Source organism: Rhodococcus sp. IEGM 1318, from assembly GCF_033142465.1.
GTDB lineage: Bacteria > Actinomycetota > Actinomycetes > Mycobacteriales > Mycobacteriaceae > Rhodococcus_F > Rhodococcus_F qingshengii_B.
Map to the genome: position 1 here is coordinate 1 of NZ_JAWLSC010000004.1, position 230,686 is coordinate 230,686.

The 230,686-nt window shown below is 62.3% G+C and carries 224 protein-coding genes, 7 tRNA genes, 1 rRNA gene and 1 other RNA gene (1 of these 233 cut by a window edge); 93 read left to right on the top strand and 140 right to left on the bottom strand.

Translation table 11 applies throughout. The features are described 5' to 3' along the window. From R4P65_RS10860 to R4P65_RS10900, 9 genes are all read right to left on the bottom strand, one after another. A 16S ribosomal RNA gene (locus tag R4P65_RS10860) occupies positions 1–66 on the bottom strand; the annotation flags it as partial. Between the two features lie 549 nt (positions 67–615). After that, positions 616–813 carry a hypothetical protein gene (locus R4P65_RS10865; RefSeq protein WP_317826492.1) on the bottom strand — a complete coding sequence of 66 codons (198 nt, stop codon included), beginning with the start codon at positions 811–813 and terminating at the stop codon, positions 616–618. Positions 814–965: 152 nt separating this feature from the next. Beyond that, on the bottom strand, positions 966–1,388 hold the full coding sequence (locus tag R4P65_RS10870; protein WP_317826493.1) for a DUF2752 domain-containing protein: 423 nt from the start codon (positions 1,386–1,388) through the stop codon (positions 966–968). A gap of 30 nt (positions 1,389–1,418) precedes the next feature. Further along, positions 1,419–1,988: an RDD family protein gene (locus R4P65_RS10875; protein WP_230816489.1), complete on the bottom strand. Its 570-nt coding sequence runs from the start codon at positions 1,986–1,988 to the stop codon at positions 1,419–1,421. A 121-nt stretch (positions 1,989–2,109) separates the two neighbouring features. Next, positions 2,110–2,182, bottom strand: a tRNA-Thr gene (locus R4P65_RS10880). 30 nt (positions 2,183–2,212) lie between these two features. Then, a complete protein-coding gene (locus R4P65_RS10885; protein ID WP_317826494.1) occupies positions 2,213–3,442 on the bottom strand; it encodes a DNA polymerase III subunit delta' in 1,230 nt (409 codons plus the stop codon). A gap of 33 nt (positions 3,443–3,475) precedes the next feature. Beyond that, complete coding sequence (gene topA / locus R4P65_RS10890) at positions 3,476–6,436, bottom strand: type I DNA topoisomerase (protein ID WP_317826495.1); 2,961 nt, start codon at positions 6,434–6,436, stop codon at positions 3,476–3,478. Between the two features lie 215 nt (positions 6,437–6,651). Further along, positions 6,652–7,236: a hypothetical protein gene (locus R4P65_RS10895; protein WP_003946106.1), complete on the bottom strand. Its 585-nt coding sequence runs from the start codon at positions 7,234–7,236 to the stop codon at positions 6,652–6,654. A 185-nt stretch (positions 7,237–7,421) separates the two neighbouring features. After that, positions 7,422–7,625, bottom strand: coding sequence for a cold-shock protein (locus R4P65_RS10900; RefSeq protein ID WP_003946117.1), 204 nt, complete (start codon positions 7,623–7,625; stop codon positions 7,422–7,424). Between the two features lie 456 nt (positions 7,626–8,081). On the opposite strand from R4P65_RS10900, the gene R4P65_RS10905 reads away from it, so the two are divergent. Continuing rightward, positions 8,082–10,370 carry a DEAD/DEAH box helicase gene (locus tag R4P65_RS10905; RefSeq protein ID WP_317826801.1) on the top strand — a complete coding sequence of 763 codons (2,289 nt, stop codon included), beginning with the start codon at positions 8,082–8,084 and terminating at the stop codon, positions 10,368–10,370. Between the two features lie 22 nt (positions 10,371–10,392). Here R4P65_RS10905 and R4P65_RS10910 read toward each other — a convergent pair whose 3' ends face one another. From R4P65_RS10910 to ssd, 7 genes are all read right to left on the bottom strand, one after another. After that, positions 10,393–10,743 (bottom strand): Rv3654c family TadE-like protein, encoded by a 351-nt coding sequence (locus tag R4P65_RS10910; protein ID WP_317826496.1) that lies wholly within the window; start codon positions 10,741–10,743, stop codon positions 10,393–10,395. After that, positions 10,740–11,099, bottom strand: a complete 360-nt coding sequence (locus R4P65_RS10915) for a TadE family type IV pilus minor pilin (RefSeq protein ID WP_317826497.1) — start codon at positions 11,097–11,099, stop codon at positions 10,740–10,742. Before R4P65_RS10915 ends, R4P65_RS10910 begins: the two co-directional genes overlap by 4 nt. After that, positions 11,099–11,302, bottom strand: a complete 204-nt coding sequence (locus R4P65_RS10920; RefSeq protein ID WP_230816494.1) for a DUF4244 domain-containing protein — start codon at positions 11,300–11,302, stop codon at positions 11,099–11,101. Before R4P65_RS10920 ends, R4P65_RS10915 begins: the two co-directional genes overlap by 1 nt. Positions 11,303–11,367: 65 nt before the next feature. Next, positions 11,368–11,931, bottom strand: a complete 564-nt coding sequence (locus R4P65_RS10925) for a type II secretion system F family protein (protein WP_411742541.1) — start codon at positions 11,929–11,931, stop codon at positions 11,368–11,370. 17 nt (positions 11,932–11,948) lie between these two features. Beyond that, positions 11,949–12,737 carry a type II secretion system F family protein gene (locus R4P65_RS10930; RefSeq protein ID WP_317826499.1) on the bottom strand — a complete coding sequence of 263 codons (789 nt, stop codon included), beginning with the start codon at positions 12,735–12,737 and terminating at the stop codon, positions 11,949–11,951. Further along, entirely contained in the window at positions 12,734–13,915 is a 1,182-nt protein-coding gene (locus tag R4P65_RS10935) for a TadA family conjugal transfer-associated ATPase (RefSeq protein ID WP_317826500.1), read from the bottom strand. The genes R4P65_RS10930 and R4P65_RS10935 overlap by 4 nt, the downstream gene beginning before the upstream one ends. After that, on the bottom strand, positions 13,912–15,006 hold the full coding sequence (ssd, locus tag R4P65_RS10940) for a septum site-determining protein Ssd (RefSeq protein WP_317826501.1): 1,095 nt from the start codon (positions 15,004–15,006) through the stop codon (positions 13,912–13,914). Before ssd ends, R4P65_RS10935 begins: the two co-directional genes overlap by 4 nt. A gap of 312 nt (positions 15,007–15,318) precedes the next feature. Between ssd and R4P65_RS10945 the strand changes: the two genes are divergently transcribed. After that, on the top strand, positions 15,319–16,137 hold the full coding sequence (locus tag R4P65_RS10945) for an HAD-IB family hydrolase (RefSeq protein ID WP_317826502.1): 819 nt from the start codon (positions 15,319–15,321) through the stop codon (positions 16,135–16,137). Between the two features lie 392 nt (positions 16,138–16,529). Here the strand turns inward: R4P65_RS10945 and R4P65_RS10950 are convergent, their stop codons facing one another. From R4P65_RS10950 to R4P65_RS10970, 5 genes are all read right to left on the bottom strand, one after another. Then, the gene (locus tag R4P65_RS10950) at positions 16,530–17,279 is read right to left on the bottom strand and encodes a hypothetical protein (RefSeq protein WP_020905979.1); all 750 of its coding nucleotides are present in this window, start codon (positions 17,277–17,279) and stop codon (positions 16,530–16,532) included. A 56-nt stretch (positions 17,280–17,335) separates the two neighbouring features. Beyond that, positions 17,336–19,060, bottom strand: a complete 1,725-nt coding sequence (locus tag R4P65_RS10955) for an ABC transporter ATP-binding protein (RefSeq protein ID WP_317826503.1) — start codon at positions 19,058–19,060, stop codon at positions 17,336–17,338. 5 nt (positions 19,061–19,065) lie between these two features. Further along, positions 19,066–20,022 (bottom strand): ABC transporter permease, encoded by a 957-nt coding sequence (locus tag R4P65_RS10960; RefSeq protein ID WP_317553436.1) that lies wholly within the window; start codon positions 20,020–20,022, stop codon positions 19,066–19,068. After that, positions 20,015–20,941, bottom strand: a complete 927-nt coding sequence (locus R4P65_RS10965; RefSeq protein WP_230816501.1) for an ABC transporter permease — start codon at positions 20,939–20,941, stop codon at positions 20,015–20,017. Before R4P65_RS10965 ends, R4P65_RS10960 begins: the two co-directional genes overlap by 8 nt. A 125-nt stretch (positions 20,942–21,066) precedes the next feature. Further along, positions 21,067–22,683 carry an ABC transporter substrate-binding protein gene (locus R4P65_RS10970; protein ID WP_230816502.1) on the bottom strand — a complete coding sequence of 539 codons (1,617 nt, stop codon included), beginning with the start codon at positions 22,681–22,683 and terminating at the stop codon, positions 21,067–21,069. Between the two features lie 364 nt (positions 22,684–23,047). Between R4P65_RS10970 and acs the strand changes: the two genes are divergently transcribed. Further along, complete coding sequence (gene acs, locus R4P65_RS10975) at positions 23,048–24,979, top strand: acetate--CoA ligase (protein ID WP_317826504.1); 1,932 nt, start codon at positions 23,048–23,050, stop codon at positions 24,977–24,979. A gap of 37 nt (positions 24,980–25,016) precedes the next feature. Here acs and R4P65_RS10980 read toward each other — a convergent pair whose 3' ends face one another. Continuing rightward, a complete protein-coding gene (locus tag R4P65_RS10980) occupies positions 25,017–25,442 on the bottom strand; it encodes a MarR family transcriptional regulator (RefSeq protein WP_317826505.1) in 426 nt (141 codons plus the stop codon). A 107-nt stretch (positions 25,443–25,549) separates the two neighbouring features. Between R4P65_RS10980 and R4P65_RS10985 the strand changes: the two genes are divergently transcribed. The 5 genes from R4P65_RS10985 to R4P65_RS11005 all read left to right on the top strand — a co-directional run bounded on the left by R4P65_RS10985 (position 25,550) and on the right by R4P65_RS11005 (position 31,312). After that, on the top strand, positions 25,550–26,629 hold the full coding sequence (locus R4P65_RS10985) for a substrate-binding domain-containing protein (RefSeq protein ID WP_317826507.1): 1,080 nt from the start codon (positions 25,550–25,552) through the stop codon (positions 26,627–26,629). A 110-nt stretch (positions 26,630–26,739) separates the two neighbouring features. Beyond that, positions 26,740–27,360: an AmiS/UreI family transporter gene (locus R4P65_RS10990; protein ID WP_230816506.1), complete on the top strand. Its 621-nt coding sequence runs from the start codon at positions 26,740–26,742 to the stop codon at positions 27,358–27,360. A gap of 26 nt (positions 27,361–27,386) precedes the next feature. Next, the gene (locus tag R4P65_RS10995) at positions 27,387–28,424 is read left to right on the top strand and encodes an aliphatic amidase (protein WP_230816507.1); all 1,038 of its coding nucleotides are present in this window, start codon (positions 27,387–27,389) and stop codon (positions 28,422–28,424) included. An 11-nt stretch (positions 28,425–28,435) separates the two neighbouring features. Further along, positions 28,436–29,494: an AAA family ATPase gene (locus tag R4P65_RS11000; RefSeq protein WP_317826508.1), complete on the top strand. Its 1,059-nt coding sequence runs from the start codon at positions 28,436–28,438 to the stop codon at positions 29,492–29,494. Positions 29,495–29,629: 135 nt separating this feature from the next. After that, the gene (locus R4P65_RS11005) at positions 29,630–31,312 is read left to right on the top strand and encodes a hypothetical protein (RefSeq protein ID WP_317826510.1); all 1,683 of its coding nucleotides are present in this window, start codon (positions 29,630–29,632) and stop codon (positions 31,310–31,312) included. Positions 31,313–31,367: 55 nt separating this feature from the next. On the opposite strand, the gene R4P65_RS11010 is transcribed toward R4P65_RS11005, so the two are convergent. After that, a complete protein-coding gene (locus R4P65_RS11010; protein WP_317826511.1) occupies positions 31,368–32,759 on the bottom strand; it encodes an MFS transporter in 1,392 nt (463 codons plus the stop codon). 174 nt (positions 32,760–32,933) lie between these two features. On the opposite strand from R4P65_RS11010, the gene nhaA reads away from it, so the two are divergent. The 3 genes from nhaA to R4P65_RS11025 are packed head-to-tail and all read left to right on the top strand — an operon-like array spanning position 32,934 to position 35,728. Further along, positions 32,934–34,268: a Na+/H+ antiporter NhaA gene (gene nhaA / locus R4P65_RS11015; RefSeq protein ID WP_374228086.1), complete on the top strand. Its 1,335-nt coding sequence runs from the start codon at positions 32,934–32,936 to the stop codon at positions 34,266–34,268. Continuing rightward, positions 34,265–34,774 (top strand): phage holin family protein, encoded by a 510-nt coding sequence (locus tag R4P65_RS11020; RefSeq protein ID WP_230816512.1) that lies wholly within the window; start codon positions 34,265–34,267, stop codon positions 34,772–34,774. The genes nhaA and R4P65_RS11020 overlap by 4 nt, the downstream gene beginning before the upstream one ends. Before the next feature lie 15 nt (positions 34,775–34,789). After that, on the top strand, positions 34,790–35,728 hold the full coding sequence (locus tag R4P65_RS11025) for an alpha/beta fold hydrolase (RefSeq protein WP_230816513.1): 939 nt from the start codon (positions 34,790–34,792) through the stop codon (positions 35,726–35,728). Positions 35,729–35,731: 3 nt separating this feature from the next. Here R4P65_RS11025 and R4P65_RS11030 read toward each other — a convergent pair whose 3' ends face one another. The 4 genes from R4P65_RS11030 to nth are packed head-to-tail and all read right to left on the bottom strand — an operon-like array spanning position 35,732 to position 39,080. Then, positions 35,732–36,922 (bottom strand): MarP family serine protease, encoded by a 1,191-nt coding sequence (locus tag R4P65_RS11030; RefSeq protein ID WP_003946095.1) that lies wholly within the window; start codon positions 36,920–36,922, stop codon positions 35,732–35,734. Beyond that, positions 36,919–37,638: a CoA pyrophosphatase gene (locus tag R4P65_RS11035; RefSeq protein ID WP_317826512.1), complete on the bottom strand. Its 720-nt coding sequence runs from the start codon at positions 37,636–37,638 to the stop codon at positions 36,919–36,921. The genes R4P65_RS11030 and R4P65_RS11035 overlap by 4 nt, the downstream gene beginning before the upstream one ends. Continuing rightward, positions 37,635–38,288 carry a TlpA disulfide reductase family protein gene (locus R4P65_RS11040; RefSeq protein ID WP_317826513.1) on the bottom strand — a complete coding sequence of 218 codons (654 nt, stop codon included), beginning with the start codon at positions 38,286–38,288 and terminating at the stop codon, positions 37,635–37,637. The genes R4P65_RS11035 and R4P65_RS11040 overlap by 4 nt, the downstream gene beginning before the upstream one ends. Before the next feature lie 6 nt (positions 38,289–38,294). Beyond that, positions 38,295–39,080 carry an endonuclease III gene (gene nth, locus R4P65_RS11045; protein ID WP_003943471.1) on the bottom strand — a complete coding sequence of 262 codons (786 nt, stop codon included), beginning with the start codon at positions 39,078–39,080 and terminating at the stop codon, positions 38,295–38,297. Between the two features lie 80 nt (positions 39,081–39,160). Between nth and R4P65_RS11050 the strand changes: the two genes are divergently transcribed. From R4P65_RS11050 to R4P65_RS11075, 6 genes are all read left to right on the top strand, one after another. Continuing rightward, positions 39,161–39,433: a hypothetical protein gene (locus tag R4P65_RS11050; protein WP_019746620.1), complete on the top strand. Its 273-nt coding sequence runs from the start codon at positions 39,161–39,163 to the stop codon at positions 39,431–39,433. A 255-nt stretch (positions 39,434–39,688) separates the two neighbouring features. Then, on the top strand, positions 39,689–40,363 hold the full coding sequence (locus R4P65_RS11055) for a Crp/Fnr family transcriptional regulator (protein WP_003943506.1): 675 nt from the start codon (positions 39,689–39,691) through the stop codon (positions 40,361–40,363). Between the two features lie 130 nt (positions 40,364–40,493). Beyond that, a complete protein-coding gene (locus tag R4P65_RS11060) occupies positions 40,494–40,964 on the top strand; it encodes a DUF1348 family protein (protein ID WP_007732407.1) in 471 nt (156 codons plus the stop codon). Positions 40,965–40,979: 15 nt separating this feature from the next. Next, positions 40,980–41,540, top strand: coding sequence for a TetR/AcrR family transcriptional regulator (locus tag R4P65_RS11065; protein WP_317826515.1), 561 nt, complete (start codon positions 40,980–40,982; stop codon positions 41,538–41,540). 85 nt (positions 41,541–41,625) lie between these two features. Continuing rightward, the gene (locus R4P65_RS11070; protein WP_317826517.1) at positions 41,626–42,918 is read left to right on the top strand and encodes a carboxylesterase family protein; all 1,293 of its coding nucleotides are present in this window, start codon (positions 41,626–41,628) and stop codon (positions 42,916–42,918) included. Positions 42,919–42,968: 50 nt separating this feature from the next. Continuing rightward, complete coding sequence (locus tag R4P65_RS11075; protein WP_317826518.1) at positions 42,969–43,895, top strand: LysR substrate-binding domain-containing protein; 927 nt, start codon at positions 42,969–42,971, stop codon at positions 43,893–43,895. 58 nt (positions 43,896–43,953) lie between these two features. Here the strand turns inward: R4P65_RS11075 and R4P65_RS11080 are convergent, their stop codons facing one another. The 9 genes from R4P65_RS11080 to R4P65_RS11120 all read right to left on the bottom strand — a co-directional run bounded on the left by R4P65_RS11080 (position 43,954) and on the right by R4P65_RS11120 (position 51,330). Beyond that, positions 43,954–45,312: an MFS transporter gene (locus R4P65_RS11080; RefSeq protein ID WP_317826519.1), complete on the bottom strand. Its 1,359-nt coding sequence runs from the start codon at positions 45,310–45,312 to the stop codon at positions 43,954–43,956. A gap of 184 nt (positions 45,313–45,496) precedes the next feature. Continuing rightward, positions 45,497–46,492, bottom strand: coding sequence for an amidohydrolase family protein (locus R4P65_RS11085; protein ID WP_317826520.1), 996 nt, complete (start codon positions 46,490–46,492; stop codon positions 45,497–45,499). A 3-nt stretch (positions 46,493–46,495) separates the two neighbouring features. Then, complete coding sequence (locus R4P65_RS11090; RefSeq protein ID WP_003943511.1) at positions 46,496–47,017, bottom strand: 3-hydroxyanthranilate 3,4-dioxygenase; 522 nt, start codon at positions 47,015–47,017, stop codon at positions 46,496–46,498. Next, positions 47,014–47,490: a RidA family protein gene (locus tag R4P65_RS11095; protein WP_317826521.1), complete on the bottom strand. Its 477-nt coding sequence runs from the start codon at positions 47,488–47,490 to the stop codon at positions 47,014–47,016. Before R4P65_RS11095 ends, R4P65_RS11090 begins: the two co-directional genes overlap by 4 nt. Further along, entirely contained in the window at positions 47,487–48,260 is a 774-nt protein-coding gene (locus R4P65_RS11100; protein ID WP_317826522.1) for a fumarylacetoacetate hydrolase family protein, read from the bottom strand. The genes R4P65_RS11095 and R4P65_RS11100 overlap by 4 nt, the downstream gene beginning before the upstream one ends. A gap of 42 nt (positions 48,261–48,302) precedes the next feature. Further along, positions 48,303–49,778, bottom strand: coding sequence for a 2-hydroxymuconic semialdehyde dehydrogenase (locus R4P65_RS11105; RefSeq protein WP_317826523.1), 1,476 nt, complete (start codon positions 49,776–49,778; stop codon positions 48,303–48,305). A 126-nt stretch (positions 49,779–49,904) separates the two neighbouring features. Further along, positions 49,905–50,690 carry an MBL fold metallo-hydrolase gene (locus R4P65_RS11110; protein ID WP_317826524.1) on the bottom strand — a complete coding sequence of 262 codons (786 nt, stop codon included), beginning with the start codon at positions 50,688–50,690 and terminating at the stop codon, positions 49,905–49,907. Beyond that, positions 50,690–51,160: a RidA family protein gene (locus R4P65_RS11115; protein ID WP_003943508.1), complete on the bottom strand. Its 471-nt coding sequence runs from the start codon at positions 51,158–51,160 to the stop codon at positions 50,690–50,692. Before R4P65_RS11115 ends, R4P65_RS11110 begins: the two co-directional genes overlap by 1 nt. A gap of 5 nt (positions 51,161–51,165) precedes the next feature. Next, entirely contained in the window at positions 51,166–51,330 is a 165-nt protein-coding gene (locus R4P65_RS11120; protein ID WP_003943454.1) for a hypothetical protein, read from the bottom strand. A gap of 74 nt (positions 51,331–51,404) precedes the next feature. On the opposite strand from R4P65_RS11120, the gene R4P65_RS11125 reads away from it, so the two are divergent. Beyond that, positions 51,405–52,397 carry an ArsA family ATPase gene (locus tag R4P65_RS11125; protein ID WP_230816528.1) on the top strand — a complete coding sequence of 331 codons (993 nt, stop codon included), beginning with the start codon at positions 51,405–51,407 and terminating at the stop codon, positions 52,395–52,397. After that, positions 52,397–53,575, top strand: a complete 1,179-nt coding sequence (locus R4P65_RS11130; RefSeq protein ID WP_317826525.1) for an ArsA family ATPase — start codon at positions 52,397–52,399, stop codon at positions 53,573–53,575. Before R4P65_RS11125 ends, R4P65_RS11130 begins: the two co-directional genes overlap by 1 nt. Positions 53,576–53,593: 18 nt before the next feature. Here the strand turns inward: R4P65_RS11130 and R4P65_RS11135 are convergent, their stop codons facing one another. Continuing rightward, positions 53,594–53,917 carry a WhiB family transcriptional regulator gene (locus R4P65_RS11135; protein WP_007732375.1) on the bottom strand — a complete coding sequence of 108 codons (324 nt, stop codon included), beginning with the start codon at positions 53,915–53,917 and terminating at the stop codon, positions 53,594–53,596. A 293-nt stretch (positions 53,918–54,210) separates the two neighbouring features. Between R4P65_RS11135 and R4P65_RS11140 the strand changes: the two genes are divergently transcribed. Continuing rightward, positions 54,211–56,577, top strand: coding sequence for a transglycosylase domain-containing protein (locus tag R4P65_RS11140; protein ID WP_317826802.1), 2,367 nt, complete (start codon positions 54,211–54,213; stop codon positions 56,575–56,577). 78 nt (positions 56,578–56,655) lie between these two features. Here the strand turns inward: R4P65_RS11140 and R4P65_RS11145 are convergent, their stop codons facing one another. After that, a complete protein-coding gene (locus tag R4P65_RS11145; protein WP_230816530.1) occupies positions 56,656–57,132 on the bottom strand; it encodes a GatB/YqeY domain-containing protein in 477 nt (158 codons plus the stop codon). Between the two features lie 132 nt (positions 57,133–57,264). Here R4P65_RS11145 and R4P65_RS11150 point away from each other — a divergent pair, with 132 nt between their 5' ends. After that, complete coding sequence (locus tag R4P65_RS11150; protein ID WP_230816531.1) at positions 57,265–58,233, top strand: metallophosphoesterase; 969 nt, start codon at positions 57,265–57,267, stop codon at positions 58,231–58,233. 54 nt (positions 58,234–58,287) lie between these two features. After that, a tRNA-Pro gene (locus R4P65_RS11155) sits at positions 58,288–58,361 on the top strand. A 138-nt stretch (positions 58,362–58,499) separates the two neighbouring features. Here the strand turns inward: R4P65_RS11155 and R4P65_RS11160 are convergent. Beyond that, positions 58,500–59,843 carry a wax ester/triacylglycerol synthase domain-containing protein gene (locus R4P65_RS11160; protein ID WP_317826526.1) on the bottom strand — a complete coding sequence of 448 codons (1,344 nt, stop codon included), beginning with the start codon at positions 59,841–59,843 and terminating at the stop codon, positions 58,500–58,502. A 201-nt stretch (positions 59,844–60,044) separates the two neighbouring features. Between R4P65_RS11160 and R4P65_RS11165 the strand changes: the two genes are divergently transcribed. From R4P65_RS11165 to R4P65_RS11170, 3 genes are all read left to right on the top strand, one after another. Then, positions 60,045–60,368 carry a hypothetical protein gene (locus tag R4P65_RS11165; protein WP_230816533.1) on the top strand — a complete coding sequence of 108 codons (324 nt, stop codon included), beginning with the start codon at positions 60,045–60,047 and terminating at the stop codon, positions 60,366–60,368. Between the two features lie 51 nt (positions 60,369–60,419). Further along, positions 60,420–60,554, top strand: coding sequence for a hypothetical protein (locus R4P65_RS33145; RefSeq protein WP_411742537.1), 135 nt, complete (start codon positions 60,420–60,422; stop codon positions 60,552–60,554). 74 nt (positions 60,555–60,628) lie between these two features. After that, a complete protein-coding gene (locus tag R4P65_RS11170) occupies positions 60,629–61,660 on the top strand; it encodes an iron-siderophore ABC transporter substrate-binding protein (RefSeq protein WP_317826527.1) in 1,032 nt (343 codons plus the stop codon). Between the two features lie 57 nt (positions 61,661–61,717). Here R4P65_RS11170 and R4P65_RS11175 read toward each other — a convergent pair whose 3' ends face one another. Continuing rightward, on the bottom strand, positions 61,718–62,194 hold the full coding sequence (locus R4P65_RS11175) for a helix-turn-helix domain-containing protein (protein ID WP_317826528.1): 477 nt from the start codon (positions 62,192–62,194) through the stop codon (positions 61,718–61,720). Between the two features lie 119 nt (positions 62,195–62,313). On the opposite strand from R4P65_RS11175, the gene R4P65_RS11180 reads away from it, so the two are divergent. After that, positions 62,314–63,930, top strand: coding sequence for a DHA2 family efflux MFS transporter permease subunit (locus tag R4P65_RS11180; RefSeq protein WP_317826529.1), 1,617 nt, complete (start codon positions 62,314–62,316; stop codon positions 63,928–63,930). A 92-nt stretch (positions 63,931–64,022) separates the two neighbouring features. Next, positions 64,023–64,691, top strand: a complete 669-nt coding sequence (locus R4P65_RS11185) for a DUF6891 domain-containing protein (RefSeq protein WP_317826530.1) — start codon at positions 64,023–64,025, stop codon at positions 64,689–64,691. A gap of 5 nt (positions 64,692–64,696) precedes the next feature. Here R4P65_RS11185 and R4P65_RS11190 read toward each other — a convergent pair whose 3' ends face one another. From R4P65_RS11190 to R4P65_RS11200, 3 genes are all read right to left on the bottom strand, one after another. Then, positions 64,697–66,463, bottom strand: a complete 1,767-nt coding sequence (locus R4P65_RS11190) for a cholesterol oxidase substrate-binding domain-containing protein (RefSeq protein ID WP_317826531.1) — start codon at positions 66,461–66,463, stop codon at positions 64,697–64,699. A gap of 97 nt (positions 66,464–66,560) precedes the next feature. Further along, on the bottom strand, positions 66,561–67,364 hold the full coding sequence (locus tag R4P65_RS11195) for a metal-dependent hydrolase (RefSeq protein ID WP_047270024.1): 804 nt from the start codon (positions 67,362–67,364) through the stop codon (positions 66,561–66,563). A gap of 220 nt (positions 67,365–67,584) precedes the next feature. Then, complete coding sequence (locus R4P65_RS11200; RefSeq protein ID WP_317826533.1) at positions 67,585–68,049, bottom strand: light harvesting protein subunit alpha; 465 nt, start codon at positions 68,047–68,049, stop codon at positions 67,585–67,587. Positions 68,050–68,216: 167 nt separating this feature from the next. Here R4P65_RS11200 and R4P65_RS11205 point away from each other — a divergent pair, with 167 nt between their 5' ends. Beyond that, complete coding sequence (locus tag R4P65_RS11205; protein WP_317826534.1) at positions 68,217–68,921, top strand: response regulator transcription factor; 705 nt, start codon at positions 68,217–68,219, stop codon at positions 68,919–68,921. Next, complete coding sequence (locus tag R4P65_RS11210; protein ID WP_317826535.1) at positions 68,918–70,297, top strand: HAMP domain-containing sensor histidine kinase; 1,380 nt, start codon at positions 68,918–68,920, stop codon at positions 70,295–70,297. The genes R4P65_RS11205 and R4P65_RS11210 overlap by 4 nt, the downstream gene beginning before the upstream one ends. Here the strand turns inward: R4P65_RS11210 and R4P65_RS11215 are convergent. The 12 genes from R4P65_RS11215 to R4P65_RS11270 form a co-directional block, all read right to left on the bottom strand. Next, positions 70,194–71,183: an LLM class F420-dependent oxidoreductase gene (locus R4P65_RS11215; protein ID WP_007732341.1), complete on the bottom strand. Its 990-nt coding sequence runs from the start codon at positions 71,181–71,183 to the stop codon at positions 70,194–70,196. The genes R4P65_RS11210 and R4P65_RS11215 overlap by 104 nt on opposite strands. 6 nt (positions 71,184–71,189) lie before the next feature. Further along, entirely contained in the window at positions 71,190–71,876 is a 687-nt protein-coding gene (locus R4P65_RS11220) for an HAD family hydrolase (RefSeq protein ID WP_317826536.1), read from the bottom strand. Positions 71,877–72,145: 269 nt separating this feature from the next. After that, positions 72,146–73,597, bottom strand: coding sequence for a catalase (locus R4P65_RS11225; RefSeq protein WP_317826537.1), 1,452 nt, complete (start codon positions 73,595–73,597; stop codon positions 72,146–72,148). Between the two features lie 31 nt (positions 73,598–73,628). After that, positions 73,629–74,183 (bottom strand): Fur family transcriptional regulator, encoded by a 555-nt coding sequence (locus tag R4P65_RS11230; protein ID WP_317826539.1) that lies wholly within the window; start codon positions 74,181–74,183, stop codon positions 73,629–73,631. 287 nt (positions 74,184–74,470) lie between these two features. Continuing rightward, positions 74,471–75,118 carry a hypothetical protein gene (locus tag R4P65_RS11235; RefSeq protein ID WP_317826541.1) on the bottom strand — a complete coding sequence of 216 codons (648 nt, stop codon included), beginning with the start codon at positions 75,116–75,118 and terminating at the stop codon, positions 74,471–74,473. Then, complete coding sequence (locus R4P65_RS11240) at positions 75,102–76,817, bottom strand: GMC family oxidoreductase (protein WP_317826543.1); 1,716 nt, start codon at positions 76,815–76,817, stop codon at positions 75,102–75,104. Before R4P65_RS11240 ends, R4P65_RS11235 begins: the two co-directional genes overlap by 17 nt. After that, positions 76,814–78,298, bottom strand: a complete 1,485-nt coding sequence (locus R4P65_RS11245) for an NAD(P)/FAD-dependent oxidoreductase (RefSeq protein WP_317826544.1) — start codon at positions 78,296–78,298, stop codon at positions 76,814–76,816. Before R4P65_RS11245 ends, R4P65_RS11240 begins: the two co-directional genes overlap by 4 nt. After that, a complete protein-coding gene (locus tag R4P65_RS11250) occupies positions 78,295–78,819 on the bottom strand; it encodes a TetR/AcrR family transcriptional regulator (protein WP_317826803.1) in 525 nt (174 codons plus the stop codon). The genes R4P65_RS11245 and R4P65_RS11250 overlap by 4 nt, the downstream gene beginning before the upstream one ends. 539 nt (positions 78,820–79,358) lie before the next feature. Then, a complete protein-coding gene (locus R4P65_RS11255) occupies positions 79,359–80,270 on the bottom strand; it encodes a hydroxymethylglutaryl-CoA lyase (protein WP_317826545.1) in 912 nt (303 codons plus the stop codon). 1 nt (position 80,271) lies between these two features. Beyond that, on the bottom strand, positions 80,272–81,486 hold the full coding sequence (locus R4P65_RS11260) for a CoA transferase (protein WP_317826546.1): 1,215 nt from the start codon (positions 81,484–81,486) through the stop codon (positions 80,272–80,274). A 36-nt stretch (positions 81,487–81,522) separates the two neighbouring features. Further along, the gene (locus R4P65_RS11265) at positions 81,523–83,289 is read right to left on the bottom strand and encodes a multicopper oxidase family protein (RefSeq protein ID WP_317826547.1); all 1,767 of its coding nucleotides are present in this window, start codon (positions 83,287–83,289) and stop codon (positions 81,523–81,525) included. Positions 83,290–83,345: 56 nt separating this feature from the next. Continuing rightward, positions 83,346–84,185: an alpha/beta hydrolase gene (locus R4P65_RS11270; RefSeq protein ID WP_317826548.1), complete on the bottom strand. Its 840-nt coding sequence runs from the start codon at positions 84,183–84,185 to the stop codon at positions 83,346–83,348. A 65-nt stretch (positions 84,186–84,250) separates the two neighbouring features. Here R4P65_RS11270 and R4P65_RS11275 point away from each other — a divergent pair, with 65 nt between their 5' ends. Together R4P65_RS11275 and R4P65_RS11280 are read left to right on the top strand one after the other, a co-directional pair. Next, positions 84,251–85,027, top strand: coding sequence for a TetR/AcrR family transcriptional regulator (locus R4P65_RS11275; protein WP_317826549.1), 777 nt, complete (start codon positions 84,251–84,253; stop codon positions 85,025–85,027). A 49-nt stretch (positions 85,028–85,076) separates the two neighbouring features. Further along, complete coding sequence (locus tag R4P65_RS11280; protein ID WP_317826550.1) at positions 85,077–86,375, top strand: HNH endonuclease signature motif containing protein; 1,299 nt, start codon at positions 85,077–85,079, stop codon at positions 86,373–86,375. A gap of 84 nt (positions 86,376–86,459) precedes the next feature. Here R4P65_RS11280 and R4P65_RS11285 read toward each other — a convergent pair whose 3' ends face one another. Then, a complete protein-coding gene (locus tag R4P65_RS11285) occupies positions 86,460–87,392 on the bottom strand; it encodes an oxygenase MpaB family protein (protein ID WP_317826551.1) in 933 nt (310 codons plus the stop codon). Between the two features lies 1 nt (position 87,393). Further along, a complete protein-coding gene (locus R4P65_RS11290; protein WP_317826804.1) occupies positions 87,394–89,181 on the bottom strand; it encodes an acyl-CoA dehydrogenase in 1,788 nt (595 codons plus the stop codon). Between the two features lie 138 nt (positions 89,182–89,319). Here R4P65_RS11290 and R4P65_RS11295 point away from each other — a divergent pair, with 138 nt between their 5' ends. Beyond that, positions 89,320–89,961, top strand: a complete 642-nt coding sequence (locus R4P65_RS11295; RefSeq protein ID WP_317826552.1) for a TetR/AcrR family transcriptional regulator — start codon at positions 89,320–89,322, stop codon at positions 89,959–89,961. Between the two features lie 43 nt (positions 89,962–90,004). Next, positions 90,005–90,346, top strand: coding sequence for an Imm51 family immunity protein (locus tag R4P65_RS11300; protein WP_317826553.1), 342 nt, complete (start codon positions 90,005–90,007; stop codon positions 90,344–90,346). Between the two features lie 62 nt (positions 90,347–90,408). Here R4P65_RS11300 and R4P65_RS11305 read toward each other — a convergent pair whose 3' ends face one another. The 4 genes from R4P65_RS11305 to R4P65_RS11320 are packed head-to-tail and all read right to left on the bottom strand — an operon-like array spanning position 90,409 to position 94,083. Next, positions 90,409–91,443, bottom strand: a complete 1,035-nt coding sequence (locus R4P65_RS11305; RefSeq protein ID WP_042447794.1) for an aspartate-semialdehyde dehydrogenase — start codon at positions 91,441–91,443, stop codon at positions 90,409–90,411. Between the two features lie 6 nt (positions 91,444–91,449). Continuing rightward, positions 91,450–92,715: an aspartate kinase gene (locus R4P65_RS11310; protein WP_317826554.1), complete on the bottom strand. Its 1,266-nt coding sequence runs from the start codon at positions 92,713–92,715 to the stop codon at positions 91,450–91,452. Positions 92,716–92,764: 49 nt separating this feature from the next. Then, positions 92,765–93,718 (bottom strand): hypothetical protein, encoded by a 954-nt coding sequence (locus R4P65_RS11315; protein WP_317826555.1) that lies wholly within the window; start codon positions 93,716–93,718, stop codon positions 92,765–92,767. Beyond that, positions 93,718–94,083: a hypothetical protein gene (locus R4P65_RS11320; protein ID WP_182262149.1), complete on the bottom strand. Its 366-nt coding sequence runs from the start codon at positions 94,081–94,083 to the stop codon at positions 93,718–93,720. The genes R4P65_RS11315 and R4P65_RS11320 overlap by 1 nt, the downstream gene beginning before the upstream one ends. 270 nt (positions 94,084–94,353) lie before the next feature. Between R4P65_RS11320 and leuA the strand changes: the two genes are divergently transcribed. Both leuA and R4P65_RS11330 read left to right on the top strand, forming a co-directional pair. Next, positions 94,354–96,162 (top strand): 2-isopropylmalate synthase, encoded by a 1,809-nt coding sequence (leuA, locus tag R4P65_RS11325; protein WP_230816577.1) that lies wholly within the window; start codon positions 94,354–94,356, stop codon positions 96,160–96,162. Positions 96,163–96,402: 240 nt separating this feature from the next. Next, the gene (locus R4P65_RS11330; RefSeq protein WP_003943489.1) at positions 96,403–96,780 is read left to right on the top strand and encodes an SHOCT domain-containing protein; all 378 of its coding nucleotides are present in this window, start codon (positions 96,403–96,405) and stop codon (positions 96,778–96,780) included. Positions 96,781–96,889: 109 nt separating this feature from the next. Here the strand turns inward: R4P65_RS11330 and R4P65_RS11335 are convergent, their stop codons facing one another. Further along, positions 96,890–97,783, bottom strand: a complete 894-nt coding sequence (locus R4P65_RS11335) for a LysR family transcriptional regulator (protein WP_317826556.1) — start codon at positions 97,781–97,783, stop codon at positions 96,890–96,892. Between the two features lie 108 nt (positions 97,784–97,891). On the opposite strand from R4P65_RS11335, the gene R4P65_RS11340 reads away from it, so the two are divergent. The 6 genes from R4P65_RS11340 to R4P65_RS11365 all read left to right on the top strand — a co-directional run bounded on the left by R4P65_RS11340 (position 97,892) and on the right by R4P65_RS11365 (position 105,404). After that, positions 97,892–98,833, top strand: coding sequence for an EamA family transporter (locus R4P65_RS11340; protein ID WP_317826557.1), 942 nt, complete (start codon positions 97,892–97,894; stop codon positions 98,831–98,833). Between the two features lie 25 nt (positions 98,834–98,858). Further along, positions 98,859–100,112, top strand: a complete 1,254-nt coding sequence (locus tag R4P65_RS11345; protein ID WP_003943457.1) for a Mur ligase family protein — start codon at positions 98,859–98,861, stop codon at positions 100,110–100,112. Then, positions 100,105–100,818, top strand: a complete 714-nt coding sequence (locus tag R4P65_RS11350; RefSeq protein ID WP_317826558.1) for a glutamine amidotransferase — start codon at positions 100,105–100,107, stop codon at positions 100,816–100,818. The genes R4P65_RS11345 and R4P65_RS11350 overlap by 8 nt, the downstream gene beginning before the upstream one ends. Positions 100,819–100,871: 53 nt before the next feature. Further along, positions 100,872–101,555, top strand: a complete 684-nt coding sequence (locus tag R4P65_RS11355) for an IclR family transcriptional regulator (protein WP_113683518.1) — start codon at positions 100,872–100,874, stop codon at positions 101,553–101,555. A 157-nt stretch (positions 101,556–101,712) separates the two neighbouring features. Further along, the gene (locus R4P65_RS11360; protein ID WP_317826805.1) at positions 101,713–104,016 is read left to right on the top strand and encodes a cytochrome P450/oxidoreductase; all 2,304 of its coding nucleotides are present in this window, start codon (positions 101,713–101,715) and stop codon (positions 104,014–104,016) included. A 41-nt stretch (positions 104,017–104,057) separates the two neighbouring features. Next, on the top strand, positions 104,058–105,404 hold the full coding sequence (locus R4P65_RS11365; RefSeq protein ID WP_317826559.1) for an MFS transporter: 1,347 nt from the start codon (positions 104,058–104,060) through the stop codon (positions 105,402–105,404). Positions 105,405–105,586: 182 nt separating this feature from the next. Here R4P65_RS11365 and R4P65_RS11370 read toward each other — a convergent pair whose 3' ends face one another. From R4P65_RS11370 to R4P65_RS11420, 11 genes are all read right to left on the bottom strand, one after another. Then, a complete protein-coding gene (locus tag R4P65_RS11370) occupies positions 105,587–106,756 on the bottom strand; it encodes a low temperature requirement protein A (protein WP_317826560.1) in 1,170 nt (389 codons plus the stop codon). Between the two features lie 66 nt (positions 106,757–106,822). Continuing rightward, on the bottom strand, positions 106,823–107,950 hold the full coding sequence (locus R4P65_RS11375) for an acyl-CoA dehydrogenase family protein (protein ID WP_317826561.1): 1,128 nt from the start codon (positions 107,948–107,950) through the stop codon (positions 106,823–106,825). Between the two features lies 1 nt (position 107,951). Further along, positions 107,952–109,157, bottom strand: a complete 1,206-nt coding sequence (locus R4P65_RS11380; RefSeq protein WP_317826562.1) for an acyl-CoA dehydrogenase family protein — start codon at positions 109,155–109,157, stop codon at positions 107,952–107,954. A gap of 17 nt (positions 109,158–109,174) precedes the next feature. Further along, complete coding sequence (locus R4P65_RS11385) at positions 109,175–111,385, bottom strand: acyl-CoA dehydrogenase (RefSeq protein WP_317826563.1); 2,211 nt, start codon at positions 111,383–111,385, stop codon at positions 109,175–109,177. A 27-nt stretch (positions 111,386–111,412) separates the two neighbouring features. Continuing rightward, complete coding sequence (locus tag R4P65_RS11390) at positions 111,413–112,543, bottom strand: steroid 3-ketoacyl-CoA thiolase (protein WP_317826564.1); 1,131 nt, start codon at positions 112,541–112,543, stop codon at positions 111,413–111,415. Further along, positions 112,540–113,376, bottom strand: a complete 837-nt coding sequence (locus tag R4P65_RS11395; protein ID WP_317826565.1) for an SDR family NAD(P)-dependent oxidoreductase — start codon at positions 113,374–113,376, stop codon at positions 112,540–112,542. Before R4P65_RS11395 ends, R4P65_RS11390 begins: the two co-directional genes overlap by 4 nt. A gap of 1 nt (position 113,377) precedes the next feature. After that, the gene (locus R4P65_RS11400) at positions 113,378–114,586 is read right to left on the bottom strand and encodes a DegT/DnrJ/EryC1/StrS family aminotransferase (RefSeq protein WP_317826566.1); all 1,209 of its coding nucleotides are present in this window, start codon (positions 114,584–114,586) and stop codon (positions 113,378–113,380) included. 32 nt (positions 114,587–114,618) lie between these two features. Beyond that, positions 114,619–115,800, bottom strand: coding sequence for a lipid-transfer protein (locus tag R4P65_RS11405; RefSeq protein ID WP_317826567.1), 1,182 nt, complete (start codon positions 115,798–115,800; stop codon positions 114,619–114,621). Next, a complete protein-coding gene (locus R4P65_RS11410) occupies positions 115,797–116,210 on the bottom strand; it encodes an acyl dehydratase (RefSeq protein WP_317826568.1) in 414 nt (137 codons plus the stop codon). Before R4P65_RS11410 ends, R4P65_RS11405 begins: the two co-directional genes overlap by 4 nt. Continuing rightward, a complete protein-coding gene (locus R4P65_RS11415) occupies positions 116,207–116,635 on the bottom strand; it encodes a Zn-ribbon domain-containing OB-fold protein (protein WP_317826569.1) in 429 nt (142 codons plus the stop codon). Before R4P65_RS11415 ends, R4P65_RS11410 begins: the two co-directional genes overlap by 4 nt. Beyond that, positions 116,632–117,198 carry a MaoC family dehydratase N-terminal domain-containing protein gene (locus R4P65_RS11420; protein WP_317826570.1) on the bottom strand — a complete coding sequence of 189 codons (567 nt, stop codon included), beginning with the start codon at positions 117,196–117,198 and terminating at the stop codon, positions 116,632–116,634. Before R4P65_RS11420 ends, R4P65_RS11415 begins: the two co-directional genes overlap by 4 nt. 65 nt (positions 117,199–117,263) lie before the next feature. Here R4P65_RS11420 and R4P65_RS11425 point away from each other — a divergent pair, with 65 nt between their 5' ends. After that, positions 117,264–117,977 carry a TetR/AcrR family transcriptional regulator gene (locus R4P65_RS11425; protein WP_317826571.1) on the top strand — a complete coding sequence of 238 codons (714 nt, stop codon included), beginning with the start codon at positions 117,264–117,266 and terminating at the stop codon, positions 117,975–117,977. Here R4P65_RS11425 and R4P65_RS11430 read toward each other — a convergent pair. From R4P65_RS11430 to R4P65_RS11445, 4 genes are all read right to left on the bottom strand, one after another. Continuing rightward, positions 117,964–119,436, bottom strand: coding sequence for an MFS transporter (locus R4P65_RS11430; protein WP_317826572.1), 1,473 nt, complete (start codon positions 119,434–119,436; stop codon positions 117,964–117,966). The genes R4P65_RS11425 and R4P65_RS11430 overlap by 14 nt on opposite strands. An 86-nt stretch (positions 119,437–119,522) precedes the next feature. Beyond that, on the bottom strand, positions 119,523–120,092 hold the full coding sequence (locus R4P65_RS11435) for a TetR/AcrR family transcriptional regulator (protein ID WP_020905905.1): 570 nt from the start codon (positions 120,090–120,092) through the stop codon (positions 119,523–119,525). Then, entirely contained in the window at positions 120,092–120,712 is a 621-nt protein-coding gene (gene recR / locus R4P65_RS11440; RefSeq protein ID WP_003943917.1) for a recombination mediator RecR, read from the bottom strand. The genes R4P65_RS11435 and recR overlap by 1 nt, the downstream gene beginning before the upstream one ends. Before the next feature lie 12 nt (positions 120,713–120,724). Continuing rightward, positions 120,725–121,063, bottom strand: coding sequence for a YbaB/EbfC family nucleoid-associated protein (locus R4P65_RS11445; RefSeq protein ID WP_003943929.1), 339 nt, complete (start codon positions 121,061–121,063; stop codon positions 120,725–120,727). 109 nt (positions 121,064–121,172) lie between these two features. Between R4P65_RS11445 and R4P65_RS11450 the strand changes: the two genes are divergently transcribed. From R4P65_RS11450 to R4P65_RS11460, 3 genes are all read left to right on the top strand, one after another. Further along, positions 121,173–121,988 carry an Rv3717 family N-acetylmuramoyl-L-alanine amidase gene (locus tag R4P65_RS11450; RefSeq protein WP_317826573.1) on the top strand — a complete coding sequence of 272 codons (816 nt, stop codon included), beginning with the start codon at positions 121,173–121,175 and terminating at the stop codon, positions 121,986–121,988. Positions 121,989–122,072: 84 nt separating this feature from the next. Continuing rightward, complete coding sequence (locus R4P65_RS11455) at positions 122,073–122,369, top strand: hypothetical protein (protein ID WP_317826574.1); 297 nt, start codon at positions 122,073–122,075, stop codon at positions 122,367–122,369. Further along, positions 122,369–123,880, top strand: coding sequence for an alpha/beta hydrolase (locus R4P65_RS11460; protein ID WP_317826575.1), 1,512 nt, complete (start codon positions 122,369–122,371; stop codon positions 123,878–123,880). Before R4P65_RS11455 ends, R4P65_RS11460 begins: the two co-directional genes overlap by 1 nt. A gap of 55 nt (positions 123,881–123,935) precedes the next feature. Here the strand turns inward: R4P65_RS11460 and R4P65_RS11465 are convergent, their stop codons facing one another. After that, a complete protein-coding gene (locus tag R4P65_RS11465) occupies positions 123,936–124,370 on the bottom strand; it encodes an SRPBCC family protein (RefSeq protein ID WP_317826576.1) in 435 nt (144 codons plus the stop codon). 338 nt (positions 124,371–124,708) lie between these two features. On the opposite strand from R4P65_RS11465, the gene R4P65_RS11470 reads away from it, so the two are divergent. After that, the gene (locus tag R4P65_RS11470) at positions 124,709–126,112 is read left to right on the top strand and encodes an FAD-binding oxidoreductase (RefSeq protein ID WP_317826806.1); all 1,404 of its coding nucleotides are present in this window, start codon (positions 124,709–124,711) and stop codon (positions 126,110–126,112) included. Then, positions 126,109–127,410, top strand: a complete 1,302-nt coding sequence (locus tag R4P65_RS11475; RefSeq protein ID WP_317826577.1) for a class I SAM-dependent methyltransferase — start codon at positions 126,109–126,111, stop codon at positions 127,408–127,410. The genes R4P65_RS11470 and R4P65_RS11475 overlap by 4 nt, the downstream gene beginning before the upstream one ends. A 36-nt stretch (positions 127,411–127,446) precedes the next feature. Here R4P65_RS11475 and R4P65_RS11480 read toward each other — a convergent pair whose 3' ends face one another. The 4 genes from R4P65_RS11480 to R4P65_RS11495 form a co-directional block, all read right to left on the bottom strand. Beyond that, positions 127,447–128,484, bottom strand: coding sequence for a type IV toxin-antitoxin system AbiEi family antitoxin domain-containing protein (locus R4P65_RS11480; protein WP_317826578.1), 1,038 nt, complete (start codon positions 128,482–128,484; stop codon positions 127,447–127,449). A 141-nt stretch (positions 128,485–128,625) separates the two neighbouring features. Next, positions 128,626–130,767: a 3-hydroxyacyl-CoA dehydrogenase NAD-binding domain-containing protein gene (locus R4P65_RS11485; RefSeq protein ID WP_317826579.1), complete on the bottom strand. Its 2,142-nt coding sequence runs from the start codon at positions 130,765–130,767 to the stop codon at positions 128,626–128,628. Positions 130,768–130,812: 45 nt separating this feature from the next. Continuing rightward, positions 130,813–132,027, bottom strand: coding sequence for an acetyl-CoA C-acetyltransferase (locus R4P65_RS11490; RefSeq protein WP_003943886.1), 1,215 nt, complete (start codon positions 132,025–132,027; stop codon positions 130,813–130,815). A gap of 308 nt (positions 132,028–132,335) precedes the next feature. Next, positions 132,336–134,534, bottom strand: coding sequence for a DNA polymerase III subunit gamma and tau (locus tag R4P65_RS11495; protein ID WP_317826580.1), 2,199 nt, complete (start codon positions 134,532–134,534; stop codon positions 132,336–132,338). A 162-nt stretch (positions 134,535–134,696) separates the two neighbouring features. On the opposite strand from R4P65_RS11495, the gene R4P65_RS11500 reads away from it, so the two are divergent. Beyond that, positions 134,697–136,016 carry an ammonium transporter gene (locus tag R4P65_RS11500; RefSeq protein WP_317826581.1) on the top strand — a complete coding sequence of 440 codons (1,320 nt, stop codon included), beginning with the start codon at positions 134,697–134,699 and terminating at the stop codon, positions 136,014–136,016. A gap of 1 nt (position 136,017) precedes the next feature. On the opposite strand, the gene R4P65_RS11505 is transcribed toward R4P65_RS11500, so the two are convergent. The 4 genes from R4P65_RS11505 to ffs all read right to left on the bottom strand — a co-directional run bounded on the left by R4P65_RS11505 (position 136,018) and on the right by ffs (position 139,498). Further along, complete coding sequence (locus R4P65_RS11505) at positions 136,018–136,593, bottom strand: HhH-GPD-type base excision DNA repair protein (protein ID WP_230816603.1); 576 nt, start codon at positions 136,591–136,593, stop codon at positions 136,018–136,020. Positions 136,594–136,611: 18 nt separating this feature from the next. Beyond that, on the bottom strand, positions 136,612–137,916 hold the full coding sequence (locus tag R4P65_RS11510; protein ID WP_317826582.1) for a glycosyltransferase 87 family protein: 1,305 nt from the start codon (positions 137,914–137,916) through the stop codon (positions 136,612–136,614). A gap of 148 nt (positions 137,917–138,064) precedes the next feature. Further along, entirely contained in the window at positions 138,065–139,357 is a 1,293-nt protein-coding gene (locus R4P65_RS11515) for an aminotransferase class I/II-fold pyridoxal phosphate-dependent enzyme (protein ID WP_230816605.1), read from the bottom strand. A gap of 41 nt (positions 139,358–139,398) precedes the next feature. Then, positions 139,399–139,498: signal recognition particle sRNA small type (gene ffs, locus R4P65_RS11520), an RNA gene on the bottom strand. 136 nt (positions 139,499–139,634) lie between these two features. Here ffs and R4P65_RS11525 point away from each other — a divergent pair. The 3 genes from R4P65_RS11525 (at position 139,635) to R4P65_RS11535 (ending at position 141,113) form a co-directional block, all read left to right on the top strand. Continuing rightward, a tRNA-Ser gene (locus R4P65_RS11525) sits at positions 139,635–139,722 on the top strand. A gap of 77 nt (positions 139,723–139,799) precedes the next feature. Further along, positions 139,800–140,240 (top strand): hypothetical protein, encoded by a 441-nt coding sequence (locus R4P65_RS11530; protein WP_317826583.1) that lies wholly within the window; start codon positions 139,800–139,802, stop codon positions 140,238–140,240. A 54-nt stretch (positions 140,241–140,294) separates the two neighbouring features. Beyond that, complete coding sequence (locus R4P65_RS11535; protein WP_317826584.1) at positions 140,295–141,113, top strand: pentapeptide repeat-containing protein; 819 nt, start codon at positions 140,295–140,297, stop codon at positions 141,111–141,113. A gap of 21 nt (positions 141,114–141,134) precedes the next feature. Here the strand turns inward: R4P65_RS11535 and R4P65_RS11540 are convergent, their stop codons facing one another. Then, positions 141,135–141,275, bottom strand: coding sequence for a DUF6191 domain-containing protein (locus R4P65_RS11540; protein WP_317826807.1), 141 nt, complete (start codon positions 141,273–141,275; stop codon positions 141,135–141,137). Positions 141,276–141,438: 163 nt separating this feature from the next. Here R4P65_RS11540 and R4P65_RS11545 point away from each other — a divergent pair, with 163 nt between their 5' ends. Together R4P65_RS11545 and R4P65_RS11550 are read left to right on the top strand one after the other, a co-directional pair. After that, positions 141,439–142,110: a response regulator transcription factor gene (locus R4P65_RS11545; protein ID WP_317826585.1), complete on the top strand. Its 672-nt coding sequence runs from the start codon at positions 141,439–141,441 to the stop codon at positions 142,108–142,110. Positions 142,111–142,149: 39 nt separating this feature from the next. Next, positions 142,150–142,929 carry a helix-turn-helix domain-containing protein gene (locus R4P65_RS11550; protein WP_317826586.1) on the top strand — a complete coding sequence of 260 codons (780 nt, stop codon included), beginning with the start codon at positions 142,150–142,152 and terminating at the stop codon, positions 142,927–142,929. A gap of 23 nt (positions 142,930–142,952) precedes the next feature. On the opposite strand, the gene R4P65_RS11555 is transcribed toward R4P65_RS11550, so the two are convergent. Beyond that, positions 142,953–144,242: an MFS transporter gene (locus R4P65_RS11555; protein ID WP_317826587.1), complete on the bottom strand. Its 1,290-nt coding sequence runs from the start codon at positions 144,240–144,242 to the stop codon at positions 142,953–142,955. Between the two features lie 28 nt (positions 144,243–144,270). Continuing rightward, a complete protein-coding gene (argE, locus tag R4P65_RS11560) occupies positions 144,271–145,458 on the bottom strand; it encodes an acetylornithine deacetylase (RefSeq protein WP_317826588.1) in 1,188 nt (395 codons plus the stop codon). Positions 145,459–145,566: 108 nt separating this feature from the next. Between argE and R4P65_RS11565 the strand changes: the two genes are divergently transcribed. From R4P65_RS11565 to R4P65_RS11585, 5 genes are all read left to right on the top strand, one after another. Then, the gene (locus R4P65_RS11565; protein ID WP_317826589.1) at positions 145,567–146,637 is read left to right on the top strand and encodes an Lrp/AsnC family transcriptional regulator; all 1,071 of its coding nucleotides are present in this window, start codon (positions 145,567–145,569) and stop codon (positions 146,635–146,637) included. A 51-nt stretch (positions 146,638–146,688) separates the two neighbouring features. Continuing rightward, positions 146,689–147,249 (top strand): TIGR03086 family metal-binding protein, encoded by a 561-nt coding sequence (locus R4P65_RS11570; RefSeq protein ID WP_317826590.1) that lies wholly within the window; start codon positions 146,689–146,691, stop codon positions 147,247–147,249. Positions 147,250–147,300: 51 nt separating this feature from the next. Continuing rightward, entirely contained in the window at positions 147,301–147,909 is a 609-nt protein-coding gene (locus R4P65_RS11575) for a TetR/AcrR family transcriptional regulator (RefSeq protein WP_317826591.1), read from the top strand. Position 147,910: 1 nt separating this feature from the next. After that, positions 147,911–148,807, top strand: coding sequence for a tRNA glutamyl-Q(34) synthetase GluQRS (gluQRS, locus tag R4P65_RS11580; protein WP_317826592.1), 897 nt, complete (start codon positions 147,911–147,913; stop codon positions 148,805–148,807). A gap of 256 nt (positions 148,808–149,063) precedes the next feature. Then, positions 149,064–149,804, top strand: coding sequence for an EAL domain-containing protein (locus tag R4P65_RS11585; RefSeq protein ID WP_317826593.1), 741 nt, complete (start codon positions 149,064–149,066; stop codon positions 149,802–149,804). Between the two features lie 28 nt (positions 149,805–149,832). On the opposite strand, the gene R4P65_RS11590 is transcribed toward R4P65_RS11585, so the two are convergent. Further along, positions 149,833–150,486, bottom strand: coding sequence for a DUF4190 domain-containing protein (locus R4P65_RS11590; RefSeq protein WP_317826594.1), 654 nt, complete (start codon positions 150,484–150,486; stop codon positions 149,833–149,835). Between the two features lie 130 nt (positions 150,487–150,616). Here R4P65_RS11590 and R4P65_RS11595 point away from each other — a divergent pair, with 130 nt between their 5' ends. Further along, positions 150,617–151,573 (top strand): hypothetical protein, encoded by a 957-nt coding sequence (locus R4P65_RS11595; RefSeq protein WP_317826595.1) that lies wholly within the window; start codon positions 150,617–150,619, stop codon positions 151,571–151,573. A gap of 118 nt (positions 151,574–151,691) precedes the next feature. Further along, the gene (locus R4P65_RS11600) at positions 151,692–152,426 is read left to right on the top strand and encodes a queuosine precursor transporter (RefSeq protein WP_317826596.1); all 735 of its coding nucleotides are present in this window, start codon (positions 151,692–151,694) and stop codon (positions 152,424–152,426) included. Here R4P65_RS11600 and tgt read toward each other — a convergent pair. From tgt to R4P65_RS11630, 6 genes are all read right to left on the bottom strand, one after another. After that, the gene (gene tgt, locus R4P65_RS11605; RefSeq protein ID WP_230816621.1) at positions 152,417–153,706 is read right to left on the bottom strand and encodes a tRNA guanosine(34) transglycosylase Tgt; all 1,290 of its coding nucleotides are present in this window, start codon (positions 153,704–153,706) and stop codon (positions 152,417–152,419) included. The genes R4P65_RS11600 and tgt overlap by 10 nt on opposite strands. A 54-nt stretch (positions 153,707–153,760) precedes the next feature. After that, a complete protein-coding gene (locus R4P65_RS11610; RefSeq protein WP_317826597.1) occupies positions 153,761–154,429 on the bottom strand; it encodes a GOLPH3/VPS74 family protein in 669 nt (222 codons plus the stop codon). 22 nt (positions 154,430–154,451) lie between these two features. Then, a complete protein-coding gene (locus tag R4P65_RS11615) occupies positions 154,452–156,383 on the bottom strand; it encodes an ABC transporter ATP-binding protein (protein ID WP_317826598.1) in 1,932 nt (643 codons plus the stop codon). Continuing rightward, a complete protein-coding gene (locus tag R4P65_RS11620) occupies positions 156,380–158,113 on the bottom strand; it encodes an ABC transporter ATP-binding protein (RefSeq protein WP_317826599.1) in 1,734 nt (577 codons plus the stop codon). The genes R4P65_RS11615 and R4P65_RS11620 overlap by 4 nt, the downstream gene beginning before the upstream one ends. 120 nt (positions 158,114–158,233) lie before the next feature. Next, positions 158,234–160,588 carry an MMPL family transporter gene (locus R4P65_RS11625; protein ID WP_317826600.1) on the bottom strand — a complete coding sequence of 785 codons (2,355 nt, stop codon included), beginning with the start codon at positions 160,586–160,588 and terminating at the stop codon, positions 158,234–158,236. A 42-nt stretch (positions 160,589–160,630) separates the two neighbouring features. After that, complete coding sequence (locus tag R4P65_RS11630; RefSeq protein ID WP_230816625.1) at positions 160,631–161,272, bottom strand: TetR/AcrR family transcriptional regulator; 642 nt, start codon at positions 161,270–161,272, stop codon at positions 160,631–160,633. A gap of 251 nt (positions 161,273–161,523) precedes the next feature. Here R4P65_RS11630 and R4P65_RS11635 point away from each other — a divergent pair, with 251 nt between their 5' ends. Beyond that, on the top strand, positions 161,524–162,636 hold the full coding sequence (locus R4P65_RS11635; RefSeq protein ID WP_317826601.1) for a GGDEF domain-containing protein: 1,113 nt from the start codon (positions 161,524–161,526) through the stop codon (positions 162,634–162,636). Positions 162,637–162,649: 13 nt separating this feature from the next. Here R4P65_RS11635 and R4P65_RS11640 read toward each other — a convergent pair whose 3' ends face one another. Beyond that, positions 162,650–163,105, bottom strand: a complete 456-nt coding sequence (locus tag R4P65_RS11640) for an RrF2 family transcriptional regulator (protein WP_230816627.1) — start codon at positions 163,103–163,105, stop codon at positions 162,650–162,652. 128 nt (positions 163,106–163,233) lie between these two features. Between R4P65_RS11640 and R4P65_RS11645 the strand changes: the two genes are divergently transcribed. Next, positions 163,234–164,175 carry a sterol desaturase family protein gene (locus R4P65_RS11645; protein WP_230816628.1) on the top strand — a complete coding sequence of 314 codons (942 nt, stop codon included), beginning with the start codon at positions 163,234–163,236 and terminating at the stop codon, positions 164,173–164,175. Here R4P65_RS11645 and R4P65_RS11650 read toward each other — a convergent pair. The 3 genes from R4P65_RS11650 to R4P65_RS11660 form a co-directional block, all read right to left on the bottom strand. After that, on the bottom strand, positions 164,141–164,479 hold the full coding sequence (locus R4P65_RS11650) for a DUF202 domain-containing protein (RefSeq protein ID WP_411742538.1): 339 nt from the start codon (positions 164,477–164,479) through the stop codon (positions 164,141–164,143). The genes R4P65_RS11645 and R4P65_RS11650 overlap by 35 nt on opposite strands. After that, positions 164,480–164,830 (bottom strand): YidH family protein, encoded by a 351-nt coding sequence (locus R4P65_RS11655; RefSeq protein WP_317826603.1) that lies wholly within the window; start codon positions 164,828–164,830, stop codon positions 164,480–164,482. A gap of 123 nt (positions 164,831–164,953) precedes the next feature. After that, entirely contained in the window at positions 164,954–165,637 is a 684-nt protein-coding gene (locus R4P65_RS11660; protein ID WP_230816630.1) for a YceI family protein, read from the bottom strand. Between the two features lie 246 nt (positions 165,638–165,883). Between R4P65_RS11660 and R4P65_RS11665 the strand changes: the two genes are divergently transcribed. Beyond that, positions 165,884–166,057 (top strand): hypothetical protein, encoded by a 174-nt coding sequence (locus tag R4P65_RS11665; RefSeq protein ID WP_230816631.1) that lies wholly within the window; start codon positions 165,884–165,886, stop codon positions 166,055–166,057. A gap of 354 nt (positions 166,058–166,411) precedes the next feature. Here R4P65_RS11665 and R4P65_RS11670 read toward each other — a convergent pair. From R4P65_RS11670 to R4P65_RS11685, 4 genes are all read right to left on the bottom strand, one after another. After that, positions 166,412–166,502: transfer RNA gene (locus R4P65_RS11670), tRNA-Ser, on the bottom strand. A gap of 56 nt (positions 166,503–166,558) precedes the next feature. Beyond that, positions 166,559–166,750 carry a CsbD family protein gene (locus R4P65_RS11675; RefSeq protein ID WP_003943869.1) on the bottom strand — a complete coding sequence of 64 codons (192 nt, stop codon included), beginning with the start codon at positions 166,748–166,750 and terminating at the stop codon, positions 166,559–166,561. Positions 166,751–166,888: 138 nt separating this feature from the next. After that, complete coding sequence (locus R4P65_RS11680) at positions 166,889–167,350, bottom strand: nucleoside deaminase (protein ID WP_230816632.1); 462 nt, start codon at positions 167,348–167,350, stop codon at positions 166,889–166,891. Then, positions 167,351–167,890: a tRNA adenosine deaminase-associated protein gene (locus R4P65_RS11685; protein WP_230816633.1), complete on the bottom strand. Its 540-nt coding sequence runs from the start codon at positions 167,888–167,890 to the stop codon at positions 167,351–167,353. It lies immediately after the preceding gene. Between the two features lie 48 nt (positions 167,891–167,938). On the opposite strand from R4P65_RS11685, the gene R4P65_RS11690 reads away from it, so the two are divergent. Next, the gene (locus R4P65_RS11690; RefSeq protein WP_317826808.1) at positions 167,939–168,913 is read left to right on the top strand and encodes a prephenate dehydrogenase; all 975 of its coding nucleotides are present in this window, start codon (positions 167,939–167,941) and stop codon (positions 168,911–168,913) included. 11 nt (positions 168,914–168,924) lie between these two features. Here R4P65_RS11690 and R4P65_RS11695 read toward each other — a convergent pair whose 3' ends face one another. Continuing rightward, the gene (locus R4P65_RS11695; protein WP_230816634.1) at positions 168,925–169,512 is read right to left on the bottom strand and encodes a putative glycolipid-binding domain-containing protein; all 588 of its coding nucleotides are present in this window, start codon (positions 169,510–169,512) and stop codon (positions 168,925–168,927) included. 238 nt (positions 169,513–169,750) lie between these two features. Here R4P65_RS11695 and R4P65_RS11700 point away from each other — a divergent pair, with 238 nt between their 5' ends. From R4P65_RS11700 to R4P65_RS11720, 5 genes are all read left to right on the top strand, one after another. After that, positions 169,751–170,896, top strand: a complete 1,146-nt coding sequence (locus tag R4P65_RS11700) for a DNA (cytosine-5-)-methyltransferase (RefSeq protein WP_317826809.1) — start codon at positions 169,751–169,753, stop codon at positions 170,894–170,896. Continuing rightward, positions 170,893–171,762 carry a hypothetical protein gene (locus tag R4P65_RS11705; RefSeq protein WP_317826604.1) on the top strand — a complete coding sequence of 290 codons (870 nt, stop codon included), beginning with the start codon at positions 170,893–170,895 and terminating at the stop codon, positions 171,760–171,762. The genes R4P65_RS11700 and R4P65_RS11705 overlap by 4 nt, the downstream gene beginning before the upstream one ends. A gap of 10 nt (positions 171,763–171,772) precedes the next feature. Then, positions 171,773–172,177, top strand: a complete 405-nt coding sequence (locus R4P65_RS11710; protein ID WP_317826605.1) for a very short patch repair endonuclease — start codon at positions 171,773–171,775, stop codon at positions 172,175–172,177. Positions 172,178–172,187: 10 nt separating this feature from the next. Further along, the gene (locus tag R4P65_RS11715; protein WP_317826606.1) at positions 172,188–172,877 is read left to right on the top strand and encodes a DUF998 domain-containing protein; all 690 of its coding nucleotides are present in this window, start codon (positions 172,188–172,190) and stop codon (positions 172,875–172,877) included. A gap of 79 nt (positions 172,878–172,956) precedes the next feature. Continuing rightward, the gene (locus R4P65_RS11720) at positions 172,957–174,201 is read left to right on the top strand and encodes an alpha/beta hydrolase family protein (RefSeq protein WP_317826607.1); all 1,245 of its coding nucleotides are present in this window, start codon (positions 172,957–172,959) and stop codon (positions 174,199–174,201) included. Position 174,202: 1 nt separating this feature from the next. Here the strand turns inward: R4P65_RS11720 and R4P65_RS11725 are convergent, their stop codons facing one another. The 4 genes from R4P65_RS11725 to R4P65_RS11740 all read right to left on the bottom strand — a co-directional run bounded on the left by R4P65_RS11725 (position 174,203) and on the right by R4P65_RS11740 (position 176,632). Beyond that, the gene (locus R4P65_RS11725) at positions 174,203–175,381 is read right to left on the bottom strand and encodes a cation:proton antiporter (RefSeq protein WP_317826608.1); all 1,179 of its coding nucleotides are present in this window, start codon (positions 175,379–175,381) and stop codon (positions 174,203–174,205) included. Between the two features lie 188 nt (positions 175,382–175,569). Next, positions 175,570–175,642 (bottom strand) — tRNA-Arg (locus tag R4P65_RS11730). Between the two features lie 82 nt (positions 175,643–175,724). Next, a tRNA-Ser gene (locus tag R4P65_RS11735) sits at positions 175,725–175,816 on the bottom strand. 96 nt (positions 175,817–175,912) lie between these two features. Further along, a complete protein-coding gene (locus R4P65_RS11740) occupies positions 175,913–176,632 on the bottom strand; it encodes a dienelactone hydrolase family protein (protein WP_230816640.1) in 720 nt (239 codons plus the stop codon). 61 nt (positions 176,633–176,693) lie between these two features. On the opposite strand from R4P65_RS11740, the gene hisC reads away from it, so the two are divergent. The 3 genes from hisC to R4P65_RS11755 all read left to right on the top strand — a co-directional run bounded on the left by hisC (position 176,694) and on the right by R4P65_RS11755 (position 180,472). Next, entirely contained in the window at positions 176,694–177,770 is a 1,077-nt protein-coding gene (hisC, locus tag R4P65_RS11745) for a histidinol-phosphate transaminase (RefSeq protein WP_317826609.1), read from the top strand. A gap of 100 nt (positions 177,771–177,870) precedes the next feature. Next, positions 177,871–179,565 (top strand): bifunctional UDP-sugar hydrolase/5'-nucleotidase, encoded by a 1,695-nt coding sequence (locus R4P65_RS11750; protein WP_317826610.1) that lies wholly within the window; start codon positions 177,871–177,873, stop codon positions 179,563–179,565. A gap of 37 nt (positions 179,566–179,602) precedes the next feature. Next, complete coding sequence (locus R4P65_RS11755; protein WP_317826611.1) at positions 179,603–180,472, top strand: MYG1 family protein; 870 nt, start codon at positions 179,603–179,605, stop codon at positions 180,470–180,472. Between the two features lie 8 nt (positions 180,473–180,480). Here the strand turns inward: R4P65_RS11755 and R4P65_RS11760 are convergent, their stop codons facing one another. After that, positions 180,481–181,491 (bottom strand): alpha/beta hydrolase, encoded by a 1,011-nt coding sequence (locus tag R4P65_RS11760; protein WP_269068555.1) that lies wholly within the window; start codon positions 181,489–181,491, stop codon positions 180,481–180,483. A gap of 399 nt (positions 181,492–181,890) precedes the next feature. Between R4P65_RS11760 and R4P65_RS11765 the strand changes: the two genes are divergently transcribed. Both R4P65_RS11765 and R4P65_RS11770 read left to right on the top strand, forming a co-directional pair. Continuing rightward, positions 181,891–182,511: a LysE family translocator gene (locus R4P65_RS11765; RefSeq protein ID WP_317826612.1), complete on the top strand. Its 621-nt coding sequence runs from the start codon at positions 181,891–181,893 to the stop codon at positions 182,509–182,511. A gap of 25 nt (positions 182,512–182,536) precedes the next feature. Further along, the gene (locus R4P65_RS11770) at positions 182,537–182,944 is read left to right on the top strand and encodes a DUF4259 domain-containing protein (protein ID WP_317826613.1); all 408 of its coding nucleotides are present in this window, start codon (positions 182,537–182,539) and stop codon (positions 182,942–182,944) included. Here R4P65_RS11770 and R4P65_RS11775 read toward each other — a convergent pair. The 12 genes from R4P65_RS11775 to R4P65_RS11830 all read right to left on the bottom strand — a co-directional run bounded on the left by R4P65_RS11775 (position 182,938) and on the right by R4P65_RS11830 (position 194,594). Further along, positions 182,938–183,864: a D-isomer specific 2-hydroxyacid dehydrogenase family protein gene (locus tag R4P65_RS11775; protein WP_317826614.1), complete on the bottom strand. Its 927-nt coding sequence runs from the start codon at positions 183,862–183,864 to the stop codon at positions 182,938–182,940. The genes R4P65_RS11770 and R4P65_RS11775 overlap by 7 nt on opposite strands. A gap of 88 nt (positions 183,865–183,952) precedes the next feature. Next, the gene (gene yut, locus R4P65_RS11780; protein WP_317826615.1) at positions 183,953–184,996 is read right to left on the bottom strand and encodes an urea transporter; all 1,044 of its coding nucleotides are present in this window, start codon (positions 184,994–184,996) and stop codon (positions 183,953–183,955) included. 34 nt (positions 184,997–185,030) lie between these two features. Next, a complete protein-coding gene (locus R4P65_RS11785) occupies positions 185,031–185,978 on the bottom strand; it encodes an urease accessory protein UreD (protein WP_230816648.1) in 948 nt (315 codons plus the stop codon). Next, the gene (gene ureG, locus R4P65_RS11790; protein WP_003943822.1) at positions 185,975–186,616 is read right to left on the bottom strand and encodes an urease accessory protein UreG; all 642 of its coding nucleotides are present in this window, start codon (positions 186,614–186,616) and stop codon (positions 185,975–185,977) included. The genes R4P65_RS11785 and ureG overlap by 4 nt, the downstream gene beginning before the upstream one ends. Before the next feature lie 10 nt (positions 186,617–186,626). Next, a complete protein-coding gene (locus tag R4P65_RS11795) occupies positions 186,627–187,340 on the bottom strand; it encodes an urease accessory protein UreF (RefSeq protein WP_042447677.1) in 714 nt (237 codons plus the stop codon). Continuing rightward, entirely contained in the window at positions 187,324–187,971 is a 648-nt protein-coding gene (gene ureE, locus R4P65_RS11800) for an urease accessory protein UreE (RefSeq protein ID WP_317826616.1), read from the bottom strand. The genes R4P65_RS11795 and ureE overlap by 17 nt, the downstream gene beginning before the upstream one ends. 9 nt (positions 187,972–187,980) lie before the next feature. Beyond that, positions 187,981–189,699 carry an urease subunit alpha gene (locus R4P65_RS11805; protein WP_317826617.1) on the bottom strand — a complete coding sequence of 573 codons (1,719 nt, stop codon included), beginning with the start codon at positions 189,697–189,699 and terminating at the stop codon, positions 187,981–187,983. Between the two features lie 35 nt (positions 189,700–189,734). Further along, the gene (locus tag R4P65_RS11810; RefSeq protein WP_003943812.1) at positions 189,735–190,172 is read right to left on the bottom strand and encodes an urease subunit beta; all 438 of its coding nucleotides are present in this window, start codon (positions 190,170–190,172) and stop codon (positions 189,735–189,737) included. 29 nt (positions 190,173–190,201) lie between these two features. Beyond that, a complete protein-coding gene (locus tag R4P65_RS11815; protein ID WP_003943837.1) occupies positions 190,202–190,504 on the bottom strand; it encodes an urease subunit gamma in 303 nt (100 codons plus the stop codon). Between the two features lie 51 nt (positions 190,505–190,555). Continuing rightward, entirely contained in the window at positions 190,556–192,241 is a 1,686-nt protein-coding gene (gene amt, locus R4P65_RS11820) for an ammonium transporter (protein WP_317826618.1), read from the bottom strand. Between the two features lie 569 nt (positions 192,242–192,810). After that, positions 192,811–193,806, bottom strand: a complete 996-nt coding sequence (locus R4P65_RS11825) for a squalene cyclase (protein ID WP_317826619.1) — start codon at positions 193,804–193,806, stop codon at positions 192,811–192,813. Between the two features lie 92 nt (positions 193,807–193,898). Beyond that, the gene (locus R4P65_RS11830) at positions 193,899–194,594 is read right to left on the bottom strand and encodes an Imm52 family immunity protein (RefSeq protein WP_317826620.1); all 696 of its coding nucleotides are present in this window, start codon (positions 194,592–194,594) and stop codon (positions 193,899–193,901) included. A 245-nt stretch (positions 194,595–194,839) separates the two neighbouring features. Between R4P65_RS11830 and R4P65_RS11835 the strand changes: the two genes are divergently transcribed. Continuing rightward, entirely contained in the window at positions 194,840–194,977 is a 138-nt protein-coding gene (locus R4P65_RS11835; protein WP_317826621.1) for a hypothetical protein, read from the top strand. A gap of 286 nt (positions 194,978–195,263) precedes the next feature. Here R4P65_RS11835 and R4P65_RS11840 read toward each other — a convergent pair whose 3' ends face one another. After that, positions 195,264–195,938 (bottom strand): hypothetical protein, encoded by a 675-nt coding sequence (locus R4P65_RS11840; protein WP_317826622.1) that lies wholly within the window; start codon positions 195,936–195,938, stop codon positions 195,264–195,266. Positions 195,939–196,252: 314 nt separating this feature from the next. Beyond that, the gene (locus R4P65_RS11845; RefSeq protein WP_042950357.1) at positions 196,253–196,654 is read right to left on the bottom strand and encodes a hypothetical protein; all 402 of its coding nucleotides are present in this window, start codon (positions 196,652–196,654) and stop codon (positions 196,253–196,255) included. An 81-nt stretch (positions 196,655–196,735) separates the two neighbouring features. Between R4P65_RS11845 and R4P65_RS11850 the strand changes: the two genes are divergently transcribed. Then, a complete protein-coding gene (locus R4P65_RS11850; RefSeq protein WP_125461318.1) occupies positions 196,736–196,918 on the top strand; it encodes a hypothetical protein in 183 nt (60 codons plus the stop codon). A 50-nt stretch (positions 196,919–196,968) separates the two neighbouring features. Here the strand turns inward: R4P65_RS11850 and R4P65_RS11855 are convergent, their stop codons facing one another. From R4P65_RS11855 to R4P65_RS11875, 5 genes are all read right to left on the bottom strand, one after another. After that, entirely contained in the window at positions 196,969–199,005 is a 2,037-nt protein-coding gene (locus tag R4P65_RS11855; protein ID WP_317826623.1) for a hypothetical protein, read from the bottom strand. Next, the gene (locus tag R4P65_RS11860) at positions 199,002–199,340 is read right to left on the bottom strand and encodes a hypothetical protein (protein ID WP_317826625.1); all 339 of its coding nucleotides are present in this window, start codon (positions 199,338–199,340) and stop codon (positions 199,002–199,004) included. Before R4P65_RS11860 ends, R4P65_RS11855 begins: the two co-directional genes overlap by 4 nt. Before the next feature lie 62 nt (positions 199,341–199,402). Continuing rightward, positions 199,403–199,801 carry a hypothetical protein gene (locus R4P65_RS11865; protein ID WP_317826626.1) on the bottom strand — a complete coding sequence of 133 codons (399 nt, stop codon included), beginning with the start codon at positions 199,799–199,801 and terminating at the stop codon, positions 199,403–199,405. A gap of 91 nt (positions 199,802–199,892) precedes the next feature. Next, entirely contained in the window at positions 199,893–200,576 is a 684-nt protein-coding gene (locus R4P65_RS11870) for an MspA family porin (RefSeq protein ID WP_317826627.1), read from the bottom strand. A 590-nt stretch (positions 200,577–201,166) separates the two neighbouring features. Further along, positions 201,167–202,018 carry a glycoside hydrolase family 43 protein gene (locus R4P65_RS11875; RefSeq protein ID WP_223257880.1) on the bottom strand — a complete coding sequence of 284 codons (852 nt, stop codon included), beginning with the start codon at positions 202,016–202,018 and terminating at the stop codon, positions 201,167–201,169. A 251-nt stretch (positions 202,019–202,269) separates the two neighbouring features. Between R4P65_RS11875 and R4P65_RS11880 the strand changes: the two genes are divergently transcribed. The 3 genes from R4P65_RS11880 to R4P65_RS11890 all read left to right on the top strand — a co-directional run bounded on the left by R4P65_RS11880 (position 202,270) and on the right by R4P65_RS11890 (position 204,563). Beyond that, positions 202,270–202,764, top strand: coding sequence for a YfbM family protein (locus tag R4P65_RS11880; RefSeq protein WP_317826628.1), 495 nt, complete (start codon positions 202,270–202,272; stop codon positions 202,762–202,764). A gap of 403 nt (positions 202,765–203,167) precedes the next feature. Then, positions 203,168–203,548, top strand: a complete 381-nt coding sequence (locus tag R4P65_RS11885) for a hypothetical protein (RefSeq protein ID WP_317826629.1) — start codon at positions 203,168–203,170, stop codon at positions 203,546–203,548. A 211-nt stretch (positions 203,549–203,759) separates the two neighbouring features. Further along, entirely contained in the window at positions 203,760–204,563 is an 804-nt protein-coding gene (locus R4P65_RS11890) for a neutral zinc metallopeptidase (protein WP_317826630.1), read from the top strand. Between the two features lie 259 nt (positions 204,564–204,822). On the opposite strand, the gene R4P65_RS11895 is transcribed toward R4P65_RS11890, so the two are convergent. The 3 genes from R4P65_RS11895 to R4P65_RS11905 all read right to left on the bottom strand — a co-directional run bounded on the left by R4P65_RS11895 (position 204,823) and on the right by R4P65_RS11905 (position 206,752). Further along, a tRNA-Ser gene (locus R4P65_RS11895) sits at positions 204,823–204,909 on the bottom strand. Between the two features lie 50 nt (positions 204,910–204,959). Further along, positions 204,960–205,385, bottom strand: a complete 426-nt coding sequence (locus R4P65_RS11900; RefSeq protein WP_317826810.1) for a MarR family winged helix-turn-helix transcriptional regulator — start codon at positions 205,383–205,385, stop codon at positions 204,960–204,962. Between the two features lie 128 nt (positions 205,386–205,513). Continuing rightward, positions 205,514–206,752 carry a lactate 2-monooxygenase gene (locus tag R4P65_RS11905; RefSeq protein WP_044480920.1) on the bottom strand — a complete coding sequence of 413 codons (1,239 nt, stop codon included), beginning with the start codon at positions 206,750–206,752 and terminating at the stop codon, positions 205,514–205,516. On the opposite strand from R4P65_RS11905, the gene R4P65_RS11910 reads away from it, so the two are divergent. Continuing rightward, on the top strand, positions 206,751–207,740 hold the full coding sequence (locus R4P65_RS11910; RefSeq protein ID WP_317826631.1) for an NAD(P)H-quinone oxidoreductase: 990 nt from the start codon (positions 206,751–206,753) through the stop codon (positions 207,738–207,740). The genes R4P65_RS11905 and R4P65_RS11910 overlap by 2 nt on opposite strands. 15 nt (positions 207,741–207,755) lie before the next feature. Here the strand turns inward: R4P65_RS11910 and R4P65_RS11915 are convergent, their stop codons facing one another. Next, positions 207,756–208,958, bottom strand: coding sequence for a cysteine desulfurase-like protein (locus tag R4P65_RS11915; RefSeq protein ID WP_230817593.1), 1,203 nt, complete (start codon positions 208,956–208,958; stop codon positions 207,756–207,758). A 132-nt stretch (positions 208,959–209,090) separates the two neighbouring features. Here R4P65_RS11915 and R4P65_RS11920 point away from each other — a divergent pair, with 132 nt between their 5' ends. The 6 genes from R4P65_RS11920 (at position 209,091) to R4P65_RS11945 (ending at position 214,406) form a co-directional block, all read left to right on the top strand. After that, positions 209,091–209,660 (top strand): bacterial proteasome activator family protein, encoded by a 570-nt coding sequence (locus tag R4P65_RS11920; protein WP_317826632.1) that lies wholly within the window; start codon positions 209,091–209,093, stop codon positions 209,658–209,660. A 64-nt stretch (positions 209,661–209,724) separates the two neighbouring features. Further along, on the top strand, positions 209,725–210,597 hold the full coding sequence (locus R4P65_RS11925) for an ABC transporter permease (protein WP_020968137.1): 873 nt from the start codon (positions 209,725–209,727) through the stop codon (positions 210,595–210,597). A 9-nt stretch (positions 210,598–210,606) separates the two neighbouring features. Then, a complete protein-coding gene (locus R4P65_RS11930; RefSeq protein ID WP_007731776.1) occupies positions 210,607–211,413 on the top strand; it encodes an ABC transporter ATP-binding protein in 807 nt (268 codons plus the stop codon). Further along, positions 211,410–212,306, top strand: a complete 897-nt coding sequence (locus R4P65_RS11935; protein ID WP_317826633.1) for a glycosyltransferase family 2 protein — start codon at positions 211,410–211,412, stop codon at positions 212,304–212,306. The genes R4P65_RS11930 and R4P65_RS11935 overlap by 4 nt, the downstream gene beginning before the upstream one ends. A 155-nt stretch (positions 212,307–212,461) precedes the next feature. Beyond that, a complete protein-coding gene (gene rsgA, locus R4P65_RS11940; RefSeq protein WP_317826634.1) occupies positions 212,462–213,532 on the top strand; it encodes a ribosome small subunit-dependent GTPase A in 1,071 nt (356 codons plus the stop codon). A 46-nt stretch (positions 213,533–213,578) separates the two neighbouring features. Further along, on the top strand, positions 213,579–214,406 hold the full coding sequence (locus R4P65_RS11945) for a TylF/MycF/NovP-related O-methyltransferase (protein ID WP_042921211.1): 828 nt from the start codon (positions 213,579–213,581) through the stop codon (positions 214,404–214,406). A gap of 3 nt (positions 214,407–214,409) precedes the next feature. On the opposite strand, the gene R4P65_RS11950 is transcribed toward R4P65_RS11945, so the two are convergent. Together R4P65_RS11950 and R4P65_RS11955 are read right to left on the bottom strand one after the other, a co-directional pair. Next, the gene (locus R4P65_RS11950; RefSeq protein WP_411742542.1) at positions 214,410–216,275 is read right to left on the bottom strand and encodes a glycosyltransferase; all 1,866 of its coding nucleotides are present in this window, start codon (positions 216,273–216,275) and stop codon (positions 214,410–214,412) included. Positions 216,276–216,353: 78 nt separating this feature from the next. Continuing rightward, positions 216,354–217,163, bottom strand: coding sequence for a glycosyltransferase (locus R4P65_RS11955; RefSeq protein ID WP_317826636.1), 810 nt, complete (start codon positions 217,161–217,163; stop codon positions 216,354–216,356). 145 nt (positions 217,164–217,308) lie between these two features. On the opposite strand from R4P65_RS11955, the gene R4P65_RS11960 reads away from it, so the two are divergent. Further along, positions 217,309–219,519: a hypothetical protein gene (locus R4P65_RS11960; protein WP_317826637.1), complete on the top strand. Its 2,211-nt coding sequence runs from the start codon at positions 217,309–217,311 to the stop codon at positions 219,517–219,519. On the opposite strand, the gene R4P65_RS11965 is transcribed toward R4P65_RS11960, so the two are convergent. Beyond that, positions 219,474–220,454 carry a Gfo/Idh/MocA family protein gene (locus R4P65_RS11965; RefSeq protein ID WP_063315249.1) on the bottom strand — a complete coding sequence of 327 codons (981 nt, stop codon included), beginning with the start codon at positions 220,452–220,454 and terminating at the stop codon, positions 219,474–219,476. The genes R4P65_RS11960 and R4P65_RS11965 overlap by 46 nt on opposite strands. 2 nt (positions 220,455–220,456) lie before the next feature. Then, on the bottom strand, positions 220,457–221,557 hold the full coding sequence (locus tag R4P65_RS11970) for a DegT/DnrJ/EryC1/StrS family aminotransferase (protein ID WP_230817612.1): 1,101 nt from the start codon (positions 221,555–221,557) through the stop codon (positions 220,457–220,459). 110 nt (positions 221,558–221,667) lie between these two features. Between R4P65_RS11970 and R4P65_RS11975 the strand changes: the two genes are divergently transcribed. Then, positions 221,668–222,384 carry a DapH/DapD/GlmU-related protein gene (locus tag R4P65_RS11975; RefSeq protein WP_317826638.1) on the top strand — a complete coding sequence of 239 codons (717 nt, stop codon included), beginning with the start codon at positions 221,668–221,670 and terminating at the stop codon, positions 222,382–222,384. 58 nt (positions 222,385–222,442) lie between these two features. After that, positions 222,443–223,462 carry a YbhN family protein gene (locus tag R4P65_RS11980; RefSeq protein ID WP_058038039.1) on the top strand — a complete coding sequence of 340 codons (1,020 nt, stop codon included), beginning with the start codon at positions 222,443–222,445 and terminating at the stop codon, positions 223,460–223,462. Between the two features lie 7 nt (positions 223,463–223,469). On the opposite strand, the gene rfbB is transcribed toward R4P65_RS11980, so the two are convergent. Further along, positions 223,470–224,471 carry a dTDP-glucose 4,6-dehydratase gene (gene rfbB, locus R4P65_RS11985; RefSeq protein WP_230817616.1) on the bottom strand — a complete coding sequence of 334 codons (1,002 nt, stop codon included), beginning with the start codon at positions 224,469–224,471 and terminating at the stop codon, positions 223,470–223,472. Between the two features lie 97 nt (positions 224,472–224,568). On the opposite strand from rfbB, the gene rfbA reads away from it, so the two are divergent. The 4 genes from rfbA to R4P65_RS12005 are packed head-to-tail and all read left to right on the top strand — an operon-like array spanning position 224,569 to position 228,090. Next, positions 224,569–225,444 carry a glucose-1-phosphate thymidylyltransferase RfbA gene (rfbA, locus tag R4P65_RS11990; protein ID WP_230817618.1) on the top strand — a complete coding sequence of 292 codons (876 nt, stop codon included), beginning with the start codon at positions 224,569–224,571 and terminating at the stop codon, positions 225,442–225,444. A 1-nt stretch (position 225,445) separates the two neighbouring features. Next, positions 225,446–226,051, top strand: a complete 606-nt coding sequence (locus R4P65_RS11995; protein WP_317826639.1) for a dTDP-4-dehydrorhamnose 3,5-epimerase — start codon at positions 225,446–225,448, stop codon at positions 226,049–226,051. Positions 226,052–226,103: 52 nt separating this feature from the next. After that, entirely contained in the window at positions 226,104–227,195 is a 1,092-nt protein-coding gene (locus R4P65_RS12000) for a S1C family serine protease (protein ID WP_317826640.1), read from the top strand. Between the two features lie 34 nt (positions 227,196–227,229). Next, positions 227,230–228,090: a hypothetical protein gene (locus R4P65_RS12005; protein ID WP_317826641.1), complete on the top strand. Its 861-nt coding sequence runs from the start codon at positions 227,230–227,232 to the stop codon at positions 228,088–228,090. Here R4P65_RS12005 and R4P65_RS12010 read toward each other — a convergent pair. Then, complete coding sequence (locus R4P65_RS12010; RefSeq protein WP_317826642.1) at positions 228,079–229,641, bottom strand: AMP-binding protein; 1,563 nt, start codon at positions 229,639–229,641, stop codon at positions 228,079–228,081. The two genes, R4P65_RS12005 and R4P65_RS12010, sit on opposite strands and share 12 nt — an antisense overlap. Continuing rightward, positions 229,638–230,686: the 3' portion of a thiolase family protein gene (locus tag R4P65_RS12015; protein WP_317826643.1), read on the bottom strand. 190 nt of this gene lie beyond the right edge of the window; 1,049 of the gene's 1,239 nt are visible here — the last part of the coding sequence; its start codon lies off the right edge, out of view; it ends in the stop codon at positions 229,638–229,640. The genes R4P65_RS12010 and R4P65_RS12015 overlap by 4 nt, the downstream gene beginning before the upstream one ends.

A 230,686-nucleotide genomic window follows, 5' to 3' on the forward strand; every position in this document is an offset into this window, starting at 1 on the left:
CTCGACTTGCATGTGTTAAGCACGCCGCCAGCGTTCGTCCTGAGCCAGGATCAAACTCTCCGTTGAAGACTCTAGATATCACCAACCCGAAGGCCGGCTAATCAGTCATAGACAAAAAGAGTCAAATCACTAGCAAAAAAACTCAACTAGCAAAAAATGTGTCGGCAACCATTCAGACGGAAGAATGAACAATCACCGACGAAAAATACTCACACCACACACAAACCAACCAAACCCCAAGAGGCGGTTGATCATTCGCGGATGTGAAGTACCAAAAAAATTTGGCACTGACATTCATCGACACACTGTTGAGTTCTCAAAGAACACGCACACACCATCACCACGACCCTATGGCCGCCGCTCCGGGGCAACTTTTCCAGCCTATCCCATCATGATCATCGGCGCAAACCGCTGAACATCCGGGGAAGAACTGAAGGTGAAGCACAACCATACATGATGGAAACTACTTCGAAATTTGGTCAGGCACTTCGTACAACCTCGTGTCACTCGCCGTAAGGCGGGAGTCGGTGTCCGTGTCGCTCTGACCTGGACAAAGTTACGCGAAGATCAACACAACACCAAATCGCCAGGTCAGAGCACTGCAGTCGGTAAACTTCACGGAACCCAGTACCTCTCGGCCAGTTCTTCGACGATCGGATCGCCTTCTCCGGCCTGTTCCAAGGCTTCGAGGTCGTCGTTGATCGAAACCAACCGGGGATCGTCACCCTCCGCTTCCTGGATCGGGTGCCGGCCGTCCTCGGCGAGTTGCCGCAGCAGCTTCTCCTTGACGCGAGCTTTCAACGAATCCGCCATACCGCCAGCATGTTCCCCGCCGAGCCAGTTGTCGAGGCCTACTCGTCGTCCTTCTTACCGAAGACACGTCGTGCCGTCGGAATCAGAATGATCAGCGCGCCGAGCAGAACGATGAGCGAAAAAACCTGCATTGCCATATCGACCTCTTACCGTCACGCCGGCGCGAGCCAGCTCCCCCACGGGGTGTTTCGAACAACCGTAAATGCAACGAGAACTCCGAGCACCACAATCGTCACGGTCGGCCGAAGCACGATCATGCGATCCCGCGTGCCTTTCCAGCGGCGCACTGTCCAACCGATCGACGCGATCACCAATACCGCGACAAACGGCACGATCAAGATGTTGCTGGACACTGCGGCACCAAGATCCAGATTAGTCAGGTCATTGACCGCACGAAGGCCACCACACGCCGGGCACCACAATCCCGTCAACGCGTACATCGGACAAACGCCGTAACTACCCGCACTGTGGGGATCGCGGAAATGGAGAACGGCGGCGGCCGTCACGGCCACGGCAGCGACACCGACGGGTGCGACCAGCGCGCGTCTTCGACTTGCCACCGCTTCCAACTCCATGGCACCCACTGTAAGAGACCCCGGCAACGACTAGCTCGCCCGAACGACTACCGATCGAACCACCATGTCGTGCCAGCACTGGTGCTTCGAGTCCCAGAGCGGCCAGAGATAGTTGAGGAAGCAGGCGCCACCCAGGATCGCCATCAAGACCCAACGAAGCAGCGCCACCACCGGTCCGAGAGGTACGCCGTCGGACTCCCGAATCACAGAGATCCCCAGCCACTTCTTGCCGAGCGTCTGTCCGGTGTTTCCTTGTCTGAAGACGAGATTCCACACCTCGATCAAGAAGATGGCCAGTATGCCGACGACCATGACGATCACGCCGACCGGATTGCCGCCCTCAGCGCTCACGCTGCCGTCGTCGTAGGTGGTCACTTCGGATCCGGAGAACGCGATCACCGCCCCGATGATCGCGAGGATGACGCCCGGAAGCGGAACGACAAAGCCATCGAGGATTGACGCAAGAACACGAGAGATCCATGTTGCGTACGGATAGGCGGGCGTCGGTGACTGATAGCCCTGCGGCGGCATCGGCGGCATCTGCCCGTACGGCGGCGGATTCTGCGGTGGTTGGCCCGATCCCCAGTTCTGATCCGACATCGAAGTCTCCCCTGCTCAGGCACGTATTCGCCAGAATCAGGATAAACCGCAAATACGTAAGAGTTGGGAACAAACGCCAAGAGCCCCACATCCGGATTTCCGGGTGTGGGGCTCTTGGCCGAGCTGCCTGAGAGAATCGAACTCTCGACCTTTTCATTACGAGTGAAATGCTCTACCGACTGAGCTAAGGCAGCGTGCCTTTCGGCGGTGGCGAGTCTATCTGGTCAACCCCCGGATCGCGAAAACGGGGGTCGGAAAGCGGCTCCGATGGAGGCAACCATCGCGTCGAGCGCCCACTGCAACTTGACGTTGAAGTCGACAGCCTCACGGCATTCGAGCACGGCTTCGATGCACTTCAGCAACCCCTCCGGGGACGTTCGGGCAGCCAACTCGGAGGCCTGACGAGCCATGTCGGGATGGGTCGCCGTCGACGTCGACCCCAGTGAATAGGAAAGTGCGTCCCGGTACATGCCGGCCAAGTCGATCAGGGTCCGGTCGAGGAGATCGCGGCGGGCCCGCGTGTCACGCGATTTCTGACGCGCTTCGAGGTCTTTGATCAGACCAGCCGATCCGCGCAGAGTCCCGGCCGTTCCCTTGCCGGTACCACCGCCGCCCAACGAGACCTTGAGCTCTTCGAGTTCCTGTTCCTTGAGTTCGGCGTAGAACGCCTTGGTGTCGGCCTCGATCGACTTCACCAGGTTCTCGGCGGCCTTGTAGGCCGTCGACGCACCGATCGCGTCTGCGGCTAGCCGCAACGAACGCTGACGCTCGTCCCGCGCACTCTCGTCAGTAGCAAGGCGCCGAGCCCGACCGACATGTCCGCCGCTTATCGATGCGGCGATTCTCGCCCGCTCCGGATCCAGGCCGTCGCGGTCGATCAGCACCTGAGCGATCGATTCGACGGACGGCGTCACCAACGGCATGTGCCGGCACCGCGAGCGCAAGGTGACAGACATGTCTTCCGGATCGGTCGTAGGCGCACAGAGCAGGATGACCGTGCGGTCCGGTGGCTCCTCGACAACCTTCAGGAGTGCGTTGGCCGCGCCCTCGGTCAAACGATCGGCATCCTCGACCACGATGACCTGCCACCGGCCCGTCGTCGGCCGACGCGAAGCGATGTTGACTATCTCGCGCATGCCTTTGACGCTGATGCTCAGGCCGTCGGGGATGATCCGTCGTACGTCACCGTGGGTTCCACCCATCGTCGTCGTACACGCATGGCACTCACCACACCCTGGTACCCCCTCAGAGGTGCATTGCAGGGCTGCGGCGAAGCAGAGAGCAGCAACCGAACGACCCGAGCCAGGTGGCCCGGTGAACAGCCACGCGTGAGTCATTTCCGAGCCGCTGGAATCGCCGCGAGCCGACAGTGCAGCATCACGCAGACTTTTCTCGACGTCGTGCTGACCCACCAGCCGACCGAACACACCTCGTTCGGCCACTTCAGTACTCATGCAAAAACCCTAACCGTCGGCACCGACGAAGCCCTACGAGTCCTTCTTCGCCGGAGCCTTCTTGGCAGCTGCCTTCTTCGCCGGAGCCTTCTTGGCAGCTGCCTTCTTTGCCGGGGCCTTCTTGGCGGCAGTCTTCTTGGCAGCGGCTTTCTTCGCCGGAGCCTTCTTGGCTGCTGCCTTCTTCTTGACCGGGCCACGAGCACGACGATCAGCCAGCAACTCCGACGCACGAGCATCGGAAATGGATTCGACGTCGTCGTCCTTGCGAAGGCTGGCGTTGGTCTCGCCGTCGGTGACATATGGACCGAAACGGCCGTCCTTGATCACCATCGGCTTCTCGCTGACCGGATCGACACCCAACTCACGCAACGGAGGCGTTGCCGACGCCTGACGCCCACGACGTTTCGGCTCGGCGTAGATCTTGAGCGCCTCGTCGAGCGTGACGGTGAACATCTGCTCTTCGTTGGCGAGCGAGCGCGAGTCCGTGCCCTTTTTCAGGTACGGACCGTAACGGCCGTTCTGCGCAGTGATCTCTTCCTTCGATTCGGGGTCGACACCCACGACGCGAGGAAGCGACAACAGACGAAGCGCATCTTCCAAGGTGATCGTCGCCAAGTCCATGGACTTGAGCAACGACCCCGTCCGAGGCTTGGGGCCCGCGACCTTCTTGGCAGCCTTCTTCGCCGGCGCCTTCTTGGCCGCGGCCTTCTTCACCGCAGTCTTGGTACTGCCCGAACTGATTTCTTCCGGCTCGGGAACGGGAACGATGTCCGGTTCCGGTTCGGCCGGAGGCTCGGGCAGGATCTCGGTCACGTAGGGACCGAAGCGGCCCTCCTTCGCGACGATCTCGTGGCCCGTCAGTGGGTCGACGCCCAGCTTGCGGCCCTCTTGAGGCGTCGAGAACAGCTTCTCGGCGTACTCGGGGGTGAGCTCGTCCGGCGGCAGGTCATCGGGAAGATTGGCCCGCTGCGAGATCAGATCGCCTTCGGGATCATCCGGATTCTGAACCATGCGCTCGAGATACGGGCCGAACCGGCCGACGCGCACGTGAACCTCGCGGCCCTCGGCGTCGTCGAAGAGACGGATGGAGTTGACCTCGCGAGCGTCGATCTCCTCGAGGTTGACACCGACCATCTTCTTCAGCCCGCCCTCGCGGGCCACCGAACCTTCTGCGCCTGTCTCGCCGCCGAAGTAGAAGCTGCTCAGCCAGTTGCCACGCTGCTCGCGGCCGCCGGCGATCGCGTCGAGATCGTCTTCCATTCCTGCCGTGAAGTCGAAGTCGACCAGCCGGCCGAAGTGCACCTCGAGCAGTCCGATGACGGCAAACGCCACCCAGGACGGAACCAGCGCGCTGCCACGCTTATAGACGTATCCGCGATCGAGAATGGTCTTGATGATCGACGAGTAAGTCGAAGGACGGCCGATGCCGAGTTCTTCGAGCGTCTTGATCAGGCTGGCTTCTGTGTAGCGAGCGGGCGGGTTGGTGCTGTGCCCGTCCGGATCGAGCTTGGTGGCCGTGACTTCCTGGCCTTTGACCAGTACCGGAAGCCTGGATTCGGCGTCGTCGGACTGACCGCCGGCCTCTTCGTCGACACTTTCGACGTAAGCCTTGAGGAAGCCGGCGAACACGATGGTGCGACCGGAAGCGGAGAACGTGCAGTCCTCGCCGGTGCCTGCAGTGCCGGAGATGCGGAGCGTCAACGTCGTACCTCGGGCGTCGGCCATCTGTGAAGCGACGGTGCGCTGCCAGATCAGTTCGTACAGCTTGAACTCGTCGGAATCGAGCTTGGAGTGCAGCTGACCCGGGGTCTGGAACACGTCGCCGGCGGGGCGAATCGCCTCGTGCGCTTCCTGCGCGTTCTTGACCTTGCGGGTGTACTGACGCGGCGTCGGATGCACGTATTCCGGACCGTACAACTCGGTGGCCTGCGCTCGAGCGGCAGCGATCGCCGACTCCGAGAGCGTCGTCGAGTCGGTACGCATGTAAGTGATGTAGCCGTTTTCGTACAGACGCTGCGCGATACGCATGGCGCGCTCGGACGTGAAACGAAGCTTGCGTCCGGCTTCCTGCTGGAGCGTCGACGTCATGAACGGCGGGTACGGCTTACGGGTGTACGGCTTGTCCTCGGCGGACGACACCGTGAGGTCGACGCCCTGCAACGCTTCCGCGAGACGACGCGCATACGCCTCGTCGAGCACGGTGACCGCGCTGCCCTTGAGCTTTCCGTCAGCTCCGAAATCGCGACCGGAGGCGACACGCGAACCGTCGACGGAGACCAGGCGTGCGCCGAAACTGCGCGGACTGGCCTCTGCACCGGCGTCGAGCGTCGCGGAAATATCCCAGTACGACGCCGACTTGAACGCCATGCGCTCGCGTTCGCGCTGGACGATGACGCGAGTGGCCACCGACTGGACGCGGCCGGCCGAGAGCTTCGGCATGACCTTCTTCCAGAGAACCGGGCTGACCTCGTAACCGTAGAGACGGTCGAGGATGCGGCGGGTTTCCTGAGCGTCGACGAGGTCGGTGTCGAGTTCGCGGGTGTCTTCGGCAGCAGCACGGATTGCCGGCTCGGTGATCTCGTGGAAGACCATTCGACGAACCGGAATCTTGGGCTTGAGAGTCTCGAGGAGATGCCAGGCGATTGCCTCGCCCTCGCGGTCGGGGTCAGTTGCGAGGAAGAGCTCGTCGGCGTCCTTCAACAGAGACTTGAGTTCGGCGACCTTGCCCTTCTTTTCCGGGCTCACGACATAGAGCGGCTCGAAGTCGTGATCGACGTTGACGCCGAGGCGGGCCCAGGACTCGCCCTTGTACTTGGCCGGAACGTCTGCTGCGCCGCGTGGCAGGTCGCGAATGTGACCGACCGATGCCTCGACGACGTAGTCCTTACCGAGGTAGGGAGCGATTTTGCGCGCCTTGGTCGGTGACTCGACGATCACGAGGCGACGAGGGTTACCGGACGCTCCCTGACCGCTGCCGTTGTCCGCTTTAGCCACCTGCTGCCCGAGCCTTCCTTTGGACGTTCACTGCCGTCGGCAGATCTTCAGAACTAGACGTGTGGAGCAAGTTATACCCCGTGTCTCTCTTTACAGAGTGACATACCCGCAAGACATTCGTGCAGATCAGTACAGTATGGGCTCCGTCGGACACGCGGCATGAGCACCGCCGGACACGCGGCATGAGCACCGTCGGACGCGAGGCAAGAGCACTGTCAGACGTGCGGCCAGGCGACCGAAGTGTCGACGTGTTTCGGCGCCTCACCGAGGTATTCGACGAGCTTTGTCAGTCTCTTCTTTCCCGACACACGGAGCCCCGGACCCGGTGTCCGGTTACCCAGTTGAGTCGGCGCGATACCAACCCTCATCAAGGCCTGAGCCAGCGGTGCGTGTGTCTCCTTGGCATGGGGGTCGAGGCCGAACACGAATCGCTCGCCGCCTTCTTCGAGCCTGCCGGCCGCGACGGCCCACACCCGGAGTTGGCGGGAGTTCGGTACCCAACCGACCGGCACTGCCTTCACAGCTCCCTTGGTCCACTGCACGGACAGCGGAAGGAGTGCGGGCGTCGACTGAGTGCGGACCAGTGGGCTGCCTTCTTCACTGCGCGTCACCTCGGCCCCGAGTCCGCACTGCGCGATCAACTCGGCAACGGCCTGCGCTCGCCAGTCCCGATCCACGACGATCGAGATTCGGGCACGATCCTCCGAGGTCACGACCTGACCTGGTCCGGCCAGCATTCCGGCAAGGTCCGTCACGGCAGGTGGAATCGACTCGGCAGAGAAAAAGGACAGTTGGCTCACAGAGTGAAACGTAAGCCACGAAGGTAGTGACGGCCTAGACGACCGGCCGAGGTCGAACAGCTGCGTGTATTCGCTCCGGGCGGAGAAGGTACTTGCTTGCACCGAAAAGATTTGTCCCCCACCGCACGGATGCGATGGGGGACAAATACTGTCCGAACTATTCGCTCAGCAAGTGAGCGGAAAAATCAGACCGCGCGAACGCCGGTAGCTTGGGGACCCTTGGTGCCCTGGCCGACCTCGAACTCCACACGCTGGTTCTCCTCGAGGGTACGGAAGCCGTTGCCCTGAATTTCGGAGTAGTGAACGAAGACGTCTGCGGAACCGTCTTCGGGAGCGATGAAGCCGAAGCCCTTTTCAGCGTTGAACCACTTCACAGTGCCCTGTGCCATGCTTTTCCTTCTCTTTCTAACACCGGATTCGGTGAACAGCCCTTACAGTCCACCGGGCCGGTTCCGACCGCTGTACGTCTTTATTTCCCCCTCAGGAAAGGCAGAGCACCGCGCCCGCAACAACGATCCTGCGAGCGTGCACTTTCTCAAGCCTACGAACACAGAAGCTGCGACCGATTGTCAGTCAACCATGTTCTCCGCGTGCACAACAGTCGAAAAGGGAACTAAAAACGTTAAAAGTTCGCTACGAGAAAAACAGCCCACGATCGTGGTTTCCCGCTTGCGCGCCGAGCACCCGGTTCCACCAAGACCGCCGACCGTTGCGTATCATCAAAACTGCAGGTAGCGACAGTTTCCGATTGCCGCCACACCCCAACGCCGAGCCCGGAGAGTCACGTGAACGCACCTTCCCCGATCCCCGCCCCGGGAGGGAAGCCTGGCGAGACCTACGGGCAGATGCTGCTCGATCGCGTCGTCGCCGGGGTCAGTGGAAGCGAAAAACCACTGATGTTCACCGCGCAGTTACCTGCTCGCGTAGCCGAGTTCACCGAATGGCCGGAGTGGGTGCACCCCAGCGTCGTACGTGCGCTCGCCGAGCACAGCGTGCGGTCCCCGTGGATCCACCAGAGTGAGGCCGCCGACCTCGCGTACGCGGGAAAACACGTGGTCGTAGCCACCGGTACCGCGTCGGGTAAGTCTCTGGCATACCAACTCCCGGTGCTGACGGCCATGGCAACCGATCCGCTCGCAACAGCCCTCTACCTCTCCCCCACCAAAGCACTGGGCTCGGATCAACTGCGAGCGGTGCTGTCCCTCACCGACTTCGACGTCGAACTTCGCAGCACCAACGCCAGTGCGTACGACGGCGACACCTCGCAAGAACTCCGCACCTGGGCGCGCGAGAACTCGCGCTGGCTCTTCACCAACCCCGACATGATCCACATTTCACTGCTCCGGACCCATCAGCGATGGGCGCACTTCTTCCGCAACCTGAAATACGTGATCATCGACGAATGCCACTCTTACAGGGGAGTCTTCGGATCGAACGTCGCGCTCGTGATCCGGCGACTGCGCAGGATTGCGGCCCGTTACGGCGCCGAACCCACCTTCATCCTGGCCAGCGCAACCACAGCAGATCCCGGCGCGGCAGCCTCGCGACTGATCGGCGCCCACTGCACCGAGGTCACGGAAGACGGATCGCCGCACGGCCCACGTACCGTCGCACTGTGGGAACCGCCGCTGCTCGAAGCATTGACCGGCGAAAACGGTAGCCCGGTACGACGTCCCGCGGGTGCGGAAGCTGCGCGGATCATGGCCGACCTCATGATCGAGGGCGCCCGCACTCTCACCTTCGTTCGCTCCCGCCGCGGCGCCGAGCTGACCGCGATGGCCACCAAACGTCTACTTGCCGAGGTGGACCCGGACCTCGCCGAGCGAGTCGCGTCGTATCGCGCCGGATATCTGGCCGAGGACCGACGCGAACTTGAAGCTGCACTCGCCGACGGCACACTGCTGGGCGCAGCCACCACCAATGCACTGGAGCTCGGCGTCGACATCGCAGGCCTCGACGCCGTTGTCGTGGCAGGCTTCCCGGGCACCGTCGCCTCGTTCTGGCAGCAAGCCGGTCGCTCCGGGCGACGCGGGGAGGGTTCACTCGTCGTGTTGATCGCACGCGACGATCCACTCGACACCTACCTCGTTCACCATCCGTCGGCGGTACTGGACAAACCCGTCGAGGCGACGGTGACAGATCCCGGAAATCCGTACGTTCTAGGACCACAACTTCTCTGCGCAGCAATGGAACTCCCACTTTCCGATGCCGAGGTGGACGCATTCGGGGCTCTCGAGGTTCTGACCAGACTGTCGGAGGAAGGCAAGATCCGACGCCGAAAGCACGGATGGTTCGTCACCGCTGATTCGAACCCCCACGGCTCTTTGGACATTCGCGGCGGTATCGGAACTCAAGTGGCCATTGTCGACGGTGAATCCGGCCGGATGCTGGGCACTGTCGACGCGGGCCGCGCTCCCGCCACAGTTCATCCTGGTGCCGTGCACATCCATCAAGGCGAGACCTACGTCGTCGACGAACTGGACCTCGACGTCGGACTCGCACTGGTACACACCGAGAATCCTGACTGGACCACCTCGGCCCGCGAGACCACCGAAATCACGATCACCGAACAACTCGAGCACAAGAACTACGGCGACATCGCCGTCGCTCTCGTCCAGGTCGAGGTGACACACCAAGTCGTCGGGTACCTACGACGGTTGACTTCGGGTGAAGTCCTCGACTCGATCGAACTCGACATGCCCGCACACACTTTGCCCACCAGGGCAGTGATGTACACGGTCACACCGGAACTCCTCGTATCCATCGGGGTGCCGCCCGAGCGGTTCCCCGGATCACTGCATGCCGCCGAACATGCCGCGATCGGACTTCTGCCACTGGTGGCGATCTGCGACCGCGGAGACATCGGCGGAGTATCGACGGCCATGCACGCGGACACCGGACTCCCGACGGTCTTCGTCTACGACGGTCATGCCGGCGGCGCCGGGTTCGCCGACCGGGGGCACAGCGAACTGTCACGGTGGCTCACCGCGACGCGCGACGCCATACTGTCCTGCGAGTGCGCTCACGGATGCCCGTCTTGCGTCTATTCACCCAAGTGCGGCAACGGAAACGACCCACTCGACAAAGACGGCGCGGTGAAGGTTCTGACCGCCGTCATCGACACAATCAGCTGAGACGCGAACGGCTGAGACAAGATCAGCTGACCGGACCCGCACGGGCGAAAGCCTGCGCATCGCCGATCCCGAAGCCCGACAACAACGCCGGTGCGCGTATCTCGACCACTACATCCCACCCCTGGACATCGCACTCCTCGAGCACCGTACTCATCCGCTCCGCGATCGCCGCGGACATCTCACACGCCGCCTTGTCACCGCCGTCCAAGGCGCCCGCCCCGCCGAGGGCCGAAAGATCAGCCGCCGACTGCGCCGTGTGCCTGGCCACCACCGCGGACCCGACATGCAGTATCCCGCCGGTCACCAGCACGATCGCCGCCAGAATGCAGCATGCCAGAACCGTGGCAACACCTTCGTCGTCACGTAGGTTCACCCCTCCTCCACCCCCGGTTCCACTGCTGCCACCGCCTCGGAAGAAATGTCGACCAACGGCAGCAACGTACTTTCGGCGCTGACAACGGCCACCGCAAAGCCGTCCACGATCTCCACCGAGATCGACGCATCTTCGGGTGCGATCCGACGGGCCGTGGCAACCGCAGACTCACGATCACCACGAGCCACCAGACGTGCAGCCTCACGAGCGGCGTCAACACACCGAACCTGCATCGACACCGCGAGTACACCGCCGATACACAGCACGACCACGGTGACGATCGAAGCCAGAGCAATCGCGGCCTCCACCGTCACGGCTCCGTCGTCGGCTTGCCGAATACCTCTCGTGGACAACATCACACCGCCGTCTTGAGAGCCTTGTCGATGATGCCCGTCAGTGCCGAGACAATGGAGTCACCGGTGACCACGGTGTACAGGACGGCTCCGAACGCCGCGGCAGCGATGGTGCCGATCGCGTACTCCGCGGTGGACATGCCGTCGTCCTCGGCAACCAACAGGGCAAATCTGGCTGACACCGACCTCAACGTCTTCGAAATCATTTCTCCCCCTTCAATCGAAACCTGTGGCAGCACTTCTGCCGCAGGAGCTTTCACTCGGATCCGGCTCACAGCAGGCCGTTACCGAGCACAGTCGTGGCAAGCCCGATCACCACCGGGACGATGCCCAAGGCGATGAAGGCGGGCAGGAAACACAGCCCGAGTGGGCCGCTGATCAACACTCCCGCGCGTTCGGCAGCGGCAGCCGCCAGATCCTCGGCCTCACCGCGACTACGCTCGGCGAGCTCGGTCATGGACGAGGACAACGACGAACCCGAACGCGCCGAACGCCGGGCCATCCTGGCCAGAGCTTCGGTATCCGGATCGAGAGCGGCCTCGCTCCACGCTGCGTCGGGATCGGCGCCGAGCGCAAGAAGGTCGGCGACGCGGCGAAGCGAGTCGGCCATCGGTTTCGGCGCGGTCGCCGCCATCGCAGTGATCGCGGCGGAGACGGGAAGCCCAGCGCGTAGGCAAGCTCCGAGAAGATCGAGGCTTGCTGCTACCGCCAGTGGATCCGGCTTGTCCGCTACTGGAGCCTCGGGTTCCGTCATCGTGCTCGCGAGGAGTACCCCTGCCACCCTGGCCGAAGCACCACGACGATCGGGAACGACCACGAGCGCCAATGCGATCATCACCGCCGACACCCAGTTCACGACGTCACCTTTGCAGTTATCTGATCAGTCCAGAGCAAACCAGCTGAGACACAAGCGGTTCCGATCACGAGGAGCACTCCGCCGAGCCCGCCTCCGAACAGCACGCGCAACGGCGACGCACCCATCAACTGTCCGAGACCGATCCCCAACAGCGGGAGAAAGGCCAGCACCGCAGCGGTCGCCCGAGCGCCCGCCAACCCGGCTTCGGTGCGTTGACGAAAGCGTCTACGTCCCAACATGTCCGTCCGGACGGCGCCGAGTAGTTCCGCCAGAGCCAGCCCGTGTTGGTCTGCGACCCGCCAGACGGATCCGATGCGGGAGAACTCACGCTCGATGCCGGAATCCGGTACCACGAAGGCCGCTGCGGCAGAACCGCCGAGACGCGCCCTCGCCCCAGCGGACCGGAACACCGCGCTCACTTCGCCGGTACATTCCTCGCCTGCAACAGAACTGGCCGCTGCAGGATGTGCGCCGACGCTCAACTCGGCGATCAGCACCTCCAAACCGGCGAGCAGCATCTTCTGTGAGAGGTCCCGGTTTTCGGCCGCCTTCGTGCGTTGGCCACGAAAGATCAGTGTTCCGACGAGGACGACCGCCGCGCACCCTGCCGAAAGACCTCCGAGAACCCACGCGGCCGAAATCGCGAGAAATGCGGCGACGAAGTCCCATGGAATTTGCCGGGAGGGCTTGTGGATACTCGGGTTGTATGTCGCGAGCCGAGCTCGTGAATCCCGCACCGGCGTAATCGAGACCGCCAACGCGAAGACCAAGAGAGAAACTGTCACGCTCTGACCTCCCGATTGCGAAGCCTGAACATCCGCTCGAGCCGCTCACGACCCGAACCGCCGTCCGGCCACGCCTGCATGATTCGCACGTATCCGTCCGCACTGCGCTCGATGACGCCGATCTGTTCGAGACGCCTCGATCCGTCTGCCAACCTGTGCACGTGCAAGATCACTTGAACCGCCGCGGCAAGTTGACTGTGCAACGCGTGGCGATCCATACCGCCGAGCGCAGCCAACGCCTCGAGCCTGGCCGGCACCTCTTCGGGCGAATTGGCGTGGACGGTGCCGGCCCCGCCGTCGTGGCCGGTGTTCATCGCCGTGAGCAGATCCGTCACCTCCGCGCCGCGAACCTCACCGACGACGATGCGATCGGGACGCATCCGCAGAGCCTGCCGAACCAGATCCCGCACCGTCACCTCTCCGACGCCCTCCACGTTGGGAGCTCGTGCCACGAGGCGGACGACGTGCGGATGCGGCGGTGCGAGTTCGGCCGCGTCCTCGACGCAGACAATTCGCTCGCGCGGGTCGACGGCGCCGAGCATTGCGGACAACAACGTGGTCTTTCCCGCGCCAGTCCCGCCGATCACCAGAAAAGCCAAGCGAGAAGAGATGATGTGATTCAGGAGTTCGCGCGCGTCCGGTTCCACCGCGCCGTGAGCGCACAGCGCGTCGAGGCCCTGTGTCGCCGGCCGCAGCACTCGCAGTGACACGCAGGTTCCGCCCTGGGCCACCGGTGCCAGTACGGCGTGCAGTCGCACCCCGAAGTGCCCGTCGCCGACGCCCCGCAGGCGCCCGTCGACCCACGGTTGGGCGTCGTCGAGGCGTCGACCTGCCGACAGCGCCAACCGTTGCGCCAGTCGACGCACAGCTGCCTCGTCGGTGAACCGCACCGCTGACCTTTCGAGGCCGACCCCGCGGTCCACCCAGACCTGATCCGGTGCGGTCACCAGTACGTCGGCGACACTGGGTTCGTGCAGCAGGGGTTCGAGCGGCCCCGCGCCCGTCAGTTCCGTCTGGAGCACCCTGACGACCTCCAACAGGTCGGTGTCCGCCAGAACGCCGGAGGACTCGGCTCGTACGGCATCGGCAACGGTGGCTGCCGTCGGCTCGGCGACCGACGACGCCGTCAATCGCTCGCGAACGCGGTCGAGCAGTTCGGCCGTGACCAACGCACTCATGCCGCAGCCCTGCGCGGGCGTGCTCCGGATTCAACGGCATCGAGTACCGCTGCTGCCGCCACACTCAACGGACAACCACGGGTCAATTCGAGGCCGCCGCGCTCGAGCATCGGTGCCAGCGAACGGTGGCCACGCATGACGGCAGTCAGGGTCAGGCCGAGCATGTCTGCCACATCGGCACCGCGTAGCCCTCCCGGCGCCGGCCCACGCACGACGAGTCCGACGTTGGAGTTGTGTCGCATCACCCAGGCCCCGACCTTCTCGGCAGCGACACACGCGGCCACGGTGGCCGGAACCACGACGAGGACAAAATCAGAGATCTCCAGTACAGCCTGGCCGACTTCGCTGGGGTTACGCGGCAGGTCGCAGACCACGAGTCCGCCGGATCTGCGACCTGCGTCCAGCACGGCGCGAACAGCGGTCACCGTCGGACCGTCGATCTCACGTCGACTGCTCGCCAGAACCCTCAAGAACTTTCCCTTTGCCGGCAACGCATCACGCAGCGCATCCGGTGCCAACCGTCCGCCCTCGACGGTCAGCGCACCCCAGCGCAATCCGGGGGCCGTCTCGATACCCAACAGGACGTCGGCGCCGGAACCGAGCGCGTCGACGTCCACCAGGAGCGTCGGGACGTGACGCGCCGCCGACGTCAGCGCGACAGCCGCCGCAGTTGCCGAGGCTCCGCCGCCGCCGCAACCACCCACCACGCTCACGACGGTGCCGTCGCCACCCACGTCGACGTGGTCGGCCAGAACTGCGACCAACGCGTTCTCCTCTTCGGGCAGAGACAGAACGCTGTCGGCTCCGATCGCTGTGGCACTCTTCCAATCTTCGACGGTCGGGGTGCCGTCGCATACGAGGAACACTCGCGTTCGCCTCGGGGAACGAGCCAGAGCATCTCGCGCAGCCGACGCGTCCAATACGACCGCCGAAGCGCGGTTCCACTGTTGCCGGGACACGGGATGCTCGGCCTCGTCCAGACGGCGGTCCACCGCGGCAGCGACGCGTCGCACACTCGCGAGGACCTTCGCGTCGTCGACGAGAACCAGAATGCAAGCGCCGGTTTCCCGGGAATTGATCGTCGTGTTCATGACTGCAGAGCCTGAACGAGCACGGGCACCGAAAACAGTGCGGTGAACGACCCTGTGGACAACTACGAAGTTGTGGAGAAACGGGCCTGAGACAGAGGACGACCCCCGCCAATGGGGGGAGGAGGCGGGGGCCGTCTGAGTTCAGCCCCGGGGGGTCGGGCTGAACTAGTTCGAACGAATCGAACAGCAACGATCTTACACCCGACATCGGCGAGAAACGCAAGCCTGAGCTGCACTGAACTGCTGTTTTTCGCCGAAAGAGGATGCTTGCCGAGGAGCACCCGAACCGCCTGTCGGACTATCCTCATTCCTGTGACCGACAAGCCTTCGAACGGACTGAATACCGGGCGGACAGCCGCTTTCTTCGATTTGGACAAAACGATCATCGCGAAGTCGAGCACCCTGGCGTTCAGCAAGCCATTCTTCGCCCAGGGTCTGATCAATCGACGCTCGGTTCTCAAGAGCAGCTATGCACAATTCCTGTTCCTACTGTCCGGCGCCGATCACGATCAGATGGAGCGCATGCGCGAACACCTGACGGCGATGTGTGCGGGTTGGGACGTGGAGCAGGTGAAGGCCATCGTCGCGGAAACTCTGCACGACATCGTCGACCCACTCGTCTTCGCCGAGGCGGCCGATCTGATCGCAGATCACAAGCTGCGTGGACACGACGTCATCGTGGTGTCGGCCTCGGGTGAAGAGATCGTCGCACCGATCGCCCGCGCCCTCGGAGCCACCCATTCCGTCGCGACGTCGATGAGGGAAGAAAACGGCCACTACACCGGCGAGGTCGACTTCTACTGCTACGGTCCGGGCAAGGTCGAGGCGATGGAAAAACTCGCCGCCGAGGACGGCTACGACCTCGCCGCCAGTTACGCCTACTCCGACTCGGTGACCGATTTACCCATGCTCGAGGCGGTCGGACATCCCACCGCGGTCAACCCCGATCGCGCATTGCGCAAGGAAGCAGCCGTAAACGGTTGGCCCATACTGACTTTCTCGAATCCGGTCTCACTTCGTGCGCGGCTGTCGGCCCAATCCACGACGACGGTGGCCACTACTGCCGCGGTGGGAATCGTAGCTGTGGTGGCCGGCGCCATGACCTTCGGGCTACTACGCCGGAAACGCTGAAATCCAAGGCCCACAAACAAAAATTGGTACTTGCTGTGAGCCCGGACACAGGGTACAAAGGAGTTACGGAAGAACGGAAGGCCAGGAACGGCTCGGAAGAGAAGGACCGTTTCCCCAACTGAAATTCCTAGCACGGGCACTAGGGCACCCACGCGGAGCACAAGCCACTATAAGGGCAGAAGCGTTGTGGGCCTGCGAGATTCGTTCAATTTGAGCGAGGACCCCACACAGGTTGCGGGGACGACCTCAGAAAGTACGATCCCTCGCCGAGGCCACCCACACAACCCACCGAGCACGCTTGGTAACGAGTAGTCCGTGCTGACGGGCGGCGAAGTCGATTTATCGGCAGCGCCGCCCGTTCGTTATGTTCCGACAGGCGCAATTGTCCCGGACTACCCGGTAGCTGCGTCGGCAATCGAAGTCGCTTCTCGCGCACCGGCTTCGAGCGCACCGCAGCACAGGATCACCCAACTGCCGACGCCGGCCGGGTTTCCCGAAGCGAATCCTGCCGCGCCGTCCGTGTACGCCTGCGGCCGCCGAAGCCAACTGACCTCGGGGACCCCGAGATTGTGCGGATCCAACCCCGACGAGACCGCAACCAGACGTGAGGCCGCGCGGGCGACGATGCCGTCAGCTGTGCCGAACGGGCTCAGCGCCAAGAGTTCTCCGTGTACGACGGCTGCCAGAACCGGCGCCGGTGCACTGGTTCCGCCGGTGACGAGTTGGGCGAGAGCGTCCAAGCGCTCCCCCACGCCGCGGTCCGACCGTGGCCGTCCCAGTTGATCCGCGTCCTCGACGAGGTCCGCCGCGGCCAACAGGTGCAGCCGGGCCAGAGCCTGCAGTGGGGCGCGCTTCCACGTCGACTCCATGAGCGGAAGGCTGTCGCCGTCCAGAGCCTGAGCTACCCGCAGAGCACCCGCGAGAATCGGGTCACCGGCCATGCCCTCGGCCGGCAATTCGGTGGTGCCACCGGCCAATGAAGCGGAGGCTCGCGCAGCGCGAACCGCGGCTTCGGCGGCAGTGGTGGGCCAACCGCGACGGTTGGTCTTGTGCCGATGAACCTCACCCAGAGCGTCGCGCGCATGATCGGCGGCGGCGCGTACGCCTGGAAGATCGACGAGGGGCTGCAAGGGGTCCGTCACGATCAACGACGGTACCCTTGCAGCCCCTCTGCGGACTTGCCTACCTACCTGTTGCGTCAGCTTCCCAGCTTGATGGACCCACCGGGAATCGCGTCGAGCAACTTGCGCGTGTAGTCCTGCTGCGGATTGCCGAACACGTCGTCGATCGGCGCCGATTCGACGATCGAGCCACGCGACATCACCAAGACGTTGTCCGCGATCTGACGAACCACGGCCAGGTCGTGCGTGATGAAGAGGTACGTCAACCCGAACTCTGCCTGCAGGTCGTTGAGCAGGGTCAAGATCTGATCCTGAACGAGCACGTCGAGAGCGGAGACCGCCTCGTCGCAGATCACGACCTCCGGCTGCAAAGCCAGCGCGCGCGCAATTGCGACGCGCTGACGCTGTCCACCGGAGAGCTCGTTCGGGAAGCGTCGCATGACCGACTGGGGCAGACCGACCTTGTCGAGAAGTTCGCGGACGCGAGCCTCACGCTCGGCCTTGGTCCCGACCTTGTGGGTACGCAGCGGCTCCTCGATCGTGCGGTAGATCGAGTACATCGGGTCGAGCGTGCCGTAGGGGTTCTGGAAGATCGGCTGCACTCGGCGGCGGAACGCAAAGGTTTCCTTCGCGCCGAGTTTCGCCACGTCCTGACCGTCGAAAACCACGTTGCCCGCCGTGGGCTCGAGCAAGCCGAGGACCATCTGCGCGACCGTCGACTTACCGGAACCCGATTCACCGACGATCGCCGTTGTGGTTCCGCGGCGGACCTTGAAGGACACGTCGTTCACTGCGGTGAAGTCAGTGGTCTTGCGGAAACCCTTGCGCAGCTTGAACACCTTGGTCAGATGATCGACGACAAGAACGTCGTCGGTCGCCTTGCCGAAGGACTCTGCCGTACTTTCCTCGGCTTTGACCGCTTCGGCGACCCCTTCCGCCTGTTCCCGAATCTCGGCGCGCGCTACCGAAGAACTGAGTCGCTTCGACGCCAACGACGGCGCAGCAGCGACCAGCTTCTGTGTGTACGGATGCTGTGGACGCTTCAGAATCTCCAGTGCCGGACCGGATTCGACGATGCGCCCCTTGCTCATCACGATCAAGTGCTCGGCGCGCTCGGCGGCCAGGCCCAGATCGTGAGTGATGAGCAGAACGGCGGTGCCGAGTTCCGTAGTCAGACCGTCGAGGTGATCGAGGATCTGACGCTGGACGGTGACGTCGAGCGCCGACGTCGGCTCGTCCGCGATCAGGAGCTTCGGACGGGCAGACAACCCGATCGCGATGAGTGCGCGCTGACGCATACCGCCCGAGAACTCGTGCGGGTACTGCCCCAACCGGCTCTCGGCTTCGGCGAGGCCGGCCTCCTCGAGCAATTCGGCGGCGCGAACCTTGGCAGCTTTACCCTTGGCGATCCCGTTGGCAGCCAGTGCTTCCTCGATCTGGAAGCCCACTTTCCACACGGGATTCAGATTCGACATCGGGTCCTGCGGAACCAAACCGATCTGGCTGCCCCGGATGTGGACGAAGTCCTTCTCCGAAAGCTTCGAGATGTCCTTGCCGTCGAAGATGATCTCGCCTGCCGTCACCTTGCCGGTGCCGGGAAGCAGATTGATGATCGAGTGGGCGGTGGTGGACTTACCCGAGCCCGATTCGCCGACGATGGCGACCGTCTGACCCGGGTACACCGTCAGGCTGACGCCTCGAACTGCCGGAACCGGACCGGAATTGGACTGGAACGACACCTCGAGATCACGAATCTCGAGCAACGGAGTTTCCTCCGAGGTGAGAGTTTCCTTGGTGGTCATCGTGCTCACCGCTTCCGAGACTTGGGATCGAGGGCGTCGCGCAGTGCGTCACCCATCATGATGAATCCGAGGACGGTGATCGCCAAAGCCGTTGCCGGGTAGAACAAAATCGTTGATCCTTGACGCAGCGTCACCTGAGCGTTGCTGATGTCGCCGCCCCACGAAACCTCGGTGGACGGAAGCCCGATACCGAGGAAGGACAGCGTCGCCTCGGCAACGATGTACGTGCCGAGCGAGATGGTGGCCACCACGATGATGGGCGCCAACGAGTTCGGGATGACGTGGCGGATCAGAGTCTTGAGCTTCGAAACACCCAATGCTTCCGAAGCCATGACGTAATCGTTGTTCTTCGCCGAGATCACCGCGCCTCGAGCAATTCTTGCCATCTGCGGCCAACCGAAGAGTGCCAGGACGCCGACGACGGTCCAGATGGTGCGATCGGTGAACAGCTGCATCAGAACGATGGCAGCGAGGATCAGTGGGATACCGAAGAAGATGTCGGCCACGCGGGAAAGAATCGAATCGGTCCAGCCGCCGTAGAAGCCGGACAGCGCGCCGAAGATCACTCCGATCACCAGCACCGACGCAGTGACGCCGACGCCCACGAGTACGGACGCGCGAGCACCGTAGATGGTGCGCGAGTAGACGTCACAACCCTGGCGGTCGAATCCGAACCAGTGGCCGGAAGTCGGTCCCTGCATGCTGTAGGTCAGGTCGCAGAACCGCGGATCGGTACTCGTGAACAAGCCCGGAAACGCTGCGATGACGATGACCGCGAGGATGATGATCGTCGAGATGATGAACAGGGGACGCTTGCGCAGATCGCGCCACGCGTCGGTCCACATGCTCGTCGGCGCCTGATCGAGTTTGACGGCGTCCGTCTCCCCCGGTGCCGCAACTTCGGGCGGTGCCACGAAATGACTTTGCCGGACGACGCGTCCGGTCTTCACGGTCTCAGACATAGCGGATCCTCGGATCGAGCGCGGCGTACAAGAGGTCGACGAGCAGATTCGCGATCAGGTAGATCACGATCAGGATGGTGACGAACGAAACCACCGTCGGCGCTTCACCTCTGGTCACGGCCTGGTAGATCGTGCCGCCGACGCCGTTGATGTTGAAGATGCCCTCGGTGACGATGGCGCCGCCCATCAACGTTGCGAGATCGGCGCCCAGGAACGTGACCACGGGGATCAGCGAGTTGCGCAACACGTGTACGCGAACCACTCGTCCACGGGAAAGTCCCTTGGCGGTGGCGGTGCGCACGTAGTCGGCACTCAGGTTCTCCGCCACGGACGTTCGGGTCAGTCGCAGTACGTAGGCGAACGAGACCGAACCCAGAACCAGGGCGGGGAGTAGGAGATTGGTAAAGCTGGTGTTGCCACCGACCGTGGGCGGGACGATGCCCCATTTGACGCCGATGAAGAACTGAGCCAGGAAGCCGATCACGAAGATCGGGATGGCGATGAGAACGAGGCTGAACAGCAGGACGGTGCTGTCGAAGAATCCGCCCTTACGCAGGCCGGCGATGAGGCCGAAGCCGACACCGAAGACCGTCTCGACTATCAGTGCCATGAAGGCAAGTTTCATCGTGATCGGAAATGCCTGTGCCAGAACTTCACTGACAGGTCGTCCGGAGAACGACGTGCCGAAGTCCAGCGTGAAGATGCCCTTCAGGTACAGCAGGTACTGCTGATAGAAGGGGAGGTCGAGGTGGTAGCGCTCCCGAAGCTGCTGTGCAACAGCCGGACTGAGCGCTTTGTCGCCCGCCAACGCGGCAATCGGATCACCGGGAAGCAGGAAGACCATGGCGTAGATCAGAAGAGTGGCCCCGAGAAAAACCGGGATCATTTGAAGCACTCGGCGACCGATGTACCAGAGCATCGGATCACCTCCTTGTCGATGATCGTGTACGTCAGCGGACAGTCCGGTGTGAACACGAGTTCGGGACGGCAGGCAGGGCGCCTGCCGTCCCGAACTCATGTTTCAGATGCGGATCGTTCTACGCGTCAGTTCTTTTCGATGTCTTCGTAGACCGGAACACCGTTCCAGCTGATGGTCACGTTGGAGACGTTCTCCGACCATCCACTGGCAGCGTTGCGGTACCACGTCGGAACTGCGGGCAGGTCCTTGAGCAGGACTTCCTGAGCCTGATCGAGCAGTTCCTGAGCCTTGGCCTGATCGGTCTGGCCGGCCGATTCGCGCAGGAGGCGGTCGAACTCGGGGTTGGAGTACTCACCGTCGTTGGAGCTGCCGCCGGTCTGGTAGTTCTGCGCCAGGAAGCCGTACTGCTGCGGGTAGTCACCCTGCCAGCCGGAGCGGAAGGAGCTCTGGATGGTGCGGTTGGTGGCTTCGGTGCGGATCTGAGCGAAGGTGGCGTACTGCTTGCCCTTCGCGTCGATGCCGAGGGTGTTGCGGATGCTGTTCGCCGTGGCGTCGACCCATTCCTGGTGTCCGCCGTCCGAGTTGTAAGCGATCTCGAAGCTGCCGGTCCACGGAGCGATCGCGTCGGCCTTCGCCCAAGCGGCCTTGGCTGCCTCGGGATCGAACTTCAGGTTGCTGTTGCCGGTCAGCGAGTCGTTCCAGCCCTTGATTGCGGGGCTGGTGAAGTCGAGTGCAGGCGTCCTGGTCTTGTTGAAGATCTGCTGGGTGATCTGATCGCGGTTGATCGCCATCGAGATCGCCTGACGGCGGAGCATGCCCTCTTCGCCGCTGAAGTGCGGCAGGCGACCCGGGATCGTGAACGTCTCGATGGTTGCCGACGGCTGGTTGACGGTGCGTCCGGGCAGATCCGACTCGAAGGTCGTGACGGCGCTCGGCGGAACCTGGTCGAGAACGTCGACGTTGTTGGCCAGGAGATCGGTGTAGGCCGTGTCGAGGCTGTTGTACATGATGAAATCGACGCCGGCGTTCTTCGGCTTGCGGTTGCCGTTGTAGTCCGGGTTCACGACGGTGTCGATGCGGACGTTGTGCTGCCACGCGCCGGTTCCGTCGAGCTTGTACGGGCCGTTGCCGATCGGGTTCTCACCGAATGCGGCCATGTCCTTGAACGCGACCTCCGGCAGCGGGTAGTACGCCGTGAAGCCGAGGCGATCGGGGAACGCCGACTCGGGCTGCTTGAGTTCGATGGTGAAGGTGGAGTCGTCCACGACCTTCAGACCCGACATGGTCTGTGCCGTCGGTACCTCGGCGGCAACTTCGTCGTAGCCCTTGATCGGGTCGAAGAACGAAGCCTGAAGCTGAGCATTGGTGGAGAGGGCGCCGTAGTTCCAGGCGTCGACGAAGGACTTCGCGGTGACGGGGGTGCCGTCCGTGAAGGTCCAGCCGTCCTTGAGCTTGACGGTGAAGTTCTGACCGTCGGTGCTCTCGATGGACTCGGCAACCTCGTTCTCCGTACCGCCGTCGGCGGTGTACGAAACGAGACCGGAGAACAGCGAGTCGAGGACGCGGCCGCCCATGTTCTCGCTCGTGTTCGTGGGGATCAACGGGTTCTGAGGCTCGCCCGCCCAGGCGTTGACGACGCCACTGGACGATCCGCCCGACGAATCGCCGGACGAACATGCCGTGATCAGCACTGCCGTCATTCCGAGCGCGACCGCGCCGGTCGCTATGCGTGAGATACGCAAAGGAATTCCTTCCACATCTAAGTGACCCCGAGCATGCTCGCGGCCTGCCGACAGCCGTAACTGCCGGCGTCGTGTCGCCTACAACTGAAAGTGAACGTGACTTCGAGTTGCGGTCGAATAATGGTTTGACAATAGACACATCGAGCTCGAAGCGCGCACCGCACCCATTGTTGGAAAATTGGGGGTAATTGAATTCGCACACATTCATTCGTCGGCGGAAGCGACCACCCGTCGCATCAATTCGACCGATCGTCGCAGGACAACGGGTTGCAACGTGATGCAACGGTGCGTTTGCGCGAGCTTGTGACTACCCTCACACGGAGTCAGTAAAGTGTCGATCAAAGTGGAAAGAAGGCCGTCAGCCATGACAAGCGCAGCCGAAACAGACGTCCCCCAGGCATATCCGCCGAGCGCAGAGTTCGCTGCGGCCGCCAACGCGGGACCGGAGTTGCAGGCTGCCGCAGATACCGACCGCCTCGCTTTCTGGGCGAATCAAGCTGAGCGCCTTCACTGGCACGAAAAATGGACCGACGTCCTCGACTGGACCGACGCCCCCGTCGCCAAGTGGTTCGTCGGCGGAAAACTCAACGTCGCCTACAACTGCGTCGACCGCCACGTCCTCGCCGGCAACGGCGACCGCGTCGCCATCGCATTCGAAGGCGAACCAGGCGATTCCCGCGATCTGACCTACAACGACCTCCTCGCCGAAGTCAGTCGCGCCGCAAACACTTTCACCGACCTCGGCCTCGTCGCCGGTGACCGCGTCGCGATCTACATGCCGATGATCCCCGAAGCGATCGTCACCATGCTCGCCTGCGCCCGCCTCGGCCTGACCCACTCGGTCGTCTTCGCCGGATTCTCCGCCACCGCCCTACGCTCACGCATCGACGACGCCCAAGCCAAACTCGTCGTCACCGTCGACGGTCAGTGGCGACGCGGCGCCGCAGCACCCATCAAGACCGCGGTCGACGAATCCGTCGCCGGCGCCGAATCGGTGCAGAACGTGTTGGTGGTCAACCGGACCGGCATCGACGTCGACTGGACCGACGGCCGCGACCTGTGGTGGCACGAAACCGTCGCACAGGCCTCACCCGAACACGAAGCGCAGGCCTTCGACGCCGAACATCCCCTGTTCATCCTCTACACCTCCGGCACCACCGGAAAGCCCAAGGGCATCATCCACACCTCCGGCGGCTACCTCACCCAAGCCTCCTACACCCACCACAACGTCTTCGATCACAAAGCCGGACAAGACGTCTACTGGTGCACCGCAGACATCGGCTGGGTCACCGGACACTCCTACATCGTCTACGGACCCCTCTCGAACGGCGTCACCCAGGTCGTCTACGAAGGCACCCCCAACTCCCCGAACGAGCACCGCCACTTCGACATCATCGAGAAGTACGGCGTCTCCATCTACTACACCGCACCCACCCTCGTGCGCACGTTCATGAAGTGGGGCCGCGAGATCCCCGACGCCCACGACCTGTCCTCGATCCGCCTCCTCGGCTCTGTGGGCGAGCCCATCAACCCCGAAGCGTGGCGCTGGTTCCGAGAGGTCATCGGCGGCAACAAAGCCCCCATCGTCGACACCTGGTGGCAGACCGAGACCGGCGCGATCATGATCTCGCCACTCCCCGGTATCACCGCCACCAAACCCGGATCCGCCATGGCACCACTGCCCGGCATCTCCGCCAAGATCGTCGACGACGACGCCAAGCCCCTCGGCCCCGGCGGCAACGGCTACCTCGTCCTCGACGAGCCGTGGCCGGCGATGCTGCGCGGCATCTGGGGCGATATGGACCGCTACCGCGACACCTACTGGTCACGCTACGCCGAAGAAGGCTGGTACTTCGCCGGTGACGGCGCCAAGTACGACGACGACGGCGCACTCTGGGTCCTCGGCCGCGTCGACGACGTCATGAACGTCTCCGGGCACCGCATCTCCACCTCCGAAGTGGAATCAGCACTGGTGAACCATCACGGAGTCGCAGAAGCCGCCGTCGTCGGTGCCGCCGACGAGACCACCGGACAGGGCATCGTCGCGTTCGTCATCCTCCGTGAAGGCGTCGAGAACACCGGCGACGTCCTCATCGCCGAACTCAAGGCTCAGGTCTCCACCGACATCAGCCCCATCGCCAAACCTCGTCAGATCACGATCGTGCCGGAACTGCCGAAGACCCGGTCCGGCAAGATCATGCGCCGCCTCCTGCGCGACGTCGCCGAAGGCCGCGACCTCGGAGACACCTCGACCCTGGTCGACCCCAAGGTATTCGACGCAATCCGCGGCAGATAGGGCCTTCGGCCCCCGTGCGCCTTTTTGGTAGTCCCCACTACCAAAAAGGCGCACAGGGGCGTAGCCCCTCTCGCAGCTTCAATTCCTCTTTCGACGTCAGCCAGGACTCCTCGGCCACGCGAATATCTGCTGCAACCCGCTTGTGCAAGGACTTTCCGCGCGAGGAGAGAAACACGCGCACCTTCCGGCGGTCGTCCTCACCGACTTCGCGATAGATGAGCGCAAGCGAGACCAGCTTGTCCGCGACTCGCGTCAGCGTCGGAGACGGTGTTCCCGTTCGATCGCGCAGCTCAGCCATAGTCAAGCCCTCGGTCGACGCCAAGGCTTCGAGCGTCATCCAGTGATCGAGAGTGAGATTCTCTGCCGCCAGCGTCTTCTCCGCCGCTGCTGCGGCAATTCGTGCTGCTCGGACCAGCGCGGTCGTCAGCGACGCATCGAGAATTCCGGAGTCACTTTTTCCCACTGATCGCTCCCCCGCTGTTGCGTAGTTCACACTTCTCGGGCAATACTTTCAAATGAAATGATAGTAACCCAGGCCAGGCCGCTGACTCCCGATTCCGGCGGCGACGCATGAACGCTACCGGCGCGCTCGAACGCGCGCGCAGCGCGGTGTGGCGCCTGGGCATGGTGGTTCCCCTCCAGGGACCGGCCGGACTGTTCGGTCCATCGTGCGAAGCAATCAGCGAATTGGCCGCCCGCGACCTCAACAACTCCGGTGGCGTGCTGGGACGCGAAGTCCAGATCGAAGTGATCGACGGCGGCGCGACGCCGAGCGCCGTCGCCGCCCGCGTGCAACAACTACTCGACGCCGGCGACATCGACGCCGTCAGCGGCTGGCACATCTCCTCGGTCCGACACGCGGTTGCACCAGTGGTCGCCGACCGCATCCCGTATTCGTACACCTCGCTCTACGAAGGTGGCGAGGTCAGACCAGGTATCTACTGCTCGGGCGAGACACCACGGCAGCAGATCGCGCCGGCTCTGAAGTGGCTGCGTGACAACGTCGGAGCGCGTAAGTGGTTTGTCGTGGGCGACGACTACATCTGGCCCCACAGCTCACTCGGGGCCGTCCGACAGTTCGCGGCCGAACTCGATCTCACCCTGGTCGGTGGTTCGTTTGTCGACCTGGGGCGCGGCAACATGAAACAGTTGGTCGAGACCGTCTCGAACTCCAGTTGCGACGGCGTGATCATGCTCCTCGTCGGGCAGGACGCCGTCGACTTCAACCGTGCCTTCGCCCGCCGCGGGCTCGACGAATCGATGATCCGGTTCAGCCCGTTGATGGAAGAGAACATGCTGCTCGCGAGCGGGCCTAGGGCAACCCGAAACCTGTTTGCCTCCGCCGCATACTTCCGGTCGATGGTCGACGGCAACTCCATGGACCTGCTGGGACGCTACGTTGCACTGCATGGCGCGCACGCCCCAGCACTGAACAATGCTGCCGAGTCGTGTTACGAAGGGATACATACCCTTTCAGCCCTGGTTCGACGCGCCGACAGCACACAACCGCACGATCTGGACGCCGTCGTCGAAGGCGCCGCGTACGACGGACCTCGCGGAACCGTCGAGTTTCGCAATCGTGTTGCACGGCAGAAGATTCAGCTTGCCGTCGCCGACGGACTCGACTTCTCGATCATCGCCACCCTCTGAAATCTTTCCCTGAGATTCACCTCTTGACTTCTGTGGCGCGCATCACTTAGTTTCATTTGGAATCATTTCATTTGAAAGTAACCCGTCCCGAAAGTAACCGGAGGTGCCCGATGGGCAGTGTTGGCTTGCTTTACGTGGGAGCCGTCCTCTTCGTCAACGGACTGATGCTGCTCGGCACAGTTCCCGTTCGATCCGCCTCGGTCCTCAACCTCTTCGTCGGCGCTCTTCAGTGCGTCGTCCCCACCGTCATGTTGATTCAGGCACAGGGAGATTCGAGCGCCGTCCTGGCGGCCTCGGGGCTCTACCTATTCGGATTCACCTACCTCTACGTGGGCATCAGCAATCTCGCCGGCTTCGAGCCGGAAGGAATCGGGTGGTTCTCGCTGTTCGTCGCATGCGCCGCACTCGTGTATTCCTTCCTCTCGTTCACGGTGAGCAACGACCCGGTATTCGGCGTCATCTGGCTCGCGTGGGCAGCACTCTGGACGCTGTTCTTCCTGGTGCTCGGCTTGGGCCGGGAAAATCTCGGCCGCTTCACCGGTTGGGCCGCAGTCCTTCTGAGCCAGCCCACCTGCACGGTTCCCGCCTTCCTGATGCTGACCGACAACTTCCACACCACGCCTGCCGTCGCGGCCGGCTGGGCCGGAGCACTTCTGATTCTCCTGGGTCTGGCCAAGATCCTCGCCGCCCCCAAAGCCGCAGTACCCCAATCCCGTCCAGTCTTCAACTGATCCACACAACCAAGGAGTGAAAGACAATGCGACACGGTGACATCTCCTCGAGCAACGACACAGTCGGCGTAGCAGTGGTCAATTACAAAATGCCCCGCCTGCACGATCGCGCCGGCGTCCTCGAGAACGCGCGCAAGATCGCCGACATGATGATCGGCATGAAGACCGGTCTCCCCGGAATGGATCTCGTGGTCTTCCCCGAATACTCCACGCAGGGAATCATGTACGACGAAGAGGAGATGTACGCGACAGCGGCCACCATCCCCGGTGACGAGACCGCGATCTTCTCCGCCGCATGCCGCGAAGCCGACACGTGGGGAATCTTCTCCATCACCGGCGAACAGCACGAAGATCACCCGAACAAGCCGCCGTACAACACGTTGATCCTCATCGACAACAAGGGCGAGATTGTTCAGAAGTACCGAAAGATCCTGCCCTGGTGCCCCATCGAAGGGTGGTACCCCGGTGACACCACCTACGTTTCCGAGGGCCCCAAGGGGCTGAAGATTTCGCTGATCATCTGCGACGACGGCAACTATCCGGAGATCTGGCGCGACTGCGCAATGAAGGGCGCAGAACTGATCGTCCGCTGCCAGGGATACATGTACCCCGCCAAGGACCAGCAGGTGATGATGTCCAAGGCGATGGCCTGGGCCAACAATTGTTATGTGGCAGTTGCCAATGCGGCCGGATTCGACGGCGTCTACTCCTACTTCGGACACTCGGCGATCATCGGATTCGACGGTCGGACGCTGGGCGAAACCGGCGAGGAAGAATACGGAATCCAGTACGCGCAGCTGTCCGTCTCGGCCATTCGTGATGCGCGCGAGAACGATCAATCCCAGAACCACATCTTCAAGCTCCTCCACCGCGGCTACTCCGGCGTCCATGCAGCAGGTGACGGAGACAAGGGCGTCGCGGACTGCCCGTTCGAGTTCTACAAGCTGTGGGTCACCGACGCCCAGAAGGCTCAGGAACGCGTCGAGGCCATCACCCGAGACACAGTGGGTGTAGCGGATTGCCGCGTCGGAAACCTGCCGGTCGAGAAGACAATCGAAGCGTAAGGATTCCTGCCGTGCCGTATATCACCGACATGCTCCATGACCGGAACAATGCAGCTGCACCACCACCGGCCGAGGAACCAACCGAACCCGCACCGGTAGGAGCCTTCGACGCCCACAAGCTCTCGAAGGCCCTCAGTTCCAAGATCGTCGGACAACAGGCCGCCGTCGACGCTGTGGTTCGTGCAATTTCGATCGCGCATGTCGGTGCCACGGATCCGACGCGTCCGCTCGCCAACATCCTTCTGGTCGGCCCCACCGGCGTCGGCAAGACGGAGCTGGTGCGGCGGGTGGCCGCGGAACTACGGTCAGGGCCCGACGATCTGTGCCGCATCGACATGAATGCTCTAGCACAAGAGCACTATGCGGCATCGTTTTCCGGGGCTCCGCCTGGATATGCCGGAAGCAAGGAGTCCTTCACACTGTTCGACAAGAACACTGTCGAGGGCGATCCGTACACCCCCGGAATCGTCCTGTTCGACGAAGTGGAGAAGGCCGACCCCACCGTGCTGCGCGCGCTCCTGCAGGTCCTCGACAACGGCGAGCTCCGGTTGGCGAACGGTCAGCAGAAGATCTCGTTTCGCAACAGCTACGTGTTCCTGACGTCGAATCTCGGTTCGGCTGCGGTGGCGGAACGTCGACGGTCCCGCCTACGACAGATCGCCGATCGCGTCCGCATCGATCGACCACGCCACGGTCATCATCTGGTGCAGCGCGCGTTGGAGAAGTTCTTCGACCCCGAGTTCTTCAACCGCATCGACGAAACCGTGATCCTCGACGAGTTCGACGAACGGACGGCGGAGCAGGTCACTCGGCTCGAAATCGGACTGATCACAGCTCGGCTGGCTAGGAGAGGCGTCGACGTGGAGGTAGACGACAGCGCCGTCGCCCTGTTGCAACGTCGCGGGTTCGACCCGGTGTACGGAGCACGTGGCCTACGCCGGACCATCCGAAACGTCTTGGCCGACCCGGTGGCCGCCGCCGTTCTCGACCTTCGGCCGGTCGGGACGCAGCCACTCGCCTTGCAAGCGCGGGCAGGTGGTGATCAGATACAGGTAAAGAAAGTCCCATGAGTGCTCGCTCACGTTGCGGATCGAATCCGCAACGTGGGCGACACATTTCAAACATGTCCGCGTAACGCCACCTCCCTAGGTTGGGTGCCTGCACCACAAAGTGCACATGCACAGGCACCCAGGGGAAGTGACGTCATGACAGCAGTGAACGAGCAGGTGTCCGCCGGCGCGCCGGACAGGGCAGAACTCGGTGAGAACGCCGCACTCAAGGAGACTCTGGAGGACTACACCCTCCGATTTGCGCCACGCAGTTACCGCAAATGGGGAACCGGCGTGGTCGCGACCTCCGCGCTCGGCGGAATCGCGTATCTCGCAGACTTCTCGATCGGCGCCAACATCGGCATCTCGTACGGCACCGGTAACGCACTGCTGGGCATCGCCGTGTTTGCCGTCGTCATCATGGCCACCGGCTTCCCACTCGCCTACTATGCCGCGCGATACAACATCGACCTCGATTTGATCACGCGCGGAAGCGGTTTCGGCTACTACGGTTCGGTGGTCACCAACGTCATCTTTGCGACGTTCACTTTCATCTTCTTCGCGCTCGAGGGTTCCATCATGGCCCAGGGTTTGAAACTGGGGCTCGGGATCCCGCTCTCGATCGGCTACGCGGTCTCGACCCTGATGGTCATTCCACTGGTCATCTACGGCATGAAGGCTCTGGCAAAGCTCCAAGTGTGGACGACGCCTTTGTGGCTCGTCATGATGGTGCTGCCGTTCCTGTATCTGCTGTTCAAGCACCCTGATTCGGTGAGCGCGTTCTTCGCATTCGGCGGTGAGGACGGCGCAAACGGCAAGGGCGTCAACTTCGGTTCGGTGATGTTGGCCGCGGGTGTCTGCCTGTCGCTGATCGCGCAGATCGCCGAGCAGATCGATTACTTGCGCTTCATGCCGCCCAAGACACCGGAGAACACCCGTCGTTGGTGGGCTGCAGTAATTCTCGCCGGGCCCGGCTGGGTCATCTTCGGCGCGTTCAAGCAGATCGTCGGACTGTTCCTCGCCGTGTACATCATCGCGAACGTCGTCGACGGATCCTCGATCGCCAACCAGCCCGTGCACCAGTTCCTCGAGATCTACCAGGACATGATGCCGCACTGGCTGGCCATGACGCTGGCCGTGATCCTCGTCGTCATCAGCCAGATCAAGATCAACGTCACCAACGCGTACTCCGGCTCACTGGCCTGGACCAACTCGTACACCCGCGTCACCAAGACCTACCCGGGACGCATGATCTTCGTACTGGTCAACCTGGCGATCGCACTGATCTTGATGGAAGCCAACATGTTCGACTTCCTCAACACGATCCTGGGCTTCTACGCCAACTGCGGTATCGCCTGGGTCGTGGTTGTCGCCTCTGACATCGCGATCAACAAGTACTGGTTGAAGCTCTCCCCGAAGGTCCCCGAGTTCCGACGCGGGATGCTCTACGACGTCAACCCCGTCGGCTTCGTGTCGATGCTGCTGGCTGCGGGAGTGTCGATCCTGGTGTTCTTCGGCGCTTTCGGTTCGGCGATCAAGCCGTTCTCCCCGATCGTCGCGATCGTCATCGCACTGGTGATGCCGCCGGTCCTGGCCGTCGCCACCAAGGGCAAGTACTACCTACGACGCACTGACGACGGCATCGATCTACCGATGTTCGACGAGTACGGAAACCCCTCCGGCGAAACGCTTTTGTGCTGCGTCAGCGGAGTCGAGTTCGAGCGTCCCGACATGCTCGCGTCGAACGTTCCCGGCCCGAACGGCGAGAAGCAGTACATCAGTTCCTTGACATTGAGCACCGACAAGACCGGCGAGCACGTCCTACCTGCTCAGCCCTGACAACTGCTGTGCGCCTTTATTAACCGCCGGGGGTCAATAAAGGCGCACAGCAGGGTCATGCCCCTACATTATCCAGCGACTCACCCTTTGTCTCACGCATGACCAGCAGCGCAACAAAAGTCAGTGTCGCCGCCACGAGGAGGTAGATGCCGACCCAGCCGACGCCGTAGTTCTTCGCAAGGTAGACGGCGATGAACGGCGCCACCGCAGCGCCCAGAATGCTGGCGGTGTTGTACGCAATTCCCGAGCCCGTGTAGCGGACGTTGGTCGGGAAGAGTTCCGGGAGAACGGCACTCATCGGACCGAAGGTCAGGCCCATGAGCAGCATGCCCACGATGAGGAACGCCAACATGCGTCCGTCGTTCATTCCGTCCGGTTCGAGGAAGACGCCGAAGGTCAAGCCGAACACCATGATCAGGCCGGTGATGATCAGCAGCGTGATCCGGCGCCCGTAACGGTCGGCGAGCCAACCCGAGACCGGCACGGCGGCAGCGAAGAACACGACTGCGATCAGCTGCAGGACAAGGAAATCGGTGTACTTGAAGCCGGCACCGGTTCCACCGTCGGCCGCCGTCTTGCCGGTTCCGTGACTGAGCACCCAGGTGGTCATGATGTAGAAGAGCGTGTACGTCGCGAGCATCACGAACGTACCGATGATCAGCTGGCGCCAGCTGGTCTTGAACACCTCGGCGACCGGGGTCTTGACCTTCTCGCCGCGCTCGACTGCGCGCGCGAACACCGGGGTTTCCTCGAGCTTGAGCCGTACGTACAAGCCGATCATCACCATGATTGCGCTGAGCAGGAACGGAATTCGCCAACCCCAGCTCAGGAACGCGCCCTCGAGGTCCGGGCTGGAATTGTCGTGGTTCATGAACAGCGTGATGATCAGGAACAGGCCGTTGGCCATGAAGAAGCCGATGGGGGCACCGAGTTGCGGCCACATCGCCGCCCAGGCCCGCTTGCCTTCCTTGGCGGTCTCGGTCGCGAGTAGAGCAGCACCCGACCATTCACCGCCGAGTCCGAGGCCCTGACAGAAGCGCATGAGCGCCAACAACGCCGGGGCCAGCAGACCGATCTGGTGATAGGTGGGCAGCAGACCGATGAGGAAGGTCGCGATGCCCATCGTCAGCAGCGAGCCGACCAGGGTTGCCTTGCGTCCGACGCGGTCCCCGAAGTGTCCGAAAAGGATCGAGCCGAGGGGGCGGGCGACAAACGCGAGTCCGAACGTCGCCAACGACGCGAGAAGCGCGGTGGTGTCGTTGCCCTTCGGAAAGAACAGGTGCGGGAACACCGATACTGCCGCGGTTGCATAGATGTAGAAGTCGTAGAACTCGATGGACGTACCCACCATGCTGGCAACCACGATTCGGCTGCGTGGCACTCCGGCGACGGTATCTGCGCCACCGTCCTCGGGCTTGGGTGGGTTCTCACTGACTGACGTGCTCAAAGAATGCTCCTGCGCCGATATACGAACGATGTCCAATTGGTGGGATGCTGTCCCAATCGGTAGGAATTGAACACCCGCGGGCTTTTCCTGCGCAAATCCGACTCCGCGAATTCGGCTCAGCGGGCAATCCGCGATAAAATTCCGTAAAGGTGAGCCGGGAAGTCTGGTCGGCACGTGCATTCGATGCGTCACAACGTCGATCACGTTCATGTCTGTTGCATCCGAATTCGGTTGCACGAACAAAGGTCGTCCCCACGCGTGATCTCCACCCTGCGTTCCGAACTGTCCCGCTATCTCCGCACCGAAACGGTGGGCGGATCGATCCTCCTGATCGCCGCCGCCGTCGCTCTGATCTGGGTGAACTCACCTTTCGGTGAGAGCTACATCGCACTACGCGACTTCCAGATCGGCCCCTCCGTACTCCATCTCGACCTCAGCCTGGGCACGTGGGCGCAAGACGGACTGCTTGCCGTCTTCTTCTTCGTCGCCGGCCTCGAACTCAAACGCGAACTGGTGGTCGGCGAGCTCGCGGACCGTAAAGCCGCGATGCTGCCGATCATCGCGGCGTGCGGCGGCGTCCTGGTCCCCGCGATCATCGCGGCATCCATCGGCTTCGGCACGCCCGGCATGGACAAGGGCTGGGCTATTCCCGTCGCGACGGACATCGCTTTTGCCCTCGGCGTGCTCGCGCTCACCGGCTCGAAGATCCCAGCGAGCGCCCGAGTTTTCCTGCTCAGCCTGGCCGTCGTCGACGATCTGCTCGCGATCATCCTCATCGCCGTACTGTTCACCGGTTCCCTCGCGATGTTGTGGCTGCTGACCGCGGCCGCAGCCCTGGCTGCCTACGCCTACGCCCAACACAAACGCATCACGACGCCGTTCCTCTACGTCCCGCTGGCACTATTGACCTGGTACGCGATGCACGAAGCGGGGATACACGCCACACTCGCCGGCGTCGCGCTCGGCTTACTCACCCGGGTCAGGCGTGATCCGGACGAGGAGTACGCGCCGGGCAGCCGTCTCGAGCACCGCATTCAGCCGTACTCCGCAGGATTCTGCGTCCCCGTCTTCGCACTGTTCGCCTCCGGTGTTCCGATCAACGCCGCGGTACTCGGCGACATTTTCACCGACCCAGTGGGGCAATCGGTTGTCGTCGGTCTTCTGGTCGGCAAAACCGTCGGAATCTTCGGGATTTCCCTGCTCGCGATCAAATTGGGGATAGCAACCAAACCCAAGACACTGGAATTGAGAGACATGTTTGCCCTCTCAGTTCTCGGTGGCATCGGGTTCACCGTTAGCCTGCTTGTAGCAGACCTCGCATTGGACGGGGTCGGCGATGGCAGCGAGGCCGAGATAGCGAAGGCCGCAGTTCTCGTGACATCGTTGGTGGCATCGCTGATCGGATCAGCGCTGCTGTGGCGACGTGGACGGGTGCATGCGGCTCGAGACGACGCTTCCACCGCCATTGCCACGGACGCGAGAGAACTACCTGGAGAGGTCGACAAGTGAGCTTGACCAACGGAGAGAGCCAGCGCTTCACCGGAGATGGAGTACCGAACACGGTCTCTTCCATCCCTCTCACCGATGTGGACGCCCGCACGCCGGGCGAGGCCACCATCGGGGCCCTCGTCAAGGATGCGACTGCACAGGTCTCCACCCTCGTGCGCGCCGAGGTTGAACTCGCCAAGGCCGAGGTCACGGGCGAGGTCAAGAAGGGCCTGCAGGGCAGTGTCTTCTTCATCCTGGCCTTCACAGTTCTGCTGTTCAGCTCGTTCTTCTTCTTTTTCTTCCTGGCCGAGATGCTCGACACCTGGGTGCCGCGCTGGCTGGCGTTCCTCATCGTCTTCCTGATCATGGTGGTGACCACCGCGATCCTGGCGCTGCTCGGTTATCTGCGCGTGCGCAAGCTGCGGGCTCCGGAGAAGACGATCGAATCGCTCAAGCAGGCCAGGAACGTCATCCCCGGCAGCCATGACGACGCAAAGCCGTCCGTCGATTTCAACGCGCGCCGGTAGCGAGTCTGATCGAAAGTGGCAGCCCCAGATCCATCCACCGTCAGGTTCGACGGCCCCTGGATTCACCGGGACATTCACGCCAACGGCATCCGGTTTCACGTCGTCGAGGTAGGCGACGCGGAGCCGGATGCTCCGTTGGTGGTCCTGTTGCACGGATTCGCCGATTTCTGGTGGTCCTGGCGCCATCAGCTGACAGCGCTGTCCGAGCAGGGCTTCCGCGTTGTCGCGATGGATCTTCGTGGGTACGGCGATTCCGACAAGCCCCCTCGCGGCTACGACGGTTGGACGCTCGCCGGTGACGTAGCCGGCCTCATTCGTGCGATGGGTTACGGCAAGGCCACGCTGATCGGTCATGCCGACGGAGGGCTGGTGTGCTGGGCGACCGCCCTCCTGCATCCACGCCTGGTGCGGTCGATCGCGCTTATCTCGTCACCACACCCGATGGCGCTCAAGCAAGCCGTCGTCCGCGACCCCTATCAGCGGCGGGCACTGTTGCCCTCGTTCCTGGCCTACCAGGTACCGCTTCGCCCGGAGCGACGGCTGACGGCCGCAAAGGGCGCCGAGGTGGAGCGCCTCGTTCGTTCGAGGTCCGGCCCCACCTGGCCGCAGCAACCCGAGTTCGCGGACGTCATGAGCAAGATGCGATCCGCGATCCGGATCCCGGGTGTCGCGCATTCCACGTTGGAGTACCAACGCTGGGCATTCCGCAGCCAGCTCCGCCCCGAAGGGCGTCGCTTCATGAAGTTGATGGATCAGGTGCTTCGCATCCCGACCCTCCAGATCCACGGCGAACTGGACCCGTACGTCCTGACGCGCACCGTGCGTCGCGACAGGCACTGGGCTCCCACCGAGAAACTCCACACCATCGCAGGCGTCGGCCATTACGCACATCAGGAAGCCCCGGAGCGCGTCAACAGCACGCTCCTGCACTTCCTGACCGACGAGCCTTCCTGACCGCTACAGAATGCACGCGCCGGTCGGCACGGGCGTCGAGGCCGACGCGGCCGCGTTCAACTGACGCGAGACTTCCTGCGCGGTGAGGACGAATCCGGTGTCGCTGTCGTCGACGGCAGCGCCGAACACGACGCCGAGGACCCGTCCCTGATCGTCGACCATCGGTCCACCCGAGTTGCCCTGCCGGATGGATCCGCGAACGGTGTAGACCTCGCGCTGGGTGGTTCCGGCCTTGTAGATGTCCGGCCCGTTCAGGTTCAGGACCTCACGAACGCGGGCTGCGCTGGCCGTGTACGGACCACCGCCGGGGTAACCGAGCACCAACGCGTTGTCACCGGTCCGAGCCTGCTCCGGAGCGAACGGCAGCACCGGCGCGTCCAATCCGGGAACCGCCAGAATCGCGATGTCGACAGCGGAGTCGAAGAGAACCACCTGTGCGGGCAGTGCGCCCTCCATGGTGTCCACCGTGATGCTCTCGGTTCCGGCCACCACGTGGGCGTTGGTCATGACGCGTTCGGGGGCGACGATGAATCCGGATCCCTCGAGCGCGCGCTGGCAACTCGGTGCGACGCCGTTGATGCGTAGAACACTCGGACGCAACTGCGCCGCCAACGGACTGGCCAGAACGCTCGCGTCGGGTGCTTCGACCTCGGTGATGGGTGTGCGCCCGAACGGGCCGATGACGTCCGGCAGGCCGGAGGTGTCGAGCAACGCCGAAAACTCGGTCGGGATGCGGCGCAGCCACTGCGGCGCCACTTCGTCCACACTGGCGAGTACATCCGAACCACGAACAGCTGCGGCGATATTCGGCTGCGACGAAGAAGTGAGCGGAATCGCGAGCAACCATGCCGCGACCACGACGGCCACCGCCTGTAGACCCGCACCGATGACGCTGTCGACGGATCTCGCCGTCGGACTGTGCATTCCGCTGCGCGCTGCGCGTCCGAGGACCATGCCGGCGACCTCGCCGATGATGACCAACACCACGATCAGCGAGATGCCCGCGAGGATGCGAAGTTTGCCTTCGGTGACGTGCACGAGCAGGTGTGGCGCCAACAGAATTCCGGCGACGGCGCCGAGGATCACGCCGACGAACGCCAACGCCGACGCCACCGCGCCCTGACGCCATCCGGACGTGGCGGCGATGAGGGCGACCAGAACGATGGCGATGTCCACCCAACGAGAACCTGTCATCGCGGCACCGCCGAATCCTCGACACCTTCACCGAACTCGGACAGCGCTGTGTCCAGGTCTCTCACGTCCTCGTAGTTCCATGGAATCTCCCAGCCGGACACCGTGAACAGCGCCGCGAGGATTCCTGCTGTGAACCCCCAGACCAGCATGCCGTCGGCGCGGAACGCCGGGCCCTGATATCCGAGGGGATGGCGAACCTGAAACCGGTTGTCCGGGTCGAGCAACGTGCGCAGTGGCACCCTGGCCACCCGTCCGACCTCGCCCTCGTCCTGAATGCCCACCGTCGTCGGCTGCTCCCAGTAGCCGAGCACCGGAGTCACGTCGAAACCTGACGGCGGGATGAAGATCTCCGGCAGCACGGTGAGCGGCTGAACACCGCTCGGATCGAGCCCGGTCTCCTCCTGCGCTTCACGCAGCGCAGTGCCGATGGGACCGTCGTCGCCCGGGTCTGCTGCGCCGCCGGGGAAGGCGACCTGTCCGCTGTGCTGACGCATCGTCGACGCCCGCTGGGTCAGCAAGACGTCTGCGCCCTCGGGCAATCCGCCGACGGCCAGAGGATCGGCCTCGCGAGGCCCGCCGAAAAGCACGAGCACCGCGGCCGGACGCGTCACGGTGCCGCGCGGCGCACGACGCTCGAGGACGGGGTTGATCCTGTGGGGATCGGTGGGTTGGGTGCCGGCGACAGCACGCAACCACTCGGGAACCGGTGTACTCATATGACGACTCCCAGATATTGCGCCGCAGCGGCGGCGATTTCGTCCGCACTGCGGAAAGGTTGGGGCAAGACCTTGGCGACCGTTCCATCCGCGCGCACGAGCACCGACACCGGCAGCACCGGCGGTGCGCCCACCGCGATCCGCACCTTGCCGTCACCGTCCTGGACGCCGGGCAAACGCACCGAGTAGTCGATGAGTCGCGTCAAAGCGTTCTCCTGATTCGGATCAGAATGCACCGTCAGAACGTTGATGCTGCCGTCGGCGCGCTCCGCGAATTCCTGAAGGTATGGAAGCTCTTCGGCGCACGGCGCACACCAATACGCCCACAGGTTGAGCAGAGTCGGCTTTCCGCCCACCGCTGCGGCAAGGTCGACGGGCGCTCCGTCGGAGACGCAGTCGAGGGTGATTCCGGCGAGAGCCGAGCCGGCAGGCGCTTCGCCGGTCGGAGTCGGGCAGGAAGCCAGAGCCGCCTGGCTACGGAGTTGATCGAGCGATTCCGACGACGGAGTGAACGTCGGCGGCTGATACGCGGACGAGGACGGGCCCGTCGAGGTGGGCGTCGTGTCGTCTCCTCCGCGCGGCCAGATCGCCACGACGAGAGCCGCGACGACCACGAGCGCAGCGAGAGACCATCTTCCGGCACTTGTCATCGGCGATCACAACCCTGCCAGGGCGAGCAGATGATCGGTCTCGGGGCCTTTCACCAGGGCCGCGGCCTCGGTTTTGTCGGTCGGGCCGAGACCGTACGACGGGCAGTCCTTGGCCAGAACACACACACCGCATGCGGGCTTGCGCGCGTGGCAGACCCGTCGGCCGTGAAAGATCACGCGATGCGAGAGCAGAGTCCATTCCTTACGTTCGATCAGTGCCCCGACGGCGTGTTCCACCTTGACGGCATCTTCTTCCTCGGTCCACTTCCACCGACGCACGAGCCGACCGAAGTGGGTGTCGACGGTGATTCCCGGAATGTCGAAGGCATTGCCCAGCACGACGTTCGCGGTCTTGCGTCCGATGCCTGGGAGTTTCACCAGATCTTCGAGCTTGTTCGGGACCTGCCCGTCGTGGCGTTCGAGTAGCGCCTGACCGAGTCCGATCAGCGACGTCGTCTTGTTCCGGTAGAAGCCGGTGGAGCGGATGTACTCCTCGAGTTCGGTCCGATCGGCTTCCGCGTATGCCTTTGCGTCGGGATAACGGGCGAAGAGTGCCGGCGTGACCATGTTGACGCGGACGTCGGTGCATTGCGCCGACAGGATTGTCGCCACTGCCAGTTCCAACGGAGTGGTGAAGTCGAGTTCGCAGTACACGTGTGGGAAAGCCACAGCGAGCTCACGATTCATCCGACGCGCCCGGCGTACCAATCCGAGGTGTGATTCTTCCTTCCGCGCACCCCCCGAACGCGGTTTCTTCCGCTGCTCTGAACTGCCTGTCGGGGTGGTCTGCACTCAGACAACTGTACGGATACGACATGAGTGGAGACTCCGTCGTGTCGATTCTGAGACCTTCGACGTGTTTACTTCCCCCTATGCAAGGACTCGCAGTAATTCTCTTTCCGCTACTGCTTATGCTCTTTGCCCTGGCGATGGAACGAGTCGAAGGGCGATTGCGTCGGCTCTCGGTCCAAGAGCATGAAGTAGAAGACTTCCTCGACCAGGCAAGTCACGACGACGTCGCCCGCCTGGCAAGCGATGGGTTTCCCCATGCGTTCGCCCGCTTCCACCGGAAGCGTAAGGGCCGTCAGTCGGAGGCTCCCGAGAGCGCCAGCCTGGGCGAAATCCGGACACAACGGGCAAGTTGACGGCCATACAAAGTAGTCACCGCAGCGGATTCCGGAAGAATTTTCGGCTCTTACGTGGCATCAATCACTCGTCGCGAGCTAACGGGACGTAGACTTCGATGCCGTACCTGTTGCATTGAACACAGATTGTATTGGACATAGTGTCTCACTCATGAGGGCTGAGCCTGTGTACGACGGTTTGTGCGCAGCGCGGGTACAAAGATAGATAGCGCAAAAATGACACCACAAACGAACAAATCCCAACAAGGAGCGCACGTGGACGACGTCCTGGCAAGAGCCGGCATCTTCCAAGGAGTCGAGCCCTCAGCGGTAGCGGCGCTGACAAAGCAGCTGCAGCCCGTCGACTTCCCCCGTGGACATGTCATCTTCAACGAAGGTGAACCCGGTGACCGCCTGTACATCATCGTGTCCGGCAAGGTGAAGATCGGTCGACGCTCACCCGACGGTCGCGAGAACCTGCTGACGATCATGGGCCCGTCCGACATGTTCGGCGAACTGTCCATCTTCGACCCCGGCCCCCGCACCTCGACGGCTACGACCGTCACCGAGGTTCGCGCCGTGAGCATGGACCGCGACGCTCTCAAGGCATGGATCCAGCAGCGCCCCGAGATCGCCGAGCAGCTTCTGCGCGTTCTCGCCCGCCGTCTGCGTCGTACCAACAACACCCTGGCCGACCTGATCTTCACGGACGTTCCCGGCCGTGTCGCCAAGGCGCTCCTGCAGCTCGCGCAGCGCTTCGGCACTCAGGAAGGTGGCGCCCTGCGCGTCACTCACGACCTCACGCAGGAAGAGATCGCCCAGCTCGTCGGCGCTTCCCGCGAGACCGTCAACAAGGCGCTCGCCGATTTCGCACACCGCGGATGGCTTCGCCTCGAAGGCAAGAGCGTCCTGATCTCGGATTCCGAGCGTCTCGCTCGTCGCGCGCGCTAGTTTCTTCCTGTTCGACTCTTTCGGCCGCTCCCGCTTCGGTGGGGGCGGCCGAAGTCGTTCACTGGACTCTTCTTGTACCTATCGGTAAAGTCTGTACCGATAGGTACATATCTGATCGAGAGGCCCCGCAATGACCGTCCGAGCACCGATTCCGCCCTTCACTCACGAAACTGCCGTCCAGAAGGTCCGCCTCGCCGAGGACGGATGGAACTCACGCGACCCGCACAAGGTGTCGCTGGCCTACACGCCGGACAGTTGGTGGCGTAATCGGTCGACGTTCGTCACCGGCCGATCCGAGATCGTCGAACTTCTGACCGAGAAGTGGACCCGCGAACTGGACTACCGGTTGATCAAAGAGTTGTGGGCACACAGCGACGACCGCATCGCAGTGCGATTCGCGTACGAGTGGCACGATCACGACGGGCAGTGGTTCCGCTCCTACGGCAACGAGAACTGGGAATTCGACGCCGACGGACTCATGCACCACCGTCATGCCAGCATCAACGACGTTCCCATCGAGGAGTCCGAGCGAAAGTTCTTCTGGGATCCGACCGGACCACGCCCGCACGATCATCCGGGCCTGAGCGAGTTGGGTCTGTGATGAAAGGATGAATCCATGGCCAGACAGGTAGCTGAACGCTCGGACACGATTCCCGCTCTCGCGAACGTGTTTCGAACCTACGGGTTCGACGGAGCAAGCCTGGCCGTCATCACCGAACACACCGGTTTAGGCAAAGGCAGTCTCTACAACTTCTTTCCGCGCGGGAAGGAAGAGATGGCCGAGGCCGTACTCGACGAGGTCGACGGATGGTTTCGCATCGAAGTCTTCGAACCGCTTCGAGCAGAATCGGTTCCACCGAGGCAGCGCATCCAGAGCATGTTCGCTACCGTGACCGCCTACTTTCGGTCAGGGCAACGCATTTGCCTGTTCGGCGCATTTGCACTCGGTGAAGAGCGAAACCGCTTCGGCGCCAGGGTGCGAACATACTTCGACGAATGGACAACGGCTCTCGAGGCGGCACTCGTCGGTGCCGAAGATTCCACCGGACTCGCCGAAGAAGCCGTGGCCGGGATCCAAGGGGCGATCGTGATGTCCCGGGCCCTGGACGACGGTGCCGTATACAGCCGAGTGACGGCGCGACTCGAAGATCGACTGGTACAGGCACTCACGCCGTAACGCATACCGCACGACCACAAAGGCATTTGTGCCGCAGCATCCACCTGGCATGCTCGAAAAAGCATGCACAAGAAGAAAGGAACCCATGCCCTCGTCTCAGACGGTGATCGCATCTACAGCTTCGGGGAAGATCCGCGGCCTGAAGCGTGACGGTTCCTACTACTTCGGTGCGATCCCCTACGCCCGCGCGGAGCGTTTCGAGAAACCGCGCCCAATGGAACCGTTCTCCGACGGCTTCGACGCCACAGCTCTCGGAACGGTGTTCCCCCAACCACCTTCACGTCTCGAACGGATCATGGGACCGCCACTCCCCGAACCGGAGCAGAGCGAGGACAGCTTCACCGTCACCGTCACAACCCCGTCGCTGACCGGTCATCGCCCGGTGATGGTGTGGCTGCACGGTGGCGGTTACTCCAGTGGAGGCGGCTCCCTCCCTTGGTACGACGGTGGCGCTTTGTCAGCCGAGGGCGACGTCGTCGTGGTGTCGGTCAACTATCGCGTCGGCGTGCTCGGATACCTCCTGCTCGACGGGGTCAGTGAAGGCAATCTCGGAGTCCACGATCAGATCGCAGCGCTCGAGTGGGTGCGCGAGAACATCGAGGGATTTGGCGGCAACCCCGATTCGGTCACCGTGTTCGGCCAGTCGGCCGGCGCTCATTCCATCGTGAACCTGTTGAGCAGTAACAACTCTCGAACCCTGTTCCATCGAGCAATTCTGCAGAGCACCCCACGACCGGACCTCAACTTCACGCAGGCTGCCGCGATCGAGAACGGGGAGACGTTTGCCCGACTGCTCGACGGAGATCCTCGGACCGCGCCGCTCTCCCACATTCTCGACGCATTCCGCGGCACGGCTGTCGAGTTCAGCCGGCGGTCCCCCAATGTCGTGCAACCGCCATTTGCGCCGATTTCCGGGCTTGAACCGGTGACCCTTACTTTCGAGGCAGCGCCGGACGTCATCGTGGGCTACACCCGCGACGAGGGATCCGCGTTCCTGCGCGGCGTGGTGGGCGCTCCGCATCTTGGACGTGTCGCCGAAAAGGCACTGACACAGAACATGTTTGCCGAACCTGCGATCGACCTGGCCGATGCCTTCACCGAGGCTGGTGCGTCGGTGTACACGTATCGCTTCGACTGGACACCGTCCGACGACGCCTTCGGAGCCACCCACTGCATCGAACTTCCCTTCGTCTTGGGAACCGAGCAGTCATGGCAGGGCGCGCCGATGCTGGGCAGCAGCGACTGGCCGAGCATCGACGCACTGGGCCGTCGCGTGCGCAGGCACTGGACGTCGTTTGCGCACACGGGAAGTCCGGACAGCAGCGAATCGTGGGAGAAGTACACATCGGCCCAACCGATCGGAATCACCTTCTCCTGAGCAACTTCGGGCGCCTACCCACCAGGAGAAATCCCGACTAGGATTGCTCCATGGACATGCCCAAGCTCCTCGACGGGCGACTCAAACTCCGCCATCTCCTGCTCGTCGACGCATTGAGCCGTCAGGGCAGTGTGGTCGGTGCCGCTGCCGCACTCCACATCACGCAACCTGTCGCGACCCGCAGTCTGCACGACATCGAATCCATTCTCGGTGTTTCGCTCTTCGACCGCGGCCCGCGCGGAATCACCCCGACCATTTTCGGTGAGGCATTCACCACTCATGCTCGGGCCGTGATCGCACAACTGACCGAAGCGGGGCGGCACGTCGTCGAGCTTGCCGACGCCAATCGCGGAACCGTCATCGTGGGAACACATCTCGCCGGATCCAACGTGCTGCTTCCGGGCGCCATCGCGCGACTGAAGGTCCAGCACCCCCTGCTCACCGTCATCGTTCGCGAAGGCACACCCGAGCAGTTGCTCACCGATCTGGAAGCGGGCCGGATCGACCTGATCGTCGGCCGACTCACCTCACCTACCGACGACGCCGCGATCAGGCGAAACCTCTACGCGGAGTCGGTCGAACTCGTCACCCGCGTGGATCATCCACTCGCCCATCGCGAGGACATCCAACTCGAAGAACTGCGCGGCTTCCCCTGGATTCTGCCCGGTGTCGAGACAGTGCTCCGCCGCGAACTCGAGGAGTTCTTCGCCCGCAACGGCCTGCCGTTGCCCGAAAATCGCGTCGAGGCAACCTCTTTCCTCACCGTGCGTCAACTGCTGGTCGAGACCGACATGATCGCGGTACTACCGAGTCTCATCCCCCGCGACGACGCACGTTTGACCACCCTGTCCATCACTCTCGATCCGATCGGGCACAGCGTGGGCATCACCTCGTCGGCGACTCGAACGTCGAGCCCGTCCGCGCAGGCGTTGATCGCGACGCTGAAGTCCTTTGCAGACGAGCTCATGCGACCGTGAAACGCGGATCGGCCCGTTCCCTCCACAGGGAACGGGCCGATTCGGATCAATCCAGCACTCAGGCGTTTTCGGAGACGCGAATCTCTTCGTTCTCCAAGCCCCGCGACGAATCGGGGACAAGCTTGAACAGTGCGATGGCGCCGACCAGGCTGATCGCGCATATCGAGGCGAGGTACCAGGTGACGCCCACCGACGACCCTGTGGCGTCCAGCAGCGCAGTGGCGATCATCGGCGCCAGGCCACCGCCGAGAATCGCACCACTCTGGAGGATCAGAGACGAACCGGAGTAGCGGACCTTGGCCGGGAACGTGTCGGCGATGATGCTGCCCTGAACGCAATGGGTGACCGGCACGATCAGACCCATACCCAAGAACGCGATGACAGCGATCACTTTGTTCTCGGTGTTGAGGAGCGGGAAGAACACGATGCACCACAACAGGATTGCGGCTGATCCGCCGATGAACATGTGTCGACGCCCGTACTTGTCGGCGATCTTGGTCCAGAACGGGATGGAGAGGAACCAGAGGACAGCCGCCGCAGTCACGCTGAGCACGAGGAACTGCTTGTCGTAGCCCAGATGTTGGGTTCCGTACGACAGAGTGAACACCATGAAGGCGTACGCCACGGCGGAGTTCGCCAGGCACGCGGCCAGCGTCAGCGACAAACGCGGGAAGCCGACCTTGAGCGATTCACGCAGCGGGAACCGGACTATTTCGCCCTTCTCCATGATCCCGGCGAAGGACGGCGACTCGGTGACGCGCAAGCGAATCACCAGACCGATCGCCACCAGAACGAAGCTGAGCAGGAACGGGATTCGCCATCCCCACGAGGCAAACGCGGAGTCCGACATCACGGCATTGGTCGTGAGGAAGATGCCGTTGGCCAGAACAAGTCCGGCCGGTGTGCCCATCTGCGGGAAACCTGCGTACAGATTCTTCTGCCCGGCCGGTGCATGCTCCATCGACATGAGCGTCGCACCGGCGCCTTCACCGCCCAGACCGATGCCCTGAACGACGCGCATGGCCACCAGAAGGACGGGTGCCCAGAATCCGATGGAGTCGTAGTTCGGGATGAGGCCGATGAGTGTGGAACCGACGCCCATCATCACCAGGGAGACCACAAGTGTGGCCTTGCGCCCGATCCGGTCGCCGAAGTGCCCGAACACGAGTCCGCCCACCGGCCGTGCGATGAATCCGACGGCGAAGGTGCTGAAGGCAGCCAGCGTGCCGGCCGTGGGGCTCAGGCTCGGAAAGAATTGCTTGTTGAAGATCAGCGCGGCGGCCGTGCCGTAGAGGAAGAAGTCGTACCATTCGAGAGTTGTGCCGGCCAGGGTTGCCATGGCAACTCGGCTACGGGCAGCTTTCTCCGGCAACGGCTTTCCGTCACTCGTTGTGCTGTTGGATATCTTGTCTGACATCGCGGAACCTATCGATTGGATGGGGCAGGCGGACGATGAAATCTGTAGTCACCGACCCCGTCTTCGGGATTGTCGGCATCACGAGCGTCGTCGATCGTTGTGTTTGGAATTGTGCTCGCTCGAGACATGACTCACAAATGCCGAATTCACCGTCCGCCATACCGGAATGGGTATAGCCGGGGTCTCAGACGAGACCCAGGAAGCGTTCGGCATTCCCCCGCGAGATCAGTTGGCGCGCAGTATCGTCCAAGAACTCGCTCTTGCGAACCACCTCACCGACCGGACGCTCCCCCAAGGGGTACGGGTAGTCACTACCCACCATCACACGGTCCACCCCCACCGTGTCCACCAGCAGTCGCAGCGCTCGCTCGTCGAAGACGACGGAATCCACGTAGAACCTTCCCAGGTAATGCGACGGTGGGAACTCCGACGTACCGATGATGTCGTTGCGGCCGTGCCAGGCGTTTTCCATCCGGCCCAACCAGAACGCGAAAGATCCACCACCGTGCGCAAATCCGATCTTGAGACGATCGTCGATCTTGTCGAACACACCACCGAGAATCAGCGCGAGTATCGACAGATGCGTTTCGGCCGGCATCGCGGTCAGCCACTGCGCCATCCAGCGATCGAGGCGCGGCGAGTTGGCCATGTCCCACGGATGCACGAATACCGGCACGTCCAGCGACACACAGTGCTGAAGGAACGTCACCACGCCTTCGCTGTCGAGGTCCAGATCGCCGACGTGATTGCCGATCTCGACACCGCGGTGCCCGTTTGCGATGCACCGCTCGAGCTCACGGCACGCGGCGTCGGTGTCCTGCAAAGGCACCTGGCAGAACGGAATCAACCGATCCTTTGCCGGCTCCACGATCTCGAGAGCGAGGTCGTTGAAGATCCGTGCAATGCGACTTGCCTGCTCGCCGCTCCGGGCGTAGTTGAAAAACGCCGGAGTGGGCGAGACGACCTGCGTGTGCACGCCGTCGGCATCCATGTCCCGAAGCCGCACCTCGGCGTCCCAGGCATCGGACTGGATGCGGCGGAACTCCCTGGTGCCCATCATGATCATGGCTTCGGTTTCCGACTCGACCTTCAGCCACGGCGCCTGCGGCCCCGCGTCTTCGGTCAGATCGGGCCACCCGTTGGGCACGTAGTGGGTGTGGATGTCGATCAGGTTGCTCATCGCTCAGCCCTTGCCGGGATGGAGCGTGCCGCACTTGTCACACGTGCGGGCTTCTTCGCTCTCGTAGAACTTGACGAACACCGGCGGCAGGTCGGCCACGATGTCGCGCACCTGAAGTTCGACCTCGTGAATCTTGTGATCGCATTCGAGGCAGTACCACTGGAACTTCTCGAGCGTGCCTTCCTTGCGGACGCGTTCGATGACCAGGCCGATCGAGCCCGCGGTGGGACGCTGCGGCGAATGCGGAATGTCTCCCGGCAGCAACCAGGTTTCGCCCTCACGAATGTCGACACGCTGAGGACCGTCTTCGGTCATGACGTTGACGTGGATGTCGCCTTCGAGCTGGTAGAACCACTCCTCGTACGGATCGAGGTGGTAGTCGGTCCGCTGGTTGGGGCCGCCGACGACCTGCACGATGAAATCGTCTCCGAGCGCCATCGTCTGATTGTTGACGGGCGGCTGCAGGAGGTGGCGGTTGTCGTCGATCCACTTCTTGAAGTCGATGACGGGAGGAATCGTGGTCATGATGCATTCTCCGTATCTTCGGACGCTGAGCGCTTGGAATCTTCGGACGCTGAGCGCTTGGCGGCGGGCACGTACGCCACGCCGGAAATTTCGATGAGCAGGTGCGGGTGGGGCAGTTGGTGAACAGCCACAGTCGTTCTCGTCGGACCGTTTTCGTCGAACAGTTCTGCATACACCTCGTTGTATCCACCGAAGTCGTTCATCGACACCAGGTACGAGGTGACCTGAACCAGATCACTCAGTTCTCCGCCCACTTCGGCAAGAATCGCCGCGATGTTCTCGATGACGGCACGGGTCTGCGCCCGAATGTCGAGCGCCGTGGTCCCCATCTCGTCGACCTCGACGCCGACAAAGGTGTTGTCGGGCCGACGCGAACTGGTACCGGAGACGTAGACGAAGTCGCCGACCACCTTGACATGCGGGAACTTTCCGCGCGGCTTTGCCAGCTTCTCGATGACCTGCGCACCACTCATCGCTTCACACCTTTCACCGTGACGGTCCCGAGGCCGTCGATGCTGCACTGCGCGACGCCCTCGTCGAGTCGCACAGCTGCTGTGGCGGCACCGGCCAGAATTACCTGACCGGCGCGCAACGGGATTCGGCGTCGACGAGCGATGTCAAGCAGTGCATGCAGTGCACGTGCCGGGTCGCCGAGAATGGCCGAGGTGGAACCGACTACCGTCTCGCCGCCGACTTCCATACGCACGGAACGGTCCTCGACGTTCTGCAGCGGCAGCCAACGCCCGATCACGTACCCGGCGGCGCTGGTGTTGTCAGCGACCACGTCGGTGTAGGTGAACCGGAAGTCGCGGTAGCGCGAGTCGATGATCTCCATCGCGGGAGCCAGTGCGTCGACGCAGGTTTCGATATCAACGTTCGGATCGTCGAGATCGATGTCCTTCGACAGGCGGTATGCCACTTCGGGTTCGATCTTGGGATGAATGAACGTCGTCAGGTCCACTTCGCCGCCGTTGCTCACGCACATCGCGTCGGTCAACTGACCGACGATCACCTCGGAGACACCCATCTGCGCCATCTTCGCTTTGCTGGTGAAGCCGAGCTTGATGCCCACAATCGATTCACCACGACGGGTGCGTCGTTCGAGAAGTTCGTTCTGGATCCGGTAGGCCTCGTCGATGCCGATGGTGTGATCGTCGGCGAGACTCAGGGTGTCGGTGCGACTCTGCTGAGCGTCGTCGAGGCGACGGGCGAGTGCGGATACGGTGTCTTCGGGGGCTGTCATCACGCCTCGCTCATTTCTGGAGAACTTTTGCGGTTTCGATGTTCACAGTTGCACACACACGTTTGTCGGTTCGGTGTAGAAGTGCAGCGAGGACTCGCCGCCCTCACGTCCGATGCCGGACAGGCCCATGCCGCCGAACGGAGATCGCAGTTCACGGGTGAACCATGTGTTGACCCAGGAGATTCCGACGTTCATCTTCTGCGCGACGCGGTGTCCGCGGCGCAGGTCGTTGGTCCACACGGAGGCAGCCAGGCCGTACTCGGTGTCGTTCGCCAGGGCGATCGCTTCGGCTTCGGTGTCGAACGGAATAAGTGCTGCGACGGGTCCGAAGATCTCCTCGCGCACGGCACGATCCTTGTTGGTCAAGCCCGTCCACAGGGTGGGTTCGATCCAGGATCCGCCCGACAGTTCCTGTCCGAGATCCGGAATACCGCCGCCGGTCAGTACTTTCGCGCCTTCCTGCTCGGCGATCTCGAAGTAGTCGAGAACCTTCTTCCGGTGCGCCTGCGAGATGAGCGGACCGGTCGTCGTCGCATCGAGCGTCGGGTCGCCCAGACGCAATCCTGCTGCCCGCTCGACGAGTCCACCGGCGATGTCGTCGAAAATGCTGCGGTGCACGTATACCCGCTCGGTGCACAGGCAGACCTGGCCGGTGTTGGTGAACACCGACTTGGTCAGACCCGTCAGCGCTTCGTCGATGTCGACGTCGTCGAACACGATCGCGGCATTCTTGCCGCCGAGCTCGAAGGAGACCGGGCGAACTCGCGGGGCAACGGTTTTCATGACATGGGAACCGGTTGCCGAAGATCCTGTGAAGGTGACGCCGTCGATACCGGGGTGCGTGGTGAGGAACTCGCCGGCCGAGTTCGCGCCGAATCCGTGGACGACGTTGTAGACGCCGGCAGGCAGGCCGACCTCTTCGAGCACCTCGGCCAGCAACGTCGCAGTCGCCGGGGTCTCCTCGGAAGGCTTGACCACCACGGAGTTTCCGCACGCGAGCGCGGGCGCAACCTTCCAGGTCAGGAGAAGCAGCGGCAGGTTCCACGGAACGATGACGGCGACCACGCCGAGCGGCTTGCGGATCGCGTAGTTCAGCGCCTGCTTGCCACCCGCGAGATCGGTGACAAACGATTCCTGGCCGGCAGCGGCGACGATGTCGGCGAAGGTGCGGAAGTTCGTCAGGGCACGCGCGACGTCGAGTTCTCGTGCCTGCGTGATCGGCTTACCGGTGTCCGCCATTTCTGCGGCGACGAACTCTTCGAATCGTTCCTCGATCCGGTCGGCGGCCCGCCTCAGCAGAGCCGTCCGCTCTCGAACCGGCGTATCGGCCCATCCGTTGTCCAGAGCACGTCTGGCGGAAGTCACCGCTCGATCGACCAGGACCTTGTCGGCCTCGTGGACCCGGGCGAGAACACGGCCCGTTGCGGGGTCAACCTGATCGAAGCTCGACGACTCGTCGGGTTCGACATAGGAGCCGTCCACGTAATTGCGGATCCATCCGTCGCATTGTGAGGTCATGCACTAACTATTGGCCCGTGACCCATATCAAACAAATGCAAAAACTGCCGCCAGCTATACCTCGATCGGCATAGGTGGCGGCAGTTCGGCTACTCGCCTCAGCTCCCGATGTCGGCGCGGAGCGCCTCAGCGGCGCAGATACGCCAACTGCACGTTGACGGATTTTTCCGCGACCGGCCACAGCTTCGGGTCCACATCGGCGTAGACGTGTTCGACAACCTCGCGGACCGATGCCGACTCCCCCAACGTCGTCAGAGCCGCCCGTATCTGATCCAGACGCTCCTCGCGGTGAGCCAGGTACTGCTGCGAAACCGCCTGCAGATCGGGCAGGTCCGGACCGTGCCCGGGAAGAACCGTCAATCCTTCGCCGAGCGCGGCCAGAGATCGCAGCGAGGTGAGGTAATCCCCCAGATCGCCGTCGGAATCGTCGAGAACTGCCGTGCCACGACCGAGAATGGTGTCGCCAGTCAGCACGCTCGCATCGTTCTCGATGACGATCGACACCGAGTCAGCGGTGTGCCCCGGAGTCGCGAGGATCCGCAACTTCAGGCCCGCGACCTCGATCACTTCACCGTCGACAAGTGCCGAGCCGCCCCCACGCAGAAATGTGGGGTCGACGGAACGCACTGGAGCCGAAGTCAATTCGTGGAAACGGTCCACCCCGCCGGTGTGATCGTAATGCCGGTGCGTGATCAAGGTCAGCGCTACCGGACCGACCCCAGCGACACGTTGCAGGTGTTCCTCGTCGTTGTCGCCTGGATCGACGACAACACACTCGACGCTGCCGGGAGCATGCAGGATCCAGGTGTTCGTACCGTCCAGCGTCATCATGCCCGGATTGTTCTCGAGCGCGACCGAAGCGATGTCGGTGACGCGGCGAAGCTGCGCGTAGGCGGGATGGACCGTCGACATCAACGAACTTCGACGATCAGTTCCACCTCGACGGGTGAGCCGAGGGGAAGTTCTGCCACTCCGACAGCCGAACGAGCGTGGATGCCGGCGTCGCCGAGCACCTCGCCGAGGAATTCGGAAGCGCCGTTGATCACGCCGGGCTGACCGGTGAATCCTTCGGCGGATGCCACGAAACCGACGACCTTCACGACGCGGACGACGTTGTCGATGCCGACCAGCGCGTCAATGGCAGCAAGAGCGTTGAGCGCGCAGGTACGTGCCGCGGCCTTGGCGTCCTCATCCGACACGCCCGCGCCGAGCTTGCCGGTCAGCGCCAGTTTTCCGTCGACGAACGGGAGCTGGCCCGACGTGTACACGTGGTTGCCGCTGCGAACCGCGGGAACGTACGCAGCGACGGGTGCCGCGACGGCGGGAAGTGCGATGCCCAGTTCGGCGAGACGCTCCGACCAGGTCTGTGTTGCCTCTGCCATGTGATTCAGCCCTTCGGACGCTTCATGTACGCGACGTGCTGCTCGCCCGACGCGCTCGGCAGGACTGCGACGAGTTCCCAGCCGTCGACGCCCCAGTTGTCGAGAATTGCCTTCGGATTGTGGACCAGCAACGGAGTCACGGTGTATTCCCAGGAAGTTATTTCGCTCATGCGCTGAGCCTATCCCGCGTACATCTTCGGCCCCGGACTTATAGGCTCGCGGTGTGGTTGCATCCCAAGATGAGATGAGCAGGACCTGGCCCGAGTCTGCGACGAAGGCCCGCCTGCACTTTGTGTCGGGTAAAGGCGGAACCGGTAAGTCCACGGTTGCCGCCGCGTTGGCGCTCGCGTTGGCCGAAGGCGGCAAGCGCGTTCTCCTCGTGGAGGTCGAGGGCCGTCAGGGAATCGCGCAGCTCTTCGACGTACCGCCGCTTCCACCGCAGGAGACCAAGGTCGCGGCCGCCGAAGGTGGCGGTGAAGTGATGGCTCTCGCCGTCGACATCGAGACCGCGTTCCTCGAATACCTCGAGATGTTCTACAACCTCGGCTTCGCCGGCCGAGCGATGCGTAAGTTCGGCGCTATCGAATTCGCCACGACCATCGCCCCCGGTCTTCGCGACGTTCTGCTCACCGGCAAGATCAAGGAGTGCGTCATCCGCACCGATCGAACCGGCAAGCGCGTGTACGACGCCGTTGTCGTCGACGCTCCCCCGACTGGACGCATCGGCAGCTTCCTCGACGTCACCAAGGCGATGGCCGATCTCGCCAAGGGCGGCCCGGTGCACTCACAGAGTGAAGGCGTCGTTCGCCTGCTGCACTCGCCGGAAACCGTCGTACATCTGGTTGCGCTGCTCGAAGCGCTGCCCGTTCAGGAAACTGCCGACGCCGCCGCAGAACTGGCGCGTGACGACCTCAACCTCGGTGCCATCATCGTCAATCGCGCCAGCCCGAGGTTCTTGCCCGAAGATCAACTCGCTGGTGCCGCGGCCGGCAATATCGACGCCGCTTCGATCCGGTCGACGCTCTCCGACGTCGGCATCGATCTATCCGACGACGACTTCGCAGGCCTGCTCACCGAGACGATCGAACATGCTTCGGTGCTCGAAGCTCAAGAATCCAGTGCAGAGAAGCTCCGCGAGATCGACGGCGCGCGGGTGCAACTTCCCGCACTCGCCGACGGCGTCGATCTCGGTGGGCTCTACGAGCTGGCCGAATACCTCACGGAACAGGGCGTGTGATGACCGAGACCACCGAGAACGTGACGGTCGGCAGTTCCAGGATCGGCCGACGCGCAGCTCCTGCCCTCGATATTTCGGCGATCATCAAGGACCCGACGGCACGGATCGTGGTGTGTTGCGGCGCGGGTGGCGTCGGCAAGACCACGACGGCTGCGTCGCTGGCATTGCGTGCGGCCGAAGAGGGCCGACGCGTAGTCGTCCTCACCATCGATCCGGCCCGTCGCCTCGCGCAGGCCTTGGGTGTGGCCGAACTCGACAACACTCCGCAGCCGGTGAAGCTGGGTCCCGAGGCCACGGGTGAACTGCACGCGATGATGCTGAACATGCGTCGGACCTTCGACGAGATGGTCATCGAGCATTCGAGCCCTGAGAAGGCCGAGCAGATCCTGGCGAATCCCTTTTACCAAACCGTTGCCACATCGTTCTCCGGAACGCAGGAGTACATGGCGATGGAGAAGTTGGGACAGCTGGCGTCGAACGACGCGTGGGATCTGGTGATCGTCGATACCCCGCCGTCACGCAATGCGCTCGACTTCCTCGACGCTCCTCAGAGGCTCGGAACGTTCCTCGACGGACGGATGATCCGGCTGCTCTCTGCACCCGGCCGTGGCCTGACCAGGCTCGTGGCCGGCGCGATGGGGTTGGCACTGAAGGGTGTCTCGACCATTGTGGGAAGCCAAATGCTTTCGGATGCATCGGCATTCGTGCAGTCGCTCGACTCCATGTTCGGCGGTTTCCGTGAACGCGCCACGAAGACCTACGAGTTGCTACGTCAGCCGGGGACTCACTTCCTGGTGATCGCAGCGGCCGAACCCGATGCTCTTCGCGAGGCGGCATTCTTTGTCGACCGTCTTGCAGGCGACTCGATGCCGTTGGCCGGTTTGGTTCTCAACCGCACTCACCCGACATTGACGGCCTTGCCTGCCGATCATGCGGTGACTGCCGCCGACAAACTGGAAGCGAAGGAAAATGCGACCGAGGCCGAAGCCCTCACCGCAGCTGTTCTCCGTATCCATGCCCATCGGGCAGTGATCGCGAAGCGAGAAATCGCCTTGCTGAGCCGATTCACTGCAGCTCACCCGAGAGTGCCGCTGATCGGTGTTCCGTCGCTACCGTTCGAGGTCTCGGACCTCGAGGCGCTGCGTGCGGTGGGAGATCAGCTCACTCGGAAGGGCTGATCCCCCGTTCGGCCGGGATCAGACTGCTGAGTGATGCTGGCGCTGGTCCTCGAAGAACTCGGACCAGGAGTCGACGTCGGGGTGCTGCTTGAGCAGTGCACGGCGCTGACGCTCGGTCATCCCGCCCCACACACCGAACTCGACCCGATTGTCGAGAGCATCGGCTCCGCACTGCATGAGGACCGGGCAGTGACGGCAGATGGTGGCCGCCTTGCGCTGCGCGGCGCCACGTACAAAGAGTTGGTCGGGGTCGACCTCGCGGCATCGCGCCTGAGTTACCCAGGCAATTCGTGCCTCGGCCTGCTCGATGTCCAAACGGCTACTCGGGGTGGCTGTGTACATTCTGGGTCCCCTCTACAAAGTCTGACCGTCGCCATGGGGCGAGCAGCGCACCATCTCAGCAGTCCCCGCGGTAGCACGGTGAAAGCCGAGACACATTCGTGATCGAGTGTTACGTCGATCACACTGATCACAATTTAGGTAAAGAACGGCCCTAGCGCAAGACGCTCGGGGGCATTTTTTGGTACGGCAGTACAAAGCGCGTGTTCAGGAGGTTTTGAACACCCCCAAAACACTGAAACCGGTTCCAATGGGTGGGCACACGTACTCTGTAGATCGTGTCGATTGCAAAAACAGTGGCGAAGCTCGCCGGAAGCTCCGCATTGGCGGGTGTCCTGGTCGCAGGGGTGATGTTCCCAGTGGCGGGCGGATTCGGATTCGCGTCCAACCGCGCCGCCGATACCGTCGACAACGTCTCGGCCGAACTGGTCGAAGGCACTGTCCCTGCGGTGTCCACCATGGTCGATGCGGAAGGCAATCCCATTGCCTGGCTCTACGACCAACGACGCTTCGAAGTCCCCAGCGAGAAGATCTCCAACAACATGAAGTTGGCGATCGTCTCCATCGAGGACCGACGGTTCCCCGACCACAAGGGCGTCGACTGGCAAGGAACGCTGCGCGCCTTCCTCACCAACACGACAACCGGTGAAGTGCAGCAGGGCGCGTCGACGCTCGATCAGCAGTATGTGAAGAACTACCAACTGTTGGTCGTGGCGAAGACGGATGCCGAGCGCCGCGCTGCCATCGAGACCACCCCGGCCCGAAAGATCCGCGAGATCCGGATGGCACTGACACTGGACAAGGAACTCACGAAAGACGAGATCCTCACCCGGTACCTGAACCTCGTACCGTTCGGCAACGGATCCTTCGGTATTCAGGACGCGGCTCAGACCTACTTCGGCGTCGATGCCGCAGATCTGACCGTTCCTCAGTCCGCGATGCTGGCCGGCATGGTTCAGTCCAGCTCCGCGCTGAACCCGTACACAAACGTCGAGGGCGTGACCGAGCGTCGTAACACCGTGCTCGACACCATGATCACGAACATTCCGGATCGTGCCGACGAGTTCCGGGCTGCGAAGGAAGAGCCCCTCGGCGTCCTGGAAACTCCCAACAACTTGCCGCGCGGCTGCATCGCCGCGGGAGATCGTGGGTTCTTCTGCGACTACGCACTGAAGTACCTCTCGGACGCCGGGATCACCCGTGACCAGATCAACGACGGTGGTTACCTCATCAAGACCACTCTCGACCCGCAGGTGCAGGCATCCACCAAAGCCGGCCTGAATGCGAACGCGAGCGCCAACCTCGACGGCATCGCCAACGTCATGAACGTGATCAGACCCGGTCAGGATTCACACAAGGTCATCGCGATGGCCAGCAGTCGCACGTACGGACTCAACGCAGACGCCGACGAAACCGTCCAGGCGCAGCCGTACTCCCTTGCCGGTGACGGTGCGGGTTCCGTCTTCAAGATCTTCACGACGGCTGCGGCGATGGAGAAGGGTCTCGGCATCAACGCGACCCTCGACGTACCCAAGCGCTTCGAAGCCAAGGGCATGGGTAGCGGCGGCGCCGCCGGATGCCCGGTCTCGACGTACTGCGTGGAGAACGCGGGCAACTACCCGCCGACGCTGTCCGTGACCGACGCGCTCGCACAGTCCCCCAACACCGCTTTCGTCAAGCTCATCGAGGCAACCGGTGTCACGCCGACGGTCGACATGGCTGTCCGTCTCGGTATGCGCTCGTACGCCGATCCCAATACCTCTACCTCGGGCTTCGACGAGCGCAGCATGGCCGACTTCCAGAAGGAACAGAACCTCGGTTCGTTCACCCTGGGCCCCACCTGGATCAACCCGCTCGAACTCTCCAACGTCGCGGCCACTCTCGCCTCGCACGGCAAGTGGTGCCCGCCGAGTCCCATCGATTCGGTCTTCGACCGCTACGGCAAGCCGGTGGCCGTCACCGAGCAGGGCTGTGAGCAGGTTGTCGAGCCCGGCTTGGCAGACACCCTCGCCAACGCCATGAGCCGTGACGACGTCGGCGCCGGTACGTCTGCCGGAGCTGCAAGCAGCGCCGGATGGAGCCTGCCGATGTCGGGCAAGACGGGTACCACCGAGACCCACAAGTCCTCGGCGTTCCTCGGCTTCACCAACAACCTCGCTGCTGCCGTCTACATCTTCGGCGACTCCCCGACGCCCGGCGAGATCTGCTCTAGCCCGCTGCGCCCCTGCTACAGCGGCAACCTGTACGGCGGTACCGAACCGGCGAGATCCTGGTTCGCGGCAATGAACCCGGTCGCCAACAACTTCGGGCCTACCTCACTGCCTCCGATCGACGAGAAGTACGCACGGGGATCGCAGAACGGCCAGGTTCCCGAGGTTGTCGGCCTGAGCCAGTCGGCGGCGACGTCGAGGTTGCAGGCGTCCGGCTTCACGGTCAATTCCGTGACGACGGCGTCCGGAGCGCGCGCGGGAACGGTCACCGGAGTTTCGCCGTCCGGGTCCGCGATCCCAGGTTCGACCGTCACGATCTACATCAGCGACGGTTCCGTGAGGGCTCCGGCCGCACCCGCATCCCCCGCGGCCCCGGCACCGGGCGCGACTCCTCCGGACGCGACTCCGCCCGGAGGTGAACCCGCACCGCCTGCGGGGACCCCGCCGAACTGACGGCCATGAAACAAGAACGGCCGCGATCTCCGAGTGACTCGGAGATCGCGGCCGTTTTCGGTTTCTGGTGGCGCGCTTCTACAGGCGGGACTTCACTGCTGCAGAGATACGTGCGCCGTCGGCCTTGCCCTTGGCCAGCGCGTTGGCAGCCTTGATGACCTGGCCCATCTGACGCATACCCGGACGCTCACCGAGCTCCTCGGAAACCTGGGCAAGCGCGGTGTCGACGACGTCGACAAGCTCGGCGTCGGTCAACGGCGTCGGCAGGTACTCGTCGATGATCTGAGCTTCTGCACGCTCTTTCGCGGCAAGCTCACCGCGACCGTTCTCGGTGTAGATCTCGGCCGATTCGCCGCGCTTCTTCGATTCCTTTGCAAGGACTTTGATGATTTCTTCGTCGGTGAGGACGCGCGCTTCCTTACCGGCCACCTCTTCGGTCTGGACGGCTGCCATGAGCATCCGAAGGGTGGCTGTACGTAGCGGATCCTTCGCCTTCATGGACGCAACCATGTCGGTTCGGAGGGTGGCTTTGAGCGATGGTGTCGTGTCGGACATGGTGGAAACGCTACGCGCTCGGCGTTTCGAGCGTGCCGATAGTTACCTCCGCCCGGACACAATTCTCTGTGGAATAGCTGTAAAAGGCGGCGAGAGCGACGCAGAAGAAGGCCACACCCGTATCCTTGAGGGGTGTCTGACCAGTTCCGCACCAACCTGACCCGCGCCGCACTTGGTGCCGCGGGCGCCGCTGCACTCGGGATCGGGTACGCATCCGGCATCGAACGCAATGCATTTGCACTGCGTGAGGTGACGATGCCAGTCCTGGCGCCCGGTTCGTCGTCGCTGCGGGTCCTCCATCTCAGCGACTTACACATGATGCCGAACCAACGGTTGAAACAGAATTGGTTGCGTGAGCTCGAAGGTCTCGACCCCGACCTCGTGGTCAACACCGGCGACAACTTGTCTCACCAGCGCAGCGTTCCGGCAGTGGTCCAGGCGCTCGGAGATCTGTTAGCTCGGCCGGGCCTGTTCGTCTTCGGCAGCAACGACTACTTCGCCCCGAAACCGAAGAACCCACTGAGCTACATCTTCAACAAGGACAAGCGCATCACCGGGGATCCCCTCCCCTGGGGTGACCTGCGTGCTGCCTTCACCGAACGTGGATGGCTGGACATGACTCACGTGCGCCGCGAACTCGAAGTGGCCGGTATTCGCATCGCAGCCGCCGGCGTCGACGATCCGCACCTGAAGCGCGATCGCTACGACACCGTCGCCGGAACACCGAACCCCGTCGCCCAGCTCAAGCTCGGTCTGACGCACTCGCCCGAACCGCGAGTTCTGGACCGGTTCGCCGACGACGGCTACGACCTGGTGCTCGCCGGCCACACGCATGGTGGTCAGCTGTGCCTGCCGTTCTACGGCGCGCTGGTCACGAACTGCCAGATCGACCGATCCCGGGTCAAGGGGCCGTCCAAGTGGGGCGCGCACACCCAGCTGCACGTCTCCGCGGGCATCGGCACTTCGCCGTGGGCGCCGGCACGCTTCTGCTGTCGCCCCGAGGCAACTCTGCTCACTCTGGTTCCGGCCACCAGGCGCGAACCCGAGCACGTCTCCGCGCACGGTTCCGCAGAGTCTCCAGCGTCGGTTCTACGCAACTGACCTGCGGATTTAATGTCAGTCGACTCGGTAATGTAAGCTAACCGAGGTTCGACACGGGGTGTGGCGCAGCTTGGTAGCGCGCTTCGTTCGGGACGAAGAGGTCGTGGGTTCAAATCCCGCCACCCCGACAGTGAAGAACAGCAATCGAGGCCCTTCCGCTCACGCGGCAGGGCCTCGATTGCTGTGTGCCTCCCCCGCTGTGTGCCTCCCCCGGGTAGGTCTTCGGGTTGATGCAACTCCTTCGCTGCCGTCAGTTCGTCCCGCCGTCAGTCAGCCCACTGATCGGCGATCGAGGAGTCGACCGGCGTAAGCACCCCACCGGCTCCCCGTTCAAGGCACGCTAAAACCGACGCTGCATTCGTTTCCAGTATCTCGACGTAATCACGTATGTCGTCAATAGCATCCGTTCCACTGAGAACTGAGATAGTCAACACGTCACCGATCGAATAAACTCCATGACTGATCGGCATACCGGGCGAGACATAGGGAAAATCTGCTGTCCAGACAATCCGGGCTGAGGACAGCGTCATGGTGGCCTCCCCTCGATCAATACTGCTCACTACGGCATGCAAACGCGCTTGTTCCAATGGACGCTGCCGAACGACCAACGCCGGGATGGCCTGCAGAAGCTTGGTAGAAGCGGCATATTCTTCAACCCACCTCGAGCGTGCTCGGCGGTTGTTCTGCCCGACCGTGACGACTCGCTGCGCCAACGCTTCTCCACGTGCGGTCTCGATTTGGTACGCGCCCAGCCGATTTCGCCCACGAACCGGCGCTCCCTCGGGTGCAGCGGCCATGACCCACAGCGCACTCGGAGCACGATCGCCGAAGTACTCGTCCAGAGAAGCAGCCACGATGGTCTGCGCGATACTCGTAACGGTCGTGCCTGGCCACGCACTCTTCGCCTCACGCACGAGCGCTACGTCGAGAGTCACTACCCCCAACGCTCGAGTGCCGGAAAATGACACAGGCACAGCGTCGAAACTCCGTGGAGCGAGTCGACGATATTGGCGTAGAGCGAGGAATGCTCGTGCGAGACGCCCTGGCGTCCCTGACAACCCGACGATCGCGGACACCCACCGGTTCGGCACTTCGAGACGCGGCACATCCTCCGGTAGCGGTGACGACGAAAACAACTCTCGGGCAATCGCGTTGTATGCGAGTCCGTCGCCGAGCGCGTGAGATGCTTCCAACACCACGGCGAGAGCCTCCCCCTTCACGTTGGGTGCGTCGGCGACGCCCCTGACGATGTGAATACGCCACAAACATTCGGACAGATCTCTGACACTCTCGGAAACCGTGCCAACGAAGGCGAGGAATTGGTCCCACGTCTCCAATTCGAGCTCATCGGTCAAGTGATCTTCGATGACGAACTCAGCCGAGTCGTGCCAGTACGGAAAGTTGAACCCACCCGGGGACTTGGCTACGGACCACCTCAACGCAGGAATGCGTGATGCCCGTGATCGAAGGAGGGACAGTACCTCGGCTCGCCCAGGCGTTTCCCCAGGGACAGCGTCGAAGAGGTAGACGGACAAGACGTCGGTAGACCGGCACTCCTGATTCCCGATCAGTTCACTGAAATCGAGCGCCGACAGTTGATTCGAACGCACTCGCCCCGCCTCCGTCCAAGCCAACCACACGGTTTGCTTATATATTTGCCGAACATTACTCGTCATCGTGGCAAATATGAGTGGTTTGCACCGCCGGATAGAGTCGAAAACGAGGGGCTTCGGCGCGCGTTCGAATGTCCCGATTAGTGCCTGTCTAACGTGGCGGCCTGATGCGATGGGCCTGAATGAAAGGGTGATCACATGGCGTCCGAACCAGACTTCGCGCATAACGACATGGCCAGCCGAAGTCGGCGGGAGAAGGCGGTCGGTCTCGCCAAGTTCGCTTGGGATCGCGGCATCAGCAGCGGGGAGTTACTCGATATGCCTGACGATCGACTTCGCAAGCTCGCGCGGGCGGCCGGGGCCAATCCGCCGAGCACACGGGAAACTTGGACGATCGCGGCTGGACTGCTCGACGAGAAGGCCGTGTGGTCAGCCGCTAACCCAGACCGCCCCGAGGCTCGGCGCGAGCATCCGGACGAGAAGATCATGTGGGTGAAGAAGCCGATCGAGCCGTGGTTGTGACGGCAGTACGGGCGGAGTTGTGAACCGGCGATCGGGGTTGTCGATGAAGTGGTGGTCGATTGCTCGTCACCTGCAGAACTGATGACCTTCTGGGCCGGTGTCCTCGGTGGACGGCCGGTGGAACGGAGCGCTGGATTGGCTTCTGTCGACCCGAATTGCGTTGAGCTCCCGCTGAGCGAGACCTGACGCGCCGTTCACCTGGTATCGACGGTGCGGATACCTCCCTGACCAAGCCCATAGGGGAAAGGTAGGGTAGCCTAATGCATTCACGCACCACTCTCCGGAGCCGCACGTCGGTCCGGGTCGCCATGGTTGCCCTGGCGACCGTTTTTGCCGCTACTGCCTGCGGTTCTTCCGACGCCGGCGGCAACGCAAACGGCAATACCGATGTCGCAACCGGCGGCAAGCTGTTCAGCACTGCCGACACGGAAACCGCGAAGCTCGGCAGCGATGTCGCGCCCGGCGAGTTCCCTCGCACGATCACCCACGCGCTGGGCGAGACCATCCTCGAGGCCAAGCCGACCCGCGTCGTCGTCCTCGACAGCGGCGAACTCGACGAGGTTCTTTCTCTCGGGATCACCCCGGTCGGCATCGCCAGCCCGGAAAGTGCCGCCGGTCAGCCGTCGTACCTGGCCGACAAGTTGGTCGGAGTCCCCGACGTGGGCACGACCAACAACCTCAACCTCGAGGCGATCACCGCACTGCGGCCCGATCTGATCCTCGGCAGCAAATTGCGCCAGGACAAGCTCTACCCGCAGCTCGCGGCAATCGCGCCGACGGTCTTCAGCATCCGCCCCGGCTTCCCGTGGAAGGAGAACTTCCTCCTTGCCGCTGACGCACTCGGCGAAGAGACCAAGGCTGAGCAGGTCCTCAACGACTACCAGACGCACGCGGATCAGGTCCGTGAGTCGATCGACGGTTCGCCGACCATCTCTCTGGTTCGATTCATGTCCGGGAAGCTGCGCCTGTACGGCAACCTGTCGTTCATCGGCGTCATCCTGAAAGACGTCGGCCTGCCCCGCCCGGCGATCCAGGACATCAACGAGCTGGCCGTCGAGGTCAGCCCGGAAACGATCGCCGAGGCAGAGGGTGACCGAATCTTCTACTCCAGCTACGGAAATCCTGCCGACACCGGCCAGGCCACCGTCGTTGCCGGCCCGCTGTGGGCCAGCATGGACGCAGTCAAGGAAGGCCGCGCCACCGAGGTGAGCGACGAGACCTGGTTCCTGGGCCTCGGCCCGACAGGCGCCGGCCTGGTTCTCGACGACCTGCAAGCCAAGCTCGGCAAGTAACCGTCACCGAAGCCAAGACCGCCGCTCGACTCTCCGGAGTCGAGCGGCGTTTTTTGTTCAGCGGTTGTCCTGCTCGAGGTGTTCGTTCATCGTCGAGTGCAGGTCGACGAGAAATTCCTCGAATCGACTGAGCAGTTCGGGCGGGTACTTCGCCATCATGGCGTCGAGTCGCACGGCAAGGGGCCCGAAGAACTCGTCCGCCAGATCCTGCACATGCGCACTGCTGTGCAGCGTGACCACGCGACGGTCTGCATTCTCGCGGGTCCTGACGATGTGTCCCGCCTTCTCCAAACGATTGAGCAACGCGGTGGTTGCGCCCGACGTCAGCGAGATCCGCTCCGCGAGGCGCGCAGGCGAGAGTGGCGTACCCTTCTCCTCGGCAGCGGTGATTTCCATCAGGGCAGTTGCATCGGTGGAATGCAGCCCGAGCCACGACGCGAATCGATGGCTGAATTCGGAGAACGTGCCACCGTACGCGCGGAATTCGTCCATCAGCCGCTCCCGCTCCACGGAGATGTCGCGCGGTGCCTCCACCCCGTGATCCCACCTTTCCTGTGCCAGACGGCGGCCGGTCGAGCCCAGCGCGCACGTTGACAACTTACCGCCTCAAATATACCTTCATCATGAAGTTACTTCACAATGGAGGTTTATTCGTGAACATCTCACCCACCACCCGCAAGTGGTTGGGCCTGATCGCCATTGCACTCGGCGTGGCACTGATCGTCGTCGACACCACCATCGTCAACGTCATAGTTCCCTCGATCATCGAAGATCTCGGGATCAATTCCGTTCAGGCTCAATGGATCCAAGAGTCCTACGCAATCGTGTTCGCGGCACTTCTGCTAGTGGTCGGCAGAGTTGCCGATCTGGTCGGTGCGCGTCGCATCTTCATCGCCGGCGTCGTCGTTTTCGGCGCAACGAGCCTGCTGGCCGGACTGGCACCGAACGGCGGTCTGCTCATCCTGGCGCGTTTCCTGCAGGGCGCCGGCGCGGCCATGATCCTGCCCACCTCACTGTCGCTGCTGAACGCGATGTTCACTGGCAAAGCCCGCGGCCAGGCCTTCGCAGTCTGGGGTTCCACCATCGGTGCCGCCTCCGCCCTAGGCCCATTGCTCGGTGGCTGGCTTGCCGAACATGCTTCGTGGCGTTGGGCATTCGGCATCAACATTCCGCTGGCTGCGCTCATTCTCATCGGCGCAGTGCTGTTCATCGCACCCTCCCCGCGCACCGCTGGGCGTATCGACGCCACCGGAGCGGCACTGTCCATCGCCGGGCTCGGACTGCTGGCCTTCGGCCTCGTCGAGGGACGCACGTACGGGTGGCTGACCACGAAGGAACCCTTCGATCTATTCGGTCTGTCATGGTCCAGCGGACCGTCGCCGGTTCTGGTGGCGTTGGTTCTCGCCGTTCTGTCGCTCGGTGCGTTCGCCTACGGTCAAACCATGCTCACCCGCAGCGACGATCCGTCGCGGGCACTGATGGACGTACGGTTGTTCTCCATCTCGTCGTTCCGCAACGGCAACATCGCGACGCTGATCATCGGACTCGGTGAGTTCGGAATCGTTGCGGTGCTTCCTCTCTGGCTTCAGTTCACGCTCGGATACAGCGCACTCCAGGCAGGGCTCGCGCTGGTTCCCATTGCCATCGGCAGCTTTGTCGCCAGCGGAGCAAGCTTCGGAATGGCATCGAAGGTCTCGCCGTTGGGCTTGGTCCGTATCGGTTTGGCCCTCGAAGCGCTTGGTCTCGCCGGTCTCGGATTCATCGCCGCGACAGACAGCCCCTGGTGGACTATCGCAGCAGTGCTCTTCTTCTACGGCATCGGCGTCGGTTTTGCGACTGCGCAGGTGACCAACGTCGTACTCGAGGAGATTCCCGAGCAGAGCGCCGGTCAAGGCTCCGGAATTCAGAGTGCGTTCCGCCAACTCGGATCCGCACTGGGCATCGCTGTCCTCACCACTGTCTTCTTCAGCACTCTCAATTCGACGCTGAACAACGACCTCACTGAATCCGGTGTCGGCCAAGCTCAGGCTGATCAGTTGACGCGGGCAGTCACCGACAGCGCGGGAGCCGCCATCGACTCGCTGGCCGAGTCACCTAACACCGCTTTCGTCGCCGACGCTGCCCAGTCTGCAATGACTCACGGCATCACACTCGGCGGATACCTTGCGGCCGGATTTGTCGTGGTGGGCCTGATCGCCACCGCGCTCATCCCGAACAAGCCTGCCCCGTCAAGCGAGGAGGAAACGAAAGCACCAGCCGACGTCGCCTGACGGCCGGATAGGTGCAGTACGGTGCCGGTATGCGATTGCCCTGGTCACGGTCAGCGCAGTCACGGTCAGCACAGTCACGACGGTCAGCACCGGTGCTCAGTGAGGCTGACATCGTCGCTGTCCGTGAGCAAGCGCGCGAACTGCTAGTCCCTGGTTTCGCGACGTTCGACGAAATCTGCGAAGCCGCCCGAGACTGTGTCGAGGGCGGTTTCGAGAACGACGAACTCGGCAGACAGATCGACGCAGTAGTGCGTGACGTCTGGGACCAAAGAGTTGTGGAGCAGATGCAGTGGACGGCTCCCGGCGACTTCGAGCGCGTATCCGCAGCCTTCGCCGAACTCGAGCGCAACGGCATCGTGGCCCGGATGAACTTCACCTGCTGCATGCAGTGCGGCACTACCGAAATCGACGACGAACGCACGCCGTCCGAACCCGACGAGAACGGGTATCCCTTTGCTCAGTGGGCGTACACGTTCTTCCACATGCAAGATGCGGAGCGTCTCGGCGACGAGCCGTCCGATCTCTACTTGTCCTACAGTGCGTTTCGTCCTGCCCACGATCTCGATCCCGCGCTGATCGCCGCCGCTTTCGGCGGCGACGAAACCGCCAAGGCACACATGATCGCGCACACCGATCAGACAGTCGGGCGCCAGGTAGCTGATGCACTCCGAGCCCAGGGGCTGAGCGTCGATTGGAACGGCGACAATAATCAGCGTATCCGTGTCACCGACGTGTGTTGGCGCAAACCGCTTCCGCAGTAGGAGATTCAGCTGGGTGGCAATACGCGGTCGAGGAACGTATTGCTGAATACGCGGTGCGGGTCGTGTTCGTCCAGAGTGGCGAGAGCGAAGTCCCAATTCCCGTCGCCACCGGCACGGAAGGTGGCAGGCACTGTGCTGGTGAGGAATTCGTCGTCCTGGTACGCCACCTGATCGGTAAATGCCCACCCCTTGGACCACTCCGGACGGAAAGTCGCGTAATCGCCGGAGTAGTTCGCGACCATCCACCGTTCCATTTCGCGAAGGAACGCGGGCAATCCCGCGGTGCCAGGAATCGAGACCACGTTCATCCAGATCGCCGTGTCCCAGTCCTGACGATCCGCCCGCGGCCGCACCGCTGACAGATCCGGCACTCCGGCGCTGTCGACCAACACCTCGCCGTCATCGTCGACACCGCAGAGACGCACTTCGAACGGCATGTTGACGGGATACTGCCCCATCGACGCGTAGTGCGTCATTCGCTCGTTCAACCAATTCGTCATCTCGTGGACGACTCGGCCGATGTTTGACCGCTTGGTGATCACCGCGCCGCCGCCCGCTACTACGCGCAACGTCGTGTGCCGCAGGTAGAACAGAACATCCTTTGACCAGCCCCACAGATCGTCGGTGTCGGTCAGCACCAATCCTGCTGCTACAGCGCCGAACTGAGAGGCACCGAACAGTGGCGTCGCAGCTTGAAGACCCTGAGCCACCAGCCCCAACGGGGTGGTGACTTCTTCGGGAATCGCGTCGGAGAAGAAGTAGTTGTACGGCCCGCTCACCTCTCGGGACTCCGGCGGTTTGACCGGGGTCGGTGTCCAGACCTTGAGCCACGGTGTTTGCGTGAACGGGAACCAGATCGCCTCCACCCTTCCGGATTTCGCGACAAAACTCTCGTAGGTGCGCCCTGGCGATCCGGGAGCGGCAAAGAGTTCTTGCCACGGAATGTCGGTGAAACTCTGGCATCGAAGTCGATAGTTCTCGCCGGCCTGCAGCGTCACGGAGGTGACGAAGGTTCGACCCAGATGGGTCAGGAAGGCGGTGCTCTCGACGTCTGATCGGTGAAAGGTCTTCAGTGCGTATCGATTGCTGCCTTCGTCCCACGCCACCACCGTGATCTCGGCGATCAGGTTGCTCAGCGACCCGTACGACTGGCCAGGGGTGATCGTCTCCCCCACCGCCGGATATGTTGCCCCATGAGCACCGATCGCGAGTGCCCCGGCGATGGACAGCTCACCGATCGCTGGAGAGTTGGCCCAGCCGAGCCCTTCTCGCTCGAGCGCTGTCAGAATCGCTTCGATACTGGCGCCGGCGCCCGCCATGACTGTTGCGGGTGTGCCGTGCTGCACCACAACCGAATTCAAGTTCGCCATCGTATCGACCAGTAGAACTCGATCCGAAGGCGCGCCGGGCACCACCGTCAACGGGCTCCAGCCGTGCATCGTTCCCTTCGCACGCACTGTGTACCCATTGTCGAACGCCCAGTTGGCGAGGGTGACGACGTCGTCGCTGTGACGTGCCGTCGCTGTCCACACGCTGTCGAGCATGATTTCTCGCGACCAGTTCGCGTATGCCTGCTGTGACAACGGAATGTCTGACGGAAATCCGGGCGGGGGCGCGATGGTCGATGCCGAACCCCAGGGAACTGCTCCCGCCGGTGCCCAGGAAATGCCCGCGAGAGCAGCTGCGCCGGCACTCGCTGCGAGAAATCCGCGCCGGCTCACACCGTCTTCTCTCGAGCTGTGCTCTGCCTTGCGCTCTGATTGGTGCACCACTGCTCACTCCGTCAGCCGACTCGGTTCATGTCAGGGACGAACGTAGAACAAATATGATTACGATGCCAGTGGTTCCGTAATAAAAGATTTCCGAAGCTCACTGCACCATCGGAGCGAAGACGGCATAGATCGCTTCCGGGGCGCCGTCGAAAGCACTGATGATCAACCAGGCCGTCAGGACCGTCAGCGCCGGCCCGATCAGGACCTTCTCGAGGTTCCCACCTGCACGGATGGACAGAAATGACGGCAGCCGTTGTTCCCACCATCGCTTGCCGCCGAGCGGAATCAGGGGCGCGAGAAACGGCACTCCCTCTTTGGTGATCGCATCGCCGAGACAGTGCGTGGCGCAGCCCAGTGCCACCGCAACACCTAGCCCGGTAGATCCGGCCTCACTCGGATACCACTGCCAGGTGAGGGCAGAGAGCACCAACGCAACGGCGGAGACCGCGAGCCAACCCTTCTCCTTGGCCAATTCACCCGCCAATCCTCGGATGGCCAACCCGAGGCAGAAGAACAGCGTGATGATGATGGCGGGCTTCCCGAACTGAACAACCAGCGCCGAGACCCCGGCACCCAGCCCGGCGGCGAACAGTGCGGTGTGCGTGAGCGTCCGATGCCCACCACGACGCTTGCCGTCCTTCTTACCTTTGGTGATGCGGTAGAAGGTCACCGAAATTGCGTCGATACCCTTGGCCAGCGCTTTGCTGAGAGGACCGAATGATCGGGAAACCGTCGACTGACCGGTATCGAGGTCGGGAAGCAAGGCGGCTCCGGCGCACACACCGGCAAAGGTCAAGGTTTCAGCGGTGGATGTGGGCCCTCCCCAATCGAGAGGCAACAACTCTGCAACCACCAACCCCACAGCAGCACCGGACATCGCGTGGGTGGGGCCCATGACCATGAAACACAACACCTTTCGAAACGCGCCCCACATCAGGCCGTACCGCACCCTCTGCGAGACACCACACACATGACGCCGTCGGCGACGGTCCCGGCATGCTCGCCGAGACCGCCCCGAACGTAGCAAGTGCTACCGACAGGGTTGACCATCCTCCGGACCCGGTTGAGTACGGCCGTACCGTTCCAGGTCAAAGCGGTTCATGCGGAGCTTCTTTCGCTCGTCAGCCCGCAGCAACCGTGCATGACAGGGCAGCGCCTTCCTCCAGCGGAGCGACGCCTGCCATGTTGAGCACCTCTGCCGGAACACCCTCGGTGGTCGGAGCCCATACGACGGTCGGCAACGCCGGCACCCCTTCACGCGCAATGAATGTCGCGGCGTCGCCAGGTACTTCAATCGTGATTGCGGCTGTACCGGCCTCCTCCGCGCGCACGACCTTGCCCTCGTCTATGAGCTTCTGCAGCTCCTCGTCGGAAATCGGCGTCGCGGCACCACACGCTACTTCCGGTGCCACACCAGCCTCGGACGGAGCGGTCGCGATCGATCGCACCGCCACCGGCGATCCGTCGGAAATCGGGTTCGAAGCCCAGGCGATTCCCGGCGCCACGGCCATACCGAGGACCGCCACGGACGCCACCACCACACCGGTCCGGCGGGCCCGCTTGCCGTTCACTTTCAATCGCGTCATCGTTGTTCTCCTTGATCGAACGTTCTCGAATTCTCGGCGCGGTCGCATCCGAGAAACCCGAGGTTATGAAGCCAACACTGCAGATCTGTTGTCGGTTTCTTAGGAGTTGATGAGAATTCGACGGCCCTCGCTCTGAGCGAGGCCCCAGGTCGCAATCCGATGGCACCATGGCTGGGGTGAGTACACGCGAGCGCATCCTGATCGTTGACGACGACGCGAAGGTTCTGAATTCGCTCGAACGTGGACTCCGATTGTCGGGCTTCGACACGGCGACGGCCGTCGACGGACGATCGGCCTTGTCATCGGTGAACAAGCAATGTCCGGCCGCACTTGTTCTCGACGTCAACATGCCCGGCCTCGACGGCGTCGGAGTCGTGACAGCCCTGCGCGCGATCGGCAACGAGGTTCCCATCTGCGTACTCAGCGCCCGAAGTTCCGTGGGAGACCGCATCGCGGGGCTGGAGGCGGGCGCCGACGACTACCTCACCAAACCTTTCGAGTTGGCGGAGCTTGTCGCCAGACTTAATGCCTTGCTTCGACGCACGACGCGAGCCACTCCGTCGGTCGACCATCCGATCACGGTGGGACCGCTGACGGTCGATCTCCGTGGCCATCGAGCGCACATCGACGGTAGGCGAATCGAACTCACCAAAAGAGAGTTCGACCTGTTGTCGGCACTCGCCGAGCATGCCGGTGTCGTACTCAGTCGCGCACAACTCCTGCGACTCGTCTGGGGTTACGACTTCGCGGCCGACACCAATGTCGTCGACGTCTTTGTCACCTATCTACGGAAGAAACTCGAAGTCGACGGGGCGCCCCGCGTGATCCACACGGTGCGTGGAGTGGGCTTCGTCCTCAGGGCCGAACGATGAAGCGGCCGCTGTCACTTCAGACCCGGGTAGCCATCGCCTCGGGTCTAGCCGCCGGAATCGTGATTGCCGCGATCGGAATTGCATTCGCGGTCTTCTTGCGCGTCAACGGATCCGAACAGCTGGAACGCACTCTCGATTCCGTCACCCTGGGCGTCGCAGCCAGTGCGCCGAGCCCATTATTCATCGAAACACCAACCGTAACAACACAACCACTTGTCGTCGACCCCGGCTTCAATGCCACGACCATCAGTGCGTTGGCTACCACTGATGTCCGCAGTCGGGATGTTCTGGTGCCCGGTGACAGCGGCGCCGCACTCGCCGTCAGCATCCCCGAAGACCCACTGACCCAGGCAATTCGTGAGCAGCAGGTCCAGGTGGCCGCTGCGGCGGTGGTGGCCATTCTCGCCGCGGCCGGGCTCGGCTGGTTCCTCACGGGCCGTGCCGTCCGGCCTCTACAGCAATTGACCGAGACCACCAGTTCGATCGGCAACAATCTCGACGTCGAAGGACTCTCGCGCCGGGCACCGTCGGTACGTGGCACGCGCGAAGCCGAAGAACTGTCCGAAGCAATCCACAGCATGCTCAGTCGCATCGACAGCGATCGAAGCCGCACTGAGGAGGCGTTGGAGTCGGCACGCGATTTCGCTCGCGTCTCCGCCCACGAACTGCGCACACCTCTCACGTCGATGCGTACCGATCTGGAAGTTCTCGCGACACTGGATCTCACGGAAAGCCAACGGCGCGAACTGTCCAGCGAATTATTGGAGGCGCAGCGCCAGATCGAGCGCACCCTGACCGATCTCGAGACGCTCGCCCTGGGTGAAGTGGCCGATCCCGAGGATTGTGCCGACGTCGATCTCGTGGAGGTTGCCGATCGCGCCGTCGCTGACGCAGGCCGTCTGCACCCGCAGGTCGACGTTCGTTTGAAAGCACCGGAAGAACTTTCGGTTCAGGCCTTTCCCGCGGGTATCCGTCTGGTGCTGACCAACGCCGTCACCAATTCCGTTCGGCACGGCAATGCCGACGAAGTCGAGATCACCGTCCGATCAGGGGCTGCCACCGGTTCGGCGACGGTATTCGTCGACGACAACGGCACCGTGATCGCGCCGTCGGAACGGGAAGCGATGTTCGAACGATTTGTTCGTGGTACCGGTGGGGGCGACGCCGGAAGCGGTTTGGGTTTGGCCCTCGTCGCGCAGCAGGCACGGCTGCACGGCGGTAGTGCTCGGCTCGACAAGAGCCCGCTCGGCGGAACTCGATTGATCTTCTCGATCAACCCAATTCGACGTGCAGAGCCTCGAGCAGCGGCTTGGCCGCCTCGTCGAAGAATCGGTCTTGGGTATCTCCACCGATCTGTACCAGTGCCACATCGGTGAATCCGGCGTCCGTGTATGCCTTGACCGCCTCGACGATCACATCCAGATCGGGACCACACGGGATGCTTTCAGCTACATCCTCTTTGCGCACGAACTGAGTCGCTCCGGAGAAGCTTGCCGGCGTCGGCAGTTCGGAGTTCACGGACCACCCTCCGCCGAACCACCGGAACTGCTGATGAGCGCGAGCGATTGCCGTGTCGCGATCAGGATCCCACGAGATCGGAATCTGACCGATGGTCCGGCCTGCGGGAGCCAATCCGTATGCCCGGCCGTGCACATGCTTCCAGAGGTGTACAAGTTCCGAATCCGGTTGCACGGCAATCAGATCGTCGGCCATCGGACCGAAACGCTCGACAGACTTGTCACCGGACATGGCCAGCGCCAGAGGAACCGGGTTCTCCGGGAGATCCCAGATCCTGGCGGATTGAACGTCGAAGTACTCCCCCTTCCAGCTCACCAGATCTCCGGCGAGCAGTGCACGAATGATGCTGACCGCCTCCTGCAGCATGTCCTGCCGAGTGTCGATGGACGGCCAACCCTCGCCAACCACATGCTCGTTCAGGCTCTCGCCACTTCCCAACCCTAAGGTGAAGCGTCCGTCCGCGAGGATCTGGATCGTCGCAGCTTTCTGAGCGACGACGGCGGGGTGGTACCTCACGGTCGGACAAGTCACGTACGTCATCAAACCGACTCGCTCGGTGGCGTGGGCGACTGCCCCCAGCACCGACCAGGCGTAGGGCGCATGCCCCTGCTCGGTCAGCCACGGCGAGTAGTGATCACTCATCACTTCGAAGTCGAAGCCGACTTCTTCGGCCCGAACTGCGTGGCGAACCAGTTCTTTCGGACCTGCCTGTTCCGTCATCAAGGTGTAGCCGAATCGTGCCATCACTGATCAACTCCCGGTATCTTGGCCTGAAACGAGTTCGGAGATCACACTGCCGTCGAGGTGGTCGAGAAGGTCGCGGGCGTCGTCGTACACGGCCGCCGCACCCGCGCCTTCGAGTTCGTCGGTCGACATGCCGCCGCTGCGCACTCCCACAGCCACAACGCCCGCCCATGTCGCCGCCTTCACGTCCCAGACGGCGTCCCCGACCATGACCGCCTCACCCGCGTCGACACCTGCCTTCGCGAGCGCGACCTCGATCAGGTCCGGATCAGGTTTGGCCTCCTCGACGGATTCCGAAGAGGTGGCGGCGTAGATCATTTCGTCGATGTCGAGCGTCTGGCGCAGCAACTTCAGTTCGTCGTCAGGCGCCGAGGTAGCGAGCACCACGTGCAGTCCGAGCGAGTGAACTCGGCGGATCAACTCGCGCGCTCCCGGCAGCACTCGGAGACGGTCGGCCGACTGCCGGTAGTACGTGGTGTGAAGTTCTTTGGCCCGCGGCCCGCACCCGTCGATGTCTTCGCCGAGCAGCGCCTCCAACAGTTGGTCGCCGTCCATCCCGATGCTGCGGTGCACCCGCCACGCGTCAACCGGGCGACCTACCTCGAAGAAGGCTCGCGACCACGCTTCTACATGCAGATAGTTGGAATCGACGAGGGTTCCGTCGATGTCGAAGAGAACTGCACCTATTGCCATGGGAATTGACTGCCCAACACTTCCGTTCGCGAAACTTGTGCCCCGAGCATTCTCCGCTCGAGAAGCGGATCATGGAGAGTGCGAAGAGCAGAAGTGCACGTCGAACAGGGGTGTCGTCATGGAGTCAATAGTTGTGTTCCTTCTCGCATGCTTCGTCTACTGGTTCGCACTGCTGTAGTCGGGCAGACGAAAACGGACCGCTGCCGGGAAGTGATTTCCCTTGCAGCGGCCCGCATTCGGTATACCTATTCGATTGTCAGGTCAGCGGTTCACTGACCTGAACGTACGCCTTCTTCGACGCGCTTACCCAAATCTGCGTCGACGTTCTTCCAGTACTCGAAGACACGCAGCAGAACTTCCTCGCTGACGCCGGCAAGGGCGTGGCCGACGATGTTGCTCACCAGGCGCTCACGAGCTGCGTCGTCGAGAACTTCGCGGACCAGCGTTCCGGCCTGCGTGAAGTCGCCGTCCTCGGCGTGCTCGATGTATCCGGCGCGCACTGCCTTGCCGTCGAACGCCCACAGGCCTTCGTCACCGGCAACCGACGGATCGGCATGCGGTCCGCCGTACGAGTTGGGTGCGTACACCGGCGTCGAGGGGGAATTGAAGCTGTACCGCATGGCGCCCTCCTTGGAGTAGGAGTTCACCTCGTTCTTCGGGGCGTTGACCGGCAGGTCGGCGTAGTTGGTGCCGATACGGTAACGATGTGCGTCGGCGTAGGAGAAGACGCGGCCGAGAAGCATCTTGTCCGGGCTGAATCCGATGCCGGGCACCACGTTCGACGGCTCGAACGACGCCTGCTCGATCTGCGCGAAGAAGTTCTCCGGGTTGCGGTTGAGCGTCCACTTGCCGACCTCGATCAGCGGGTAGTCCTTCTGAGACCAAACCTTGGTGAGGTCGAACGGGTTGAAGCGGTAGCCTTCGGCCTCGTCGACGGGCATGATCTGGACCTTGAGGGTCCAACTCGGGAAATTACCGGCCTCGATGGCATTGTACAGATCCGCACGGTGGTAGTCGGGATCGCTACCGGCGAGGCTGTCTGCCTCGGCTTGCGTCAGGAATTCGATGCCCTGATCGGTCTTGAAGTGGTACTTCACCCAGAAGCGTTCACCCGCAGCGTTGACCCACTGGTAGGTGTGCGATCCGAAGCCGTCCATGTTGCGCCAGGTTTTCGGGATACCGCGATCACCCATCAACCAGGTCACCTGGTGAGCGGTCTCGGGACGCAGAGTCCAGAAGTCCCACTGCATGTCGTGGTCACGAAGACCGGAGCCGGGCAGTCGCTTCTGCGAACGAATGAAGTCGGGGAACTTGATGGCGTCCTTGATGAAGAACACCGGGGTGTTGTTGCCGACGAGGTCATAGTTTCCCTCTTCGGTGTAGAACTTCATCGCAAAACCGCGCGGATCGCGCCAGGTGTCCGGGCTGCCCTGCTCACCGGCGACGGTGGAGAAGCGGACGAGCGACTCGGTCTTCTTACCCGGCTGCAGGAACGTGGCCTTGGTGTACTTGCTGACGTCGTGTGTGATGACGAGTTCACCGAAAGCGCCGCCACCCTTGGCGTGGACGATGCGCTCCGGGACACGCTCGCGGTTGAACTGCGCGAGCTTCTCGATCAGGTAGTGGTCGTGAAGGAGCACCGGCCCCTGAATACCCGCGGTCAGCGATTCGTCATCACTTGCGACCGCGATACCGAAATTGTTGGTGGTGGGCTTGGTCATGGCGAAGCCTCCTAGCGTTGTGGGCTGGGCGTCAGAGGAGCGGGGCTGCATCCGAGCCAAACGCATGGGCTGCATGCGAGGGGGCCGACTCGGAGGTTCTGGACGCATCAATTCGATTCTGCGAGACCGCGTCCGACTCGGTGTCGGATTCGGCAGAATTCTTCAGGCAATCTTGGCAACGGCCCCAGAACACGACCTCGGCTTCGTCGATTTTGAAGCCGTGATTATCGGAAGGTTCGAGGCAGGGAGCTTGGCCGACAACACAATCGACGTCGACGACGTTGCCGCAGCCGCGACAGACGAGGTGATGATGGTTGTCACCAGTCCTCGTCTCGAACCGGGCGGGTGAACCCGCCGGCTCGATGCGTCGCAGCAATCCTGCGTTCACGCATGCCTTCAGCACGTCGTAAACGGCCTGTGTGGATACCGATCCGAGCTGCTGCCGCACGAGTGCTGCAACAGAATCGGCGTCTGAATGTGGTTGGGCTGTAACCGCATCCAGCACGGCGAGGCGCGGAGCAGTGACCCTCAACCCGACGGCGCGCAGTTGCGCTCGGGGGTCGAAGTCATGCTCTCCGTCTCGCATGTTTCCCAGTATGCCGCTTTTCTGGAATTAGTCAAGAAAAGGATTGCCTAAGTTGAAACGAGACTGGCGTCACATAGGCGCAGCGGGAACAAATCCGTGCAGAACACCGTTGAACACCCTGTCGGCGTCCGAACAAGCCCCGGGCCCCACCCCTTTTGTCGCTGCGAGCGACCACCCGCCGAGAGGCGCCTGTGGGACGTCGACACCTAACTTTCAACACAACACGACCGAGGCCGCCCAATCACTGACGGGCGGCCTCGGTCGTTCTTTCGCAGGTCACACCCCTGCTACCGGTGTTTGGCTGCTCCGGTAGTCATCTTTCCGCCCAGAATCACGACGCCATGATGGGTCCCCGCGGCCAACCAGTTCGGCAGTGTCGGTCCCTCTGCCTCGACGCTCACGCGCGCGTATCGGAACGACCCCGTCAGCCTCGCCGACGCAATCGCCACACCGCCGCCGACGTCCGGCTGTGCAAACCCCAACGCCCCGGCAATCGGCAGACGCGGCCCGAGCATCCGCACGTCCGAGCGCACCCGCCATCCGTTGCCGGTCGCAGTGAAATTCCGCTGCACATCTCCGTCGAACTCGGCAAGAACCTTGGGCAGTTGCCAGTGGACCCGTCCGCCGTGCACCGACGGTTCCGAATCCACCGCGATGAAAGGAACCGCCATCCGTGGCATCGGACCGATCCGTTTTCCCGGCGCATGCAAGACCGGGCTGGCGAGGATCTCGCGATACGGACCGACCGGAGAATCGAGGTAGTCCACCATCATGGCCACCGTCATCGGGATCGTTCGACCGTCCGGCCCGAGCTCGCGCGCCGCCGACGTACTGCGGTGCCACCACAGTGTCGCGCGAACGCGAGCCGGCCACGGCGGCGGAGCACTCACCGGCCAGTCGACGCGGTCGCTTGTCGATTCAGGCACGCTCCACATCGGACACCTTCTCAGCTCGAATGGTCAGGGGAAGCCGCAAAGCGCCTGGTGCATGCGTCGGCACCACCGGATCGGACGGCAACGTCGGGTCGATACGTACGTATGGCTCGCCAGTCCTCGGGCGGGCGTCTGCGCCACCTTTGTTCGGCCACATTGCGCACGCTCGTTCCGCTTGCGCGGTGATCGTCAGGGAAGGATTCACTCCGAGGTTCGCGCTCACCACCGAACCGTCCATGACGTGCAGGCCCGCATATCCGTAGGCACGGAGATACGGATCGACGACACCACTCGACGCACTGTCCCCGATCGCGCAGCCACCCAGAAAGTGCGCCGTCATCGGGATGTTCACGATCTCGGCGATGGAACCACCCGGATCGCCGTCGATCTTCTCGGCGACCTTGCGAATAGCTGTATGCCCCTGCGGAATCCACGGGGGAGGTGGATCACCCGGCCCCGGCCTACTGGTGAGGGAACGTCCGAATCGTTTGGTGTTCTTGGAAAGTTCGAGGGAGTTGTCGTCGGTCTGCATCACCAGCGCGATGACGGTTCGCTCGGACCAGTTCCGCACCGACAATGATCGAAGGAACGCACCTGGGTGCCGGGCCGCGACCGCCAGAGTCTTCAGCACCCGGGGAGTTCGCCCACCCCCGTCACTCAGGACGGTCTGCAGAAGTCCTATTGCATTGCTGCCCTTGCCGTATCGCACCGGTTCGATATGCGTGTGATCATCCGGGTGAAATGACGATGTGATCGCGACGCCCTGCGTGAAGTTCTGTCGACGCGACTTCGACGTTGCTGCCAGTACGGCCTCCGAGTTGGTGCGTACGACGGTGCCCAGAGTGTCCGACAGGCCAGGCAGGGCACCGGATTCCTTCATACCGAGCAGCAGTCTCGCCGTTCCGTAGGTTCCGGCGGCAACCACCACCTGGTCGGCGGTGAACCGAACTTCTCGTCGGCGGACGCCATCCGTTCGCCTCGCGAGCAGGTGGTAACCACCGCTTGCCGCCGGCCGCAGGTCGGTGACGGTCATGAGCGGGTGCACTCTGGCGCCCGCTTGCTCGGCGAGATGGAGGTAGTTCTTGACCAGCGTGTTCTTCGCCCCGACACGGCACCCGGTCATGCATCCCCCACATTCGGTGCAGCCGGTGCGCTCGGGTCCCTTCCCGCCGAAGAACGGGTCCGGCACGGAAACTCCTGCCTCCCCGAAGAAGACGCCGACGGGTGTGGACGTGAAGGTCTCCCCCACACCCATTTCTTCCGCTACCTCCTTCATCACCGCATCGGCGGGAGTGAAGGACGGATTGGTGCGAACACCCAACATCCGCTTGGCCTGGTCGTAGTACGGCGCCAGCTCGTCGTGCCAGTCCGTGATGTGCGCCCACTGACGGTCTTCGAAGAACCGCTTGGGTGGCTGATACAACGTGTTGGCGTAGTTCAACGATCCTCCGCCCACTCCGGATCCCGCCATCACCAGCACATCCGGAAGCAGATGTATGCGCTGCACGCCATAGCACCCAATCCACGGCGCCCACAGATACTTTCGCAGTCGCCAACTGGTTTCAGGCAACTCGTCGTCAGCAAACCGTCGACCGGCTTCGAGCACCCCGACACGGTAACCCTTCTCCGTCAGACGAAGAGCGGCGACACTGCCACCGAATCCCGAACCGATCACCAGCACGTCGTAGTGCGTCGTGGTCATGCCTCGACGCTTTCGATCTTGCGAGCCGAGTAGTTCTCCCGATCGAAATGCTCCAACAGCGACCGGAATTTGAAAGTGAACGTCGGCCACTGCACCGAGTTGCGCCCCTCCGGATCGATGTACCAACTCGAGCATCCGCCCTTGTTCCACACGGTGTGCTGCAACTCGTGCTGAATTCCCTTGTTGTAGTGCACCTGTACCGACTCGTTGACATCGAGAGCGTCCAGTCGCTCACGCTTCATGGTGTTCAACGCATCGTTGACATACTCGGCCTGGGACTCGAGCATGTACACGATCGAACTGTGACCGAGGTTGGTGTTCGGACCGTACATGAGGAACAGATTCGGGAACCCACTCACCGCAGTGCCTTTGTACGCGTGGGGGCTTCCATTCCAATGCGCGGCCAGCGTCTCTCCCCGCTTTCCTGTGATCAAATGCGCGACAGGCGGTTCCGTCGGAGTGAAACCGGTGGCGAAGATGATGGTGTCAACCTTGTGCTCGACTCCGCGTCCGTCGACCACTCCGTTTTCGGTTACCGAGACGAGCCCACTGTCGACCAGACTCACGTCCACACGGTCAAGTGTGCGCAACCAGTCGTTGGACAGAAGCATCCGCTTGCAGCCGATCGTGAAATCTGGAGTCAGTTTCCGGCGCAATTCCGGATCTTTGACCTGTCGCCGCAGATGGAGACGCGCGGCCGCCTCGAAGGCCGGCAGCACCCACGTCGCGTGCGACATCGCGGCACCGAGTAGCTCACGGAAGCCGTACACCCATCCCCGAACCACTTTCTGCGTAGCGGGAATCCGCGAGTACACGGCCTTCTGCGCGGCAGGCAGGGTGCGGTCCATTCGCGGGATCACCCAGGCCGGAGTTCTCTGGAACACGGTGACGTGGGCCGCCGGATCGGCAATTTCGGGAACGAACTGAACCGCCGACGCTCCCGTTCCGATCACGGCTACGCGCTCACCACGCAGTTCGTGTTCGTGGTTCCACGTCGCCGAATGGAAAGTGGTACCGGAGAATTGTTCGAGCCCGGGAAAGTCCGGAATCTTGGGTGTCGACAACGCCCCGGTAGCGGCGACCAACGTCTTGGCCGTCAAGGACCCTCGGGATGTTCGAATACGCCACAGCGCCGCATCCTCGTCCCAGACAGCAGCTTCGAGTTCGCAGTTCAGGACTACGCGATCCCCGATGCCGGTGTCTGCAGCCACCTTCTTCAGGTAGTCGTAAATCTCGGGCTGACGAGCGAACGTATGACTCCAATCTGCGCTCGGCGCAAACGAATACGAGTACAACGCCGTCGGCACGTCACACGCACAACCGGGGTAGGTGTTGTCGCGCCAGGTGCCACCGATATCAACTCCGCGCTCGATCAACACGACGTCCGCCGCTCGGTTGTCGCGAAGCATTCTGGCTGCCAAGCCCATACCGGCGAATCCGGCACCGACAATCAACGTTTCGACATGTTCGGGAAGCTTCACTTCTTCTCCACTCGGGATTGCCAGGCCGGCAACAGTCGCGCTCTGAGCGCGTCGTCGGCTTCGGATGTACGGAAAAGGGCTGAGACGGCAAGCCCACGAACGAGTTCGATTGTGAGTTCGACCGATTCGGAATCGAAGCGATCGCCGAACAACTCGGCACTGCCGAATTCGAGTGCCTCATTGACCTTGCGTTCGAGGGGTACCGTCGCCGCGTGCAGGACGGGATCGGTTCGCGCCGCGACCCACAATTCGAGGGCGGCATAGAACAGCGGCCCGGAAAACGCGTCCGCCAGGACCTCGAGGCCGAGGTCGCGATCCACTTCAGCGGTGAGGATTTCTTCCAGTCGCTTGTCGACCAGATACTCGACGGCCGCAACGACCAGCGATTCCTTGGTCGGAAAATGATGCAGTTGCGTACCCCGCGAAACGCCTGCGCGGCGGGCGATCTCTTGCGTACTGGTCCGTGCGTAGCCCAGTTCGACCAGCGAGTCGACAGCGGCGTCGAGCAGGCGCCCTCGCATCGCAGCAGTTCGTTCGGCCTGCGTACGGCCTACTTTCGCGTCAGAAGTGGTCTCGGTCACAAGACAACTGTAGAGCCAAAACGTAAAACAGTCCAGGCTGACTTCAAATCTTGACACAGAGCAAACTGCATCTCCGCACCGCTGTGTCGGGTTAGTGGAAGCCCACGGGTCGGTAGCCCGGGACTGAACTCGTCACGATGGTTCGTCCGGGAAACTCACCGCGATCACGCGAGGCGAAGTGACCATTCGAATCCTTCCACCTCGGCGTACCGCTATGGCCACGATGTTGGTCGACACTGAAGACGTTCGACGAATCGAGTTCGATCACAACGGAATGCGACTACAGCACCGGCGAAGCGTCCTAGTCGAGCGACCTGGGCTCCCAGATCGGAAGTGTCGCGATCCGGATCGTCCTCGCGATCATATTTGCCGCCGGTGCCTGGTATCTGGAGAAGCAGCGCATCGGTTGGCCGCCGGCGGCACACGAGCAGCTGGTCAAACTGCACCTGGCATCACCCAACCGAGAAGAGTAACGGTCCCTACCGCTTCCGATCGCCGGCGCGGAGAAGATTACTGGGAACCGGATGGCCCACTATCTCCTCTGCAACGGCAGCGGCACGAATGCTCGCATCCAGGTCGATACCTGTCGCAATGCCCATGTCTTCGAGCATGTAGACCAGTTCCTCCGTCGCGATATTGCCACTGGCACCGGGAGCGAACGGACAACCACCGAGACCACCAGTGGACGCGTCCAAGTTTCGAACACCGTGCTGCACAGCCGTCAAGGCGCAGGCAAGACCAGCGCCGCGAGTGTTGTGGAAGTGCACACCCAAGCCGAAGTCACCCACTCTTTCGCCCACAGCGTCGATCAACCGTCCGACCCGCCCCGGCGTGGCAGTGCCGATGGTGTCCGCGATCGAGAACTGATCGGCGTTGAAATTCTTGGCCTGCTCCGCAATCCGCAGAACACGATCCTGATCGGTGGGGCCGTCAAAGGGGCAGTCCCAGGCTGTGGCCACGATGACCTCTACCCGTCCACCGGCGTCGTGAACGATACTGACGACCTCTCCGATACGTTCAGTCGCTTGCTCCGTGGTCGACCGAGTGTTGGCTTCGCTGTGGCCATTCGATGCCGACACAACATATTCGACGGTCTTCATTCCTGCGGCGACGGCTCGTTTCGCTCCACCGATCCCGGCGACCAATGCCGAGAACTCGATGCCGGGCCACTGGTGCAGTTCTGCGGCCAACAACTCCGCGTCGGCCAATGCCGGCACAGCGCGCGGTGAGACGAACGACGTCACCTCGATACGCGAAACACCCGTCGCAGCCAGAGCTTCGACAAGGCGAAGTTTCTCCGCCAGCGACACCGGGTCTTCGATCTGTAACCCGTCCCGTGGCCCGACTTCACGAATCCTGACTGCAGGAATACCCACTTCGGGGACCGACATGTCAGATCACACCCTTCGTCTTCAGTTCTGCCTGCTCCTCGTCCGAGAGTCCGAGGAGCCCGCCCCAGACGGAGGAGTTGTCGTGACCAGGCGCCGACGCTCCCGCGTTGCGCACGGATCCAGGGGTCTCGCTGAAGGTAGGCACGACACCCAAGCCGAGCACGTTTTCCCCGATCCGCTCGTCGTAGTGGTCGACCAGCATTCCCCGTTCGATCAACTGCGGATCCTTGACAACGTCTTCGACCGTGTTAATCGGCCCGGCAACAACTCCCACTTCGGTGAGGCGTTCCACCAGGCTGGTGGGATCTTGGAGCGCGACCCAGGCGCTGATCAATTCGTCGAGCTCGTCCTGATGTTTGCCACGCGCAACATGATTGGAGAATCGGTCGTCATGCGCTAGTTCCGGTCGACCCATGATGGCGCACAGCCGAGCGAACAACGTGTCCTGATTGGCCGCGATCACCACCCAGTTTCCTTCAGAGGTCTGATAGATGTTGGACGGCGCGATACCCTCCAACCTCGTTCCCGAAGGTTGCCGGATGATGCCGCCTCTGTCGTAATCCGGAATCGTGGATTCCTGCACCGCCAGACAGGATTCCGTGAGAGCAACATCGACAACCTGACCGCGGCCGGTCCGCTCTCGCGAGAGCAACGCCGCCAACACTCCCTGAACAGCGAACATCCCGCCGAGGGAATCTCCGAGCGAAAGGGCAATACGCGGAGGTGCCTGCCCTGGATAACCGTTCAGATGCCGAAATCCGCTGACTGCCTCAGCCACCGAGGCGTAGCCGGCGCTCTTAGCCTGCGGTCCGCTCTGCCCGTAGCCGGATACCCTGGCCAACACCAACTTCGGATTGCGCGCGCTGAGAACGTCGAATCCCAGACCCCATTTCTCGAGCGTGCCAGGCCGGAAGTTCTCGACCACCACGTCCGCATGTTCGACCAGATTCAGAAACAGGTCTCGGCCCGCGTCGACACGAAGATCCAACGTCACACACCGCTTGTTGCGCGCGTGAACCGTCCAGAAGAATCGATGACCGTCCTGCTCAGCCTGACCCCAGGTACGAAGCGGGTCTGGGCGGTCCGGTGATTCGATCTTGATCACATCGGCTCCCATGTCGCCGAGCAATTTCCCGGCGAAGGGGCCGGCGATCAAGGTTCCAAGTTCAATCACCCGATATCCGTCCAGGGGCCCGGTGGGCGCACCTTCCGACACAGCTGCCTCCTCTGGGAACTTTTCTCCCTTTGAAGGCTACGTCACCACCCGATATCGCAACATCATGTCGTGGTCTTCGTGATCGAGCATGTGGCAGTGCCAGACGTACCCCTGCAGGTCCCCCATGCCAGCTTCTCCGTGTGCCGAGTGATCTGCCATGGAACCTCTCGCGAAAGTTGCATCCGGATCGAAGCCCAACTCGTCGGCCGTCGGAAAGCGCACGATCACGCGGGTGATCGAGTTGGCATCCACGATGACCGTGTCCTTCTCCCCCGCTTCCCACACTTCGGGAGGCCGCAGCGAAGAGGTCACGAATTCCTCTGCCGACGGCGTCCACCGGACCCCCAGGTCAGGTACCGGATACCGCTGCATCAGCGCTGCAGTGTCGATGTTCTGGCGCCCCATAACGCGGAACGCCACCAGATGCAGATGAATCGGATGCGGTTCCGTGGTGATGTTGATCAGATTCCATTGTTCGACGGTCCCCTGGCGCGGCAGTTCGATATCAGAATCGGTGAACCTCAAATTGTTGAGCGACATAGTGATCGACGGATAATCCGAGGGACGCGACAGCTGCATGATCGTGAGGTTTCGCACCACATCCGGGGACGCTGGTTCGGCGGCAACGGAATTCAGCTGCTGCGGGATCGATCCGGTGAGCCCCTTTGCGCTGCCAACGTCGAACCGGCAGAACACCGGCATCACCTGCGTGCCGCGTTGAGCCACCGCAAGGGGTACCGGTTCGTCGTTGCGCAATTCCACCGTCGTGCCCGGCTCGAGCATACTGAAGTCGACAAGCAGATCAGCGCGCTCACCCGGACTCAACCGAACGTGATCCGTCGGCGCCGGAGCGGCCAGCAAACCGCCTTCTGATCCGATCACCCAGAACCGCATACGATTTGCGAAGTGCAGATTCCACACCGAGTAAGTTGCGGCGTTGAGCAGTCGCAACCGATACAGTCCGCGAGCCACCTCCACTTTCGGCCACACAACGCCGTTCACCACGCCAACGTCACCGGGAGTCGCCGGATCCCAGGAACCCTGCGGAGTGAGCCACGTGGAACGGACACTCTGTTGACCGTCGGAGGTGAATACCTTGTCCTGCAGAATCATCGGGATTTCGAACTCGCCGGACGGAAGGCCGAGCGAATTCCCGGTGGCGCCCGTATCTGCGTCGTCACGGAGAAAATACATCCCGACCAACCCGGCGTAGACATTGAGGCGCGTCATCCCCATGGCGTGATCGTGATACCAGAGATTTCCGGCCGCACGACCATTCGTGTATTCGTGGACCAAACCTTCGCCCGGACGCTGGATCAGCTCCGGATGCCCATCGAACTGCGGTGCAGTAACTCCTCCGTGCAGGTGAAGCGAGGTGGGGACTTGTGTGCGGTCGAGGTCGCTCACACCGTGCAGACCCGGATCGACATCGGCGGCAAGCGGATACGCCGAAATATCATTCGCGTATCGCACTGTCACGAGCTGATCGACGTGAGCTTCGATGGTGGGGCCCAGATAATCCAGTCCGCCGTAACCCAGCGACGGCGACGGCGGTAGGTCCGGGTGGAAACGGTGCATCGACGAGGCCGCGCGAAGTTCCAGATTGTCACCCGAAATGGCCGGCAGGACAGGAAGGGTCTCCCGAAACGGTTCCAGCCGGGGTGACGGAAATTGGAATGGGCGCAGCGGATCGATGTCAGCGGGTCGAGCCGTCGCTGATCCAGCGGACAACGCGCTCAGGCCGGCCAGCAGGCCAAGCCCTTGAACAAACGATCGGCGACGGATCTTGTGTGACTCGTCCACTCACGGCCCCCTCACGCTGACGGCATCCGGAACGGGTTACCCGTGTGCTCGCGCGGTCAAACACCGACCACCTTCTCCAACCAAGGTTTGAGGATGGGTAGAACATGAGCCGGTTGCATTGCCTGCGTGTGATCCAGACCGTCTAGTACCTCGATATCCCACCCTGCCGACCGAGCGGCGTCGAGGTCGAGATCGGCCGGCGCGACCCGTACCCCACCCCATCGGTCACCGTATTCGATGACGTCCTCTGAACCGACGAAACACATTCGCGGACAAAGGATGCGCCCTTGAATCGTTCGATCGTCGAATTCACCAAGTGCGCGGTACAGCGTCACGAACTGCCGGGTCTGCGCTCCGGTCAATGCAATGTCGATGGAGTTCCAATCGAACTCGTCCGGTGATGCCGTGGGCTGTGATGTGCGCTGGGTCGGTTCACTCGTCATGCGGTGTGTAGCTTCGGTAACCTGGAGCATCGCCTTGTACGGCCCATCCACCGGCGGGAAACCACCCATGACCAGTGCGGTCAGACGATCGGTGCGCAGCGCCAACTGCAATCCGCACAGAGCCAGCCAGGAGTATCCGTAGTAGGCGAACTGGTCGATCCCAGCCGAATTCGCCACAGCCAGAATGTCGGACGTGATGTTGTCGGGAGTGAGCGTGTCCGGAGCGGGCGACGCCATCCGGTGCCCTTCGTAGTCGAAGGCAACCACAGTGAAGTTCGACGCCAACCCTTCCATGAACGTTCGACCGAGCGAGGGGTCAACGCCCCAGGCGCGCAGTTCGTCCGCCTTGATGCCGGTAGCCGAAATCGGATTCACGGGTATCAGCACGGCAGGGCCATGTCCGAGAACCTCGACCTCGATAGTTGTCCCGTCGTGAAGTCTTGCCTCAACCATGCCCACTCCCAAATCTTTACACTGTAAAGTAATTAAGAATAGCGCGACTCCACGAAAGCGACAAGATGAACAAACAGGCAGGCCGACGCGATATCGCACGCACGATTTCACTTCTGTGGCGTCAGCCCGAGACGCCCTCCGGCCGCCGAGGACCGAAGCCCACGCTGTCCACGGACACAGTCGTTGACGCCGCGATCGAAGTCGCCGAGGCCAACCCCACGACACCGTTGTCGATGCGCATGATCGGCGACCACCTCGGCCGCACTGCGATGTCGTTGTACACCTACATACCGGGAAAGGACGAACTACTGGACCTGATGTACGACCGGGTGCATGCCGAGCTACCGCCGATCGCAGACACCGGCGACTGGCGCATGGCACTGTCCGACTGGGCCGCCGCACTCTTCGCCCTACATACACGCCATCCGTGGACATTGGGTGTCTCGTTGGCGCGCCCCGTCCTGGGTCCGCACGAGCAGGCAGGACTCGAATCACTCCTGTCCATTCTCTACTCCACGGGTCTCGATGCTCCGACCATCCGCAGATCGGTGAGCATGCTTTTCCATTTCATCCGGGGGTCCGCACGGACCTTAGCTGAGATCCGGAGCGCCTCGACCATCGGAGATTCCGAATCTCATTGGTGGGCAGAGTCTTCTGCTGCACTGGCCGATGCTGCACCGGATTTCGCGGACGACTTCCCCCACACGATGCAGTTGGGTCGGGAGGCCCCACCGGTACCGGGCGGCGACTTCTATCTCGAACGAGAAACCGAAGAGTCATTTACTCAGGGCCTACAGATCCTCCTTGACGGGATCGAATCGAGGATTCGAAAACACTCTTGACTCGAACGCATGTTCGAGTAGTCTTGTGTGTAGGGGAGCGGGGGATTCAATGAGTGTTCTGTTGTCGGATGTGGTGTGTGGTTCTGCGGTGGGATTGCGTGGTCGTCTGTGGCGGTTGTCTGCTGCCGAGTTGCGGGCTGCTGCTGTCGAGGCGAGTGCGGAGATTCTGCGTCTCGAGGCGGTGCGGGTGGCAGTGGTGGACGAGCTGTCGATGCGTCCCGATGATCAGGTGATCGCGTGCCGCGGAGTGGGTGCGTGGTTGGCGGCGAACACGATGCTGCAGGTTCGGGACGGGAAGAAGATCGCCGCCCTCGGTGCAGCGCTGCGGCCGTTTCCCGCGGTGGCAGCGAGATTTGATTGCGGGGATTGCTCGTTCGAACATGCCGCCTTGATCGTGGCGTTCTGTGAGTCCCCGCCGAAGGGGATGCCGGAGGAGGCGTTACCTCGCTGCATCGACCTGCTGTTCGCGGCTGCGTCGGGCGTGGAGGCGACGACAACGAAAGTGCGGAACGTTATCGCGACCTTGGAGCGAGTGTTCGAGTCCGATGAGATTCCGCCCGCCGAAGATATCGACCGGAACGAGCTCCGGATCGCGTCGACCTTGAACGGTCGGGTGGTGGTCCGCGGAGATTTCGACGCCCTCACCGGCGAAATGCTGCTGTCGGCGTTGTCGAATCTGACGATGCCGACACCAGCGCCCGATGGAACTCCCGATGCCCGGTCCGCGGCGAAGCGAACCGCGGACGGGTTCACCGAACTGATCCGCCGCTACCTCGACTGCGCGAAGACCGGTACCGATGGTGGGCAACGTCCGCACGTGAACGTGCACATCAACGCCCGCGATCTGGCGGAGCACCGCGATTGCGCCGCAACACCAACTGATGGTGGAGAGTCTCAGTCGGATCTCGATGTGGGGCACATGCCCTGGCTCGGGCCGCTGTCGGTCTCGCAGACCAGGCTTCTCGGGTGTGACTGCTTCCTCTCGACCGTCCTACTCGACGATCACGGCGCACCGCTGGATGCGAAACCCGGAAAACGGTTGGTCACCGCCGAACAACGAGTGGCGCTGATCGCCCGAGACAAAGGCTGCGCATTCCCCGGCTGCACATGTGTACCGGCCTGGACCGACGCGCACCACATTCGGCACTGGGCTAACGGCGGGCCAACGGTGATGAACAACCTTGTCCTGCTGTGCCGCTCGCATCACCGGCTGATGCACCGGAAAACGGGGTTCGTCGGCAAGTGGTCGATTCGGATCGGCGTCGACAACAAACCGTGGTTCATCCCGCCGCCCTCGATCGACCCCGGGCAGCACCCCAGGCCGGCGAACACCACCTTCAAAACCTGAGGTATTACCTCGGGCACAACAGAACACGGCCCAGCGCCGCATCGAAGAGAACCTCGATGCGGTGCCAACAGGCCGTGAATTCCGTCAGACCGCCCGCGGAACTTTGGTGGTGCGTGGAAATCGCTCCCGAATCTCCGCTGGGGTGACAACCCTCGGGTCGAGGGGTTGCTCGTCACGCAGGTGGCGCTCCAACACCTTGCCCGTCATCGGCGCAATGACTTTCAGAGCAGTGGTCATGTTCTTCGGTGAACTGCCCACCCGGACTGCCGTTCGCACCGCGGGCGCAATTGCCTTGTCCAACAACGCGGGCTGATCGAACCCACCCATCGTTCGCATCCAACCGGGCAACGTCGCGATAGTGGCCGGCGCGACCAATCGGCTGAATGTCGCGAACTTCGTCTTCCCCTGCACTCTCGGTGTCCTCAACAAGTAGTGCATCGCCCGGTTGGCACGCTCGGAGGTACACAATCTGGGCCTTACTTCTGCGAAGTACTCACGTACCTCATCTCGCGAGCGTGGAACGTCGGAGGTCTTGCATGTCTGTAGTTCGGCAGCGATCACACATTCTTCCCAGTACCTCTGCTCTTCGACGGCGGAGAGCGGGCCCGGCCCATACATCTCGTAGCACTTGAGCACCGAATGCCAACCCGTCACGTGGATCCAGAGTTGTGACGCCGGATTGTTTGCACTGTAACGAGTTCCGGTGATCGGTTCGATGCCCGCGGCCTGAGCGTGAACCGTCATGAGATGGTCGGACAAGGCCAGCGCCGTCCGCCCGTCGGCAGTGGCGACGGTCAGGAAATAGGCCAAGGTTCGGTCGAGTCGTCCGGCCGGATCGCTGTAGATCCCGCTCATGTCTGCCACTGCGGCAGCAAGGAAAGGGTCGAAGTGCTCGAGCACCACTGACCGCTGGAAACCGATCAATGCCGTCGGAGCCGCCCATATTTTCCAACTGGGTGATCCTGGGCCGAAGAAGCCGTAATCCTCACGCGGTCGATTCATCGTCAGTTCAGACATTTCATACCTCCCCGTTTGTTTCGCGAGCACCGTTCATTTCGTATGCATCAGACAGGGCCACAACCTGCTGCCAGACGTACTCGAATCGCTCGGCCGCAAACGCGGGGCGCCGAACGGATGCGAGAGCCAATCGTTGTTGATCTTCACTGGCGCTGGGCTTGCCGTACAACTCCACCGCCGCAGCACTGAAGTCGCGAACCAAGACATCGAAGATCTGATCCACCACTCCACCGTCGCGCTGCCCCTCGTCCAATCCCAAGATCTCGGCCTGTTCGAGAATCAACTGGCCGTAGACGACGAGGGTGAAGAGTTCGGTGATCGCCAGGCCGAAGTCCAAGTCGACCTGCTGCGCCGCATCCGGTGCAGCTTCGGCAAGAAGGGTCACGAGCGCTTCGGCCTGCTCCACGAACAGCGCGACGTTGGGGACATCCGCAAACTTCGCGTACACCGCTCGCCAGTCGTCGAATCGAACCTTGGACAACCCCCGTGCCGGGCCCTGACGGAACAGGAACTCGTCGTCGGCTGCGTCGCTACGCGTCGGAATCGCCGGAAATGACTCGGGGGCAAAGAGGTACGCGGGCATGAACTTGGCGATCAGGGCGAGATTGACGGCGACGGTTCCCTCCAGTTTGGGCAACCCGTCGACATCCATCTTGGCCACCGCGAGGTAGCTGTCCTTCTCGAAACCCTTTGCCGCAGCGATATCGGAGAGCAGTCCGATCACTTTCTGCGCTTCGGTTGTCACCTTCATCTTGGTGACGGGGTTGAACAAGAGATAGCGGCGGTCTTCGGGCGATGCAGTACGGAAATAGTCCACCGCTCGATCCGAGAAAAGCCTCATTGCCAGCAGGCGCGCGTACGCGTCGACGAATTCACGTCGGACGTGAGGGAAGGCCGTGACGGGATTGCCGAACAGAATTCGATTGTGCGCGTGGGTGATCGTCTCGTACAACGCATGTGTCGACATACCGATTCCGCCGAAACACAGGTTGAATTTTCCGATGTTCACAGTGTTGAGTGCGGCACTGAATGCTGCCTCGCCGGTATGCAGAATATCCTCTGCCGCAACGGGATAGTCGGCGAGCGAGAACTCCGCTACGTACATCTGCGCCGGAACGATGTTCTTCACCACGGTGAATGCCGGATGGTCCGAGTCGGCGTAGAAGAAGACGTACTGATCAGCACCGTCCACCCCGTCGACGCGACCGAAGACGGAAATAGTGTTGGCACAGTTGCCATTTCCGATGTAGTACTTGGAACCGCTGGCCAGGTAGCCGCCACTGCCGTTCGGCGTCAAGACCATGTCGGTGGAGTAGACGTCGGCGCCGTGCTCTTTCTCGGACAATCCGAATGCCGCAACACCTCCGGAATTCAACGCGGAAGCTGCTCGCGCCCTTGCCGTCTCGTTGTCGCTCTGCCACACCGGCCCGAGACCGAGAATGGTCACCTGCCACGGGTACCAGTAGTTGAGTCCGTAGAAGCCGAGGATCTCGGACAGCGCGGCGATACGACTGGTATCCCAGCGCTTGTCGGAGTCACCACCGCTGTCGCGGGCGGGCGTCAGAAATGTGGCGAACAGGCCTTCCTTTGCCGCGAAGTCGAGGAAGTCGGAGTAGAAGGTCTTGTCGTGATAGTCGGCCAGGAGTCGATTCTTTCCACGCGCCTCGAACCAGTCGACGGTCGCGCCCAGCAGTCTCCGCGTGGTCGCGTCGAACTCCGGCCGATCGTACGTGGAGGGATGGAGCAACAGATCATTCGGCGCTGTCATAGCGGTTGTTCTCCTCGAGATCTCGGCATAGGCGCCTCACTGAGCACCCCTTCGAATACAACGCCACCGTAACAATTGCAGATGCCGAATACAACGGTTGCGTATTATTCAGGGAGAAGTGGCGGGCAGATTAGGGTGGGAGCGGAGGTGAGGCACACGATGACCAGGTCACAGGCAGACACAACGGACACACCGCGTCGAAAGTACGCTCCGCGCATGGCGCCCGAGCAACGTCGCGAACAGCTCCTCGACGCAGCATTCGAGGTCACCGGCCGCGTTGGCCTGCACAACCTCAGCATGGAATCAGTCGCCGCCGAAGCCGGCGTCGGCAAGCCCGTCCTCTACACAATTTTTGACACGAGGACCGATCTCGTCGCCGCACTCCTGCGCCGCGAGCACGAGCGAGCCATCGCTCAGGTGCTCGAAACCATGCCGACAGATCTGAGCGAACTCGGCCCAGCCGCGTCGTACACCGGGACCGTTGGAGCCTTCGTCGACGCCGTACTCGCGAACCCGACGCGCTGGCGCCTGATTCTCACATCTGTCGAGAACGCACCCAGTGAGTATCACGGTCTGTTGAAGCTCTCACGCGGAGCCGTTTTCGCTCGCGCCGAAGAACTTGCCCGCGCCGGAATTGCCATCGAACCGAAACTCGAAGGTCTGGATCCGGTTCTCCTCGCCCACACGATGCTGTCGTTTGCCGAAATGCTCGGGCGGTTGGCGGTCAGCGACCCCGAAACCTATACCCGAGAACGGCTTTCCAGCTTCGCCGTGGCTCTCGCTCAGTCGGTAGGTCGCTAGAAGACGACTGAAACCTGTCGGTCGGATCTGCTTCAATACACACATGACATCACCATCGATCGAACCGCTGCAGCTTTTCGAAACGTCTCCGGGAAACTGGTCACTGATGCTCACCGACCAGCATTTCGGCAAGGTGGCAGCGGTATTCGAGCAGGTAGAGGGTTTCGAAGGCTCCGGCTACGACTGGGCTTCGGTCGCCCACGCAGTGGTAGGCCGCGATGCACCGCATCTGGAAGGCCGATTCGGCACCGATCCTGAGGCCGGCATGTTTGTTGCCTACGGCGGCGACAACGAAGCTCTCGGCGAACTCGGAGTGCTTCTCGCCAAAGCGTATTCGGATGCCGACTTCCTAGGCGGCCTGGTCGCAATCTCCGAACTCGACTGAAACTCACCAGTAAGACGACACCGGCCCCACACCTAGGTGCGGGGCCGGTACCAATCGAAAATCTAGCCGACCAACAGCTCGGCAATCTGAATCGTGTTGAGAGCGGCGCCCTTACGCAGGTTGTCACCCGAAACGAAGAGCGCGAGTCCGCGTCCCTCCGGGACGCCCGGATCCTGACGGATACGACCGACCAGCGACGCGTTGCCACCGGCAGCGGCCAGCGGCGTCGGAACCTCGACCAACTCCACACCAGGAGCGTCGGCGAGGATTTCCTTCGCACGAGCGACCGAGAGCGGGTTCGCGAACTCTGCGTTGATCGCGAGCGAGTGCCCGGTCACGACGGGAACGCGCACGCAGGTGCCCGAAACCAACAGATCGGGAAGTCCGAGGATCTTGCGGCTCTCGTTGCGGAGCTTCTGATCCTCGTCGGTCTCGCCGCTTCCGTCGTCGACCAGCGAACCTGCGAGAGGCAGGACGTTGAACGCGATGGGGGCGACGTAGTTGTTCGGGGCCGGGAAGTCGACAGCGCTGCCGTCGTGAACCAGCTTCTCGGCGTCGCCGACTACGGCGCGCACCTGGCCGAGGAGTTCCTCGACGCCGGCGATGCCGCTACCGGACACGGCCTGGTAGCTGGAGACGATCAGTCGCTGCAGACCGGCTTCGTCGTGCAGAACCTTCAGCACCGGCATCGCTGCCATGGTGGTGCAGTTGGGGTTCGCGATAATGCCCTTGACCAGGTTCTTCGTGTCCTGCGGGTTGACCTCGCTGACCACGAGGGGAACCTCGGGATCCTTACGCCATGCCGAAGAGTTGTCGACAACCGTTGCTCCGGCAGCGGCGAAACGCGGAGCCTGGGCGCGCGAGAGCGTCGCGCCAGCTGAGAAGAGGGCGATGTCGATGCCCTTCAGGTCCTCATCCGATGTGGCGGCCGCATCCTCGACGATGATCTCTTCGCCGCGGAAGGGCAGCTTCTTACCGGCGGAGCGTGCAGATGCGAAGAACCGCACCTTGTCCGCGGGGAAGTTCCGCTCTTCGAGCAAAGTGCGCATGACGATGCCGACCTGACCGGTCGCACCGACAACAGCGATAGTCGTCATGAGAAATTACCGTCCCGTTCCAGCGTGTACTACTGCTTCTTCTTCGCCACCGAGCCCGAAAGCGTCGTGGATGACACGTACAGCGTCGTCCAATTCGGTGTCCTTGACCAGCACTGAGATGCGAATCTCAGAGGTCGAGATGAGGTCGATGTTGATGTCTGCCTTGGCCAGCGCCTCGCAGAACGTGGCGGTGACGCCCGGGTGGCTCCGCATTCCGGCGCCGACCAGGGAAACCTTGCCGATGTGGTCGTCGAACAAGATCTGCGTGAAGCCGATGTCTTCCTGACGCTTGGTCAGCATTTCGACGGCGCGGGGGCCGTCGGCGGTCGGCAGCGTGAAGGTGATGTCCGTCTTGTTGGTCTCCACCTTGGAGATGTTCTGCAGCACCATGTCGATGTTGATCTCGGCATCGGAGACTGCGCGGAACACCTTGGCAGCGTGTCCCGGTGTGTCCGGCAATCCGACAACGGTGATCTTGGCTTCGCCGCGATCGTGCGCGACTCCGGTGATCAGGGCCTCTTCCACAGGAATGTCCTCCATCGATCCGGACACGATTGTTCCGGGCTTGGTGGTGTATGACGAACGGACGTGCACTGGCACGTTGTAACGACGGGCGTACTCGACGCACCGGAGCATGAGCACCTTGGCGCCACATGCTGCGAGTTCGAGCATTTCCTCGAAGGAAACCGTCTCGAGGCGGTGAGCGTCGGGGACGATGCGCGGATCAGCGGAGAAGACGCCGTCGACGTCGGTGTAGATCTCGCAGACGTCAGCGTTGAGTGCAGCTGCCAACGCCACGGCAGTGGTGTCGGAGCCACCGCGTCCGAGCGTCGTGATGTCCTTGCTGTCCTGGCTGACGCCTTGGAACCCGGCGACCAGAACGATCGAGCCTTCGTCCAGCGCAGTGCGAACACGGCCCGGCGTGACGTCGATGATCTTGGCGTTTCCGTGGCTGCCGGTCGTGATGACTCCGGCTTGTGAGCCCGAGAACGAACGAGCTTCGGCGCCGAGGGAGTGAATTGCCATCGCTACCAAGGAGTTGGAGATGCGCTCACCCGAAGTCAGCAGCATGTCCATTTCACGGGCCGGCGGGGAAGGGCACACCTGCTGAGCCAGATCGAGCAGCTCATCGGTGGTATCGCCCATCGCTGACACCACGACGACGACATCATTGCCGGCCTTCTTGGTCTCGACGATCCGTTCAGCGACTCGTCGGATGCGCTCGGCGGTTGCCACCGAGGATCCGCCGTACTTCTGGACGACGAGAGCCACGCGTTTCTACCTCCAGGTCGAAATTGTTTACAGATACCAGAGGTCGAGCTTACCGAGGTGGTCCTGGGACTTCCCGATGCGTACTGCTGTTCGCCTCAGATCCGCGCGGGATCAGTTGCGAGATCCGCGCTCGCATCAACGTCGCAGAACGCGAACCACCGGCAACGTAACCGACCACCGCGACGGCAACTCCGCAGGCGAGAAGCACGCGGATACTGCTGACCAGCGAAACTGCCAGCGCGTCGTACACCGCGACTGCCGCCTCGGACGACGGTATGTCTGAATTCTGTAAATAGACCCGCCGCACGACGGCCAGCGCCACCAACAGGGCGATCATCGCCACCGCCGTCGCCAGCCCGACCAGGGACAGCGCGCGCCTTCGCCCCGGCGCAACCGCGACGGCCGCAATCGCGCAGGCCACCGAAGCCCACGGCAGCCAGGCCGCTGCTCGGTCGAGAGTGTCCGAGAGGTCCCGGGCCCGCACCAGCTCGTCGGACTGCAGGATCTCGAACTGCGGATCGAGTTTCGGGAGGCGATCGACGACGGTGAATCCGCGATCGCGGAGGTTCGTCCGCAGTTCTGTCATGACCGGCTCGAGGGACAAGGTGACTGTTCCGCTGTCGTCGGACCGAACGATGCCGTCGGTGGCTCGGCCGGTCACCATCGCAGCAAGTTGCGCGTGCGCTTGACGGTTGGCCGCAGTCCAAAGCGTCGCATACTGGTCGCTCTGAACCAACGACTGAGCCGCCTCGCGAACGAGTCTCTCGGCTTGTCTCGTCACCACCTGCGGAAATCTGTCCAACCGCTGCGTCAATTCCTCGGTCAGCCGGTCGACGACCGCCGATTGGACAGCGGGGTCGGCGGCCAACGGGGCAACCGTCTCGACGTAGCTGTCGGTGTCGTTCACCTGGGCGTGGACGAACAGCGCAACCACCGAGCAGGCAGAACCGAGACCAGCGAGAACGATCAGCAGTGAACAGACGATCCAGCGGATCGAGCGCATCACGCGCGCTTGGCGCGCGCCGGTCGAATCTTCGCGGTGATGTGGTGAATGCGGTGATCGTCAGCGGGTATCCGGAAAGTCTCGGTAACCCGAACGGTCATCAGGTTGCGCCCGAACAACCCGGCGTCAAGGAGGTAGTCAGCCGTCAGGTCATCCCCGTCGACCGTCCACTCCACCTCACGAATGTCGCGGATCACGCGATACTGAGGACCTCCGGAAAGGCTGCGCCGCAAATGATTCCCCGAAAATCCGGTCTTCAACCCGACCTCGTGACGTACCGCGTCCGGAGCCAGCGGTACGGAACTACCATCGTGACTGCGGAGCGCGTCGAGGTACGTGCTCGCCACGGCGATTCGGGGATCCATGGACGACAGTCCACCATTTTCGGGGCCGAAACGGCAGCACAATTCGGCGACAGATTGGACATGAGGGCGAACCCCACCGATTTCTCGCGAAATCCAGGAGTAGAGTGCTGTGCATGCAGCGCGCACTCCTTCTTGGTTGCCGCGACGGGGTCTGATCCAGACTGGCCTCCCGCCGCGGGGTTTTTGTGCGCCGGTCGACCAAGCCTTCCGGACTCATGGTCTTGACCAACAGGTCATCAGGCCGGGTCCACAATCCTGGAGATCACACCCATGTCCCCCGCTGACGCATTCACCACCGGCACTCGCACCATCACCCCGCCCACGAAGCCGGCACCTTCCGACCAGCCTGCGTGGAACACGCAGAAGAACTCGTCGATGCCGACGTTCCGCTACCGCCCGTTCGCCGAAGAGGTCGAGACAGTCACGCTGCCCGACCGCACCTGGCCGGACAAGATCATCGACCGAGCACCCCAGTGGTGTGCCGTTGACCTGCGCGACGGCAACCAGGCGCTGATCGATCCGATGAGCCCGGCGCGCAAGCGTCGTATGTTCGATCTCCTGGTTCGCATGGGCTACAAGGAGATCGAGGTCGGCTTCCCGTCCGCGAGCCAGACGGACTTCGATTTCGTTCGCGAGATCATCGAGGACGGCGCCATCCCGTCCGATGTCACCATCCAGGTGCTGACGCAGTCGCGTCCCGAGCTGATCAAGCGCACGTTCGAGGCTTGTGAAGGTGCCGAGAACGCGATCGTGCACTTCTACAACTCCACCTCGATCCTGCAGCGCCGCGTCGTGTTCCGCGCCGACAAGGACACGATCAAGAAGATCGCCACCGACGCCGCCGAGCTGGTCCTGGCCGAGTCCAAGAAGTACCCGGACACGAACTGGCGCTGGGAGTACTCCCCCGAGTCCTACACCGGCACCGAGCTCGAGTACGCCAAGGAAGTATGTGACGCAGTCACCGAAACCCTGGGTGCGACGCCTGCCAACCCGGTCATCCTGAACCTGCCTGCCACCGTCGAGATGGCTACGCCCAACGTGTACGCCGACTCCATCGAGTGGATGCACCGCAACCTGGCTCGCCGCGATTCGGTCATCCTGTCGCTGCACCCCCACAACGACCGCGGCACCGGCGTCGCTGCAGCCGAGCTGGGCTACCAGGCCGGCGCAGACCGCATCGAAGGCTGCCTGTTCGGCAACGGTGAGCGCACCGGCAACGTCTGCCTGGTGACCCTCGCTCTGAACATGTTCACGCGCGGCGTCGACCCGCAGATCGATTTCTCGAACATCGACGAAATCCGTCGCACGGTCGAGTACTGCAACCAGCTGCCCGTCCACGAGCGTCATCCGTACGGCGGCGACCTGGTCTACACCGCATTCTCCGGCAGCCACCAGGACGCCATCAACAAGGGCCTCGACGCCATGAAGGTCGACGCCGACAGCCAGAACTCCGACGTCGACGACATTCTCTGGCAGGTCCCCTACCTGCCGATCGACCCGAAGGACGTCGGCCGCAGCTACGAGGCAGTCATCCGCGTGAACTCGCAGTCCGGCAAGGGCGGCGTCGCGTACATCATGAAGGCCGATCACGGTCTGGTGCTGCCGCGTCGTCTGCAGGTCGAGTTCTCGCAGTCGGTTCAGAAGATCACCGACGGTGAGGGCGGCGAGGTTTCGCCGAAGGAAATGTGGGACGTCTTCCACGAGGAGTACCTCGCTCCCATCACCCCGCTCGAGCGCATGAAGCAGAAGGTCACCGCGTCCGAGGAAGACGGCGGCACCGATGCGATCACCGCGATCGTCAAGGTCAACGGCAAGGAGCAGGAGATCTCGGGCACCGGCAACGGCCCGCTCGCTGCCTTCGTCGACGCGCTGGGGAGCATCAACTTCGACGTTCGTGTCCTCGACTACTCCGAGCACGCGATGTCCGCCGGTGACGACGCCCAGGCCGCGGCCTACGTCGAGTGCGCAGTGACGAGCCCGGAGGGTCAGAGCACCGTCGTCTGGGGTGTGGGTATCGCCACGTCGATCACGACGGCCTCGCTGCGCGCTGTGGTCTCGGCAGTGAACCGCGCCAGCTGACACTCAGCTCCTGACTCGTGAACAATCCCTGGTCTCACCCGATTTTCGGGTGGGACCAGGGTCGTTTTCAGGGCACTGAAGATTTTCGGTCCATGTTTTCGATTCGGCATGACATTGGTCCCGAAAGAGTCGGTTAGCGACGTTAACAAAAAGAATTCACCCATCGAGGATGATGCAGACCGCACGTGCGCGTGAGATAGTCAGCTCAGACAAATCCGACTTGTGAAATGGAGCTCGACAATGGATTCCTTTTGGGACTTCCTCTGGCTGATCATCATCAGCTTCGCGTTCATCGCATACTTGATCCTGCTCTTCTCGATCATCACCGACCTGTTCCGCGATCACAAGACCTCCGGATGGGTGAAGGCAATCTGGATCGTCTTCCTGTTCTTCATTCCGCTGCTCACCTCGCTCGTCTACCTGATCGTTCGCAGTGACGGAATGGCACAGCGGTCCCTCGAGGCTGCGCAGCAGGTCAAGAACGCGCAGGACAGCTACATCCGTGAGGTTGCCGGAAAGTCCCCGGCCGAATCCATCGCAGATGCAAAGGCTCTTCTCGACGCCGGCACCATCAGCGAAGAAGAATTCGCAGCACTGAAGGCCAAGGCTCTCGCCTGATACCGGCCCTCACTAAGAGGCACTCACTAATCCGTGAGGATTGCACTACCGAAACGGGAGCGACACTAATCGTGTCGCTCCCGTTTTGTGTTCATTCACCAACAGCCGTTCATTCACCAACAGCACGTGCGACGTCACGAAAGGCGTCGAGAACCACTCCGATTGCCGGGCTGCGGTCAGAATGTAATCGAGTTGCCAATTCATAAACGCGTGCAGCGCGCACTCCCGCGACCGGTTTCCGCGACACTCCGGGGTGCGTGATGGCGTAACGCGGCATCAAAGCCACGCCATGACCCGCCGCCACCAACTCTTCGATCACCCGGAAATCGTTTATCCGATGAGCGACGCGAGGCTGAACCCCCGTGACGGAGGCGACCGACAACAGAACGTCGTCGACCGGAAATCCGCCGCGCACGCTTATCCAGTTCTCATCGGCCAATTGTTCCAACCGAACCGAATCCTGCTCGGCGAGTGGATGATCAGGCCGCAGCACCAGATCGATCGGTTCACGCATCAGCGGTTGCACGCTGACCCGGGGAAACGACGTCTCGGCTCCGCGTTCGTCACGGTGAGTGAGGATCACATCATGATCGGCCAACAGCCCAGGGACGGCCGACGCCGGTTTGTCGACGTCGTAGGCGTCGATGTCCACGTCCGAGTTCTTCAGAGCCGTCAGGACACCGGGCAGCAGGAGTGCCGCACCGGAAGGAAAGAACGCGACTCGCACCTTGCCGCGCGGCGAGCCTCGGTACGACGCCATCTCCTCTGCTGCCCGGTCGAGCGCCGCCACCACGTCATCGGCGCGGAGCACCAGCGCTCGACCCGCGTCGGTGAGGCGCAGCGTGCGCCCGTCCGGCTCGAGGAGCGAGACCCCCGCTTCTCGTCCGAGAATCTTGAGTTGTTGCGAGACGGCGGACGGCGTCATCGACAGAGCGAGAGCAGTGGCGCCGACAGTTCCTCGATCGGCGAGCTCGCGGAGGATTCGCAAGCGTGTGGCGTCCATCTAATGACCAGCTTCTCTGTAGCGCCCTGCATCCATGTAGCAAAACTACATGGATAGTGCATCTATATTCGCTTGATCTGATGCTTTGTACGGCTCACGATGAACGTCATGACTCCCCGCGACCGTCTCCTCGGCCTGACCGTGATCGTCTTGTGGGGTCTGAACTTCCTGTCCATTCGCGTCGGCCTGGATCATTTCCCGCCGTTCTTCTTCGCTGCGCTGCGGTTTCTGATCATCGCGATTCCGGTCGTCATCTTCGTACCGCGTCCGCAGGTACCCCTCCGTTGGCTGTTGCTGTACGGATTCGGTTTCGGATTCGGCCAGTTCGTCTTCCTCTTCTGGGCGATGCATTCGGGGATGCCGACGGGTCTTGCATCACTGGTTCTGCAGTCGTCAGCGCCGTTCACCGTCATACTCGGCGCGTTTCTGCTCCGCGAGAAGCTCAGCGTCTGGCAGGTCTCCGGGATCGCCGTCGCCGTCGCCGGTATGTCCTTGATCGGCTGGGACCGCTCGCACCATGCGGCACTGTTGCCCGTGATCCTCACGCTCCTCGGCGGTCTGTCCTGGGCGTTCGGCAATCTCGGCAGCCGCTTGGCCGCGGCGAACACCGTCGGCGAGCCTGCACCGATGCGTTTGATGTTGTGGATGTGTGTCATCCCGCCGTTGCCGATGCTCGCACTGTCAGCCGTGGTCGAAGGCCCAACCGTCGGCTGGCACGCACTCGGCACCGCATTCAGCGCCGACACCTGGCCGTCGCTGGTCGGGCTGGCCTACATCATCGTGCTCGGCACCATCGCCGGATCCGGGCTCTGGACGATGCTCATGGGCCGCTATCCCGCCGGCGTGGTGGCGCCGCTCTCCTTGCTGGTGCCGGTAGTGGGAATCGGCGCGTCCTGGCTGTTCCTGCACGAGGATCCGAGCCCGTTGTCACTGGTCGGGGCGGTCATCGTGATCGCCGGAGCGAGTGCCGCACAGATGAGGCGTAAGCCCACGAACACTGTTTTCTCTGACACACCTGCAGCCTCACCACCGGCGCGACTCGGCGTCTGACGACGCCCTGTGCCAAACTCGGGCCGTGGGAACTGGACTATCGATCACAGCGCGCGGAAAGCTCGCCATGCGAGCTGCCGCAGCAGCATCTTGGGCATCGCAGAAAGCCGGTCGCGGCAAGGGCTCGATGATCGGCGGGTTGATCGCCCTCAAGATCGACCCGACGCTCATGACTCAGCTCGGACGCGGCAAGCGCACCGTCGTGGTCACCGGCACCAACGGCAAGTCTACGACCACGCGTATGACCGCCGCAGCGCTCGCGACACTCGGTGACGTCGCCACGCAGGCCGACGGCGCAAACATGGATGCCGGGATCGTGGCCGCTCTGGCCGCGCGCACGGACGCGACGCTGGCAGCACTCGAGGTCGACGAACTGCACGTCCCCCACGTAGCCGACGCCGTGAACCCGGAAGTGATCGTGCTGCTCAACCTCAGCCGCGATCAGCTCGACCGGGTCGGCGAGATCAACATGATCGAGCGGAAGCTCCGCGCGTGCGTCAATGCTCATCCGAACGCGGTGATCGTCGCCAACTGCGATGACGTACTTGTCACCTCCGTGGCATACGACGCCACCAACGTCGTGTGGGTTGCTGCCGGCGGCGGCTGGGCCGGCGATTCCGTCAGCTGCCCGCGCACCGGCGAACCCATCGTGTGGGAGGGAAAGCACTGGCGCAGTACCGGTTCCGACTTCGCGCGGCCTGAGCCGACCTGGTGGCTCGACGACGACAATCTCTACGGCCCCGACGGCCTGAAGATTCCGATGACGTTGACTCTCCCCGGAAAAGCCAACCGCGGTAACGCAGCTCAGGCAGTAGCGGCAGCAGCAGCTTTGGGCGCAGATCCGGTCGGGGCAGTTGCCGCCGCGTCGACGGTCCAAGAAGTCGCCGGTCGATACAGCACCGTCGAGGTCGGACCGCACTCCGTTCACATGCTGCTCGCGAAAAATCCCGCTGGTTGGCAGGAAGCGCTGTCGATGATCGATCCCACGGTGGACGGACTCGTGATCGCAGTGAACGGTCAGGTGCCGGACGGCGAGGACCTCTCCTGGCTGTGGGACGTGAAGTTCGAGCACTTCGAAGGCGTCAAGGTAGTGGCCGCCGGCGAACGCGGAACTGATCTAGCAGTTCGCCTCACGTACGCTGGCGTAGAGCACACCCTCGATCCGGATCCGTTGCGCGCCATCGCTTCCTGCCCTCCCGGACGTGTGGAGGTACTGGCGAACTACACAGCCTTCCGTGATCTCAACACCGCCATCGCGAAGGAGTCTCGCAATGTCTGACTCGACAGTTCGCATCGGTCTGGTACTCCCCGACGTGATGGGTACCTACGGTGACGGCGGCAATGCCCTGATCCTGCGTCAGCGTCTGCGGATGCGCGGCTACGACGCTGAAATCGTGGACATTACCCTCAGCGATCCGGTCCCCGATTCGCTCGACGTGTACACGTTGGGTGGCGCCGAGGATTCCGCTCAGCGCCTCGCAACGCGTCACCTCGCGAAATACCCTGGCCTGCAACACGCCGCTGAGCGTGGCGCACCGGTTCTGGCGATCTGCGCCGCCATTCAGGTGCTCGGTAACTGGTACGAAACCTCCAGCGGCGAACGCGTCGAAGGTGTCTCGATGCTCGACGTCACGACCTCACCGCAAGAGAAGCGCTCCATCGGCGAAGTCATCACGAAGCCGCTGATCGACGGACTCACCGCACCCCTCTCCGGGTTCGAGAACCACCGCGGCGGAACAACTCTGGGCAGCTCGGCCTCCGGATTTGCACGGGTCACCCATGGTGTCGGAAATGGCGTCGGCGACGGCTTCGAAGGCGTCGTACAGGGTTCGGTGATCGGGACGTACATGCACGGACCCGCCTTGGCCCGGAATCCGGAACTCGCAGACCTCCTACTCATGCGGGCATTGGGCGTCGACGAGCTCGAACCCCTGCACCTACCCGAGGTCGACAAGCTCCGCAAGGAGCGACTCGCGATTCGCTGATCTCTGGCAACGCAAAGTCGGACACGGACCGCCCGCCCACGAACAGGACGCCAATGAGTACCCTGCAAACTCTGGATCGTGGGCTGCGTGCGCTCGACATCATTGCTCAGTTCCCGGCCGGGATTTCGGTTGCGGACCTTGCTCGTGAGCTCGACGTGCACCGGGCCATCTGCTATCGCATCGTTTCGACACTCGAAGCACATTCGCTGGTCGCTCGGATCGAGGACGGACGAATTCGACTTGGTGTCGGAGCCGCGGTTCTTGGTTCTTGCTTCGAGCCACAGCTCAACCGGGACGGGCAGTCCCTACTCCACTCACTGGCAAACTCCACGCGCGCAACCGCCTTCATATCCGTTGCGCAAGGCCAGGATTGCGTTGTACTGATGGTCGCCGAACCCGAAGACACACTCATCCGGGTGGGATACAGAACCGGCACGCGGCACCCCCTCGACAAGGGTGCTGCCGGGATCGCGATATTGGCCCTGCGCCCCGAAGCTGCATCTGATTCCGAAGAGGTCAAACAGGCGCGCAAGGACGGATACAGCCTGACTTTGGGGCAACTCGAGCACGGCGCCATCGGCATTGCGTCCGGGATTGCACTGCCTGAGAAGCTCGGAGCGGCTACGAACCTCGAGCGCAGCGTCGGCGTCGTGGCGATCAACGGTCTCGACACCGAACTCGCTGCCCAAGCCGTGATGACCACGGCGCGAGAACTCGAACGCCTCATTTCTGCCTGATCGTTCCGTCGGCGAAATCTTCGCCCGACTGTGTTTTTCAGCCATCTTGACCTTTGAATGTGACCTCCCTTACCCTGTGCAAAGTGCGCTCAAGGCACACTATGTGCGCTATTAGTAACTTCACAGTTCAGGACGGTTTATAGAGATGTCAGAAGTCATGAACGGATGCCCGATCGATCATGCGGCTCTTAACTCGGGATGTCCGGTATCCGGAAAGGCAGCCGACTTCAATCCCTTCGGCGGCGACTACCAGGTGGACCCCGCTGCGTCGCTGCGCTGGTCGCGTGACGAGGAGCCCGTGTTCTTCAGTCCCGAGATCGGCTACTGGGTCGTCACCCGTTATTCGGACGTCAAGGCCGTCTTCCGCGATAACATCCTGTTCTCGCCGTCCATCGCACTGGAGAAGATCACCCCTGTCTCGGAGGAAGCCACCGCCACCCTCGCCAAGTACGACTATGCGATGTCGCGCACCCTGGTGAACGAAGACGAGCCCGCGCACATGCCGCGTCGCCGCGCATTGATGGATCCGTTCACACCGGCGGAACTCGTGCACCACGAGCCGATGGTTCGTCGCCTCGTCCGCGAGTACGTCGACCGCTTCGTGGACTCCGGCAAGGTCGACCTCGTCGACGAAATGCTGTGGGAGGTCCCGCTCACCGTCGCGCTGCACTTCCTCGGCGTGCCGGAGGAGGACATGGACGACCTTCGCAAGTACTCGATCGCGCACACCGTCAACACCTGGGGACGACCCGCACCCGAGGAACAGGTCGCGGTCGCCGAAGCCGTAGGCAAATTCTGGCAGTACGCAGGCACTGTGCTCGAAAAGATGCGCAAGGATCCCTCCGGCCACGGCTGGATGCCGTACGGTCTCCGCGTCCAGAAGGAACAACCGGAGGTCGTCACCGACTCCTATCTGCACTCGATGATGATGGCGGGAATCGTTGCCGCCCATGAGACCACCGCCAACGCGTCAGCCAACGCATTCCGCTTGCTGCTCGAAAACCGGAGCGTGTGGCAGGAGATCTGCGAGGATCCCAGTCTGATCGCGAACGCCGTCGAGGAGTGCCTGCGGCACTCAGGCTCAGTTGCCGCGTGGCGCCGACTGGCCACTGCCGACACCCGAATCGGCGGCATCGACATCCCGAAGGGTGCCAAGCTCCTGATCGTCACGTCGTCCGCAAACCGCGACGACCGCCATTTCGAGAGCGGAGACGAGTTCGACATTCGCCGCGAGAACTCGAGCGATCACCTCACTTTCGGCTACGGCAGCCATCAGTGCATGGGCAAGAACCTAGCTCGTATGGAGATGCAGATCTTCCTCGAGGAGATCACCACACGACTCCCACACCTGGAACTGGTCCCCGATCAGGAGTTCACCTACCTACCGAACACCTCATTCAGAGGACCCGATCATGTTTGGGTACAGTGGAATCCGGATGCGAACCCGGAACTCCGCGATGCTTCGATTCTCACGCGAACACAGCCCGTGAAGATCGGTGAGCCGTCCAAGACCAATATCTCGCGCACGGTGCGGGTGGACGCGATCACTCCCGCCGCCGACGGCGTGGTCATGGTGACCCTCTCCGATCCTTCCGGCAAAGCACTTCCGAAGTGGACGCCAGGCGCGCATATCGACATCGATCTCGGCGATCTGACGCGGCAGTACTCGCTCTGCGGCAACTCTCACGATCTGTCCCGCTACGAGATCGCCGTGCGCGAAGAGCCCGAGAGTCGGGGCGGCTCACGGTACGTGCACCACACTCTCGAAGCCGGCCACACCCTCAAGATGCGTGGGCCCCGCAACCATTTCAAGCTCGATCCGGCTGCCGAGCGCTACGTCTTCGTAGCAGGCGGCATCGGAATCACGCCGATCGTGACGATGGCCGATCATGCCAAGGCCGTGGGCAAGGATTACGAGATCCATTACTGCGGAAGCAGTGTCGCCACGATGGCGATGCTCGACAGGCTGAATGCCGATCACAGCGACCGCCTTGTCGTGCATTCCAGCACCGCGGGCAACCGCCTCGACATCACGACAGTGTTCTCCACTGCAACGGCACACACTCAGATCTACTCCTGTGGTCCTGAACGACTGCTCGCCGCGCTCGGGGAGGCTACTGCGCACTGGCCCGAAGACTCGCTGCACGTCGAGCATTTCACCTCCACGCTCGCGACACTCGACCCGTCCAACGAGCACGCGTTCGAGGTTGAACTCCGTGACTCCGGTCTGACAATCCAGGTCGCCGCCGATCAGACCGTCCTCGACGCGTTGCGTGCCTCCAATATCGACATCCCGAGCGATTGCGAGGAAGGCCTGTGCGGATCGTGCGAGGCCCCCGTCCTCGACGGCGAGGTGGATCACCGCGACATGGTGCTCACGAAAACCGAACGCGCTCAGAATAAATCGATGATGACCTGCTGCTCGCGCGCCTGCGGACAGAAGATCTCCCTCGCCCTCTGACCCATCTTTCCCCCATTTCTTCCCGACCCGAAAGGATCCTCATGGGATCACAGACAACCCAGGTCTCCGACCTGGAAGAGCCTCCCGCCAGCGACGCCGTCCCCCGCAGTAGTTTCAAGCGCGTACTGACCGGCAGCATGGCTGGTGCCGTTCTCGAGTGGTATGACTTCGCGATCTACGGCATCCTCGCCGCAACCGTACTGGGGCCGCTTTTCTTCCCGGGCGACAGCGGCGTTGCGAAGCTGCTGCTCGCACTCGCCACCCAGGGCCTGGGCTTCGTCGCCCGGCCGCTCGGCGGCATCGTATTCGGGCACCTCGGCGACAAGTACGGCCGCAAGCCGATGCTGGTGACCACCTTCATTCTGCTGGGTACGGCGACTGCCGCGATCGGCTTGCTGCCCACCTACGAACAGGTGGGCATCTGGGCCACTGTCGGGTTGGTAGTCCTACGCATGATCCAGGGCTTCGCGCTCGGCGGCGAGTTCGGTGCCGCAGTGCTGCTGGTCAGTGAGTACGGCGAACCCAAGCGTCGCGGTTTCTGGGCCTCGTGGCCGCAGGCCGGTGCACCGATGGGTACGGTGCTGGCCACCGTCGTGGTATCGATCCTCGTATTCGCAGTCCCGGACGAGGCGTTCGACCAATGGGGTTGGCGCATCGCCTTTCTGTTCGCGATCCCGCTGCTCGTCATCGGCTTCTGGGTGCGCCGCGGCGTTGAGGAATCGCCTGTGTTCAAGGCCGCACAGGAGCAAGCTGCAAAGGCGCCACAGCAGGAGAACCGCTCGAGCATTCTCGAAGCGTTGTCACGACCGGGCACGGTGCTCATCGGCCTCGGCATGCGCATCGGCGAAAACATCGCTTTCTACGTTTACACGATCTTTGTCATTGCTTACGCCACAACATATTTCGACTTCGAGCGCGGCAACGTCATCATGGCAGTTACCTTCGCCTCGGTGTTCCAGTTCGTTGGCATGATCGGGGGCGGAGCGTGGTCCGACCGGGTCGGCCGACGCCTCGCAATGCTCGTGCCCGCTGTCGTCCTCATGATGTGGGCTCCAGTCTTCTTCTGGCTTGTCCAACTCGAGAGCCTTCCGATGCTGTGGCTCGGTGTGTGCGTCGGAGCACTGTTCCACGGCATGCTCGCCGGCCCGGAAGCAGCCTGGATCACCGAGTTGTTCCCGACCCGCTATCGCTATGCCGGCTCCTCGCTGGTTTTCCAAGGTTCGTCGATCATCGCCGGTGCACCTGCCCCGTTCATCGCCATCTGGCTCATCGAGAACCACGGCGTAGGCATGGTCGTGGGTTACCTGGTGACCACGATGTCGATCACCGTGATCGCACTCTTGGCAAGCCGCGAGACCAAGGGAGTCGACCTCGACAAAGTCGAGTAGTCCCTGCAGCTGAACTCCGAGGATGGCGGGAACGGCAGGAGGTCGATGGACGGACCCACTACGACTTGGTTTGCAGCGCGTCGTCGGGAATCTGGATCTGTGCCTGGGATCTGGATTTTCGACGACGCGAGACTGGACCGGCGGCCCAACTTTGGTCGTCATTTCGAAAACACGCCTGGCGATCAGCACGCGGCAGTACCCTTCGTTCCCTCAGCGAGAACCAATTCCACTGCCAGCAGCGCAGCGCACGCCAGACCGGCCACCAATTCCGGGACGGCGGTGAAAGTGCCGCCGACGATCACCGCAATGGCCACGCCGAACGGCACGAGGGTTCGTACCGAGGAGTCGTGCAGTCGAATGTGAATGAACCACAAGGCTGCGAGGATGACCGCGACCGGCACGGTGACTGCAGCACCCGTCACCAATGCGCTGCCGTCACCGTGATGAGTCCAGAAGTCGACGCGCGAGGCCAACCCGGCACCGATGGCGGCAGCGGCGGCGAAGATGAAGTAGTGACCGAAACCCCAGACGAAGGGTGAGACGTTGTCACCACCGATCACTTCGCCGGCATTGCGTTGGAAGTACAGCCACCACAGGCTGAACACGATCAGGATGCCGCCGATCACGACATAGGTGACCTGCGCTGCCGGATGCTCACCGTCCACGGCGTCCTGAATTGCGATGGTGGTCGAGAGGATCGTCTCGCCCAGAACGATGATGAAGAACAACGAGTACCGCTCAGCGATGTGATGCGGGTGCCACGGCGTCATGCCCGGCTTCTCGGACCAGATCGGAACCGCGAACTCGCACAGAACCAACGCCAAGAACGTCGGGACGTAGATCGCGGACGGCACGAAGTAGAAACCGATCCAACCCATCTGGACCAGAACGATTCCGAGAGCGTATCGACGAGCCGTCAGCGCGTGTTCCGGGTCATTCCGCGAAACCCTGAGCCATTGGATGACCAGGGCTATTCGCATGATGACGTAGCCGACGATGATCAGCAGGGCGTCGTCGTTGAAGAAGCGGACGATGCCGGCGGCCAGAACCAGCGACCCGAGGATCTGGAAGATGGTCAGCAGGCGGGCGATTCCGTCGTCGTTGTCGTACGCCGAGGTGAACCACGTGAAGTTCAGCCACGTCCACCAGATCGCGAAGAACGCCATCGCGAAGTGTCCGACGCCCGAGGCCGCGTGCCCTTCGCTGATCGCATGGTGCAGACCGGTGGCCGCTTGAGCGACCGCCACGACGAAGCAGAGGTCGGTGAGCAGCTCGAGCGGCGTCGCCACCCGATGCGGCTCGTGCGGATCCCGAGGAACCAACGGCCTGATGAACGAACTGGTGCGATTCACGAAGGGCAGAGTAGCGCGATGATTGCCGACGCGCTGCCTGTGACTGGAACCTGCCATCTCAGATATTCACGCCGACGCCCCGATCTGAGCGCGGATTTCCAGCTGATCGGCGAGTTCGGCGCCTATCGCCCCCGCGCTCCCCAAGGTGAAGGCGATCTGGCGTCCCCACAGGAAGTAGCGGTGAATCGGGTAGTCGATATCCGCGCCCATCCCGCCGTGCAGGTGCTGGGTCGCGTGCACCACGCGCAGGCCACCGCGAGACGCCCACCATTTGGCGACCAGTGCCGCTGCTTCCGCTTCACTCTCGACTCCGCTGTCCATCAGCCAGGCAGCGCGATGCGTGGTCAATCTTGTGCTCTCGGTGTCGAGGTACGCGTCGGCGGCCCGGACTGCCACTGCCTGATTGGTCGAGAGCGGGCGACCGAACTGCACTCGCTCCGAGGTGTATTTCGCCGTCATCGCCAGCGCTTCCTCGCAGACGCCGGTAGCCAGGGCCGCCAGCGCGACCCGTGCGCGCCGCAACGTCCAGTCTCGAACCACCGCGCCGTCTGCGGGAAGTGCGTCAGCTGTAGTAACCGCAACCCCGTCGAATTGCACAGCGCTGTTGCTCTCGCGGTTCGTCACCGCAAGCGGTGTACGCACCAGCGCGTCCCGGTCCGTGGGCACGATCATGACGCTGACACTGCCGTCCGGCATCGTCACCGGAACGACCAGCGCGGCCGCGAACTCCGCGGCAGGCACGGAGTCGACGTGGCCTGACAGAACCCAACCGTCAGGCGCCGGTTCGGCGCGAACCGCCGTCTCGGCGTTGTAGCCGGTGTCGAATGCGCCGGTGACGATCACCGAGCCGTCGAGCAGTTCCGGAAGCCACGACGCTTTCTGCTCCGTGCTGCCGAACTCGGAAATCGGCAGCGCCGCCGTGGAAATCACCGACCAGAGCGGCACCTGGGCGACCCGGCGGCCCTGTTGTTCGAGCACCGCGGCCAGGCCGAGCATTCCGAGTCCTGCTCCCCCGACCTCTTCCGGCAGAGCGATTCCCAGAACGTCGGAGTCGGCGAGGAGCTTCCACAGTTCGGCGTCGAAACCGCTGGTGCTCTCCACTTCCCGCAGTCGGTCCACTCCGGACTTCGCCGAGAAGATCGATTCACTCAGATCCCGCACGGCGGACAAGTTGTCGTCGAATTCGAATTCCATGTCAGCTCTTTTCGTTCTGTGCAGCGGGCCGGCGACGCGCAGCAAGCGCCATGCCCAGGCATTTTGCGGCGACAATTTCACGCATCACTTCGTTGGTACCACCACCGAAGGTGTTGTTCTGGGCGCGCCGACCCAGGTTCTCGACCCGCCCTTCCAGTACCGCTCCGGGTGTACCGGGGCGCAGTAAGCCTTTGGCACCCAGCACTTCCTGCAGCATGCCGTACGCACTGACGACGGCTTCGGTACCGAAGATCTTGGCCGCGGCCGAATCCCCGCCGCCCAAGGTGTTGGCGGCGACGTCCGCCACCAGTCGCAGATTCATCAAGTCGGCAGCACAGAGCAGCGCGTAGACCTCTGCCAATTTCTCACGTACCCAGCCGATGTCGTAGACGTGGCCGGCACCGGCGGGTTCGGTCTGTGCCCATTCGACCACCTCGGCAAAGAGCTCGTTGGCGATACCGCCGCGTGCCGCCAGAGCAACACGCTCGTGGTTGAGCTGGTTGGTGATGAGCTTCCACCCCTGATTGAGCTCACCGACGACATTGGCGATCGGCACCCGAACATCTTCGTAATAGGTTGCCGAAGTGCTGATTCCACCCACGGTGTGAATTTCGGTGACCGAGAACCCCGGGGAGTTCGTCGGCACCAGGACCACCGAAATGCCCTGATGCGTCGGCGCGTCAGGATCGGTACGAACGGCAAGCCAGACCCAGTCGGCAAACACACCGGCACTGGTGAAGATCTTGTTGCCGTTGATGACCAGCTCGTCACCCTCGATGCGGGCACGTGTTTCGAGTGCCGCGAGGTCGGTGCCTGCATTGGGCTCGGTGTAGCCGATGGCAAAGATCAACTCGCCCGCCAGAATCGGACGTAGGAAGAAGTCCTTCTGTGCCTGCGTTCCGTGCTTGATCAGCGCTGGGCCAACCGTGTTCAGCGTCACCAGTGACAGCGGCGCATTCGCACGAATCACCTCGTCGTAGAACACGTACAGAGCTTCGGGGTTCTCACCCCGACCGCCGAATTCCTCCGGCCACCCCAAGCCCAGCCAACCGTCTTTACCCATCCGGCGCAGGATGCGATCGAAGACGGGGCCGCCTTCGGTCTGATCCACGAGAGCACGACGATCTTCCTCGTTGATGATCTCTGCGAAATACGCGCGCAATTCCTTGCGCAGAGTCTTCGAATCCTCCGACAAATCCAAATACATGGTGAAGCTCCTAAGATCTACGAACGCGGCAGGCCGAGTACGCGCTGCGCGATCACGTTGAGTTGAATTTCGACAGTTCCGCCGCCGAACAGAATCGAGGGAAGTCCGATGTGGTCTATCGCGTAGTTCGCTGCCGGATCGACAACGGCGGCGCGCGGTCCGAGCAGACGCAGCAGGTCTCGCGAGCCCTCACGTTGCGCCAGCGCGTTGTACACCTTCGAGACGCTGATCTCGGCACCCGGTTCCTGACCCGCCAGTCGCGCCGACACCCCACGCAGATTGATCGCGGACAGCGCCAGTTCACGAGAGATACTGCGGCCGAGGCCTTCCACTGCATCTTCGCGGGGGCAGTCGTGGCTCGCATCGGCAATCACCTGACGAAATTGATCGCTCGAACCGTGGTGGAGTGTGCTGCCCATGCTCAGACGCTCGTTGGACAGTGTTGTCGCAGCCAACTTCCAGCCCTGCCCCGGTTCCGCGACCAGGCAGTCGTCCGGCACGAACACGTCGTCGAGGAATACCTCGTTGAACTCCGACTTACCGGTGGCTTGCTTGAGCGGACGTACGTCGATTCCCTTCGAGGTCATGTCGACCAGGAAGTACGACAGCCCACGATGTTTCGGAGCGTCCGCGTCGGAACGCGCCAGGCAAACTCCCCAATCGGCCTCGTGCGCACCCGAGTTCCACACTTTCTGACCCGACAAGACCCAGCCACCGTCGACCTTGCGGGCTTTGGTACTCAGACCGGCCAGGTCTGATCCCGCGCCCGGCTCACTGAAGAGCTGGCACCAGATGATGTCGGCTCGCAGCGAAGGCTCGATAAACCTGTCCTGCTGCTCGGTGTTGCCGTGTTCGAGAATCGTGGGCAGTACCCATTCCCCGATCACCGTGGACGGTTGAGCCCAACCTCGCATCGCGAATTCGTGTGCGATGACGGCCTGTTCTCTCGGTCCTGCTCCCAGCCCGTACGGCGCCCGATAGTGCGGGGCAACCAGTTTGGCGTCGGCCAATCGGGCGCGTCGAGCACTCCCCTTGGCCGGCGCCCAACTCGCGCTGGTGGTTCCGTCGTCGGGCAGCAGCGCAACCTCGTCCAGAACCCTACGAACCTGCTCTCGTAGCTCCGGCAGCATTTCCGGGTCGCCAAAGGAGAAATCCCGTTCCGAATCGGCAGACCGGCCTCCCAAGGCATGTGCCCACTTCACCTCGGACCCTGCCACCGCCGCGATACTGATCGCCCGGCGCCAGTACAGATGCGCGTCGTGCTCCCAGGTGAATCCGATTCCGCCGAGCAACGTCACACATTCGAGGGCATTCTCGATGCCGACCGGCAGTGCAGCCAACGCAGCTTGAGCCGAGACAAGTTTCTGCTGATCCTCGTCGTGGTCCTCGGATCGAGCCGCATCCCATGCTGCGGCACAGGCAATCTCGGAGCGGACCAGCATCATGGCTGCCTTGTGCTGGACTGCCTGGAAGCTTCCGACCGGACGGCCGAACTGCTGACGGGACTTCACATAGTCGACCGCGGTGCGTAGCGCCCACCCGGCGATACCGCTCGCCTCCGCAGCCAACACCGTGTTGACGATCAGTTCGACTCGGTGGGCCTCGAGACCGTCGACGGTCAGCCCGTCATCGACCTGGTGATCGGTCAAGGTCAGTGTTCCGATCGATCGTGTCAGATCCACTCCGTCTTCGACCTCCACCGCAGCGGAAGGCGACGGTTCGAGCCGGAACCACAACTCGCCGTCTTCGCTGTTCGCCCGCACGAGAACGACATCAGCTCCGGGTAGACCTAGAGCTGGGTCGGCAGAACCGCTCACCGTCCACCCATCGTCGCTTCGAGCCGCGCGCAATCCCGCGCCCGTACAGACTGCTCCGGTTGCACCGGTGGCCAATTCGGTCAGCATTGCTTCCGCAGCCGAGCCTGCGGCTGTTGCGAGAATCCCACTCGCGATGACCGTCGGAACGTACGGTCCCGGATAGAGCGCATCACCCAATTGCTCGACTACCACTGCAAGTTCGGCAAGACCCGCCCCGTCACCACCGTACTGCTCCGGCAGGTGCACTGCGTGCAGGCCCTGACGGACCAACCCATCCCACGAGTCCGGCCGATCACCGGCGCCGTACCTCTTGCCGTTGCTCCGCGTATCGGCGATTCCACCGAAGCGGTTCGCGAATGCGTCCACCGCTTCGGCCAGGTCACGGTGATCTTCGAGCAGGGGTAGTGCCATGGCAGGTTCCTCAATCTTCGGTTCTTGTCAGATGCGTTCGAGAATCAGGCAGGTGGTTGCGGCGGACGCGCAGATCGCGATCAGTGCGATGGACTTGTCCCGGCGCTCCAATTCGTCGATGACATTGGCCAACAGTCTGATTCCGGTTGCACCGGCCGGGTGGCCCAGTGCGATCGCGCCGCCGTTGACGTTCAGCAATTGGGGATCGACGCCGTGAACCTGCGCGAACGACATCGGTACCGAAGCAAATGCCTCGTTGACCTCGAACAGATCGATGTCGTCGATCGTCAGACCGGTGCGTCCGAGCACGATGTTTGCCGCGTCGACGGGACCGTCGAGCATGAACTCGGTGTCCCCGCCGATGACGCACTGCGCCAGTATCTTTGCCCGTGGCCGCACGCCGAGTGCCTTGGCTCGATCCTCTGACATCAGCAGAGCTGCACTCGCACCGTCCGAGACCTGCGAAGATGTTCCAGCGGTGTGCAATCCGCCTTCTTGAACGGTACGCAGCTTCGCGAGCCCTTCGAGACTCGATTCGCGCAGACCCTGATCACGGTGAACCGGAGTGTCCGACCCTGGAACCACCACATCGATGATGTGCGAGTCGAAACGTCCTGCCTCCCAGGCTGCTGCGGCTCGCTGCTGCGAGCGCAGCCCGAAGGCGTCGAGATCCTCGCGGCTGAAACTGCGCTTGACAGCAATCCGATCGGCCGCGGTGTACTGGTCGACGGTATCGAGTGACCACGACTCCGGACGTGGTGTTCCCAGGCCGGTACCCACCTTGTACGTCAACGGAGCGCGGGACATTAATTCGACACCGCACGCCACACCCACGTCGACTGCACCGATGGCAATCTGCCCGGCAATCAACTGCACCGATTGCTGCGCTGTGCCGCACTGCGCGTCGATCGTGGTGCATCCCGCTTTCAACGGAAGGCCCGCATGCATCCAGGACGTACGCACGATGTTTCCGAACTGCTCACCGAGAGGCGTCACACAGCCGCCGATGACCTGGTCGACTGCGCCAGGATCCACGCCGACCCGATCCAGCACGCCTTTCTGCGCGTAACCCAACAGTTCGGCCGCGTGGACTCCGGACAGCCATCCCTGACGCTTGCCGAACGGCGTTCGTGCTGCGTCCACGATGACGGGCTTCATGCCAACTCCTCGGTTCGTAGTGCCGTTCCGTCCAGACCGCGTACGGTCAGGGACCACTCGTCGATCAGGTCCAAGCTGACGCTCGAGCGCGCGGTGAACTCGGTGTCGCAATCACACAGCGCTGTGACCGCTTCCACCATTTCTTCCATAGATTCGACCTGATCCGGCCGGATAGTCTCACCGACCAGGACTCTTGCGCCCTCGCTGAGCACCGCCGCCCGCGGTTGAACCGTGTTGACACGCACCCCCTGGCCGTAGAGTTCCACGCCCATGCCGTTGCTGATCCTGTTGAGCGCTGCTTTGGACGCGCCGTACACGGTCATCGCGGTTCCCGGTTCGACCCACGTGAACGGCGGACCCTGCCACGGTTTGACGGTGCCGCTGGACACGTTCACGATCCAGCCGTATCCGTTTGCCACCATCCCCGGCACCACGGCTTGCATCAGATCCAGCGGTGCGTGGACATTTGCGTCGAACATCAGACGTCGCCGACGGAGTGGGTAATCCGACAGCGGTTGATAGATCGCCGCTGCCGCGTTGTTCACCAGGATGTCGATAGTCCCGCCAAGCTTCTCGATCGCCAGCGGCACAACGGTGTCGCGCTGCTGCTCGTCAGTCAGATCTGCGACAACTATCTCGACTTTGGTTCCGTACTTGGCAATTCGAGCCGCAGTCTCTTCGAGACTGCCCGGCAGGGTTGCATGCGCGCCGAGCGTCCGGGCCACGAGAGCGACGTCGGCACCTTCCGCTGCCAGCCTCTCTGCGACGCCTGCACCGATTCCGCGGCTGGAACCGGTGACAAGCGCTCGGCGTCCTTCGAAGCGATTGGTCATGCTACTTCCACTTCGAGGCAAATCGATTGATGCTCTCCGCAATCCGAGCAACTTCGTCTTCGCGCAGGCCATGGCTCATGCCGAGCGTCATGCCGCGGGCAAAAACCGCGTCGGCTTCCGGCAAACCTTCGGCTGGCTGACGGAATTCGATGTTGTTCATCATCGGGTGACGAGTGACGTTGCCGCTCCACACAGTTCGTGTGTCGATGCCGTCGGCTTCGAGGGCTTCCTGTAGGTCGCTGCGTGTGAAGGGTGCATTCTCGTTGATCATCACCGGGTAGCACAGCCACGCGGTATCGAGCCCGTCGAGTTCTACCGGCGTCGTGAAGAATTCGGGGTGGGCGCCGTACGCCGCCGTAAAGGCAGCAAACGTGGACTTGCGTGTCTTGTAGTTCTCCTCCAGCTTGTCGAGTTGCACGACGCCGTAGGCTGCGCCGAGTTCGGAGGGCTCGAAGTTCCACGACATGAGCTCGAAGATGAAATCGTTGTCGTAGTCGACACCGTCGAGTTCTTCACGGAAGACTCGGCCGGACTTGGTGCTACCGAACAAGTTCGGCTCACTACGACGGCCCCAGCGGCGGAGCAGTAGAGCCTTGTCACGGCTGGCTTCGTCGTCGACGCACACCATTCCACCGGTTCCCGCGCACGTGATGATGTGTGCCATCGAGAAACTGGTGACAACGATGTCCGCCCGAGAGCCGGTCGGAGTGCCGCGGAGCGTGGCGCCGATCGCGTCACACGAATCTTCGATCACCTTGAGCCCGTGGCGATCTGCAATGTCGCGGATGGCGTCCCAGTCCGGGCAGTTGCCGGCCAGGTTCGGCATCAGGATGGCGCCGGTCTTCTCGCTGACCATGGCCTCGATCTTGGTGACGTCGACGTTGAATGTGTTGGGTTCCACGTCCACGAACACCGGCACCAAACCGGCACGCACGATCGGCGCGATGTCGGTGGAGAACGTCAACGGCGATGTGATGACCTCGCTGCCCGCAGGCAGTCCGAGCAGCTCGACAGCCAAGTACAGACCCGAGGATCCCGAGTTGCACATGACGCCGAACTTCTTGCCTGCCAAGGCCGCGATACGTTTTTCCATCTCGAAGACGTTCTTGCCGATGCGCAATCCTTGATGCCCGCTGCGCAAGACGTCGACAACCGCCTGTATTTCTTCCTCGCCGTGGGTGGCTCTGGCGTAGGTGATCCGCTCGCTCATCTTGTTCCTGCTTTCTCGAATGGGCGGCAGATTCAGCGATCTGCCGAGAGGACGAGCGCACTGTGCGGGACGGGAGAGCCGCCGGTCACGAGCACGTTGTCCAGAGTTTTGGTGGGTTGGTTGGTGGAGGCGCCGCGGATCAGGCGAACACCTTCGGCAATACCGTTGACGCCGTGGATGTATCCCTCACCGAGTTGACCGCCGTGGGTGTTGATCGGCAGGCGACCGTCCAGCTCGAGATTGCCGTCGGCGATGAAGTCTTTTGCCTCGCCCCGACCGCAGAATCCGTACTCCTCGAGTTGAAGCAGAACCATCGGGGTGAAAGCATCATAGAGAATTGCGGCATCGATGTCGTCTGGCCCGATACCGGCCTGGTCCCACAGTTGGCGCGCGACCAGTTCGACTTCCGGCATACTGTCGATGTCGTCCCGGTAGTAGCTGCTCATCGAAATCTGTTGCGGACCTACACCTTGCGCGGCACCGCTGATGATCGCAGGTTTATGCGGGAGATCGCGGGCGCGCTCCGCACTGACGATGACCAGCGCCTGTCCGCCGTCACTTTCCTGGCAGCAGTCCAGCAGGCGGATGGGGTCGGCGATCATGCGCGAGTTCTGATGATCCTCGATGGTGATCGGGCGTTCGTAGAACCAGGCCTTGGGGTTGTTCGCCGCATGCTTGCGCGAGAGAACCGAGATCTGGCCGAAGTCGGCGCTGGTTGCCCCGTACTTGTGCATGTACAGCTTGGCCAGGAAGGCTTCCTGCTGCGCCGGCGTCAGAAGCCCGTACGGGTTGATCCAGTTCCGATACTCCTGGTCCGTCGACGCGTTGTACGCAAAAGGTGGTGGCCCGGCGCCGAATCGGTGACCTGATCTTTCGTTGAAGGCACGGTAGACGACCACAACGTCGGCAACTCCGCTGGAGACGGCAAGCGCTGCTTGTTGAACCGGTGCACAGGCACCGCCGCCGCCATGCGGAATACGACTGAAGAACGTCAGTTCCGGTATCCCGAGGGCGCGTGCGACCGCAATCTCGGGATTGTTCTCCATGGTGAACAGCGCAAATCCGTTCACCTCTTCTGTCTCGATGTGAGCGTCGTCGAGTGCGGCGATCACGGATTCGCACGCCAACTGCCATTCGCTGCGGCCGGAGTTCTTGGAGAACTCGGTGGCGCCGATCCCGGCGATGGCTGCTTGCCTCGAAAATCCTCGTGTCATGCGATTACCCTTTCCACCGGTTCGAGAGTCACGTCGGCCGTCACGTGTGTTCCGCGGGCGTTTTTCCCGAGAACCGTCACGGTGAGGGCCTGGCCGTCTGTGGCGGTGACCTTGCCGGTGAATGTCATGGTGTCTCCGGGGAAGTTCGGAACACCAAGCCGTAGTGATGTTTTGACGATCCGTGATGCCGGGCCGGACCAGTCGGTGATGTAGCGGTCGATGAGCCCGTTGGTGGTGTTGATGCTCATGAAGATGTCGGGAGTTCCGCGATCCTGCGCCTTACCCGGATCGTGATGCACGTCCTCGAAATCCTGAGAAGAGATCGCCGTGGCGACGATCAGCGTTCGGTCCAACGGCAATTCGAGGCTGGGGAGAACCGAACCCACCTCGCAGTCAATCAGTTTCGTCATTCCACCGAACCCCGTCGCCTCAGTTGCGGCAGCATCTCGCCGTGAGCGTGCTCGGAGAAGGTCACTTCGAGTTCCATGCCGAATTCGAGTTCCTCGTGATCGATCCCCGCGATGTCGGCAACAAGTCGCGTGCCTTCTTCGAGATCGACGAGTCCGACGGCGAGCGGATACTCGAAAGCAGGATCCTGTGGGTGATGGATGACCGTGAAGCTGTGCAACATGCATTGCCGCGTGGATTCGACTGTGTCCCAACTGAACGAGCGGCATTCCGGGCACGCGGGCGCGGGTGGGTGGCGCAGTGTCTTGCAATCCGCACACCGTTGGACCTCGAGGCGACCCTCTTTGGCCGCAGCGAAGAAGAAATCGTTGTCGTCGGTGACGGTGAGTCTCGGAACAGCGGTGTTGCGGGAGCCAGTCTCGCTCATGCGATTACCTCCTGGGTGTCCGGCTGGGCATCTGGTTTGAACCTGAGCAATCGAAAACGCTCTTCGACCAGCGTCTTTCCGCCCTGGTCGACGTACTTCTTGAACAGAGTGATGAAGCACCCGTGACCGAGGGCAGTTTGTTTGAACGGCGAGATCGCTTCGATGGTGAAATGTGCGGTGACGCGATCTCCGGGGCTCAGCTCCGCGAAATACTCCTGCTCGACGTTGGTCGCGACAACGGACGTGTATCCGGCCTCGTCCAACAACGCCAGCAGTCGTGAATAGGCGAAGTCCTCGCAGGCTCCGTCGGCACGAAGTTGCTGGACCTGCCGATAACGTCGGTAACCCGCCATCACCCAGGTCGAAATCATGGCAGGCGGACAGACGACGTCTCGACGGCCGGTACTGCGGGCGGCCTCGGCGTCGACGTAGATCGGGTTGCGGTCGTCGTGCGCCTCGTCCCAGTTGCGGATCATCGCCTCGTTGACCGCGTAGCGGGCGACCCGGGTTGGTTCGGCCTCTGCGCCGATGAAATTCGGAAATTGCGTCTGCAGGCTCTGCACTGAAATCCTCCGTGAACGAAAGTTGAGCAAGCGCTTGATTCTGAAGCTAGCATAGGAATCCGGAAGTGGAAACACGCGATCTCACCGACGAATTGGTTCGAGCCGGAGCCATCAGGCAGGATTGCGCTACGTTCGACGCCGGAAGCCCGGCACCCGTGAAACCCTGCCCTGAGCAGGACCGACAACCAGCGGAGATTTCAGTGGCATCACCAGATCGTCGGGAGAAAATCCTGGAGAGCTCAGCCGAGCTGTTTGCCAGGAAGGGTGTCGCGACCACGACCGTTCGCGAGATCGGCGATGCCGCTGGAGTGTTCTCGGGCAGCCTCTACCACTACTTCAAGTCGAAGAACGCGATAGTTGCCGAGCTCATGCGCGGCTTCATCACCGACATCCAGCTCCGCTTCGATCAGGTGGTGAAGACGGCAACCGGCCCCGAGGACGTCCTGCGCGGCCTGATCCGCGAGACGCTGATCGTCATCGAACTGCACCCGCACCCGACGGCGATCTACCAGAACGATCGGGCCTACCTACGCGACAACGATCTCCTGCAATCCGTCGACGGGCCTTCCCGCCAGGTCCGCGAGCATTGGATGAAAGCGATTGCCGAAGGTGTCGATCAGGGAATCTTCCGCAAAGACGTGGCCCCGGAGATTTTCTATCGATCGGTACGCGACACCCTGTGGTCGACAACGCATTGGCCGGACCGCCAGAAGTACACCACCGAAGAGTTCGCGGATCTGATGATCACGCTCTTCCTCTCGGGATTCAGGGTCGCGTGACGAGATCCGGCAGATCAATGTGTTTCGGGGTTAGCCCCTGCGGCAACAGGATCGACACTGCGAACACGACCACCGCGCAACCGGCGCACACCAGGTAGGCGACGGAGAATCCGGTCCACGACGTGGAATGTTCCGAACCGCTGATCACGAATGCCGCGAGGATGGTTGCCACCGTCGCACTGCAGATCGTGCTTCCGGACGTCCGCAGAAGTGAGTTCACCCCGTTGGCTGCCGCCAGTCGCTGACGAGGCACGGCAACCAGAATCAGCAGCGAGAGTGTGCTGTACACGATGGCGGTCCCGACTGCTGTGATACCCAGTGCCGCAACCACTCCCCACAGCGGCTTACCGGCAACTGCGTGAATCCCGTACCCTCCGGCAAGGAACACGGCACCGGTCAACATCGCGGTCCGTGAACCGAAGCGGTCGGTGATCCGCACCGCAACCGGCGAGAACAGCACCATCGCGATACTCGCCGGAATCTGGCAGAGCGCCGCCGCGATGATCGACAGCCCGTACCCGGCGCCCGGCCCCTTCATCCCCTGCAGCAGTTGCGTGGTGATCAGTGTATTCCCGAAAAATGCGAACCCGACCAGCAGAGCCGCCAGATGCGGGATCAACACCGCACGTTTCACGAGAGCACGGACGTCGACCAGCGGATTGACGTTGCGCCGCTGTTGAATTACCCAGAGCGTGAACAGCACCGCCGACGCAGCCAGCATGGAGATCACCGCTCCACTGGTCCATCCCCAACTCGATCCCTGAGTGATCGGCACCAGTAACGCGATCATCGCGGCGCTCAGACCGACAGCCCCGACTCCGTCGAATCTTCCCGACGGATTCGGCTCGGACTCTCGAATGAACAGCACCGCAGCAAGAGTCACGGACAGCCCGATGGCAGTGGTTACCCAGAACAGGACGTGCCAATTCGAGTACTGCGCGATCATCGCGGAAAACGGTATGCCCAAAGCGGTTCCGACGCCGAGCGTCGAACTCATCATGGCCACTGCGCCGTTGACCTTGTTGCGTGGCAATTCGTCACGCAGCATGGAGATTCCGATGGGGATGACCGCCGACCCGGCCCCCTGCAACGCTCTCGCGAAGATGAGGACTGCGATGTCCGACGACAGCGCACACAACATCGAGCCGAGAGTCATCATCGAGAAGGCAACGAGAAGCATCTTCTTCTTGCCGAACATGTCGGCGAGCCGGCCGAAGATGGGGGTGACCACCGCGCCGACCAGCAACGTGACGGTCACCAGCCAGGACACGGCCGTACGTCCAGCGCCTGTGAAGTGCGGCAACTCCGGCAGCAGTGGAACGATGACCGTCTGCAGAACAGCCTGGAACACTGCGGCGGCGACAACGATGGGGAACAGGAAGCGGGAGCGCGGCTGCGCGAGTCCCGCGTCGGAGGTGGTGACTGCAGGCGTGCCCGGCGGACGGTCGAGCGTCGTCACCCCACACCGCCTGTTCTCACTAGGTAAATATCCGTTCACCTACATTAGGTGAACGGATATTTACCTAGCAAGAATTGTGACGCCGCTCACCCGTCGAGCAGCTTTTGCACCAGCGGTGCGTACAGCGCAACCACCTCGTCCTGGGTGCCGGTGGCATGGCCGGCCATCATCCGTCGGCGCATGATCGCCACTCCGACCACCATCGACATCGCCAGTTCCGCGCGCAATCTCGCGTCGGGGCCGGACAGACGAGCGGCGAGGGTGTCGATCATCTGCGTCGAATAGTTCTCGCGCAGCTTGCGGTTGCTCTCTTCACTGACGCCGCTCATGAACAACAAGCTCATGGACAGCGGCTTGTACGACTCCAGCGGCTTGGTGAACAGCGAGACCATGCGCTCGCCGAGCGAGTCGTTCGGTGCGTCGAAGACCGTGACCGCCGCTGCCCGGAAGTCGACCAACTCGTCGTACAACTGCTCTTTGGAACCGAAGTACTTGATGATCAGCGGAGCGCTGACGCCTGCGTCTTCGGCGATGTCCTTGAGCGTGATTTCGCGGTACGGCCGAGTCGCGAATGCTTTCCCGGCCGACGCGATGATCTGCGCACGCGTCTGCTCGGACGTACGACGCACCTGCTGACCTTGCTCCGTGCCGCCCATCAAGCGTTCCGCGACAATTCGCGACGGCCGGACAATGCGCGACCCAACGTCAACTCGTCGGCGAATTCGAGATCGCCACCCATCGGAAGACCCGAAGCCAACCGAGACACCGTGAGCCCCGGAATGTCTCTCATCATGCGAACGAGATAGGTAGCTGTCGCCTCACCCTCCGTGTTGGGATCGGTGGCGATGATGACCTCGGACACGTCGACGCCGTCCTCCTGGTTTGCGATGCGAGCCAACAACTCCCGGATACGCAACTGGTCCGGCCCGATCCCCGAGAGTGGATTGAGCGCACCGCCGAGCACGTGATAGCGACCCTTGAACTCACGGGTGCGCTCGACGGCCTGGACGTCCTTCGGTTCCTCCACGACGCAGATCACCGTGCGATCGCGACGTGCGTCGGCGCAGATGCGGCACTTCTCCTGATCGGACACAGTTCCGCACACCGTGCAGAACTGAACGCCGTCACGGATGCGCTGCAATGCATTTTTCAAACGGTCGATCTCGGGAGGCTCCACGGAGAGCAGGTGAAAAGCGATGCGTTGAGCGCTCTTCGGCCCGACTCCGGGAAGCTTCCCGAGTTCGTCGATCAGATCCTGAACCGGACCTTCGTACACGCGTTCTCGTTTCTAGAAGCCGGGGAGACCGGGAAGGCCTCCGCCGAGTCCGCCGGCCAACGGGCCGAGCTTCTCAGCAGCGACTTCCTGTGCCTTGCGCGAAGCGTCCTCGATCGCGCCGATCACCAGATCCTGCAGCGTCTCGACATCTTCGGGGTCGACGACCTTGGGATCGATCTGCAGACCGACAACCTCGCCGGTGCCCTTGACCGTGGCGACAACCAGTCCGCCACCGGCCTGACCGGTCACTTCGGCCTGAGCCATTTCCTGCTGCGCCGCCATCAATTGCTGCTGCATCTGCTGAGCCTGAGCCAACAGAGCAGACATGTCGGGTGCTCCACCTGGTTGCACGAGCGGTCCTTTCTACAGAGTTATCCCCACCAGCGTAGTCGGTGCGCGCTACCGTGAGCGGGTGCGCCGGAACCAGTCAGACACCGTAAAACCGTCAAGAGGGTCAAACATGGCATCACGTGTGTTCCGCTCGACCGCCCTCATTGCCGTAGTCGGGGCCGGGCTTCTGAGCGCCGCGTGCACGATTCCCACCGAGACTGCCGACGCCACGGCGCCCGAGGCCACGACTTCGGTCGAGGTGTCTCCGCTCAGCACTGTCGCCGCTGACATCCCCGCAGCGCTCACCGGCAAGGTCGTCTTCCTCGATCCCGGGCACAGCGGGGCGAACGACGACACCATCAACACCCAGGTCCCCACGGGCCGCGGCGGCACCAAGAACTGCCAGACCACCGGCACCAATACCGATGCCGGGTTCCCCGAGCACACCTTCAACTGGGAAGTCGCTAGCCTGGTCAGGAGCGAGCTCGAAGGCCAAGGCGCAACTGTCGTCCTGAGTCGACCCGATGACGTCAGCGTCGGATCTTGCGTCGACGCACGTGCCGAGGCCGCCAATTCCTCCGGCGCCGACGTGGTGGTGAGCATTCACGCGGACGGCGCAGCAGCCGGGGCCGAAGGCTTCCACGTCTGCTACTCCGCGCCCCCACTGAACACGGTGCAGGCCGGCCCGTCCGTCGCCTTTGCCGAAACCATGCGCGACTCACTCGTCACCGCCGGGCTCACCCCGTCGACCTACATCGGTGACGACGGGTTGGCGCCACGCGCCGATCTGACGGGACTCAACCTGTCGCAGCGGCCGTCGATTCTGGTCGAACTCGGCAATATGCGTAATGCCGACGAGGCAGCGCGCATGACGAGCCCGGACGGTCAGCAGGACTATGCGTCCGCCGTCACCAGCGGAGTCACAGCCTTCCTGACAACCCCCTGATCCGGCTTCTGTGGAGAAGTTCCGCTTGTCCACAGGAAAGCCGGCACGGCCCCAATAGCCAGTTCGCCTGGCTACGGTTCAGCCATGGGGCCGATACTTCAGGTAGACATCGCTGCGTTGCAGCAACTTTCGGCTGATCTGTCTCGAATTGCGGATCAGATTTCAGGGATCGACTCCGCTGGCCCGATTTTCGAAGCCGCGACGAGCCTGGATTCGTCCGCTGTCATGGCTGTATCGACGGAGCATGCCAGCGTGATCGCCGACGCCTACCGGTACCTGGCTACGCAGTTGGGACTCATGGCGTCGGGAACTGCTGCCGCAGCACGTCTGTACGACACTGCTGAGGGCGAAGTTGCGTCCGAACTGCGCGGCGACCACTGATGCGGCCCAACATCTCTCAACTTCGCGCGTGGTCACCGGAGCAACTACGTGCCTGCGCTTCGAGACTGATCGACATCGACCGGCAGATCGAAGTTCTCGGCAATGACGCCGGACACAGCATCGACGCCGTCCGCGAATCCTGGCTGGGACAAGCGTCGAGCGCGACGGCAGTGCAGTGGTCGGACATCTCGCTTTCCTCGGCTCGGCTGTCGATTGCGGTTCGCGTAGTTGCGGATCTGTATGGCGGAGCAGCCAATACGATTGGTGTGGCGCGAAAATCAGTTCTGGATCTGATCGAGGAGGCGACTCTCGAACACGGCTTGACGGTGTCAGACAGTGGAGCGGTATCGGCACCTGAGGCGAAGCAGCCCTGGAATCTGGCCGACGTCATGCAAGATTCCGAAAATGCCACGGCTGCACAGATTTTCCAGCAGAAGATCTCCACTGCATTGACGGCACTCGACGACGAAGACAACCGGGCCGCGACTGCTCTGGATGAGGCCTTCCGCGAGATCGGATCACTCCTTGGCAATCGGCCTGATCGCCTCAACCGCACTGTCGTCGACATCCTCGATGGGAGATCGACACTACCCGGGACACCAACGGATCTACACCGACTCTGGGAATCGCTCACTCCCGACGAGAAAGACGCGTTGGCGAGGTGGGATCCGTCCATCGGCAGCCGCGACGGCCTTCCCGCTCTCGACCGGGACTACTACAACCGGCGGTACCTCGCTGCGCTCGAGCAGTTGCCGGATCGAACCGTAGCCGCCGAATATGCGGCCGTGCGCGGCGAACTTCGACCGGACACGTTCCTTCTCTCCGTCACGGATGCGCACGCCGTCGTGGCAGTCGGTAATCCCGATGCCGCCGACAACGTCGCAACACTGGTTCCCGGAACCGGCTCCGGGCTCTCGGGCGTCGGCGGCGATCTGCAACGAACCAAGGCCATGTACGACGCGGCGGTCAGGGCGGCACCAACGGAAGCCACATCAGTGATCCTGTGGTCCGGATACGACGCTCCCCCAGGCATTCCCGACGCAGCCTCGGATCGCTACGCCAACTCCGCGGCGCCGAGGCGGGACAGCTTCCAGGACGGCTTACGCAGCTCACATGACGGTCCGCCGTCGCACAACGTGGTGATCGGTCATTCCTACGGCAGCACCGTCGTCGGTGCCGCGACTACCCGTGGCGCTTCTCTCGACGTCGACGAACTGGTATTTGTCGCAAGCCCGGGAGTCGATGCCGAGCGTGTGAACGAACTGAGCCTGGACGGCGTCGACTCCTCCGAGATATCGCGTCGTGTTCATTCGACGACGGCCTTCTGGGATCCGGTCCAATTAATACCTAAGATCCTCGGAGTCCACGGATTCGACCCGTCGGATCCGGAATTCGGCGCGCAGGTATTCACCGGATCACCCGGGGAGCCTGGTTTCGGAGTTCACAGCGATTACTGGGAAAGCGGAAACCCCGCACTCACCGAGTTGGGGCAGATCATTACCGGCGCATGAAAGATGGCGCCGCACCGGTGAAGGTACGACGCCGTCTTTCGAGATGCAGAGTCAGTCAGACCAGTTCGCGCTTGAGGTTGTCCAGGACCTGGGCCTGGATGCGCTGCAGACCCTTCGGAGCGAAGGTGCGCTCGAAGAACCCGCCGATTCCGGTGGCACCCTGCCACTGGGTGAGCGTCGTCACCGTCGTTCCGGTGCCGTTGGGGGCAACGGTCCAGGTGGTGACGAGACTGGAGTTAGCGTCCTTCTCGGTGATGACGTTGCCGTCGACCGCCACTGTGGCCTTGACGTTGCGCGAGCGCTTTTCCGTCGCCTTGAGCGTCCACTGCGCGACGGTGCCGTCACCCTGGCCGCCTTCGACAACCTTGTAGTCGAGGTACTGCTCGGACAGGATCCGCGGGCGAACCGTCTCGTAGTCCGCGAGCGCCGCGAGCACCTTGTCGGGTGCTGCTGTGACGACTATCGAACTCATTGCATTGACCTGACCCATATGCCCTACGTCTCCTTGCTCGAACAACGCGACTCGATGCCGCGAATGACTACCCGAATCCGCACCTCGAACTGCGCAGATATTCCTTTCCATACTGCCTGCTGCGCCCGGGTATCTCGACCATCTACCCATTCCATGTGAGCTGGTTCACCACTCGGAGCATTTACCGAGTTCGATTGCAACAACTCGATCAAATTCGGGCATTAATACCCCTCCGGATAGCTTGCACACGCAACTACCGATAGCGTCAGGGTGTGACTCTCTCGTTCAATGGGGTAGTTCAGAAGTTAGATCGAATCCGGACAAAGCAAGGCCCGGGTTCCGATGCTGCGCGTGAAATGGGGTTCGAGCAGCACAGAGAAGGCGTCGAACGCCTACTCGCGTCATACCGCGCCATTCCCGCCGATGCTTCTGTACGCCTGGCAAAGAAGACATCCAATTTGTTCCGCGCTCGCGCCAAGACGTCGGCCCCCGGCCTCGACGTCAGCGGTCTGGCCGGTGTCATCGCCGTCGATGCGCAGGCGCGCACCGCCGACGTCGCCGGCATGTGCACGTACGAGGACCTCGTCGACGCGACGCTGCCCTACGGGCTGGCGCCGTTGGTCGTGCCTCAGCTCAAGACCATCACCCTGGGCGGTGCGGTGACAGGCCTGGGCATCGAGTCCACCTCCTTCCGCAACGGCTTACCGCACGAGTCGGTACTCGAAATCGACGTACTGACCGGAAGCGGCGAGATCATCACCGCAACGCCGGACGGTGAACACGCCGAGCTTTTCTTCGGTTTCCCCAATTCCTATGGCACCCTTGGCTATTCGACGCGACTGAAGATCGCACTCGAACCCGTCGAGAAGTACGTCGCCTTGCGTCACGTGCGCTTCGATTCGCTGAAGAAGCTCGAAGAAACAATGGATCGCATCGTCACCGAGCGCGAGTACGACGGGATCGCCGTCGACTACCTCGACGGGGTGGTCTTCACCGATTCCGAGAGCTACCTCACACTCGGCGTGCAAACCGACGAGGAAGGCCCGGTCAGCGACTACACCGACCAGGACATCTTCTACCGGTCGATCCAGCATCCGTCACTCACACAGCCCAAGACGGACCGCTTGACCATTCGGGACTACCTGTGGCGCTGGGACACCGACTGGTTCTGGTGCTCACGGGCTTTCGGTGCACAGAACCCCAAGGTCAGGCGCTTCTGGCCCAAGCAGTACCTGCGCAGCAGCTTCTACTGGAAGCTGATCGCCCTCGACCACAAGTACGACATCGGAGATCGCCTCGAAAAGCGCAAGGGAAAGCCCCCGCGCGAACGCGTCGTCCAGGACGTCGAGGTACCCATCGAACGAACCGCGGACTTCGTCTCGTGGTTCCTCGAGGAAATTCCGATCGAACCACTGTGGTTGTGCCCGTTACGCCTACGTGAGCCCAGCCCGGCCGCTGCCTCCGCATCGCGGCCGTGGCCCCTCTACCCCCTCGAACCCAAGCGCACCTACGTCAACATCGGCTTCTGGTCTTCGGTGCCGATCGTTCCCGGCGAGCGCGAGGGGGCAGCAAATCGACTGATCGAAGAAAAGGTCAGCGATTTCGACGGACACAAATCGCTCTACTCCGACTCCTACTACTCGAAGGAAGACTTCGAGGAGCTGTACTACGGCGGCGACCGGTACATCGGACTCAAGGAACGCTACGACCCGAAATCCCGTTTATTGGATCTATTCTCTAAGGCGGTGCAACGTAAATGACCACGTTCAAAGACTCCAAAAGCCAGGACAAGCTCTCCATCGCAGAGATTCTCGAGACGCTTTCCGACGGCATGCTGCCGCTTCGATTCACCGCGTACGACGGCAGCACCGCCGGCCCCGAAGATGCCGACTACGGACTGCACCTCAAGTCGACTCGCGGAACCACTTATCTCGCAACGGCTCCCGGCGACCTCGGCATGGCCCGCGCGTACGTCTCCGGCGATCTCGAAGCCGAGGGTGTCCACCCCGGTGATCCGTACGAGATTCTGCGCATCATGGGCGACGAACTCCACCTCAAGCGCCCATCGGCACTGACTCTCGCCAGCATCACGCGCTCGCTGGGCTGGGATCTGTTGCGGCCCATCGCCCCGCCGCCCCAGGAACATCTCCCTCGTTGGCGTCGCGTTGCAGAAGGACTGCGTCACTCCAAGACTCGTGACGCCGAGGTCATCCACCATCACTACGACGTCTCCAACACCTTCTACGAGTACGTCCTCGGCCCGTCCATGACGTACACCTGCGCCGCCTATGACAATGCGGAGCAGACCCTCGAAGAAGCCCAGGAGAACAAGTACCGCCTGGTGTTCGAGAAGCTCGGACTTCAGAAGGGTGATCGACTTCTCGACATCGGCTGCGGCTGGGGCTCGATGGTTCGCTACGCGGCCAGGCGCGGCGTCAAGGTAATCGGCGTGACTCTCTCACGCGAACAGGCAGATTGGGCACAGAAGGCCATTGAAGACGAAGGTCTTGCCGATCTCGCGCAGGTCCGCTTCTCCGACTACCGCGACGTCGCGGAGACCGGATTCGACGCTGTGTCCTCGATCGGTCTGACCGAACACATCGGCGTCGGCAACTACCCGGCGTACTTCGAGTTCCTCAAGGGCAAGTTGCGCGAGGGTGGGCGTCTGCTCAACCACTGCATCACCCGTCCGGACAACCGAAGCGGCGCCAAGGCAGGCGGATTCATCGACCGGTACGTCTTCCCCGACGGGGAGCTCACCGGATCGGGTCGCATCATCTCCGAGATCCAGAACGTCGGTCTCGAGGTGCGGCACGAGGAGAACCTGCGCGAGCACTACGCACTGACACTCGCCGGATGGTGCCAGAATCTCGTCGACAACTGGGACGCCTGCGTCGCCGAGGTCGGCGAGGGAACCGCTCGCGTCTGGGGCCTGTACATGGCCGGCTCACGGCTCGGGTTCGAGCGCAATGTCGTTCAGCTGCACCAGGTTCTGGCTGTCAAGCTTGACCCCAAGGGTGAGGCGCATGTGCCGCTTCGCCCGTGGTGGAAGGCCTAGGGGCACAGCCCCTGTGCGCCTTTTTGGTAGTCGGCACTACCAAAAAGGCGCACAGGTGCCGCAGGCACCCGACTGCGTCCTCACCCAGCCTCCCCGCCGCAAGACCGTCTCCACTTCGTGTGCAACCTCGCATGGAGTCTTCATCACCTCGTCGAATCCGTAGACCAACCGCGGACGACCTGCCAGCTCTGCCGCATTGTCACGACGGCGATCACGGAATGCCACCTCGGCCATGGAATGCGCCCACCGACCGTCGAGACGCACGATCAGCGGCACACCGACTTCGCTGTAGTCGCAATCCTCGTACAACGTGCGGCCGTCGACGCGAATCGGTGACTGACGTCTGGCCGACGGCAACCCGTGCACCCGCTCTACGTCGACCGCGTAGTGGTATTCGAGCGATGACTGCACCCCGTCTGCCAGGAGCCGTACCGCATCGGAAAGCGCACCCTTGAATCGATGCGGTGTTCGTTCGTCAATCCGACGGCGCACATCGTTCAACGGAATTCGCGCATTTGTCACTGTGGTGATGAGCGAAACATAGGCGCTTCGCGCTGTGGATTCGGCAGTCGCAAGATCAATCGCGGTATCAGCCCGCGACGTTCGAGGTATGACTGACGACACACCGATGTATCGGTGAGCTCGGGATCGGTGGACGACTACCCCGGGGTGAACCACGCCGCCCACTCTGACAAGCGCTCCTGACGTTCGCGCTGGAACTCGACGGATTGTCGCGGACTGACAGCGAGCGGACTTGCCATAGGGCACGGTGACATGGACTGGCTTGTCTGCGTCGATGCGACGCATTCCCCATTCCTCAGCTGCAGTGTCGTGGCTCAGAATCGCCTGCGGGCCACCGTAAAGCCAAGCGGCGTTCAGGATCATTTCTCTGGTCAGCGGGCCAGCGGTCACTGCATACACGCCTTGTAGGACGCGCTGCCATTCGCCGCGGTCCAGGAAGTTCCGCAGCGTGCCTCGGTTATACCCGAATGACGAGAGTTGCTGTTGCCGTATCAGACCGGATTGCGCATCGAGAATCCGGAGAAACTCGCTTCCACCATGGGACGTAGTCATGGCACCAAGCGTCAGGTCGAACTCCGACAGGACTGACGTGAAATTCGCTGTCGAAGTTCGTCTGTGGATAACTCACAAATTGGGGAAAAACCCCTGTGCGCCTTTTTGGTAGCAGCAACTACCAAAAAGGCGCACGGGGGGCTATGCCCCTAGCGAAGCCGGCGGGGTGAACCGCGGGCCGTACTGCGCAGCGAGTTCCTTTGCGCGAGCGACGAAGCCGGCAGTGCCGCCCTCGTAGCCGACGATGAACTGGTGAACGCCACCGGTCCAGGCCGGGAACCCGATGCCCATGATGGAGCCGATGTTGGCGTCCGCCGTGGTGATCAGGACGTTCTCGTCGAAGCACTTCTGCGTCTCGATCGCCTCGATGAACAGCATGCGGTCGATGAGGTCCTGGATCGGGGCGTCGGAGGTTCCGGAGTTGAAGTTCTCGCGGAGTCCGGACCACAGGCCGGTGCGCTTGCCCTCTGCGTAATCGTAGAAGCCTGCTCCACCGAGCTTGCCCTTACGATCGAACTTCTCGACGAGGGTGTTGATGACCTCGCCGGCCGGATCTGCCGGCAGTTCCTTGCCTTCGGCCTTGGCCGCCTCGGCAGATTCCTTGCGGATCTTCTGCATGAGGGTGAGGTTGAGCTCGTCCGAAAGCTGAAGCGGCGCAGCCGGGTAACCGGCCTGCATACCTGCCTGCTCGATGGTGGCCGGCTCGACGCCCTCGGCGAGCATGCCGATGGCCTCGTTGATGAAGGTTCCGATGACACGTGAGGTGAAGAAGCCACGCGAGTCGTTGACCACGATCGGCGTCTTGCGGATTGCCTGGACGTAGTCGAACACGCGAGCCAGAGTCTCGTCGGAGGTCTTCTCACCGCGGATGATCTCCACCAGCGGCATCTTGTCGACGGGCGAGAAGAAGTGGATGCCGATGAAGTCTTCCTGACGCTTCACGCCGGTGGCGAGACCCGTGATGGGCAGCGTGGAGGTGTTCGAGCCCAGCAGTGCCTTGGGATCGACGATGTCCTCGATCTCCTGGAACACCTTGTGCTTGAGTTCCTGGCTCTCGAAGACGGCTTCGATGACGAAGTCGACGCCGGCGAAATCGGCCGGGTCAGCCGTCGGGGTGATCTTGGCGAGGAGTGCGTCGGACTTCTCCTGCGTGGTCTTGCCACGCGAGAGTGCCTTGGCCTCAATGCCTTCGGAGTACGCCTTGCCCTTGTTCGCAGCCTCGATGGTGACGTCCTTGAGGACGACGTCGAAGCCTGCCTTGGCGGAGACGTACGCGATGCCCGCGCCCATCATGCCTGCGCCGATGACGCCGACCTTCTTGATGGTGGACTTCTCGATGCCTGCCGGACGTGAACCGCCGCCGTTGATCGACTGCAGGTCGAAGAAGAACGCCTGAATCATGTTCTTCGCGACGCGGCCGGTCACGAGAGAGGTGAAGTAACGAGCCTCGATGAGCAGCGCGTTGTCGATGTCGACCTGCGAGCCCTCGACGGCTGCGGCCATGATGGCGCGCGGAGCCGGCATCGGAGCACCCTTGAGCTGCTTGCGCAGGTTCGCGGGGAATGCCGGAAGGTTGGCAGCGAATGCCGGAGTGGACGGGGTTCCGCCAGGGATCTTGTAGCCCTTGACATCCCACGGCTGAACGCCGCCTTCGGGGTTGGCCTTGATCCATGCCTTCGCGGCCGGAACCAGTTCCTCGACCGAGCCTACGACCTCGTCGATGAGGCCGACTTCCTTGGCCTGGACGGGTCCACGCTGCTGTCCCTGGAGCAGGACGCCCATGAGCGCGTTCTGCAGGCCGAGCATCCGCACGGTGCGAACGACGCCGCCGCCGCCTGGCAGCAGGCCGAGGGTGACCTCGGGCAGGCCGATCTTGACGCCCTTGACGTCCGCCGCGATGCGGTGGTGGGTCGCGAGAGCGATCTCGAGGCCGCCGCCGAGTGCCGCGCCGTTGATGGCGGCGACTACCGGCTTGCCGAGAGTTTCGAGGCGACGCAGGTCTGCCTTGATCTCGACGCTGTGGTTGTAGATCTCCTCGGCCTGCTCGGGGCCGACCTTGATCATGTTCTTGAGGTCACCACCTGCGAAGAAGGTCTTCTTGCCGGAGGTGATGACGGCACCGGTGATGGAGTCCTTCTCGGCGACCAGACGGTCGACGGTGGCCTTCATCGACGCGATGTACGCGTCGTTCATGGTGTTTGCGCCCTGGTTGGGATCGTTGATGGTGAGCACGACGATGCCGTCGGCGTCCTGGTCCCAGTTGATGATGTTCTGATCAGTCACTTTGATTGACTCCTGGTAAGCCTCGTTGGAAGGACGGACGCCGCGTCAGACGCGCTCGATGATGGTGGCAACGCCCATACCGCCGCCGATGCACAGGGTGATGAGGGCGCGCTTGCCGCCACGACGCTCGAGCTCGTCGACCATCGTTCCGGTGATCATCGCGCCGGTTGCTCCGAGGGGGTGGCCCATGGCGATTGCGCCGCCGTTGACGTTGAGCTTCTCGTCCGGGATGTTCAGGTCCTTCTGGAACTTCAGGACGACGGAGGCGAACGCCTCGTTGATCTCGAAGAGGTCGATGTCGTCGACGGTCAGGCCGGCAGCAGCCAGAACCTTCTTCGACGCCGGCGTCGGGCCGGTGAGCATGATGGTGGAGTCGGCTCCGCTGGTGGCGGTGGCGACGACGCGAGCGCGCGGCGTCAGACCCATGTCCTTGCCGGCCTGCTCGCTACCGACGAGCACGAGCGCAGCGCCGTCGACGATTCCCGAGCTGTTGCCACCGTGGTGAACGTGGTTGATCTTCTCGACCCAGTGGTACTTCTGCAGCGACACGGCGTCGAATCCGCCGATTTCACCGATCACACCGAATGCGGAAGCCAGGCCGGCGAGGTTCTCGGCCGTGGTGCCCGGACGCATGTGCTCGTCGTTGTCGAGGATGGTGATGCCGTTGATGTCCTTGACCGGTACTACCGACTTGGCGAAGTATCCGCCGGTCCACGCCTTGGCAGCGAGGTCCTGCGAGCGCACGGCGTATGCGTCGACGTCGTCACGCGAGAAGCCCTCGATGGTGGCGATGAGGTCTGCGCCGACGCCCTGCGGGACGAAGTAGTTGTCGTAGTTGGTGGCGGGGTCGAGCGCCCACGGTCCACCGTCGGATCCCATCGGAACGCGGGACATCGACTCGACGCCACCGGCGATCACCAGTTCGTCCCAGCCGGACCGGACCTTCTGAGCAGCCATGTTCACGGCTTCGAGACCGGAAGCGCAGAAACGGTTGAGCTGAACGCCGCCGACGGTGTCCGGCAGTCCCGCATCGTTGACTGCAACGCGGGCGATGTCCATTCCCTGATCGCCAACGGGGGTGACCACGCCCAGGATGAGGTCGGAGATCCGATCCTCGTCGAGGTCGGGAAAGCGCACGCGCAGTTCCTGGATCAGACCCGTGACCAGCGAGATCGGCTTGACCGAGTGCAACGACCCGGTCTTCTTGCCGCGGCCTCGCGGGGTACGGATGGCTTCATAAATGAATGCCTCTGTGGTCACTGTGAGGTGTTCCTTCCGTGTAATTCGTCGAACCGGTCTGCAGATCGTCCGCGCCACCTTCGGTGGTGGCGCATGGCCGAGGTACAGACCTCAGCCCCTTCACTGTAGAACGTGTTCCAAATTCATGGGAAGGACCGAAGCGATCCTGCTAGGTGACCAAGGTGATCCGGCGCGCGAACGCCTGCCCGTTTCGGTTCATTTCGAGTGCGCTTCCGGCAGCGCTCACGGCACGATGCGACAGGGCAGCATCATGTCGTGATCTTCGTGATCAAGTAGGGGCGTTGCCACACGTATCCCACTTGTCGGGCTCAGCTTTCGAGGCGGCGAGCCCCGAGAACGTCCTTGAGAAGCTCTTTAGCCACGTCTTCCGGGTCACGCCTGGCCGTCGGATCGGCGGGCTCAGCCGCCTCCGCGAACATTTCGTCCTCGTCCTCACGTGTCGCAGGCGGAGGAGTTGCCTCGTAGTCGACCTCGGGAGCGGGGGCCGGTCCAGGGTCTTCCGGGTAGTCAGGAGCCTCGGGCGGCGGAATGTCGTCCGAATCTCCACGCTGGGGCTGCGGAGCCTTGGGCTGCTGCGCTGCGCGTTCCTGACTGGGGCGCGAGAATCGCGGCGCAGCGGCAGGGCGAGTCGGAGCCTCTGACGCCTTGGGCGCGCTCGACCCGGCAGGCGCGGGCGGCGCACCTTCCTGGTACTCGACTTGCCAAGTGCCACCGAACATCTCGGCAAGGACCTCGCAGATGACCGCCGCGTTGTGCGGTTGCGTCACACGAGCACCCAGAACCGGTGAGCCGTGAGCGATGACCACGACATGACCACGCACGTCGTGAACCGTCGCAGCGGACAGCATGGCCGGAAGAACCTTGTTTCGCTCACCGACCTTGTTGCGCAAGGTGTTCCACGATTCACGAAGTGTCTCGACCGTAGGGCCGGCCGAGGCCGGCGCAACTTCTGCAGCCGCCGGCTCCTCGTACTCGGGCTCGTAGTCGGGTTCCGGCTCGGAAGGTCCGATCAGCTCTTCCGCTTCGACAGGAGCTGGAGCCGGTAGTTCAACCACTGGAGCTTCGACCACTGGAGCTTCGACGACCGGCGGTTCGGCAACGGGCGGCGCCACGATCTCGACAGCGGGAGGCTCGACGACTGGAACTTCCGCCACCGAAGGTTCGACGACAGGGGCCTCGACAACCGGCGGCGCCGCCGCGGGAGCAGTGGCGGCTGGTTCTGGTTGTGCCTCGGGCTCGGCCTTACGTTGGGAGGGCCGTTGGAACTTGGAAGCAATCTCCGGTTCGAGCGGCGGCACGGTCGGCGCCGACGCTACTGCGGCCCGTGCAGCAGGGGCAGTCGAGACTCCGGCAGCCGGAATACCCTGTTCCAGGCGCTCGAGCCGCTGCAGCACAGCCGACTCGGTGTCCGAGGCAGAGGGAAGCAGCATTCGCGCGCACATCACTTCGAGCAGCAGCCGCGGCGCCGTCGCCCCACGCATTTCACTGAGACCGGCATGGACGGTCTCGGCGAAACGGGTGAGCGTGGCCGGACCGACTCGCTGAATCTGCTCACGCATCGTGACCAGCTCCGCCTCGGGTGCGTCGACCAACCCTCGTTCGCTGGCGTCGGAAACCGCCTGCATCAATATGAGATCACGCAGACGTTCGAGCAGATCGAGCGCGAATCGGCGTGGGTCGTGACCGGCGTCCATCACGCGGTCGACGGTGCCGAACAAGGCGGCTCCGTCACTGGCGGACAGAGCATCGACTGCTTCGTCGATGAGCGCGACGTCGGTGACTCCGAGAAGAGAGAGCGCGCGCGGGTACGTGACACCTTCTTCGCCGGCTCCCGCGAGCAGCTGATCGAGGACACTCAACGAGTCACGAGGCGAACCGCCGCCGGCCTTGATGACCAGCGGATATACGGCGGGCTCGACCGGTACGCCCTCTTGGGCGCAGATCTTCTCAAGGAGTCCACGCATGGTCGACGGCGCCAACAGGCGGAACGGGTAATGGTGCGTACGCGAGCGAATGGTGGGGAGAACCTTTTCGGGTTCCGTCGTCGCAAAGATGAAGATGAGGTGTTCCGGCGGCTCTTCGACGATCTTGAGCAGCGCGTTGAAGCCCGCCGCCGTCACCATGTGCGCCTCGTCGATGATGAAGACGCGGTAGCGAGAAGCGGCGGGTGCGTGGAACGCCTTGTCTCGGAGTTCTCGCGTGTCGTCGACACCACCGTGACTTGCGGCGTCGAGTTCGGTCACGTCCAGGTTGCCTGTACCGCCCGGGCCCAGCGAAACGCACGAGTCGCACACATTGCACGGCGTCGACGTCGGGCCCTGCTCACAGTTCAGCGAACGCGCAAGGATGCGCGCCGACGACGTCTTTCCACAGCCACGTGGGCCGGAAAAGAGATAGGCATGGTTGATGCGTCCGGTGTCGAGAGCCGTGCTGAGCGGTGCGGTGACATGCTCCTGCCCCACCACCTCGGCGAAGGACGCGGGTCGATACTTCCGGTACAGGGCCACGCGCAAAGACTACCGGCGACCCACGACAGGTGGTCCGGTGCGGGTGCAACGCCGAGTTCTCCCGAAACATGTTCGCAACACAATCGCAGTGCGTAGGAAACCGCCCGCACGCATCGTGGGTTCCGTGCATGCGGGCTGGTCCGTGTGCGTGAGGAGAAAACTGTGCCCGCCACCATCGATGCCGGAGCAACTGCCTGGTTGCTCGTCAGTACTGCACTGGTACTTCTGATGACGCCAGGACTCGCACTGTTCTACGGCGGCATGGTCCGCTCGACCGGCGTCCTCAACATGATCATGATGAGCTTCGTCTCGATCGCGCTCGTCACTGTTGCCTGGTTGTTCGTGGGTTACAGCCTCGTCTTCGGCGACGATCACGGCGGCATCATCGGTGGACTCGAGCACGTCGGAATGGCGGGCATCGACCCGTCGACCGTGCACGGGAACGTTCCGGAAGTGTTGTTCGCAACCTTCCAATTGACGTTCGCGATCCTTACTGCAGCACTCATCAGTGGTGCGATCGCCGACCGAGCGAAGTTCTCCGCCTGGATGATCTTCGTCCCCATCTGGTCCTTGCTCGTCTACGTCCCCGTCGCTCACTGGGTGTGGAATCCGCAGGGATGGCTCGCCCAGATGGGAGCACTCGACTATGCCGGTGGCCTCGTGGTCGAGATCGTGTCCGGAGCGTCGGGTCTGGCATTGGCCCTGGTCCTCGGCCAGCGGATGGGTTTCAAGGCCGAGTCGATGCGTCCGCACAATCTGCCGTTCGTCCTGCTCGGCGTCGGCCTGCTCTGGTTCGGTTGGTTCGGATTCAACGCCGGGTCGGCCCTTGCGGCCGACGGTATGGCCTCGCAGATCTTCCTCAACACCCTCGTCGCCGGTTGCACCGGACTACTCGGCTGGCTGTTCGTCGAACAGAACCGTGACGGACACCCCACAACGTTCGGCGCGGCCTCGGGCGTCGTCGCCGGTCTGGTCGCGATCACCCCGTCGTGTGGAACGGTGAACATGTTCGGCGCGCTGGTCATCGGCCTGATCGCGGGCATCGTCTGCTCGTACGCCGTGGGATGGAAGCACAAGCTCGGCTACGACGACTCCCTCGACGTCGTCGGCGTGCACCTCGTCGGTGGAATCGTCGGCTCGTTGCTGATCGGACTCCTCGCGACAGCCGTGATGACGGGCGGTCCGGAAGGCTTGTTCTTCGGCGGTGGGTTCGCTCAGTTAGGTAAGCAGTTCGTCGGTGTCGTTGTGGTCGCTCTCTATGCCTTCGGAGTGACCTACGGTCTCGGAAAGCTCATCGACAAGACCTTCGGCTTCCGCATTTCGCGTGAAGACGAGGCCCGCGGAATCGACGTTGCCCTGCACGCGGAGTCCGCCTACGAGCACGGAGTCCTCGGCCACGGTCCGATCGGCGGACAGAACCCGAGCCCGTTCCTCCAGCGTCAGCGTGAGGATCGCGAAAAGCGCGAACGCGAAGACCAGTGATCTATTTCGCCTTCGCCGCAGCCTTTGCTGCCTTCTTGAACTCGCGGACCTCGAGCAGAGATTGCTCATCGACGACGTCCGCGATGGACCGCCTGGAGCCCTCGAGCCCGTAGTCGCCGGCCGCTTCGCGCCAACCCTTCGGCTCGACGCCGATCTGCTTGCCGAGCAATGCAACGAAGATCCGGGCCTTCTGATCCCCGTAACCGGGCAGAGCCTTGAGCCGCTTCAGCACTTCCTTGCCATCAGGGTTTCCCGCAGTCCAGATCGCCGCGGTGTCGCCATCGTAGTTCTCGACGATGAACTGGCACATAAGCTGGATACGCTCGCCCATCGACTTGGGGAATCGGTGCACAGCCGGGGGCTCCGCACAGATCGCGATGAACTCGTCGGTGTCCATGTCGGCGAATCGCCTGACATCGATGCCGCCGAGCCGATCCGCCAGCTTCTTCGGACCGAGGAAGGCGGTTTCCATCGGAACCTGTTGATCGAGAAGCATTCCGATCAACAACGCCAACGGGTCCTCGGCCAGGAGGGCATCAGCTTCGGGGTCACCGACAAGGTTCAGATGAAGTGCCATGAGTCCGATACTGCCACGTCAGGCAGCAGTTGTGACCGACGCCGGGGCATCCTGCGCCGGAATCTTCCACTTCTTCCAGCCGAACAGAACCAACGTCGACACCGCGGCAAGCGTGAAGACCCAGAGGTAGACGCCGACGGTCGGAATCCGCAGAAAATCGGGCGGCACGAACATGAACAGGCCCATTCCGACAAAGCGATCCGTACCCGGAATGACCGACGGGTCCCACCAAGTGTGAGACCAGTTCAAGACTGGGAGCAGGAAAACGAACGGCGCCACCCACGCCCAGCGCTTCTTCGACACCATCGCGTAGTGCGCGGCGAGGACGACCAGCGGGACGAACCACACCCAGTGATGACCCCACGAGAACGGCGAGACAGTGGTCGCAGTCAACCCCGTCATGGTGAGGCCGAGCAATTTCTGGCCGTGCCGGTGAGCAATCCACGCGGCACCGAGTCCGAGGCATACTGCCAGCGCACTGAAGACGAGGACCAGGACCCGCGACGGCGTCGGAGTGTGAGAGAGCTGAGCGATCAAACCGGACACGGACTGGTTGCTCGGGGCATCCGTCGGTCCGACGCGTTCGCTGTCGACAAGAGTGCCGGTCCAGTACTTGTATGCGTCGTTGTAGATCACGACGAAGCCGATCGCAACGGTCGCTGCGAACGTCACGACGGCCGTCACCAACGCACGCCATTGACGAGTGATGAACAGGTATGCCCAGAAGAAGGCCGGAGTCAGCTTCACACCGGCGGCAATGCCGGCTCCGATTCCTCGGAGGCGACTCTTCTCGTCCCGGCCGAGGTCCCACACGATCAGCAGCAGCAGGAAGATGTTGATCTGCCCGAGCCAGAGCGTCGTACGTATCGGTTCCATGAACAGGAAGATCGTGGTCGCCAACGCACTCACGGCGTACGCCTTCGCGTCGAGTCGATAGCCGAGGTACTTCCAGCACAGCACGATCACCGTGAACAATGCCGCGATGTTCAAACCCGTCCAGACGACAATCGCCTGTTTGAGCGAGAGCACCGCCCACACCGTGAACAGCAAAGCTGCAAACGGGGTGTACGTGAACATCATTCCTTGCAGAACCGGTCCGTCGTACAACGGAAGGCCCTGAACCACGACGCTGCCGCCATGACGGTAGACGTCGAGGTCGAGGAAGTTTTCGAAGATTCCCCAGTACCGCGTGTTCATCGGGACAGCAAACAGAACCATCAGAACGGATGCGACGGCCAGGACACCGAGCACAGAAAATCCGAGAACACCGACACGGAGGCTGCGTCGCGGAATGGGTGTTTCGATGACCGACTCTGAATTCACGGTGTGCGCCTCGAAAGAAGGCCCATCCGAAGCGTTGATCGCGCCCGCCATTACAACCTCCGGGATTTACACCCTATGTCGGGAATTTATGCTCCGAACGGTACAAGACGAGACCACAAGTACCGACCGGGCACGCCACTTCGAGAACTCAGATCTCGGAGAGACGCGATTCGGTGGCTGCGAGCAGGACACACGTAGCCACGCCGTCCATGGCAACTTCGAGTTCAGCCGTGGACGGGAAGCTGGGGGCCAACCGGATGTTCCGGTCATCCGGATCCGTGCTGTACGGGAAAGCCGAACCGGCAGCGGTGAGCGCGATACCCGCGTTCTTCGCCAGTTCGATGACCCGCTTGGCCGTGCCGTCGACCACGTCGAGGCTGATGAAGTATCCGCCCTTCGGCTCGGTCCAGGAGGCGACCTTCGACGCACCGAGACGATCCTCGAGGATCCTCAGTACCAGCTCGAACTTGGGCGCCAGGAACGCGCGATGCTTCTCCATGTGCGCACGAACCCCGTCTGCATTGCCGAAGAAACGCAGGTGGCGAAGCTGATTGACCTTGTCCGGTCCAATGCTTTTCTTGCCGAGGAACTTCTGGTACCAGGCAAGGTTTTCCGCCGAGCTACCGAAGAAGCTCACACCCGCGCCGGCAAAAGTGATCTTGGACGTCGACGCGAACACGAGCGGACGGTTGGGGTGTCCGGCCTCCGCTGCCATCGAGAGAATGTCGTAGGAAGGCGCGGTCTCGCCGACAAGCGGATGCACGGCATACGCGTTGTCCCAGTACAGGCGGAAGTCGGGCGCGGCGGCCGGCATCGACGCGAGCGTCCGGACAATTTCTTCGGAGTACACGGCGCCGGTGGGGTTCGCGTAAACCGGAACCGCCCACATGCCCTTGATCTGCGGATCTGACGCAACAAGTTCGGCGATCTTGACGACATCCGGGCCGTCGTGGTTCATCGGTACCGCGATCATCTCGATGCCGAGGGACTCGGTGATCGCGAAGTGGCGGTCATAGCCCGGTGCGGGGCAGAGAAACTTGATCTTCTCTTCCTGTGCCCACGGCCGGGCCGAATCCGGTGTGCCATGAAGCAGTGAGAACACGACGTTGTCGTGCATGATCTCGAGGCTCGCGTTGTTGCCGGCGAGAAGGTTCGCAACGGGGATACCCAGCAGCTCGCCGAAGATGGCGCGCAGTTCCGGCAAACCGGTGAGTCCGCCGTAATTACGGCAGTCGGTGCCGCTGCCGTCTCGAAAATCACCGTCGCCGGGCAGCGTCAGCAGCTCTGCGGAAAGGTCGAGTTGTTCCGGGGAAGGCTTACCGCGGGTCAGATCGAGTGCGAGCTTCTGCGCCTGGAGCTGCGTGTACTTCGCGCTCTGGCTCTCATGCTCGGAGGTGAGTTCTTCATGGCTCATCAACCCGATCTGGGTTTGGATAGGCATCCGGAGCGGCCTTTCACCGACGAGGCGGGGTCGGGTATGTGAAAAAATAGAGGACCCCGCGCACCCGGCAGAGCCCGTTGACCCTTGCTGCCTTCCGGCCCTGGGGGAGTTCACAGGATGCGCGCCGCGCGGGATCCAATGAACAGTGTAGACGGCTTTCGTCGGCCGCTGCACACCACCTACCGGGGTGGAGATGCAAACCCTGGGATCCACCGGTTCTTCGCAGGTCAGGTACCCGTTTAACGCTTCACGCTCGCGATTGGGTATGCTGCTCCACGGAGGATTCGCCTAGTGGCCTATGGCGCTCGCCTGGAACGCGGGTTGGGTTAACGCCCTCAGGGGTTCAAATCCCCTATCCTCCGCCAGGGAAGTCCCCGACCAGTTTTGGTCGGGGACTTTTTCTTTGCCGCGAAGCATCGCCAAGCCGCGCTACTGTCGCCGAATGCCTCCCTCGACAACTGGCCGCGTCATCGCAGCAGGTACCGGCCTTGCGCTGAGTGCACTTGTCGACGCACCCGTGAAAAAGTGGATGCCTCGCTACCGAACGCCGTCGTACGCCGCCGGCCTCATGGTTGCGGCGGCCGTTTATCCCGTGGCTCGACAGGGACAAGCCCGGTTGGGGAGCACGATCGACGTCTCCATTCCCACCCGCGAATGGAGTGCAGTGGCCGCAACTTTTGCGGTCCTTTTCGGCGCACTTGTTCTGACGTCGAGTTCCGCACGGCGACTGGTTGCAGCAAGCTGGGCCATCCATCCGATTTTCGACCTACTTCACGAGCGTGGTCCGGACTCACGCCTGCCGGATTGGTACCCCGCAATATGCGCGGGATACGACCTCGGCGTCGCTGGGCTTCTTGCTGTCGAACCACGCAATATCGTTTGACAGACGCACGAACCCGAGGACACACTCCGTCCAACCCAACAATCGGGAGTACGCGTGATTGCCGGCCAGACCAATCTGCTCGCGGATTGCAGCAGTTGCTTCGGCCTGTGCTGTGTCGCACTCCCCTTTTCCAAGTCCTCCGACTTCGCAACCAACAAGAATGCCGGCGACCCCTGCAAGAACCTGCAGCAGGATTTCCGTTGCGGCATTCACACCGGATTGCGAAAGAAGGGCTTCACCGGTTGCACCGTCTACGACTGTTTCGGTGCGGGACAGAAGGTTTCACAGCAGACCTACGACGGCATCAGCTGGCGTGATGCCCCGGAGACCGCGTCAGACATGTTCGAAACCTTCCCTGTCGCACGCCAGTTGCACGAACTGCTCTGGTATCTCGCCGAAGCCCGCTCGCTGAAGCAAACCCACTCGATACGGAAGGAACTCGACGCAACACTCGTGGAGACGGAAAACCTGACCAACGGCACGCCTTCGCAAATCCAAGCCATCGACGTCTCAGCACACCGAGCGGCAGTCAACACACTGCTCTTGCAGACGAGTGACCTTGTGCGCTCCCCTGTCTCGGGCAAGAAGGGGCGCAAACTCAACCACCGCGGCGCGGACCTCATCGGAGCCAAGTTTCGTGGTTCCGATCTACGTGGTGCCAACTTTCGCGGGAGTTATCTGATCGGTGCAGACCTCCGAGACTGCGAACTCGATCGAGCCGATCTGATCGGTGCAGACTTACGCGGCACCGACATTCGTGGCGCGAAACTCCGCGGCAGTATCTTTCTCACTCAGTTCCAGATCAACGCGGCGATCGGCGATTCGGCTACCACGCTTCCCGATTCGCTGACCCGCCCCAGCCACTGGGCCTGAGCGTGAGCCTGAGCCTGAGCGTCAACTCCGTCGACGGAGAACCACCTTGTTGGCTTCGGGATCGACGGACACCCACGGCGGGTCACCGTCGGTTCCGTCCTCGCGATGCATCAACGCACTCTGCCGTTGCTCGAATTCGTGGTGCTTGGAGCCCTGACACAGCGCGGCGACCTCGCGAACAGAGTGCCCATGAAAAAAGTTTAGCGACGAACGCCGCTCGTTCCCTCAACTGTCGATGGGCCACTTTATGTCTGGTCCCGCGGTCGATGATCTGCCACAATGCAAGCCGTTACGACTAGTAACACCTTCGGGGGGAGGATTTCACGTGAGCTTGATACTTGCAGCTACCGATCGTTCGGATCTTGTCCAGACACTCGGTACCGAATTAGTACATTTCGGGCACCAGGTACAGCTCGTCCGCACTGGGCGCCGTCTACTCGACGACCTGGACACCGATAGTTTCGATATTGCCGTGATCGACCTTCTGTTGCCGGACATCGACGGCTACGAGATCGCACGACAGATCCGCCTGCGCAGTTCGATGCCGATCATGATGTTGGTGGACACCCGTGAGGACATCGACGAAGCACCACACCGCGCCGTCTCGGACTTTGCACTGAGTCCGATCGATTCTCAGGCGCTCGATCTTCGGGTCACCGCGATCCTTCGCGAAACCGCACATCCGAGTGCCGGCAAACACCAACGTCACGGTGATTTGCTCCTCGATCGACGTGCGATGACGGCGACGATGGGCGGAAAGCTGCTGGTCCTCAGTCGGACCGAATGGCGAGTACTCCTGGAACTGTCGAGCGAGCCTGGGCGTGTGTACTCGCGTGATCACCTGATCCGAAGCGTGTGGGGTTCCGCCCACGAAAAGACGCGTGCGGTCGACGCGACGATTCTCAGCCTGCGGTCCAAACTCGAATCCGATCCCGCGAAACCGGAATACATCAAAACCATCCGGGGGTTCGGATACCGCTTCGGCCCGGTCGACTGAACTCGCCTTCGTGTCGGTGACGCTCGATAAGCTCTTGTCATGGGTTGGTACACACCACAATCGGTCGCCCCGGATCTCTCCGACATCCTGGTGTGCGGCTGGACGGCGTGTGCAGAAGGCGAGCACCTCCTCGTGCCCGATGCCTGCATGGACGTGCTGTGGATACGTGGCGTCGGCATCCGCGTCTGCGGCCCGGAAACCGCTGCGTGGTCGTTCACTCTTCCGCCGGGAACACGCTCCGTGGGTGTTCGATTCCGCCCTGGATCAGCCTCGCCCATGCTGCGAACTTCGGCGTCCGAGCTTCGGGACTCTCGCGCGGACCTCAGCAATGTAACCGACGCACGTACAGAACGAATACTGTTGAACCGCTTGGAAAATTCCGAAGACCACGAACAGGTCTCCATCCTCGAAGATGCTGTTCGAAGTTGGGCAAATTCGAGTTTCCGTCACGATCCGGTGATCAACCATGTTCGCACCGCACTGTCCGAACATTCGTGGAATGTCAGCTCTCTCGCCGACGCCGCCGCACTGACGTCACGCCAACTCCAGCGTCGTTGCAACGACGCCTTCGGATACGGTCCTGCGACTCTGCGCGCGATCTTGCGTCTCCAGCGCTTCATGGCACTCGCTCGCAGTCGACCCGCGTTGGGACTCGCTGAATCCGCTGCCCACTGCGGATTCAGCGATCAGGCCCACTTGACGCGTGAATGCCGCCGAATCTCGTCGCTGACCCCGGCGGCTCTGCTCCGAACCCAAGCCCCCGACTGGCACGGGTCGGATACCGTCGTCGCGCTGGCCGAGGGAGACGCGGTCGCATAGTCGCGACCGTCGTCCCCTGGCCGTCACTTTTGACTGAAAAGTGTCCTGGCCGACCACAGGCCGCCGAGGGAAAGAACTGCGACCGTCATGTAGTAGTAGCTCGGAGCGTCGAGCGAGCCTGTTGTACTGATCAACCAGGTCAAGACCAACGGCGCGATTCCGCCGAGCAGGGTCACGCCGAGGTTGTACGACAAAGACATCCCGGTAGCGCGAATCTCCGCAGGAAACAGCGAACTCATCAAGGCAGGCAACGGGCCGAAGGCGAACGCCATGATGACGCCCAGGACTGAAACAACCAGGACGAGCGTCAGAGTCGACGGGTGATCGACCATCAATTTGAAGAGCGGCCAGGCCAAGACGATTGCCGCGACGGCGGCCCAGGTCATGACTCTCGCAGGCCCGACCCGGTCTGCAAGATGACCGATCAACGGCACAGTGATCAAGGTGACCAGTCCGGCGACGATACCGCCGAGATAGCCGGCAGAGGCGGATACTCCGAGATTCTTCACGGCAAACGTCGGCATGTACAAGATGAGATAGATCGAGATAGTCGCGACGCCGACTACTGCGGCACCGGTGAGCACCCGGCCGAGATGCCTGGTCAGCGTCGTCTTCAGGGGGGCTCTATCCGGGACGCTCGTCTTGAAATCGTCCGTTTCGTCGAGCTTGGCACGGATGTAGAGACCGACCGGGCCGACGATGATGCCGAAGAAGAACGGAACGCGCCAGCCCCACGAGTAAAGCGCTTCATGCGAGAGATGGGTGTTGAGCACGTATCCGAACAACGATGCCAGGAACACCGAGGCACCTTGGCTCGCTACCTGCCAGGAAGAGTAGAACGCCTTCTTGTGTGGCGCAGTTTCCACGAGGAATGTTGTGGCAGTACCGAATTCGCCACCGGCGGAGAATCCTTGAATGAGCCGTGAAACCAGGATGACGACGCCGGCCCACGGACCGATCATCGAGGTCGTCGGCGCCACGGCCATGATGAGCGTGCCGATCATCATCAGCATCATCGTCAACGTCAAGGCGTTCTTGCGCCCGCGACGGTCGGCGTAGCTGCCGAGAACCATCCCGCCCAGTGGCCGGATGACGTACGAGATTGCGAACGTCGCAAACGTCAGTATCAATCCGAGTGTGTTGTCGCCACCGGGAAAGAAGTTATGGGCGATGACCACTGCGAATGACGCGTAGACGATGACGTCGAACCACTCGAGCGCGGCGCCGAGTGAGCTGCTGATCACCGCCTTGCGAGCAGCGGCCAGGCGTTCCGGAGTGACAGTTCCGGAGGTTGGCGTAGTTGCCGTGGACATAGGTTTCCTTAGGGGATTAGGGGGTGGATCAGGCGCGGGCGTGAGCGATGACGCTCCGAACGAACTGCTCGCACTGTGCCAATTGGTCAAGTGTCACGTACTCGTCGGGTGCATGAGCCTGCGTGATACTTCCCGGACCGCACACAACCGTAGGGACACCGATACTCGCGAACATGCCGGCCTCGGTGGCGTAGGCGACCTTTTCGTCCGTGGGCCGACCGCCCCATTGTTCTACCAGTGCAGCCGCCGAAGCATTCGCATCCGTCTCCAGCGGAGGAACCGAGGCCGAGACGTGCATCGTCACGGAGGCCGACGGATTTTCTTCCCGCATCAATGTTTCGATCCGATTAGCCTCGGCGGCAAAGCGTTCGAGCAGATCCTCGGCTCCTGCTGTGCTGATACTCCTGAACTCGAAAGTGATGGAGCAATCCTCGGGCACTGTGTTGACTGCTATTCCGCCGGATACGAGATTGACCGAGCATGTTGTCCAGGCCACGTCGAATGCGTCGTCGTGCGGGCCGGACGCACGGAGCTCGTCGGCCACGCTTCTGACGAATCGAATCAACTCGGCGCCGTATTCGATTGCGTTCACTCCTTGTGGAGTGAGCGACGAGTGAGCCGAAACGCCCTGCAGATCAAGACGTATGACGTTCATCGACTTGTGCGCGCGAATGACTCGCATCTCCGACAGCTCTCCGACAATGCACACCTCAGGTCGCAGGCCCCGGGTACCGATCTCCTCGACCAATCCGTCAGCACCGATGCAGCCGACTTCCTCGTCGTAGGAGAATGCGAAGTGAATCGGCTTCGCCAGCGGCCGAGCAACGATGTCGGGGATCGCCGCGACAACGATCCCGATGAACGACTTCATGTCGCACGTGCCGCGTCCGTACAGACTTCCGTCGCGAATTTCGGGGGCGAAAGGGTCGCTGCTCCAGTCTTGATCGTCGACCGGCACAACGTCTGTGTGGCCGGAGAACATCACACCACCGGAAGTACTTCCGTCAGGAGGCGTGAACGTGGCCAACAAGTTGAGCTTCGTTCCCTCGTCATCGGGAACAAGTATCGGCTCAACGCCGTGGCGACGTAGTTCCGCAGCGACGAGATCGATCAACGGTCGATTGCTCAGGGCACTCGTCGTATCGATACCGATGAGGCGCTTCACCCACTCGACGCTTCTCTCGGTCGGAACGGCGGACAACGTGGTGGACGGCATCAGGATTCTCCTCTCACAGCAGGAACACGGCAGGCACTCGCCGCCGCGTTCTGCCCTTCGAGCATGAATGAAGTGATCCCAGACACAATGAAGATGCACGATACTTGCATGATGATCGAACAAACGCAGGATTCCGCCGTACTCGACGACGTTGACCTCGCCCTGATCAATTGCCTGCAACTCAACCCGCGAGCGTCGTGGCGCACGGTTGGTGACGCGCTCAAAGTCGATCCGGTCACCGTCGCGCGGCGCTGGCAGCGACTACAGGACTCCGGCACAGCCTGGGTCTCCGCGAGGGCAACCGGCCACGGCCGTCCGGAATCGTGTCTGGCATTCGTGGAAGTCGACTGCACGACTTCGCACGCCTTGGCGATTGCCGAACGACTCGCCCTCTGGCCGCAAGTGCTGAGCGTCGAACACACAAGCGGCCCAGGCGACTTGACTCTTCTCGTCGAAGTCAGAGACATGGCTTTCCTGTCGCGCTTCATGCTTCGCTCGCTGGCGTCGGTGCCCGGAATCGTCAGTTCGCGTGCACATCTCGTCACCGAAGTCTTCGCGATCGGAGACGACTGGAAGTTGCAGGTACTCGATGCCACGCAGCGGGCGGTGATGACAGACCGGCCTGTGCGCTACAGATATGCACCGACGGATCAGCGCCATCACGGTAAGACGTTCGACGCGGTCGATCGCCGATTGATCTTGAAGCTGGGCGAGGACGGTCGATCATCGATTGCAGAGCTCACGGTCGGTACCGGCCTCAGCGAAAGTACGGTCAGGCGGCGCCTTGCCGAACTGACGTCGCGCAACCAGATCGTGTTCCGCTGCGACGTGTCACTGCCGTTGTCCGGTTGGCCTTTCGTGACCTGGGTGTGGGGATATGTCGATCCCACGGACCGGTCGACGATTCGTGCGCTGGTGGAACGAGTGCCAGGCATGCGCGTTTGCATGCGGATATCCGGAGGCCGCGCCAACACATTGCTCGCGATCGCCGCCCATTCCCTTCGTGAAACCCCCATTACCGAGGTACAACTCGCCCAAGAGGCGCCGGGTCTGGTGGTGCTGAACAGATCGGTGGTGCTGAGATCCATGAAAAGGGTCGGCCGACTTCTCGATGACGAAGGAAAGAGTGCCGGTGTCGTACCGATGGATATCTGGGCGGACGCTCCGGAAATCGAGTGAATGTCCGAAATAATCAATCACGATGCTCCGCGGCGGAGAAGGATCGACGTCATGACTTCAACAGAGAACTCCCCCGCCCAACGCTATCGGGATCTGGCCGCCGAATTCACGGCGCGGATCGACGCCGTACCCGCAGATCGCTGGGACAACGATTCCCCCTGCGAGGGCTGGACCGCCCGCGACGTGGTGAGACACGTGCTCGACAGCGAACGAGACATGGTCAAGGTAGTCGGCCTGGAATTGGCCTCGGGCCCGTCGGTTGACGACGACCCGTCCGCAGCCTGGGCGGCCGTCCGCGATTCGATGCAGGAAATTCTGGACGATCCAGAAAAGTCCACTCTCGAATACGACGGGCACTTCGGCAGGACCAACCTCGGGGCCACGGTCGAAGGGTTCTTGTGTTTCGATCTGGTCATCCACGGTTGGGACCTCGCAGCCGCAACCGGTACCGATACGGCGATGCGAGACGCGGACGTGGACTGGGTGTCGGAGATCGCCGCGGGCCTGGGCGACTCGATCCGCATGAGCGGCGTATGCGGCCCGGAAATACAGGTTCCGGACAACGCTGACAAAGCGACGAAACTCCTTGCCTTCCTCGGCCGGAAAGCGTGAAAAAGCACCCCTGACGTGCGCATTACTTCCATACACATGTAATGTCGCGGTATGCCAGAGCGTCGAAAATCCTCCACGAGTCCAGACCTGCTTGCGGCGGCATTGTTCGACGTCGCCGCGGAATCCGGACTGGAAAACGCCAGCGTCCGCGAGGTCGCAAAACGAGCGGGCGTCTCGATCGGCGCAGTGCAACATCATTTCTCGACCAAGGACGAGATGTTCGCATTCGCACTGCGAACACTCGTCGATCGATTGTTGACAAGACTGGCCGAGTCGTCCGCCGACGCGGATCCGCATACCTCTCTGTTCCAGGCACTCTCGCAACTGCTGCCCCTCGACGAACAACGCACGCGCGAGGCACATGTGCTCGCCGCATTTGCCGTGCGTGCCGCGACCAGCGAGTCACTCTCCGAAATCCGCCGGACAACTCTGTTCACAATCCGCACCGGCATCTCGACGGTCCTGATCGGGATCGGAACCCCGGAAGCGGAAACCAGAGCAACACTCCTACTTTCAACCGTAAACGGGTTGGCACTCGACGCACTCGGAAGCCCCGCCATGTATCCGCCGCAGTACCTCGATCACGCTTTGGAAACCGCAATCCGCCTCACCCTGCACGACGCCGAGAACCCGCTCGCCTCCGTCGGGCTCGCCAGCTGACGTGGCAGGAGCAGGGCGCTTCGCGCCGAGCCCGTCCGGCGATCTCCATCTGGGAAACCTCCGAACCGCCCTCTTGGCCTGGTTGTTCGCCCGCACCAGCGGGCGCGACTTCCTCATTCGGGTCGAGGATCTCGACCGTGTCCGACCCGGCGCGATGGAACGGCAACTCGACGATCTGCGGGTGCTCGGCCTCACCTGGGACGGCCCGGTCGTCCTACAGTCACACCGTCTTCCCTTGTACCACAAGGCCATCGAACTATTACGCGAGCGTGACCTGACCTATCCTTGCTTCTGCACACGCAAGGAGATTCTGCAGGCACCGTCCGCTCCCCATGCTCCCGACGGCGCCTACCCCGGCACGTGTCGAAACCTGTCGGAGGCCGAACGCGCCGAGAAATCAGCAATCGGCCGATCCCCCGCACTGAGGCTACGGGCCGGCATCGACTCGTTCACCGTGCACGACGAACTGTTCGGCGAAGTGACGGGACAAGTCGACGACGTCGTCCTGCTCCGCGGTGACGGGGTACCCGCCTACAACCTCGCCGTTGTCGTCGACGACGGCGCCCAGAACATCGACCAGGTGGTCCGCGGCGACGACCTCCTGACCTCGGCTCCACGCCAGGCCTACCTTGCTCGACTGCTCGACATCGAACCACCGTCGTACGCGCACGTTCCTCTCGCGGTGAACAGTGAAGGCAAACGACTCGCGAAGCGCGACGGCGCCGTGACTCTTGCAGATCAACTCGAGGCCGGACGCAGTGCCGAACAGGTTCTGACGATGATCGCGTCGAGCATCGGCCTCGCCGAACCCGGCGAAGTTGTCACACCACCACTATTGGCGGATCGATTCGATTCTCGGAAGATCCCCCGGACCCCGTGGATTTTCCCGGCGAAGTAAGCGAAGGATCAATTTGCACCTCGACGGAGCAAAGGGTCGATTGTCCGATATGAGCAAGCCGTCCGCAATAGCTATTCGTTGGCAATTCTCCAATAGTGAAGTACGGTCGAGACTGGCGAAGGCATTTAAGGGCGAGTGGTCCCTGCAAAACTACGGCCGGGATCTGAACCTGGAATCCGACCGCAGGACCCACTTGCAGCATCCACGCTGACACGCACGTCCGGCACGGGAGACTCAGGACGAAAAGGAAATACGCATGGTCCGCGAGCTTCGCGAGGCACTCGACGACCATCAATTCGAGGTGTTGTATCAACCCCAGGTCAATCTGAACTCGTCAGCAATTATCAGCTATGAAGCCCTGCTGCGGTGGCGCCATCCACTTCGAGGGTTGATCGAGCCTCAAGATTTCATGCGCTCCGCCGAGTCTTCCGGGCTCATCATTCCCATCGGATTACAAGCTCTGGACATGATTTGCGCCCAAACAGCGTCGTGGCCCGAGCACATGATGGTCGCGGTCAACTTTTCGCCTCGCCAACTCGCTACCCCGCACGCAGCTCACGAGATCCTCGGAGCGCTCGACAGTTCTGAAACCCCACTGAGCAGAATTATCGTGGAAGTCACCGAACTCGGCGTCGTGGGTCAGCATGCCGCCGAGACTCTTCACATCCTGCACAACGAAGGAATTCGAATTGCCCTCGATGATTTCGGGGCGGGCTTCGCATCGTTCTCCGCGTTATCGGAATTGCCGCTCGACATTCTCAAGATCGACCAATCGTTGACCTGGGCCGTCAGCGCAGCGGGTCGTGCTGGAGATCGCGCCTTCATGGTCATGGAGTCCATCACCGACATCGCTCGGAAGCTCGGTCTTGATTCGATAGCCGAGGGCGTAGAAACCGCCGAACACGCAGCCAACGTCCTGCGCGCCGGCTGCGACATGGGCCAGGGCTATTACTTCGGGAAGCCACTTCCTGCGTCGTCCATCGTCACTTCCGTGTGAGTGCCAGGCACTTCAGTACGACGCCACTTCAGTACGACGACGATGCACTCGCTATGAGTGCGACTACGAGAATCACGGCAAAAATCGCCAAGAAAGCCGCTCCGACCGCAATTCCGGCAATCGCAAGCCCGCGTCCCTCTTGACCTGTCTGCTTGATCTGATTGAGCGCGACAATTCCCAAGATGATTCCGATGATTCCGCCGACGCTGTAGAAGCAACCGCCTGCAAGCGATACAACCAGCGATGCAATTGCGAGACCATTGGTGCCGACCGGCTGCATCGGCGGTGCGTACCCACCCGTGAATTGATTCGGTTGACCGTACGGGTTCGGAGGTTGGCCGTATTGAGCTTGTCCGTACTGAGCCTGTCCGTATTGTCCGGGTTGCTGATATTGATTCTGCTGATATTGATTCGGCGGTCCGAAACTCTGCGGCGGCAGGTATGGGTTGGGTTCACCAATCCCACCCGGCTGAGGCGTATTACCGGGCGGGTTGTACGACGGCGGCGGATAACCCGGGTACTGCTCGTTGGGAGTGGTATATCCGGGAACTTCAGGTGAAGACTGCGTTTCGGACGGGGACACGCCGTACCCCTCGGGAGGCAGGCTCGGAAATTCTCCGTATCCAGGTTTTGCCTGGTAATCACTCGAAGAATCGTCGTTGTTGACCCCGGAACTCGTCATACAACGCAGCCTAAACCACAGGTGACCTCCGAATCCAAGTGAGCAGATGTCATCCACATAGCTCTTTGATCCCAGTAGGGTCATATCCACTGTCACACTCGAGCGCGATATTTACGACTGAGGGGAACACATGACAACCGGCGGGTACGACCCCAACCAGAATCCAGAAGGCGGGAAGCAATTCCCACCCCAGGATCCATATGGCCAACAGGGAACACCTCCTCCCGGAAGTTACCCTCCACCGGCCGGTCCTCCGCAGGGTGGAAGTTATCCCCCGCCCGGCGGCTACCCGCCGCCCCCACAGGGCAACTTCCCTCCGCCCCCTCAGGGTGGAAGCTATCCCCCTCCCGGCGGAAACTACCCGCCGCCCGGCGGTTACCCGCCACCTCCCGGAGGCGGCAACTTCCCGCCGCCGCCCGCCAATGACTACGGCGCAGGATTCGGTGGACCGCAGCTTTCCGTGGGTGCCGCGCTGAATTACGGCTGGGAACGCTTCAAGAACAATGCGCTGACGTGGATCGGTATCACTGTTGTCGCGGGCTTGATTTCCTTTGGCATCAACCTGTTGTTCGGTGGCTTCGACTTCTCGACAGACGGTTCGACTTCGGTGTCGGCGTTGAGCATCATCGGCGGATTGGTCTCGATCGTCGTCAGCATTCTGATCCAGGCTGCCTACGTTCGAGGTGCCCTCCATGAAGTCGACGGCAACAAGCCTGCTTTCGGTTCCTTCTTCCAGTTCTCGAACATCGGCGCCGTTATTCTGGCGAGCATCTTGGTAGGGTTCGCGGTAGCGATCGGCCTCGTCCTGCTGATCATTCCGGGCATCGTCATCGCGTTCCTGACCTACTTCACGTTGCAGTTCGTTATAGATCAGGATCAGGATCCCGTCACCGCAATCAAGTCGAGCGCCAGCGTCATCTCCAAGAATGTCGGCCCGCTGCTTCTCCTGGCACTCGCGGCAATCGGCATCAATCTCGTTGGCGCACTGCTCTGCGGTCTCGGATTGCTGGTCACCGGACCGGCCACTCTCATCGCAGGCACCTACGCGTATCGCGTCATCACAGGACGCTTCGTAGCAGCACTCTGATCAGGCTTCATCCCATTACTGAAGGCCCTGCGGTTCCACGTGAAACCGCAGGGCCTTCGGTGTGTTCTGCGCAACTGGACGGTCGCCAACTCGCATCCGAGCGCCTTGTGGTGCTTGGATGACGGACGTGACAGCTCAGGATCAGCAAGACGAATCGACCCACGAAACCAAATTTGCGCACGTCAGCCGGGGTTATTACCCGACGATCGTCGCGCTGTTCACCGCGACGCTGCTGATCTCGAACGTTGCGGCGACCAAAGGGGTCGCCTTCTTCGCGGATTCCGAGTTCTCGCTCGGTCCCTTGCAGATTCTGCCCATCATCACCGACGGCGGCTTCTTCTTGTTCCCGCTCGCCTATGTCCTCGGTGACGTGCTCAGCGAGGTCTACGGCTTCAAAGCGACCAGACGCGCGATCTACCTGGGCTTCGGCGCACTGATCCTTGCTGCCGCGTGCTTCTGGATTGCCGTGCAGCTCCCGTCGGCGGCGTTCTACGAGAACCAGGCCGCCCTCGAAACCGTAGTGGGCGTCATTCCCCGGCTACTGGTCGCAGGCTTGGCCGCCTACCTCGTCGGCCAGCTCTTGAACTCCCTAGTGCTGGTCATGATGAAGAAGCGCATGCAGGAGAAGCACCTGTGGGCGCGGCTGATCGGCTCGACCGTCGTCGGCGAATTCGCCGATACCCTGATCTTCTGTTCCATCGCGGCCGGTGTCATCGGCATCAGCACGTGGGAAGACTTCATCAACTACGTGCTGGTCGGCTTCCTGTGGAAGACGCTTGTCGAGGTACTGGTCATGCCGATCACCTACCGCGTCATCGCCTACGTGAAGAAGCGCGAACCGACCTACGCCTGAGGTGCAGGCGTCTTCGCCGCGTAGAACTTTCCGAGCATGTCCGCTTTGAAGTCGTGGAAATATCCGCCTTCGATGCTGGCTCGGATGTCGTCGACCAACTTCACGGTGAATCGCTCGTTGTGGATGGTGCAGAGCGTCGACGCGAGCATTTCCTTCGCCTTGAAGAGGTGATGGATGTACGCGCGGGTGTAGTTGGCGCAGGTGTAGCAGTCGCACTCGTCGTCGATAGGCGTGAAGTCACGACGGAATCGGCTGGTGTTGATGTTGAACCGGCCGGAGCGGACGTAGATCGCGGCATTGCGAGCAACACGCGACGGGTTGACGCAGTCGAAGGTGTCCGCACCGTTCTCGATTGCGACGAAGAAGTCGTCCGGTTCACTGATACCGAGCATGTGACGCGGTTTGTTCTCGGGTAGCTCCTCGTTGCACCAGCGCACGATCGTTCCGAGGTTCTGCTTCTCCAAAGCACCGCCGATGCCGTACCCGTCGAAGCCGTATCCGTTCTCGCCTTCGATCGACTCGAGGCCGCGACAGGCCTGACGACGCAGATCCTCGTACTGCGCGCCTTGGATGACGCCGAAGAGCGCCTGATAGGGCTTGTCGGCGCGTTCGGCGGTGAGCTTCTCGTGCTCGTTGATGCAGCGGATCGCCCACGCCTGCGTGCGCTCGACCGATCGCTCCTGGTAGCCGCGGGTGTTGAGCAGCGTGGTGAGCTCGTCGAACGCGAACATGATGTCGGCGCCCAGCTGATGCTGGATCTGCATCGACACCTCAGGGGTGAAGCGATGCTTACTGCCGTCGAGGTGCGATTTGAACGTCACGCCCTCGTCGTCGACCGTCGCGAGACGCTCCTTGCCCTTCGCGATGACGTCGTCGGACTGCACGCCGACGGCCTCCATCGCGAGCACCTTCTTGAACCCGACACCAAGCGACATGACCTGGAAGCCACCGCTGTCGGTGAAGGTGGGCCCGTCCCAGTTCATGAACTTGCCCAGCCCGCCGGCCTCGTCGACGATGTCGGGTCCCGGCTGCAGGTAAAGGTGGTACGCGTTGGCGAGCAACGACTGCGCACCGAGTTCCTTCATGGACTCGGGCAGCACTGCCTTGACCGTGGCCTTGGTTCCGACGGCCACAAACGACGGCGTCGCGATGTCACCGTGCGGTGTGTGGATGGTGCCGGTTCGCCCGAGCCGGTCCTCGAGCCTGGTCCCAATGGTGAAAATCGACTCGGGACGCTTGTCGACGGAGGGCACGGGCGGTGTCGGTAGTGCAGAAGTCACGGGCTCAATCCTGTCACAGCTGCAGAAAGGGCCACGTCGTCCAGCATCGCCCCGTCACGATCCCGTAGATGCCGACGCCGCAATTGTTGCGGTGAGCGCAGCGGTGGTGGCTGCCTGCGTCGCGGCGATCGACTGCCGCACTGCCTCGCTCGCCCAGTTTCCCTGCGACAACACCTTCGCTCGCGCTTTCGCCGACTTGAACTGATCGGATGGAACGATCACCTTGAGCATGTTCGCGCCTGCCAGGATCGACACCAATGCACCTTCGGCGGGAGCGGGTTGGCGGACGCCCAGCAGAATCTCACGCAGCACGAAGCGCAGTTGATCCTCGTACTGCGGGTTGGTTGCCGGCCATCTGACGCTCGGAAAGATCCCGAGCACTTGATGTTCCACGGCCGTCACAATTCCGCGGGCTTGCATGCCTGCATAGAGCGCCTTGCGTGCGCCCTTCGCAAGTCGGTTCACCACCGCAGTCGGCCGGGCCGGTGGCTTCTCGGCCAGCCGTGCCAATGCAGCGTTGAGAGTGGGATCCGCGAGTGGCCGATTGTCGATAACGACTGCCCGCGCCCGCCATCCGGAGCCGTCAAGGCGGACGCGGTCGGCAAGGACGAGTTCGACCAGCAGCGCGCCTCCGAGCGCAACGTCGACGTAGGACGACGATTGCAGCAGCTTTCCGCTGACGTCGTCGGTGGCAAGCAACAGCAGATCCTCGGCAATCAGCATGCTCACCACCGTAGTTGCGCGGTTAGATCTCCGCGCCCACGAATTGGCTGTTGTACAGACGGAAGTAGGCGCCGCGGGATTCGAGCAGAGCTTCATGGCTCCCCTGCTCCACGATCCGGCCTTCCTCCATCACCACGATCAGGTTCGCATCACGAATTGTCGAAAGACGGTGCGCGATGACAAAGCTGGTTCGGTCGTTGCGCAGAACCGCGGTGGCGCTCTGGACCAGCAGTTCGGTGCGCGTGTCCACCGAACTGGTCGCCTCGTCGAGGATCAGGATGGACGGCTGCGAGATGAAGGCGCGGGCGATAGTGATGAGCTGCTTCTCGCCCGCACTGACGTTGCTGCCTTCCTCGTCGATGACCGTGTCGTAACCCTCAGGCAGAGAGTGCACGAACTTGTCGACGTAGCTCATCTCGGCCGCACGACGAATCTCCTCGTCGGTGGCACCAGGCTTGCCGTAGGCGATGTTCTCGCGGATGGTTCCACCGAACAGCCATGCGTCCTGCAGAACCATGCCGATCCGTGAGCGCAGATCGTCTCGCGTCATGTCGGCGATGTCGATGCCGTCCAAAGTGATTCGGCCCGAATTGAGTTCGTAGAACCGCAGGATGAGGTTGACGAGGGTGGTCTTGCCTGCGCCGGTGGGTCCGACGATCGCAACCATCTGGCCCGGCTCGGCAGTCAGGGACAGGTCCTCGATCAGCGGCTGTTCCGGCTTGTAACTGAAGGTGACGTTCTCGAACTTGACGCGACCCTTGTCGACCGTGGGCGACTTCGCGCTCTTCGGGTCCTCCGACTGCTCGTCTTGGTCGAGCAGCGCGAAGACCCGCTCGGCCGAAGCGACGCCGGACTGCAGCAGATTGGTCATCGACGCTATCTGCGTGAGCGGCTGGGTGAACTGCCGCGAGTACTGGATGAACGCTTGCACATCGCCGAGCGTCATCGTTCCGGATGCGACGCGCATGCCACCCACCATTGCGATGGCGACGTAGTTGAGGTTGCCCAGGAACATCACGGCCGGCATGACCAGACCGGAAATGAACTGCGCCTTGAAGCTGGACTCGTACAGATCCTCGTTCTGCTTGCGGAAGCGCTCCTCGACCTCCTGCTGGCGACCGAACACCTTGACCAACTCGTGGCCGCTGAATGCTTCCTCGACCTGCGCGTTGATTCCGCCGGTGCTCTTCCACTGCGCCACGAAGTGCTTCTGTGAACGCTTCGCGATAAACGCCGTCACCATGATCGACAGCGGAACAGTTGCCACCGCGATCAAGGCGAGCAGCGGTGAGATCCACAGCATCATCACCAGAATGCCCAGGACGGTCATCACCGACATGACCAACTGGCTGAGCGTCTGCTGCAAGCTCTGCGCGACGTTGTCGATATCATTGGTCACGCGTGAGAGAACATCACCGCGGGCATGGGTATCGAAGTACCGCAAGGGAAGTCGATGAATCTTCTGTTCGACGTCCTCACGCAGACGACGAACGGTTCGCTGGACCACGATGTTGAGCAGATACGCCTGCAGCCAACTGAACAGCGACGCGCAGACGAACAGCAGCAGCACGATCATCAAGACCTTGCCGACTGCGTCGAAATCGATTCCGGTTCCAGGCACAACTGCCATGCCGGACACCATGTCGGCGAGCTGACCCTGCCCCGAAGCGCGCAATCCTTCGACAGCCTGTTCCTTTGTCGTCCCCGGCTGGAGTTGCTTGCTGACGATTCCGTCGAAGATCAGGTTGGTGGCGTTTCCCAGGATCTTCGGAGCGATCGAGGAAAGTACGACGCTTGCGGTCACCAAAGCGAAGATCAGGACGACGATCGGCTTGTCGGGGCTCAAGCGACCGAGGAGACGTTTGAGCGAAGGGCCGAAGTTCATGGCCTTCTTTGTGGGATCGCCGCCGCCGGGCGGGCCGATGGGAGGCGAGGAAGTCGGTCGATTGCTCATGATGCGTCCTGTACGGCTAGCTGAGAGGCGACAATTTCGCCGTAGGTGGGACAACTGACCACGAGTTCGTCGTGCGTGCCGATCCCCACGATGGCGCCGTCGTCGAGCACGATGATCTGATCGGCTTCCACGATGGTGGAAATACGCTGCGCGACAACGACGATGCAGGCGTCTTGCGTGACCGGCCGGAGCGCCGCACGCAGCCTCGCATCAGTAGTGAGGTCGAGTGCCGAGAAGGAATCGTCGAACAGATAGATCTGTGGCTTACGCACCAACGCTCTGGCGATGGCGAGTCTCTGACGCTGACCGCCCGATACCGTCGTACCGCCTTGTGCCACCGGTGTGTCCAGGCCTTCGGGCATGGCGCGGATGAAGTCGGCAGCTTGGGCGATCTCGAGGCACTCCCACAGCCATTCGTCGGTAGCTTCGGGGTTTCCGTAGCGGAGATTGGTGGCGACAGTGCCGGAGAACAGATACGGCTTCTGCGGGACCAGACCGATCACCGAACAGAGCAGCTCCGTGTCGATGTCGCGGACGTCGACGCCGCCCACCGATACCGATCCGGAGGTGGAGTCGATCAAACGCGGAATCAGGTTGAGCAGAGTGGTCTTTCCCGAACCGGTGCCGCCGATGATCGCCGTCGTCTTGCCTGGTTCGGCGCGGAAGGTGATGTCGCGCAACACTGGCTCCTCGGCTCCGGGGAACTGGAACTGAGCTCCACGAAGTTCGACGACTCCCGGGTCCTTCAGTTCTCGGACCGGATTCTCGGGCGGAATCACCGACGAATCCGTGTCGAGCACCTCGGAGATACGTTCGGCGCACACCGACGCACGCGGCAGCATCACCGCCATGAAGGTGGCCATCATGACGGCCATCAGGATCTGCATGATGTAGCTGAGCATCGCGGTGAGCGAGCCGATCTGCATCGAGCCCTCGTTGATCTGATGGCCACCGAACCAGATGACCGCGACGCTGGTGACATTGCTGATCAGCATCACGAGCGGGAACATCAGTGCCATGAGGCGGCCGACGCCGAGTGCAGTCTCCGTCAGTTCGCGGTTGGCGTCGCCGAAACGCTCTACCTCGTACGGTTCCCGTACAAACGCTCGGACGACGCGGATGCCCGTGATCTGTTCGCGAAGAACACGGTTGACGGCGTCGAGGCGGCCCTGCATGACCCGGAATCCGGGGACCATCCGGGCGATCAGGAAACCCATCGAGACTACGAGGAGCGGGACGCTGATCCCGAGGATCCAGGAAAGATTCAGGTCCTGGCGCAGAGCCATGATGATGCCGCCGATACACATGATCGGCGCCATGACGAGGATGGTGCAACTCATCACGACCATCATCTGCACTTGCTGGACGTCGTTGGTGTTGCGGGTGATCAGCGAAGGCGCACCGAAGTGCCCGACCTCTCGGGCCGAAAACGTCCCGACCTGATGCAGCACCGAAGCCCGGAGATCGCGTCCGACGCCCATGGCGACTCGCGCACCGAAGAAGACGGCACCCACCGAGCACAGGATCTGCGTCAGCGTGACCATGAGCATCATCCCGCCGGTGGAGAGGATGTAGCCGGTGTCGCCTTTGGTCACGCCGTTGTCGATGATGTCGGCGTTGAGACTCGGAAGGTAAAGAGCCGCCATAGTCGAAATAAACTGCAGGACGACAACGCCCGTGAGTTCACCCCGGTACGGCGTCAGATAAGTGCGCAGCAGCCTGATCAGCATAGTGAGCGAAGGTTACCAATCCTGGCCGACATGTGCCGCTGGATATTTCGATACCGGGAAAACAGCTGTGCGCCTTTATTAACCGCGGGGGGTTAATAAAGGCGCACAGCGGTCAAGCGGTCAAGCGGATGTGGACTGCAGTTCCGCTTCCTTCTCGTCACGGAGGGCCTTGCTGAGCTTCTCGCCCTCGATGTCGACGTTCGGCAAAATCTTGTCCAGCCACTTCGGCAGCCACCACGCCTTGTCGCCGAGCAGTGCCATGACGGACGGGATGATCACCATTCGCACGATGAAGGCGTCGAAGAACACTGCCGCAGCGAGCGCGAATCCGATCGACTTGATGAACGAGTTCGGTTCTGCGATGAAGGCGCCGAACACGGAGATCATGATGACCGCGGCCGCACTGACCACTCGGGCACCGTGGTTGAAGCCGATGGTCACGGCCTCCTTCGCGGTTGCACCGTGGACGTACTCCTCACGCATACGCGTCACGAGGAACACCTGGTAGTCCATCGCCAACCCGAACACCACGCCGATCAGGAAGATCGGCATGAAACTCACGAGCGGTTGCGGGTTCGAGATGATGCCCAACCAACCGTGCTGGAAGATCGCCACCGTCGCACCGAATGTCGCGAGCACGCTGAGCAGGAAGCCGAGCGTCGCAGTCAGTGGAACCAGGATCGAGCGGAACACCAAGAGCAACAAGATGAATGCAAGGCCGACCACTACGGCAAGGTAGGGCACCAGTGCATCCTTCAGCGTGTCCGAGACGTCGCCTTCGAGTGCGGTCTGACCGGTGATGCCGTAGCTGACGCCGATCGAATCGTTGAGTCCTGATTCGGCTCCGCGGAGGCTGGACACCAGGTCCATGGTTGCCGGATCTGTCGGACCACTCTTCGGAGTGATCAGTACCTGTGCGGTAGTGCCGGCGTCGTTGACCCCGATGACCTGTGCGTTCTGGACGTCACTGAAGCTCGAGATGGTCGAGACAACCTCCGCGAACGCCTCTTCGGCAGAAACACTGGCATCCTTGGCGTCGACGACGGCGATCAGCGGTCCGTTTCGGCCGTCACCGAAGCCCTCGTCGATGAGGTCGTATGCCTGACGCGCACTCGTAGCCGGGTCACCGGTGGCCTCCGACGGCAACGCGAGGCTCAATCCTGTTGCGGGTAGAGCCAATGCACCCAGAAGGACTACACCACCGATCAGCGGAACGAGCGGACGACGGACGACGGCGTTGATGAATCGCAGGGCCAACTTCGGCTTGCCCGAATCCTGGTCTTCAGACTCCTCAGCACGCTTGCTGAGGAAGGGGATCTTGCCGGCAAAAGCCTTGCGCCCGAACATACCCAGGATCGCGGGCAGCAAGGTCAAAGCGATCAGGACCGCGATCAGCACGGTGAAGGCTGCTGCCGCACCCATGTCCGAGAGGAACGGGATACCGACGACACGCAACGCGACCAGCGCGATGATGACCGTCAAACCGGCGAATACGACTGCGGAACCGGCAGTTCCGACAGCGCGGCCAGCTGCTTCGGCACGGTTGTCGGTGAGCGTGAGCTCATGCCTGAACCGGGACATGATGAACAGCGAGTAGTCGATCGCTACCGCCAGGCCGATCATGATCGCCAGGGTCGGAGTCATGGAACTGAGATCCATGAACCCGGTGGCGACAGTGATTCCGAGGCTGCCGATAGCGATACCGATGATTGCGGTGAGGAGCGGAAGCCCCGCGGCCACAAGCGAACCGAACGTGATGGCTAGAACGACGGCGGCAACGGCGATGCCGATCAGCTCGGTGACACCACCGGGCATCTCCGCTTCCTGCGCAGCCGAACCACTGACCTGGACATTGAGCCCCGCAGCTCGCCCGACATCGGCTGCGGAGTTGATCGAATCACGCAAGGCTTGGTCGAGATCGGCGAAGTCACCGCTGAACGGAACCTCGACGTACCCGACCGTTCCATCGGCACTGAGCGGGGACAACGCACGCGCGTCGTCCACGGCCTGCGTCTCGGAAGTTCCAGCGGCAGCTGCCTTTTCCTTGAACATCGCAACCATGGAGTCGTTGCCGGCAACCGGATTGACCAGCGCCTTCGCGGCCTGTTCCGGAGTGGCAGTTGCCGGGTCCACCTTGGCAGAGTCGGCGACCTTGTCGATGCCGCGGATACTCGTGAGCATCTCGTCCATGGCCTTGACGTTCGCCGGGTCAGCCAGGGTTGTACCTGCCGGAGCCTCGACGACGTATCGGGCGCTCAGCGAATCCATCGGATTGGGAGCACCGGGGAACCGCTCAGCCATCAAGTCCTGGGCCTGCTGCGCCGGCGTTCCCGGAATGGAGAAGGAATCTTTGGTGGGGCCGGACAGCGTTGCCGCCCCGACACCCATCAGGACCAGGATTATCAGCCAAACACTGAGGACCGCGCCCTTTCGCCGATAGGCGAACTTGCCGATCCGATAAAGATACGTGGCCACGACGGGCTCCTTGCTGTTTCGGTGCGTGTACGTGGACAGGTTTTACGAGTGGATCTCAGAAGCGGTGCCTCCGAGACGCGGTGGCGGTGCGGGCAATCCCGCACGAATCTGCCGAAAAGCGTCGTGGACCAGTTCTTCCGGACTGGAGGCCTCCGACTTTCCGCCAGTCCAGATGTCGATTACCGATTTAGCGGCTCCACCCACCGCTCCAAGGAGGAGAGTCGGGTAGAGGTCCCGTTCGGCGTCCGTACCGGTACGTTCCGCCAAGGCCTGAACGACTGCACGGTTGATCCGCTGATGCATGTCTGCGGCATCCCGATAGAGCGCGGGACTCGAATCCGACAGCAGCCAGATACTCGCCTTCTCACTCCCACTCGGACCTGAGTCGTTCACGATTTCGACCACAAGGTTTTCGAGCACGTCGAGGATAGGTTCGTCGGCGGGCCGGGCTGCAAGCGCCTCGATCCACAAAGTCACCGATTCCTCGAAACTGGCGAGCACTGCCTCTTCCTTGCTGGAGAAGTAGTTGTGGAATGTCCTCGTCGACACTCCGGCCTCGGATGCGATTGCGTCAGCGGTGACGCATTCGATTCCCAGCGCGCGAGCCAGCCGCGCCGCCGCACCGCTGAGTGCGGCACGGGTTGCTGCCTTCTTGCGGTCGCGCAGGCCTGGTTCGATGATCACTCCAACACGGTACCAATCTTGCAGACCTCTGCAACTTTGCAGAGCTCTGCAAGATTGTGCAATCGAACACACCACCCGGAACATCGAGGTGTGGCTCACACCCCTACTCGCCAAATGCCTGGACAAGACGACCGGAGAAGTTTCCGACCCGACACACTGCATGACATCACGACTCAAGTTGACACGCATATCAACAGAGGCTGACATACTTTGCTAATCATTAACCACAACGAGTTCGATGAAGGAAGCTGATGGATCCGCTCCTGCATACCTGGCCGGTTTCATCCTCGGTCATGGTGTGGGGCTCCAAGACCGGACGCGGCACGGTCCTGCGTCTCGCGCACCTCACCATCGGATTCTGCTCCCTCAATTTCTCGCTCGTGGCTTACCTCTTTTTCTTCAGCACAGAAGGCCCCGAGGGACCATTTGCGCGCGCCTGGTTGGTCGGCGTCGCGACGATCAACTTGATTCCGACTTTCCTTTGGTTCGCCGGCCGAATCAAAGGGGGACGCGCGCTCAAGCTCTACGGACTGTGGGCGGATATCGGCACCGCCTCCACTGTCATCGCATACTCCAGTCCCAACACCGCGCTGTTCGGCGCAGTCCTTTTTGTCGCCACCGGCGCCTACTTCACGTATTTCCTCGACTATCGCTGGCTGACCTTCCACCTGGCCTTCACCACGACGTTTGTCATCGCCCTGACCGTTCTCGGATTGACGAACAACGAGTACTCGGCAACCAGCGTGATCGCGCGCACCGACATCGTACTGTGTGCCGTGATCTTCATTCCGGCCACGATTCAGTTGAGCTGGCGACAATTACTTTCGCGCGCAACGGGATCCAAAGTAGACGCACTCACTGGTCTCCTGAACCGACGCGGACTGTGGGAGATGTCAGAGCATATCTGGTCGGTCGCGTCGGTGAATCGTGCCGACATCGCTGTTGCCGTTGTCGACATCGACAAGTTCAAGGCGGTGAACGACACGTTCGGTCATGAGGTCGGTGACGCCGTCATCATCCGGACGGGAACGCGCCTTCAGGAGCATGTGAACGGTTTCGGTTACGCCGCGCGCACGGGCGGCGAGGAGTTCACCGTCGTGATGATCGGCACCCCGTACGGATTGCGCAAACGAATCGCAACCCTACCCAAAGCAGTAGTGAGCACTTCTGACAGTCCGCTGTCCACAGTCAGCGTCGGAGCAGCGACGCTACCTTTCATCCCGCACCAGGAGGAATTCGACTACAACGAGTTCTCCCGAGCGATCATTGCGGCCGATCATCTGATGTACGAGGCGAAAGCCGCGGGCGGCAACGCGGCCAACACTGCGCCTACGACTGTTCCGCGTCCCAGGCGGACAGTCTGAAAATCGCGCTGCATCAGCGCCGATTCCACGCTTCGGGATCTGCCGTCAGTTCGTGAATGAAGTCGGGCAATTCACCGCCTGCGACATCGGTGAGGCTGACATTTTCGAGCACGGCGCGAAGGTTGACGCGTACTGCAATCCACACCTCTTTGAGCGGTGTTGCCGGTCCCCCGTAGTCGACGTCTTCCGGTCGCTGGCCCCGAATCGAGGCAAGCGGTCCTTCGACAGCGCGGATGACGTCGGCAATCGTGATCTCGTCCGCGGACCGAGCGAGCCAGTACCCGCCGTCCGGGCCGCGGCGGCTGTTGACGAGGCCGCCGCGCCGCAAGTCAGAGAGCACCGCTTCCAGGAACTTGTGGGGTATGACCTGGGATTTGGCGAGAAACTCGGCCTTGGCCGGGTCCGGACCGACTGCCGCAAGCTCGACCAGAGTCCGCACGGCGTAGTCCACCTTCGCGGTGATATGCACCGGCAATTCCTACCATTGTTCTATGGAAAGTCGCAACAAACCCGCAAGATACTTCTCGCAAAAGGTTCCGCGATGTTACACATTGATGCATGATGTAACGACCAGAGCGAGAGAATAGGACAAATAGCGTGTGGGAAACCCTCGTCGAGTCATGGCGGTCACTGCTCGAACCACTCCATGACCCGGTCACGCTCGCAATCCCCGCGTTTGTCATCTTCCTCGGCATCGAGTGGTTCGCCGCCCGCGCACTCGAAGATCATCCGGACGATGCCGACGGACGCGCACAGCCCGCGCAGGGTGGATACCGCCACATCGACGCTCGGACCAGCATCCTCCTCGGATTGGTGTCGATCGCCACCAGCACGTTCTGGAAAGCGCTGGCCCTGATCGGCTATTCGGCGATCTGGGTGTACCTCGCGCCGTGGCATCTGTCGCCCACCGCCTGGTACACCTGGGTAATCCTGCTGCTCGGAATCGACGTCCTCTACTACGCGTATCACCGCATCGCGCACCGAGTTCGAGTCGTCTGGGCTACGCACCAGGCTCACCATTCGAGCGAGTACTTCAATTTCAGCACCGCGCTGCGGCAGAAGTGGAACAACAGCGGCGAGATCATCATGTGGCTGCCACTACCGTTCCTCGGGATTCCGCCGTGGATGGTGTTCGTCGGCTTCTCCGTCAGCCTCGTCTACCAGTTCTTCGTCCACACCGAGCGTGTCGGAAAGCTCTGGCGCCCGATCGAATTCATCTTCAACACACCCTCACATCATCGCGTCCACCACGGTTCCGACGCCGAGTACCTTGACCGCAACTACGCCGGGATCCTCATCATCTGGGACCGGATGTTCGGCACATTTGCGGCCGAAACCCACAGGCCCACCTACGGACTCACGACACCGGTGGGAACGTACAACATCTGGAAGCTCCAAACGCGCGAATACGCTGCCATCGCCCGTGATTGGAAGGCGTCGACCTCGTGGCGGCAGCGAGCAGGCTACGTATTCGGCCCTCCGGGCTGGGCGCCGAAAGCTGCAGTCACGTCAACAGAATCCACAGCCCCGTCGCACTGAGCAACAGAAGACTCAGCGCGAGCGCTGCTCCCATACCCAAAGCAGGCGTTGCCTTTTCAGCTGAGAACTGGGCCAACCGTCTGGGCCGCGACCGACGTTCGTAAACCATCACCGCAACGACAAGCATCGCAGCGAGGGACGGCCCGATCAGGGCCAACGAACCGAACGGCGGCAACCACCTCAGGCAGGCGGCGGACAAGCCGAGGATCGACAGACTCGTCCGCACGAGCGAGAGCGATGTGCGCTCGGACTGTAGGCCCCTATCTGGCGGCGTGAGTCCTTCCGAAGGTTCCAGCGCGGTCAATCAGTTCACAACCTCGACCACCAGGACTGTCGCGCAGATCACCAGCACGATGCCGACCACCGGCGCCATCAGCGGCACCGGCAACGAGCGCTCGGCACGGAGCGCTCGCTCGGCACTGATCCAGTGGACAAAAGAAGTGATGGCGATCAGAGCGCCGCCGACGAGCAGCAACGCGGCCAAGCCGACGCGAACCGTCGGGTTGAGGATGTCGCCGCCGAAGGCCTCGAGTCCGACGCCCGACGCGACAAAGGCCGTCGCTGTGCGGATCCAGGCCAGATATGTCCGCTCGTTGGCGAGGGTGAACCGTGGATCGGGGTCTTCACCCGTTCGGAACGGCCTCCATCGGGGCATCACCTATTCATTCCGTCCCGGCAGAATTCGCCCGCAGCCTTCGGAACGGACAACAAGAAAGGAAGGTCATGTCCTTAATCTTCCCTACCCGCCCCGAAGGAGTGCGAATCGGGTGGACGTAATTCAGTTCGCGGCGAGCGAGACCAGGAAGTCCACCGAGCCACTGCCGTCGACGGTGACAAAGCCGAGCGACGGGGGTTCGACACCGAAATCGGTCCAGGTGACCGGAATCGAGCCCGAAGCAATCAGAGAATCCCCCGAGTGCAGCACAGTCATGTCGACCGATACCGGCTTGGATTGGCCTTTGAGTGTCAAGGTTCCCGACACCGTGACCGTTGCAGTTGTGCCGTCGGCCGGCACGGCCGACAGGTCCACCGGCGAGTCGATCGTGAACGTCGCCGTCGGGTAGGTGCTGGTATCCATCACATTGCCAGTGAACTGGCCATCGCGCCGATCCGAGTCGGTCTTGATGCCTGCCACCTGCACGGTCACTTCGCCGGCCGTGAGCTTCTCGCCCTCGACGGTGGCGTTTCCGCTCACCTCGCCGGTGGTTCCGACGACGGTCACACTCGATCCGTTGAGAATCTCGTGCACGGTGTACCCGGCTGCCGTCTGGTTGTCTCCCTGGCCTGCGACGACGGTCCACTGTCCGTCGATGGATCCGGACGCCGCCTCTGCGCCCTGAGTGGACACTACGGCCGCCGGTGCATCGTCCTCAGCGATGAACTTCCCGTACGCCCACGGCCCCACGAGCAGGGCGAGTACGACCACAACCACTGCTCCACCGATCCACCAGATCTTTTTCATGGGTTCGACGATAGTTGCAGCTTCAACGGTTGTCAGGACTTAACACCTGGGAGAACGCTGTGAAAGCTCTCCGCAGCAACTGAAGACGAGGGTGCTGTCCGCAACGATTAGTAATCATTTGGTAAAGTAGATTTTGCATTCCGGCCCCCAGCCTGGAATGCACCGGCCGTGCGCGTCGAATCATGCATCGATCCCGATGCGCACGGTCTGCCGAAACACGTATCACACTGGACGAGGGGGCTCGCGATGCCGGACCTGAGCCTCCTGAGCGACGACGAGTTGCGTGAGCGCCGAATCGCCCTCAGTCAATCACTGACTGCCGCAGCCGATTTGATCCCTACCCCGTCACCGTCATTCTTCGAAAAGCTGAAGCAGGACATCGATGCCGCCGCTGCGGAGTGGATCGCCCGCCGCTCCTGAAACCTCGTCAACCTGGGAATGTCACCGGAGGGCGTCCCTCCCCTATAAGAACGAGTGTGGCTCCCGATCTCCCCCGAGGTCGGGAGCCACCTTCGTCCGAATGGCGGATTTCTGCCCAATCCGAATGTTTGTTCCTTGATTACGAAATACGTTCGGAGCGACGGATCCGCCCGGCGGCTGATCAGGTCTGCGTGTCGAACTCACTTTGGCTTCGACACACATGGACACGGGCTTCGACCTGGCCGGTCGCCCGATAGTTCAGCCGGAGCGTGTCCGTCCCCGACAGTCGGCAGCGCTCGCATCGAGGTCTACGAACAAAAAAGCTCCCCACCTGCGTGAACAGGTGGGGAGCTTTGGCGGTGGCGGAGGGATTTGAACCCTCGGACGGGGGTTACCCGTCACACGCTTTCGAGGCGTGCTCCTTAGGCCGCTCGGACACGCCACCGTTGGTGACTTTACCGGATGGAGTGCCCGTGGCCGAAATCGCCAGGTGGAGCGGTATTATGTGAGCTTGTCCTTGATGCTGGACGCGGCGTCCTTGACCTTCTCGCCTGCATCCTTGACGGCCGATTTCACCTGGTCGCCTTTGCCTTCGTTTTCGAGGTCCCGGTCACCGGTAGCGCTGCCAGCAGCTTCCTTGGCCTTGCCCCCGAGGTCCTCGGCCTTGTTCTGAGCCTTGTCTGCGATTCCCATGAGTACTCCTCTGTGAACGCGAACGAATCGCCTTCCGACGATCCGCCGATGCCCTGACGACATCTGCCTCCACCATGCCCTCGTTCACCGGTTCCGGCTACCCGAGTGTGCGATCACTCTCGATGGGGAATACCGATTTCAGGCTCGCTGCTCACGGAAGAAATCTTCCAAAAGCCCAGCGCATTCGTCCTCGAGGACCCCGCCGCGCACCTGCGGCCGGTAGGTCAATCTTTTATCTCGAACTACGTCCCATAAAGATCCGACGGCACCGGTTTTCGGCTCCCACGCCCCGAAAACGACTCTGGAAACCCGGGCGAGGACCAGCGCGCCCGCGCACATCGTGCAGGGCTCGAGGGTGACGGCCAGCGTCGCGCCTTCCAGTCGCCAACCGTCGCCGTAGATTTTTGCGGCAGCACGCAACGCGACGATCTCGGCATGCGCGGTCGGATCGGACGACGCTTCCCTGGCATTGGCGGCGCGAGCAACTTCGACGCCGTCGCCGTCGAACACCACGGCGCCGACCGGGACGTCGGCGTCGGAAGCGGAGCGCGCAGCCACGATGGCCGCACGGATCATGCGCTGATCGTCAGCGAGAGTCATCTAGCGCGGGAGCTTGTCGAGCGCTGCGCCGAACTCGGACGCGAACCCGAGTCGCTGCGCGATCATCCCCAACTGCTCGTCCGGATAGAGATCGGTCTCGGCCGCGATGACGGCGAGTACGGGTTCCGGCAGGCCCAGATCGGTGAGGACGGACAGATCGCCCTCTTCCCAGGGTTCGACATCGTCGAGGTCGTCCGGGTCGATATCGGGGATCTCGATGTGCAAGGCGTCGAGGACGTCGGCTGCGATGTCGTAGTCGATGGCGGCAGTCGCGTCGGAAATCAACAACTGCGTGCCCGACGGGGCCGGACGCAACACGATGAAGAACTCGTCGTCGACGTCGAGAAGACCGAAGACGGCACCCGAACTTCGCAGCTCACGCAGCTGCGTTTCGGCGGCCGAGAGCGAGGTCAACGCGTCGGGCGTCAGTGCCTTGACCGTCCAACGCCCCTCTTCACGGACCACCGCGACACCGAAGCCTTCAAGCTCCTCCGACTGGTTCGAAGAGGCGCTCTTGTTACCCGCGCGCTGTGCACCCATGGCGCAACGGTAGCCCGCCTGGTGCCAGTGAGTGAAGTCCGAGCATCGATGTGCCAACCTGAACTCGTGTCTGCGATCGATTCCGCCCCACCAGTCTGCGTTCTCGGCCTCGGATTGATCGGCGGTTCGCTACTTCGTGCCGCCGTCCGATCCGGCCGTCAGGCGTGGGGTTACAACCGTTCCAGTGAGTCCGCCGACGCGGCCCGAGCCGACGGTTTCGACGCCGACACCGATCTAGTTTCAGTGCTGCAGAGAGCGAACGAGAGCGGCGCGATCATCGTGGTCGCCGTGCCGATGCCTGCCGTCGACGCCACCTTGGAGGCAATCGCCGCGCATGCACCGAACAATCCGATCACGGACGTCGTCAGTGTCAAGGGTGAAGTGAAGGCCGCGGTCGAACGAGCGGGCTTGAGCGCCAAGTTCGTGGGCGGTCATCCGATGACGGGGACGTCAGCTTCGGGTTGGGCGGTCGGGGATGCCGATCTGTTCGTCGACGCGGTATGGGTCGTTGCCACCGACAACGGCGTCGACGCAGACGTGTGGACGCAGGTCGCCGATCTCGCGCTCGACTGCGGCTCGGTGGTCGTGCCTGCCGAATCTCTGGAGCACGACCGAGCAGTCGCGCGTATCTCGCACTTGCCCCACCTGCTCGCGGAAACACTTGCGATCACGGGAGCGGCCGGCGGCGAACTGGCACTCGGGCTGGCTGCCGGATCATTTCGCGATGGCACTCGCGTGGCCGGAAGCGCACCCGGCCTGGTGCGGGCGATGTGTGAGGGCAACCGCGACGCCCTGGTGGTCGCGCTGGACGAAGCGCTCGACCTTCTGCAGGGCGCACGTACCGATCTGCTCGACAACGGCTCGACGGCACGATTGGTGGACGCAGGGTTCGCGGCGCGCGGCGCTTACGAGTCACACGAGCGGTGGGACATCGAAGACGTTCAGGTCGGAGAACCCGACTGGATCGACCGGATGCGAGACGCCGGTCGACGCGGCGGCGTCATCCGGCGATCCGAAACCTAGAAATACGAAACCTAGATACGAGTTGCCAGACCCGGGTAGTCGAGGACAAAGCCTTCGGTGTCGACGGACAGCGTCGAGCTGGACACCGGGGACAGCACACTGATTCCGTCGGTGCCGGAGCTGTACGTGATGGTCGCACCCTCGACGCGCAGGTCGAGAAGGTTGACGTAGACGACCGGAACCTCGGCGTCTTCGATGTCGTTCTGCAAACCGACGCGGCGGATGGGCAGCGTGTTGAAGAACGGACTGAGGATCACGTCGACGTCGAGTGCACCGTCGAACGCCGAGCGCTGATGGCTGGCGCCGTTCTCGACCATCCAGGTACCTTCCTCGTCCCGGCTGATCGACATCTGACGCTCACCGGCGGCCAAGGCGGTCCGCACGGAGAGCCTGCGAGTGATGCCGGCCTCGTCGGTGACCAGGTCGTATGACGCGCTGAATGCCGGGTGCTCGCTGCAGGCTCCACCGATGATTCGGCCGGAAGCCTTGATGCGATTTCCGTTCAGCTGCACACGAACAGACTCCATACGAGGAGCGTTGTGGGCCTGCCAGGTCAATACCGCGGGCCAGGACGCGTCACCGGAAGGTTGGATGCTCACCCGACCACGGTAATGGACGAACGGGCGCGGAGCACCGCTGGTTCGGGTTATTGCTCGGATCAGGGACCTTTCAGGGACTTCGATCGGCCCCGAAGATCTCGATGTAAGGCGTTTCACAACGGTTCTTCGGTAAGGAGCACGCCGCGGACCGAATAGTTGGCAAACGGTGTCGGAGTTCTCGAGTACCGTGCTTCTAGGTCGGTTCGTGAGGAAGGGTGCTGTGACGTCGTCGCGGAGCATGGTGGGTTTGTTTGCCGGTATCGGTGGGCTCGAGTTGGGGCTCTCGGAACATGGGTGGAACACCGAACTGCTGTGTGAAATCGATCCCGGCGCCCAGGCAGTTCTCCGTTCGCGTTTCGCTGACGTGCCGTTGCACGGTGACGTCACCAAACTGCGTGCGCTACCCAGTGACATCGAATTGGTTGCGGCCGGTTTCCCCTGCCAGGACCTCTCGCAGGCCGGCAAGACCGCAGGCATCACCGGCGCGCGTTCGGGCCTGGTGGACGAGGTGTTCCGTCTGGTCAAGCGCAAGAAGGGCCCGCGCTGGCTGTTGATCGAGAATGTTCCGTTCATGCTGCAACTCGGCAAGGGCGCTGCCATGCGGCACATCACCGACGCGCTCGAAGACCTCGGATACACGTGGGCGTACCGGGTGGTCGACGCCCGCGCCTTCGGACTCCCCCAGCGTCGCCAGCGGGTCATCATGCTCGCCTCGCGTACGGATGATCCCCGCGAAATCCTGTTCGGCCAGGACGCCGGCGAGCGCCTGGGCGGCGATCCCGCGGACTACCCGTGCGGCTTCTACTGGACCGAAGGCACTCGTGGTCTCGGATGGGCCGTCAATGCCGTGCCGACGCTCAAGGGCGGCTCGTCCGTCGGCATCCCCAGCCAACCGGCAGTCCGGTTGCCGTCCGGTGAGATCGTCACCCCCGGCCTCGTCGACGCCGAACGCTTACAGGGTTTCGATCCCGACTGGACGCTGCCGTCCGTCGAGGTCCCCGGCCTTCGCCACAGCCACCGATGGAAGCTCGTCGGCAATGCCGTGAGCGTGCGGATGGCGTCGTGGGTCGGTGGCCGGTTGAGCGATCCCATCGAATACGACGCCGCCGGCGAGACGCCGCTCGAGCCCGGCGACGCGTGGCCGAGCGCGGCGTGGGGCCGTAACCGCCAGGCCTTCCGCGTGCACACGTCGACGTGGCCGGTGCAGCACGACTACGAAGATCTGAGCGGATTCCTCGAAGACACGCGGTTGCTGTCGGCACGGGCGACGGCCGGCTTCCTCAAGCGCGCCCGCATGGGCAATCTTCGGTTCATCCCCGGTTTCATCGAGGACGTCGAAAGCCATCTCGAGCGGATGGGCGGATATCCCGAGGCCGCGGCATGACGGACTCACTGTTTCCCGAACCCCTGTTTCCGGGGACACTGTTTTCCGAGCCCGAACACGAACCACTGTGGAGCGCACTGCAACTCGCGGGTGACAAGCCCCCGGCCGATGCCGATCGCGGCGAGAAGAAGAACTACGCACAACGACTGTCCAATCAACTGGCACAGACGGTCGCCGATGCTCTGCGTCCGTTGTACCCCAACATCACCCCGACTGCGTCCGGCGAAGGCCAGGAGGCAACCGTCGATGTCGCCAAGGGCCGAAAGCGCTTGGACGTCAAGGCACTCGACCCCACTCTCGGCCTGATCCTCTGCGTCTCCATCAAGACGTACAACTTCCAGGATTACAGTCCCCGCAGCGGCAAGCTAGGACGCTGGACCAAGAACATCGTCCGCAACGACCACGAATTGCGCGGCGAAGCAATGGTTCTGCATCAGCGTCAGCCGTACAGCGTGTTGGTCGCCGTCATGTTCGAGCCGTACGCCACGTGCGACGACGGCGACCCGACCAAGACCAGCGACACCGGCAAATCCTCTTTTGCACACCATGTCACGACCCTCTCGAAGCGCTCGGGCCGGGGCAAGCGCGCGGTGGTCGGCGTTCCAGGAAAGGCCTGGGTGGATCTCGGCGCCGAGGACACCCGCTACGACCTCTTCGAGAAGGTCTACATCGGACTCTACGAACCCGATGGCGCGGTTCGTTTCTTCGACGTCGACGAACCGCCGCCCCGCAACGGCCGCCCCACCGAAGCTCAGACGCTCTCGTTCACCGACTTCGTGACCGTCGTGCACGGTGAAGTGGAGCGTCGCAACAGGTTTGCGCCCACCTGGTCGGATCCCGAAGACAGCGACGATTCCGACGGCTGAGAGAACCACGGTGCCTGCGACGGATCCTGCCACCAGCGCTCGGATGAGCGCTCAGCGTCGGCGCGACACCAAACCCGAAATCGCTATTCGACGCGAGCTTCATCGGCGCGGACTCCGGTACTTCGTGGACCGGGCGCCGGTCAAAGGTGTTCGCCGACGCGCTGATCTGGTGTTTCCGCGCCGCAAAGTCGCGGTGTTCGTGGACGGATGCTTCTGGCACAGCTGCCCGCAGCATGCGACCTTTCCCAAGAACAACGCGCAGTGGTGGACGGACAAGTTGGCGGCCAACGTGGTTCGAGACCGCGACACCGATGCACGTCTGGCAGAGCAGGGTTGGACCGTCCTCCGCATCTGGGAGCACGAAGATCCGCTGGTAGCAGCCGAACGCGTCCAGAAAGCCCTGCTCGGTCCGTAAGCTCGATTTCGTGAAGGAACGCAACGTTGCGCGGTGGGGTTTGGTGGCTGCGCTGGCTCTGGGCGGAATCGTCTACTCGTCGTGGATTCTCGAATTCTTCCTGGACACCGGCCTCGACCCGGTGACATCGTTCCTCAGCGAACTCGATGCCGAGAACCAGAAATACCGCGATGTCTTCGGTAACGCCGATGTCCTGTCCGCAATCTTGATGTTGATCTCCGGAGCGCTGGGCCTGCTGATCACGCCCCGGCGAAGGCTCTACGTCACGGGCTGGATTGCGCTGGCGGTGTTCGGCATCGCGACCATCGCCGACGCGTCGTTCCCTCTCGAATGCTCGGGCGAGGGTTGCCCGTCGAGCGCACCCGACGGTCTACTTCCGCAGCTCCACCATGTTCACGCGTTGACGAGCAGCGTGGCGGTCTTCGCGATCTTCACCGCGATGATCGCATTCACCGTGGGAGCGTTCAGATATCGCGAGCACCCTTCTTTGCGGACGACGGGTCTGACCATTCTGATCCTGACTTCCCTTGCGACGGTGTGGATGTTGACGACCAACAGCATCGCAGTCTCCGGCGGCGGTAATCTCGGACTGGGTATCGCTCAACGTGCGCAGGTGCTGGGAATGTCGTTGTGGTTGTGCACCCTGGCATTTGCGATGTCGCGGCCGCCATCCACCGGGCTCCCGGCGTCGCCGCGCTGACAGGTTTTCCGGCAAGCGATTCGGGCGATCCTGGAACTACAACTGAAAATGGCTGCCCCGAACTAGCGAAGGTGTGCCCATGTCTCTCGCGTCGTCGTTCTTCGCCCATCCGCACCAGGCGTTCACTGCTGGTTTCTATCGCAACGAATCCTTCGACTTCGAGCTACGAGTCGTTCTCGGGCAAGCCACCTTCGGCGCGGCAGACACCGGCGAAGTGCTCTCGGCCATCGCTCACGTCGGCGAGAAGGACCTCGAGGGCTGGTACGAGGCCTGGTTCGACCTCGGCACACGGGTATTCGGGCAGGCCGATGAGGCAGTCGCGGCCGGGCATTCGCGAAGCGCGTCCAACGCATATCTGCGGGCGGCGTCGTACTTCGGTGTGGCGATCAACGCCGTCGACGGCCTCAGTGACGACTCCGTTCTGGTCCCCACTTTCAAACGCCACCGACAAGCGTGGGACCGCTTCGTCGACACCACTGCCCAGCCCGTCGAGCGCGTCCGAATCCCTTACGAGGACACGTACCTGCCCGGGTACTTCTTCCGGCCACCCGGCGACGTGCGACGGCCGACGTTGATCATGGTGAACGGTAGCGACGGCCCGATCAGCGGGCTGTGGGGCAGCGGCGGCGCCGGGGCCCTCGAGCGGGGCTACAACGTGTTGATGTTCGACGGACCCGGTCAGCAGTCGATGCTCTTCGAGCGCAACATCCCGTTCCGTCACGACTGGGAATCCGTCATCACGCCCGTCGTCGACTATCTCGTGGACCGGCCGGACGTCGATGCGTCGAAGCTGGCGATCTACGGGATCAGTCAGGGCGGTTACTGGGTACCGCAGTCGTTGGCGTTCGAGCATCGAATCGCGGCAGCGATCGCCGATCCGGGGGTCGTGGACGTGGCCGCGTCGTGGCTCGCCCATATCCCCAAGAACATGCAGAAGCTGCTCGACGAGGGGAAGTCGGACGCCTTCGACCGCGACATGGCGATTGGGCTGGGGATGAAGTTCTCCAAGGACACCGCCCGGATCTGGCGTTTCCGAGCGCGTCCGTACCTCGCCGACGGTTACTACAACACTCTCGCCGAGGTTCGGAAGTACCACCTCGAACACGTCGCCGGCTCGATCTCCACTCCCCTGCTCATCACTGATCCGGAAGGTGAACAGTTCTGGCCCGGTCAATCCAAGCGGCTTGCCGCCCTCTCCGGCGGACCGACGACAGTTGTTCCCTTCACCGCTGCCGAGGGCGCGAACTTCCACTGTCAGCCCATGGCGAGGCGTCTGACGGATCAGCGGATGTTCGACTGGCTCGACGAGCAGTTGGATCTCTGAATCAGGACACTTTCTCTTTTTTCGTCAATAGAGTGGCAATCATCGGCAGCAGAAGAACAGTGATCGCCCCGGCCGCGACAAGAATCGACGCGTTGTCCGACGACATCTGATGCGCGTCGACGGCAGCGCCCGTGACAGCCACGATCATCGGCAGACCGGTAGCTCCGTACAGCGCGACCTGCGCACTTTCACGCGTGGTGAAGGGTGGCTCGACCTTCTCGAACTTGGTCACGAAGAACACTGGCACGCCGCGGACGACAACGATCAGGATCAAAAACGCAATCAGTATGCCGGGACTCGCGGCGACCGCCGAGACGTCGATCGCCATCCCTGACGTGATGAAGAAAATCGGGATGAGGAACCCGAAGGCGATCCCGTCGAGCTTGATCTCGAGGCGCTCATCGCCTTCGGGCATCAGTCGACGCAAAATGAACCCGGCGGCAAATGCACCGAGAATGACGTCGAGTGAGAACACCGCCGACAGCACTCCGAGGCTGACCAACAACAGCACCGTGAGGCGGACTGTCGTCTGCGCTGTGGTGTCCGCCCCTGCCCGCACCAGTCGATGTGTCCACGAGCCTTCATGAATCAGCTTGCCGGGCAGCACCGCCACGATGACAGCGATCAAGGCGAATACGGCAAGAACTATCAGCGACAGGACGGCACCACGGGTACTCAGCAGCACCGCCATCGCAACGACCGGCCCGAGTTCGCCGACGGCCCCGTGGTTGAGGACGGTCTTGCCCAAGCGCGTGTCGAGGAGTTTGTTGTCCTTGAGGATCGGCAGCAGCGTGCCCAGTGCGGTCGACGTCATCGCGATGGCAACAGCGGCTTCGGCGGAGATCACGTTCCTCATGCCCAGCAGCGCGACCACCGTGAACGCCAGTGCGAGGCAGAACAGCCACGTGTACAGGGCTCGGCGTCCGCCGCGCCCACTGAGTTCTTGTCGGTCGATCTCGTAGCCGGCGAGGAGGAACAGCATGCCGAGGCCGAGTTCGCGCAGGATGCCGATCGCTTCGCTGTCAGCTGCGATGTTGAGGGCGAACGGCCCGACCACTGCGCCCGCGACTAGTAGCAACACCACTTCCGGAACCAGCCGCCGCGGGATCAGGCCCGCGACTATCGGCGCGATGGCCGCGATCAGCGCGATCCAGAACAGCGAGGAGGCAATTGAAGGCACGGATCATTATCGGATATAGGTGACAAATCTGCGTTCAGTACAGGTGCTTGCGGTACGCCTCTTGTCTCGCAGGCTCGAGGTTGGTCAGCCGCCAACAGGTCAAGATGTGACCAACGTCGCCATGAAAGAAAATTCGCATACAAGAAAGCCCCTCACCGGCATCTCTGCTGGTGAGGGGCTTTCTGTTGTGCGCCCGAAGGGATTCGAACCCCTAACCTCTTGATCCGTAGTCAAGTGCTCTATCCGTTGAGCTACGGGCGCATGTTCTGTTGTCTAGCAGGTCTTGCGTTTCCTGCCGTCGTAATTTCTATCATTTCTAACCCGCCGGTCAAAATCACCGGCTTGGCGGAGGCGAGAGGATTTGAACCTCCGGTCCCTCGTAAAAGGGACAACTCATTAGCAGTGAGTCCCATTCGGCCGCTCTGGCACGCCTCCCTGGGGGTTCCGATCCTTTCGGACCGCCGGATCGAAAGATTACACACCCTTCGCCACCAAAGGCAAAACGCGTGGTCAGCGGGCTGTTTTGTGGACTTACCGCAGGTGGCTGTCGAACCAGTCGAAGATCCGGGTCTGAGCTTCGATGATCGAGGCCGAACCCGGGTCGTCGACGTCGGCGTCCTCGGACAGCTGAGGCGGCTCGTCGGCCCGGTGAGCCAGTCCGGCATAACTGACCACCAGTGTCGCGACGTCGGCCTTCGCGGTCGCTTCCCGGAGCAGAGTCACGTGTTCGCGAGGCGTGCTGGGATCGTCCTCGCCGTACAGCGCCAACCACGGCGCCTGCAGGGAAGTGGCCGCGTCGACGAGCGCCTGAGCATCCGCCGACAGCGCTTCGACGATTCCCCGGGCGGCGACACTCACCGCGGCGCCGACGGGACGGTTGGTGGCCACGAGCATTGCGGCGGTTCCGGCGTCGTCGAATCCGAGCACCCCGATGGTGTCGGCGAGAACTTCGCGCCCGACGAGCCAGTCGAGGGTTGCGTCGAAGTCGGCGAAGAGATTGTCACCGAACACCTCGCCCTGCATGTGTTCGGGTTCGCGATGGAACAGGTGAGGTGCGACGCTCACCCAACCTTCGCCGGCGAGTGCGCACATCAGATTGAGCAGAGCCGGGCTGAACTGCCGGGCTTCGTGCAGCACGACAATTCCGCCTCGTGTCGGGCCGTCCGGCTCCACCACCGTCAGTGGAACAGCCGTGGCGACCTCCCCTTCGGCTCCGCGCAGATATGCGGTGGCCCGGAAGATTTCCGACATCTTTCAACTGTGACACGCAGACGGCCGCAACGCACCACATCAGTGCGCGCATAATCGACTCGTGACCGCACACATTCGCCCTGACCTCGCCTCCATCCCCGCCTACGTTCCCGGACGCAATTTCCCGGGTGCGATCAAACTGGCGAGCAACGAAACGACCGTGGGGCCGTTGCCCGGTGTGCGTGACGCCGTCGCCGACGCAGTCGCCAATGCCAACCGCTACCCGGACAACGCTGCGGTCGCCCTCATCGATGCGCTGGCCACCTTCTTGAAAGTCGAGCCTGCAAACGTCGCCGCTGGTTGTGGCTCCGTGACGCTGTGCCAGGAACTCGTGCAGATCACGTGCGATCAGGGTGACGAGGTCATCTACGCGTGGCGTTCGTTCGAGGCGTACCCCGTGGTCACCCAGGTCGGCCACGCCGTCTCGGTCAAGGTTCCGCTGACCGAGGACTTCGGCCACGACCTCGACGCGATGCTGGCCGCGATCACCGATCGCACGCGGGTGATCTTCGTCTGCAACCCCAACAACCCGACCGGCAACGCGCTGTCGAAGGCGGAACTCGAAAGCTTCCTCGACGCGGTCCCGGCTCACGTCGTCGTCGCACTCGACGAGGCGTACTTCGAATACTCACGCTCGGACGCCGACGGCATCGAACTGTTCCGCAGCCGCCCCAACGTGGTTGTTCTGCGCACCTTCTCGAAGGCGTACGGCCTCGCGGGAATCCGCGTGGGTTACGCGGTCGCGGATCCGGAGATCATCGTGGCCCTCGGCAAGGTGCACACCCCGTTCACCGTGAGCGCCGTTGCCCAGGCCGCCGCGATCGCCTCCCTGGCTGCCGCAGACGAACTGCTTGCCCGCACGGAGGGCGTCATCGCTGAGCGGACCCGAGTTCGGACCGCACTGATCGAAGCCGGCTACACCGTCCCCGAGTCGTCGGCGAACTTCGTCTATCTCCCCCTCGGAGAGCTCTCTCCCGGTTTCGCCGGGGCAAGTACCGAAGCGGGCATTCTGATCCGTCAGTACGGCGTCGAGGGCGTCCGGATGACCATCGGCGATCCGCACGAGAACGACGCGTTCCTCGCTTTCGCGAACACCGACGTCGCGAAGCGGGCTGCGGGCATCGGCATCACCGCGTGACACTCGATACATAACTGTTACGCCGAGGACTGGAATTCGTTTCTGCGGACAGGCACACTCAGGAAGGTTCGAGGCCGGTCCGAGCGAGGGAGCACGACGCATGACGCGACGCATGACACGAACGTGTGCCGTGCTCGCAACGACCCTTCTCGCCACCACCGCGACCTCCCTGAGTGGCGTCGCCTCCGCCCAGTCGCAGGACACGGTGTCGGTCCGCTTGTTGGCCTTCAACGATCTGCACGGCAGCCTCCGCCCGCCGGAAGGTGTTCGCAGCGAGATCAGGCAGGCCGACGGCTCGCTCACTCCCGCAGGTGGCGCGGCGTATCTCGCGGCCTACGTGACGCAACTTCGCAGCCAAGCCACCAACTCGCTGCTGTATTCGGTCGGCGACAACTGGGGATCGTCGGCGCTCGAGTCGGCGATGTTCAACGACGAACCGACGGTCGAACTCCTGAACCGAATGAAGATCGACGCTTCCGCGATCGGCAACCACGAACTGGACAAGGGGCTCGCCGAGTTCCGTCGCATGCAGTCCGGTGGTTGCTCCGCTGTCGACGCGTGCACGTTCAGCCCTTCCTTCAGCGGCGCCAACTTCCCACTGATGGCCGCGAACATGACGTACACCAACGGCGCTCCGGCCACGCTGCCGTTCACCGTGAACATGGTCGATGGCATTCCGCTCGGAGTCATCGCGATTTCCCCAGCCAACACGTCGCAGATCGTCACCCCTGGCGGGATCGCTGATCTGCAGTTCGGCGACGAGATCGAAGCGATCAACCGCACAGCCGACGTCCTCGACTTCTTCGGTGTCAAAGCCATCACCGTCCTCCTGCACCGTGGGGACGAACCTGCTGTCGAGGGCGGGCCGAACGACTGCAACGTCGAATCCGGGCCTGCACGCGACATCGCCTTACGCGCATCGCCCAAGGTGGACGTCATCTTCACCGCCGACAGCCACCAGCAGTACAACTGCGAATTCCCTGATCCCGCAGGAAATCCCAGAGTCGTGATGCAGGGCGCTTCGCACGGCCGGATCGTGTCCGTCGCAGACGTGACGATCGATCGCAACACCCGCGAGGTCATCCGCGATCAGACGTCCGCTTTCAATCAGATAGTGACACACGATATTTCGCCGGATCCCGATATTCAGGCTCTCGCCGATCGTGCATGGTCGGAGGCGTCGGAAAGCGCTCAGCGACCGGTGGGGACCATCACCGCCGATCTGACACGAGACCGGGTACCCAGCGGCGAATCCACACTCGGCAACCTGGTCGCCGACGCTCAACTCGCAGCCGGATCGACACGAGGCGCTCAACTCGCGTTGACGAACCCCGGCGGCATGCGCGAGGACTTGGACTTCGGCACTTCCGGCCAGGTCACCTACCGCCAGGCCTACGGAGTGCAACCCTTCGGCAACAGTCTCGAGGTGCTCTCCGTCACAGGAGCGGTGCTGAAGGATGCTCTCGAACAGCAATTCCAGATCGACGTCGACGGCACCAGTACCGAGCGCATCCTCTCACCGTCCACCGGCTTCACTTACACCCTGGACCGGCGGGCAGCGCCGGGCGCGCGCATCTCGGAAATGCGCCTGAACGGGCAGGACATCGCACCCGACGCCGTCTACAGCATCGTGGTGAACAAGTTCCTCGCCGAGGGCGGGGACGGCTTCACCGCGCTGAAGAACTCCACTCAGATGACCGGCGCGGGCAACGACCTCGACGCCTTGACCGCCCTGTTCGCAGCCGGGTCACCGGTCTCGCCACCTGCCACCGACCGCATCCGCACTATCGGCTGAATAGGCATCCCCGCGCTCGATTGCCTAGTCTCGACGGGTGATCATCGCGACCCATAACGGCAAGTTCCATGCAGACGACGTCTTCGGCGTATCGCTGCTCAAGCAGCTGTACCCCGACGCCACCGTCGTTCGCAGCCGTGACGAGGACGTCCTCGACAGCGCGGACATCGTGCTCGACGTCGGCGGTCGCTACAACCCGGCCGAGGGCCGCTTCGACCACCACCAGCGTGATGCCGGCGAGCGAAGCAACGGCATTCTGTACTCCGCCTTCGGTCTGCTCTGGCAGGAATACGGCTTGAAGTTCTGCGAGGGCGACGCGTCCGTGTTCCGACGGATCGACAGCCGGCTGGTCGAGGGCATCGACGCCGTCGACAACGGCCAGGAGATCTACACCCTCAACGATTTCGGCACCAAGCCTTTTGATCTGTCGTCCGTGCTGGACCTGTTCAATCCGATCTCGTCCACCGACGAGGAGTTCGACACCCAGTTCGAGCTGGCAGTAGTTCTTGCAACTCAGGTCTTGATTCGCCTGCGCGCCAAGTACGCCGGCGACGCGGCAGCCGAACGCGAGTTCACCGAGACCTACGAGAAGGCAACGGATCCGCGCTTCGTCGTATTGGAACGCTTCGTTCCCCACGGCCGCGCCGCATCGGCCCAACCGGAATTGCTGTTCACGATCTTCCCGAACACCAACGGCGGCTGGTCGATTCAGACAGTGAAGCCCGCCGACTCCAAGTTCGGTTCACGAAAGCTGCTGCCGGAGCAGTGGCGCGGCCTCAACGGCTCGGATCTTGCCGCCGAGACGGGCGTCGACAGTTCGGTGTTCTGCCACAAGGCCGGATTCATCGCGGCTGCGCAGACCCGTGACGGCGCGCTCCAGTTGCTCGAACTGGCACTGGCCGAGTAACTCTCAGTTCACATTCCCAGCGCCGTCTTCACTGTCGGCCAGGAATCGTGAAGCGCGTCTTGCCAGTACGGCCATGAATGGGTGCCGTCGTTCCGATACGCGAACACTGCGGGAATCGACAGTTCCCCCAACTTCGCTTCGAACAGTTGCGTACAGGTGTTCGCGAGCGCCTCGAGCGGTCCGCCTTCGATGGCAGTCTGCAGTCCGCTCGGAGTGAAGATGTTGTCGTAGTCTCCGGGCGCACCCGTGCCCGAGGAGACATAGATCGTCTTCCCACGCAGCGTTTCCGCGTTGGTGGACGGGTCGTGCTTTTGCCAATCGGGGTCCGATGCCGGGCCCCACATGTTGGTGGCGTCGCCGGCTTTGCTGGCCACGGTGAGCCGCACGGAATCCTGCGAGGACGACTCGGAGTTGTCGAGACAGCCACTGTACGAAGCTAATCCGGTGTAGAGCTTCGGGTGATGTGTGATGAGGTTGGCCGCGCCGAGTGCACCCATGGACACCCCACCGACCACGTTCGTCCCGTTTCCGGAGAACGCCGAATCGATCAATGCCGGAAGCTCCTCGGCGAGAAACGATTCCCACTTGTTCACACCGAGATTCGGATCGTCGTTCTTCCAGTTGGTGTAGAAACTGCCGGTACCGCCCACGGGGAGAACGACGTTGACGTTCTTGTCGGCAAAGAATGTTTCGATGTCGGTCTTCTGGGTCCAAGTGCTCTCGGAGTATCCGGATTCCGAACCGGCGCTGACGCCGTCGAGTAGGTAGAAGGACGGACGCGCGCCGGCGTCGGTCGCGGGATGCAGAACCTGCACTTGCACCTCGCGTCGCATCGCCGGCGAATCGACGAACACGGCACTGCGAGTGGGCGACAACCGCTCTATGCGATTGATGTGGGCGCCGGTCTGACCGGCCAGATCTCCTGGTGGATTTTCAGGCGCCGGTTCGGCATACGCCACTCCGCCCACAACAAGCGCGAGCACGACCAACACAATTCCGACAAACCCAAATCTCCGCATCCGTCAAGCGCCCCCTGAGCATCGCACGACTATCGCTAACCCTCGATTGGACAGGACGAACGTCCCGGGGTCAACCCACTGGTTGGGATTTATTACTCGCGGGTATCCAATGGAGTTGGACAGTTCTCCACCGATGCACACACAGGTGTGGATAACTTCATTCACATACACTTCCCAGTTGTGCATAACCTGTGGACAAAAGGATGAATTACAACAGAGTTATTCCTCCTACCTGCAACGATCCGTTCACCCACAGTGTGCATAACTTTGTCGAACAGGGCTCGCGAGACGCCGGTTTCCGGGCGTGTCCACGCAGTTCACACCGTCACGCCATTCTTTGTTCACAGGCACGACACCACCGGCCGACAACGCTCCCCACCCCGACTTCATACTTGTTGCATGCTGACCGCTCTGCTCGCTGCCACAGCTGTGCTCGCCCTACTGACTCTGGTCCCCGGGCCGGACATGGCCGTCGTGACGCAGGCTGCGCTCGGCGCCGGAAGATCCGCCGGATTCCGGGTTGCGGCCGGCATAGTCTCCGGCCTCCTCGTGTGGGGGCTGCTGACCGTTCTCGGGCTGTCGGCGATCCTGGCCGCATCCGCCGAGGCTTACACCGTCGTCAAGCTCGCGGGCGCCGCCTATCTGATCTATCTCGGGGTACGAGCACTGTGGGAGAGTCGCTCATCGCGCTTGCAACACGATGTCGGCACTCCTCGGTCGCAGAACGCCGGAACCTGGAAGACGGGCTTCACCACCAACCTGCTCAACCCCAAGATCGCCGTCTTCTACACCGGGCTGTTGCCACAGTTGGTTCCGGCCGGGTGGCCGACGGGACCGTCGCTTGCACTGCTCGTGCTCATCCACGCAGCCATCACCATCATCTGGCTCAGTTGCTACGTGATCCTTCTCTCGCGGGCGCGTAGCACCTTCGAGAAGCCCCGAGTGCGACAGGCACTCGAGCGCATAACCGGAACAGTTCTTCTAGGATTCGGAGCGAAGATCGCGCTCGAAGCGCGCTGAGACGGCAATCGGAAAAGAGCAGACAGTGGGCGCGTGGGGATCGGGACCGTTCGAGAACGACGGTGCAGGGGATTTGATCGCGTCCATCGGACACGGTGACTTCACCTTCGAATCGGTGGAGTGGGCATTCGAGGACGACTACCTCGAGGTGGACGGCGGCCAAATCGCCGTCGCCTTGCTCGAATTGGTCCTGATCGTGCGCGCCGATCGCAAGCGCGACCCTGCCACCCAAGACCTCGATCTCGATTCCTTCACCGCGGCCCTGACCAGCGAGCGGATCACCTGGCTGATCGAGATGGTGGAGCGCACCATCGCATCGACCGATTCGGAACTATTCGAGCTGTGGGACGAACAGGGGCCGGAAGAGCTTGCGTCGTGGAGAGTTCCCGTCTTGGACGGTCTCGAGGATCTGCGCGTTCTGTCGGTTCAGTAGCCCGCCGACGGATCGATTACCGCAGCAAGGTCCTCACCCGCAGCGAATCGAGCGACGTTGGCGGCCACGTGATCTGACAGCGCACGTGTGAGCGTCGTAGCCGGGTTGGCGACGTGGGGCGTGATGATCGCGTTGGGGAGCTTCCACAACCGGTGCCCGTCCGGCAGCGGCTCGGGGTCGGTGACGTCCAGTGCCGCCCCGGCGATCGAACCAGCTTCGAGAGCATCGACCAGCGCGTCCGTGTCGACCAGGTTGCCGCGTGCAATGTTCACGATCCAGCTCGACTCCGACATCTGGTCCAATTCAGCCTTGCCGACCAGATGCCGCGTCGCGGACGTCGACGGTGCTGCGATCACGAAGTGATCCGCCTGGGACCAGATTTCACCGGTTCGATCGGCCGAGAGCGTTTCGGAGGCACCTTCGACGGGGGTTCCCGAGCGGGTGACGGCGATGACTCTGACCTTGGACGCGGCGAGGTACGGGATCAGCGCACGGCCGATTCCGCCGCAACCGATGATCGCCACTGTCGAGCCCTGCAAGGTACCCACTCGCGGGTCGAACTCTTCTTTTCGCCACGACTGCACCGCCAATTGTTCGGGGAGAGAACGCACTCCGGCGAGGAGGAGCATCATCGTATGTTCGGCCACATTGCCCGCGTAAGCCCCGGCAGCGGACGTCCAGACCCGCTTGTCGTCGATCACGTCGGCATCGAACCATGGCTCGATCCCGGCGAAGGGCAACTGCACCCAGCGAACCGAGTCAGGTAGCGACGACGGGAACGTGTCCGGACCATGTACCCAGACCACGCCTTCTGCCTCGGCGAGTGGAACGAGAACCCCACCGACTCCGCGAATTCCGTCGGCAATGTGCGGATCCTCGACGGGGCCGAGATGGATGCGAGGGGCGCTGGAGTCTGTCATTTAGGTGCGTTCCTTCGAGAGTGGCGGGGCGATCGGATCAACTCATCGGTGTGCCCCAGCGTACGGGCGCCTCGCCAATTCGGCCCGTCTATCCGTTCGCCTTTGCGATCGAATCCCTGCCCTCGGCCGCTCCACCCTCGATGGTGTCGTGCTGGACAGGAACGAACTTCTTCTTCGGCAGCAGGAACAGCCACGTCGCGAAGACGAACGGACCGGTGCCCGCCGGCAGACCGATCGGAGCGAAGGCAGATACCAGGGTGCCGTGGATAACAACAGTCACCAACACTCCGAAGACTGTGTAGACGAATACACGCCACGACGGGTTGTAGAACACCGAGCCCAGGGCGATTGCCGTCAGCACCGAACTGAGCCCGTACAGACCATTGCCGACGTCGACGGTGTTGGCGCCGAGCGCGAGCACCGAACCCATTGCTATCGCCGAACCGATGAGCGCGAACACCGCCGCCCAACGCGACGCGACCAGCAGCGCGATCACGAAGATGATTCCGGTAATGGTGTTATTGATCAGGAATATCTGGGAGACGTTGCGGAACAGAGTGTCCCACAGGAAGCTGAAAGTGATGTCGGCATGAGCCGACGCCTCCCCGATGTGCTGGGGAAACTGGCCGGCGCTGAGGTCCGACGTTTCGATCCGCAGGAACTGGAACGCCGCGAGGAGGAAGAACCAGTTGACGAGGTTGAACGGAAAGGTCAGCGCCGGTACGCCCCAGGTCTTGAAGACATTGGCGACAGCCAGGAACGCGATGGTCGACGCGGCAGCTCCCACCACGAGGTAGATCCACAGCATCACGCTGCCGGCAAGGAACGTCGGAAAGGCAGCCCCCACAAGAATTCCGTTGTATCCGTACAGTCCGATACGCATCGAATCGTCGTCGGAGTGCAGCATCATGCCGGTGACGGTGGATACCACCAGACCCACCACGGCGCCGATCGCGACGGTGATCGTGTCCGCGGCTATCGCGCCCCAGAAGATGCCGACCAGAAACAGCAGGCCGGTCAGCGCATTGCCCTGAAACATCACTTGCCCGGAGCCTTTGAGATTCGTGTCGATGAATCTGAGCACGACGTTCTTGTCCGCGACGTCGTCCCAAGGTTTGGTGATGGTGGTCATCGCACGTCCCTCGATCCTTCTCCGGCGATCCGCGTCATCCCCAGAGTGGGACAGGCGGAATGGTGGTGTCCAGAACTGCCTTTCGCACCAGAGCCCAGAAATCACGGACCTTCGCCTTGACGGGTTCGCTCTCCGGACCGAGGACTTTGAAGATGAGACCGGCGTCGTTCGGTAGCCGACTCGCTCCGGAAACGACCTTGCCGTCACGGCCCGGAACTATCTCTTCGAGAATCGCGTCGGCATGGTCCTTCGGTGTCAACAGGATGACATTGCCGAACACGTCGTGGTCGCCCATGATTCCGCCGTATCGCACGGGAAAGCGTGCCGGTTCGATCACCAACTTCTCGGTGAAAAGGTTCTTCCCGTCCGGGCGCTTCGCCTTGATCAACGTGGAATACAGGTCGTAGACGAACATCTCTCCGCCGTCGTGGTACTTGCGACCCGACATCACGATCTCCGAGAACAACAGCGTTGCAGTCGGATCCACCGTGATGTCGGTGCGCGCGTAGTACCTCGCGTTGCGGTGTGGGATCGTCACCCCCGGCATCAGTTCGAGATACGAATTCTCCGCGAGCACCACTTTCTGGAGTTGCGACGCGTGATTGGCATCCATCCGGTGGACCTTCGTGGCCGACTGAGTGGTCACGTGCGCGAGGGAACCCGCCTCCATCTCGATGGTCAGGAACAGTCGATCACCTTGCAACACACTGCCGGACGTGGAGATCATGTAGACGCACGGCATGGTCGGCAACGCTTCGTCCCAGTACAACGCCTGCTGAACCAGCAGCGGTGTCTTGCGGTACATGTCCCGCAGAATCGTCTTGTCGCCGCGGTCGACAAATCGCATCTCGAGAACACCGGTCTTTCCGACCTTGCCGGCCGGGGCCTGCTTCGGTTGGTCCTGGTACTGATCGAGTTCCGGGATGGTCGGGATCGGACCCGGGAGCGACCGCGATGCTCCCGGGACGGGCGGTGCACTCACGGTACGCTCGCTCCCACTTCCTCTTCGTCGAAGAGGACTCCGTGCACGATGAGGTCCACCACTTCCTTGATGCCTTCCCCGGTCATGCAATTGGTGAAGACGAACGGCTTGTCACCGCGCATTCCCTTGGAGTCGCGATCCATGACTCCGAGATCGGCGTTGACATACGGTGCGAGATCGGTCTTGTTGATGACCAGGATGTCGGACTGCGAGATTCCCGGACCGTTCTTGCGCGGAATCTTGTCGCCTGCGGCCACATCGATGACGTAGATGAAGAAGTCGACGAGAGCCGGACTGAACGTCAGCGTGAGGTTGTCGCCACCACTTTCGATGAACACCACGTCGGTGTCAGGGAATGTCTTCTCCATGTCCTCGACGGCCGCGAGGTTCATACTCGGGTCTTCGCGAACGGCAGTGTGTGGGCAGGCACCCGTCTCGACGCCCACGATGCGTTCCTCCACGAGAACACCTTTGAGAGCCTTGCGCACATGCTTGGCGTCTTCGGTGGTGACCACGTCGTTGGTGATGATCAGAACGCTGGTGCCTCGCTTGATGAACTCCGGCGTGATCGCCTCGATGAGCGCGGTTTTACCCGAACCCACGGGTCCGCCGATTCCGATGCGAGTTGTCTTCTTCATCGTTCTCCTTCTAGTTCATGAACATTCGGACATGTGCCTTGACGTGCACCGCAGCCAGAATGTCGATCATCGGGGCGAAATTGGACATGTCGTCGAGTCCGTAGTCACGCACTGCGGCGTACTCACGGCCGGCGGTCTGGTTGACCTCGAACAGAATCTCCTGTGTCGCAAGGTGATCTACTCGGACGATGCGAAGGGCAGCGCCGAGCAACGTCATCGCGACACCGTACTGATTGACCGTGAAAGCGTCCTCCTCCGGAGAACCCATCTCCGCGAAAGCAATTCCGAGGCCGACGGGGTAGGTACCCGGCGTCTCCCCCGATGCGATCGCGGCCAACCACTTGTTGAACAGGGTCTCACCGGCCAAGCGCCCGCCGAGTTCGGCCAACTTCTTACCCATCCGGGTACTCATCGTGCGTGCTTCTTCGTTGAGCTTGCGTTCGATCACTGCATGATCGGCGGCGAGGATCGCCGAGAAGTCACCGGCGGTCGCGCCCCGGTGCGCCGCGAGTACGGCGATACCGTCGCACGTCGCGCCCTGATGGGCGGCCGAGAGCACAAACTCCCGCAGCGACGGACCTCCCGTGACAATCCCTTGCGCCACGGCCGATTCCAAACCGTTGGAGAACGAGAAGGAACCGACCGGGAACATGGAATCGGAAAACTGCATCATCCGCATCGCGCGGTTGATGCTGAGCCCAGACCCCTCAGACGAGAGGGTCATGGGTATGCCCCTCGCCCTCACGCGCGGCCGCACCGAACAAGCGGCGTGCCTCGTGTGGAGCGATGTAGGGAATGACCTCGGCGCCCGGGATGAAGGTGTACTCGATGCCCTCGAAAGCATGCGTACGCATCACCGAGCCCATGACCGCCTTGTCGACGGTCAACGGAACGTAGACCTTCATTCCCTTCACCACCGCAGGCCAGTGCTGGTTACCCACGGCATGTCCCAACTCCAGGCACGTCTGAATCATCTTCTCGGGCGTGACGTCGACCAGTGCGTTCAGGTCGATCTCCAACACGTCCTTGAGGTTGATTCTGGCCACGACGACGGTGTTCTCCGGCTCGTCCCACAGCAGAATGTCGCCGTCCTGCAACTGGATACCGCGATCGAGCGAGACGGCCAGTTCACGGCCACCGATCGTGGTGCGTCGCAATCGACTCTTCTGCGCTTCCCACTGATCGAGCGACAAGACGTCCACTACAGCCTTTTCGAGTCGACCGGCCCACTCCTCGTCGGTCTCCTTCCCGAGTAGCGCGTCGACTCGCGTCGGCTTGCCGCTTGGCGCTGTCATCTCACCGTGCGTGTGTGGCGTCGCATCGGCGCCGTGCGTGTGTGTGATTGTTCCCGACACAGGAGACCCCTAACTGAAGAAGTAAAGTTGGTTCAAGCGAATGGATTCGGCAGGTTCGACGTAAGCGTGAACACCGTCCGCGGTCACCGCGAATGTCTCCGGGTCGACCTTGATTTCCGGAGTGGCCGAGTTACGAACCAAATCACGCTTGGTGACTGTTCTGGTTCCCTCGACAGCAACAACCTGACGTTCGAGACCGAGCCGATCCTTGATGCCGTCGTCGAGTGCCGCTCGCGAGACGAACGAGACCGAACTCTGCGGCAACGCCTTGCCGAATCCACCGAACATCGGCCGGTAGATCACCGGTTGCGGCGTCGGGAGCGACGCATTCGGATCTCCCATGGCGTGCCAGCTGATCAGACCGTTCTTGATGATCGTCTTCGGCTTCGCCCCGAAGAATGCGGGCTCCCAGAGAACAAGATCGGCCATCTTCCCGACACCGATCGACCCAACCACATGCGAAAGACCAAACGTCAGCGCAGGATTGATCGTGACCTTCGCGACGTAACGCAACACACGGAAGTTGTCGTGCGTCGGCGAGTCCTCGGGCAACTTTCCGCGGGACCGCTTCATGCAGTCCGCAGTTTGGATCGCGCGTAGCCAGTTTTCTCCGACGCGGCCCATCGCCTGAGAGTCACTCGAGAACATCGAGATGACGCCCATGTCCTGGAGTACGTTCTCGGCACCGATCGTCTCGGCGCGAACGCGGGACTCGGCGAATGAAACATCGGAGGGCACTTTGGGATTGAGGTTGTGACAGACCATGATCATGTCGAAGAGCTCGGCCTGAGTGTTGATGCCGTACGGCAGCGTCGGGTTGGTCGACGCGGGAAGTACGTTGTCCTCTCCCGTCACCCTCAGAATGTCGGGTGCGTGACCGCCGCCCGCGCCCTCGCTGTGATAGGTGTGAATCGTGCGTCCTTCGAAGGCCGCGATGGTGTCCTCGACGTAACCGGCCTCGTTGAGCGTATCCGTGTGAATGGCGACTTGGACATCCATTTCGTCTGCCACCCGCAGAGACTCACGAATCGCGGCCGGGGTTGCGCCCCAGTCCTCGTGGACCTTCAGACCGGCCGCACCGGCCTTGATCTGTTCGACCAGCGACTGATGCCCGGACGAGTTGCCTTTGCCCAGCATGCAGACGTTGACCGGCAAACCCTCGTTGGCCTTGAGCATCATCTCCATGTTCCAGATACCGGAAGTGATCGTGGTGCCGTTGGTGCCGTCGGTCGGGCCGATGCCGCCACCGATCAGCGTGGTTACTCCCCCGCTGAGCGCGTGATACGCCTGCTGCGGCGACACGAGGTGCACGTGTGGATCGATGCCGGCGGCAGTGAGAATCATCTGCTCACCGGAGATCGCGTCGGTCGCCGGACCGGTCGTCAGCCCTGGGGTGACGCCTTCCATCGTGCTGGAGTTTCCCGCCTTTCCCCAGCCGACGATCTTCCCGTCCTTGATTCCCACGTCCGCTTTGACGACGCCGATGGTCGCATCGACGATGACCACGTTGGTGATCACGAGGTCGAGGGCTCCGTCGATGCTGCACGACTCCGGATCCTGGCCCATGCCGTCGCGCAGCGTCTTGCCGCCACCGTAGATCGACTCGTCTCCGATGGTTCGAAGATCTTCCTCGACCTCGATGTACAGGTCGGTGTTGCCGAGCCTGATCTGGTCACCCGTGGTGACCCCGAACAGGCCCGAATACTCTTGTCTCGAAATGCTTGTCATGGGTGTTGTTCTCCTTCGTCCGCCGTGAACGAGAATCAGTCGGTTTGAGGTTCGGACAGGAAGCCGAGTTCTTCGGCACGCTGGACGGCTCCGGGAAGCCGAGGGCGGTAGGCGGCGTGGGTCGGCGCCCAACCGTCGACAAGTCCGTTGAAGCCTTGAACCCGTTGCTTGCCGCCGAACGGCACCAATGTCACTTCCTTCTCGTCGCCCGGCTCGAATCTGACCGCCGTGCCCGCTGGAATGTCGAGGCGCCAGCCGAAGGACTGTTCACGATCGAACGACAACGCGCGATTGACTTCCATGAAGTGGTAGTGCGAACCCACCTGGATGGGACGGTCACCGGTATTTCGGACTCGCAGCTTCAAACGAGGACGACCCTCGTTCAGTTCGATCGGCTCGTCCCGCAACACGTATCCGCCGACCGGCACTTTCTTCTCGCCGCCGGAATCCTTCTTCGTCGATTTGCTTGCCATCTTGGAGTACTCCTGACATCTCGGACGGGCTACTGGATCGGAGAGTGCACGGTGACGAGCCGACTACCGTCGAGGAACACCGCTTCGACCTGCACGCGCGGGATCATCTCCGCGACGCCTTCCATCACGTCGTCGACCGTCAAGGCGTGCGATGCGTCGGCCATGACCTCCTCGAGCGTCTTACCCTCCCGAGCTCCCTCCAGCGCGGCCGCCGTGATGACCGCGACGGACTCCGGGTGGTTGAGTTTGAGTCCCTTGGCCTTTCGTCTCAGAGCGACATCCGCCAACATGAGAATTGTCAGCTTGTCGAGTTCTCGCGGTGTCAGATGCATTCCGAACGCTCCTTGTCGATCATGCGGTAACTCCCTGTCGTCGAATACATGTCAGCTCCCCTGTTCCGTCGCTTCGGTGAGTGGTTCGGCCGCTTGCTGGACGAAACCGCTCCTCCTGCCGCCCGAGTACTCGTTGATCGCGTCCAGGACCGCCTGGGCATGTTCCGAGGCGACCAGCACCTCGACACGCAACCGCTCGGTGAACACGACGTCGTTGCGTTGCCCGCGGAACTTGAGTGAGGCCGAGTCGCTGGCGGAGACATGCGCTTCCGATACGACTATCGACTCCGCTCCAGCGGCCAGCAGCGCCTCCCGTAGCTTCTCGGACTCGATGGTCTGCAACACCGCGGTGATGAGTTCGTGCTTCGGGGCGTCGAGGTTCGGAACAAGTTTTGCCCCCTCGACCAGGACCCCCGAGTCGAACCCGCTGGTCTGCGGCGCACCACCCGCGTCGACGAATGCGGCGTTGTAGCGGTACGCGTCCATGCCTTGCTGACGACGGTCGATGTCCACCTGGTCTTTCGGAGCCAGCTTGAGACCGATGGTCTTCTCGATGCCCGTGGCGATCAGCCAGGTCACCACGAACGAGAAAGCGATGACGACGATCAATGCCAACGCCTGCTCGCCGAGTAGTCCGGCGCCGCCGCCGAAGAAGAGTCCGTCGCGGCCGATCGAATTGATCGCCTTTTCGCCGAACAAACCGAGAAGGAGTGAACCGAGGATGCCGCCGATGAAGTGGACCGCGATGACGTCGAGCGCGTCGTCGAACTTGAAGATCGACTTGAGCGCGAGCGCGAAGTGGCAGACCAGTCCGGCAAGCGCGCCGATCGCCAACGCGGAGAAGGTGCTGACGAAGCCGGCACATGGGGTGATGGTCGCCAGACCCGCTACTGCACCGGTGATTCCGCCGATCGCCGTGGCCTTGCCTTCGGTATACCTCTCGATGACGAGCCAGACGACCATGCCACCCGCTGCCGCGATGTGCGTATTCATCAGTGCCTGCGCTGCAACGCCATTGGCAGCCAGACCGTCGCCTGCGTTGAATCCGAACCAGCCGAACCACAGGATGCCCGCGCCGATCAACGCCAAAGGCACCGAGTGAGGGACCGCCTCGGCGTTGGGCCATCCCGGACGTTTACCGACCACCAGCAAGATTGCCAGGGCGGCGGCACCGGCGGATGCGTGGACAACAATTCCGCCGGCCCAGTCCTGAGCTCCGCGGAGCGCCAACCAGCCTTCGGGGTTGAAGAGCCAGTGCGCAATCGGGGGGTAGACGATGATCGACCACAGCACGAGCAGAACGGCCCAGCCCAAGGGCTTGAGCCGGTTAGCGGTCGCACCGGTGATCAGCGCGGGCGTGATGATCGCGAACATCATCTGATAGACCACGAACGCCAGAGTCGGTACCGCGACTGCACCTTCGATCAGGTGGAAGCCCGGGGCGGCGGCTGTGTGTATGTCCTGCAAGCCGAACAATTTGAGGTCACCGAGGAAGCCGGAACCCCAGTCTCCACTGAACGCGAAGCTGTATCCGAACACGACCCAGGTAATCGAGACGAGTCCGAGTGGGACGAGGTTCTGCTGCAACATGACGAGCGCACTGCTACCGCGCACCAGACCGGCGTAGAAGAAGGCGAGTCCGGGAACCATGAACAGAACCAGGCCCGCGGAGATCAGCACCCACGCCGTGTCCCCGCTGTCTATCACTGCTTCGGCTAACACTATTTCCATCGACATCGACGACCTCCGAGCAATATTCGGATCTGAACAAAGTCATTGGTTAGAGCAGCAATTCGCGATGTTCCGGTTCGCTGCGACAGTTACGCTACGCCCCATAGTTGCACCTTCTCAGCAAAATCGGGGGAACATCCGGTTTTCACGTTTAGTAGAGCATTGTTCTGGGAAAAGATAGGACTTTGCCTAAACATTGCGGACGCTCCACAACCTACAATTGCGGGATTAAATCTCGCCGAAATTGGTTTAAGTCTTGCGAGATTGGGAATGTAGCCGCAGGTGAGCACCACTTTCGCAGCAGAAATGCTGTTGCCAGCTCGGGACTTAGCTCCCTAACCAAGAGGGCGGCGAGCGCCTTATTCGATTACCAACGTCGGTGACCCACCTATCCAATCGGGTAGGTAACTTCACCGAACATCTTCTCACCTGTTCAGATGGTTAACCTTCACAGCACCGAGGGCAATCCTGCCGTTAATATGTTCTTCATCCGTACTGGATATTTCGACTGGAAAGTCGAAGATCACCTTTCGATAACCTTTAACGGTGAAATTTCTTTCGCTGTAACTCTTTTGTTATGCAGAACCTAGAGGGGAGGATTGATCCCACCAGGCGAGCATTCGGATGCCGGACACAGTCAGCCACTTCGACGGCCCCCCCGCCTCTGTGTCGACCTCGAACCACACCCGCCCCGGTTGGCGACCGGCCTGGAGCCACGTCCCATCCGAGGCTCGAGCGGCCCGGATCACCTCGATCGCGTCCGCCATTCGCGGATCCGGATCAATACCGTCAAACAACGACGCTTCACGGAAGTACTCAGCCGCGTTGAGCACGTTGTAACGCCACCCGAACGGGTACGCGAACCGGCCGACCCAGGGCCCCACCGGTTCGCCGGTCGAGAGTCTCCGGAACAGACCGCGCCGCAGCAAGAATTCCTCACCGGATCGTCGAGCCGCGCGCGTCTCATCTGTTCCCCCGGTCGCGATCTCTTGCGCGAGAAGCCCTTTGAGTGAATTGAGCGTCGAATGGAACGACGATCGCGTCGAACCTTTGATCCACTCGCAGTTCCATCCACCATCCGGAAGTTGATGCTGCACAAACCAATCAGCCAGTTCATCAACGCACATGTCGAGCCACACGCCGTTTGCCACCGTCCAGGCGTTGATGCAGCAATCGACCTCACCGTTCCAATATGGCCGGCCCTCGTACTCCCAGCGACAGTTCTCCGCGAGCAGTTCTGCGGTACGACGCTCCCGCAGAACACCGGCATCGAGGCCCCACTCACGCAAGGAGTTGAGCGTCCAAGTAGTTGCCGTCCAGGGTTGCGAACCTTGTTCTGCTGCTTCGGGTCCCGCGAAGTCGAATGCTGCCGGGAAGAACGCCCCACCCGCCCATTGGCCGTCTCGGTCCTGCAATGAAAGCAGGCGTGCACCAAATCCTTTGGTAGCGATCGCCGCGCGCGTTGCCGCCCACACAGTGGGCGCTTCGTTCAGCAGGTCGCGCTCCACCTGCCACCGAATCGCTGGATCCGAATCGAGGAGCCACGCGAGCAAGTCGGTTCGGGGTGCCATCTGGCAATACTATCGAAAGGCGAAGCAGGCCATCCGGTTAACACATTTCTCGACGTCTGATGCAATGGTGAACTCCGGACCAGTTCCTGGCCCTACACCGGGTAACCCAACGCCGTCCGCACCGCCACGATGTCGGCGGCAGCGACCTGCATAGGGTTGTCCCCCAACCGAATCAACATGCCAGTGGGCAGTTCCTCCACCACCGCAGATTGGGGCAGCGCGCTGCGATCGAACGTGACTCCGGAATGGAAGTATGTTTCCCATCCCACCTCGACCTCACCTTTCGACCGATTCTGAAGATCTATGTAGTCGCCGATGCTCCACCGAGCTCGATCCGGTTTCCAATGCTTGACGATCACTCTCATGATCGCGTCTCCGATGTCAGGGCCGAGCAGCTGCCGGGTGCTGTCGGTGAGCTGCGTCTCCGTCGGCAACGACACCCGGACACTGTTGGGAGCACTGGTTTCCAGCCCGCCGACCCAGGCACCGACCCGGCGCGCGGTCCCGTCCTCGGGCGACAAGTCGATGTCGTAGCCCGGTCCCGGGGTGTCCGAATACCCCATCTCCTTCGAGCGGGAATGCTCGAAGATCCGCACCAACCCGTCCACGCTGACATCGGCTGGCACCTTGTCGAACTCGGCAGTCGAGACCCACGGCAACGCCAACCCCGGGTCGACCGCTTCCAGATCATCGAGGAAAGCCCGCATCGTCTGCGCCACCTCCTGACTCGACTGCACCCGCGTGCCCCAATATCCGGCTACCGTCGGCCGCCGCCCGAACATGCTCATCGCCCCGCCCTTTCCAATCATTGAACTTAGGAGCCCACGCTCGGCGGTCGTCACCACGTCAGAGGAAGATGGAGACGCCATCACATTCGTGAGCTGGGCGGGAACGCCTGGTTTCACGTCTAGGGTGCCAGAGCCCTCGTGAACCTTGGGTAGACGCACCTCCGGTCGTTCCGGTCGGCAATCCTGCTGCAGCGCGGATGCTTCGGATATCGTCGGCGGCCCACAGGGCGCTTGGATCACGCTGGATGACGATCGTTCTGTTCCTCTACGGAAAAGCCTCCACCCTGGGTCGGGAGTTGCGTTTCGTCGATCAGCAACTCAAGGCCGAAGTAGGTGCAACTGCCCACGGTCGCGTCGCCGGGTACGTTGCGCTGAGGCGATGATTCGGTCCGGTGGTAGAGCACGGTGACACGAGAGTCCCAGATATCGGCCAGCCCCTGTACGACCCTTAACGCCAGCGCAATCAGCGATTCGTCGGCAATGGTGCAGGAAAACGAGTCGATGCGTGAGGTACCCCCCCGAAACCGATCATGACCTAGAGATCCCTTTTGGTCAGACAAATTGATCATCTGCTCTTTGGAGACTGGATCCGAGGCACGTGCCACGTGGGGCAAGACCGCACACAAATTGCTTAGTCTGTCTCCAGTCTGGCTATCCAAGGCGCAGGCTCTAGGCACCGAGTCCGACGTTGGTCCAGATATCAAGGTAAGTGGAGTAATCGACCAGTTCAGGGGGTTCCGTCGATGACCACACAACACCCCTTGTCGATTCCTCACCAAAGTACAAGCAAAGATAGCCGCCGCCCGATCTGAATGTCGCGATGCAACGAGCCGGATCTGGGTACTCTTCAGGGGACAGCCCGTCCAGAATAGACCATTCAAAGCTGCCAATTCGAAACATATCTTCAAGAGGCAGTGGCCCGACAGTCTTACCGGCAATATAGTACCAACCGTTGTGCAAATTTGAATAGAAATTCTTTAGACTGGGGGGGAATTTATTCCAATACCCTGGAAGTTCATCACCATCCACTACCGGCGGCGTACCCAAATAGCAGAGATCGGTCCCGTCTGCCATTATAATTCTATATAGAAGAAAGAACCTATTTTCAGACCTGAGCAATCGAACGTCAGATAGATTATCTTTAATGTTTCTGTAAGTGTCGCCCAATATCGGTCGCCCAAATACGTCCCATTGGTCCAATATCCCAGAAATTCGAGCTGCAACGTCACCATTTAGTGCATCCAACCAATAATTCGGAAGCGCCATACGTTCAAGTGGTGTCAAGTCGTCAATCTCCACAAGCACGGGCGAGTCGACATACCGCGAAATCTTGACCAGATCCACTACTGAACTCCATTCAATATATTAGATATCATTAACTGTCCAGACGAGGCGGATGCTCGAAAAATGGGATGAGCTGCAGAGACTAGGGGAAGAGGACTACCGCTCGCGATGGCGCTGACAGCTACTGAATTGGGCTGCGCGAAGAGCAGCTTCGAGCCATCGATCATCCTGGTTGCTGTACAGCTTGCGCAAACCGGGCAAGTGTACGCCGCCATGTGGAAAGTACTGTTTCCCATGGCATCTCACTACAAGCTGTTCGGGTACGCGCGAGGGTGGTATTGAGGACATCACGTCAAAGCGCTCTACGCGCCGGCTCAGGTGTTGACCTGATTTCCGTCAGAATCGGTATCTCGTGCTTGGCGGTCAGTGTCTTTGTAGTGCAGTTTGTCGTACCTGTTTACCGGAGGGGCATCCTTCTGCTCGCGGTAGAGCGCCCGTGTCAGCCAAGCACCGAAAACATCGTTGAATCCGGTGGGATGCCTTCGCGTGAGGAAGGGGGTCCACCACCACGCCACGAACACAGCAGCGAAACCGCACAAGAGGACAGGTCCGAGAATCGACCGCTGAGGAGCGGTGAGCCAAGCGAAAACGATGGTCAGGATCGACGAACTCCAGTAGATCGTTCTCGCATGACTGCGGTACATCACGTAGGGCGTGGATACGATCAACGCCACAGCCCCTGCGGTAATCGCACAAATCGCATAAAAGGTGGTCATGGTGCCGATTCCGCTTGAGGAACGGTGTGTCGTCGGTATATAGAACTCTTCGGGAGAAAACGCAAAACGAGGACCGCCGCAGTGCCCGCGACAGCGCCGATCCGGGTGGTCGAATTGTCTGTCACGAGGAAGACCATCCCACTCGCAGCCGTCAACGAAACGGCCAAGGTTATCGCGCCCCGCATCGGATTGCCTGCTGCGGCATCAAGCGCCGACAGCACCCCCGAGGCTAGGCAGAACGCAATGGCAGCGATCAGCAGGTAATGCACGGTCTCAGTCCCTTCTCTTGGAGCGATCGATCAATGTCTAAGGCTTCAATCAAATGATCGGCCTGCCCGGGTACCCAAGTATGCCCCGAGTAGCGATCCTCCGATTGCACCGATTCCGCCCCCGACTGCGGCACCTATCGGGCCGCCGAGAAACCCGCCGAGTGCGGCGCCACCTTTGCCGCCTGCCCATCCCAATGCGATTGCGCCACCGGAATTTCCCACAGTTTCGCCACTTGGCGCGCCTTCGCGCCACTTGATGACACCCGAGGCAACCTCAGCTGCCACCGATAATCTGCTTAAAACAGTACCCACCGCCGCCGACCGACCGGCCTGCGCAGCGCTCGGAAGCGAACCAGCATGATGCACACCAGTGTTCGCAAGGGTGCCCGCAGATTGCAAGCCCGAGGCGGGGCCACCGAGCGCGGTGCTGCCTTTACTCAAGACAGTCGCGATCTCGGAATCTGTATAGCCGCGGTCTCGCATCTGATCCACCTGCCATTGCAGGTCGTCAAGTTGTTGCTGTGCGGTCAGAGGGACGTTGCCAGGGAAGTCAGCAGGTACGTCGCCATGGGCGAGCGCCCGTTGGTTCGCGGCCCTCTGCGCGGGGCTGATCAAACCGTTGTTGGGATCAGAGTCAAAGATCCCGAATGGTAGTTCCATTGGAGGATCTGGCTGCGTCTGCGTTTCCATGTCGAGGTTGTCGAGTGGGTTCCACGGAGGCTCGCTCGTATCGGTGCCCGAGTCGGTCGGCGATCCGATATCGAACGGCAGAGGCGTTGTCGGTGCCGGCTGCGTCGGCGGATCCATGTCGAGATTGCCCAGTGGGTCGATCCCGCCGACGTCGTTGTAGGGGGAGTCTGTCGGGACGTTGACCATGACCGGTCCGCCGGACTGGTTGACCGCCTCACCGCCCCCTTGAAAGGGTGTAGCGGTGATGTCTCGTCCGGTGACCGGGTCGCTGCCGCCGTAGGGGCCGTCAGCGGTGACCGGGTAGATGACGCCCGGGGTCGGGATAACGACTTGGTAGAGCTTGCCGTCACGGATCTCGTAGTAGGTGGGAACCGGATCGCCGTTGACGTCGTACGCCCACGCCGCGGCAACGGTGCCCTGCAAGTCTCCGTTCGCGTCGTAGACACCGACGGACCCGTCGTCGTTGATGCTCATTTGTCCGCCGGGTGGTACGTCGACCACCATTTGAGCTTCATGCGAGGAGGTTTCGTCGTGAATGAGGAAGATGGTGCGTTGTCCACCACCCGGGTCGGGGATGACCACGACGTCCTGACCGCCGACGAAATACGGCATGAACGGTTTCGCGACCGTACCGACTACCTGGGAGAGAACCGACTCCCACGGACGCGCGCTCACACGCGCACTGAACGGTCCCGGCTGCCCCCTCACTCCCATACCCGCAGCGGTGAACGCCGCGGCCCCGACGAGGACCAGTTCGAGATACCTGTCACGGCCCGAGTCCTCCCCGGTTGTGGAAACATCTGCTGCCGGATCCGGAACCGTTTGGGCCGGTGCGATATTCGAATCCGAATCCGTGGGGATCGGTCCGGGACCACGATCGGTGGTGGTTCCCTCACCCGGGGTGGGTGTGGGTGAGGGAACCGCTGATGCCGATGCATTGGGGAATGCACCGACACCAGTTTCCGAGGCCGGGGACTCGGAAGTAATGGGCGGAACCTCGATCGTCGGCACAGGGACGATGGGGGTGCCATTGTAGGTGGGAAAGTTCGTCGGAGCATTGGCCCCGACATTTGGGCCACCGCCTGGAGCCTGCGCACCGGGGAGCCCGACAGTGGTCGTCGGCGCAGCTGTCGCCGTCGTGGACGGCGCACTCAGGCACGGGTTGATGATCTCTGGCGGGATGGGTGCACCAGGTGGCAGCGACGCAATGAGATTCAGGTAGATCTGATGATCACGTGCCCGCACCGCCGCGCAGTCTTCTTCCGGCGTCGCGTTCGCCGGAGCGGCGGACAGTGCGATTCCCGTACCGATCGCTCCGGCCGCTCCGGTCAACAGCGCCCCGGCGGCGAGCACTCCCGCGAGAGTCCGGCGAAGTCGTCTACCGGACTTCACCGGTGCGCACCACGATTGTCACTCTTCTTCGTTCGGAGTAGCGCGACGAGTTTGTCTGCGCCCCAACAGAACAACCGTCCGGAGATCGACATCCACAAGAAGAACGCCAGGTAAACCAGGATCGTCCCGTAGTCGTTCGCCCAGCCGGCGAGCTTCCCGATCACCGCGAATGCCGCGATCAGCAACCCCAGTCCAACTGCTGTAGCAATCACAGCTTTGGAGAGTGGACTGAGTTCGCTGTCCGGATCCCAGTCATCGACGTCTGCAACGTCTTTGCTGTCGACGGCAGCGGGTTCCGGCTGGACACTGCGACGTTCGGCGTTGTCGACGGTCATGGCTGGAACTCCAAATAGGAAGGGAGAGCGGGGATAACGGGCCGCCAGTACTGGGCGCGGTATCAGTTCCAGTGCTGGTAGGTCTGGACGATGAATCCGGCATTGACTGGGTGATTCGGGTCAGCAAGGTAAACGTCGACGTAGCCGCCTGGATGGGCGGCGGCTTCACCGATCACGACCCGGTCGGGGGCGCTGAGCTTGCCGTCCGGGGCGACGGTGAGCGCCGACCCTGGTGCCAGATCAATCCATCGCTGCGAGCCGGGGACGATGTCGGAGATTGCGTCGGGGATGGGGCTCGCCGCCAACGCCGCCGTTTCGGCGTTCGAGAGTGACAATCCGATCCGGCCAAACTCGGGTTCGACAAGGGGGGTTGCGGCCGATGCCGCGCCGGCGCCGAGAACACCGATCAGGGCGATACCTGCGGTGAGGGTTCCGGCAGTGGCCAAGGTACGAATCTTCATGATTTCTCCTTTATGAGCATGATGAGTAACCACCCCGGGATGGGACGGATCAGGAATTACTCGCCAGCAGCGCTGACGACGGCTGCGTGGGTCAGAGCCAGGTGGGGTCGGAGTACACGAACAACGTGTTGTCCGACGTTGCAGTCGACACCGAGAGTTGCGCGTAGGAGCGGATCGTCACCGGCCCCATGCACGCATCAACCTTTACGTGCACGTTCTCTGCCGTGATCGATGCCTTCGACGACTCGAGATCCTTCTTCCCCAACGGAATCGTCGTGATGGTTCCCGGCGCAATCGTCGACTGAATACTCGGATTCACCGACGCATTCACACCCACGTTCGCCGACGGAACCCCGGAGATACTCACACCGACAGACGGGCCGAGCGAAAAGCCAAGCCCCAATCCAAGTCCGGAGGAGACATCGATCTGGCAGCCGATCTGCAATCCCTGCTCGACATAGCCGGTCTTCACCGCCGAATCGCCCGCACCACCGATCGTGCCGGTCACCTTCGCCGACACGAACCCCTCACGGGTGAACGCCGTCGTCGCCAAATTCGGCACCGGGTTCGCCGATAGTTTCGTGGCGGCAAGATCCAACGACCAACCGTCATCGGTGACCGTGCTCGCGAACTTGTCCGCCAACGCCGTCGGCGTTGCCGATGCGCTCCCTGCGAAGACCACACCAGACGACAGCGCGGCAACCGCACACGCCGCAAGCCCCGCTGCGGCCCTCGATCGACGATGGGATACGCCGTTTTGCGATTCGATCGACATGAACTGCTCCTCCACGTGACACAGCAACCAGAGCGGTAGCCGACAACTAACTGAATTAGTTACCGGACGGTACCAATCGTCCTGTTTGCCCGCCAGCGCACCAACTCCCTCATCTTGGATTTAGGGTGAACTTTCGGTAACAGATATATATCGACAGGCTTATCAGCAGCAAAAAGGACCTAGGTCCCGCTATGAGCAAGGTCACCGTTTACGGTCGAGAAGATCCCTCAGAAACAGAGCGGCAAATCGAATTGAACCCGCATTTCGCGAGCCTCAGAGCAGTTGAAGGCCAAAAGTAGAGGCATCAAGCCAGTGCGCGTACTTGAATATGCAACTAACAGGCATTACTTGGCAATCGATCGCAAATCGAAGCGCCCGAGCGAGGCCTAAGAGCGCAACTCTGCACAGTTCACGCGGAGGTACTCACTTCATGGTCGGCGCGAACTGGTCGGACCCACTGGCATCACATCGTTAGCTTGTCAATCACTGATACGCACAGACGACGCACACAAGTAGTACGCCAGTACGAGAAAAGGCTCTGACCAAGACCGGAGTCCTTGATCAGAGCCTTACCAACTCGGAGTCGAAAATTATGCCGGCTCTCTCATGATGCCGAGATGCCGTGCAGTCCCGGACACCCCAGGAACCTCTTGCACAGGAGACCAGGTGTTCAGCCCGTCCGTGCTGTCGGAGTAGAGATACTTTCCTTCGGTATAGGCGTCGAGATAGATCCGCCAGTCGCCGCTCGGCAACTGAACCACGGCCGGACCTTCGACAAGCGAACCCCAATTCCCGGGCGGGACAAACGAATAAGGTCCGGTCACCGAAGGAGCGACCGCATGCTCGACGACCTTCTTCGTCTCGTTCTTGGTGAACGCATGATAGGTCGATCCGACTTTGACCACGGTGGTGTCGATGTGGTCCGCACCGATCCCGGCGAGCGGAACAGGCGGGCTCCACAACCGGAGCGACGGTTCCAACGCCGTCATCAGATACGGCACAAAACCTCCACCGGTCGACATCGACAGGATGACGTTGACACGATCGCCGTCCACAAACCATTCAGGCGCCCAGGCCTTGGTGACGAATGGTGACAGCGACGGTCCGTCGCTGAAACCGGCCGAACCCGAGAAGCCCGGCGGGCTCGCAGAACCGGTGCCATCTCCCGTTCCAGGCATCAAGGCGCAGCAAAACGGAACCGGATAGTTCCCCAGCGGCGTCCAGTTGATGCGGTCGCTGCTGCGTGCGAACCCGATGTTCGCCCCACCACCCGTCGTGTAGGTGAGGTAGTACAACCCGTCCGTGTTCCGGAAGATGCTCGGATCACGCACGAGCCCAGACGGCGGCCTGTACGCCGACTGCTGGACGAGTTGAAAGCCGGTGCCGTCAGCCGACTCGTAGACATCCATGTCACGGTCGCTGGCATTGCTGAACGCCACCATTGTGTATTTCCAGTCAGGCGGCGGCGCGGCGCTGCTGGCAGGGGCTGCGACCAGCAACCCCGCGACGACGAGGATCACCAGCGATACAACAGAAAGGCCGGTCCGTTTTGTCGGAATCACCGATGAAGTATGTACGACAGCCGGCCCACCATGGGTAACTTCGGTCGGAGTTAGAGCAGGATCGTTACCTGAGGCGATTCGTCCCGTAGTGACGGCGGGACGCCGGCAAGGTCGGCCGTTAGCATCACGCCATGGAACTTGGGGTGCATTTCGCGCTGTCAGACAGCTTGGCAGCGGAACTTCTGGACGCGCGCGGCGACGACGACAAACTCGGCGCTGTGGTCGAGGACATCGAGGAGACGGGCCGATCCGAGTTCTCGTGCGACACGGACAAGGCGTGGGATCCGATTCTGTGCGCCCTCTCCAGCACGGGGTACGAGCGCGTGTCCGAGAACTGGCCGGCCTACGGCGTGATCTTGGGGGACGAAGACCTCAACACCGACACTGACGACCAACTCGTCACCTATCTGGCACCCGATCGGGTCGCCGAAGTCTCCTCGTACCTGGCGGAAATCACCGAATCCGAGTTCGGCGTGCGCTACGACGCGATGCCGCTCGACGACCGCAACCCGGAGTACGGCTCCGACGAGCGCCGGTACGCCTGGGGTTGGTTGCAGGAAGTGGCGAACTTTTTCCAGCGCGCGGCCCGAGAGCGTCACCACGTGGTGTTCACCGTGCGGTTCTGACAGTCGAGAGCCCACTGCCGAAGCAGCGCGCTCTCGAAGAATGAAAGACCGCTTTGACAGTGGTGCTTAACTGCGGAGGACCCTCTGCGCGGGTTCTTGCTCTGACAATTCCTGTGCCGCAGCGTTTCTGGGTGACCGAGCGCGTGCCCTTCTCGCAGCCAGACTGAGCAGTAACGGAACCGTAACGACAGCCCGCGCGCTTCTCCGGCATTCACGATCTTGACCAGCAGTTTCACTGAAACAGTTTATTCTTCAACGGATTTCCAGCAGTGAGCTGCATCTCAAACCAACCCAATGGATTGCTCATTGTTTGCGACATGTCGTTGACTGTTACCGGAAGGATCAGACAAAGTGGCCCGTGGAGGCGCCAACTCGAGTGGGCCACCGACGAGGGAGAAGCCGAATGACGCACCTACGCAAGATGATTACCGCGGCCGCATTGATACCTGCCGGTATCGCTGCCATCGCACTCAGCGGCGCGGGCGCAGCATCAGCTGTTACTCCGATCGCCGACAACGGGCGCATCGGCGTGCAACTGAACCAGGGTGAGACGGCATTGTTCGGCCAGCTCAATGCCGGCGCTGCGATCGAAAGCATCACTAACTCCAACCAGATCGGCGTGCGCCTCGCACCAGGATCGCGCTTCGAGAGCGGCCCCAACTTCGTCTGGGGACGTCTCGACCAGTTCGCCAACGAAGCAGCCTCCCGTGGTGGAGAAATTTCTCTCGGCGTACTCAACCCGGCGAGGGGTTCACAGCAGTTCTTCTTCATTCAGAACTGGTAATACCCTCCGCCGTCGAATTGATGCTTCGCTCTTCCTGTGGCGGGGCGGAGCATTTTTCATTTCCCGTGGCCACGTTCGTCGCCGAGTGTTGAACAGGCGACGTTATCCCGAACGACTTTTGCGAGGACCGCAAACGGGCACCGATGCGTGCGGGAAATTCCCTGTGCCGCTGCGTAATAACGCATCCACCACCGACCCCTGAGGCGAGCGAATGAGCTGGACCCGAAAAGAGATAGCGATCATCGTAACCGCCACCGCGGTCGGGCTGGTCGTCGTCCTGGTGGTCGGGGTCAATCTCGCCGCCTCCGTGGTGAAACGGGTGCTGCCGTCATATGAAGCGGTCGCCGAAACCAGCCAGCGATTGACCGACACGGATATGCAGTTCCCGGAGATCGACTGCACGCCAGTCGAATGGCGCGGCGACATCACCCGTCAGAAGAGGTATGCGGAAGGGGTGATGGCCTGCCTGGACGAGATGTGGAGCCCCGCTGTCGACGGAGAACTCAGAGGCGGCAACCTCGTGACACCTCACGTCGACATGCGCCTCGAAGGCGACGATGCACCCCTCCTCTGCGGAGAAGGCGCAGACGTGTACGGGATCAGTTTCTACTGCCCCCGAAACCAGACCATCCGCATCTGGACGTACGACAGTTTCAACGAACTCGACCTCGTCAGAGTCGCCACCCACGAATACGGACATCACCTTCAGGAAGCGATGGGGATCGAATCGCAGCTGTCGTCATTGGCCGCGCGGGAAAACGATCACCGCGAGGTGATGTTGATGACCAAACGCCTGGAAGCTCAAGCTGAATGCCTGTCCGGCGTCAGCGCCAACCACATCCTGCCCTACCTCGCCGAACTGTCCGTACAAGAAGACGACATCAACATCCCTGGCGAAGACCCCGAAGACACCCACCCGAGTCAGGCCAACAACAGAATGTGGTTCAACCGAGGAATGCAGGAGGGACTCAGCTCCTGCGACACGTGGAGCGCACCGCAATCAGAGATTCGGTGAATGCGTAACGCCGCCTGAGTCCCTTTTTGAGGGGCATGGCTAGTCATTCATTTCGGAAGGAGCTGGGGCGGTGGAGTGGTTGCGAGATGGCGGGAAGTCCCCGACAAGAACGATAATGCCGCCGTCAAAGACTGGATCCAGCTCTCGAAGGAACTGCACCGACGTCGCTCGACGCCGCCGCGGACCTCGTCGACGACGATCTTGGCACGATCGGACACGAAAAGGCCCCTCACCTGTATGGACAAGTGAGGGGCATCTGCGGAAGCGGAGGGATTTGAACCCCCGGTGGGTTTAACGCCACGCTCGCTTTCAAGGCGAGTGCATTCGGCCGCTCTGCCACGCTTCCGTGGGCGATCCTATCGGGTGATCCCGCGTACCGCGAAAACGGCTCCAGAGTCAGCGCTCGGCGATGGCTTTGTCGACCTTCTCGAAGACGTCTGCGAGCACGTCCAGTTCCTGGGGAGTCAGCAGATCGACCAGATTGTTCCGCACGCCGGCCACGTGAGTAGGCGCTGCCTCGGCGAGGCGACGCCTACCCTCTTCCGTGATCCGAGCGAGCACGCCACGACCATCTTCGACGCAGGTGTCTCGCACGACTATGCCCTGGGATTCCATCCGCCTGATCTGGTGTGTGAGGCGACTCCGCGAAGACAGCACGCCATCTGCCAGGTCACTCATCCGCAACGACCCGTCAGCTGACTCCGAGAGCATGACCAAAATGCGGTAATCAGCCAACGACAGGTCGTGTGAATCCTGCAGTTCGCGGTTGAGAACCTCCATGAGGCGCTGATTACCGTCCATGTAGCCGCGCCATGCACGCATCTCGCACGGCGTCAGCCACGGTGTCTCACCGTGCGCCGCCTGCGATGTCTCCTCGGTTGTCGCTTCAGCTGTCACAGGTTCCAAGTTTAGACCTGTGTCCGCCCGTCACAGTAAGACTCACCCTAAAGTCACGAATTGGACATCAGGATCGAGCGATCGATTTCGGCGACCGATGCCAGGCCCGCCAACCCCATCGTGAGATCCAGGTCGGCCAGGAGACTCCGGAGCGCATGACGCACTCCGTCCGCTCCGGCCAATCCCAACCCGTACACCCACGGCCGCCCGTACAGCACTGCATCGGCGCCCAAGGCCAGAGCCTTGATTACGTCTGCGCCACAACGAATTCCGGAGTCCATCAGGATGTCCACCTCATGCCCCACCGCATCAGCGACAGGACCGAGAGCGTCGAGTGCCGAAATCGACCCGTCGACCTGACGCCCACCATGGTTGCTCACCACAATGCCGTTGGCGCCGGCCGCGACGGCCTCACGTGCGTCGTCGGGGTGGACAATTCCCTTCACCGCGATCGGAAGTGTCGTCCACTGGCGAAGTTTCGCGATATCCGCGATCCGCACCGCGTGATTGCCGAACAACGACACCCACGTCAAAACCGCGATCTGCAGAGCTTCTGCGCTCTCCTCGGGAGGCGTCGCCAGTTTTGCGCGGAACACCGGATCCGACAGGTAGTTGGCAATGCCCTTCGCCTGGAGGAACGGAAGGTGACCGAGTTCGAGATCCCTTGGACGCCAACCCATACCGGGAGTGTCGGCAGTCAGGACGATAGCCTTCGCGCCCGCCGTCTCCGCTCGGCGGACAAACGACTCGGCAAGCTCGTCGTCGGCCGGCCAGTACAGCTGGTACCACCAGTTCTCGCCGGAGGCCGCCGCTACGTCTTCGATGGTCGAGGATGCCGCCGTCGAGAGAATCGATCCGATCCCCAACTCGGCAGTGACCGAACCCACCGCAACCTCGGCGTCGTCGTGGACCAAGCCGAGCACGCCCACCGGAGCCGTCAGGATCGGTGCGGCCAATCGCGTCCCCAACACCTCGACGCTCAGGTCGCGTGCGTCGGGCGCCGCAGTCCCCCGCAACATCCGCGGCACGATCGCATGCTTGTCGAACGCACGCAGATTCGACACCGCGGTCCGTTCGGTCGACGCGCTACCGGCGATGTACCCGAAAGCCTCCGGTGAGAGTTGCTCGCGCGCGGCATCTTCCAAGCCCGCCGCAGTCATCGGCAAAGCCGGCTTCGCGCCGCTCAGTCCCGTCAGATAGATCTCGTTCTGCATGTTCCCGAAGTAAGTCACGTCCGCGACGGTAGCGGCAAAACACCCGTCAGCGGGGAGATTCGCTAGCGTCGTATCCATGTACGCCATAACGATCGATCAGCCCGGCGGTCCCGAGGTCATGAAATGGGCGCAGCAGCCCGATCCTGAACTACCTCGCGGGCACGTACTCGTCGAGGTCGCCGCGACCGCCGTCAACCGCGCCGACCTGCTCCAACGTCAAGGCTTCTACCCGCCGCCGCCAGGCGCGAGTGACATTCTCGGCCTCGAATGCTCGGGTGTGATCACCGAACTCGGCGAAGACGTCACCGGTTGGTCCGTCGGCGACGAAGTCTGCGCATTGCTGGCCGGCGGTGGCTATGCCGAGAAGGTTGCGGTCCCGGCAACACAACTTCTCCCGGTTCCCGCTGGCGTCGATCTCCGTGTTGCAGCGTCTCTGCCGGAAGTTGCGTGCACGGTGTGGTCCAACGTCGTGATGCGCGGCGGCTTACGACGCGGACAGGTCCTCCTCGTCCATGGCGGTGGCGGCGGAATCGGCACCCACGCCATTCAGGTCGGCAAAGCCCTCGGTGCCCGCGTCGCAGTTACCGCGGGTTCGGAGGACAAATTGAACCGCTGCCGCGAATTGGGCGCGGATATTCTCATCAACTATCGCGACAGCGACTTCGTAGCATCACTCGGCGAAGCCACCGACAACCACGGCGCCGACGTGGTTCTGGACAACATGGGAGCGTCGTACCTCGGGCGCAACGTCGACGCACTCGCCATGGACGGCCACGTCGTGATCATCGGAATGCAGGGTGGTCGCAAGGGCGAGGTCGACATCGCCAAGCTGATGGGAAAGCGCGGAAACATCACGTCGACGGGCCTGCGCGGGCGTCCGCTCACCGGCCCAGGCGGTAAAGCGGACATCGTCGCCGACGTCCGTGCGAAGTTGTGGCCGTTGATCGCCGATGGATCGGTTCAACCGATCGTGTCGACCGAACTTCCGATCACCGAGGCGCCATTAGCCCATCAGTTGCTGGATTCGCCGGAAACCGTAGGCAAGGTCATCCTCACCGTGAAGTGAGCCGAGCGGGATCGATCAGCCCAGGGCGCCGAGTTCGGCGACCAGCTGATTGATCTCGTACCGCGTCGTGTACGGCGCAAGGCCGACGGTGACCGCGCCGCCTTCGTCGTTGACACCGAGGGCGTCGAGCAGCCTGGAACCACCATGCGTACCGCTGACCGTTGCGATGCGCTTGTCGGCCAGGTGCGCGGCGACCTTGTCTGCCGCCATCCCCTCGAGTGTGAAGCTGAGCGTCGGCACCCGCGTGGGTGCGCCGCCGATCACCATCACGTTGGGCAGGGCTGCGAGAGAACGCATGAGGTGATCGAACAGACCGTCCTGATAGTCCTGCAGCGAGCTGATCGAGGTTTCGAGGCGCTCACGCCTGGTTCCCGTTGCCGATTCGTCCAAGCCCGCCAGGAAATCGATCGACGACGTGAGACCGGACAGCAGCGCGAACTGGTGACCGCCCACCTCGAGACGCTCGGCGCCACGGGCATACGGATTGAGAGACACGGCAGGAATTCGGTCGAGCAATCCGGGATCTCGGAAGACGAGCGCACCGACCTGTGGACCGCCCCACGACGGTGCACTGACGGCGACGATGTCCGCTCCGAGATCAGCCATGTTCACATGCGCATATGGCGCTGCGCCGACGGCGTCGACCACCATCAGTCCACCGAATTCGTGCAGACGATCAGCTGCGGCACGGACATTCGGAGCCGAACCGACGATCGGCGACGCGGCCGTCAAGGCCACCAACCGTGTGGTCGAGGTGATGAGATCGTTGAACTGCCAACTCGGGAGCTCACACGTTTCGATTTCGACCTCTGCCCATCGCACCTGAGCGCCGTAGCGACTGGCCACGCGGAGCCAGGGCGCGACGTTCGCCTCTTCGTCGAGGCGCGAGAGTACGAGACCAGTTCCGAGGCCGAGCCGCGAACTGAGCGACTCGGCGAGCCAAGCCAACAACACCGCTCGGTCGGCTCCGAGAACGACTCCCGCAGGATCTCCGCCGACCAGATCGGCGACCGCGGTGCGCGCACTCTCGAGGATGGCAGCACTACGACGGTTCGAGACGTGGCGACCGGAGGAAGAAGACGCAGAGGCACGGAACGCGGTGGAGACCGTCCGCGAAACGGCGTCCGGGATCTGCATTCCGGCCTGCGGATCGAGGTGGATCCAGCCGTCACCGAGTGAGGGAATCAACCCCCGTACGCGGGCAACGTCGTAAGCCATGCTCGACACTCTAGGTGCAGACGCCCGCTTAGTCGAAGGCAGTCACCCAATTACCCGCCGGTACAGTTATTCGATAGCTAACTTTTTGGGGGTTAAGCGGCGTTTGTCGCCCACACACGACAAGATGGAAGCATGACGAACCCCGACAAAGAGCAGGTACTCGTTATCGGACCCGACGGTCGACCCGTCGCGATGCCGGCGGCCGAGGCAGAGGCCGCCGCCTCCGGCGCGGCCGAAGGCGCGGAAACAGAAGCCGAGTCCGTCGCCGAGATGGTCGAGCAGCCGGCCAAGGTCATGCGAATCGGCACGATGATCAAACAACTCTTGGAGGAAGTGCGCGCCGCGCCGCTCGACGACGCCAGCCGTAAGCGCCTCAAGGACATCCACACGTCGTCCATCCGAGAACTGGAACAGGGTCTGGCACCCGAACTCCGTGAGGAACTCGAGCGACTGAGCCTCCCGTTCACCGACGACTCCATTCCCTCGGACGCCGAACTGCGCATCGCACAGGCGCAACTCGTCGGCTGGCTCGAAGGACTGTTCCACGGAATTCAGACCGCACTGTTCGCCCAGCAGATGGCAGCGCGCGCTCAGCTCGAACAAATGCGGCAGGGCGCACTGCCTCCCGGCATGAGCATCGGGGCTCCGCATTCACCTGCACATCCGGACCAACAGAGCCCAGGAACCGGCCAGTATCTGTAACCCGGACCACCACGAAGTCCGCGGGAAATCCGGCGCCGACGCCAGGCCGGTAGGCTCGACCTCCGTGTCAGCATCCGCAATCGAATCCGAGACGCCGGGCGCACCTGCGCCCGTGTCCGACTCCCAGACGTTCCGTCGTGCGTTCAAAGACCTTCGCGACGGTCTGAATCAGCGTGAGTTGTGGCTCAGCCTCGGCTGGCAGGACATCAAACAGCGCTACCGCCGGTCGGTGATCGGTCCGTTCTGGATCACGATCGCCACCGGCGTCCAGGCCGCCGCGATGGGTCTTCTGTACTCCGCGTTGCTGAACATTCCGCTCAAGGAGTTCCTGCCGTACGTCACGGTCGGGCTGATCGTGTGGAACCTGATCAGTGCAAGCATCCTCGAAGGTTCCGAGGTCTTCATCGCCAACGAGGGCCTGATCAAGCAGTTGCCGTCGGCGTTGAGTGTGCATGTGTATCGCCTGGTCTGGCGACAGGTGCTGTTCTTCGCGCACAACTTCGCGATCTACATAGTTCTTCTGTTCGCGTTCAGTATCTGGCAGAACATGAGCTGGACGGCGCTCGCGGCAATACCGGCATTCGTGCTGATCGTCGCGAACACGCTGTGGGTCTCGATCGTCTTCGGTATCTTCTCCACCCGGTACCGCGACATCGCCCCCATCCTGGGCAGCCTCACCCTGCTGCTGTTCGTGCTGACGCCGATCATGTGGACGACGCAGGCTCTCAAGGATCAAAGTCCAGAAGCCGCAGGGCGCGTGCGACTCGCCGAGCTCAACCCGCTGTACCACTACCTCGAGATCATCCGAGCACCACTCATCGGGGCCGACCAGCAGGCATACCACTGGTACATCGTCATCGCCTTCACCGTCGTCGGCTGGGCCGTCGCGATTCTGGCACTCCGCAAGTACCGGGCACGCGTGCCCTACTGGGTCTAGAGGAAACACATGAGTCAGCCAGTCAGCATCCACACGCAGAACGCGTGCGTCGACTTCCCGATCTTCGACGCGAAATCCCGCTCGCTCAAGAAGGCCTTCCTCGGCAAAGCAGGAGGGTCCATCGGCCGCAACGACTCCGATGTCGTCGTCGTCGAAGCGCTCCGCGACATCACGATGACGCTCAAGGAAGGCGACCGCATCGGGCTCGTCGGCCACAACGGCGCCGGCAAATCCACCCTGCTGCGCCTGCTCTCAGGAATCTACGAACCCACCCGGGGGTCCGCCAGCATTCGCGGGCGCGTCGCACCAGTCTTCGATCTCGGCGTCGGCATGGACCCGGAAATCTCCGGGTACGAGAACATCATCATCCGCGGCCTGTTCCTTGGTCAGACCCGCAAGCAGATGCTCGCGAAGATGGATGAGATCGCCGAATTCACCGAGCTCGGTGAATACCTCTCGATGCCGTTGCGCACCTACTCCACCGGCATGCGCGTGCGTGTTGCCATGGGCGTCGTCACCAGCATCGATCCCGAGATCCTGCTTCTCGACGAGGGCATCGGTGCCGTAGACGCGGAATTCATGAAGAAGGCTCGCATCCGGCTGCAGAAGCTGGTGGAACGCTCCGGCATCCTGGTGTTCGCCAGCCACTCCAACGAATTCCTCGCCCAGCTCTGCAACAGCGCCATGTGGATCGACCACGGACAGATCCGCATGCAAGGCGACATCGAAGACGTCGTGCGCGCCTACGAAGGCGACGACGCCGCCGAACACGTGCGCCACGTCATCAAGGAGATGGAACGGGAGAACACCCCGTGAGCGCACCCGAGAAAATTATCGGGGTTGTCGTCACGCACAAGCGTCGTGAACTGCTGGCCGAATCCTTGAAGGTCCTCAGCACTCAGTCGCGGCCGCTCGATCATCTTGTCATCGTCGACAATGCCGACGAATCCGATGTGAAAGAGCTCGTCGAAAACGCTCCACTGCCGACCAGTTACATCGGTTCTCAGCACAACCTCGGCGGTGCCGGAGGATTTGCCCTGGGCATTCTCTACGCACTTTCGCTCGGCGCCGACCGCGTCTGGCTCGCCGACGACGACGGCCGCCCGGAGGGCCCCGAGGTCCTGGAAACACTGCTCGACTGTGCAATTCGGAACGAGCTGGCCGAGGTCTCTCCCGTTGTCTGCGACATCGACAACCCCGACCGCCTTGCTTTCCCACTGCGCCGAGGCACATCGTGGCGCCGGTTGCGTTCCGAGCTCGGCGACGAGGATCTCCTGCCCGGCATCGCGTCTCTCTTCAACGGCGCACTGTTCACCGCCGACGCGATCGATGCCGTCGGAGTTCCGGATCTACGCCTCTTCGTCCGCGGCGACGAGGTCGAGGTACACCGTCGCCTCGTGCGCTCCGGCCTGAAGTTCGGTACCTGCCTGCAAACTGCTTACGTCCACCCCAACGGCGCGGATGAGTTCAAGCCGATCCTCGGCGGACGCATGCACACGCAGTACCCCGACAACGACACGAAGCGCTACTTCACGTACCGCAACCGTGGATACATCCTCGCCCAACCGGGAATGCGGAAACTGCTTCCGCAGGAATGGGTTCGGTTCGGCTGGTACTTCCTGATCACGCGCCGCGATCCGGCAGGACTGCGCGAGTGGATGCGACTACGCAAACTCGGCCGGGAAGAGAAGTTCGAACGCCCGAGTTAAATCAGTTGCACAGTCACGTCTGCGGCTGAGACGATTCTGATCCGACGCATGGTGCGTCCTGAGATTTTCGAGGAGTGAGTATTGATGACTGTCGTGTTCCGCAGTTTCAGCACCGTCAACATTCACACTTCTTCGTACTCGAGGACACAATCACCATGCCGGAAAACAACACGCCCCTGACCGAATACGGTTGGAACGCAACACTCTCGAACACATTCACTACCCTGGCCCCACCGGACTCCGCACCCGGGCGCGTTCTTCGCGTCGACCGCGGCCGGTGCGACGTGGCCGTCGCCGAAGGCACAGTTCGCGCACTCACCGGCAGCGATCCGCTCTGCACGGGTGACTGGGTGACCGTTGCCGAGATACGGGACTCACGCGAACCCGAGATGCACACGGTCACTTCGATACTCCCCCGATCGAGCAGCATCGTTCGGTCCTCGGCGTCCGGAAAATCGGAAGGCCAGACCCTGGCCGCGAATGTCGATACCGTCGTCATTGCCACGGCTTCGGACGGCGATGTCGATCTCGGGCGCATCGAGCGTCTACTCGCACTCACCTGGGAGAGCGGCGCAACACCTGTCGTCGCACTCACCAAATCCGATGCAGCTCAATATATCTCCGACACTCTCGCCGAAGTCTCCGCCATTGCGCCCGGCGCAACAGTGCTGGCTGTCAGTGCCGAGACCAACGAAGGAATGGATGTACTCGATGCAGTTCTGGACGGCACCGTGGCGATACTCGGTCCATCCGGCGCCGGCAAGTCGACGCTTGCGAACGCCCTCCTCGCAGAGACCACCGGCAACAACCGACTCGAGACCGGTCGCGTTCGGGCCGGCGACGGAAAGGGACGCCACACCACCGTCACGAGAGAACTGATTCCCTTCTCCGGCGGCCGGACGCTGATCGACACACCCGGTCTGCGAGGGGTCGGCATGTGGAACGCGGCGGAGGGGATCGACAAGGCGTTCCCCGAGATCGAGGAGCTGATTGCAGAATGCCGGTTCTCCGATTGCGCACACAACTCCGAGCCGGGATGCGCAGTCCTGAGCGCACTCGGGCGCGGTGATATCGACGAACGGAGACTTGCGAGCTACCGGAAACTACAGCGAGAGAACGCATGGAACGCCGCGCGAAGCGATGCTCGTCTGCAGGCAGAGAGGACGCGGGAGATCAAGGTGATCTCCAGACAGCTCAAGAGTCACTACCGCGGTCGGGACCTGTAGCGTAGAAAGCCTGGCAGCATGGGAGTGATCCCGACGAGAGGTTGCCATGTTCGAGCAGTTCCGTTCCAGCGCCAGAACCAAGCTTCAGCGTGCGGTATCCGAGGTGGTCGAGGCCGCCGACCGGCGCAACGCAGATCGCACGCAACAGATCCTCGACGCGCTGGCACTCTCACGTGACGAACTGGCCGAGGCCCGCGGTGACATCGCGGGCCTCCGGTCCAGGATCGACGAGCTGGAATTTCGCCAGCGTCGGGATTTGGCCTACGCCGTAGACCTGGAAGCGACAGCGTCGACTGCCGAGTTCATCCTCGAACACCTTCGAGTCGCGGAGACATTCGGCCACCCGCACGACACGCTGCGCCACGCATTGGGCTTGATCGAAATACCCGGCATGGCACTCGAATTCGGCGTCGCCAGCGGAACCACACTCAGGATCGTCGCGGAGGCATTCACCGAACGTGAGGGGACCGTCGCAGGTTTCGACGTGTTCTCCGGTCTTCCGGAGACCTGGCGTACCGGGTTCCCGGCCGGCGAGTTCGCTCAGGAATCTATCCCCGAAGTCCCAGGGGCGCAACTTGTTCCGGGCCTCTTCGAGCACACATTGCCCTCGTTTCTGAACGACGAACCCGGCCCTGTTGCGTTCCTGCACCTCGACGCCGACCTCTACTCGTCCACCAAGACGGTACTCGATCTCCTCGGCGACCGACTGGTACCCGGGTCGATCGTCGTCTTCGACGAGTTCTTCAACTATCCCGGGTGGCAGCAGCACGAGTACCGGGCGTGGACGGAGTTCGTCACACGCACCGGCATCTCGTTCGAATACCTCGGGTACACCGTCGACAACGAGCAGGTCATCGCCAAGATAGTGCGCTAACGCTCACTTCTCGTACAGGCGGGCCCAGTTCTCGCGGCTGGTGAGCTGCGGGAACTCTCGAGCAAATGCCTCAGCAACACTTGGCGCTTCGGCGAGGAACCTCTTCATCACGCCGGCGAGGCGGCCGCTCATCTCGGCGGCCTTCTCGCTGTCGAAGCGGCGTTCACGCACGCCTCCCTGCGAAGCATCGGTGACGAAGACGTGATCGAAACGTCCGACGTGCCACCACTGCGCATCCTCGTACGAGATCGCCACCGGACCCCGCTCGAGATGATTGCGTGCCTGCATCACAGCACGTTTCGCGAGAACCAGGTCTGTCCACAAACCGGGTTTCGGGCTGGGCGCAACGCGACGGATCGGCAGCCTTCCCGGCAACTCCGACGCCGGGCGAGTTACCGTCTCGGGGAAGCGCTTACGTTCCTGGTTTATCGCGGCAAGCGCCTCCTGTCCACCGTCCGCCAAACCTTCCGGCCCCTCGAGGAATCCCTCGATCGCCCGGAGTTGCGTGTGTGCAAGGCCGTACTGCAAACCGACGATCGAATGCGAAATGTCGCGGGAGAGTTGCTTCGCGAGAGTTTTGGGTGCAAACCCTGGGTCGAGCGAAGCGGTGATCAGTCCGTTGCGCGTACTGAAGTAGTGCGCAAAACCATCGACGTCCTTCCAATAGAAGTCCGCATGCCACACAGCCGCCGACGGCAACGTGATGGTGGGAATCCCGGCCCGCCCGGCCCGCAAGCTGTACTCGACGTCGTCCCACTGGAAGAAGACCGGCAGTGGCAAGCCGATCCGCTCGATGGCTTCAGCAGGGATCAGGCAAGACCACCAGCCGTTGTATTCGGCGTCCACGCGACGTTCCGGCAGCTTCTCGAGCACACTCCGGTTGCGAACACCGTGCTCATCGGTCGGTACACCACGCTGAAGCGTGCCCAGATCGACGCGTTCACCTGAAGCCAACAGGTAGTCGGGGTTGAACAGGAACAGCATCTGGGCACCGATCAACGCCGGTTCAGTCGTCATGTTCGCAAACGCGCTCAGTCGAAGAACCGATTCGGGTTCGCACAGAATGTCGTCGTCCATCAAGATCACGTCGGCGTGCGGTCCGGCCGCCGAAGCCTCGTACAGGCCCCGGGTGAATCCGCCGGCACCACCCAGATTCGCCTGCCGCAGATATTGCAACCGCGAACCGAACTTCTTCGACACTTCCTGGAACAGCTCACGGCTCTCTACCGGATCCGTTCCCTGATCGACGACGTACAGAGCGTCGAGCAACGCGAGTACACGCTCGTCGGACGCGAGGGCCTCGACCGTGCGTGCACAGTCGTCCGCGCGATTGAACGTGCAGATCGCCACGGCTACCGGGCGAATCGACTCCGGCGAGACGACGGTCCATTCCACATCGTCGACCACTGCGTCGCCGCCCTGCGCTTCGAACTGCAGCCACAGCGCACCACCGTCGACGAAAGTATCGAGCGGGGCGGTCATGGACACTCGCTCTTCGCCGGTCACGACGACGTTCGTCACGATACGACGGTGGCCACCGATGTCCGAGGCCTGGATCTGGATGCGGCAAGCGGTATCGGCCACGACATGTGCAGTGACGGTGACCTCGGTGACATTGGTCCAGCGCTGCCAGTAGCTGGCCGGAAAACGACCGAAGAAGGTATTGGTGTGCGCGACCGCGCCCGGCTGAAGCCGCAACTCGAACCGCGATCGCGTCGACATACCGACCTTGGTCACCGCATACAGTTCGTCACTGGCGACGGGCGAAGTTCCGGTGAACAACGTCCGCTGCGCCAGCAGTCGATCTGACGTCGCGCTGCGTTCGATCAACTCGACTCCGGAATCGGACTGGTCATCGGTCGTGTTCACGGTATCCACGCCCCGCAGGGTATCGCGAATCCGCACCTCGGCGCCCCGGGCACCGAGTCACACCAGGTCTACCCGCGATTACCCGTGATTACTCACTGCAGCGGCGGAGCGCAGCTCGGTCTTTCGCCGACGAAGCGACAACAAACCCTTCGCCATCTGGATCACGTCCTTGGGCGAGATACGGCTCGCGTGCGCCAGATGATCGTCGCTGAGTCGGATCGGGACCTCGACCGGGCGCACCCCAGCCAATTCGAGCGCGTAGTCCAATTCGGTGGTGAAAAGGAATCCACGCTCGGTCAGCGAGGGTGCGATTCGACGCAGCAAAACGCCGTCGACGATGAATGTCCCCTGGGGGTCGCCCGTGCGGGTGCCCAGCACCACCCGTCGTAGCGTCGCGAATCCACCCGTCATCACCGAACGCAGCAGGCCACGTTCCACCTCTGATTCCGAATGGGCCTTCGAACCGATGACTACCGGCGGGACGGACCCTAGATCCGCCATCACGCGGTCGGCGCCTTCGATGTCACCGAAACCGAACGGAAGGTCGTCCGCGGTGAGCAACACGCGTCGTCCACGAGAAGCAAGCGTCCCGGCGCGAAGCGCTGCGCCCATCCCTTTGTCGCTGCTCATCGGCAGGAAGGTCACTCCAGGCCAAGACCAGGAAGCTGCCAGAGCAGCACACACATCAGCAGTGTTGTCCGTCGAACCGTTCTCCACGACGATGATCTCGACCTGACCGGCGCTCTCGGCGGGGCGGCTGGTGAAGTAGTCGGCGAATTGACGCACCGTCGACTCCAGCACCTCGCCTGAGTTGTATGCGGGGATGATCACCGAGAGTTCCGGCGTAGCTAGTTCCCCACGAACGGGTTCCGTTCGCGATGTCGCCACGTCCCGATCTCCTTACTTCCCCGACTGCAGTTCGAACTCGTCGGAATACTACGCTCCGAGAAACAAGGCGCAGCCCAGGCTCCGAGAAAAAGAGCACGACCCAGGCTCCGAACAACAGCCATCGACTCGAAGACGAAAGCACATCGTGAAATCTGACTTACCGCTCGCACAACGCGTGGTGCCGCCGATTCTTCTCGCCGCTCTGGTGTCGATCGTCGCCGCCATCCCACTGATCTCCAACCGGTGGTTCTACTACTGGGACGACAGCGCAGCAGCTTTCACGCCTGTTTGGCACACGATCGGCGAGCGAATCCTGTCCGGTTCGTGGCCGACGCTCATTCCCGAATTGTGGGCCGGCGGCAACGTCACAGCCGAAGCCCTTTACGGGACATACAATCCCGTAATCCTGCTGGATTCGGTTGCCATTGCACTCATTCCGAACCTGGGAATCGGAATCACCCTGGTCAAGATGCAATTCATGGCGATTCTCGCGGTCGGCGTTTACCTGGTGGCCCGCCAGTACGGCGCCAATCGGTCGATGGCTTTCATCGCCGGATTTGCCATGCCGTTCGCCGGATACACGCTCTATTTCGACGCCTCCAGTTGGGCGTCCGGGCTGATCGCCTTCGCCTGGATCCCCCACGTCTGGTGGTCAACCCGCGCAAGCGCCCTCGGCCGGGTGAACCCTCTGGTACCGATCGTTTTCGGCTACCTCGCCATGACCACCGGCAATCCGTACGGCGCTGTCGGTGTCGCGGTCGTCTACCTCGCTGTCATCGCGGAATGCATCGCTGTCAAACGTGCAGGCAGCATAAAGTCACTGATGATCAGCGCGGCAGCGATCATCATGATGTCGCTGATCGTGTACCTACCGTTGCTGTTCACCACCGGCGTGTCGGTGCGAACCCAGTCCGGAATCGCGAACGACGGTTCGCTTCGCCCCGATCTCGGTGATCTGCTCAACCTCTCCGGTCCGTCGAACCAGCCGTATGTCACCGCTTTCGCTTTGCCCGCCATGACGATTCCGCTGGTCTACCTGGCCTGGTTCCTCATACCGCTCGCACCGTGGATTCAGTGGAAGTCACTGAAGAAGTTGGGCCGCCACAGCGTCTCGCTGTTCGTCTTCGGCGGAATCTACGTCGTACTACTTCTGGGACCGTCGAATCTGTGGCTGTTCCGTTGGCCCGCGCGATTGCTCGAGTACGGTCAACTGCCTGCCATCGTGGTCACGGCGGTCGCACTCTCTGCAGGACTGCATCGTGATCGAATGCAGGCAAGAGCAATCATCACTGCGGGATTGTTGGCACTTCAGTTCTATCTTGCCTGGTCGAATGTCCCGGAAGACATCGGCATTCACTCGGCATCACTGATCATCACCGTGGTTCTCACCGTTTTCGCGTTGGTCGTGGCCTACCGAAGGCCGCGTTACCTCGCCGGCGCCCTCGCTGTCGGCATCGTCGTCGTGCTCAGTGCTCAGACCAACTTCTGGTTCACCGGAAACTACAATGTGACACCGTGGAAGTTCCCCCGGCAGGTGGCATTCCTGGAGTCCAAGTTCGAGGACCGTTACCAGGGAACCACTTTCGCGATCGCCGACCCCGTCAACATCCCGCCGGACAACGAAACCGGACAGTGGGGTGACCTCCTGTTCGGCAACGCCTGGCAGCCCGCCGGAGTCAACGCCGTCAACAGCTACGCCGGAATCAGCTACAACGATTTCGTCCAAGCGCTGTGCTTGAACTACTACGGCGGCGTCCAGTGTCCGGACGGCGTCGACCGACTGCTCGCCGAATCGCCGGGAACGGGTGTGTCCTGGCTCGACGCGATGCGAATCGATACGGTTGTCGTTCAGAATTCCGGACCGTACGGCGGAAAACGCGCGCTCGACGCCCTACCCGAGGGCGAGTGGACCGTATCGCCGGATCGGGTGGTCACGGTCGGCCATCGCACCACCGAGCATCAATGGCCCGACGGTCGCGTATCCGCAACGACACCGGGTCTCGACGTGCGTGGCGATTCTGCCGCTACGGACACCCGGGAAACCGTCGAGTACACCGGGTCCGGCACGGTCACATTCGCCCTGCTGGCCTGGCCGGGCTGGACGGCGACTGTGGATGGTCAGACCGTCGAAACGAAGGCGAGCCCCGGCGGGTTGTTGCAGGTCGATCTACCGCCGAGTGCCACGTCCGGGTCTGCCCTCACCATCGAATTCAGTCCGCCCGGAAACACTTTCGGATGGACTGTCGCCGGCGTCGGACTACTCCTGGCGCTGTCGCAAGGAGCCTGGACCTTCCGACGCCGACGCAGCGGTCAGGACGACAACGCTGCAGCCAAAGCAGATTCCGTCACCTCGTGAACCGCGCGGTGAGCGGGCAGAATCGACGCCCGCTCACCGTCTGCGTCACCGGTGCCCTGCACCAACCCGAGGAAATGCGTCAGCTGCGCGGCAAGCGGTTCCTCGCTGTAACGGATCGTCGGAATTTCGATGACCGTCTGCTGCTGGTAGCCGTCCCGATCGGTAGGCATGTTGTCGTCGATGTGCCGGTAGATCGTGATGTCGCGACGCAAGAGATCGATCTCGATGAGTCGATCGGCCTCGAGCAACGACAGCTGGCGAATCTTGCGCTGACTGATTCGACTCGCGGAAATCGTTGCAACAGCACCTGATCCGAAGCGCAATACGGCGTCGGCGCAATCTTCCGACCGGTTCTGCACGGACGTCGGGTGGAAGTAGCCGAACTCCCCTTTTGCCAAACTGGGTTCCGAGCCGGCAAATCCGATGGCAAGGTCGATATCGTGAATCAGCAGGTCCGTCGCGACACCCGTCGGAATGCGGGAAACGAACGGAGAGTGACGGATACCGTTCACCTGCCACACATCGCCGGAGAACTCGCGGGCGGTGCGAACAGCAGGATTGAAGCGTTCGAGCAGTCCACACATCAGTGGAACACCGGACGCGCGTGAACGATCGACCAGATCGACGCTCTGCTCGTACGTCGCCGCCAACGGCTTCTCCACCAGGACGGGCTTCCCCAGATCGAGAACCCGGCCGGCCAACTCGTAGTGCGCAGGCGTAGCGGCGGCGATCACGACGGCATCGATCTCGTCGAGCGAGTCGAAATCTGCGGCCCAACGCGTATCGAACCGCGCAGCAACGGCTTTGCCCTGCTCCTCGCGCGGCTCGATCAGCAGATCCAACTCACACAGCGCCGACTGCGCGATGACCCGCGCATGCAGCGAACCCATCTGACCGGATCCGACAAGAGCGATACGTGGCTTGCTAGCAGTCATTTTCAGGCCTCCATGGCGCCGCGTACCGCGGCAACGATCTGATCGACGTCGCCGGCGGACAACGCAGCGTGGACAGGGATGCTCAGGCACCGCGACGCCACCGAAGTGGCCACCGGCGTCTCGTCGATGACTACCCGCGGATGTTCGCGATAGCACTCGTAGTCGTAGACGGCCTTCGGGTAGTAGATGCCGCTACCGATATCCTTCGCGGCCAGACGCTCACTCAACTGGTCGCGAGTGATCGGTGCGTCCTCGGCCAGCAGCAAGGTGAACTGATGCCAGACATGTCCACGACCGGACAGTTCGCTCGGCAAGATCAGTCCTTCGACGTCCTTCAGGCCGACACGCAAGGCCTCCGCATTCCGGCGGCGCGCCTCGACCTGCTGCATGTACGTCGCCATCTGGGGCAGCGCCAAGCTCGCCTGAAGGTCGGTCATCCGGTAGTTCTGGCCGACCATCTCGTACTGGTAGCGCGCCCGCATCCCCTGGTTGCGCAGGACCCGAAGACGATCGGCGATCGCGTCGTCGTCGGTCGTGATCATTCCGCCCTCGGCGGTCGTGAGGTTCTTCGTTGCATAGAACGAGAAGCAACCCACACCGAAACTGCCGGCGCCTCGCCCGTCGAACGTCGCTCCATGGGCCTGAGCGGCGTCCTCGACGACAGTCAGACCGTTCTTCGATGCCAGCGGCATCAAGGCACCCATGTCCGCCGACTGGCCGTACAGATGAACCGGCATCAGAACCTTCGTGCGCTCACCGATTCGCTCGGCAGCGACAGCGGGGTCGATATTGAAGTCGGACTCGGAGATATCGGCAAACCTCGCGGTCGCGCCTGCCTCGAGAATTGCATTGAGCGTGGCCACGAACGTGAACGGCGTGGTCAGAACCTCGTCACCCGGCTGAAGATCCTGGACCTGAAGCGCCGCGATCAATGCGGTCGTGCCGTTGTTCACCGCCACTGCCTGTCGCGTCCCGACCAGCGCCGCGAACTCGTCCTCGAGCCGCTTCACCTTCGGCCCCTGCGCGACGATCCCCGATCGCAGAGTGTCCAGCACCTCGCGCTCGACTTCTTCCCCGAACGAGATACTGGATATCGCGATCACTGAGTTACCTCCGATAGATTCATCCGACCGTCGTCGGAACGAAATACCCCGACAACCCAGGAAGCGTATCGAAACACGATTCGATACTTCGAGAGGATTCCGGAACCTGCATGTCTGAACGAGCCGACTGCCACATCCATCCGACCGCCGTGATCGGCGCCGACGTACTGATCGGGGCGGGAGTCACGATCGGACCGAACGTGGTACTCACCGGCCCACTCGAGATCGGCGACGACTGCTGGATCGGCTCGGGAGCGGTCTTGGGAGCTCCCCCCGAGATCCTCGGCGCGCTACATCCGACGTCCTGGTCCGTCAGCGCCGGTCTGGGAATTCGAATCGGTGCTCGAACGACGATTCGCGAATTGAGCACAGTCCATCAGGGAAGCGAACGCCGCACCGAAATCGGCGAAGACTGCTTCGTGATGAACAGAGTGGGAATCGAGCACGACGTGCAGATCGGTGACCGCTGCGTCGTGTCCTCCGGTACGACGCTTGCCGGGCACGTCAGCGTCGGAGACGGCGTCAACCTGGGCATGCACACTGTCGCGCACCAACGACGCGTCATCGGCTCCGGATCCATGATCGGGATGGGAACCGTCGTGGTCAAGGACGTCCCGCCCTTCGCCAAGGCATTCGGCAATCCGGTGTCGTTGCACGGTGTCAACCGAATCGGAATGAGCCGATCAGGTATCGCGGACGCGGATATTTCCGCGATCGAAGATCTCTACACCGCCGGCAGCTTCGGCACGTCACCGGCCATTCCGGACTCGCTCTCGGAAGCCTTCACCTGGTGGCGGGAACGCGCCGACAAACCGCTCGTGGTTTAGCGAGACAAATCCTGGTTGGTATCGTCTGCGAAATGACGAACGGGCGGGATGCAGGCGCGTGAGTACCTCTCCCGAATCTGAACAACCGGTCGAAGACGTCGAACCGGCAGCAGAGCCGAACGCTCTACGCGGCCTTCTCGTCAACGGATTCAAGGTCCTCGTCACCCTCGCGATCGTCGTCGCGATCATCTTCGCGGTGAAGTCCCAGTGGTCCGAGGTCAAGAACACGATCACCGAGCTGAACTGGTGGACGCTTGCCGCCTCGTCGGTGTTCATCTTCCTCGGTATGGGTGCCGCAGTGCGGGCCTGGCAACACGCACTCGGCGCCCTCGAACAACCGATCCCGGCCTTCGACGCCGCTCGCGCTTATCTGGTCGGCCAACTCGGCAAGTACCTTCCCGGCAGTGTCTGGGCCTTCGTTCTGCAAACGGAACTCGTGAGGCGCGCCGGTGTGTCCCGCGCCGCAGGCTTTGTCGCAGTGCTGGTCACGGTGGGATTGAGCACAACTTCGGCGCTGGTCGTCGGCCTCTTCGGTCTACCTGCCCTGTTCGAGGTCAGCACGGCGGCAGCGGTCGGCGTGATCATCCTGGTACCGATCGCATTGGTCTGCGCCTACCCTCCGGTGCTCACTCGCCTGGTGAACCTCGCGCTGAAACTGCTCCGCCGCACGCCGCTGCACAAGCCGCTCACGATGCACAAGATTGCGCTCGCATTGGGCTGGTGCGCAGCAAGCTGGGTGCTCTACGGCATCCAGTTGTGGCTACTCGCGTCCAGTTCGGCCGGCTTCGAAATCCGTGGGCTCGTCCAGTGCATCGGCGCTCTCGCCCTCGGTATGTGCGCGGGCGTCCTCGTGTTCGTCGTCCCGTCCGGAATCGGTGTCCGCGAAGCCGTCATCGTCGCCGCGCTTTCACCGTTCATGGATGCCGGCGTCGCGCTAGGCCTCGCACTGGCGTCGAGGCTGCTGTTCACCCTCTGTGAAGTCTTTGCCGGCGTCGTGGCTGCACTGTCGGGATCACGAGGCCTGCGCAATGCACTCGTGCACGAACGTTCCCGAGTGCCGGACCCCACCAAAGCCTGACGTTCGGTCAGACCACTTTCTCGGACGCGGAATACTGCGTCTCGACGCCGGCCTTCTGCGGACGCCACCACTGTTCGTTGTCGCGATACCACTCGACGGTGGCTTCCAGTCCGCTTCGGAAATCTCGGTACTGCGGCTTCCACCCAAGTTCCTGCTGCAGTCGCGTCGAATCGATCGCATACCGCAAATCGTGACCAGGGCGGTCGGTGACGAAGTCGAAATCGTCCGGCTTGCGTCCGAAAATTTCGAGCAGAGTCGCAATCACCGTCCGGTTGTCGGTTTCACCGTCAGCGCCGATCAGATACGTCTCACCGGACTTTCCGCGGTCAAGGATGTCCCAGACGGCGCGGTTGTGGTCCTCGACGTGAATCCAATCGCGGACGTTGCGACCTTCCCCGTACAACCGAGGACGTACCCCGTCGATCAGATTGGTGATCTGGCGTGGAATGAACTTCTCCACATGCTGGTACGGGCCGTAATTGTTGGAGCAGTTCGAGATGGTTGCCGCGATCCCGAACGAGCGCACCCAGGCGCGCACGAACAGATCACTCGACGCTTTGGACGCCGAGTAGGGACTCGACGGGTTGTACGGTGTCGTCTCCGTGAACTTCGTCGGATCATCCAGTTCGAGGTCTCCGTACACCTCGTCGGTGGAAATGTGGTGATAGCGGACCCCGTGTGAACGCACTGCCTGCAGGAGCGAGAACGTACCCATGACGTTGGTGCGCAGAAACGGTTCGGGGTCGGCGAGGGAATTGTCGTTGTGGCTTTCGGCAGCAAAGTGCACAACTGCGTCGGAGCGCGAGACAAGATCGTCGACCAGTGGCTCGTCGGCCACGTCGCCGTGAACGAACGTGATCCGGTCCTCGACCGACGCCAGGGACTGGCGATTTCCGGCGTAGGTCAGAGCGTCGAGAACCGTGACTTCCACGTCGGGACGAGTCGACACCGTCTGATGAACGAAATTGGCACCGATGAAGCCGGCACCCCCGGTGACCAGTAGTCGCACTTCATCTCCTCAGGCTCATCGGACGAACCCCCACTTTAGCGGCCGGGCGTGTCATGTCCGTTTGCGTCGGCAGGCAGGAGTGCAGGACACTGCACGCATGCGCGGAATCATTCTGGCCGGTGGCACCGGGTCGCGGTTGCACCCGATCACCCTCGGAGTGAGCAAGCAACTCTTGCCTGTCTACGACAAGCCGATGATCTACTACCCGCTCTCCACTCTCATGCTCGCCGACATTCGCGACATCTTGATCATCACGACCCCACACGACGCCGAACAATTCCGCCGAGTTCTCGGCGACGGCTCACAATTCGGCGTCAACCTCACGTATGCAGTGCAACACGAACCGAACGGCCTCGCAACGGCATTCACCCTCGGCGCAGAGCACATCGGATCCGACTCCGTGGCGCTCGTCCTCGGCGACAACATCTTCTACGGCCCCGGCCTCGGAACCCAACTCAGGCGTTTCTCCGACATCGACGGCGGAGCCGTATTCGCTTACTGGGTCTCGAATCCGACCGCCTACGGCGTCGTCGAATTCGACGACTCGGGTCGCGCGGTGTCCATCGAGGAAAAGCCGACGTCACCGAAATCCAATTACGCAGTCCCCGGCCTCTACTTCTACGACAGCGACGTCGTGGACATCGCACGCACTCTGAAGCCCTCTGCGCGTGGCGAATACGAAATCAGCGATATCAACCAGCGCTATCTCGAAGCAGGCAAACTCTCTGTCGACGTCCTCCCCCGCGGAACCGCGTGGCTCGACACCGGCACACCCGATTCCTTGCTCGAGGCTGCAAACTACGTGAGGACCATCGAACACCGCCAGGGTCTCAAGATCGGTTCACCTGAAGAGGTCGCGTGGCGTCAAGGATTCATCACCTCCGACCAATTACGCACTCAGGCAGAAACATTGGGCAAATCCGGGTACGGCAACTACCTACTCGAGCTGCTCGAGCACGGCAAGGAATGGTGACGTGGAAATTCGTCCACTGAAGATCGCCGGAGCTTGGGAAATTACGCCGAAGCAGTTCGGCGACAACCGCGGTGTCTTTCTCGAATGGTTCAAAAGCTCCGCCTTCACCGCCGCGACCGGCCGCACTCTCGATCTCGCGCAGGCCAACTGCTCGGTTTCCGAAGCCGGTAGCCTCCGTGGGATCCACTTCACCGACAATCCGCCCGGACAGGCGAAATACATCACCTGCGTGAAAGGTGCCTTCCTCGACGTTGTCGTAGACCTGCGCGTCGGATCACCGACCTTCGGCGAGTGGGATGCGGTGGTGATCGACGACGTCGATCGGCGAGCGGTGTTCCTGGCGGAAGGCCTCGGCCACGCGATCCTTTCACTCGAAGACGGATCGACAGTCATGTACCTGTGCAGCATCGAATACGCCCCCCACCTGGACCGCGACCTCGATCCCTTCGATCCGGAACTCGCGATCGAATGGCCGAAGACAGACCGTAACGGCAACCCCCTGACCTACGAGCTCTCCGCAAAGGACGCCGCCGCACCGTCCCTGTCGACGCTCCGCGCAGACGGCCTGTTGCCCGGTTTTGTGGCCGAAGATTCGCCGAATCGGTAATCTTCACCTTTCACGACTCGATGGGATGACGACCGGCGGGACGGACGGCTGGATGACCAAACGTGCGAGCAGACGCGGCCTGTGGACGGCCGTCGTTCTCGCAGCCGGACTCGGCGCCCTCGCACTGGTCGCACCGCCTCTGACTCCAGGCACGATCGAGTCCGCCCCCGTCACGGTCATCACGACCACCCCACCCGCGCCGGTTGTTCCGCTCTCCCCGGAGGAACTCGCGGCCCGGGTGGTCCCCACCATCGTCACCATCACCGCGCCGGCCGGATTCACCACCACCGCAGGAACCGGGATCGTGCTCTCCCCTGACGGGGTGGTGCTCACGAATCACCACGTCATCAGCGGAGCCTCGGACGTCACCGCCGTCAGCATGTCCAACGGACTGATCTACGACGCTGAGATCCTCGGTTACGACAGTGTCAGCGACCTTGCCGTCCTGCGTCTCGCGGGCGCCACCGATCTGCCGGTGGCAGTGGTCGGCAAGTCCGTGGAAGCCGCTCGTGGGGACGCCGTCACCGCAATCGGAAATGCCGAAGGCGGCGGAGTACCCGTCCCGGCTCCCGGCGTCATCACCAACCTCGGTGTCACCGTCAACACCCGTAACGTGTCCGACGGATCGCGAAACCAGTTGAAGGGCCTCATCGAGGTGGACGCGGACATCCGGCCTGGCGATTCCGGTGGCCCCCTGGTCAACGCCGTTGGAGAGCTGATCGGCGTCAGCAGCGCGGGCAACGCCGTCACCGAACGCACCGAAACCTCACCGGCCCCTCAGTCCTACGCGATACCGATCGACACGGCACTACCGATCGTCGAGCAGGTGCTCGATGGCCGCTCCTCCGAGGCCGTGCGCGTGGGACCGACGCCCGTACTCGGCGTCGCGGTGAAGGACCACGCAGAAATGCCGCCCGGCGCCGAAGTTGTTGCCGTGAGCTTCGATTCGCCGGCCGAAGGGGTGGGGCTCACCAAAGGCGCGGTCATCACGGAGTTCGGGGGCAGCCGGATCGCGTCGTCCGCGGACCTCAATGCGGCGATGAGCTCACGCCGCCCCGGCGACACCGTCGCGCTGACGTGGGTAGACGCGACGGGGCAGCCCGGGGCCGGGTCCTTGGTTCTCGACGAGGGACCACCTCGCTAGCCTCGAAAAGCTCTAGCCGTGAAAGCATCGTCGCATGACCACGGTTCTTCTCCTCACCTGTGACGGCGCCGCCCGCGAGGCGGATGTCGAAAGCAAACTCGTCATGGAAGCTCTCACCACCTACGGCATTGCGTCGACAATGGCGCCGTGGTCGAGTCCGTCCCTCCGCGACATCGACGCCGACCTGGTTCTGATCCGGTCTACATGGGACTACACGCAGCGTCTCGAGGAGTTTCTCACCGTTCTCGATCAGCTGACCGTTCCGATCGCCAATCCCCTCGCGATCGTCAAGTGGAACGCCCACAAGGGATACCTGACCGAACTTGCAGTAGCAGGGGTACCCATCGTCCCCACCGCTGTGCTCACCGCCGGAAAGAGCGAAACACTCACCCTCCCTTCGTTCGAGAGTGTCGACGTCATCGTCAAGCCTGCGGTGTCCGCCGGCGCTGTCGGAGTCGGAAAATTTGCCTCCGGGTCCGCGCAGGCCCACGCTCACCTCAGCTCCATCCTCGAGAGTGGCAACGACGCATTGGTCCAGCCATTCATCTCGGACGTCGTCGACGGCGAGCGCTCGATCATCCACATCGGCGGACGCTACTCGCACGCTGTCCGGAAGATCCCGGCCGCCAACGACTTCCGTGTGCAGGAATACCACGGCGGAACCAACCACCTCCACGAACCGTCCGCCGCCGAACTCGCGGTGGCGGACGCGGCACTGGCCGCAGCTCCGTGCGGCCCCGGCGAATTGCTTTATGCGCGTGTAGACGTCGTGGGACCGGTGGATCAGCCACTGCTCATGGAAGTGGAACTGATCGAGCCCGAACTCTTTCTGCCATTCGCCCCTGGATCTGCCGACGCCCTCGCACGGGCAGTTGTCGCGTCACTAGGTCTGTGACGCGCCTCGGAGTGCCTTCTTGTCGATCTTCCCCAAAGCAGTGAGCGGCAGCGCTTCCAGAATCGAAATCTCCTTGGGCGCCCAGATCGGGCCCTTGTGCGATCTCACGTGTGCGATGAGCTGCTCGGGTGTGACCGACCATCCCGTCTTCAGCACGACTGCGGCGGTAACCGCTTCTCCCCATTGAGGGTCGGGGACACCGAATACTGCACATGCGGCCACCGCGGGATGATGTCCGAGTGAGTCCTCGACTTCGCGCGGATAGACGTTGAATCCACCACTGATGATCGTGTCCTTGATGCGGTCGACGATCGAGATGAGCCCACTTTCGTCGGTCCGAGCAACGTCGCCGGTGTGCAACCACCCATTCGCGAGCGCTGCAGCGGTTTGTTCGGGTTTGTTCCAATAGCCGTCCATCACGAGCGGACCTCGCACACAAAGCTCCCCGGGTACCCCCGTCGCCGTCTCGTTTCCCTGCTCGTCAAGCAACACCACTTCGACACCTGGCATCGCGCGCCCACAACTCCCCAGAACTACGGGATCGTCCCCGTGCTCACGTGTATCGAGTACCGTCAACGCATTCGGTGCTTCGGCTTGACCGTAGTGCTGACTCAGGATCGGCCCGAACACCGCCCCTGCCTGCGCGAGCCTGGTGGGGTCGATGGGTGCAGCACCGTAAAGCATCCAGTTCAGCCCGGACAGATTCGCATCCGACAGGCGTGGATGATCGAGCAAGGCGTATAGCATCGTAGGAACTACGAATGTAGCTGTGACTCCGTCATTTTCAATTGCGTCGACAACCCTGTCCGGGTCGAACGACCTGTGCAGCTCGAAGCTTGCACCTCGCATCAGCCCAGGCGCGACGAGCAGACCGGCAGCATGAGACATCGGCGTAGTAAGCAGCATGTTGGTATTCGAGGGCCACTCCCACGTGGTGCAGGCCCAGGCATTGGCGACCAAGGACCGGTCTCTCAGCATGACGCCTTTCGGCTCACCGGTAGTTCCACCGGTGTAGAAGAGATACAAAGCTCGACCGTGACCGCAGAAGACCGAACCTGTTCCTGTCGCAGCCAATTCACATGCCGATTCGAGAGCTGACAGTGACATCACTCGAGTCTGCGCCGCTTCGGCGCGCGCCTGGAACTGTCCGTCGGCAACCAACAGGAGATCGGTACCACTGTCTTTCAGCACCATTCTGTCGTTCTCTTCGGTCGCGAGCGGATGGAGTGCCGTGTAGCGCACGCCTGCCAGACACGCTGCCGCCATGACCGTGAATGCTTCAGGACACGGACCCGCAAGCAGGGCGACCCCGCCTCCGTCCGGCATAGCGAGGCTACTGAAGACACCTGCAATCCGCTCGATCTGTTCCGCGGTCTGCCGATACGTCAGCTCGGCCCGATCACCGTTCCGATCCGTGAATCGAAACGCGATGTGGTCTGGTCGGCGCCGCAGCGCCGACAGAATCAGATCCGCATATACCGCTTGCGCGTGCAAGCCTGGCGTCGTCGGTTCCTCGTTCATCGTTTCCGGCGTCATCATGTTCGCGTTCATCGTGGTCCTCCCAAGATCGTGACCGCGGCGACGGCTTCCTCGATGCCGTAGAGACCTCCGCCGTTCTCTGCGACCGCGATTCGAGCACCCGGAACTTGTCGCCGCCCTGCTTGTCCACGCAACTGCGTGACAAGTTCGAAGACCTGTGCCAGTCCCGTTGCCGAGACCGGATGACCACGGGATTCGAGCCCACCTGACGGATTCACCGGACGGACGCCTCCCAATGAACTCGCACCGGACGCAGACCACGCGCCGCCCTCACCGATCGGGCAGAACCCCAAATTCTCGACCTGCTGTACTTCACCGAAGGCCGTGGCGTCGTGGACCTCTGCCACATCCACATCGCCTGGCCCGAGTCCGGCTTCCTCGTATGCGCTCATTGCTGCGCGGCGGCCGATGTGACTCTCCACATCATCTGCGGCCCGATCCGTGCCTGACACCAAGCTGCAACCGAGTACCTGCGCCGCCCGCCGAGAGGAATCGTGCCTTCGAGCAAAGTCCGCACTGGTCACAATGACCGCCGCTGCACCGTCACTGACGGGCGAGCACATCAGAACGGTCAGAGGCCACGCGACTCGCCTTGCGGCAAGCACCTCTTCGACGCTGAAGGGTTTGCGAAAGTGCGACCGCGGATTGTGCACGGAATGCGCATGATTTTTGGCTGCTACGGACGCGAGCTCGAACTCGGTGGTTCCGAATCTCTCCATGTGCGCCCGGGCAAGAGAAGCGTAGATCTCCATGAACACCGACCGCTCACCCTGCGATCCGAGTGCATCCGGCAGCGGAGCGGACAGGGAGGCAAGGCCCGCGAGCGTCTCGTCGCGATGCGCAACGTCGAGTGCACCGTCGAACACCTCCAGACTTCGAGCCGGATCCGAACACACCAGCTTGTCCACCCCGACCGCCAACGCGACCTCGGACAGACCGGCGCGAACGTGGGCGATCGCCAGCCAGAGTGCAGTTGCGCCGCCGGCGCAGGCATTTTCGACATTGACGACCGGGACTCCCCCGAAACCGTATGGCCTCAAGGCAATCTGGCCTGGGA

What these genes read in the sequence shown, in the direction of transcription:
- R4P65_RS10865 (WP_317826492.1), bottom strand. Translation starts at nt 813, where the DNA reads ATGGCGGATTCGTTGAAAGCTCGCGTCAAGGAGAAGCTGCTGCGGCAA.
- R4P65_RS10870 (WP_317826493.1), bottom strand. Translation starts at nt 1,388, where the DNA reads ATGGAGTTGGAAGCGGTGGCAAGTCGAAGACGCGCGCTGGTCGCACCC.
- R4P65_RS10875 (WP_230816489.1), bottom strand. Translation starts at nt 1,988, where the DNA reads ATGTCGGATCAGAACTGGGGATCGGGCCAACCACCGCAGAATCCGCCG.
- R4P65_RS10885 (WP_317826494.1), bottom strand. Translation starts at nt 3,442, where the DNA reads ATGAGTACTGAAGTGGCCGAACGAGGTGTGTTCGGTCGGCTGGTGGGT.
- R4P65_RS10900 (WP_003946117.1), bottom strand. Translation starts at nt 7,625, where the DNA reads ATGGCACAGGGCACTGTGAAGTGGTTCAACGCTGAAAAGGGCTTCGGC.
- R4P65_RS10905 (WP_317826801.1), top strand. Translation starts at nt 8,082, where the DNA reads ATGCTGCTCGATCGCGTCGTCGCCGGGGTCAGTGGAAGCGAAAAACCA.
- R4P65_RS10915 (WP_317826497.1), bottom strand. Translation starts at nt 11,099, where the DNA reads ATGTTGTCCACGAGAGGTATTCGGCAAGCCGACGACGGAGCCGTGACG.
- R4P65_RS10920 (WP_230816494.1), bottom strand. Translation starts at nt 11,302, where the DNA reads ATGATTTCGAAGACGTTGAGGTCGGTGTCAGCCAGATTTGCCCTGTTG.
- R4P65_RS10925 (WP_411742541.1), bottom strand. Translation starts at nt 11,931, where the DNA reads ATGATCGCATTGGCGCTCGTGGTCGTTCCCGATCGTCGTGGTGCTTCG.
- R4P65_RS10935 (WP_317826500.1), bottom strand. Translation starts at nt 13,915, where the DNA reads ATGAGTGCGTTGGTCACGGCCGAACTGCTCGACCGCGTTCGCGAGCGA.
- ssd (WP_317826501.1), bottom strand. Translation starts at nt 15,006, where the DNA reads ATGAACACGACGATCAATTCCCGGGAAACCGGCGCTTGCATTCTGGTT.
- R4P65_RS10955 (WP_317826503.1), bottom strand. Translation starts at nt 19,060, where the DNA reads ATGACCACCAAGGAAACTCTCACCTCGGAGGAAACTCCGTTGCTCGAG.
- R4P65_RS10960 (WP_317553436.1), bottom strand. Translation starts at nt 20,022, where the DNA reads ATGTCTGAGACCGTGAAGACCGGACGCGTCGTCCGGCAAAGTCATTTC.
- R4P65_RS10965 (WP_230816501.1), bottom strand. Translation starts at nt 20,941, where the DNA reads ATGCTCTGGTACATCGGTCGCCGAGTGCTTCAAATGATCCCGGTTTTT.
- acs (WP_317826504.1), top strand. Translation starts at nt 23,048, where the DNA reads ATGACAAGCGCAGCCGAAACAGACGTCCCCCAGGCATATCCGCCGAGC.
- R4P65_RS10985 (WP_317826507.1), top strand. Translation starts at nt 25,550, where the DNA reads ATGAACGCTACCGGCGCGCTCGAACGCGCGCGCAGCGCGGTGTGGCGC.
- R4P65_RS10990 (WP_230816506.1), top strand. Translation starts at nt 26,740, where the DNA reads ATGGGCAGTGTTGGCTTGCTTTACGTGGGAGCCGTCCTCTTCGTCAAC.
- R4P65_RS10995 (WP_230816507.1), top strand. Translation starts at nt 27,387, where the DNA reads ATGCGACACGGTGACATCTCCTCGAGCAACGACACAGTCGGCGTAGCA.
- R4P65_RS11005 (WP_317826510.1), top strand. Translation starts at nt 29,630, where the DNA reads ATGACAGCAGTGAACGAGCAGGTGTCCGCCGGCGCGCCGGACAGGGCA.
- R4P65_RS11030 (WP_003946095.1), bottom strand. Translation starts at nt 36,922, where the DNA reads ATGACAGGTTCTCGTTGGGTGGACATCGCCATCGTTCTGGTCGCCCTC.
- R4P65_RS11035 (WP_317826512.1), bottom strand. Translation starts at nt 37,638, where the DNA reads ATGAGTACACCGGTTCCCGAGTGGTTGCGTGCTGTCGCCGGCACCCAA.
- R4P65_RS11040 (WP_317826513.1), bottom strand. Translation starts at nt 38,288, where the DNA reads ATGACAAGTGCCGGAAGATGGTCTCTCGCTGCGCTCGTGGTCGTCGCG.
- R4P65_RS11050 (WP_019746620.1), top strand. Translation starts at nt 39,161, where the DNA reads ATGCAAGGACTCGCAGTAATTCTCTTTCCGCTACTGCTTATGCTCTTT.
- R4P65_RS11060 (WP_007732407.1), top strand. Translation starts at nt 40,494, where the DNA reads ATGACCGTCCGAGCACCGATTCCGCCCTTCACTCACGAAACTGCCGTC.
- R4P65_RS11065 (WP_317826515.1), top strand. Translation starts at nt 40,980, where the DNA reads ATGGCCAGACAGGTAGCTGAACGCTCGGACACGATTCCCGCTCTCGCG.
- R4P65_RS11070 (WP_317826517.1), top strand. Translation starts at nt 41,626, where the DNA reads ATGCCCTCGTCTCAGACGGTGATCGCATCTACAGCTTCGGGGAAGATC.
- R4P65_RS11075 (WP_317826518.1), top strand. Translation starts at nt 42,969, where the DNA reads ATGGACATGCCCAAGCTCCTCGACGGGCGACTCAAACTCCGCCATCTC.
- R4P65_RS11080 (WP_317826519.1), bottom strand. Translation starts at nt 45,312, where the DNA reads ATGTCAGACAAGATATCCAACAGCACAACGAGTGACGGAAAGCCGTTG.
- R4P65_RS11085 (WP_317826520.1), bottom strand. Translation starts at nt 46,492, where the DNA reads ATGAGCAACCTGATCGACATCCACACCCACTACGTGCCCAACGGGTGG.
- R4P65_RS11090 (WP_003943511.1), bottom strand. Translation starts at nt 47,017, where the DNA reads ATGACCACGATTCCTCCCGTCATCGACTTCAAGAAGTGGATCGACGAC.
- R4P65_RS11095 (WP_317826521.1), bottom strand. Translation starts at nt 47,490, where the DNA reads ATGAGTGGTGCGCAGGTCATCGAGAAGCTGGCAAAGCCGCGCGGAAAG.
- R4P65_RS11100 (WP_317826522.1), bottom strand. Translation starts at nt 48,260, where the DNA reads ATGACAGCCCCCGAAGACACCGTATCCGCACTCGCCCGTCGCCTCGAC.
- R4P65_RS11105 (WP_317826523.1), bottom strand. Translation starts at nt 49,778, where the DNA reads ATGACCTCACAATGCGACGGATGGATCCGCAATTACGTGGACGGCTCC.
- R4P65_RS11110 (WP_317826524.1), bottom strand. Translation starts at nt 50,690, where the DNA reads ATGTCGACGGTCCATCCCGCCTACGCGCAGCTTCGCCGCGTCACCGAC.
- R4P65_RS11115 (WP_003943508.1), bottom strand. Translation starts at nt 51,160, where the DNA reads ATGGCAGAGGCAACACAGACCTGGTCGGAGCGTCTCGCCGAACTGGGC.
- R4P65_RS11120 (WP_003943454.1), bottom strand. Translation starts at nt 51,330, where the DNA reads ATGAGCGAAATAACTTCCTGGGAATACACCGTGACTCCGTTGCTGGTC.
- R4P65_RS11125 (WP_230816528.1), top strand. Translation starts at nt 51,405, where the DNA reads ATGAGCAGGACCTGGCCCGAGTCTGCGACGAAGGCCCGCCTGCACTTT.
- R4P65_RS11130 (WP_317826525.1), top strand. Translation starts at nt 52,397, where the DNA reads ATGACCGAGACCACCGAGAACGTGACGGTCGGCAGTTCCAGGATCGGC.
- R4P65_RS11135 (WP_007732375.1), bottom strand. Translation starts at nt 53,917, where the DNA reads ATGTACACAGCCACCCCGAGTAGCCGTTTGGACATCGAGCAGGCCGAG.
- R4P65_RS11145 (WP_230816530.1), bottom strand. Translation starts at nt 57,132, where the DNA reads ATGTCCGACACGACACCATCGCTCAAAGCCACCCTCCGAACCGACATG.
- R4P65_RS11165 (WP_230816533.1), top strand. Translation starts at nt 60,045, where the DNA reads ATGGCGTCCGAACCAGACTTCGCGCATAACGACATGGCCAGCCGAAGT.
- R4P65_RS11170 (WP_317826527.1), top strand. Translation starts at nt 60,629, where the DNA reads ATGCATTCACGCACCACTCTCCGGAGCCGCACGTCGGTCCGGGTCGCC.
- R4P65_RS11195 (WP_047270024.1), bottom strand. Translation starts at nt 67,364, where the DNA reads ATGGTCATGGGCCCCACCCACGCGATGTCCGGTGCTGCTGTGGGGTTG.
- R4P65_RS11200 (WP_317826533.1), bottom strand. Translation starts at nt 68,049, where the DNA reads ATGACGCGATTGAAAGTGAACGGCAAGCGGGCCCGCCGGACCGGTGTG.
- R4P65_RS11205 (WP_317826534.1), top strand. Translation starts at nt 68,217, where the DNA reads ATGGCTGGGGTGAGTACACGCGAGCGCATCCTGATCGTTGACGACGAC.
- R4P65_RS11210 (WP_317826535.1), top strand. Translation starts at nt 68,918, where the DNA reads ATGAAGCGGCCGCTGTCACTTCAGACCCGGGTAGCCATCGCCTCGGGT.
- R4P65_RS11215 (WP_007732341.1), bottom strand. Translation starts at nt 71,183, where the DNA reads ATGGCACGATTCGGCTACACCTTGATGACGGAACAGGCAGGTCCGAAA.
- R4P65_RS11220 (WP_317826536.1), bottom strand. Translation starts at nt 71,876, where the DNA reads ATGGCAATAGGTGCAGTTCTCTTCGACATCGACGGAACCCTCGTCGAT.
- R4P65_RS11225 (WP_317826537.1), bottom strand. Translation starts at nt 73,597, where the DNA reads ATGACCAAGCCCACCACCAACAATTTCGGTATCGCGGTCGCAAGTGAT.
- R4P65_RS11230 (WP_317826539.1), bottom strand. Translation starts at nt 74,183, where the DNA reads ATGCGAGACGGAGAGCATGACTTCGACCCCCGAGCGCAACTGCGCGCC.
- R4P65_RS11235 (WP_317826541.1), bottom strand. Translation starts at nt 75,118, where the DNA reads ATGTGGAGCGTGCCTGAATCGACAAGCGACCGCGTCGACTGGCCGGTG.
- R4P65_RS11240 (WP_317826543.1), bottom strand. Translation starts at nt 76,817, where the DNA reads ATGACCACGACGCACTACGACGTGCTGGTGATCGGTTCGGGATTCGGT.
- R4P65_RS11250 (WP_317826803.1), bottom strand. Translation starts at nt 78,819, where the DNA reads ATGCGAGGGCGCCTGCTCGACGCCGCTGTCGACTCGCTGGTCGAACTG.
- R4P65_RS11255 (WP_317826545.1), bottom strand. Translation starts at nt 80,270, where the DNA reads ATGTCGGTCCCCGAAGTGGGTATTCCTGCAGTCAGGATTCGTGAAGTC.
- R4P65_RS11270 (WP_317826548.1), bottom strand. Translation starts at nt 84,185, where the DNA reads ATGGTTGAGGCAAGACTTCACGACGGGACAACTATCGAGGTCGAGGTT.
- R4P65_RS11275 (WP_317826549.1), top strand. Translation starts at nt 84,251, where the DNA reads ATGAACAAACAGGCAGGCCGACGCGATATCGCACGCACGATTTCACTT.
- R4P65_RS11280 (WP_317826550.1), top strand. Translation starts at nt 85,077, where the DNA reads ATGAGTGTTCTGTTGTCGGATGTGGTGTGTGGTTCTGCGGTGGGATTG.
- R4P65_RS11285 (WP_317826551.1), bottom strand. Translation starts at nt 87,392, where the DNA reads ATGTCTGAACTGACGATGAATCGACCGCGTGAGGATTACGGCTTCTTC.
- R4P65_RS11295 (WP_317826552.1), top strand. Translation starts at nt 89,320, where the DNA reads ATGACCAGGTCACAGGCAGACACAACGGACACACCGCGTCGAAAGTAC.
- R4P65_RS11300 (WP_317826553.1), top strand. Translation starts at nt 90,005, where the DNA reads ATGACATCACCATCGATCGAACCGCTGCAGCTTTTCGAAACGTCTCCG.
- R4P65_RS11305 (WP_042447794.1), bottom strand. Translation starts at nt 91,443, where the DNA reads ATGACGACTATCGCTGTTGTCGGTGCGACCGGTCAGGTCGGCATCGTC.
- R4P65_RS11315 (WP_317826555.1), bottom strand. Translation starts at nt 93,718, where the DNA reads ATGCGCTCGATCCGCTGGATCGTCTGTTCACTGCTGATCGTTCTCGCT.
- R4P65_RS11320 (WP_182262149.1), bottom strand. Translation starts at nt 94,083, where the DNA reads ATGGATCCCCGAATCGCCGTGGCGAGCACGTACCTCGACGCGCTCCGC.
- leuA (WP_230816577.1), top strand. Translation starts at nt 94,354, where the DNA reads ATGTCCCCCGCTGACGCATTCACCACCGGCACTCGCACCATCACCCCG.
- R4P65_RS11330 (WP_003943489.1), top strand. Translation starts at nt 96,403, where the DNA reads ATGGATTCCTTTTGGGACTTCCTCTGGCTGATCATCATCAGCTTCGCG.
- R4P65_RS11335 (WP_317826556.1), bottom strand. Translation starts at nt 97,783, where the DNA reads ATGGACGCCACACGCTTGCGAATCCTCCGCGAGCTCGCCGATCGAGGA.
- R4P65_RS11340 (WP_317826557.1), top strand. Translation starts at nt 97,892, where the DNA reads ATGACTCCCCGCGACCGTCTCCTCGGCCTGACCGTGATCGTCTTGTGG.
- R4P65_RS11350 (WP_317826558.1), top strand. Translation starts at nt 100,105, where the DNA reads ATGTCTGACTCGACAGTTCGCATCGGTCTGGTACTCCCCGACGTGATG.
- R4P65_RS11355 (WP_113683518.1), top strand. Translation starts at nt 100,872, where the DNA reads ATGAGTACCCTGCAAACTCTGGATCGTGGGCTGCGTGCGCTCGACATC.
- R4P65_RS11360 (WP_317826805.1), top strand. Translation starts at nt 101,713, where the DNA reads ATGAACGGATGCCCGATCGATCATGCGGCTCTTAACTCGGGATGTCCG.
- R4P65_RS11365 (WP_317826559.1), top strand. Translation starts at nt 104,058, where the DNA reads ATGGGATCACAGACAACCCAGGTCTCCGACCTGGAAGAGCCTCCCGCC.
- R4P65_RS11375 (WP_317826561.1), bottom strand. Translation starts at nt 107,950, where the DNA reads ATGGAATTCGAATTCGACGACAACTTGTCCGCCGTGCGGGATCTGAGT.
- R4P65_RS11380 (WP_317826562.1), bottom strand. Translation starts at nt 109,157, where the DNA reads ATGTATTTGGATTTGTCGGAGGATTCGAAGACTCTGCGCAAGGAATTG.
- R4P65_RS11385 (WP_317826563.1), bottom strand. Translation starts at nt 111,385, where the DNA reads ATGGCACTACCCCTGCTCGAAGATCACCGTGACCTGGCCGAAGCGGTG.
- R4P65_RS11390 (WP_317826564.1), bottom strand. Translation starts at nt 112,543, where the DNA reads ATGAAGCCCGTCATCGTGGACGCAGCACGAACGCCGTTCGGCAAGCGT.
- R4P65_RS11395 (WP_317826565.1), bottom strand. Translation starts at nt 113,376, where the DNA reads ATGACCAATCGCTTCGAAGGACGCCGAGCGCTTGTCACCGGTTCCAGC.
- R4P65_RS11400 (WP_317826566.1), bottom strand. Translation starts at nt 114,586, where the DNA reads ATGAGCGAGCGGATCACCTACGCCAGAGCCACCCACGGCGAGGAAGAA.
- R4P65_RS11405 (WP_317826567.1), bottom strand. Translation starts at nt 115,800, where the DNA reads ATGACACGAGGATTTTCGAGGCAAGCAGCCATCGCCGGGATCGGCGCC.
- R4P65_RS11410 (WP_317826568.1), bottom strand. Translation starts at nt 116,210, where the DNA reads ATGACGAAACTGATTGACTGCGAGGTGGGTTCGGTTCTCCCCAGCCTC.
- R4P65_RS11415 (WP_317826569.1), bottom strand. Translation starts at nt 116,635, where the DNA reads ATGAGCGAGACTGGCTCCCGCAACACCGCTGTTCCGAGACTCACCGTC.
- R4P65_RS11435 (WP_020905905.1), bottom strand. Translation starts at nt 120,092, where the DNA reads ATGGGCGGCACGGAGCAAGGTCAGCAGGTGCGTCGTACGTCCGAGCAG.
- R4P65_RS11450 (WP_317826573.1), top strand. Translation starts at nt 121,173, where the DNA reads ATGGCATCACGTGTGTTCCGCTCGACCGCCCTCATTGCCGTAGTCGGG.
- R4P65_RS11455 (WP_317826574.1), top strand. Translation starts at nt 122,073, where the DNA reads ATGGGGCCGATACTTCAGGTAGACATCGCTGCGTTGCAGCAACTTTCG.
- R4P65_RS11460 (WP_317826575.1), top strand. Translation starts at nt 122,369, where the DNA reads ATGCGGCCCAACATCTCTCAACTTCGCGCGTGGTCACCGGAGCAACTA.
- R4P65_RS11465 (WP_317826576.1), bottom strand. Translation starts at nt 124,370, where the DNA reads ATGGGTCAGGTCAATGCAATGAGTTCGATAGTCGTCACAGCAGCACCC.
- R4P65_RS11470 (WP_317826806.1), top strand. Translation starts at nt 124,709, where the DNA reads ATGGGGTTCGAGCAGCACAGAGAAGGCGTCGAACGCCTACTCGCGTCA.
- R4P65_RS11475 (WP_317826577.1), top strand. Translation starts at nt 126,109, where the DNA reads ATGACCACGTTCAAAGACTCCAAAAGCCAGGACAAGCTCTCCATCGCA.
- R4P65_RS11480 (WP_317826578.1), bottom strand. Translation starts at nt 128,484, where the DNA reads ATGACTACGTCCCATGGTGGAAGCGAGTTTCTCCGGATTCTCGATGCG.
- R4P65_RS11505 (WP_230816603.1), bottom strand. Translation starts at nt 136,593, where the DNA reads ATGGCACTTCATCTGAACCTTGTCGGTGACCCCGAAGCTGATGCCCTC.
- R4P65_RS11515 (WP_230816605.1), bottom strand. Translation starts at nt 139,357, where the DNA reads ATGCCTATCCAAACCCAGATCGGGTTGATGAGCCATGAAGAACTCACC.
- R4P65_RS11530 (WP_317826583.1), top strand. Translation starts at nt 139,800, where the DNA reads ATGCCTCCCTCGACAACTGGCCGCGTCATCGCAGCAGGTACCGGCCTT.
- R4P65_RS11550 (WP_317826586.1), top strand. Translation starts at nt 142,150, where the DNA reads ATGGGTTGGTACACACCACAATCGGTCGCCCCGGATCTCTCCGACATC.
- R4P65_RS11555 (WP_317826587.1), bottom strand. Translation starts at nt 144,242, where the DNA reads ATGTCCACGGCAACTACGCCAACCTCCGGAACTGTCACTCCGGAACGC.
- argE (WP_317826588.1), bottom strand. Translation starts at nt 145,458, where the DNA reads ATGCCGTCCACCACGTTGTCCGCCGTTCCGACCGAGAGAAGCGTCGAG.
- R4P65_RS11565 (WP_317826589.1), top strand. Translation starts at nt 145,567, where the DNA reads ATGATGATCGAACAAACGCAGGATTCCGCCGTACTCGACGACGTTGAC.
- R4P65_RS11570 (WP_317826590.1), top strand. Translation starts at nt 146,689, where the DNA reads ATGACTTCAACAGAGAACTCCCCCGCCCAACGCTATCGGGATCTGGCC.
- R4P65_RS11575 (WP_317826591.1), top strand. Translation starts at nt 147,301, where the DNA reads ATGCCAGAGCGTCGAAAATCCTCCACGAGTCCAGACCTGCTTGCGGCG.
- R4P65_RS11585 (WP_317826593.1), top strand. Translation starts at nt 149,064, where the DNA reads ATGGTCCGCGAGCTTCGCGAGGCACTCGACGACCATCAATTCGAGGTG.
- R4P65_RS11590 (WP_317826594.1), bottom strand. Translation starts at nt 150,486, where the DNA reads ATGACGAGTTCCGGGGTCAACAACGACGATTCTTCGAGTGATTACCAG.
- R4P65_RS11595 (WP_317826595.1), top strand. Translation starts at nt 150,617, where the DNA reads ATGACAACCGGCGGGTACGACCCCAACCAGAATCCAGAAGGCGGGAAG.
- R4P65_RS11600 (WP_317826596.1), top strand. Translation starts at nt 151,692, where the DNA reads ATGACGGACGTGACAGCTCAGGATCAGCAAGACGAATCGACCCACGAA.
- R4P65_RS11610 (WP_317826597.1), bottom strand. Translation starts at nt 154,429, where the DNA reads ATGCTGATTGCCGAGGATCTGCTGTTGCTTGCCACCGACGACGTCAGC.
- R4P65_RS11615 (WP_317826598.1), bottom strand. Translation starts at nt 156,383, where the DNA reads ATGAGCAATCGACCGACTTCCTCGCCTCCCATCGGCCCGCCCGGCGGC.
- R4P65_RS11620 (WP_317826599.1), bottom strand. Translation starts at nt 158,113, where the DNA reads ATGCTGATCAGGCTGCTGCGCACTTATCTGACGCCGTACCGGGGTGAA.
- R4P65_RS11635 (WP_317826601.1), top strand. Translation starts at nt 161,524, where the DNA reads ATGGATCCGCTCCTGCATACCTGGCCGGTTTCATCCTCGGTCATGGTG.
- R4P65_RS11655 (WP_317826603.1), bottom strand. Translation starts at nt 164,830, where the DNA reads ATGCCCCGATGGAGGCCGTTCCGAACGGGTGAAGACCCCGATCCACGG.
- R4P65_RS11660 (WP_230816630.1), bottom strand. Translation starts at nt 165,637, where the DNA reads ATGAAAAAGATCTGGTGGATCGGTGGAGCAGTGGTTGTGGTCGTACTC.
- R4P65_RS11665 (WP_230816631.1), top strand. Translation starts at nt 165,884, where the DNA reads ATGCCGGACCTGAGCCTCCTGAGCGACGACGAGTTGCGTGAGCGCCGA.
- R4P65_RS11675 (WP_003943869.1), bottom strand. Translation starts at nt 166,750, where the DNA reads ATGGGAATCGCAGACAAGGCTCAGAACAAGGCCGAGGACCTCGGGGGC.
- R4P65_RS11680 (WP_230816632.1), bottom strand. Translation starts at nt 167,350, where the DNA reads ATGACTCTCGCTGACGATCAGCGCATGATCCGTGCGGCCATCGTGGCT.
- R4P65_RS11685 (WP_230816633.1), bottom strand. Translation starts at nt 167,890, where the DNA reads ATGGGTGCACAGCGCGCGGGTAACAAGAGCGCCTCTTCGAACCAGTCG.
- R4P65_RS11690 (WP_317826808.1), top strand. Translation starts at nt 167,939, where the DNA reads ATGTGCCAACCTGAACTCGTGTCTGCGATCGATTCCGCCCCACCAGTC.
- R4P65_RS11700 (WP_317826809.1), top strand. Translation starts at nt 169,751, where the DNA reads ATGGTGGGTTTGTTTGCCGGTATCGGTGGGCTCGAGTTGGGGCTCTCG.
- R4P65_RS11705 (WP_317826604.1), top strand. Translation starts at nt 170,893, where the DNA reads ATGACGGACTCACTGTTTCCCGAACCCCTGTTTCCGGGGACACTGTTT.
- R4P65_RS11720 (WP_317826607.1), top strand. Translation starts at nt 172,957, where the DNA reads ATGTCTCTCGCGTCGTCGTTCTTCGCCCATCCGCACCAGGCGTTCACT.
- R4P65_RS11740 (WP_230816640.1), bottom strand. Translation starts at nt 176,632, where the DNA reads ATGTCGGAAATCTTCCGGGCCACCGCATATCTGCGCGGAGCCGAAGGG.
- R4P65_RS11750 (WP_317826610.1), top strand. Translation starts at nt 177,871, where the DNA reads ATGACGCGACGCATGACACGAACGTGTGCCGTGCTCGCAACGACCCTT.
- R4P65_RS11760 (WP_269068555.1), bottom strand. Translation starts at nt 181,491, where the DNA reads ATGCGGAGATTTGGGTTTGTCGGAATTGTGTTGGTCGTGCTCGCGCTT.
- R4P65_RS11765 (WP_317826612.1), top strand. Translation starts at nt 181,891, where the DNA reads ATGCTGACCGCTCTGCTCGCTGCCACAGCTGTGCTCGCCCTACTGACT.
- R4P65_RS11775 (WP_317826614.1), bottom strand. Translation starts at nt 183,864, where the DNA reads ATGACAGACTCCAGCGCCCCTCGCATCCATCTCGGCCCCGTCGAGGAT.
- yut (WP_317826615.1), bottom strand. Translation starts at nt 184,996, where the DNA reads ATGACCACCATCACCAAACCTTGGGACGACGTCGCGGACAAGAACGTC.
- ureG (WP_003943822.1), bottom strand. Translation starts at nt 186,616, where the DNA reads ATGAAGAAGACAACTCGCATCGGAATCGGCGGACCCGTGGGTTCGGGT.
- R4P65_RS11795 (WP_042447677.1), bottom strand. Translation starts at nt 187,340, where the DNA reads ATGACCCTCTCGTCTGAGGGGTCTGGGCTCAGCATCAACCGCGCGATG.
- R4P65_RS11805 (WP_317826617.1), bottom strand. Translation starts at nt 189,699, where the DNA reads ATGACAAGCATTTCGAGACAAGAGTATTCGGGCCTGTTCGGGGTCACC.
- R4P65_RS11810 (WP_003943812.1), bottom strand. Translation starts at nt 190,172, where the DNA reads ATGGCAAGCAAATCGACGAAGAAGGATTCCGGCGGCGAGAAGAAAGTG.
- R4P65_RS11815 (WP_003943837.1), bottom strand. Translation starts at nt 190,504, where the DNA reads ATGCATCTGACACCGCGAGAACTCGACAAGCTGACAATTCTCATGTTG.
- amt (WP_317826618.1), bottom strand. Translation starts at nt 192,241, where the DNA reads ATGTCGATGGAAATAGTGTTAGCCGAAGCAGTGATAGACAGCGGGGAC.
- R4P65_RS11825 (WP_317826619.1), bottom strand. Translation starts at nt 193,806, where the DNA reads ATGGCACCCCGAACCGACTTGCTCGCGTGGCTCCTCGATTCGGATCCA.
- R4P65_RS11830 (WP_317826620.1), bottom strand. Translation starts at nt 194,594, where the DNA reads ATGAGCATGTTCGGGCGGCGGCCGACGGTAGCCGGATATTGGGGCACG.
- R4P65_RS11835 (WP_317826621.1), top strand. Translation starts at nt 194,840, where the DNA reads ATGACGATCGTTCTGTTCCTCTACGGAAAAGCCTCCACCCTGGGTCGG.
- R4P65_RS11845 (WP_042950357.1), bottom strand. Translation starts at nt 196,654, where the DNA reads ATGACCACCTTTTATGCGATTTGTGCGATTACCGCAGGGGCTGTGGCG.
- R4P65_RS11860 (WP_317826625.1), bottom strand. Translation starts at nt 199,340, where the DNA reads ATGACCGTCGACAACGCCGAACGTCGCAGTGTCCAGCCGGAACCCGCT.
- R4P65_RS11865 (WP_317826626.1), bottom strand. Translation starts at nt 199,801, where the DNA reads ATGAAGATTCGTACCTTGGCCACTGCCGGAACCCTCACCGCAGGTATC.
- R4P65_RS11870 (WP_317826627.1), bottom strand. Translation starts at nt 200,576, where the DNA reads ATGTCGATCGAATCGCAAAACGGCGTATCCCATCGTCGATCGAGGGCC.
- R4P65_RS11875 (WP_223257880.1), bottom strand. Translation starts at nt 202,018, where the DNA reads ATGGTGGCGTTCAGCAATGCCAGCGACCGTGACATGGATGTCTACGAG.
- R4P65_RS11880 (WP_317826628.1), top strand. Translation starts at nt 202,270, where the DNA reads ATGGAACTTGGGGTGCATTTCGCGCTGTCAGACAGCTTGGCAGCGGAA.
- R4P65_RS11885 (WP_317826629.1), top strand. Translation starts at nt 203,168, where the DNA reads ATGACGCACCTACGCAAGATGATTACCGCGGCCGCATTGATACCTGCC.
- R4P65_RS11890 (WP_317826630.1), top strand. Translation starts at nt 203,760, where the DNA reads ATGAGCTGGACCCGAAAAGAGATAGCGATCATCGTAACCGCCACCGCG.
- R4P65_RS11900 (WP_317826810.1), bottom strand. Translation starts at nt 205,385, where the DNA reads ATGCGTGCATGGCGCGGCTACATGGACGGTAATCAGCGCCTCATGGAG.
- R4P65_RS11910 (WP_317826631.1), top strand. Translation starts at nt 206,751, where the DNA reads ATGTACGCCATAACGATCGATCAGCCCGGCGGTCCCGAGGTCATGAAA.
- R4P65_RS11905 (WP_044480920.1), bottom strand. Translation starts at nt 206,752, where the DNA reads ATGGATACGACGCTAGCGAATCTCCCCGCTGACGGGTGTTTTGCCGCT.
- R4P65_RS11915 (WP_230817593.1), bottom strand. Translation starts at nt 208,958, where the DNA reads ATGGCTTACGACGTTGCCCGCGTACGGGGGTTGATTCCCTCACTCGGT.
- R4P65_RS11920 (WP_317826632.1), top strand. Translation starts at nt 209,091, where the DNA reads ATGACGAACCCCGACAAAGAGCAGGTACTCGTTATCGGACCCGACGGT.
- R4P65_RS11930 (WP_007731776.1), top strand. Translation starts at nt 210,607, where the DNA reads ATGAGTCAGCCAGTCAGCATCCACACGCAGAACGCGTGCGTCGACTTC.
- rsgA (WP_317826634.1), top strand. Translation starts at nt 212,462, where the DNA reads ATGCCGGAAAACAACACGCCCCTGACCGAATACGGTTGGAACGCAACA.
- R4P65_RS11945 (WP_042921211.1), top strand. Translation starts at nt 213,579, where the DNA reads ATGTTCGAGCAGTTCCGTTCCAGCGCCAGAACCAAGCTTCAGCGTGCG.
- R4P65_RS11965 (WP_063315249.1), bottom strand. Translation starts at nt 220,454, where the DNA reads ATGACTGCTAGCAAGCCACGTATCGCTCTTGTCGGATCCGGTCAGATG.
- R4P65_RS11975 (WP_317826638.1), top strand. Translation starts at nt 221,668, where the DNA reads ATGTCTGAACGAGCCGACTGCCACATCCATCCGACCGCCGTGATCGGC.
- rfbA (WP_230817618.1), top strand. Translation starts at nt 224,569, where the DNA reads ATGCGCGGAATCATTCTGGCCGGTGGCACCGGGTCGCGGTTGCACCCG.
- R4P65_RS12000 (WP_317826640.1), top strand. Translation starts at nt 226,104, where the DNA reads ATGACCAAACGTGCGAGCAGACGCGGCCTGTGGACGGCCGTCGTTCTC.
- R4P65_RS12005 (WP_317826641.1), top strand. Translation starts at nt 227,230, where the DNA reads ATGACCACGGTTCTTCTCCTCACCTGTGACGGCGCCGCCCGCGAGGCG.
- R4P65_RS12010 (WP_317826642.1), bottom strand. Translation starts at nt 229,641, where the DNA reads ATGAACGCGAACATGATGACGCCGGAAACGATGAACGAGGAACCGACG.